The sequence below is a fragment of the Mycobacterium sp. 155 genome (genome assembly GCF_000373905.1).
GTDB lineage: Bacteria > Actinomycetota > Actinomycetes > Mycobacteriales > Mycobacteriaceae > Mycobacterium.
On sequence record NZ_KB892705.1, the window covers coordinates 1,034,955 to 1,265,640 of the forward strand.

Here is a 230,686-nt window from a genome sequence, read left to right on the forward strand (position 1 = left end):
CACCGCTTCCCGCTGGTTCTCAACGATGCCGTGGAGCAGTTCCTGGCCGCGGTGTCCGAAGAGACCGGATACGAATTCGACGTCAACTCCCCGGATCTCGACATGGCGATCGAGAAGCTCGGCGGGGTGGCGCGCATAGTCTCGGCGACCCTGCGTGACACCGCCAACCCGACGATGCTCAAGGCCGGATACAAGGCCAACGTCATACCGGCCACGGCCGAGGCGGTCGTGGACTGCCGTGTGCTGCCCGGTCGTAAGGCGGCGTTCGAGCGCGAGATCGACAAATTGATCGGCCCGGACGTCACCCGCAGCTGGGAGCGCGACCTGCCCTCCTACGAGACCACGTTCGACGGTGACCTGGTCGACGCGATGAACGCCGCGCTGCTGGCGGTGGATCCCGGGGCACGTATCGTGCCCTACATGCTCTCCGGTGGTACCGACGCAAAGTCGTTCCAGCGGTTGGGAATTCGCTGCTTTGGGTTCACCCCGCTACGGCTACCGCCGGAGTTGGACTTCGCCGCGCTGTTCCATGGGGTAGACGAGCGGGTGCCGATCGACGCACTACAGTTCGGCGCGAAGGTCCTCGAACATTTCTTGACGCACTGCTGAAAGGGCATCGTGAGTGATTCGCCGTACGACAAACTGCCGCAGCTGCCGACGTTCACGCTGACCTCCGAATCGGTCACCGACGGGCAGCCGCTGGCCAACGACCAGCTCAGTGGCATCTTCGGAGCCGGCGGCAACGATGTATCGCCACAGCTGAGATGGTCGGGATTCCCCGAAGAGACCAAGAGTTTCGCAGTGACGGTGTACGACCCGGATGCGCCCACACTGTCGGGCTTTTGGCACTGGGCGGTCGCGGACCTGCCGGTCAGCGTCACCTCTCTGCCCGCCGATGCCGGCAACGGCGACGCGTTGCCGGGCGGTGCGGTCACGCTCACCAACGACGGGGGCCTCAAGCGGTTCCTGGGTGCGGCCCCGCCGGCCGGACACGGCCCGCACCGCTACTACATCGCCGTGCACGCGTTGCCCGTCGAGTCGCTTGAGCTACCCGAGGGCGCTACGCCGGCGTACCTGGGCTTCAACCTGTTCGGCCAGGCTATCGCCCGCGCCGTCATCCACGGCACCTACGAGCAGAAGTAGCTTTCTCGCCGAGCAATAGCTCCTATGTCAAGCCGCTGCTGATTGTGGCGGCTGACTGGGGGTTTGGTGGTCGGGGTGGCCGGCGTCGCGGCGGAGGGCTTGGTAGACGCGGCGGGCGATGCGGCGTTTGACGCAGCGCCGGGCGGCGGCTTTGGTTTTCCCGGCATCGACCAGCTTGTGGTAGTAGATCTGCCCGGCGCTGCCGGTCATGCGGATCTGGGTGACGGCGATGCGGTGGAGGGCAGTGTTGAGTTGACGGTTACCGGCGCGGCTGAGCCGCATCTGCCCGGCGCTGGCCCCCGACCACGCCGGGATGGGCGCGACTCCGGCGTGACAGGCGAACGCCGCCTCACTGGTGAACCGGGTGACGCCGGCGGCTTCGCCGACGATCTTGGCCGCAGTCAGCTCCGCGCAGCCGGGGATCTCCAGCAGCGCCGGGGCGGACCGGTGCGCGCTGGCCGCCAAACGCTTGGCTAAGGCGTTGATCTCGCTGGTGAGTCGGATGATGTCGGTCAGCTCTGCGCGGGCAATTTCGGCGACCAGACCCGGCAGCTCCGTCAGCCAGGCCATGAGCGTCTGCTGCTGCTTGACGGCACTGAGTGAGCCCACCGCGGCGGCCCGCTCGGGATCGAGGTCATGGGCATGCCAGAGCAACCGGTTGATCGCCGAGGTACGTTGTGCTACAAGGACATCACGGCGATCGGTCAACAGTTTGAACTCCCGCGACGTCTCGTCATGAGACGCCACCGGCAGGTCGGGTTCCCGCAGCACCGCCCGGGCCACCGCGAGCGCATCGATCGGATCGGACTTGCCCCTCACCCGCGCGGACTTGCGGGTCTGGGCCATCAGCTTGGTGGGCACCCGGACCACTTTTTGCCCGGCGCCCAGCAGGTCACGTTCCAGGCGCGCGGACATGTTGCGGCAGTCCTCGATGCCCCAGATCAGCTCGGTGCCGAACTGCTCGCGCGCCCACGTGATGGCCGTGTGGTGCCCGGCGGTGGTGGCCTTGACGGTCTTCTCGCCGAGCTTGCGTCCAACCTCGTTGACCGCGACAAAGGTGTGGCTGCGCTTGTGTACATCGGCTCCAACAACAACCATGGTGGTTGCCTCCTTCAGTCATGAAGAGGGGGTGTATTGAGGTTGGGCCGGGCGGCGGACACTTCTCAGTCGGGGCGATGCCACGCTCCTATCAAGTCACGCCGTCCGGTCCTTCTCATCTGGTGCCGGCACTACTGCTCAACGCCAACCCCCCAAAAAAGGGGCGGCAGACGCGAAATGAGCCAGACACCAGATGATCCGGAACCAACCACCGCACGCGGGGTCTGTCACCTCGACACACCGCAACACAGCACCCTCACAATGACACTGAGACGTGAAAGTACCCGAAACGCCGGTCAGAGAGGGGCTTTCACGTCTGCTCGCGAGAGATGGTCGAGCCCACGGCGTCGGTGAGTGACGCGAACCCGCCGGCGTGCAGACGCGCGGCAATGCCGTCGTGAATCTGCTTGGCCCACAATCCGCCGCCATAGATGAACCCGGTGTAGCCCTGCAGCAGCGTGGCTCCTGAGACGATCCGGTCCCAGGCGTCGTCGGCGGTCTCGATACCGCCCACGCTGATCAACACCAGCTTGTCGCCCACGCGCCGGTACAGCCGGCGCAGCACCTCGGCCGAACGTCGGGCCACCGGCGGTCCGGAGACGCCGCCGGCTCCGAGTTCGGCCACACCCGGCGTCACCAACCCGTCCCGCGATATCGTGGTGTTGGTCGCGACGATTCCGGCGAGCTCCAATTCGACTGCCAAATCAGCGATTTCATCGATATCGGCGTCGGAGAGGTCGGGTGCTATCTTGACCAGCACCGGTTTTGTCGTCTCGGCCTTGACCGCGGCCAGGATCGGCCGCAGCGAGGCCACCGCCTGCAGGTCGCGCAGCCCGGGGGTATTGGGTGAGCTGACGTTGACCACAACGTAAGAGGCCAGGCTGCCCAGCAGTCGGGCGCTCTGCGCGTAGTCCTCGACAGCGTCCCCGGCCGGCGTGATCTTGGTCTTGCCGATGTTCACCCCGATCGGTACATCGGCGGTGTGCCGGGCCAGGCGTATCGCCAACGCGCCCGCACCGGCGTTGTTGAAGCCCATCCGGTTGAGCAGCCCGCGGTCCTCGGGCAGGCGGAACAACCGTGGCTGCGGGTTACCGGGCTGTGCCGCTGCGGTCACGGTGCCCACTTCGGCGTACCCGAAGCCCAGCGCACCCCAGGTCGTCAGTCCGCGGCCGTCCTTATCGAACCCGGCCGCCAGACCCATCGGGCCGGGGAAGCGCACTCCGAACACCGTGCTGGCCAGCACCGGGTCGCTCGGTGCCAGCCGGCCGCGCAGCGCTCGTCGCAACGCCGCCGGGCCGGTGGCGATGCGCAGCAGCGCGAACACCCAGACATGGACCCGTTCCGGCGGCACCAGGAACAGCGCCCGCCGCAGCGTGCTGTACATCACGGCGTCGGCTGATCCGGGGTGCCCGGCATGGTGGCGGCGGTTTTCTTGCGGCGCAACAGCACCCGTCGGCTCCCGTCTGTGTAGGCCCGTACCCGGGTCAGTTCCCAGCCGCGGTATTCCGCTTCGATGGACAGCCGGATGGAGGCGCTCACCCTGGTCACATCGGGTGGCAGCCGCAACGGCACCCAGTCGTATTCGTCGGAGAGTCCTTCGGCGTCCCACCCCGGTGGCATCCGGCCGCGTTGAATCGAAGTCACGATGCCCCCGCGTGGGGGATCACCTGCACGCCAGCTCCTGACCCGGACACCACATACAGTGTGCCGGATTTGTCGTCGTAGGCCAGGGAGTTGGGTTGCTGCACGGTTCGATAACGCACCTTTTCGACGGGAATGCCGGTGTCAAGATCGTAACCAATCACCGTGTTGTCCGCTGTCTGCGACACCCAGGCCAGGCGTGCGGAGGCCACCAGCCCGTACGGGGCGGCCCGCACCGGGTAACGCTGACGCATGATCAGCGGGTCGGTGCCGAACACCAGCAGTTCGTCGCCGCGGGTGTCGGCGACGAGGACCCGGCCGTGCGGATCGGCGACCATGGTGGTGGCGCCGTCGCCGGCGCGCAGCGCCTGCTCGGCCTTGGTTCCGGTGTCGTCGACCTCAGTGACCGAGGTCTGTCCACGATCCAGCACCACCGTGGTGTTGCCTTGCGTGACAAGGGCATCCACGCGTGCGAAGATCTTTAGCCGGGCTCTGACCGTATCCGGTGAGCTCAATGTGTAGACCGCGCCGTCAGCACTGCCGAGCACTGCATTACCGTCCACGCGCAACGCGATCGCGGTGAATTCGGTGTCCTGCTGACCGCCGACGGTGACCTTGGCGGCTTTGCCCGTCGCGATATCTACCCGGAAGTAACCGCCACGGGTGGTCAGCAGCAGCTCGCCGTGGCCGTCGCTCGTCATCGCTGACGCCGTCGTGGGTAGCAGGACGGTGCGCGGCGGCTGGGGCCCGGCCACCAACGTCACTATCGACTGCCCTTGCGGGCCCGGTCCGAGCAGGGCCAGAGTGGCCGTTGCTGAATCGAACGTCGCGGACTGGGCGTGACCGCCGACAGGAAGGACTTCGCCGTCGGGCGTGCCGGTGGCCGGGGGCGATACTGCGGCCTGAGCGGGTTCGATGGTTGGTGGCGGGGCGTCGGCCGGGTTCGACGAACAACCGGACGCAAGCAGCAATGCCAGTGCTGCCACGGCAGCGCAAATCGGCTGACCTGCAGGGATTAGGCGCAACGGACGGCTCTCGATCGGGGTGGATGGTCGACCGCCAAGTCTAGGCAAGGCCGTCGCCGGCAATTGGACGCGTCTGCGCACGTGGTTGCATAGGCAAGAGTATGGTGCCAACCATGACCCTCGCCGCAGACCGGGAATCGAGGCACCAGGAGTTTGCTATCGAGGACATTTCCACGGGTGTCCATGCCAGTGGATTTGGCCAGGTGGGTGACGGCCGGACCTTCTCCTTCCATATAGAACACGGGCAGTTGATCATCGAGGTGTACCGACCGCGACTGTCCGGTCCAGTGCCCTCCGAAGAAGATGTAGTGGCGCTCGCCAGCCGCAAGCTGACCGATATCGACCTGACCGACGAGCGCAGCTTGTCGGCGACCGTACGTGACGCGGTTGCCGACGCACAGCCGGTACCGCGACTTCTACGCTGACCGAACCCCCACGGTACGGTCTTCGTCGTGATTGACGTGCCGGCGATGTCGTGGCTGCAAGTGATCGTCTTGTCGATTGTCCAGGGACTCACCGAGTTTCTTCCGGTCTCTTCCTCCGGGCACCTCGCGATCACCTCACGGCTGTTCTTCCACAACGACGCGGGCGCCTCCTTCACCGCGGTCACCCAGCTCGGCACCGAACTGGCGGTGCTGATCTACTTTGCTCGCGACATCTGGCGGATCGTCAAAGCCTGGCTCAACGGGCTGTTCGTCGCGGCGCACCGCAATGCCGACTACCGGCTCGGTTGGTTCGTCATCATCGGCAGCATTCCCATCGGGTTCTTCGGGCTGCTGTTCAAGGACGAGATCCGCACCGGTGCACGCAATCTCTGGCTCGTGGCCTCGGCGCTCATCGTGTTCTCGGCGGTGATCGCCGCGGCAGAGTATTTCGGCAGACAGACCCGCCATGTGGAGCAGCTCACCTGGCGGGACAGCGTCGTGGTCGGCCTGGCGCAGTGCCTTGCGCTGGTGCCGGGGGTGTCGCGCTCCGGTGCCACGATCAGCGCCGGCTTGTTCCTGGGGTTGGACCGCGAACTGGCGGCCCGGTTCGGTTTCCTGCTGGCGATCCCAGCGGTGTTCGCCTCGGGGCTGTTCTCACTGCCCGACGCGTTCCATCCGGTCGGGGAGGGCATGAGTGCGAGCGGTCCGCAGCTCTTGGTGGCGACGGTGATCGCGTTCGTCGTCGGATTCGCCGCGATTGCCTGGTTCCTGCAATTCCTGGTGTCCCACAGCATGTACTGGTTCGTCGGCTACCGCGTGGTGGCCGGTGTGACAGTGCTGGCGCTGCTCGGCACCGGAGTACTGACCGCGTACTGACCGAGGGAGCCGATATGACTGTCATCCTGCTGCGGCACGCTCGCTCGATGTCGAACACCGCCCACACGCTGGCAGGCCGCTCGGAGGGAGTCGACCTCGACGAGCGTGGCATCGAGCAGGCCGCGGCTGTGATCGGCCGGATAGGCGACCTGCCGGTGCGTGCGATCGTGCGGTCGCCGCTGCTGCGCTGCGAACGGACCGTGGAGCCGCTGGCCGCTGCTCTCGGGGTACAACCGATCGTCGACGACCGGTTGACCGAGGTCGACTACGGTGCCTGGACCGGCCGCAAGATCGGTGAGCTGGTGAAGGAACCGCTGTGGGGTGTGGTGCAGCAGCAGCCCAGCGCGGCGGTGTTCCCCGACGGGGAAGCGTTGGCGCAGGTCCAGGCCCGCGCCGTGGCTGCGGTGCGGGAGCGGGATCGGGCACTGGCCGAGGAGCGCGGCGGCGACGCATTGTGGGTCGCGTGTTCCCACGGCGACGTAATCAAAGCGGTGCTCGCCGACGCGCTCGGTGTGCACCTGGACGGCTTTCAGCGGATCACTGTCGACCCGGCGTCGATGAGTGTGATCCAGTACACCGACGTGCGCCCGTTTGTCGTGCACGTCAACCACACCGGTCCACAGCTCAGCGCCGGCCTGGCCGCCAAACCCGCCACCGACGCCGTGGTCGGCGGGTCCACCGACTGACCGTTAGTGCTGATACCGGTATTTTGGAAGGTGCCATGGCCCGCGCAATACATGTCTTCCGTACTCCCGACCGCTTCGTGGCCGGGACCGTCGGCCAACCCGGAAACCGGACTTTTTACCTGCAGGCGGTCCACGACAACCGGGTGATCTCGGTGATGCTGGAGAAGCAGCAAGTGGCGGTGTTGGCCGAACGTATCGGGGCGCTGTTGCTGGAGATCAACCGCCGGTTCGGCACGCCCGTCCCGCCGGACACCGGTGAGGTGGTCGATCTGCAGCCGCTCATCACTCCGGTGGACGCGGAGTTCCGGGTCGGCACCATGGGCCTGGGCTGGGACTCGGAAGCGCAGACGGTGGTGGTGGAGTTACTGGCCGTCTCGGATGCCGAGTTCGATGCGTCGGTGGTGCTCGACGACGCGGAGGAAGGCCCCGATGCGGTGCGGGTGTTCCTGACGCCCGAGTCGGCCCGGGAGTTCGCGACACGCTCGAACCGGGTCATCTCGGCGGGGCGGCCGCCCTGCCCGCTGTGCGACGAGCCGCTGGATCCCGAGGGGCATATCTGTGTGCGCACCAACGGCTACCGGCGCGGTGCGATCGCCGGAGCCGAAGATGACGCGGACAGCTGACGGCGGGCCCGACGACAGTGAGGTGTTGGTCGACGGCGAGCTCACGGTAGTCGGTCGGATCCGTTCGGCGAGCAATGCCACCTTCCTGTGCGAGGCGCACCTGCGGGGCCACCAGGTGCACTGCGTGTACAAGCCGGTGCGCGGCGAGGCCCCGCTGTGGGATTTTCCTGACGGTACGCTGGCGGGCCGCGAGGTCAGTGCTTACCTGGTATCGACCGCCCTGGGCTGGAACATTGTGCCCTACACCATTATTCGGGAGGGGCCTGCTGGCCCGGGAATGGTGCAGCGCTGGGTCGGTCAGCCGGATGACGACGACGCCGGGCAAACGGCTTCCGGCCCTGATCTGGTGGATCTGCTGCCGGCGGGGCACATTCCGCCGGGTTTCCTGCCGATTCTGCAGGCCTACGACTACGCCGGGGACGAAGTGACGTTGGTGCACGCCGACGACCCGCGGCTGTACCGCATGGCGGTGTTCGACGTGCTGATCAACAACGCCGACCGCAAGGGTGGCCACATCCTGACCGGGGTCGACGGACAGGTCTACGGCGTCGACCACGGCGTCAGCCTGCACGTCGAGGACAAGCTGCGCACCGTGCTGTGGGGCTGGGCGGGTAAGCCCGTGGACGATGACACCCTGGTGGCCGTGGCGACGCTACGCGAGCGGTTGGCCGACGATCTGGCCGCGCAGTTGCACGACCACATCACCCACCGGGAGGTTGCCGCCTTGCGGGCCAGAGTCGTTGGGCTACTGGATGATCCGGTGCTTCCGACCGCGGATCGGCGACGGCCCATCCCGTGGCCGCCGTTCTGAGCGGATCGCCAGCGGTGCTCATCGCGAGCGAGGCCACGGCTATGCCGACCCCGATCCGGCACCGGTTTTCCCGCCACCCGATACTGACTGAATGCACTCGACCGATGCCGACCTGGCCGCCGCGGTGGCCCAGGAGGCGGGTGAGTTGTTGCTGGCCGTCCGTGAAGAGGTCGGTTTCTACGATCCTTACCACCTCGGCGATGAGGGCGATCGACGCTCCAATGAACTGATCCTGGCCCGGCTCGCCGAAGCCCGCCCGCACGATTCGGTGCTCAGCGAAGAGGCTGTCGATGACCTGTCCCGAGTTGACGCCGACCGCGTCTGGATCGTCGACCCTGTCGACGGCACGCATGAGTATTCCCTGCCGGGGCGCGAGGATTGGGCTGTGCACATCGCACTGTGGCAGCGCAACCGCGCCGGCGGGCCCGGACTGACCGACGCGGTAGTGGCGCTGCCGGCGCGGGGCGAGGTGTACCGCAGCGACACCGTGGAGCCGCCGCCGGCGCGCCGTGACGGCCCGATCCTCGTCACCGCCAGCTCCAACCGCCCGCCACCCGTGCTGTGGCGGATGCGCGACCGGCTCGACTTCGAACTGGTCCGGATCGGATCGGCCGGGGCCAAGGCGATGGCCGTGGTCCGCGGCGACGTCGACGCCTACATCCATGCCGGCGGGCAGTGGGAATGGGATTCGGCCGCCCCGGCCGGTGTGGTGCTGGCCGCGGGTCTGCACGCTTCCCGACTGGACGGGTCGCGGCTGGTGTACAACCGGGCCGACCCCTACCTGCCGGATTTTGTGATGTGCCGTCAGGACCTGGCCCCGATCCTGCTCGCCGCGGTCGGCGCCGCCTGATGGGCTCGACGGGAATGGATCGGCTTTCGTCGTTGTCGGTGTTCGGTGAACCGAGTCTGTCTTCGGTGATCCGACCGACCGGGAGAGGCCCGTGCTGACCGAGCACCCTAAAGTCGAAGCCATGCAGTCGTGGCCCGCGCCGAACATTCCCACCCTGCCGGGGCAGGGTCCCCAGCTGCGCCTGTATGACAGCGCCGACCGGCAGATCCGCCCGGTCGGCGCGGGGCCGACAGCCACCATGTACGTGTGCGGCATCACGCCTTACGACGCGACACACCTCGGCCACGCGGCGACCTACCTGGCGTTCGACCTGGTGTACCGGCTGTGGCTGGACGCCGGGCACACCGTGCATTATGTGCAGAACATCACCGACGTCGACGATCCGCTGTTCGAACGGGCCGAGCGCGACGGCCTGGACTGGCGCGACCTCGGGAACCGCGAGATCCAACTGTTCCGCGACGACATGACCGCGCTGCGAGTGCTGCCCCCACACGATTACGTGGCGGCCACCGATGCGATCGCCGAGGTGGTCGAGGTGGTCGAGAAGATGCTGGCCTCCGGCGCGGCATACGTTGTCGACGATCCGCAGTATCCCGACGTGTACTACCGGGCCGACGCCAACGTGCAGTTCGGGTACGAGTCCGGGTACGACCGCGAGACCATGCTCCGGCTGTTCGGCGAGCGTGGCGGCGATCCCGACCGCACGGGCAAGGCTGACAAGCTCGATGCGCTGTTGTGGCGCGCGCACCGGCCCGGGGAACCGAGCTGGCCGTCTCCGTTCGGGCCGGGTCGGCCCGGCTGGCACGTGGAATGTTCGGCAATCGCGTTGAGCCGCATCGGGACCGGGCTGGACATCCAGGGTGGCGGGAGCGACCTGATCTTCCCGCATCACGAGTTCTCTGCCGCGCATGCCGAATCCGTAACGGGGGAGCGCAGATTCGCGCGGCACTATGTGCATGCCGGAATGATCGGCTGGGATGGGCACAAGATGAGCAAGAGCCGGGGCAACCTGGTGCTGGTATCCCGGTTGCTCACCGACGGCGCCGATCCGGGCGCAATCCGGCTCGGCCTGCTAGCCGGGCACTACCGTTCCGACCGGTCCTGGAGCCGGCAGGTACTCGATGAGGCCAACGCCCGATTGGAACGTTGGCGCGTGGCGACCACAATGCCCGCAGGACCGGACGCCACTGACGTGATCGCACGAGTCCGGCAGTATCTCGCCGACGATCTGGATACTCCGAAAGCGCTTGCTGCGCTTGATGGTTGGGCCACCGATGCGATCTCCTACGGCGGGCACGACACCGCAGCACCGCGGGCGGTCGCCACCGCTGTCGACGCACTGCTCGGTGTGGACCTGTAATTCGCTCAGCGGCCGCGCCGCCGGAGGTAGCGCTCGAACTCCGCCGCCAACGCGTCACCGTCGATCTTGCCCAGCGCCTCGTTCATGTCGACCTCGGCATCACCGCGCTGTTCCAGTGACTGGACGTACTCGGCGATCTCCTCGTCCTCTGCGGTCATCTCGGTGACGGCCTGCTCCCACTCCTCGGCCGCCGCGGGCAGATCGGCCAGTGGTACTTCGATGTCCAGCACGTCCTCGACACGGCGCAACAAGGCCACGGTGGCCTTCGGGTTGGGCGGCTGGGACACATAGTGCGGCACGGCCGCCCAGAACGTCACGGCCGGGATGCCTGCTTGCACGCACGCGTCCTGGAACACCCCGGCGATACCGGTCGGCCCTTCGTAGCGGGTTTCCTCCAGCCCGAAGAACTTGGCCGACTCCGAGGAGTACGCGGCACCCGACACCGGGACCGGCCGGGTGTGGGGCGTATCGGCGAGCAATGCCCCGAGGATCACCACGGTTTGCACGTTGAGCTTGTCGGCGATGGCCAGCAACTCGGCGCAGAAGGTCCGCCACCGCATGTTGGGCTCGACGCCGTGCATCAGCACCACGTCGCGCTCACTGCCCGGCGGACGGCAGTGCGAGATCCGCATCGACGGCCACACCAGCTCTCGCGTCACGCCGTCGACCTGCCGGATCACCGGTCGGTTGACCTGGTAGTCGTAGTAGGCCTCGTCGTCGATCTCGACGATCGGTTCGGCTTCCCAGATGGCATCGAGGTGGTCCAGCGCATCGCTGGCCGCGTCACCGGCGTCGTTCCATCCTTCGAACGCCGCCACGACGATGGCGTTCTGCAATTCGGGCAGGTCGGACGGCCTGCCTCCGCTCGGATAGGACAGTGTCACACTGTCAGCGTAAGCCCTGCGTGGGGGCGATGAGCGCCCCGGCGTCGCGGGTCATTTCGCGTCGATGACCCGCCTGCGCGAACAAGCAGTTTTCATAGACCGACTACCCTGTCGATGTGAACGCTGCTGACCGGCCCGCCTACGACACCGATCGGCTCGACACCTTGTCGCGGCGCGCGGTGGGCGGTGGCGCGTATCGCGAAGTGGGTCAGGTCGATCGTGGCGACGAGTTGGGTGTCCACGCGTCTGTCGGATGACGACGTAGACTCTTCTGGTCGAGAGGCGTTGCAACGGTTCCGGGTTTCTGCCCGTTTCCGCCACGCTCGGCAGAGTCAAGGACGCCTTCCGTTGCGGAAGGAGAGTATGTGAACGCCTTGAACATCGCTGAGTCGACGATCTCTGAGTCGAGTGTCTTCGAGCCGAACATCCGCCCCGACTGCACCGACGAACTGACGGCTACTCTCGGCCAGCGGATCATGGTGATCGACGGCGCGATGGGCACTGCGATCCAACGGGACCGGCCGGACGAGGCCGGTTACCGCGGCGAGCGGTTCAAGGACTGGCCGAGCCCTGTTCAGGGCAACAACGATCTGCTCAACCTGACGCAGCCACAGATCATCGAGGGGATCCACCGCGAATACCTCGAGGCGGGTGCGGACATCCTGGAGACAAACACGTTCAACGCGAACGCGGTTTCGCTCTCCGACTACGGCATGGAAGAGCTGAGCTACGAGCTGAACTACGCCGGTGCGGCCCTGGCCCGCAAAGCCTGCGACGAGTTCAGCACGCAGGACTTGCCCCGCTACGTCGCGGGGGCGCTCGGACCGACGACGCGCACCGCGTCGATCTCGCCGGACGTCAACGACCCCGGGGCCCGCAACGTTTCCTACGACCAGCTGGTCGCTGCCTACCTTGAAGCCGCCAAGGGCCTGGTCGACGGTGGCGCCGACATCCTCATCGTCGAGACGATCTTCGACACGCTGAACGCCAAGGCCGCGGTGTTCGCCATCGAGACACTGTTCGAGGATCGCGGACGCCGGTGGCCGGTGATCATCTCGGGCACCATCACCGATGCTTCTGGGCGGACGTTGTCCGGTCAGGTCACCGAAGCATTCTGGAATTCGATCCGGCACGCGCACCCGATCGCGGTGGGCCTCAACTGCGCCCTGGGTGCGCCGGAGATGCGGCCCTATATCGCCGAGGTGGCACGCATCGCGGACACCTTCGTCTCCTGCTATCCGAACGCCGGCCTGCCCAACGCCTTCGGCGAGTACGACGAGTCCCCGACGCGTCAGGCGGGTTATGTCGCCGATTTCGCCGAGGCCGGTCTGGTCAACCTGGTCGGTGGTTGCTGCGGAACGACGCCGGCGCACATCGCCGAGATCGCCAAGGTCGTCGATGGGGTGCCGCCGCGCAAGGTTCCGGAGATCCCGGTCGCCACGCGGCTCTCGGGCCTGGAACCGCTCAACATCACCGAGGACTCCCTGTTCGTGAACATCGGTGAGCGCACCAACATCACCGGTTCGGCCCGGTTCCGCAACCTGATCAAGGCCGAGGACTACGACACCGCCCTGTCGGTGGCCCTGCAGCAGGTCGAGGTCGGTGCACAGGTCATCGACATCAACATGGACGAGGGCATGATCGACGGCGTCGCCGCGATGGACCGGTTCACCAAGCTGATCGCGGCCGAGCCGGACATCAGCCGCGTCCCGGTGATGATCGACTCCTCCAAATGGGAGGTCATCGAGGCGGGCCTGAAGAACGTGCAGGGCAAGCCGATCGTCAACTCGATCTCCATGAAGGAGGGCGAGGAGAAGTTCATCCGCGAGGCACAGCTGTGCCGCAAGTTCGGTGCCGCCGTCGTCGTGATGGCCTTCGACGAGCAGGGGCAGGCCGACAACCTGGAGCGTCGCAAGGAGATCTGCGGCCGCGCCTACCGGATCCTGACCGAGGAGGTCGGCTTCCCGGCCGAGGACATCATCTTCGACCCGAACTGCTTCGCGCTGGCCACCGGTATCGAGGAGCACGCGACGTACGGGATCGACTTCATCGAGGCCTGCGCCTGGATCAAGGAGAATCTGCCCGGGGTGCATATCTCCGGCGGCATCTCGAACGTGTCGTTCTCGTTCCGGGGCAACAACCCGGTCCGCGAGGCGATCCACGCGGTGTTCCTGTTCCACGCGATCAAGGCCGGCCTGGACATGGGCATCGTCAACGCCGGTGCGCTGGTGCCCTACGACTCGATCGACCCCGAGTTGCGGGACCGGATCGAGGACGTGGTCCTGAACCGCCGAGAGGATGCGGCCGAGCGGCTCCTCGAGATCGCGGAACGGTTCAACAAGTCTGAGAAGACCGACGACTCGGCTGTCCAAGAGTGGCGCAGCCTGCCTGTCCGCGAGCGGATCACGCACGCCCTGGTCAAGGGCATCGACGCCCACGTCGACAACGACACCGAGGAACTTCGAGCCGAGATCGCCGCGGCAGGAGGGCGGCCGATCGAGGTGATCGAGGGCCCGCTGATGGACGGTATGAACGTCGTGGGCGACCTGTTCGGCTCGGGCAAGATGTTTCTGCCCCAGGTCGTGAAGTCGGCTCGGGTGATGAAGAAGGCCGTGGCCTATCTGCTGCCGTACATCGAGGCCGAGAAGCAGCCAGGTGACACCGACAACACCAACGGAACGATCGTCATGGCGACCGTGAAGGGCGACGTCCACGACATCGGGAAGAACATCGTCGGGGTGGTTCTGCAGTGCAACAACTACACCGTGATCGACCTCGGTGTGATGGTGCCCGCTCAGAAGATTCTGGACGCGGCGAAGGAGCACAACGCCGACATCATCGGACTGTCCGGCTTGATCACTCCGTCTCTGGACGAGATGGCCAACTTCGCCGTCGAGATGGAACGCGAGGGGCTGCAGATCCCGCTGCTGATCGGTGGTGCGACCACATCACGCGCTCACACCGCCGTGAAGATATCGCCGCGTCGTAGCGGTCCGGTGGTCTGGGTCAAGGATGCTTCCCGCTCGGTGCCGGTGGCTGCCGCACTGCTCGACGACAAGCAGCGTCCAGCCCTGCTCGAGGCCACCGAGAAAGACTATGCAGCGCTGCGTGAACGGCACGCCCAGAAGCACGAGCGGCCGATGCTGACGCTCCAGCTGGCCCGCGCCAACCGCACGCCGATCGAATGGGACGGCTACACGCCGCCGGTTCCCGTACAGGGTCTCGGCGTGCGGGATTTTCATGACTACGACCTCGCCGAGCTGCGCGAGTACATCGACTGGCAGCCGTTCTTCAATGCCTGGGAGATGAAGGGCCGCTTCCCCGACATCCTCAACAACCCGGCGACGGGCGAGACAGCCCGCAAACTGTACGACGACGCCCAGGAGATGCTCGACACCCTGATCAAGGAGAAGTGGCTGCGTGCCAACGGCGTGATCGGGTTCTTCCCGGCGAACGCCGTCGGCGACGACGTCGAGGTGTATACCGACGAGACCCGTTCCGAGGTGCTTGCCACGCTGCACAACCTGCGTCAGCAGGGCGAGCACCGCGGCGGTATCCCGAACCGGTCGTTGGGTGACTACATCGCGCCCAAGGACTCCGGTCTGGCCGACTACGTCGGCGCTTTTGCCGTCACCGCCGGGCTCGGCAGCCAGGACAAGATCATGGAATTCAAAGCAGCGCTCGACGACTACAGCGCGATTCTTTTGGAGTCGCTCGCCGACCGGCTGGCAGAGGCTTTCGCCGAACGGATGCACGAGCGGGTCCGCAAGGAGTTCTGGGGATATCAGCCTGATGAGCAGCTGGATAACGACGCACTCATTGGCGAGAAGTACGTGGGAATCCGCCCTGCCCCCGGTTACCCGGCCTGCCCCGAGCACACTGAGAAGGCCACGCTCTGGAAGTTGATGGACGTCCACGAGCGGGCCGGCATCGAGCTGACCGAGTCGATGGCGATGTGGCCGGGCGCCGCCGTCAGCGGCTGGTATTTCTCGCACCCGCAGTCGCAGTACTTCGTGGTCGGCAGGTTGGCCCAGGACCAGGTCGCCGACTACGCGAAACGCAAGGGCTGGACGCTGGCCGAGGCTGAGCGCTGGCTTTCCTCCAATCTCGGCTACAACCCGGAGGACTGAGGCCTACCCTGGTCGAGCAGCCACGCATGGGTGACCGTGCGGCGTGCCTTCAGTCACACGATTTCGCCCTGCCCAAGGCGCGATGGGACAATGGCACCATGGATGCGGTGCTGTGGGACATGGACGGCACTCTCGTCGATTCCGAAAAACTCTGGGACATCTCGATGCACGCGCTCTATGCACGCATGGGTGGGGTGCTCAGCGCGGAGGTACGTGAGTCGACCGTCGGCGGCTCGTCAGAGTTGGTGATGCGGATCGTCTACGACGATCTGGGGCTGGACCCCGATCCCGCGGCGATGGCTGAATCGGCCGACTGGCTGCACGGCTACACCGGTGATCTGTTCGAGCAGGGGCTGCCGTGGCGGCCCGGAGCCCGGGATCTGTTGGAGCGGTTGACGGCTGCGGGCATTCCGCTGGCACTGGTCACCAACACCCACCGGCAGCTTGCCGAGCGGGCGTTGAAAAGCATTGGTCGGCACTATTTTTCGGTGACTGTCTGCGGTGACGAAGTGCCTAACGGCAAGCCGTTCCCGGATCCGTATCTACGTGCTGCCGCCTTGCTCGGGTTCGACACCGCGCAGTGCCTGGCGGTGGAGGATTCGGTGACCGGTACGGCTTCGGCGGAGGCAGCCGGCTGCCCGGTGCTGGTGGTGCCCAATGATGTCGAGGTGCCCCGGGGGCCGCGGCGCAGGCAGGTCGAGTCACTCAGCGCGCTCGGTGTCGAGGATTTGCGGGCGATTCACGCCGAACTGGACCGCGAGCCCGCTCAACGCAGCGCTTGAGTTAATTACCGGAACGGATATCACCCTATCCGCAGGTTAACTGTGCGATTGTGAGGTGGCACAGATCACGCAACGCTGCGAGAGGACGTGTCATGACGCACGGACCGGTAGGTGATTCCACGTCGGGCGTGGACTACGAGGAATCCGAACACAGCGGCAAGGTGGTGCGCATCGCCTCGGTGGCCGCACTGGGCGGCCTGCTGTTCGGCTACGACAGTGCCGTGATCAACGGTGCCGTCGCCGCACTGCGGGACGAGTTCGGCATCGGCGATTACACTCTGGGCGTTGCGGTCGCCTCAGCACTGCTGGGTGCCGCGGCGGGCGCGATGACGGCAGGACGCCTGGCCGACCGCATCGGCCGCCTCTCGGTCATGAAACTGGCCGCCGTACTGTTCTTCGTCAGCGCGATCGGAACCGCTCTGGCGCCCAACATTTGGCTGGTGGTCATCTTCCGCGTCATCGGCGGCGTCGGCGTCGGCGTGGCGTCGGTGATTGCACCGGCCTACATCGCCGAGACGTCACCGCCGCGCATCCGGGGCCGGCTGGGCTCGCTGCAACAGCTGGCGATCGTCAGCGGCATTTTCATATCGCTGGCCGTGGATGCGCTTCTGGCGCATCTGGCCGGAGGGTCGCGCGAGGAACTGTGGCTCGGGCTGGCCGCGTGGCGCTGGATGTTCCTGGCGATGACGTTGCCCGCCGTTCTGTACGGAGTGCTCGCGTTCACCATCCCAGAGTCGCCGCGCTATCTCGTTGCGAAATACCGCATTCCGGAAGCCCGCAAGGTGCTCGCCATGCTGCTCGGCGAGAAGAACCTCGAAATCACCATCAGACGGATCCAGGATTCGCTGAAGTCCGACAAGCCGCCGTCATGGCGGGATCTGCGCAAACCGACCGGCGGTATCTACGGCATCGTCTGGGTAGGGCTCGGGCTGTCGATCTTCCAGCAATTCGTCGGTATCAACGTCATCTTCTACTACTCCAACGTGCTGTGGGAGGCCGTCGGGTTCGGCGAGAGCGAGGCGTTCGTCATCACCGTGATCACGTCGATCACCAACATCGTCACCACGCTCATCGCGATTGCGCTCATCGATCGGATCGGCCGCAGACCGCTGCTGTTGATGGGATCGGCCGGTATGGCGGTGACGTTGGGCACCATGGCAGTTATCTTCGGCACCGCAAGTCAGGTCGACGGCAAGCCCGTGCTGGGTGATGTCGCCGGACCGGTGGCGTTGGTCGCCGCCAACCTGTTCGTGGTGGCATTCGGCATGTCGTGGGGTCCGGTCGTCTGGGTGCTGCTCGGCGAGATGTTCCCGAACCGTATCCGCGCTGCGGCGCTGGGGTTGGCCGCAGCCGGGCAGTGGGTGGCGAACTGGGTGATTACCGTGACGTTCCCGACGCTGAGCAGCATGCTCGGTGTTGCCTATGGCTTCTATGCCTTGTGTGCGGTGCTGTCGTTCCTGTTCGTGTCGCGATGGGTGCAGGAGACCAAGGGCAAACATCTCGAAGACATGCAGAGCGAGATCCCGCACCATGAGCAGAACCGCGCGGTGAATTCTTAAGCGAAGTGGCGTGGTTTCGGCACACCGGCGCATGATCGGTTCGGTGGCGTAGGCCCGCGACAGCGTGAATCGTGGCCTGGTGCGGTGCAATAGGCAGGCCATGAAACAATCCATGCCCGTGAAGACTTTCGACGGCCTGTTCGCTGAACTCAGCGAGAAAGCGCGGACCCGGCCGGCCGGCAGTGGCACCGTCGCGGCGTTGGACACCGGGGTGCACGGACTCGGCAAGAAGATCCTGGAGGAAGCCGGCGAAGTGTGGCTGGCCGCCGAGCACGAGAGCGACGAGGCGCTGGCCGAGGAGGTCAGCCAGTTGCTGTACTGGACACAGGTGATGATGCTCGCCCGCGGCCTGACCCTCGACGACGTCTACCGGAAGCTGTGAGCATGCTGCGGGTTGCTGTACCCAACAAGGGTGCCCTGAGCGAATCGGCCGCCGAGATCCTCGCCGAGGCGGGTTACCGTCGGCGGCGCGATCCCAAGGATCTGACGGTCGTCGATCCGAACAACAACGTGGAGTTCTTCTTCCTGCGGCCGAAGGACATCGCCGTCTATGTCGGGTCCGGTGAGCTCGATCTCGGTATTACCGGGCGTGACCTGGCCGCGGATTCGGACGCACCGGTGCGTGAGCGTTTGTCGCTGGGCTTCGGCAACTCGACCTTCCGCTACGCGGCCCCGGCCGGCCGGGAATGGACCACGGCAGACTTGGCGGGCAAGCGGATTGCCACGTCGTTCCCGAACCTGGTGCGCAAAGACTTGGAGACACGGGGGACCGAGGCCACCGTAATCCGGCTCGACGGAGCGGTGGAGATCTCCATCCAGCTCGGCGTCGCCGATGTCATCGCCGACGTTGTCGGATCGGGCCGCACCCTCGGCCTGCACGGCCTGGTCGCCTTCGGTGCGCCGCTGTGTGAATCGGAGGCGGTACTGATCGAACGCGTCGGCGCCGCGCAGGGGAACGCGGCCGCACGCGACCAGCTGACAGCCCGAGTGCAGGGCGTGGTGTTCGGCCAGCAGTACCTGATGCTCGACTATGACTGCCCCCGTGCGGCTTTGGACGATGCCATGGCGGTCACTCCGGGACTGGAATCGCCGACGATCGCGCCGCTGGCCGATCCGGACTGGGCGGCGGTGCGGGCCCTGGTTCCGCGTCGCGATGTCAACAGCATCATGGACGAGCTGGCGGCCATCGGGGCCAAAGCGATCCTGGCTTCGGACATCAGGTTCTGCCGCTTCTGATCGCCGGATGCCGCGGCGCTGTGCGTGTTAGCGTCCGGCATGAGCCATTTCCTCGTTCTGTTGCTGGCGCTGCTCATCGGGGTGGTGGCCGGGCTGCGAGCGTTGACCCCTCCCGCCGTGGTGGCGTGGGCGGCCGCGCTGCACTGGATCAATCTGGACGGCACCTGGGTGCAGTGGCTGGCACACCCGATCACCGTCACCGTTCTCACCATTCTTGCTGTGGTGGAACTGATTACCGACCAGCTGCCGAAGACCCCGAGCCGTAAGACCGCGGTTCAGTTCGTCGCCCGATTGGCCACCGGGGCGTTCGCGGGCGCCGTGATCGGTACCGCATGGGGTTACACGTTCGGCGGGCTCGGGTCCGGAATGATCGGCGCCGTGCTGGGCACCTTGGGCGGTTACGAGGCCCGCACCCGTCTGGTCGCCGTCACCGGAGGGCGCGACCTGCCGGTGGCCTTGGTGGAGGACGCCGTTGCCGTGCTGGGTGGGTTCGCCATCGCAGCGCTGACCGCGGTGGTGTAGCCCATGGGCGAGCCAGAGCAGTTCGATGCCATCATCGTTGGTGCCGGACAGGCCGGCCCCTCGCTGGCCGGGCGATTGACCGCGGCAGGCAATACCGTTGCCGTGGTCGAACGCAAACTGGTGGGCGGTACCTGCGTGAACACCGGCTGTATTCCCACCAAGACGTTGGTGGCCAGCGCCTACGCCGCTCATGTCGCCCGTCGCGGTGTTGAATACGGTGTCCACACAGGCGAAGTCACCGTGGACATGGCCAAGGTCAAGGCCCGCAAGGATGGCATCATGCTGGCCGACCGGCACGGCGTGGAGACCTGGCTTCAGGATATGGACGGGGCGTCGCTCATCCGGGGCCATGCCCGGTTCGTCGATCAGCACACCATGGACGTCGACGGCCGGTTGCTGACCGCGGACCGGATCTTCCTCAACGTGGGCGGTCGCGCGGTGGCGCCCGACTTTCCCGGCCTGGCCGATATCGACTATCTGACCAACGTCGGGATCCTCGAACTGGATTCGCTGCCCGAGCATCTCGTCATCATCGGTGGCAGCTACATTGCACTCGAGTTCGCCCAGATGTACCGGCGCTTCGGGGCCAGGGTCACGGTCATCGAGCGGGGCCCACGGCTGACCTCACGGGAGGACGAGGACATCTCGGCTGCGATCAAGGAGATCCTCGAAGCCGAGGGTATCGACATCGTGCTCAATGCCACCGACATCCGGTTTAGCAAGCAGGACAATGGCTTCGAGGTTGTCCCGGCCGGCGGTGCCGAACCGATCGCGGGAACCCACCTGCTGGTGGCGGTCGGCCGGGTACCCAATACCGACGATCTCGACCTGCAGAACGCGGGTGTGCAGACCGACAAGCGCGGTTACATCGTGGTGGACGACCAGCTGCGCACCAGTGCCGAGCACATCTGGGCGATGGGGGACTGCAACGGCAAGGGCGCCTTCACGCACACCTCGTACAACGACTACGAAATCGTGGCGGCCAACCTGCTCGACAACGATCCGCGCCGGGTCAGCGAACGCGTTCCCACCTATGCGTTGTTCATCGATCCACCGCTGGGCAGGGCCGGGCTGACTGTCGACCAGGTCCGGGCCTCAGGCCGAGGAGCCTTGGTGGCCAAGCGCCCGATGACCCGCGTGGGTCGCGCGGTGGAGAAGGGCGAGTCACAGGGATTCATGAAAGTGGTGGTCGACGCGGAGACCGAGGAGATCCTCGGTGCGGCCACCCTCGGCGTCGGCGGCGACGAGGTCATCCACTGCATCGTCGACGTGATGACCGCCAAACTGCCCTACACCGCCATATCCCGCACCATGCACATCCACCCCACGGTCAGCGAGCTGGTGCCGACGCTGCTGCAGGACCTGCGGCCGCTGGACTGAGACTGCGGCCGATGTTCAGCTGGCGGGTCACCAGCGCTACACGGGCGCCGAGGTGCCGGCAGGTGGCGATGTCGGCGGGGTGCACCTCGGCGGGTCCGGCATCCACATCGGTGGCGGCGCCGGCCCCGAGCCAGAAGCCCAGTCGGTTGAGATCGTGCTCGCTGCCCGCTGCGGAGTTCCAGCCCGGCGCCAAACCGAGGTTCACCCAATGCATGTGGTGTTGGGCGGCGAAGATCGCCAACGAGCTCAGCGCGGCGAGCTTGTCACCGCTCTTGGCGCCTGAGTTGGTGAATCCACCGGCCACCTTGTCGCGCCAGGTGCCGTTCATGCACCGCCGGCCCGTCTTCTCGGCGAACGCCTGGAAGCCGGCCGACACGTTGCCCATGTAGGTGGCGCTTCCGAAGATCATCGCGTCGATGCCGTCGAGGAGCTCCCACTGGGCCTCGGTGATGGTGTCGACCGGCACGATGCTGACGTCGGCACCGGCCGCGGCCGCGCCGGCCGCCACTGCGTCGGCCAGAGTCGCCGTGTGTCCGAACCCGGAGTGATACACGATCGCCACGGTGGGTGCTGAGATATTGGATCCGTTGTGAGACATGGCTATTCGCCTTCCCATTTCTGTCCTAGAAGGGCTGCGACTTCTTGGTACCGCTGTCCCCAGTCGGGGAGCGGGGAGCCTGCGAGATGGGCTTCGAGCCGGTCGAGGAACGCATGCGTGCCGGGATGGAATCCCTGCCCGTCGCGGATGGTGAGCCCGCGGTGGCTGAACCGCAGCAGGGTACCGTCGCCGTCGGGCGTGAGTTCGTAGCGCACCACGCCGGTGCCCTTGAGGATCGGCTGATTCCACTCGTGCTCGAAGACCCGTGGCGGATCCCACACCCGGATCCGCCCGGTCATCTTCATCTGATCGGGCTGCAGAGGCGGCCCGGTGGGCACCATCTCGATGGTCCCGCCCTCGCGGGCGTCGATCACGGTCTCGCCCATCCACTGGTTGCGCTGCTCGGGGTCGGTGATCGCCGACCACACCGTATCCACCGAATAGGGCAGGCGACGTTCGAAGGTGAGGGCCGCCCGATCGCCGTCGATCGTGAGTTTCCCTTCACGCGCGGTCATTTGGTCTCCTTGTGGGTCGATTCGAGGTGACGTTCCAGGGCGTCGAGATGGCTGGTCCAGTAGCGGCGGTAGCGGTTGATCCATGCGTCGATCTGCACCAGGCCGTCGGCCCGCAGTGCGTAGATGCGACGTTGGGCATCGGGCCGTACCTCGACGAGGCCGACCTCGCGAAGAACCTTCAGATGCCGCGACACGGTCGGCTGGGTCAGCCCGGGCAAAGTGGCGACGAGTTCACCGGCGGTGCGCTCACCGTCGGTAAGCGCGTCGAGCAGTGCCCGTCTACTCGGTTCGGCGACAGCCTCGAAGACATCCATACCTAGAGTATTGCATTGCATCTATATAGATACAAGAGAATATAAAGAACGGATCTGACGCAGCGCCGCAGCACCAGCAGGGCGTTTCAGCGGACCCAAACCGCTGCGGTACCGTCCCCCGCCACGACATACTCAGATGCGCGCACGCACAACCGTTTGGCCGGGTCAAGATCGGCCGTAGTCGCCGTGCCCGGGAGGAATTCGTGACGTGCTGACACAACTTGCCGACTCCGGTCGTGGCTTCGACGGACACGAGGACGTGCAGGAGACCACCTTCGCGCTGGATGCCTTCTCCCGGTTCGTGTGCAACACGATCGACGAGGTAGCCGATGCGCAACGGCAGGGCGATTTCGAGTTCGACGTGATCGTGATCGGGTCCGGGATGTATGGCGCGTTCACCGCAGCCAAGATCTACGAGCGTGCACGACGCCGTCCGCTGGAACGCAGGCCCAGAGTGCTGGTGCTCGAGGCAGGCCCGTTCCTGATCTCGGAGCACTTCCAGAATCTGACCCGGGTCGGACCGTTCTTCGAGCTCGTCAACAGGCCTGCCGTTGACGAGAACCAGTCGTTTCTGAGTCAGATCAACTACGCGGGAGGGCCGCTTCAAGGGATCGTCCCCCACCACCGATGCGTCGGAGGCAAGTCCCTCTTCTGGGGCGGCTGGGCGCCGCCGCTGATGAACGACGACCAGCAGGACGACCTGGCGCAATGGCCTCGGGAGGTCCGGGACTTCCTACTCTCGCCCGAGGGCTACGACGAAGTCGCGCGGCAGATCGGAACCGACATCACCACCGACTACATTCACGGGCCGCTGATGGACCATCTGCTGTCGGTGACGCAGCGTATCGTCGGCGACGGGGTGGTTCCGCACCTGACGGGGGTAGTCGAGGCGCCGATCGCGGTCCACGCCGAGGGATTCGAATCGGGGCTGCTGTCCATGGGCAAATTCAGTAGCCTCCCGCTGCTGCTCGACTCGATCCGCGAAGACGCGGAGAGCTCGGGCGGGTCCAACGCCAACCGCTTCCTATTCCTGGTCCCCAACACAGAAGTTGTGCGCATCGACACCGCGGAAGGCTGTGCGACGACGCTCGTGTTGGCCGTTCGCGAACCGTCGAGAGATGTGAATAACCCCGGTATGGTTCGGCGCATCGTACGGTTCGGCCTCTCCGGAGGCGCGATGGTGTGCCTTGCCGGCAACGCCATCAACTCGACACGTCTTGCGCTGAACTCCTTCCCGAAGCCCCGCGAGCTAGGGCCGGATCTGACGGGCAAGAACTTGATGGTTCACGTCCGCGGGAACTATTCGTGGCGGGTCCGCAAGAGCGCCCTGCAGTTGCCGTCGACCTCGGTCCTTGGCACAAGCGCGCTGCATGTCGGGGGTCGATTGCCAATCGGTCCACCTGTTAATCGATTGGGCCGCTTCCATTTTCAGTTATATGCCGTGCGCAGCAACAACGACAGCCGAAACTACGAGGAGTTTCTGTACCGCCTGATTCCCAACGTCGAGGACCTCAACGAGGTCGAGCAGGCGATCTCCAGCACGGATATGGATGACTGGATCGTCGTCGGCATCAGAACCTGCGGTGAGACGTTCGGCGACCAGAATGCCGATTTCAGTCAGCGGGATTCGAGTTTCATCTCGGTGAACCCGCACGGTGGCGCGGGTGACGATGTCTATTACGACGAATGCGGCGACGAGATTCGCGTCCCAAAGGTTTTCGTGACAATTATCGAACGAGAAACGGATGCGGCCGTGCGGGCGGCTCAGACGGAGGCCGCGTTCGCGTTTGCCGCCGCGTTGGTGAACAAGCCTGCTGCGGCGGCACGGTCCACAACCGACAACGACTTACAGTTCATCGGCGGCCACGAGGACGGAGTAGGGACGACCTACCACGAGAGCGGCACGCTGTGGCTTGGCGAACATCCCGACAGTTCGGTGACGGACGTGCACGGACACTTACACCATGTGAGCAACGTATTCTGCGTCGACCAGGCGATCTTTCCAACCGTCGGCTCTGCGAACCCCGTTCCTACCGGACTCGCATTCGGCAATTTGGTTGCAACGCATATCCTTTCGAGATTCACGTCGGCTCCGACCGCGCCGCTCGAAGACGGCTTTGTGTCGATCTTCGACGGAACCCTCGATCAATGGGATCACTTCGGCGAGGGCACCATTCAGGCTCTGCCGGGTCTGGGCATCGTTGAATGCGGCACTGTCGGAGCGGAAAGCAGGCTGGGGTTCGTCCGCACGCGCGAAACCTTCCGCAATTTCGTCCTTCGGCTGGACTGGAAGGCTTTCGACATCAGAGCCAATGGCGGAATATTCCTGCGGATGCCGGAAGTCGCCGACGGAAACCTGAGCCAGGTCTACGCCAACAGCATCGAGATTCAGATCGACGAGACGGGCAAAGACTTCGACGCCACCCGCGAGCCCCGGGTGGTCTACGGCAGCAGCCTGCACAAGACGGGCGCGGTATACGGAATCGCACCCGCGACGCGTTGGGCGTCGAAGGCCGTCAGCCCGAGGTTCTCGGAAGGATATTGGAACGCCTTCGAGATTGCGGTCAACGAAGACCGCATCAACGTGTGGTTGAACGGTGAGCAAGTGGTGCGGCAGGCGCATTTGCCTGCCCACCTCGTTGGTGCAGGCGCCATCGGCCTTCAGTGCCATACCGACGTTGTTCAGTTCCGCAACATCCGTATTCGCGAGATCTAACCGACGCGACGGTGCTTGTGTCGTGTCCACGGGGGAACCCTCGGGCACGAAGCCGACGATAGTGGCAGCCGATCACGCGGCCGGCTCCGTCGGAGTCGGCAAGGGCTGGGGCCAGCCCGGGTATGGGGGCGGCGTGCCACCGAATGCGGGGCACAGTGCCTGATGTGCACACCACGAGCAGAGCCGTGACGGGTTGGGCCGGAAATCTCCTGTGGCACCTGCGGTTTGGATGGCACGCCAGATCGCCATCAGGGTCCGCTCGAAGCGGAGCAGCTCGTCGGCGTCGGGAGAATAGTCGAGTACCTGGCCGTCGGCGAGGTACACCAGCCGTAGCCGAGCCGGCATCACGTTGCGTGACCGCAGCAACGCGACTGCATAGAACTTCATCTGGAACATCGCCTTGAACTCGGCCATGGTCCGTGTCTCCGGCGGCGCCTTACCGGTCTTGTAGTCCACCACGCGTAGCTCACCGGTCGGCGCGATGTCGACACGGTCGACGAATCCGCGCAGCAGCGTGCCGTCGGTCAGCTCGACCTCGACGCGCAGCTCGCAGCTGTCCGGGTCGAAGTGGGTCGGATCCTCCAGCCGGTAGTAACCCGACAGCAGCCTCCGGGCCTCCTCGAACAGGGCCGGGGATGCCATGTCGGCCAGTTCCGGCTCAGCGGCCACCACCTGTGTCCATGCCGGTTCGACGAGCGCGAGCGCGGTGTCCTGCACCCGCTCGGCCGCGGGTAGTCCGTAGAGCTGCTCCAAGGCCGCGTGGACGAGCGATCCGCGCAGTTGGGCGGGTGAATGGGGCTCCGGTAGCCGGTCGATGGCCCGGAAGCGGTACAGCAGCGGACAACGCTTGAAATCGCCCGCCCGTGATGGTGAGAGTGCCGGCCTGCGCGCCGGTGCGGCAAGCGTTGTTGCCACCGTCACCTCACTCATATCGGCAGCCTATGACCGGGCACCGACAATGTTGCGGCAACCCGCGCACTCGGCGCGGCGGCCGTGCTGGCAGGCTGAGTGACCGTGCCAAGGACCGGACCGTTCGCCGTGGGTGACCGTGTGCAGCTCACCGATGCCAAGGGAAGGCACTACACGATGGTGCTGACACCGGGCGGTGAATTCCACACCCACCGCGGGATCATCGCGCTCGACGCGGTGATCGGCCTGCCGGAGGGCAGTGTCGTCAAATCCACAAACGGCGACCAGTTTCTGGTGCTGCGCCCGCTCCTGGTCGACTATGTGATGTCGATGCCACGCGGTGCTCAGGTGATCTACCCGAAGGACGCCGCCCAGATCGTGCACGAGGGCGACATCTTCCCGGGTGCACGGGTGTTGGAGGCGGGTGCCGGTTCGGGCGCGCTGACGTGTTCTCTGCTGCGGGCCGTCGGGCCTGAAGGCACGGTGATCTCCTACGAGATCCGCGACGACCATGCCGTGCATGCCGAACGCAACGTCATCACGTTCTTCGGCGAGCGGCCAGGAAACTGGGACCTGGTCATCGCCGATCTCTCGGACTACAGCGGGCCGGAGGTGGACCGCGTGGTGCTGGACATGCTGGCTCCGTGGGAAGTGCTGCCCACCGTTTCGCAGGCGCTGGTGGCCGGGGGTGTCCTGATGATCTACGTCGCGACCGTCACCCAGCTCTCCCGCGTCGTAGAGGCGTTGCGCGAGCAGCAATGCTGGACCGAACCGCGCGCGTGGGAGAGCATGCAGCGGGGCTGGCATGTGGTGGGCCTGGCGGTGCGTCCGCAACACACCATGCGCGGGCATACGGCGTTTCTGGTCAGTGTGCGCAAATTGGCGCCGGGCGCGGTGGCGCCGATGCCGCTGCGGCGCAAGCGTCAGCTCGGCGGCAGCGTCTAACCGGAAGTCTGACGGTCAGTCGTCGCTGTTGCTCACACCGCGGCGGACGGACAGCAGCTCCACTTCCGGACGGGCCGCGACGAGCCGCTCTGCGGCGTCGAGCACCTCGACCACGTGTGCGCGGTCCCCGGCGACCACCGCGATGCCGATCCCGGCGCGGCGGTGCAGCTCGTGGGCACCGGTCTCGGCGGCCGACACCGCGAACCTGCGCCGCAACTCGGCGACGATGGGTCGGATCACCGACCGCTTCTGCTTGAGCGAATGGACGTCACCGAGCAGCAGATCGAATTCCAGCCAGCCGATCCACATACGGGATTCAAGGGGTCGGGGCCGGCACCGGACTGGCGCTGCGGCCCAGGTCCAGCAGCATGTCGGCGGTGCGCCTGGTCAGCAGCCAGTCGGTGCCGTGCGGGGTGAACTCCATCGGGAAACTGAATTGCTTGCCGGGGTCTTTGGACGACGGTGCGGTGACCGTGATGGTGGCGACCACGTTGCCCGGTTCGGATTGTGACCAGGCGAGATCCTTGGCCTCGAAGTTCAACGGGGTGAAGCCGTCATCGGCCAGGGCCTGGCCGAACTTGTCCAGTGCGGCTGCGTCGTCGGCCGTCGAATGCTCTACGAGGCCAACCTTGTTGGCGCCGGGGACGTTGACGTCCGCCAGCCGGTACAGCACCCCGGTGAGGGCGTCCGGCGCCGGCAGGGGCGCAGCGGGCGGGGGAGCCGGGGTGGTCAGTGAGGTGATCACCGGGATGGTCGGCGTGGCCGTCGGTCGTGCGTCGTGACCGCACCCAGACAGCCCAAGTGCCGCCACACACGTGGCGGCACTCAGGACCGCGATGCGGGTGCCCGCACGCGAGGAGGACCAACGGGTTCGGAACAACTAACCGCTAGTTGACCGACGTCAGTAGGTTCAGGGCCGATGCCCTGGAGATTTGCCAGCCGGTGGGGCTCGGCCCGGCGATGAACTGGATGTTCTGGGTGGCCGTTCCCCCAAGGTTCGACGTCGCGGTGACGTCGGCGGTGGCAACGCCGCCTTCGTTGTCAATGTTGGCAACGCTGAACGTCAGCGGGAACTTACCTTCGGCAGCGGCCCGGTTGTAAGCGCGGTCGGCGGCGATGCTCTCGACCCGGCCGATGCCGCCCTGGATGTAGGGGGCCTTGCCGCTGAAGGAACCACCGGTGGCCAGCGCCTGCAGGGTCTGGGTCAGTGCACTCTGTAGCTCAGGAGCCGGGGCCTGCGGCAGCGGTGCATCGAATACGACCGGCTGTACGGCCGGCGCGGACGAGAGAGTGCTGGATGCAATGGAAGTCACACCTGCCGCGGCGCCACCCACGACAGCGGCTGCTCCTGCAACTGCGACAAAGCCGGTAACGAGGGTTTTCAGGGTCACGACATTCCTTTCGATCGGACCAACTCCGAGATAGAGGCTAACAGTGGTGATGGTGTGTCGAGTTCCTAGACCACACACAAAGGCTGAATCGCCGGTAGCGTTGAAGTTGTTACTGCACCAACTTCCGGTGCGGGAGGGAGCGCAAGATGAGCGAGGCAGAGCGTTCGGACGGTTACACCGAGGGTTTCCCGGGTAGTTACTCGGGGCCCCGGTCCAGCGAAGAAACCGCCGAGCTGGAGTCGTTGCGCCGGGAGGCCGCAGTGCTGCGCGAGCAACTGGAAAACGCGGTAGGCCCCCAGAGCGGTTTGCGCAGTGCCCGTGACGTGCATCAGCTCGAGGCACGGATCGATTCGTTGGCCGCACGCAACGCCAAGTTGATGGACACCCTCAAAGAAGCTCGTCAGCAGCTACTTGCACTGCGCGAGGAGGTCGACCGACTCGGCCAACCGCCGAGCGGGTACGGCGTGCTGCTGTCCACTCATGACGACGACACCGCCGACGTGTTCACCTCCGGTCGCAAGATGCGGTTGACCTGCTCACCCAACATCGACACGGCCAAGCTCAAGCAAGGTCAGACGGTTCGGCTCAACGAGGCCCTGACGGTCGTCGAGGCCGGCAGCTTCGAAGCAGTCGGCGAGATCAGCATGCTGCGCGAGATCCTGGCCGACGGACACCGCGCCCTGGTGGTCGGTCACGCCGACGAGGAGCGCATCGTGTGGCTCGCCGAGCCGCTGGTGGCCGCCAGCGAGCTGCCTGAAGATTCGGGTGTATTGCTCGACGACGGCCGGCCGCGCAAGTTGCGTCCTGGCGACTCGCTGCTGGTCGACACGAAGGCCGGCTATGCGTTCGAACGCATCCCCAAGGCCGAGGTCGAGGATCTGGTGCTGGAAGAGGTGCCTGATGTCAGCTACCTCGACATCGGTGGTCTGAGTAGGCAGATCGAGCAGATCCGTGATGCCGTCGAGCTGCCGTTCCTGCACAAGGAGCTCTACAAGGAGTACGCGCTGCGTCCGCCGAAGGGCGTGCTGCTCTACGGTCCGCCCGGCTGCGGTAAGACGCTGATCGCCAAAGCCGTTGCCAACTCGCTGGCCAAGAAGATGGCGGAGGTGCGCGGCGACGACGCCCGCGAGGCGAAGAGCTATTTCCTCAACATCAAGGGCCCCGAGCTGCTGAACAAGTTCGTCGGTGAGACCGAACGGCATATCCGGTTGATCTTCCAGCGGGCCCGCGAGAAGGCTTCCGAAGGCACCCCGGTGATCGTGTTCTTCGACGAGATGGACTCGATCTTCCGCACCCGCGGTACCGGCGTCAGCTCGGATGTCGAGACAACCGTTGTGCCCCAGCTGCTTTCGGAGATCGACGGTGTCGAGGGTCTGGAGAATGTCATCGTGATCGGCGCCTCCAACCGTGAGGACATGATCGACCCGGCGATCCTGCGGCCAGGCCGCCTGGACGTGAAGATCAAGATCGAGCGCCCGGACGCCGAGTCGGCGCAGGACATCTTCAGCAAGTACCTCACCGAGGACCTGCCGGTTCACGCCGACGATCTGACCGAGTTCGGTGGCGATCGCGCCGCCTGCGTCAAGGCCATGATCGAGAAGGTCGTCGACCGGATGTACGCCGAGATCGACGACAACCGGTTCCTGGAGGTCACCTACGCCAACGGTGACAAAGAAGTCATGTACTTCAAGGACTTCAACTCCGGTGCGATGATCCAGAACGTGGTGGATCGGGCGAAGAAGAACGCGATCAAGGCGGTGCTGGAGACCGGTCAACCCGGTCTGCGTATCCAGCATCTGCTCGACTCGATCGTGGACGAATTCGCCGAGAACGAGGACCTGCCCAACACCACCAATCCCGATGACTGGGCCCGGATCTCGGGCAAGAAGGGCGAGCGGATCGTGTACATCCGCACGCTGGTCACCGGGAAGAGTTCGTCGGCCAGCAGGGCCATCGACACCGAATCCAACCTGGGTCAGTACCTGTAGTCCGGGTCATCGGGCACCCTGCCGGTCCAGCTAGGCGTCGCGGCCGGCCAGGCTCACCGCGCCGCCGTCGCGGTTCGGTAGCGGTCGCGGGCGGTCAGGGTCACCCGCAGATCCTCGATGAGCGGATCCAGAAACTGTGCCCGGTACTCTTTGTCGCCGACGGCGCGCGCGGACAGGTACATGAAGGTCAGCGCGGTCAGAAACAGGGTGATCTGGATGAGCGCCTGCGGAACCGGCAGCGTCATACCGAGGATCTGCCCGTCGCCGGGGCTGCCATTGGTCAAGGCGCCCAACAGTTCCGGGCTTATCAGGATCAGGCCGAACACGAAGAACAACAGCCCGGTTGCCACGGCCACCGTCAACACCTGAACCACCTGCGACAGCGCGAGCACGAACATCACGTTGAGCCGTTCGGCCCGCGAGAGTTCGACCCGGCGCGGCCGATCCGGCATGTTCTCGAAGGGCGTGCCGACGAGTTCTTCGGTGTCCTCGGCACGTTTGGCGTCCGGTTGCAGGATCGGCAGGACGCGGCTGCGCGTGCTCGACACCAGAAATGATGTGGCGATACCCAGCAGGAACAGCAGCGCCAGCCACAGCCGGGCCCGGCTCACGGTCGAGGCCATGGTCCAGACCGGGCCGTTGAAGAACACCAGGACGGTCAGCAGCATCACCGGCAGGGCACGCACCAGCAGTGCGCCGATCGACGCCAAATTCTCGAGCGTCATCCGGGTTGCCCAGCCCAGGATCGCGCCGATTCCCGTTGCCGTGCACAGGAATATGATTGCGACGATCATGATGTCGAGGATCGCGTCGACGTAGATCAGCGCGCTCGGCCCACCGAACACCGCGCTGAGGGCCGCCACTGTTAGTGCGCCCGCTGAGATCGCGCCGCGCGCCCGCCGATCGGTCAGCCGCGACACCAACCAGCCCACCGCCGCGGCGACCGGAATGACCAGCACCACCATCGCCAGGATGAACCATTCGGTGCGGGTGGGTGTTCCGTCGATGTCGATAGTGTGCTTGCCGGTCGCCGCGACGATCAGGATGGAGTTGGCCGCCAGCACCGCCAACGCCGCCAACGCGGGAGCCGATCGCGACCAGATCCGCTGCAGCAACACACCTGGGCGTAGCACGAAGGGCAGGCCGTGCCGCAGGAACCAGCGTTCGGCGGCCAGACGGTCCGAACTCATTGCGCCCTCGAGGCGACGTAGTGGCGGTACCTGTTGCGCGCCACCAGGGGTAGCCGCCGGTCGTCGTCCTCGACCGTGGTCGCCACGTCGGCCGCGACGCGGCTAGGCGACTGCGAATCCGCCACGATTGCCCACCGTTCGGCCGTCCTTGACCACCAGCAGGATATTTGCCGGATCGCCGACGATGTCGATGTCGTCAAGTGGGTTGCCGCGGACGACGACGAGGTCGGCGGTCTTGCCCGCCTCCACGGTGCCGAGAGTGTCGGCCACCCCGCACAGTTCGGCCGAGGTGCGGGTGCCGGCCACGATCGCCTGCATCGGGCTCAGGCCACCGAACTTGACCAGCAGACCCAGTTCCTTCAGGTTGGAGCCGTGCGCCGGCGTCAGGCCCGCATCCGTGCCCACCGCGATCTTGATTCCGGCCTCGGCGGATGCGGCGATCGAATCATGGGCCAGCGCATGCCATTTCGCGCTCTTGGCGGCCCCGGCGGGCGTCGCGGTGACCGGCTCCATGGTCTCCAGCAGTGTCGGCACCAGGAAGATGCCGCGCTCGACCATCTGCTGTCGCAGCTCGTCATCAAGGTCGTAGCCGTGTTCGATGCTGTGCACCCCGGCCTCGACCGCCGCGCGGATCCCGGTCGGGGCCTGGGCGTGCGCGGCCACCGGCCGGCCGCCGTAGTTCTGTCCCTCCTCGACGACCGCGGCGATCATCTCGCGTCGCATGCCCAGGTAGGACGGGTCGTCGTTGGGGGAGGTGATGCCGCCGCTGGAGGCGACCTTGAGCACGTCGGCACCCTGCCGGATCAGTTCCCGCGCGGTTTTGCGCGCCGCGTCCACCGAGTCAACCAAAACCCCGCCCACATACGGGGTGAGGTCCAGCCCCGAGGGCAGGTGGACGTCGGCATGGCCACAGGTTTGGCTGATCAGGTTGATCGCCACCAGCAGCCGCGGTCCCTCGATCAGCCCGTCGGCAACCGCGTCGCGCACTCCGGGGTCCACACCCATCAGGTCGCGCACCGTGGTCACTCCGTTCTGCAGGGTCACCTTCATCCGCTCGAGCAGCTGGAAGTGCCGGTAGGACGGCGGGTGCAGGGCGATGTCGAGCAGGTTGCCGGCGGGGCCGGGCAGGCTCAGATGCACATGGCAGTCGAAGAAGCCGGGACAGACCGTGTTGCCGCCGAGGTCGACGCGCACCGCGTCGGCGGGCACCGGGGCCGGCTGCGCATCGGCGGTGGGACCGGCCCAGGTGATCGTGGTGCCCTCGACGACAACGGTCGCGTCGGGAATCGGATCGGTGCCGGTGCCATCGATCAAGGTGGCGTTGTGCAGCAGGAAGTTGGTCATGGTGTGGCTAACTTCACCAAGTCCGCAGGCAGGGCGCAACTGTCCGCGCCGCGATCGTTAGGGTGGGTCTATGCAGAGGATTATCGGGACGGAGGTCGAGTACGGCATCTCGTCGCCGTCGGACCCGACCGCCAACCCGATCCTGACATCGACCCAGGCGGTGCTGGCGTACGCAGCGGCTGCCGGTATCCAGCGGGCCAAGCGCACGCGGTGGGACTACGAGGTCGAATCCCCGCTGCGCGACGCTCGTGGGTTCGATCTCTCTCGCCCGTCCGGCCCGCCGCCGATCGTGGACGCCGACGAGGTCGGTGCGGCCAACATGATCCTCACCAACGGCGCGCGGCTCTACGTCGACCACGCCCACCCGGAGTACTCCGCGCCCGAGGTCACCGACCCGATGGATGCGGTGATCTGGGACAAGGCCGGTGAGCGGGTCATGGAAGCCGCCGCGCGCCACGTCGCCAGCGTTCCCGGTGCCGCCAAGCTGCAGCTCTACAAGAACAACGTCGACGGCAAGGGTGCGTCGTACGGCTCGCACGAGAACTACTTGATGAGCCGCCATACCCCGTTCTCCGCGGTGATTGCGGGGTTCACCCCGTTCCTGGTGTCGCGCCAGGTGGTGACCGGTTCCGGTCGTGTCGGTATCGGGTCGTCGGGCGACGAGCCGGGCTTCCAGCTGTCCCAGCGGGCCGACTACATCGAGGTCGAGGTCGGCCTGGAGACCACGCTCAAGCGCGGCATCATCAACACTCGCGACGAGCCGCACGCCGACGCCGACAAGTACCGCAGGCTGCACGTCATCATCGGCGACGCCAACCTCGCGGAGACCTCGACCTACCTCAAGGTCGGCACCAGCTCGCTGGTGCTGGACCTCATCGAAGAGGGGATCGACCTCTCCGACCTGGCGTTGGCCCGCCCGGTGCACGCGGTCCATGTGATCAGCCGTGACCCGTCGCTGCGAGCCACCGTCGCGCTCGCCGACGGGCGCGAGGTCACGGCGCTCGCGCTGCAGCGCATGTACCTGGACCGGGTGGCCAAACTGGTGGACAGCCGCGACCCGGATCCGCGGGCCAGCCACGTCGTCGACACCTGGGCCCGGGTGCTCGACCTGCTTGAGCGTGACCCCATGGAATGCGCCGAAATCCTCGACTGGCCGGCCAAGCTACGGCTGCTGGAAGGCTTCCGTCGCCGGGAGAACCTGAGCTGGTCGGCACCGCGATTACACCTGGTGGACCTGCAGTACTCCGACGTCCGGCTAGAGAAGGGTCTCTACAACCGGCTGGTCGCGCGCGGCTCCATGAAGCGGCTCGTTACCGAGCAGCAGGTCATCGAAGCGGTCGACAACCCACCGACCGACACCCGCGCCTACTTCCGCGGGGAGTGCCTGCGTCGCTTCGGTGCCGACATCGCCGCGGCGAGTTGGGATTCGGTGATCTTCGATCTCGGCGGTGATTCGCTCGTACGGATTCCAACCCTGGAACCACTGCGCGGCAGCAAAGCGCACGTCGGGGCGTTGCTGGACTCGGTGGACAGCGCCGCGGAATTGGTCGAACAGCTCACAACCTGACGGGTCGCCATCCCGGGCAATCCGGGTATTGACCGGTAGTGTGGAAAGTACCGGCAGGCGGTATTGCGCCAGTCGATGACAATGCAGGAGGCAGCGATGGCTCAGGAGCAGACCAAGCGTGGCGGTGGCGGCGGTGACGACGATGATGTCCCCGGCACAACGGCCGCAGGCCAGGAGCGTCGCGAGAAGCTGACCGAGGAAACCGACGACCTGCTGGATGAGATCGACGATGTGCTGGAGGAGAACGCCGAGGACTTCGTGCGCGCGTACGTCCAAAAGGGCGGCCAGTGATCTGGCGCGAAAACCTGTCCTCATCCCTCCCTGGAACACCAGCTATAACAGCGGACCTCTCGTCCTTCTCGGATCTGTTGCGTCGTCAGACCCCAGATCTGCTACCGGTTCACCACATCGCCGGCGGCCCCGTCCCGACCAGCGCTCTGCCGCACGGCACGACCATCGTCGCGATCAAGTATCCCGGCGGTGTTGTCATCGCCGGTGACAGGCGGGCCACGCAGGGCAACATGATCGCCAGCCGTGACGTGGAGAAGGTGCACATCGCGGACGATTACACCGCCACGGGCATCGCGGGTACCGCCGCTATCGCCGTCGAGTTCGCCAGGCTCTACGCCGTCGAGCTCGAGCACTACGAGAAGGTCGAGGGTGTGCCGCTGACCTTCCGCGGCAAGGTGAACCGCCTGGCGACCATGGTGCGCGGCAATCTCGGTGCGGCACTTCAGGGTTTCGTGGCGTTGCCGTTGCTCGTCGGCTATGACGTCAACGACTCCGATCCGGTCAATGCCGGCCGCATCGTGTCGTTCGACGCCGCCGGCGGCTGGAACATCGAGGAAGAGGGCTACCAGTCGGTGGGCTCGGGTTCGTTGTTCGCCAAGTCATCGATCAAGAAGCTCTATCCCACGGTCACCGACGCCGATTCGGCGCTCAAGGTGGCTATTGAGGCGCTTTACGATGCCGCCGACGACGATTCGGCCACCGGCGGGCCGGATCTCGTGCGTGGTATCTACCCGACCGCGGTGACCATCGGAGCCGAGGGTGCTGAAGAGATCCCCGAGGCGCGCATCGCCGAATTGGCCCGCGAGGTGATCGAAAGTCGCACCGCAACGAGAGGTGACGGCTGATGAGCTTCCCGTACTTCATCTCGCCTGAGCAGGCGATGCGTGAGCGGTCCGAGCTGGCCCGCAAGGGTATTGCCCGCGGCCGCAGCGTGGTCGTGCTGGCCTACGACAGCGGGGTGCTGTTCGTCGCGGAGAACCCGTCACGCTCCCTGCAGAAGGTCAGCGAGCTGTACGACCGGGTCGGCTTCGCCGCTGTGGGCCGATTCAGCGAATTCGACAAGCTACGCGTAGGCGGCATCCAGTACGCCGACACCCGTGGCTACGCCTACGACCGGCGCGACGTCACCGGCCGCCAATTGGCCAACGTGTATGCCCAAACTCTCGGCACCATCTTCACCGAGCAGCCCAAGCCGTTCGAGGTCGAGCTATGTGTGGCCGAGGTTGCCCACTACGGTGAGACGAAAGCGCCTGAGCTCTACCGGATCACGTACGACGGGTCGATCGCCGACGAACCGCACTACGTGGTGATGGGTGGTACCACCGAGCCGATCGTGAACAAGCTCAGCGAGTCCTACACCGAGAACGCCGATCTGGCAGCCGCCGTGAAGATCGCCGTCGAGGCGCTCAGTGCCGGGGCCGAGGGATCCGAGCCACGCAAACTCGGCCCGTCCACACTCGAGGTGGCGGTCCTCGATGCCAAACGGCCCCGCCGTTGCTTCCGGCGGATCGTCGGACCCGCTCTGGAAAGCCTGCTGCCCGAACCGGATCCGGACACCGCACCGGCCAAGTAACCGTCTCGCTCAGCCGATGATGCCGCGGATCAGTTCGGCGAACTTCTCGGGGCACTCGAGCGGTGTGAAATGTCCTACGCCGTCGGCCGTGTGCAACTGCACGTCGAGGAAGTAGTCGTCGAGACGGTCGGCCCAGGCTGTCGGGAACAGTGGATCGTGCTCTGGCCACAGCACATCGGTGTGGGCGTGGATCTTGACGGCCCGATCCGGCGGCAGTTCGGTCAACGACTGGGCGACGGTGCCTGCTCCGGCGCGGTACCAGCCCAGCGAGGCGACGAATGCTCCAGGCAGTGCGTAGTCGGCGACGAGTCGGTCCAGATCGTCGTCGGTGACCGTGAATCCCGGCCCTGACCAATGGTTCCAGAAGTGGCGCAGGTACTCCCGGACAGTCTCGGGGTTCCCGTCGATCAGCCGCTCGGCGATCGGCAACTGGTGAAACGCCTGATACCAGAACTCGTGCTGGGCGTGCGGGCTGAGTACCCGGTCACCTGCGCCGGGCAGCGGAGGGGAGAGGACGAGTGCCTTCGCGAGGTGGGGGTGCATGCGGGCCACACTCTGTGCCACCCGGCTGCCGACGTCGTAGCCGGCCAGAATGACCTCGTGCACGCCTAATTCATGGATCAGGCCGACCACACTGGCGGCCTGGGCGGTGGCGCTGTAAAAGTGCTGCACGGCCACCGCGTGCTTGTCGGAGCCGCCGAATCCGCGCAGGTCGGGCACGATCACGTCGGCCACGTCGGTCAGCAGCGGCACCACCTTGCGGTAATCCCGCCGGTTGCCCGGCCAGCCGTGCAGCAGCACCACGGGCGGCCCGCCCGCGATGCCGCGCCGATCGAACGCCAATCGGAATCCGTCCACCGGAGCGCTGCGCGAGGACATCGGTTAATTCTGATCCGACGCCCCGGCCTTGTGGGCCAGGTTGGGAAAGGTTGGGGTATCTCACCGAGGCTAAGCATCTGTCGACGCGACCGTACGTTGCCAACCGATACTGGGAGCTACCCCGTAAGCTCGATAGTGTGCAGCGACGAATCATGGGCATCGAGACGGAATTCGGTGTGACCTGCACGTTCCATGGCCATCGCCGGCTCAGCCCCGACGAGGTTGCTCGCTATCTGTTCCGGCGAGTTGTGTCGTGGGGCCGCAGTTCCAACGTCTTCCTCCGCAACGGTGCTCGCCTATATCTGGATGTGGGCAGTCACCCCGAGTACGCGACCGCCGAATGCGACAACCTCGTTCAGCTGGTCACCCACGACCGTGCCGGTGAGCGCGTACTGGAGGACCTGCTGATCGACGCCGAGCAGCGGCTCACCGACGAGGGCATCGGCGGTGACATCTATCTGTTCAAGAACAACACCGACTCGGCGGGCAACTCCTACGGCTGCCACGAGAACTACCTCATCGTGCGCGCCGGCGAGTTCTCCCGGATCGCCGATGTGCTGTTGCCGTTCCTGGTGACGCGCCAGCTGATCTGCGGCGCCGGCAAGGTGCTGCAAACGCCGAAGGCCGCCACCTTCTGCTTGTCGCAGCGGGCCGAGCACATCTGGGAAGGTGTCTCGAGCGCTACCACCCGGTCGCGGCCGATCATCAACACCCGCGACGAGCCGCACGCCGACGCCGAGAAGTACCGGCGGCTGCACGTCATCGTCGGTGACTCCAACATGTGTGAGGCCACCACCATGCTCAAGGTGGGCACCGCATCGCTGGTGCTGGAGATGATCGAGGCTGGTGTGCCGTTCCGCGACTTTTCCCTGGACAACCCGATCCGGGCGATCCGCGAGGTCAGTCACGATCTGACCGGCAAGCGTCCGGTGCGGCTGGCCGGCGGTCGGCAGGCCAGTGCACTGGACATTCAGCGCGAGTACTTCAGCCGTGCGGTGGAGTATCTCCAGACGCGCGAAACCAACACCCAGATCGAACAGGTGGTGGACTTGTGGGGCCGCCAGCTCGACGCGGTCGAGAGCCAGGACTTCGCCAAGGTCGACACCGAGATCGACTGGGTGATCAAGCGCAAGCTGTTCCAGCGCTACCAGGATCGCTACAACATGGAGCTGTCCGACCCGAAGATCAGCCAGCTCGACCTGGCCTACCACGACATCAAGCGTGGGCGTGGCGTGTTCGACCTGCTGCAGCGCAAGGGGCTGGTCGCCCGGGTCACCACCGACGAGGAGATCGACGCCGCGGTCAACACGCCGCCGCAGACGACGCGGGCCAAGCTGCGCGGTGAGTTCATCAGCGCTGCGCAGGAAGCCGGACGAGACTTCACCGTCGATTGGGTGCACCTCAAGCTCAACGATCAGGCGCAGCGCACCGTGCTGTGCAAGGACCCGTTCCGGTCGGTCGACGAGCGGGTCAAGCGGCTCATCGCCAGCATGTGATCGGTTCGCGGATCCCTCCCAGTTGCCCCCTAAACTCCTTGCTGTGGCGACATCCAAGGTCGAGCGGTTGATGAATCTCGTCATCGCACTGCTGTCGACTCGAACGTTCCTGCCCGCGGAGAAGATTCGTGCAAGTGTGGCCGGGTACGCCGACAGCCCCAGTGACGAAGCGTTCTCCCGGATGTTCGAGCGCGACAAGAACGAGTTGCGTGATCTCGGCATCCCGCTGGAGACCGGCCGGGTGTCGAAATTCGACCCGACCGAGGGCTATCGGATCAACCGCGATGCCTACGCGTTGCCTCCCGTTCAACTGACGGGTGACGAGGCCACTGCCGTCGCCGTCGCTACGCAGCTGTGGCAGTCGCCGGAGCTGGTCACCGCGACCCAGGGGGCGCTGCTGAAACTGCGTGCTGCCGGGGTAGAGGTCGATGCCGACGGCGCGGGTGCCGCGATCACCTCGACCGCGGTATTGCCCGGCCTGCGCGGATCCGAGCACGTGCTGCGAATCCTGTTGTCCGCCATCGACTCCGGTCACGTCGTGCAATTCGAACACCGGCCGTCGCGCACCGCGGGCTACACCACCCGCACCGTCGAGCCGTGGGGTGTCGTCACCTACCGAGGCCGTTGGTATCTCGTCGGGCACGACCGCGACCGTGATGACACCCGTACGTTCCGCCTGTCGAGGATCGGTTCCGACGTCACCTTGATCGGAGACGCCGGCGCGGTGCACAAACCCGAAGGCGTCAACGTGCGGGAGATCGTGCGGCGCGTCGTCGCCGACGTGCCCACCGGGGAACGGGCCCGGGTGTGGGTCGCCGGGGGGCGGGCGACCGCGTTGCGCCGGCAGGCCATCACGACCACGCCGCGTGCTCTGGGCGGGCGTGCGGGGGAGGAGATCACCGTCGAACTCGGCATGCATGACCGGCTCGCCCGTGAGATCGCGAGCTACGGCGCCGACGCTGTGGCGCTGGAACCCTCGGCGTTGCGCGACGACGTGGTGGACAGGCTGCGGGCGCAGGCGGATCGCGCATGAGCTTCAGCGAGGAGCCGAAGGCGGATCGCGCATGAGTCAGGTGTCGGTCCGCCTGGTCCGCCTGCTCAACATGGTTCCGTATTTCCAGGCGAACCCCAAGGTCACGCGGGCGGAAGCGGCCGAAGCCCTTGGCGTCAGCCGCAAGCAGCTCGATGCCGACCTCGAGCAACTGTGGATGTGTGGGTTGCCCGGTTACAGCCCCGGTGATCTGATCGATTTCGACTTCACCGACGACACAATCGAGGTGACGTTCTCTGCCGGCGTGGATCAGCCGCTGCGGTTGACCTCCACAGAGGCCACGGTGATCCTGGTGGCGCTGCGGGCACTCGTCGATGTCCCGGGCATGGTCGACCCGGAGGCCGCGCGCAGTGCGATCGCCAAGATCGAGTCGGCTGCCGGTGCTCAACTAGCTGCCATCGAGGACCCTGCACCGACCGAGAGCGAGGCGGCCGCGACAGTGCGGGCCGCGGTCCGCGACGGCCGCGCGGTGACGCTGGAGTACTACTCGGCGTCACGCGATTCGCTGACCACCCGCACGGTGGACCCTATCCGGGTAGCCCTGGTCGGGGACAACAGCTATCTGGAGGCTTGGTGCCGCAGTGCCGAGGCGGTGCGGCTGTTCCGCTTGGATCGCATCGTCGACGCGAAGCTCCTCAAGGAGGCCTCGGAGCCGCCTCCGCCGGCCGTGCAGGCCGGCCCGGATACATCCCTGTTCGACGCCGATCCGGCGCTGCCGGCCGCCACGCTGCGTATCGCCCCGTCGGCCTCCTGGATGTTCGACTACTACCCGCTGCGGGTGGTGACCGAGCTGCCCGACGGCGCGGTCGAGGCGGCCATGACCTTCGCTTCCGAGGACTGGATGGCCAGGTTCGTGCTGGGCTTCGGTTCCGCGGTGCGGGTGTTGGCGCCCGGGTCATTGGCGCGGCAGGTCAGTGCTGCGGCAGCCGCAGCGCTGCACGTCTACGACGCGGTGGATGCCGGCGGGTAGACTCGGCGAAGACGTCTGGAGGTAACCAAATTGGGTGGACTACAACCCTGGCACTGGATCATCGTGATCGCGGTGTTCGTGCTGCTGTTCGGTGCGAAGAAGCTTCCCGACGCGGCGCGTTCGCTGGGTAAGTCGATGCGGATCTTCAAGTCGGAGATCAAGGAGATGCAGTCTGAGTCCAGGTCGGAGGATGCTCCGCCGGCCAGGCCGATTGCGTCCGAACGCGCCGACGTGGCTGCGCCCGCGCCCGAACAGTCCCCGGACCGACACACGGCCTGACGCGGCCCGATCCTGATCGCGGTTTCCGACCGCGTCGGTAGGTTGCGTCTCCGACCCCACTTCACATCTGTGCAGACCTCCGGCATGTTCAGAAAACTCGATCCCCGCCGTCGCCGTTCGCGGGTCAATCCCGATGGCACCATGTCGCTGGTCGACCATCTCACCGAGTTGCGGTCCCGGCTGCTGATTTCTGTCGCGGCGGTCATCGTCGCGATGATCTTCGGGTTCTTCTGGTACACCCACGGCATTTTCGGGCTGCACAGCCTGGGCGAATGGCTGCGCGGTCCGTACTGTGCGCTGCCAGCCTCGTCCCGGGCGGCCATTGCGCCCAACGACGAATGCCGACTGCTCGCCACCGCGCCTTTCGACCAGTTCATGTTGCGTCTGAAGGTCGCGCTCGCTGCCGGTGCGGTGATCTCCTGCCCGGTGTGGCTCTATCAGATGTGGGCGTTCATCACGCCCGGGCTGTACAAGAAGGAACGCCGGTTCGCGATGGCCTTCGTCGGCTTCGGTGCGGCGCTATTCGTCACCGGTGCGGTGCTGGCCTACGTCGTGCTGGCCAAGGCGTTGGGCTTCCTGCTGACCGTCGGCAGCGACGTTCAGGTGACCGCGCTGTCCGGCGACCAGTACTTCGGGTTCCTGATCAATCTGCTGCTCGTGTTCGGTATCAGCTTCGAGTTCCCGTTGCTGATCATCATGCTCAACCTCGTCGGAGTGCTCAGCTACGCAAAGCTCAAGGCATGGCGGCGCGGGCTCATCTTCGGCCTGTTCGTCTTCGCCGCCTTTGCCACACCCGGATCAGACCCGTTCACGATGTTGGCACTGGCCTGTGCGCTGACGCTGCTGCTGGAGCTGGCCATCCAGATCGCCCGGGTCCACGACCGGCGCAAGGCGCGGTTGGCCGAAGCCGAGGTGGACGACGACGAGGCCGCACCGATCGGCACTGCCGAACCGATCGAGCCGCCGGCTCCGGTATCTGCGCCGGCGCCGACAGCTGCGGCCCCGAAGATGCCACCGGCGTCGCGACCCACCAGGTTCAGCATCGATGACGACGCGACCTGAGCCGGGCGGCGCAACTCCTGACGAGCTGGCCGCATTCACCGCGCAACTCCCGTTTGTTCTCGATGACTTTCAGGTGCGCGCCTGCCGCGCATTGGAGAGCGGTCACGGAGTCCTCGTCTGCGCGCCCACCGGTGCCGGCAAGACGGTCGTCGGCGAGTTCGCCGTGCACCTGGCCCTCGCGGCTGGTGGAAAGTGCTTTTACACCACCCCGATCAAGGCGCTGAGCAATCAGAAGCACAACGATCTGGTCGCCCGGTACGGCGCGGAGAAGATCGGATTGCTCACCGGCGATCAGTCCATCAACGGTGATGCCGACGTGGTGGTGATGACCACCGAAGTGCTACGTAACATGCTGTACGCGAATTCGTCTGCGCTACATGGGCTTTCCTATGTGGTGATGGACGAGGTGCACTTCCTGGCCGACCGGATGCGCGGCGCGGTGTGGGAGGAGGTGATCCTGCACCTGCCGGAAGAGGTGTTGTTGGTCAGTCTCTCGGCGACGGTGAGCAACGCCGAAGAATTCGGCGGGTGGATCCAGACCGTTCGCGGCGACACCACCGTCGTCGTCGACGAGCACCGGCCGGTGCCGCTGTCGCAGCACATGATGGTGGGCAAGCGCCTGTTCGACCTGTTCGACGGCTCCGACCGCACGCTAGTGGATCCAGAACTGGTGCGGCACATCGCCCATCGCCGCGAGGCCGACCGGCTCGCGGACTGGCAGCCACGAGGGCGGGTGCGGGGCCGGCCACCGCAGCTGTACCGGCCGCCGAGCCGACCGGACGTGATCGACGTCCTCGACGCCGAGGGGCTGTTGCCCGCGATCACGTTCGTGTTCTCGCGCGCGGGTTGTGATGCGGCGGTCAAACAGTGTCTGCGGTCGCGGCTACGGCTGACCACCGACGAGCAACGCGCCCGTATCGCCGAGGTGGTGGACCGGCGCTGCGCGGACCTGGCGGAGTCCGACCTGGTCGTGCTCGACTATCACGAATGGCGCGAAGGCCTGTTGCGCGGGCTGGCCGCCCACCACGCAGGCATGCTGCCGACGTTCCGCCACACTGTGGAGGAGTTGTTCACCGCGGGCCTGGTCAAGGCGGTATTCGCCACCGAGACACTCGCTTTGGGGATCAACATGCCGGCCCGCACCGTAGTGCTGGAGCGGCTGGTCAAGTACAACGGCGAACAGCACCTACCGTTGACGCCGGGAGAGTACACCCAGCTCACGGGACGCGCGGGGCGGCGCGGCATCGACGTCGAGGGCCACGCTGTGGTGTTGTGGCGCCCCGACGACACCACCGCCGACCCCGCCGAGGTCGCAGGCCTGGCGTCCACTCGAACCTTCCCGTTGCGCAGTTCCTTCGCGCCGTCGTACAACATGACCATCAACCTGGTTCAGCACATGGGGCCCGAGCAGGCGCACAAGCTGCTGGAGCGGTCTTTCGCGCAGTATCAGGCCGACCGCTCTGTGGTGGGTCTGGTCCGCGGCGTCGCCCGCGGCCAGCGGATGCTCAGCGAGCTGGCCACCGAACTGGACGGGCATGAGTCGGAGGTCCTCGACTACGCGAGGCTGCGCGCGAAAATCGGTGAGCGGGAACGTGCCCAGTCACGCGCCTCGCGGCTGCAGCGCCGGCAGGCAGCCACCGAGGCGCTGGCAGGCCTGCGCCGTGGGGACATCATCACCATCACCCACGGGCGGCGCGGTGGTTTGGCGGTGGTGCTCGAACCCGACCGCGACAGCGATGACCCAAAGCCGCTGGTGCTCACCGAACATCACTGGGCGGGCCGGATTTCGTCGTCGGACTACTCGGGCGCCTCGGCGCCACTGGGCACGATGGCGCTCCCCAAACGCGTCGAGCATCGCCAGCCCCGGGTGCGTCGCGACCTGGCGTCGGCGCTGAGGTCGGCCGCAGCCGGGTTGGCGGTGCCGTCGGGCAAGCCGAAACGCTCCGGCAGCGCGCTCGACCGTGATGTGGATCCGGAGTTGGCCGGCCTCCGCGAGCAGCTGCGCCGGCATCCGGCGAATCAGCTTCCTGACCGCGAAGCCATGATGCGCATCGCTGAGCGGTATCTGCGCATCGAACGTGACAACGCCCAGATCCAGGAGAAGGTTGCGGCGGCGACGAACTCCCTGGCCCGCACCTTCGATCGGATCGTCGCGTTGCTCAGCGAGCGCGGGTTCATCGAGAACGATTCCGGTGAACCGAAGGTGACCGATACCGGCCGGTTGCTGGCACGCATCTACAGCGAAAGCGACCTGCTGGTGGCCGAATGCCTGCGGAGTGGTCTGTGGGAGGGTCTGCAGCCCGCCGAGTTGTCGGCCGTGCTGTCGGCCGTGCTCTACGAATCGCGCGGTGATACTCCCGGAGTGCCCGCCGGGTTCGAGATCCCGACCTCCGGTCTTCGGCGCGCGCTGGCCCAAACCCGGCGGCTCTCAGCCGATCTGCGCGCCGACGAGCGGCGGCATCGCATCGCGCCGAGCCGCGAACCCGACGAAGGGTTCGTCACCGCGGTGTACCGCTGGGCTACCACCGGCGACCTGGCGTCGGCGCTGGCCGCCTCCGACGTCACCGGTTCGGGTTCACCGCTTTCGGCAGGCGATTTCGTACGGTGGTGTCGGCAGGTGCTCGATCTGCTCGACCAGGTGCGAAACGCTGCACCCACACCGGCACTGCGCAATACCGCGAAACGCGCTATCAACGATGTTCGGCGCGGCGTCGTGGCTGTTGATGCGGGGTAGGGTGTGGACGTCAGCGAATAGGGATCAAGGAGAGTCATGAGCGGACCGCAGGGATCTGACCCGGCGCAGCAGTGGCCCGGTCAGCAGCCCGAGCCCGGTAATGATCAGCCGTCAGGCTCGGATGCGTGGCAGCCGCCGGCCAGCTCCGACGAGCCGACCACGCACGCTCAGACCTGGCAGCCGCCCGCCTATCCGCAACAGCCCGAGCAGCCGCAGCAACAGCAGCCGGACTACTCGGCCTATCAGCAGTCCCAGTCGGCGTACGCACAGCCGCAGTACCCGTCAACCAACCAGTACGGCCAGCAGCAGCCCTACGCGCTGCCGGGCCAATTCGGTCAGCCGGGCCAACCTGGCCAGCCGGGCCAACCCGGTCAGTTCGGTCAGCCTGGTCAGTACGGTCAGCCGGGCCAACCAGATCAGTACGGTCAGTTCGGCCAGCCCGGTCAGTACGGGCAGCCGCAATTCGGGCAACCGGGTCAGTTCGGCCAGTACACCCCGCCGGGTGCGGAAGAAGGGTCCAAGCGCTCGCTCGGCGTGGTCCTCGGTGTCGTCGGAGCCCTTGTCGTGCTGGTGCTCGCCGCTGTCGGCGTGCTGGGCTTCTGGAAGCCGGGATGGTTCGTCACCACCGAACTGGACGTCAACAAGGCCCAGGAAGGCGTGACCAAGATCCTCACCGACGAGGAAAACGGTTACGGCAACAAGAGTGTTTCCGACGTCAACTGCAACGACGGCAAGAACCCCAAGGTCAAGAAGGGTGACACCTTCACCTGCGAGGTCAGTGTCGACGGCACCAAGCGCAAGGTCACGGTGACCTTCCAGAACAATGACGGCACCTACGAGGTCGGCCGCCCCAAGTAGTTCGTCTGCGGCTCAGCCGGGTAGACGGTCCAGTGCCGTCTGCAACCGGCTGATCGACGAGGTCACCCCGTACGCCGCCGCCAGATCGGCAACTTTGGCCGGCTCCTTGGCGGCCAGTGGCAGCGCATCCGTCGGGGTGGACATCGTGACAGGGGCATCAGTCGCAACGCGCACCACGGGCTCGGCCGCGGCGATGTAGTCGGCCGCGGCCAGCAGTTTGGCGCGGTGGGACTTGGACATCGGCACCGTGTTGTCGTGTGCGGCCGCCTGGATCGCCGCCAGCGAGCCGTGCCGAGCCAGCAGGGCCGCGGCCGTCTTCTCGCCGATCCCGGCCACACCGGGCAGACCGTCGGACGGATCGCCACGCAGCAACGCCAGCTCGGCATACGCCGCACCGGCCCGGTCGGCCGGTACCCCGTACTGCCCGGCAACCTCGACGGGCCCGAACTTCGTGGCCTTGGCGAGCCCGCGCCCGATGTAGAGCACCCGCACCGGCGGAGTCGGCTCGTCGCGCACCAACTGCAGCAGATCGCGATCCCCGCTGACCACGACGACCGGATTGTGCTGCTCGCGGGTGGCCAGCGTGCCCAGCACGTCGTCGGCCTCGTAGCCCGCCGCTCCGGCGGTGGCGATCCCGAACGCGTCCAGCAACTCCATGATCATGGCGACCTGCGGGGTCAGCTCATCGGGCACTTCCTCGATGTCCGGCATCCCGTCCGGCTCGGCTTCGGCTACCCGGTGGGCCTTGTACGAGGGCACCAGATCGACGCGCCACTGCGGCCGCCAGTCGTCGTCGCGGCACACCACCAGGCGCGATGGTCGCTCGTTTGTCACCAGCGTGGCGATGGAGTCCAGGAAGCCGCGTACCGCGTTCACCGGTCGACCGTCGGGTGCTGTGATCGACGACGGGACACCGAAGAATGAGCGGAACCACATGCTGGCGCCATCGAGCAGCAGGACAGGTGCGGTCATGACATCCTCCGGAGCAACATTCCAGCGAGACTAGCCTGAGGTACGGTCCTCGCCAGTCGGCAAGCGCCCAGTAGCCTCGAGCACCATGACCCTCAGCCGATTCAGCACCGACGTCTACGCCCACCGGCTTTCCGCTGCGGCCGCCGCTGCGGCGGAGGCGGGTTTGGCCGGCCTGGTCATCACACCTGGTTACGACCTGCGCTACCTGGTCGGCTCGCGGGCACAGACCTTCGAACGGTTGACCGCGCTGGTGCTGCCGGCCGAGGGGGAGGAGCCGACCGTCGTGGTACCGCGCTTGGAGCTGGCCTCGCTCAAGGACTCGGCCATTCCCGAACTGGCTGTGGCGGTACGGGATTGGGTCGATGGCGAGAATCCTTACCGGATGGTCGTCGATGCGCTCGGCGGATCGGCCGCCGCGGTCACCGATGCCATGCCGGCGCTGCACCTGCTGCCGCTGACCGAATTGCTCGGAGTGGTGCCAGTGCTGGCCACCGACGTGCTGCGCCGATTGCGAATGATCAAGGACGCCGCCGAGATCGACGCGCTGCGCAAGGCCGGGGCGGCCATCGACCGAGTGCACGCCCGGGTACCTGAGTTCCTGGTGCCCGGCCGCACTGAGGCCGACGTGGCCGCTGACATCGCTGAAGCCATTGTCGCCGAGGGACATTCGGAGGTGGCCTTCATCATCGTCGGTTCCGGGCCCAATGGCGCCGATCCGCATCACGAATGCTCGGACCGTGAACTGCGGGCCGGTGACATCGTCGTCGTCGATATCGGCGGACCGTACCAGCCGGGCTACAACTCCGACTGCACCCGTACCTACAGCATCGGCGAACCGGATCCGGAGATCGCGCGCCGCTACGGTGTGCTGCAGCGCGCGCAGCGGGCTGCCGTCGACGCGGCGCGGCCCGGCGTCACCGCCGAGCAGGTCGACGCGGTCGCGCGCGGCGTGCTCGCCGCCGAAGGCCTAGCCGAGGCCTTCGTGCACCGCACCGGGCACGGCATCGGGTTGTCGGTGCACGAAGAGCCTTACATCGTGGCCGGCAACGACCTCCCGCTCGAACCCGGCATGGCGTTCAGCGTCGAACCGGGTGTGTACTTCCCGGGGCAGTGGGGCGCCCGAATCGAGGACATCGTGGTTGTCACGGCTGACGGGGTGGAATCGGTCAACAACCGACCGCACGAGTTGATCGTGGTGCCGGCCGGTTGAGCGCCGGTGCGGTTATTCGCCGCTGCGGTCCAGCAGATCCGAGGAGCCGAGCACGCGCTCGACACGGACCTCGATCACAACGCGGCGGGGGTTGACCCGGGGGGTCCGGTAGCGCTGCGCGTACCGCAGCTCGGCGTCACGCACGGCGTCGGTCTCGGTGCTGACGGTGGACTTGCCCTCCAAGGACAGCCAGCGGGCCCCGTCGACCTGGCTGAGCACTGCGACGCCGCGCTCGTGGGCGTTGATCGCCTTCTGTGAACCACCGGTAGTGATGACACGCGCGATGTGCGTCTTGGGATCGAAGGTGAAACCGACGGCCACCACGTGGGGTGAATTGTCCGACCGCAGCGTGGTCAGCATGGCCAGATGACGCTCGGTGAGAAACGCCAGCGCATCGTCGGTGAGCTTGGTGGTTGCCTTGCCACGTGATGTAGCCATCGGCGTCCACGCTAGCGCAGGAGATAATCGCTGCCGTGAACGACACGGCAGATCCCGACCCGCGTGTTGTGGTCATCTTCGGAGGCCGTAGCGAGATCGGTGTAGAACTGGCCGCTCGGCTCGCCCCGGCCGCGACGGTGGTGCTCGCGGCCCGTGGAGCCGACCGGCTTGGCGACGAGGTCGCGGCAGTGCGGGCCGCCGGCGCCGCGGCTGTGCACACGTGCGAGTTCGACGCCGACGACGTGGCCGGACACGCAGGGCTGATCGATGCCATCGAAGCCCGGCACGGATTGATCGACACCGCGGTGCTGGCCTTCGGCGTGCTCGGTGATCAGGCCCGCGCAGAGACCGATACCGCACACGCGGTGGCCGTCGTGTACACCGACTACGTCGCCCAGGTGAGCTTGCTGACCGAGCTTGCCCGGCGCATGCGAGCCGCGGGCCGGGGCCGGCTGGTGGTGTTCTCCTCGATCGCCGGGGCGCGGGTGCGCCGGGCCAACTACGTCTACGGCTCGGCCAAGGCCGGCCTGGACGGTTTCGCTTGCGGCCTCAGCGATGCTCTACACGGCACCGGGGTGCGGCTGCTCATCGTGCGCCCCGGCTTCGTGATCGGGCGGATGACCGAGGGCATGGATCCGGCACCGTTCTCCAGCACCCCGGCGCAGGTGGCCGAGGCAACCGCGGCGGCGCTGGCCGACGGCAAGCGGGCGGTGTGGGTGCCGTGGGTGATCCGGCCCATGATCTTTGTGACGCGGTTTGTGCCTGGCCCGATCTGGCGCAGGATGCCGAGGTGAGGATCATCGTGGTCGGCATCGGGGCCGACGGCATGGCCGGACTGGCGCCCACGGTCCGCGCCGAATTGGCCAGGGCCACAGTCATCCACGGATCGAAGCGGCAACTCGACCTGCTCGATGGCACCGTCTGCGCGGCCCGGCGCGTGTGGCCGTCGCCGATGCTGCCCGCGTTGCGCACCCTGCTCGACGGTGCGGACGGCGACGTGCACGTGGTCGCCAGCGGGGACCCGCTGCTGCACGGGGTGGGCAGCGTGCTGATTCGGATGTACGGCGCCGATACGGTCACCGTGCTGCCGCACGTATCGTCGGTGACCCTGGCGTGTTCGCGGGTCGGCTGGTCGGTGCAGGACACCGAGATCGTCAGTCTGGTCACCGCCGAGCCGCATACGGCCGTGCGCCGCGGTGGCCAGGCCGTGGTGTTGTCTCGCGACAGCTCGAGCCCGGCCGCGTTGGCGAAACTGCTGACCGACACCGGCCGCGGGGATTCGGAGCTGACGGTGCTGGAGCAACTCGGCGGCCCGAGGGAACTGCGTCGCTCGGCGACGGCGCGAGAGTGGGCATCGCGCCCGCCGGCCGATGTCGACGCGCTCAACGTCATGGCCGTGCGGTACCTGCCCGACGAGCGGCGTGCGCACGCGCTGCCCGATGACGATTTCGACCACGACGGGCAGTTGACCAAGCAGTCCATCCGGGCCGTTACGCTCGCCGCGCTTGGGCCACGGCCGGGGGAGCTGTTGTGGGATGTCGGTTCGGGATCGGGCAGTATCGCGATCGAATGGTGCCGCAGCGCGCCCGGCTGTACGGCAGTTGCGTTCGAACGTGATCCGCAGCGTCGCAACCGGATTGGTGGCAACGTCACGGCCTTCGGGGTGCGGGTCGAGGTGCGGGGTGCGGTACCCGAAGCGCTGGACGGTGTTCCCGAGCCGTCCGCGGTGTTCATCGGCGGTGGCGTCACCCAGCCGGGCCTGCTGCAGGTCTGTTTCGACCGATTGCCGGCCGGCGGGCGGCTGGTGGTCAACGCCATCACGGTGGAATCAGAATCGGTTGTGGCACAGTGGTATTCGAAAGAAGGTGGCGAGCTGCGGCGCTATCAGCACTACCAGGGCGGCGCGGTGGGCGGGTTCACCGGCTGGCGGCCGGCGCTGCCGGTCACGCAGTGGTCGGTGGTCAAGCCGTGACGGTCTATTTCATCGGGGCCGGTCCCGGTGCGGCCGACCTGATCACGGTGCGCGGCCAGCGATTGCTGAGTGATTGTCCGGTATGCCTGTACGCCGGATCGATCATGCCTGACGACCTGCTCGCCCTGTGTCCACCGGACGCCCGTGTCATCGACACCGGTCCGCTGAACCTGGACCAGATCGTCGACGAGTTGGTGGCCGCTGACCGTGCCGGTCTGAACGTGGCTCGGCTGCACTCCGGCGACCCGTCGCTCTACAGCGCGCTGGCCGAGCAGTGTCGCAGGCTCGACACGCTCGGCGTGAGCTATGAAATCGTGCCGGGGGTACCGGCATTCGCCGCTGCTGCCGCGGCGTTGGGTCGTGAGCTCACGGTCCCCGGGGTCGCGCAGACGGTCACGCTGAGCCGGGTGGCGACACTGTCGACGGCGATGCCCGCCGGCGAGGACTTGCGCACCCTGTCCACGCCGGGCGCGACGCTGGTGCTGCACTTGGCCGCTGCGCAGATCGACCACATCGTGCCGCAACTCCTCGAAGGCGGGTACGGTCTGCAAACCCCTTGCGCGGTGGTGGCATTCGCCAGCTGGCCGGAGGAGATCGTGTTGCGCGGCACGCTGGCCGACATCTCCGAGAAGATGCACGCCGCCGAGGTCACCCGCACCGCGGTGATCGTGGTCGGCGATGTGCTTGCCGCCGAAGGGTTCTCCGACAGCTACCTCTACTCGTCGGATCGCCGCCGGGGGAGCAGGCACTAGTGAGGCTTCTGCTCCTCGGCGGCACCGGCGAGGCCCGTGCGCTAGCCGCGGCCCTGCATCCCGATGTCGAGCTGATCAGTTCACTGGCCGGGCGGGTGCCAGACCCCGCGCTGCCGGTGGGCCCGGTCCGGATCGGAGGCTTCGGCGGCGTTGACGGGATGCGGAACTGGCTGCGCGACGAGCGGATCGACGCCGTCGTCGACGCCACGCATCCGTTCGCTGCAACCATCACTGCGCACGCCGCGCAGGTGTGCGCCGAACTCGGGTTGCCCCATCTGGTGCTGGCACGTCCCGCCTGGCAAGCCGGTGACGCGATCGTGGTGGCATCTGATGCAGATGCTGCGAAAACCGTTACAGACAACAGTTATTCACGCGTCTTTCTCACCACCGGGCGGTCGGGAACCGCAGCCTTCCATGGCGTGGACGCCTGGTTCCTGATCCGGGCCGTCACCGAACCGGAGCCTGCGAGCCTGCCGGAACGTCATCAGTTGTTGTTGTCGCGCGGCCCGTATCACTACGAGGGGGAGCTGGCCCTGCTCACCGAACATCGCATCGATGCGCTGGTCACGAAGAACAGTGGCGGTGCCATGACCGAGCCGAAGCTGCGGGCCGCGGACGAGGCGGGGGTGGCGGTGATCATGGTGGACCGACCGCCCTTGCCGGCCGGGGTCCACGCCGTGGCCACCGTCGACGAGGCCTCGGACTGGGTCAGAGCCTGGGTCGGGGCGCGCTGAACGCCGTCAATCGACAGATGCCACATTCTGGCCGATCAACCGCCGCAATTCGGCGGAGGCCGCCTTGCGGGCGGCGTCGGCGTCCTCGCGCAGTCTGCGAATCTGCGTGTCGAGCGCGCTGAGTCGATCCTGCAGTTGTTCGAGTTGGTCGACCTGGCGACGCCGCAGGTCCCCTTCGGGCCCCTCGGACCCGAGCACTTTGAGCTGTTCGGCAATCCGGCTCTGCGCGGCATAGTCCTCGGTACGGCCGGTTTCGAGGCGTTGGCACTCGGCGTCGAGCCGGTCGGCCTGTTCCCAGCGCCCCAGCACACCGGACAGTTCATCGATGGTTGAGGCGTCCAGCGACCGTCCGGCCAGCCATTGCTCCAACTGGCGCGGGGAGAGTTCCCGGTAGTCGATCTCGGTGTAGATCGGCCACGTCTCGAGGACGGTGGCTTCGACGGTCCGATGCCCGGGCACCACAACCCGGACCCGGTGCCATCGTCCATCGTCGTCGGTGTCAGTGACACTGTCCTGCGTCTCGATACGGTGCCCGCGGACCCGGGGCAGCTCGAATATGACATCCACGGCGTCGTCGTGGTCGTTCTCGGCGCGCAGCGTGTAGCTTTTCTCGACGCGCTGCTCCTCGACCACGGCGTCGGCGGCCAGTCGCACCCGGGCCGTCACGGTGTCGGTGCTGCTGGTGCTGCGGCAACGCACGGCCAGATCTTTGGCGAAGGCCAGTCGCATCTTCGCGTCGCGAGCGGTGAACGGCACCATGGCCTCTCCGGCGTAACTGTCCTGCTCGTAGACGACCGCCGGCCCTTCTTCCAACACCACGCCGGTGCTGTTGGTGAAGGCCAAAACGACGTCGGGCGCAGGTGCGCCGTCGCGCCACACCAGTTCGCGGCCGACCCCGTCGACAGGCGTCACCGCCAACGGGACCATGGCCGCTCCGCCGCGCTTCAGCGATACCGGCGTCGTCAACCGGTATTCGAAATATTCACCGCTGTCGGAGGTTTCGACCTCGGCGGCGGCATCCGCATAGGTGTCGAACGGTGCGGCCATCGGCATCGCGGCGAGCGCCGGCATATCGCTCGCGGCGCGGGTGGTCTTGGCCAGCGCCACGCGTTCGGCTTCTTCCACGACTGCCCGCCGCACCGTCCTGCCGTGGTACAGGTCGATGTCGAACGAAATCGGTTGTCCGGTAGTCAAAATCAGTGATATGTCGGTGAGGTCCTCGTCGATCGGATTGTGCACGATGCCCATGGCGGCGAGCACCAGCGTGTCACCGTCACGAACCAATCGATACGACACTCGCCACATGGGCGCCGGAACGATGTAGGACACGCGCGTCTGCTCGGCGCTGCCCCGGATCTGCACGGTTACCCGGCAATCCTGGCCCGCGGTCGCGGCGCGCGAACGGTCGATCAGATACGCCAGGTCGGCGCGGGATGGATCCTCGATCAGATCGACCCGGTCGGCTTCGGCAAGGTCGACCAGGTTCACCGCGCCGGATTCGGTACGCAGCAACAACAGTCGGCGGTTCTCGCCGGACTCGTCGACACCGATGACCTCGCCGCGGTGACGTCGGTCGCCGCAGCGGACCTCGATAACGCGGCCACGCACCGCCTCGATAAGCCCGAGCAGTGCACCGCCCGGCTCCAACAGCAAGTTACGGCTTGCCAGTTCGGTACGGGGATCCGACGGGCTGTCGAACGCGACCGTGCCCACCGACGCCTGTCCGCCGGTGATGTCGACCGTCAGAGACTTCAACACGTCTTTCATATCGTCGCGGCGAAACGTCAGCTCGAAATCGCCGTCGACCGGCCCGGTGCGGCTGACATAGGCCACGCCGTGCTTGTAGATGACGAGTCGGTCCACCGCCGGGCGTGTGCTCATAGGGCGACCCTAGCGCCAGCCCGCGATGGGTCGCCGAACGTGAACAAGATCGCGAGATCCCCGAAAACTCGTGATCTTGTTCACGTTCAGCTCGGGTAACGCCGCGGGGTGAAGACCCGGTCCCGGTTCTGGTCGCTGTACCACTGGGTCTGAGACGAGCCGATGATCAGCAGGCACCGCATGTCGACCTCGGCGGGGTCGAGGTCGACCAACCGCACCACCCGCACGCTCTCATCTGTACTCGGCCGTGCGCCGGATACCGCCCGGCCGATGATCACCGGTGTGCTCGGGTCACGGTGCCGCAGCAACAGCTCGCGCATCGCGCCGACCTGCCAGGTCCGCGTCTTGGATGCGGGGTTGTAGATCGCCAGCACCAGATCGGCTTTGGCCGCCGCGGTCAACCGCTGCGCGATCACGTCCCACGGCTTGAGGCGATCGGACAGCGAGATCACCGCATAGTCGTGGCCGAGCGGCGCGCCGGCCCGGCTGGCGACAGCTTGGGCTGCCGTCATCGCGGGGATGACCCGAACCTCGACACCCGGCCACTGCTTGGCCTCCTCCAGCACCGCGGTGGCCATCGCGAACACGCCGGGGTCCCCGGAGGAGACCACCGCCACGGTGCGGCCCTGCTGAGCCAGCTCGCACGCCAGCTGAGCACGGGCGGGTTCGTCGGTGTTGTCACTGGGGTGGTGACGCTGGCCGGCCCGGATGCCGACTCGGTCGAGATACGGCCCATACCCGATGAGGTCGGTGGCCGCGGCGAGCTCGCGCCGGCTCTGCGGGGTCATCCAGTCGGAGTCGCCTGGTCCGAGGCCGACCACCACGACGCTGCCCGCAGCCGGCGTGGCGTCGGCCCTTCCGCCGGTGATCATGGCCAGCGAGAAGTACGGCACGTTCGCGGAGTCGATCTCGGCGGCCGGTGCCACCCGCTGTCGGTCGGTGCTGGCCCGCTCCACGTAGTACGCCTCATCGAGTCGACCGGTCGACGAAAGCGCCTCGCGCACAGTGGTATACGAACGCCCGAGTTTAAGGACCACGGCCGCGTCGGTGTCGGACAGCCGGCGTTTGAGCTCCTCGGCGGGCAGGGTGCCGGGCAGGATGGTCAGCACCTCATCGCCCTGCACCAGGGGGGTGCCGGTGGCGGCCGACGCCGCGCTGACCGATGTCACACCCGGCACGATGACGGCTTCGAACCGCTCGGTGAGCCGAGTGTGCAGGTGCATGTACGAGCTGTAGAAGAGCGGATCGCCCTCGGCCAGCAGGGCAACGTTGCGACCGGCGTCCAGGTGCGTCGCAATGCGCTCGGCGGACTCGGCGTAGAAGTCCTCCATCGCGCCCGCGTATCCGCCGGGATGGTCGGTGGTCTCGGTGGTCACCGGGTACACGAGGTGCTCTTCGACCTGGCCGGGACGCAGATACCGTTCGGCGATGCCCCTGGCGATGCTGTGTCCGTGCCGGGCGCTGTGGTACGCGACGACGTCGGCCTCGCCGATCAATCGTGCGGCCTTGACCGTCACCAGTTCCGGGTCACCGGGGCCCAACCCGACGCCGTAGAGGGTTCCCGTCGTTGTCATTCGCGTTCACTCGCAATCGCATTGACGGCGGCGGCGGCCATCGCACTGCCACCGCGCCGACCGGTCACCACCAGGTAGGACATCCCCCGTGGGCGGTCGATCAGTTCCTGCTTGGACTGGGCGGATCCGACGAAGCCGACCGGACCGCCGAGCACCGCGGCGGGTGTCGGAGCGCCCTCGTCGAGCAGTTCGAGCAGCCGGAACAGCGCAGTCGGCGCATTGCCGATGGCCACCACCGCGCCACCCAGGCGGTCGGCCCACAGGTCGACGGCGGCCGCGGAGCGGGTACTGCCCAGCCGGGCCGCCAGTTCGGGCGCGCGTGGGTCGGCCACCAGCGACACCACCTCGTTGTCGGCGGGCAGTCGGGACCGGGTGATGCCCGCCGCCACCATCGACGAATCGCAGAGCACAGGCGCACCCGCAGCCAACGCGGTTTGGGTACGGGTGACCACATCTGCGGTGAACGCGACATGCTCGGCGACGTCGACCTGGCCACAGGTGTGGATCAGCCGGACCACGACACGCGAGACGTCGGCGGGAAAACGAGCCAGATCTGCCTCATCGCGGATCGTCGCGAACGACTGCCGGTAGATCTCGGCGGCGTCGCGGATGTAGTCGAGCACCCGGCCACCCTACGGGTGGCCGGAATCTGTGTGCTCCTCGCGTGCGCGCACCCGCGGGTGATACCCGTCTGCGCCCGCCACCAGCACTTCACCGACAGGCGGGCTGCCGCAGGCGCGCTCACAGCCCACGAAATGCCGGTGGGTGGTGCCGGGGGTGTTGGCGGCCTCAGCGGCGTCGGCCCGCACATCGGCACGGGATTTGGCGCACCCCGGGCTTCCGGTGCATGCGCTGACGTCCAGCCACGGGGAATTCTCATCGAAGATCAACCCCATGGGCGCCAGCACGCGCAGCGATACATCCGCTATACCTTCGTCGAGGTCACCCACGAGCACCGAGCGCCACGGTGTGATCACCAGCGGCGCCTCGATGGCGGCCAGGAACTGCGCCGTGCGCGCCTGCAACACCCCGAGCGGCACGCCCGCGCCGAGAGCGACGCGGCCGTCACGCTGATCGATCCAACCGACCGGCGGCCGAACCGTCGGTGACCACCGCGTCCCTGCCGGTGCGCTGATCTCAAGACCAGCCAGTAGCCTCGCGGTGTCATCCAATTCGGTTATCCGCCAAGATATTCCGCGAATCTCGGCGAATCGGGTCGCCACGTCGACGAGGGTGGGCACCACGTCGGCGATCGCCATTCGGACGCCGGTGTCGATGCCGGCCAACAGCAGGGCCGCGACCTCGGGGTCGAGCACGTGCGCTCCCACATCGGCGGCCAGTCCGGATACATCGCCGCGGCCGTCGTCGAGGCTGAACCAGAATCGGCTCGGCAGGTCGGCGAGCACCGGATCGGCCTGGATGGCGAGGTCTAACTCGCCGACGAGGTCGCGGACATCGGCCACGCCGCCGGACCGCCCGGACAACGGGGAGGCCACGATATTGCGCACACGCTCGTGGGTCGGTGAGGGCAGCAGGCCGGCGTCAGTCAGCGCGGCCGCCACCGCGTCGGTGTCGGTGAGGGCGCGCAGCTGAATATTGCCGCGCGAGGTGAGTTCCATTGCGGGGGAGCCGAACTGCTCGGCTACTTCGGCCAAGGCGGCGAGCTGGGCCGCGGTGATCATGCCGCCGGCCAGCCGGATCCGCACCAGGGCGCCGTCAGCGGCCTGGTGCACTGTAAGTGCGCCGGGGCAGGCGTCGTTGTCGCGGGTTCGGGCCATCTCCGGCTCCATTCTAGGAACTTCCCGGCCGCGACCCGAATTTGCGACGATCGTCCGGGCGATGCTCGGTATCGGCCCAATCGGCATGGAGTGCACGACGCCGGATGTGACTTGGGTCACCGCCCGGTAAAGCAGTTCTGTCCCTTACATGTTGACGATTTTTGCGGTAATCGGACGTACCGTCGAAACCAGTATCCGAGACCGCCGGTATCGGGTTCAAATGCCGAAACTACGAGAGGAACGACCATGTTTGCTTTTGGCGCATTCGCAGTGTTCGTCCTGGTGCTCGTTGCCGCGGCTGGCCGTCCGTACAGACAGTCCTGGCACGCTCGCTTTGGCGAAACCCGCCCCTGACCCTGACCGCCGTGTGCGGTACGAATGACGGGTGTCGTCCGCCCCTGACTCCACCCTGAACCCCACCGTCCTGCTGCTGTCGACATCGGACACCGACCTGATCGCAGCCCGTGCCAGCGGCGCGGGATACCGGTGGGCCAACCCGTCCCGGCTGGTTCCCGGTGAGCTCGACGAGTTGCTCGCCGGCGCCGACGTAGCTGTGGTGCGCATCCTCGGCGGTTACCGGGCCTGGCAGGACGGCATCGATGCGGTTGTCGCCAGCGGGGTGCCGACCGTCGTAGTCAGTGGCGAGCAATCCCCGGATGCCGAGCTGATGAGGCATTCGTCTGTGCCACAGGGCGCCGCTCTGCAGACCCACGTCTACCTGGCTCAAGGCGGCCTGGCCAATCTGGCGAACTTGCATTCGTTCCTGTGCGACACGCTGCTGATGACAGGGTTCGGGTTCGCGCCGCCGGTCACGACCCCGACTTGGGGCCGGCTGGACCGGGAAACGTCTGCCGTCGACGGGCCGACCATCGCGGTGCTCTACTACCGCGCCCAACAATTGGCCGGCAACACCGGCTACGTCGATGCGCTGTGCGCGGCCATCGAGCACGCCGGTGGCCGGCCACTGCCCGTGTTTTGCGCCTCGTTGCGCACCGCCGAACCCGAACTACTCGAGCTGCTAGGCACCGCCGACGCCCTGATCACCACGGTGCTGGCCGCCGGTGGTGCATTGCCCGCCGCGGCGGGGGCCGGCGGGAGCGACGACTCCTGGAACGTGGCACACCTTGCCGCGCTGGATATTCCGATTCTGCAAGGGCTGTGTCTGACGGGATCGCGGTCCGACTGGGCCGTCAGTGACGACGGGCTGTCCCCGTTGGATGTGGCCAGCCAGGTCGCGGTGCCTGAGTTCGACGGCCGCATCATCACGGTGCCGTTCTCGTTCAAAGAGATCGACAAGGAGGGCCTGATCTCCTATGTGGCCGACCCGGAGCGCTGTGCCCGGGTGGCCGGGCTGGCCGTGCGGCACGCCCGGCTGCGTTCCATTCCGGCTACGGAAAAGCGCGTGGCCCTGGTGTTCTCGGCCTACCCGACCAAACACGCCCGGATCGGCAACGCCGTTGGTCTGGACACCCCGGCCAGCGCGGTGGCGTTGCTGCAGGCCATGCGCACGGCCGGCTACGACCTCGGTGACATCGACGGGATCCCCGGTGTGGAATCCGGCGATGGTGACGCGCTGATCCATGCGCTGATCGAACGCGGCGGGCAGGACCCCGACTGGCTCACCGACGGACAGTTGGCCGGCAACCCGATCCGCGTGCCGGCCACGGACTACCGCGACTGGTTCGCCACCCTGCCGGCGGAGCTGGCCGATGCGGTGGTCGAGCATTGGGGCCCGCCTCCCGGAGAATTGTTCGTCGACCGCAGCCGCAACCCGGACGGTGAGATCGTCGTCGCCGCAATGCAATCCGGCAACGTGGTGCTGGTGGTTCAGCCCCCACGGGGCTTCGGTGAAAACCCGGTGGCGATCTATCACGATCCCGACCTGCCGCCGAGTCACCACTACCTGGCCGCCTACCGGTGGCTCGACTCGGCGTTCCCGGGGTCTTTCAAGGCCGATGCCGTGGTGCATCTGGGCAAGCACGGCAACCTGGAATGGCTGCCCGGCAAGACGCTCGGTATGAGCGCCGCCTGCGGCACCGACGCTGCCCTCGGCGATCTGCCGCTGATCTACCCGTTCCTGGTCAACGACCCGGGGGAGGGCACCCAAGCCAAACGCCGGGCCCACGCCACGCTCGTCGACCATCTGATCCCGCCGATGGCCCGCGCCGAAAGCTACGGCGACATCGCCCGGCTCGAACAACTCCTCGACGAGCACGCGACCATCTCCGCGCTCGACCCGGGCAAGCTCCCGGCGATCCGTCAGCAGATCTGGACACTGATGCGGGCGGCCAAGATGGATCACGACCTAGGCCTCGCCGACCGGCCCGACGAGGACAGCTTCGATGACATGCTGCTACACGTCGACGGATGGCTGTGTGAGATCAAGGATGTGCAGATCCGCGACGGTCTGCACATTCTGGGCGAAAAGCCCACGGGTGACGGCGAACTCGACCTGGTGCTGGCCATCCTGCGGGCCAGGCAGCTGTTCGGCGGCGAGCAGACCGTGCCCGGGCTGCGTCAGGCACTCGGTCTGGCCGAGGACGGTAGCGACGAGCGCGCCGCCGTCGACGCCGCCGAGACCAAGGCCCGTGAGCTCGTGGCGGCATTGCAGGAAAGCGGTTGGGATACAGAGGTTGTCGACCAGCTCACCGGCGACGCCGAGGTGGCGGCGATTCTGCGGTTCGCCGCCGCCGAAGTGGTGCCGCGACTGGCCGCCACGGTCCGCGAGATCGATCAGGTGCTGCGGGCGCTGGCCGGCGGTTTCATCGAATCCGGGCCGTCCGGCTCGCCGCTGCGGGGTCTGGTCAACGTGCTGCCCACCGGGCGCAACTTCTATTCGGTGGATCCCAAGGCGGTGCCGTCCCGGCTGGCCTGGGAAACCGGTGTGGCGATGGCGGATTCGTTGCTGGCTCGCTACCGCGAGGACCACGGCCGCTGGCCGGCCTCGGTGGGCCTCTCGGTGTGGGGCACCTCGGCCATGCGTACCGCAGGTGACGACATCGCCGAAGTCCTTGCGCTGCTGGGTGTTCGGCCGGTATGGGACGACGCGTCGCGTCGCGTGGTCGGCCTGGAACCGATAGACCTGACCGAACTGGGCCGGCCCCGCATCGACGTCACGGTCCGCATCTCCGGCTTCTTCCGCGACGCCTTTCCGCACGTCGTCACGATGCTCGACGACGCCGTCGCGCTGGTGGCCGGCCTCGACGAACCGGCACAGGACAACTACGTACGCGCTCACACCCAGGCCGACCTGGCCCAGCACGGTGACCAACGACGCGCCACCACACGGATTTTCGGCTCTAAGCCCGGGACGTACGGCGCCGGCCTGCTGCAGTTGATCGACAGCCGCAACTGGCGTGACGACGCGGACCTGGCCGAGGTGTACACGGCCTGGGGCGGATTCGCCTACGGACGCGATCTTGACGGCCGGCCCGCCGCCGACGACATGAACCGCGCGTACCGGCGGATCGCGGTCGCGGCCAAGAACACCGACACCCGCGAACACGACATCGCCGACTCCGACGACTACTTCCAGTACCACGGCGGCATGGTGGCCACCGTGCGCGCACTGACGGGTAAGGCTCCGGCGGCCTACATCGGTGACAACACCCGGCCCGACGCGGTCCGTACCCGCACCCTCAACGAGGAGACCACCAGGGTGTTCCGGGCCCGGGTGGTCAACCCGCGCTGGATCACCGCGATGCGCCGGCACGGCTACAAGGGCGCGTTCGAGATGGCCGCGACGGTCGACTATCTGTTCGGCTATGACGCCACCGCGCACGTCATGGCCGACTGGATGTACGAGCGGTTGTCTGCCGAATACGTCCTCGACGAGGAGAATCGCAAGTTCATGGCCGAATCCAACCCGTGGGCGCTGCACGGCATTGCCGAGCGACTGCTGGAGGCAGCGGGCCGCGGCATGTGGGAAAAACCCGAACCGGCCACGCTCGACGGGCTGCGCCAAGTGCTTCTGGAGACTGAGGGCGAGCTCGAGGGCTAGTAGTTTGATGCCATGCCTGTCACCTTCGCCGACGTCGCCGAGGCCAAGTACGTGCTGCTGACCACGTTCACCAAGGACGGCCGGCCCAAGCCGACACCCATCTGGGCCGCCCCCAGCGGGGACCGGCTGCTGGTCATCACCGAAGCGGATTCCTGGAAGGTCAAACGCATCCGCAACACGCCGCGCGTCACCCTCGCGGTCTGCGACATGCGGGGAAACCCCGAGAGTGAGCCGGTCGAGGCGCAGGCCGTCATCCTCGACCAGGCCCGCAATGGCGAGGTGTACGACGCCATCGGCAAGCGGTACGGTCTGATCGGCAAGGCGTTCAACCTGTTCAGCAAACTGCGCGCCGGCATGCGGCGCAATGTCGGACTGGAGTTGCGCGCGGCCGACTGACCGCGCGGAACCCTGTGGCGCGCCGAACCGTTGAATAGACATGGCAAAGCGGCTGTTCGGCATCTACGCATTGGTCGAGATGGTGGTGATCATCACCCTGGTTGCGACCATCGGCTTCGGCTGGACCGTGCTGTTGCTGCTGGCCTCGTTCGTCGTGGGGCTGGTGCTGGCGGGTTCGCAGCTGAACCGGCACCTTCGCCGGCTGCGCTCGGGGCTCTCGGCCACCAGCGCGCAGGGTGCCGTCACCGACAGTCTGCTGGTGGCGCTGGGCACCGTGTTGGTGGTGATCCCGGGTCTGGCCAGCTCGGTGCTCGGAGCACTATTGCTGTTGCCGCCGACGCGGGCCGTGGCACGCCCGGTGCTGACGGCGATGGCAGCAAAGCGGATACCGATCATCACGGCGAGCGCACCCGGTTTTGTCTGGGCCGCCGGTGCCAGCGCGCCTCACGGCGGACGTGGCGACTACATTGACGGGGAAATCATCGAGGGCGAAATCATCGACGTGCCCGCACGCGAGGGCAACCCTAAGGGCACCGAACCCGAACTGCATCGTCTGCCACCGACGGCCTAGCCACATATGGCTGACCAACCTTTGACCGAGCTCCTGATCAACGGGCGGATCCACAGTCCCGCCAACCCCGATGCCACGGCGTTCGCCGTGCGCGACGGCGTCATCGCCTGGTTGGGCAGCGATGCCGTCGGCCGTTCGGAGTTTCCCGAGGCTCGCGTCGTCGATCTCGACGGCGGCTTCGTCGCCCCGGCGTTCGTGGACAGCCATGTCCACCTCACCGCCACCGGGCTCAATCTGGGCGGTCTGGATCTGCGCGCGGCGACCTCACGAGCGGAGTGCCTGCGGCTGATTGTCGAGTACGCGCGATGCCACCCCGCGGGCCCGGTGTGGGGTCACGGTTGGGATGAATCCCGCTGGCCCGAGCGCACCCCGCCGAGCACCGCGGACCTCGACGCCGTGCTGGGGAACCGGCCGGCCTACCTGGCCCGGGTCGACGTGCATTCGGCGGCCGCCAGCAGCGCGCTGCGCACTTTGGTGCCCGGGCTGAGCAAGGCAGCCGGGTACGCGCCGCAACTGCCACTCAGCGCTGAAGCCCACCATCTGGTCCGCGCCGCGGCGCGGGACCGGCTCACGCCGGACCAGCGTCACGCCGCACAGCTCGCGGCTCTCGACCATGCGGCCGGCCACGGCATCGCCGCGGTCCACGAATGCGCGGGCCCGGACATCGGTGGCCTTGACGATTGGCACGAGCTGCGCGGGCTCCATCACGGCGTCGAGATCATCGGTTACTGGGGCGAAGCCGTCACCGACCCCGACCAGGCCAGAACACTGATCGCCGAGACCGGTGCGCGCGGGCTAGCCGGTGACCTGTTCGTCGACGGGGCACTCGGCTCGCGCACCGCACACCTGCACGAGCCCTACACCGACGCACCCGACACCTGCGGCAACTCCTACCTCGACCCCGAAGTCATCACGGCACACTTGCGGGCGTGCACCGAGGCGGGAATCGCCGCCGGGTTCCACGTCATCGGCGATGCTGCGGTCACCGCTGTCATCGCGGCCCTGACGACCGTCGTCGAGGCGTTAGGCGCGCCCGCGGTGGCGCGCTGCGGGCACCGGCTCGAGCATCTGGAGATGGTCAGCCCCGCCCATGCCGCCCAGCTCGGCTCGTGGGGTGTGATCGCCAGCATGCAACCGAACTTCGACGCGCTGTGGGGCGGCGACGATGGCATGTACGCCCAGCGCCTCGGACCGGACCGAGCCCGCCGGCTCAACCAGCTTGCGCTGTTAGCATCCGAAGGCGTGCCCCTCGCGTTCGGCTCAGACACCCCGGTCACCAGCATGAACCCGTGGCAGACCGTGCGCGCGGCGATCCAGCACCACACCCCCCGCAGTGCCCTGTCCGCCCGTGCCGCGTTCGCCGCGGCTACCCGTGGTGGCTGGCGCGCGGGCGGCGTGCGCGACGGTGTCACCGGCACCCTGGTGCCGGGCGCCGCGGCCAGCTATGCGATCTGGGACACCGATCATCTGGAGGTCAGCGCACCGACGAACGCTGTGCAGCGCTGGTCGACCGACCCACGGTCGCGGGTGCCCGCATTGCCGCGGCTCGCGGCCGGGTCCGAGCTGCCGCGGTGCCGGCAGACCGTTCACCGGGGCGTCGTCATCCATGGCTAGCGACGATTTCGAACGCCCGCATGACGCCACCGAGGTGCTGCCGGACGTCGACGACGCGGACGATGCCGGGTTCGAGGAAGACGTCGGGATCGACGATCCCGACGCGAGCACCGACTCGGCCAAACCACCGCCGGATCGCCTCGCCGCGCTGACCTCGTGGGGGCGCCGGTTAGGCCGCGCGACCCTCGACCGCTGGGCCCAGCTCGGTGCCGCTGTCGGAGGCGGACTGTTGCTGTGGGCGAGTTTCCCGCCCGTGGGCTGGTGGGCCACGGCGTTCGCGGCGCCGGCGCTGCTGGGCTGGGTGCTGACGCTGCCATCCACCACCCGAGCCGGCGGTTTCGGCTACGGATTCTTGTTCGGGTTGGCGTTCTACATCCCGCTGCTGCCGTGGATCAGTGGTTTGGTCGGTCCGGTGCCGTGGCTGGTGCTGGCGGCGCTGCAGGCGGTGTTCTGCGGGGTGTTCGGGCTGTTGGCCGTGTTGGTTCGGCAGTTACCGGGCTGGCCACTGTGGTTCGCCGCATTGTGGGTCTCTGCGGAATGGCTCAAGTCGACCGTGCCGTTCGGTGGATTCCCATGGGGTGTGGTCGGGTTCGGTCAGTCGAACGGCCCACTACTGTCGATTGCGCGGGTGGGCGGGGCGCCGCTGGTGTCGTTCGCGGTCGCGCTGGTCGCGTTCAGCCTGACACTGGTGACCTTAGAGATCGTCCAGTGGTGGCACCACGGCCACAAGCCCGGCGTGCCGGCCCCGGCTGTCGTGCTGCCCGGCGTTTGTGTCTCGGTGGTGCTGTTGGGCACCGCGTTGTTGTGGCCGCAGGTGCGGCACTCCGCTGTCGGCGTCGCCGACGAACCATCGGTAACCGTCGCTGCCGTGCAGGGCAACGTCCCCCGGCTCGGCCTGGAGTTCAACGCGCAACGACGCGCAGTGCTCGACAATCACGTCCGCGAGACCGGGCGGCTGGCCGACGACGTGCGGGCAGGCCGAGCCGCGCAGCCGATGTTCGTCATCTGGCCCGAGAACTCCTCCGACATCGACCCGCTGGCCAACGCCGACGCCGCCGCGCAGATCGACGCCGCGGCCGCTGCCATCAAGGCGCCGATCCTCGTCGGTGGCGTGGTCAAAGCCGACGGTTACACGCCCGACGATCCCGTCGCCAACAACACGGTGATCGTGTGGGATCCGGCTACGGGCCCCGGCGAACGGCACGACAAGCAGATCGTCCAACCGTTCGGCGAATACCTGCCGTGGCGCGGTTTCTTCCGCCACCTGTCGTCCTATGCCGATCGTGCAGGCTACTTCGTCCCCGGTACCGGCGACGGCGTCGTGCATGCCGCGGGCGTACCCATCGGGGTCACCACCTGCTGGGAGGTGATCTTCGACCGGGCTGCCCGTGAATCTGTGCTCAACGGGGCCCAGCTGCTGGCAGTGCCCACCAACAACGCGACGTTCGATGCAACGATGAGTTTCCAGCAGCTGGCATTCGCCAAGCTGCGGGCCGTCGAACACGACCGGTACGTGGTGGTCGCGGGGACCACCGGTATCAGTGCCGTGATCGCTCCGGATGGCCGTGAGCTGGCGCGCACCGAGTGGTTCCAGCCGGCGTATCTGGACAGTCAGGTCCGGCTCAAGTCCGACCTGACACCGGCCACCCGGTGGGGCCCGCTGGTACAGGCGGTGCTGGTGGTTATCGGCTTCGGGGCCGCTCTTGCGGCGCTGGTCGTTGCGATACGGCAAAATGGAGGGTTCGTGCCAAGAGTTTTCCGGCGCCGGAAGGCGAACGCCGGCGACGATGAAGGAGTCACATGACAGTCCCCGGTGACGGAGCGAACCCGGGGGAGACCCCTCGCCAGGACGATGGCAAACCCAGCAGGCGCACGTTGGTCATCATCCCGACTTACAACGAGCTGGAGAACCTGCCGCTGATCGTCGGCCGCGTGCACCGCGCACGCCCCGACGTCCACGTGCTGATCGTCGATGACGGCAGCCCGGACGGGACCGGTGACCTGGCCGATGAGCTGGCCCTGGCCGACCCGGACCGGGTGCACGTCATGCACCGCACGACCAAGGCTGGTTTGGGTGCGGCTTACCTGGCCGGATTCGCCTGGGGCCTGGGCCGGGGCTACTCGGTGCTGGTGGAGATGGACGCCGACGGCAGCCACGCTCCCGAGGAGCTGTATCGGCTGCTCGACGCCGTGGACGCGGGTGCCGATCTGGCCATCGGCTCGCGGTACGTCTCGGGTGGCACGGTGCGCAACTGGCCGTGGCGGCGCCTGGCGCTGTCCAAGACCGCCAACACCTACTCACGGTTACTGCTGGGTGTGGGCATCCACGACATCACCGCCGGATACCGCGCCTACCGGCGTGAGGTGCTGGAGAAGATCGACCTGTCCGCGGTGGATTCGAAGGGTTACTGCTTCCAGATCGACCTCACCTGGCGAGCCATCACCAACGGCTTCAGCGTCGTCGAGGTGCCGATCACGTTCACCGAACGTGAACTGGGTGTCTCGAAGATGAGCGGATCCAACATCCGTGAAGCGATGTTCAGAGTTGCCGAGTGGGGTATCCGGGGACGTCTGGACCGGGCCCGCGGAGTGCCGAGCTAACCCAGAAAAAGCCGCGAGGGTGCACTTCGGTGCACCCTCGCGGCTTTTGTCAGTGGTTCAGCTACCCCGACGCTTGCTCTTGATCAGGTCGAGACGTTCCTTGAGCAGTTCTTCGAGCTCCTCCACCGAGCGGCGCTCCAGCAGCATGTCCCAGTGGGTACGGGGCGGCTTAACCTTCTTGGGCTCGGGTACGTCACCCTCGATGAGGGTGCCCTCCATGCCGTTACGGCACAGCCAGGTGCCGGGAATCTCGGCGTCGTCGGCGAACGGCACATCGAACTCTTCGCCATTGTCCGTCCGGTAGCGGGCAACCTGACGCGGCGCCAGGTCATGGTTGCGGTCCGTCTCGTAGCTCACGGCTCCGAGGCGACTGCCTCTCAGGACGCGATCAGCCATCGTCAACACTCCTCAGTCACACGAAATTATCCGGATGTATCAACGCTTGATGGCGTTGCCAGGTTCCCGACTCAGCCGTCCATGATACGCCGATCACGATCTGCGGCCGTCTACAGTCGGGGACCATGGCCACCGGAATTGCCAGACGTCATCGTCCGCAACCGTGCCGGTGGTGCGGGCGCGAGGTAGCCGACGCGGGTATGGGGCGCCGGCGGCAGTACTGCAGACAGTCGTGTCGTCAGCGGGCATACGAGCAACGTTCCCTGGTGAAGGGCACCTCACTGGCCCCGGATTCGGTGGTGCTCACCGCCGAGGAAGCCGCCCAACTGTCTGACCGGGTCTATCAGGTTCGGTGCGCGGCCGAGGATCTCGCCACCGCCGTCGATGAGGGTGCCGCCTCCGCCGAGCTTCGGCAGTTGTGCGACGCGTTGATGCACGCCGCAAAGGCGGCCGACGGCTGGCGTTAGCTCTACGATTGCCACAGTGTCCGGCGGATCGCAGCACGAACAGACCGAAGCGACGCGCGCATGTCGCTTCGACGATTTTGTGCTCGACGTCGGTCGGTATGAGCTGCGGCGCGGCACCGAGGTGATCCGGGTCGAGCCGCAGGTGTTCGACGTCCTCAACCAGTTGGTCCGCCACCACGACCGGGTGGTCACCAAGGAAGAACTGTTCGATTCGGTGTGGGGTGGCCGGTTCGTCGGTGAGGCGGCGCTGACCAGCCGAATCAAGGCGGCGCGTCGGGCCCTTGGCGATGATGGGGAATCGCAGCGCTACATCCGGACCGTGCGGGGCCGTGGCTACCAGTTCGTCGGCGTCCTCGACGAACCCGAGGCTGCGCGGGCCGAGACTGTGCCGCCGAGGGAAGAGGAGCAACCCCCGCCGCGGCAGCGCATCGCGTTCTGTCGTGCCGGCGACGGTGTGCGGCTCGCGTACGCCGTGGCGGGCGAGGGTCCGCCGTTGGTACGCGCGGCGAACTGGATGACACACCTCGGACATGACATCGAAAGCCCCGTGTGGCGGCATTGGGTGCGTGACCTGTCGCGCCATCACACCTTCGTCCGCTACGACGAGCGGGGCTGCGGGCTCTCGGATTGGGAGGTCTCCGACTTCTCATTCGATGACTGGGTCGACGACCTGGAATCGGTGGTGGAAGCTCTCGGGCTGGAACGTTTTCCGCTGCTGGGTGTTTCGCAGGGCGGCGCCGTGGCCGTGGCCTACGCGGCGCGGCACCCGCAGCGTGTCAGCCGAATGGTGCTGTGCGGGGCATACGCCAGGGGTCGCGCCGTTCGGGCCGTCAGTGAGGATGAAAAGCGTGCTGCCGCACTCGATCTCGATCTGGCCAGGGTCGGCTGGGGTCGCGATGACCCGGCTTTCCGGCAGGTGTTCGCCGCCCAGTTCCTGCCCGACGGCACCCGCGCAGACTGGGCCGCGTTCGATCAACTGCAGCGGCGCACCACATCACCGGAGAACGCGGTCCGGTTCCTGGAGGAGTTCGCGCGCATCGACGTCCGCGACGCAGCCAGTGAAGTCCGGTGCCCAACCCTGATCATGCACTCACGTGACGATCACCGGGTGCCGATGCGGTTCGGCGAGGAACTGGCCACGCTGATCCCCGACGCTCAGCTGGTGGCGTTGTCGAGCAACAACCATCTGCTGACGTCGACGGAGCCGGCCTGGCAAGTATTCGGTGACGAGCTGGACCGGTTCCTGGCGGACTGAAACCGCCGCGCTTCTCCAGACAATCTCCACATAATCTTCATGCACCGCGGACGGCGGCCATCCATGCTGATGACATGAGAAAATCCCTCCGCAACCTGATCATGGGTGTCAGCGCGATGATCGCCTTGGGCACCCTGTCTGCCTGCTCCGGCGGTTCCGCCCCGGAGGCCGAATCGTCACCCGCGGCGGCTTCGACAACAACTCCTGCGGCCGCCACACCCGCGCCGCTGCCCGCGTCCGTGCGGTACATGGCGGACATGGAGACCGAAGGCAAGAAGATGACCCTCGGTATTTCGGTCGACGGCACCAACGTCACGGCCTACGCCTGCAACGGAGTCGATGACGAGGCGTGGTTCTTCGGTAACCAGACCGACGGCAATATCGACATCACCTCGAAGCTCCGGGACACGCTCAAGGCGTCGTTCACCGCTTCCGACGCCAAGGGTGATCTGACGATGAACGGCGTCAACTACACGTTCACTGCTGCCGCGGTGACCGACCCCGCGGGCATGTACACCGCAGATTTCGAGGGTGTGCGGGCGTCGTGGGTGGTGCGCCCCGATGGCTCGGCGGTCGGTGTGCAGTTCAACGGCGGCATCTCCGGTCGTGATTTCGAGCAGGCTGAGCTGCAACAGCTCAACGCCCAGCAGTTCCAGGCCCAGGTCCGCAACAAGCGCAAGCTGCAACAGGCGCAGCAGCTGATCCGGCTGCAGAACGGTTCGTTCACGTCGACGATCAACGGTCACCACGTCGTCGCGCAGCTCGTCACCGGGAACACGCGTTTCGGCTGAGCCACTCGACTCCCCAGGCGGCTCCGGAAACTCCTAAGCGGGCTCGCAGCTGAACTGTCTGCCGATGCCGACCGCCGGTGGTGTCGGCTTCAGGCAGCCGAGCGGTTCGACGCCGGTCTGGCTCACCCGCATCCCGGATTGGTGCGCGTAGTTGACGCAGATCAGTGCGGTGGCGTCGGCGCGGCAGCGGTAGTCGCCGAACGCGATCGATTCTCCGGTGGGCAGTTTGGTTCCGTCGCCGTAGGTGAACCGGCCCGGATCACCGTGCAGCGAGCCGATCTCCAGCGTCGGCCCACCGAAATCCACCCACCCCGAGATCCATTCACCCTCCACGTCGGACGGTTTCGGCGGCAGGCCGTCGGTCTTGACCAGGCAGGCCAGCTCTCCGTTGACCAGCTTGTCGGTTGCGCACCGCCCTGCGGTCGTGACGAACGCAACATCGTCACCCAGGTCGGTGGCCTGGCCGTCACGGGTGGCGGTGTGGAAACCGGCCGGATCGGCCTGCGTGCCGGCCTCGACCCAGCGAATGACCTGGGACATCGGCGTTCCGGCGGGAGGCGCCGACGTCGGCACGGGTGGCGTCGTCGGCGCCGGTTTGGCGCTTGACGGCTGCGCCGAGCTGGTAGGCGTCGACACTCGGGCCTGCGACGTCGATTGAGTCTCCCCGCCGCCCCCGGTCGAGCACCCTGCCAGTAGCGCAGACACCGCGATGATCACAGCAATCCGCATCCCGCCAGGCTAGCGGTACGTGTCGCCGACCGTGCGGGTCTGCTGCCCGGCACGCCGTGTTCGGGCAGCGTTCTGCGCACGCTCGTCGCGCGTCAGCTCACCCGAAAACGCTTGAGACGCGCAGTGGCACCCGAAACAAGCTCCACCCTGCTGGGCGGCAGGCCGAGATGTGCGGGCAAGCAATTTCGTGACGGCCTCACACACGCCTCGTCGTCGCGTGAGCGTGCCCGAAATACTGCTGTTCAGCGGTGCGTCGACCAGCAGACCCGCACGGTCGCGGAGAGACCGGCCCGAACTCGTCGGGGGCGGTGCATAGAGTTAGGTGCGTGACGGACGCCCAGCCCACCAGCAAGCCCACCCTCATGCTCCTTGACGGCAACTCGCTGGCGTTCCGCGCCTTTTACGCGCTGCCCGCGGAAAACTTCAAGACACAGGGCGGGCTCACCACCAACGCGGTGTACGGCTTCACCGCAATGCTGATCAATCTGCTGCGCGATGAGCAGCCCAGCCACGTTGCCGCTGCGTTCGACGTGTCCCGCAAGACATTCCGTAAAGACAAGTATCCGGAGTACAAGGAGGGGCGTTCGGCCACACCCGACGAATTCCGGGGCCAGATCGACATCACCAAAGAGGTACTGAACGCGCTCGGCATCACAGTGCTCTCCGAGGAGGGCTTCGAGGCCGACGACATCATCGCCACCCTTGCCACGCAGGCGCAGGATGCCGGATATCGGATACTGGTCGTCACCGGCGATCGGGACTCGCTGCAGTTGGTCAGCGATGACGTCACGGTGCTGTACCCGGTCAGGGGCGTCAGCGAGCTCACCCGGTTCACCCCCGACGCCGTCGTCGCCAAATACGGGCTCACGCCCACCCAATACCCTGACTTCGCCGCGCTGCGCGGTGACCCGAGTGACAACCTGCCCGGTATACCGGGCGTGGGGGAGAAGACGGCCACCAAGTGGATCCTTGAGCACGGCTCGCTGCAGAGCCTCGTCGACAACGTCGACACGATCAAGGGCAAGGTCGGGGATGCGTTGCGCGCCAATCTCTCCAGCGTCGTTCTCAACCGCGAGCTGACCGAGCTGGTCAAGAATGTGCCGCTGGCACAGACGCCCGACACGCTGCGGATGCTGCCGTGGGACCGCGACCACATTCACCGGCTGTTCGACGACCTGGAGTTCCGGGTCCTGCGCGACCGGCTGTTCGACACCCTCAGCTCCGCTGACCCCGAGGTCGAGGCCGGCTTCGAGGTACGCGGCGGTGTGCTCGCGCCCGGTGAGTTGGCGGCCTGGTTGGCCGAGCACAGCAACGGCCGTCGTTTCGGGTTGGCGGTGGTGGGCACCCACCGAGCTTTCGACTCCGACGCCACTGCGTTGGCTATCGCCGCGGCCGACGGTGAGGGCTGCTACCTCGATACCGCGACACTGACCCCTGATGACGAGGCGGCGCTTGCGTCGTGGCTGGCCGATCCAGGACCGCCGAAGGCACTGCACGAAGCCAAGCTCGCCATGCACGACCTGGCCGGGCGTAGCTGGAATCTGGCGGGGGTGACTTCCGACACCGCGCTTGCGGCCTACCTGGTACGGCCCGGGCAGCGTAGCTTCGCACTCGACGACCTGTCCCTGCGCTATCTCAAACGTGAATTGCGCGCCGAAGACACAGGGCAGCAACAGCTTTCGCTGCTCGATGACACCGAGGGAGTCGACGAGCACGCCGTCCAGACGTTGCTCTTGCGCGCCTCGGCGGTCGGTGACCTCGCCGACGCGCTCGACGAGGAGCTCGCGCGGATCGACTCGTCGTCACTGCTGGGGCGCATGGAGCTGCCCGTGCAACGGGTGCTCGCCGAGATGGAGCACACGGGGATCGCGGTCGACAGTGAGCGGCTCAAGGAACTGCAGAGTGACTTCGCCGATCAGATCCGCGACGCCGCCGAGGCCGCGTACGCGGTCATCGGCAAGCAAATCAACCTCGGCTCGCCCAAACAGCTGCAGGTCGTGCTGTTCGACGAGCTGGAGATGCCGAAGACCAAACGCACCAAGACCGGCTACACCACCGACGCCGACGCGTTGCAGTCGTTGTTCGACAAGACCGGGCACCCGTTCCTGCAGCACATGCTCACCCACCGCGACGCCACCCGGCTCAAGGTGACCGTCGACGGCCTGCTGAACTCGGTGGCCTCCGACGGGCGCATTCACACCACGTTCAACCAGACCATCGCCGCGACCGGCCGGCTCTCGTCGACCGAGCCCAACCTGCAGAACATCCCGATCCGCACCGAAGCGGGTCGGCGCATCCGAGACGCGTTCGTGGTAGGCGACGGTTACGCCGAGCTCATGACGGCCGACTACAGCCAGATCGAGATGCGCATCATGGCCCACCTCTCCGGCGACGAGGGCCTGATCGAAGCGTTCAACACCGGGGAAGACCTGCATTCGTTCGTGGCGTCCCGTGCGTTCGACGTACCGATCGACGAGGTGACGCCCGAGCTGCGGCGACGGGTCAAGGCGATGTCCTACGGGCTGGCCTACGGTCTGAGCGCCTACGGCCTGGCCAGCCAGCTCAAGATCTCCACCGAAGAGGCGAAGGTGCAGATGGAGCAGTACTTCGCCCGGTTCGGCGGCATCCGCGACTATCTCCGCGACGTCGTCGACCAGGCCCGCAAGGACGGCTACACCTCGACGGTGTTCGGGCGCCGACGCTATCTGCCCGAGCTCGACAGCAGCAACCGCAATGTCCGCGAGGCCGCCGAGCGGGCCGCGCTCAATGCGCCGATCCAGGGCAGTGCGGCCGACATCATCAAGGTCGCGATGATCAACGTCGACAAGGCCATCAAATCGGCCGGTCTGACATCACGCATACTGCTGCAGGTGCACGACGAACTACTGTTCGAGGTCGTCGAGGGGGAGCGGGACACACTCGAGGCGCTGGTGCGTGAGCACATGGGCGATGCCTACCCCTTGGACGTTCCGCTAGAGGTGTCGGTCGGATACGGCCGGACCTGGGATGCGGCAGCCCACTAGTTCCGCGCCATGACAGAGTCGCTCGCCAACGATCAGGTTAGTTTCGTCGCTCGGCTGGGCGCGGCGATGGGCGCCGCGAACTATCCGGTCACCCTGGTCCGACAGATGGTGCAGCGCTCGTCAGCCGCTTACGGCGTGCCCAACGATTTCGTCGCCTTTCCCAACTATGTGCAGGTGGTGGGGCCGGCAACCGAGTCCGGAACGGTGGTCAAATCGGCGTACCTAACCAGTGAGCTGCGATTCGACCAGATTTTCCCGCTGGCACGATTGGTGTCCGACGCGATGGCGGGCCGTGTCCAGCCCGCGGACGGCGAGAGCCGCCTGGACCGCATCCTCGCGATGCGTAGCCGGTATCCCGGCTGGGTCTCGGTGCTGGGGTACGGCGTGCAGAGCGCCGGGCTTGCCCTGGTGCTGGAACCGACGCTGGTGAACCTTGCCGCGGCCGCGGTGCTCGGCTTGATGGTCGGCCTGTTCTGCGCGGCGGGGCGACGTGTCGCGATGCTGCAGCACATGGTCCCCACCATCAGCGCGTTCGCGGTGTCGATAATCTGCATGACCGGTGCCCACCACCTGGGATACGACCACGTGAGCCTGCGGGCGCTGATCCCACCGCTGGCGATGTTCCTGCCGGGTGCCGCGATCACCATGGCAGTCGTCGAGTTGACGGCCCGCGACGTCATCTCCGGGTCGAGCCGACTGATAGCGGGCTTCATGCAGATCGCGCAATTGGCGTTCGGGATCCTGATCGCCACTCAAGTGCTCGGTGCGGACGGCAGCCAGCTCAGCCCCGAACCCATCAACAAGATCGGAGCGTGGGCGCCGTGGGCTGGCGTCGCGGTGTACGCCGTCGGCGTGATGCTGTTCTTGGCACCCCCATTGTGGTTTTTGCCGTGGCTGGCCGTGATCGTCTATACGGCGTTCACCGCCCAGTTCATCGGGGATCTGGTGTTGGGCAGTTACGCCAGCGGCTTCTGCGGTGGTCTCGTGCTGACCGTGTCAGCGCTCGTCATCTCCCGGCGCCGGAGCGCACCACCCGCGATCACCCTCATCCTGCCCGGGTTCTGGCTGCTGGTGCCGGGTTCGATGGGCCTGATCGGGGTGACCGAGTTGTTCGGAGCGGAAGGCGACTCGGCGTTCCCCGCTACCGTCATCTCAATGATCTCGGTGGCACTCGGTCTGCAGGCGGGGCTGGTGATCTGGGAACTGGCCAAGCGCAGCACGTTGCGGCGCTCACCCAGGCCCAGCCCGCCCGACGCGACGGACCCTGCTGCGGGGTAACACCCAGCGCGCGGTAGTTGATCCGCCAGCCCCAGGATCGGCGCCGCCGAGCATGCACGGCTGGCCCGGGCCGACGCGGACCGGGTTTGTCCAGCGTGTCCCCGGTCGAGTACGCTCAAGAAGTACCTGTGTGTTGACTCAGGTGCACCTGCATGATCTCGGCGCTCGCGCCGAAACCAAAACACGCACGTTTCATGTCCCTACGATTCAACCTGTCCGGAGCAACCCACCACATGCCAAGTCCCTCCGTCACCTCGCCGCAAGTAGCCGTCAACGACATCGGCTCGGCTGAGGATTTTCTCGCCGCCATCGACAAGACCATCAAATACTTCAACGATGGCGACATCGTCGAAGGGACCATCGTCAAGGTGGACCGCGACGAGGTCCTGCTCGACATCGGCTACAAGACCGAAGGTGTCATTCCTTCCCGCGAACTCTCCATCAAGCACGACGTCGACCCCAACGAGGTCGTTTCCGTGGGCGATGAGGTCGAGGCACTCGTTCTCACCAAGGAGGACAAGGAAGGTCGCCTGATCCTGTCCAAGAAGCGCGCTCAGTACGAGCGTGCCTGGGGCACCATCGAGGAGCTCAAGGACAAGGACGAGGCCGTCAAGGGCACCGTCATCGAGGTCGTCAAGGGTGGCCTGATCCTCGACATCGGCCTGCGCGGCTTCCTGCCCGCATCGCTGGTCGAGATGCGTCGGGTCCGCGATCTGCAGCCGTACATCGGCAAGGAGATCGAGGCCAAGATCATCGAGCTGGACAAGAACCGCAACAACGTGGTGCTGAGCCGCCGCGCCTGGCTGGAGCAGACCCAGTCCGAGGTGCGCAGCGAGTTCCTCAACCAGCTCACCAAGGGCGCCATCCGCAAGGGTGTGGTCTCTTCGATCGTCAACTTCGGCGCGTTCGTCGATCTGGGCGGCGTGGACGGCCTGGTGCACGTCTCCGAGCTGTCCTGGAAGCACATCGATCACCCGTCCGAGGTGGTTCAGGTGGGCGACGAGGTCACCGTCGAGGTGCTCGACGTCGACATGGACCGCGAGCGGGTTTCGTTGTCGCTCAAGGCGACTCAGGAAGACCCGTGGCGTCACTTCGCCCGTACCCACGCGATCGGGCAGATCGTGCCGGGCAAGGTCACCAAGCTGGTGCCGTTCGGTGCATTCGTCCGCGTCGAGGAGGGCATCGAGGGTCTGGTGCACATCTCGGAGCTGTCCGAGCGCCACGTCGAGGTCCCCGACCAGGTGGTTGCCGTCGGCGACGACGCGATGGTCAAGGTCATCGACATCGACCTGGAGCGGCGTCGCATTTCGTTGAGCCTCAAGCAGGCCAACGAGGACTACACCGAGGAGTTCGACCCGTCGAAGTACGGCATGGCCGACAGCTACGACGATCAGGGCAACTACATCTTCCCCGAGGGCTTCGACGCCGAGAGCAACGAATGGCTCGAGGGCTTCGAGAAGCAGCGTGACGAATGGGAGGCCCGGTACGCCGAGGCCGAACGTCGCCACAAGATGCACACCACCCAGATGGAGAAGTTTGCGGCTGCGGAGGCTGAGGCTGCCAGTGCCCCGCCGGCCAACAGTTCTTCGCGTTCGGAGGAGTCGACCGGCGGAACGCTGGCCAGCGATGCCCAGCTCGCCGCACTGCGCGAGAAGCTCGCGGGTAACGCCTGAGGCGAACCCATAGCATGAAGAACTCCCCGGCTCAGTACGAGCCGGGGAGTTCTTCGTTCGGGGCCACTGAGACACTGTTGCCGTGCTTCGCATCGGGTTGACCGGCGGGATCGGCGCTGGGAAGTCAACGGTCTCGGCGACATTCGCAGACCTCGGCGGCATCGTCGTCGACGGCGATGTCATCGCCCGAGAGGTGGTCGAGCCCGGGACCGAGGGGCTGACCAAGCTGGTCGACGCGTTCGGTGACGGCATCCTGCTGCCGGACGGCGCGCTGAACCGGCCCGCGTTGGCGGCGCTGGCCTTCAGTGACGACGAGAAGCGCGCAATGCTGAACGGGATCGTGCATCCACTGGTGGCGCACCGGCGTTCGGAGCTCGTCGCCGCGGCTGCCGAAGATGCCGTGATCGTCGAGGACATCCCGCTGCTGGTGGAGTCCCAGATGGCACCATTGTTCCCGCTGGTGGTGATTGTCAACGCCGACGTCGAAACGCGGGTCAAGCGACTCATCGCCTACCGCGGTTTCAGCGAGGAGGACGCGCGCGCCCGTGTCGCGGCGCAGGCCACCGAGGCGCAGCGCCGTGCGGTGGCCGACGTCTGGCTGGACAACTCCGGGTCCGCCGGCGCGCTGGTCGAGCAGGCCCGTGGCCTCTGGCACGAGCGCATCTTGCCGTTCGCCCACAATCTGCAGGCCCGTCAACCCATCCAGGTACCGCCCAAGGTCGTACCCTACGACGCGTCATGGCCCGATCAGGCCCTGCGCATCATCGCCCGGCTGAACACGGCCTGCGGGCACCGTGCGGTGCGAATCGATCACATCGGCTCGACGGCAGTGCCCGGTATGGACGCCAAAGACGTCATCGACATCCAGATCACAGTGGCGTCCCTAGATATCGCCGTCGAACTCGATGGGCCACTGTTGAGCGCCGGCTATCCGCTGGTCCCGGCGATCACGCACGACAACCCGCACGCGGGGCCGCATTCCGGTGGTCCGGCATTGTGGCACAAGCGTTTTCATGCGTCGGCCGATCCGGGTCGGCCGACGAATGTGCATGTTCGGGTGGACGGAAACCCGAATCAACGGTTCGCGTTGCTGTTTCGGGACTGGCTAGCTGCCAACCCCGGCGTACAGCCTGAGTACCGCGAGATCAAGCGGGCAGCCCTGGCCGCGCCGGACTACGCCGCCGCCAAGGAACCGTGGTTCCTGGATGCCTATCGGCGGGCCTGGCTCTGGGCTGATAGCACCGGCTGGCGGCCTTAGCCCGCAGGCGGTGGAGAGGGTACCGCTGCGTCGATGGGTCCGGTGCCGGGCGACAGGGGTGCTCCGCACGCCAGGCTGCCGTAGGTCGGATCGTCGTGCGGGCGCGTCAGCCGCGGCCCGACCCAGGTGTCGGCCTGGGCCACGATCTGGTCGTCTACGAGGATCTCACAGTGCAGGTTCGCTGAATACGGCCAGTCGATGGATACCGTCATGCCGGCGAGCTGTGGTTCGGACACCACTCCGGTGGCCTCGAAGATGCGGCCCGGCAACATGGTGGGGTTGGCGCTGTTGATGTTGTTGTCGTCGATCTTGTAGGAGATCATCGCGTTGCGCGAAACCCCGTCGATCCTGGCTCGGTAGGTGGCGTTGTGCAGTTGCTGGTCTGGCTGCGGTGCTGCACTGGGCTGCGGTGGTGCCTCGGGGTCGGCTGCAGCCGTACCGGGAATCAACTGCGCGCCGAAGAGCAGTCCCGCCAGTGCGGCAGCCGTCACCCCGGCGTACTTAGTCGAGCTCATGATTGCCGACCTTACAAGGTCCGCCACGTGAGGGCCATGCCGTTGCCGGCAAGCCACCGGTCGAGGTCGTAGTCGTGGCGGGCCAACCCGTCGATCGCAGCCGCGGCGGTCTGGATCGCCTGCTCGCCCTTCTCGGGGCTGAGTAGACCGTGGCGCACCGCTGTCACCAGTTCGTCCACGTCGCACAATTCGACGCCGATCTCGGTGCGCAGGACCAGGTCGAGGTAGTGGTCCTCCGAATACCATGCGGTCTCGCCCGGCGTGTACAGGCCGACGTCGAGGTAGAAATCCTGGTCGCGCTCGTAACCGGAGTTGAAATGGAAGATCGTCACACGCAGCCCCAGAGGCGGCAGCAGCCACGACTGAAGGTAATGGAATTGGGCTCGCCCCGGGGTCGGCCGCGCTAGGTACAGACCCCACGGTTCGACTGCGTATACGTCGACCGCCCGCACAATCCCTTTGGGGTCGGTGTTCGTGCGGGCGACCAGGTCGAATGTCTCGTGCTTGGGCGGGTGAATGGCATCAGCCTACGCGGGCAGAGAACACGGCCGGAACTTGTCGGCGGACGGTTCTACCCTGGTGAGCATGGCCTTCGCGACCGAACATCCCGTGCTTGCTTACTCGGAGTATCGCGCTGTCGACGAGATCGTTCGCACCGGCGGCCGGTTCGAGGTGGTCAGTGAGTACGCCCCGGCCGGCGACCAGCCTGCCGCCATCGACGAGCTGCAACGGAGGATCGAAGAGGGTGAGCGCGACGTGGTGCTGCTCGGTGCCACCGGTACGGGCAAGTCGGCCACCACGGCGTGGCTGATCGAGCGGTTGCAGCGGCCGACGCTGGTGATGGCGCCCAACAAGACGCTCGCCGCGCAGCTTGCCAATGAGCTTCGGGAGATGTTGCCGCACAACGCGGTTGAATACTTCGTCTCGTACTACGACTACTACCAGCCCGAGGCGTACATCGCCCAGACCGACACCTACATCGAGAAGGACAGCTCGATCAACGACGATGTCGAGCGGCTGCGGCATTCGGCGACGTCCAGCCTGCTGTCGCGGCGCGACGTCGTCGTGGTCGCCTCGGTGTCTTGCATCTACGGCCTCGGCACGCCGCAGTCCTACCTGGACCGTTCTGTCGAGCTGAACGTCGGCGACGAGGTACCTCGCGACGGTCTGCTGCGATTGCTGGTCGACGTCCAGTACAACCGCAACGACATGGCATTCACTCGGGGAACGTTCCGGGTGCGCGGCGACACCGTCGAGATCATCCCGTCGTACGAAGAGTTGGCGGTACGTATCGAATTTTTCGGCGACGAGATCGAGGCGCTGTACTACCTGCACCCGCTCACCGGCGACATCGTCCGCCAGGTCGATTCGCTGAGGATCTTCCCGGCCACCCACTACGTGGCCGGGCCCGAGCGCATGGCCCGTGCCATCTCCACCATCGAGGAGGAACTGGAAGAGCGGCTGTCCGATCTGGAGCGTCAGGGCAAACTGCTGGAGGCCCAGCGGCTGCGGATGCGTACTAACTATGACGTCGAGATGATGAAGCAGGTCGGCTTCTGCTCAGGTATCGAGAACTACTCGCGCCACATCGATGGACGCCCGGCAGGTTCCGCTCCCGCCTGCCTGCTCGACTACTTCCCCGAGGATTTCCTGCTGGTCATCGATGAGTCCCACGTCACGGTCCCGCAGATCGGCGGTATGTACGAGGGCGACATGTCCCGCAAGCGGAACCTGGTCGACTTCGGGTTCCGGCTCCCGTCCGCTGTCGACAACCGGCCGTTGACCTGGGAGGAGTTCGCGAGCCGGATCGGCCAGACCGTCTATCTGTCGGCCACGCCCGGTCCGTACGAGATCGGCCAGGCCGGCGGCGAGTTCGTCGAGCAGGTCATCCGCCCGACCGGGTTGGTGGATCCGCAGGTTGTGGTCAAGCCCACCAAGGGGCAGATCGATGACCTGATCGGGGAGATTCGCATCCGCACCGAACGTGACGAGCGCGTGTTGGTGACGACCCTGACCAAGAAGATGGCCGAAGACCTCACCGACTATCTGCTGGAACTCGGCATCCGGGTGCGCTACCTGCACTCCGAGGTTGACACGCTGCGTCGCGTGGAGCTGCTGCGGCAATTGCGGTTGGGTGAGTACGACGTGCTGGTCGGCATCAACCTGCTCCGTGAGGGCTTGGACCTCCCAGAGGTGTCGCTGGTGGCGATTCTCGACGCCGACAAGGAGGGGTTCCTGCGGTCGACCCGCAGCTTGATCCAGACCATCGGTCGCGCGGCCCGCAACGTGTCCGGCGAGGTGCACATGTACGCCGACAAGATCACGGACTCGATGCGCGAGGCCATCGACGAGACCGAGCGGCGCCGCGCCAAGCAGATCGCTTACAACGAGGCCAATGGCATCGACCCGAAGCCGTTGCGGAAGAAGATCGCCGACATCCTTGATCAGGTCTACCGCGAGGCCGACGACACTGAGGCGGTGGAGGTCGGTGGCTCCGGGCGCAACGCCTCGCGCGGGCGTCGCGCGCAGGGCGCACCGGGCCGGGCTGTCAGTGCGGGCATCGTCGAGGGTCGTGACACCTCCAACATGCCGCGCGCTGAATTGGCCGATCTCATCAAGGATTTGACCGAGCAGATGATGACTGCTGCGCGAGACCTGCAGTTCGAGTTGGCCGCCCGGATCCGCGACGAGGTCGCGGATCTGAAAAAGGAATTGCGTGGAATGGACGCCGCGGGTCTCAAATAAGCCTTTGTCGAGTCGAGCGACCGCCCCGCTTGACCTCAATGTCGGTTGAGCTCCTAGCGTCAACGTCGTGACCGAGACCGTAGCGGCTGAAGCCGAGGGGACCTGGCGGCGACTGCTGGGGCCCAAACATCTCGGTGCATCGACGGTGCTGGCCGGCGGTGTGCTGCTGTACGCGACCAACGAGTTCATCACCATCAGCCTGCTGCCCAGCGCCGTCGCCGAGATCGGTGGTCACCGGTTGTACGCGTGGGTCACCGCGGTGTATCTGGTCGCTTCGGTGGTCGCAGCGACGACGGTGCCCTCGGTGCTCATGCGGATGGGTTCGCGTCGGGCGTACCTACTGAGCCTCGCGGTGTTCGGAGCCGGCAGCCTCGCCTGCGCTCTGGCTCCCAGCATGCCTCTGCTGCTTGCGAGTCGCACCGTGCAGGGTTTCGCCGGCGGCCTGCTGGCCGGCCTCGGCTATGCCGTCATCAACACCGCTCTGCCGAACACCTTGTGGACCAAGGCTTCTGCGCTGGTCTCGGCAATGTGGGGTGTCGGCACGGTCGTCGGCCCGGCGGCCGGTGGATTGTTCGCGCAGTGGGGGCTCTGGCGGTGGGCGTTCGGCCTGCTCGCGGTGTTGACCGTCGCGATGTCGGTACTGGTGCCGGTCGCGTTGCCCGGCCGGGATCGTGCCGCTGAGCGAGCTCCGACGCCGGGCATCCCGGTGTGGTCGCTGGTGCTGCTCGGGGCGGCGGCGATGGCGGTGAGTGTGGCCGGTGTACCGAACGATGCACGGGCCACGGTTGCGATGCTGGTGGTCGGCCTCGGTCTGGTCGGCTGCTTCCTCGTGGTCGATCGGCGGGCCACGTCGGCGGTGTTGCCGCCCAGTGTTTTCGGACCTGGGCCACTCAAGTGGATCTACCTGACCCTGGGCGCGCTGATGGCCGCCACCATGGTCGATATGTACGTGCCGTTGTTCGGCCAGCGGCTGGCTCACCTGAGCCCGGTGGTGGCGGGATTCTTCGGGGCGGTGTTGTCGGTCGGCTGGACGATCGGTGAGCTCGTCAGCGCGTCTGTCCGCAACGAGCGGGTGGTGGTCCGGGCGGTGGGGTTGGCGCCGCTGGTAGTTGGGGTCGGCTTGGCGTCAGCGGCAGCGCTGGTCCGCGACGGGATGGCACCGGGGTTGGTGGCCGGATGGGCGGCGGCCTTGCTGATCGCGGGTATAGGCATCGGCGTGGCCTGGCCGCATCTCTCAGCTTGGGCGATGAACAGCGTGAACGATCCAGCCGAGGGACCTGCCGCGGCCGCTGCGATCAACACGGTTCAGCTGATCTGCGGGGCATTCGGTGCCGGGCTCGCCGGTATCGTGGTCAATCTGTCGAAGACCGGTGACGTGTCCGCTGCTCGGTATCTCTTCGGTGGTCTCGCCGTACTGGCCTCGGTCGCGACGATCTCGTCGGTCCGTGCCGGGCGTCGGCATGCCGGTACTGTTCCGGGCCCGATTCGAGCTGATGGACTGCGGTGACTCCGCTCCCGGACAGAGTGAGCATCAGGCCGCTGGGGGAGACGAGCGTTAACGATCATCAAGATCGCAACGGTGGGCGCGCGGGGCGCCGGCTGGCACTGTGGTGATCAGTGCGGGTGTGGCTGAATGGCTAGGCACCGGCCTGCAAAGCCGTTAACGCGGGTTCGAATCCCGTCACTCGCTCGCCCTGATCTTGACCCTGATGCGCAACCGGGTGTGCCTCGGTATGGGTTCGACTACCCGTCCGCGCCCCGACTAGTGTCGCGTGGTGATGACGAGATCGTTGGAGCGACCGTGGGATGAGCGGTCGATGGACATACCGGCCGATGTCCGGGTGCGCGGCGCCCGGGAACACAACCTCAAGAATGTCGATGTCGATGTTCCGCGGGACGCACTGGTGGTGTTCACCGGTGTGTCGGGGTCGGGTAAGTCGTCACTGGCCTTCGGCACGTTGTTCGCCGAGTCGCAACGCCGCTACCTGGAATCGGTGGCCCCGTACGCGCGGCGACTGATCGACCAGGTGGGTGTTCCCGACGTCGATTCCATCGAGGGGATGCCGCCCGCGGTGGCCCTGCAGCAGCAGCGTGGTGCCGGCAGCGCACGGTCGTCGGTGGGCAGTGTGACGACCCTGTCGAGCCTCGTGCGCATGCTCTACTCGCGTGCCGGGCACTACCCGGCTGACCAGCCCATGCTGTTCGCGGAGGATTTCTCCCCGAACACTGTGCCGGGCGCGTGCCCGGCGTGTCACGGTATCGGCCGGGTGTACGAGGTGCCCGAGGAACTCATGGTGCCCGATCCGTCGCTGACGATCCGCGACCGGGCTATCGCGTCGTGGCCCGCGGCGTGGCACGGGCAGAACCTGCGCGAGATCCTGGTGTCTCTGGGCTACGACGTCGACACGCCGTGGAAGGACCTGCCGAAGAAGGATCGGGACTGGATCCTCTACACCGACGAACGGCCGACCGCGCCGGTATATGCGGGGTTCACGCCGGCGCAGACGCGTCGGGCCCTGGCGATGGATATGGAGCCCAGTTATCAGGGCACCTTCACCGGCGCGCGGCGCTACGTTCTGGACACTTTCGCCAATACCAAGAGCGCGCAGATGAAGAAGCGCGTTTCCCAGTTCGTCCGCGGCGCGGTCTGTTCGATGTGTGACGGCAAACTGCTCAAGCCCGAGGCGTTGTCGGTCACTTTCGAGGGATTCGACATCGCCGAACTATCCGGCCTCTCCCTGATTCGACTTGCGGAGTTGTTGGAACCCGTGGCCGCCGGTGAGCCGGCGCACCACGCGGATTCCGATATTTCCATCGAAAAACGTGCCGCTGCTGGACGTTTGGCGGCCGAACTGCTTGAACGGCTGCACCCGATCATGGATCTGGGCCTGGGCTACCTGTCGCTGGACCGCAGCACCCCGACGCTGTCGTCGGGTGAGCTGCAGCGGCTGCGCCTGGCAACCCAGCTGTCGTCACAGCTGTTCGGCGTGGTGTACGTGCTCGACGAGCCGTCGGCCGGGCTGCACCCTCGCGATCGGGACGCGCTGCTGGGCATTTTGCAGGGGCTGAAGCGACGCGGTAACAGTGTCTTCCTCGTCGAGCACTCGCTCGACATCATCGGCGCCGCAGACTGGTTGGTCGACATCGGACCCGGCGCCGGCGAGCGTGGCGGCCAGATCCTCTACAGCGGCCAGCCGGAAGGTCTGCAGCAAGTGGAAGAATCCTCCACGCGCCGTTATCTTTTCGGTCTGACGAAGCCGGTGTTGCGCACCCCGCGGGACCCTGGCGGCTGGCTGCGGTTGGAACATGTGAGCCGCAACAACCTTCACGACGTGTCGGTGTCGTTCCCTCTGAAATGTTTGACCGCGGTCACCGGAATCTCGGGCGCGGGGAAATCGAGCTTGGTGAGTCAGGCGCTGCCGACGTTGGTCGCCGAGTACCTGGGCGCCCCCGTGACCGGTGCGACCGACGACACGTCCGATGACGACGACCTGCTGCTGGCAGGCGATTCCGCACCGGTTGACGGCAAGATCATTGGCGACATCGGCGGGTTGCGGCGCGTGGTGTGCATCGACCAGAAGCCCATCGGCCGCACGCCCCGCTCCAATGTCGCCACCTACACCGGCATGTTCGACCACATCCGTCGTCGTTTCGCCGAGACCCCGGAATCGCGGCGCCGCGGCTATAAGGCCGGGCGGTTCTCGTTCAATGTCGTGTCGGGGCGTTGCCCGACGTGTGAGGGTGAAGGGTGGGTGATGGTCGAGTTGCTGTTCCTGCCCAGCGTCTACACCCCCTGCTCGGACTGCGATGGAACTCGTTACAAGGCAAGCACATTGGAGATCACCTGGCGCGATCGCAACATCGCGGAGATCCTGCAGATGGGTGTTGAGCAAGCGCGCGAGTTCTTCGACGGCGAAACCGAGATACTGCGCTCGCTGACGGTGCTGTGTGACGTCGGGCTGGGCTACCTGCGGCTGGGGCAGCCCGCGACCGAGCTGTCCGGCGGCGAAGCTCAGCGCGTCAAGCTCGCCACCGAGTTGCAACGAGCGCACCGCGGGGACGCGCTTTACCTGCTCGACGAACCTTCGGCGGGATTGCATCCCGCAGACACCGACCGACTGATGGTGCACTTGCAGAAGCTGGTGGACGCGGGCAACACGGTGGTGGTCGTCGAACTCGACATGCGTGTCGTCGCGCAGGCCGATTACGTCATCGATCTCGGTCCAGGCGCCGGAGGGGACGGAGGTCGTGTCGTCGCGACCGGCACACCAGCGGAGGCGTCGACTCATTCCGACAGCGTCAGTGCCCCTTACCTCGCTGACGCCCTGAAGCTGGCGGCGAGCCCGTCCTGACCCGCGCGAGTCGTCTTTGAACGAACCGGAATATGTTGGTGCCGAATGGTATTCACGAGCGTGGGTTCGCCGACTGTCGCCAAATCGACTGGTGGATAACAGGTCTAGCGTCGGCGGTGAGCTGGGCCATGAAATGGGTCCGGCCGGGCGTCGGCAACGTGGGAACCACGCACGTCGGGCAGGTCACGGTTGCTGCCAATTCGACCGTCGGGGCGGTTACCATCGATCACGGTAGACGCCAGCGGTCGAAAAGCCCCGTTGTTTTGCCGGTTGTGCGTGCGGGTCGTGAATCGCGCTCGTGCTCAGCGGGCCACGGGTTACTGTCGCGGATGGTGTTGCAACGGACACTGGGAGGGTATGGATGAGCGCCTATCGCACCGTGGTGGTCGGTACGGACGGATCCGATTCGTCGCTGCGTGCCGTCGACCGCGCCGGTCAGATTGCCGCCGGGGCGAACGCCAAGCTGATTGTGGCGACCGCGTACTTCCCGCAGAGCGAGGACCAGCGGGCCGCCGACGTTCTCAAGGACGAGGGCTACCAAGCGGCCGGCAATGCGCCGATATACGCAATCCTGCGGGAGGCGACCGACCGTGCCAAGGCCGCTGGCGCCACCGACGTCGAGGAGCGCCCGGTCGTCGGCGCCCCGGTGGACGCGCTGGTCGAGCTGGCCGAAGACGTCAAGGCCGATCTGCTGGTGGTCGGGAATGTGGGCCTGAGCACGATCGCCGGTCGGCTACTCGGCTCGGTGCCGGCGAATGTGGCGCGTCGGTCCAAGACTGACGTGCTGATCGTCCACACGAGCTAGCTGCTCACCAGCCGCGCTCGCGCCACTCGGACAGGTGGGGCCGCTCGGCGCCCAGCGTGGTGTCGTCGCCGTGTCCGGGATAGACAACCGTGTTGTCGTCGTAGACGTCGAAGACCTTGCTCGTCACGTCACCCAGCAAGGTTTCGAAATCGCCGGGTCGCCGGGTTTTGCCGACCCCGCCCGGAAACACGGTAGGTTAGAAACTGTGAATACGTCAACAGGTGGTGGTGGTGCGCGTGTCGCCCTGTACGCGCGCATCTCGCAGGACACCACCGGCCAGGCAGTGGGTGTCGCCGACCAGCTCGACAACGCCCGCACGTTCGCAGCTGCGCGCGGCTACAGCGTCATCGCCGAAGAGTCCGACAATGACATCTCGGCATTCCGTGGCGCTGACCGGCCCGGGTACCAGAGGGTCCTGGGACTGGCCCGCGATCGCAAGATCGACCGGGTAATCGTCTACCACCTCACCCGCATGACCCGGAACCGGCGCGAGCGGGCCGAATTCATCGACGCATTCCACGCCTGCAAGGTTGACGTCTCCGAAGCCCAGGGAGGCGACTACGACCTGTCGACCGCGGCTGGTCGGACGTGGGTAGACATTCAGGGCGCGCTTGCGACGTGGGAGTCGGAGATCAAATCTGAACGCATCGTGGCAGCGGCGGCCCGGCGAGCCCGGTCCGGCCGGCCGGCCGGGGATCTCGGCTATGGGTGGCTCAAGGACGGCGTCGGGTCGTCGGCGACCTGGACCGAGCACCCGCGCGAGGCCGCGGTAGTCCGCGAGATCGTAGACCGGCTGCTCGCCGGTGAGTCACTGGTCGGGGTGACCGAATCCCTCAACCAGCGAGGGGAGCCGGCCCCGAAGTCGGCGCGCTGGGGTAAGACCTCGGTGAAGAAACTTGCGCTGCGTGACTCGAATATCGCGCAGCGGGTGCACCACCGCGGCCAGCCGGACGAGGAACGGTTCGGCGGCTGCTGGCCGCCCCTGGTGGACCGTGTCAAGCATGAGAAGGTCGTGGCGTTGTTGACGGCGCCGGAACGGCAGACCAACGGTGCCAAGCGGCCTGGATTGCGGAAGCACCTGCTGTCGTGGGGGATCGGCGAGTGCGGGGTGTGTGGTGGGAGGCTGCGCGCAGTCACGGTCCGGGGGAGCCGAGGCCGGCCGCTGGATCTGTACGTGTGCGATGCGAAGTCGGGCTGTGTCGGCCGGTCCGAACCAGCCGTCGACAATCTGGTGAAAGAGGTTGTCATACACCGGATGTCGAAGCCCGATGCGATGACGTGGCTGCTCGGCGATGACGACGAAGCCCGACATTGGTCTGAGCGTGCCGCCGAGCTCGGCCGGCGCCTGGCTGAGGCGGCCGACACGTTCGCCGATGGTGGCATCACCGGCGAACAGTTGCGCCGCATCACGGCGCGGCTACAGCCCGAACTCGAAGACGCCGAGCGACGTCGCGCGCAGTCGATCGTTTCGCTCGACATCGACGCGATACGCCCGCTGTCCGGGCCCGCCGCACGCGAGAGCTGGGACGCGATGACAGTGGCCCAACGCCGCGCGGTGCTCGAAGCGTTGGGGGTGCGGGTCGTCATCAACCCCACTCGGCGCGGCCCTGGATTCAACCCTGAAGACATCGAAATACGTTGGAGGGCAACGTGACCAGGAACCGGCCGAAGCGTCGACCCGCTGCACGTCGACAACGACAACACCGCGAGGGCGAGATTGCTGTTGTGTGCGACGACCTGACCCACCCCGTGCCGCCCATCGCTACTTGCACACCTGGGGGTGACGGCCATTGGGACATCAGCGGCACGGGCGTGACGCCCACCGGACTCCTGGACGATCGAGTACCCGATATGCAGCTCACCACCCCCAGAAGGGCCGTGGGTGGCGAGTTCCGGTGGGTGTACACCCTAGAGTGTCGGCTGTGCCGAAAGCCAGTTCCGGCGCGGCAAGAGAAGTTGTTCGCAGCCCTGGGCGATATTGCCAAGCTCGGCGGCTCATACGAGCTGCTGTCCGATCTGGCTGCTAGGCTTGACCGCATCTCGCCATAGTGAGCGTGTCGCCGTAGCGTCATCGGCCCCGCTGCTGGGACGTGGGTCAATCCGCAGCACGAAGTAGGCCCCACCGGGCGTCAACCCTGTTTGACATGCCCGAAAGAGGCTCAACATGGCCGGCACGTCCGGATCTATCGCCCATCACCGCGCCAGAGTCGCAGCACTGACCCGTGCCTGCCGCAACGGCGAACGTCCACAGGCCGACCTCGATGAGGCCCGCCGCGCGATGGCCGAGGCACAGATCGAGCAGTACGTGCGGCGGGTCGTCGCCGAGGCGCCGCCGCTCACCGACGCTCAGCGGGAACGGCTCGCAGACCTGTTCCGTGCCGGCCGCAGCGGTGGTGGCGGTGCCGCGTGAGCCACGAATGCGAAAGGCCGGCCCCGCAGCCACGAGACCGGCCCTCAACAGCTCACCGCGGCGCCCACAGTATCAGTCAACCGCCCGACTCGCCGCAGCTCATCGTGGCGCCCAACGCATCCCGGCCCGGCCTCGTCGTGTGCGCGATCGGGTCTGGCACCGATCCATACTCGATCACGCCCGAGCTTGCGGAAGAGCTGGCGGAGAGCCTGCTCGCCGCCGCGGTCGCAGCTCGGCGCGCGAGTGGTGCGCGATGAGTGTCGTACGACCGGAGTTTCTGCGGGTGATGCCCGCCGACATCGGCCGCGTCGGATTCGACGGCGCCGCCATCCTGGCGCTGGTCCGATACGTGACCGGGCTCCCAGGTGAGACCAACGGCCGCAAGACGGTCGATGGCGAAATATGGTGGCGCGCAACGCGCGACGACATCGGCGAAGCGCTCGGCGGTGTGCATCACAAGTCGGTCGGGCGAGTGCTGCGCAACCTGAAAGACGCAGGCGAGCTACTGGCGATGACACCGGCGGACACGTTCTACGGTGACCGGGCGCAGGCATATCGAGTCCCCGACCAACCGCTGGCCGAATCGGCCGACGAAAATGGCTCTGACCTGCCATCGGACGAAAGTGGCCCACCGAGCGGACGAAAATGTCCGCTGCCATCGGACGAAAGTGGCCCAGCAGCTGGGACGAATCCGTCCGATCTTCCTACTGTTGGAGAACTAAGAAGACACTCCGTGGGGGAGAACGGCGCGGGTCTGGCCGAGCGTGAACCGCTCGACGTGGAGGCCATGCCCGACCCGGGCAACGCCCCCACCGCCAAGGAATTTCGATCCGAAGAACCACCGCCCGCCGGGCAGCTGGCCCCGATGGGCGACGACGGCCAGGACGACGGGCCCGTGTTCGACGGGGAGGTTGTCGAGCCCTTGTCCGATCCCGAGCCGCCCCTCGAATGCCAAACCCACCGGCGCTGGGCCATCGACAGGAAACGTCCCAGTTGCCACACCTGCGGCAATGTCCGGCGCGCCAACCAGGCCGCCCATGACGAGTGGCGGATGCGCCAGCTCCGCAGCCAGTTCGGTGCCGACGTCGCCGCCGAGGCCGCTCGCGATCGCGAACACCGCGCGGCCGAGCTCCAACGCCGCCGCGACTGCCCCGACTGCGACGACGCGGGCTGGCTGCTCGGCGACGACGGGCTACCGACCGACGACGCAATCCGATGCACACACCCACACCTCGCGGGAAGGCAGGCAGGCTGATGTGGGACGAGCCCGACGAGCCAGTCCAACTGGAACTTCTCGAACTCTGCGATTGCTGCGGGCAGATTTTCGACGGCAGGGCACACAAGGCCTGCGACCAGGCTTGGAAGGTCTGGCTCCGCGCCGACAACTGGGACTTGTGGCGCGATGAACCGCGCAGACGGGACGCGCTGTGACCGGCCGGCCGGTGCCCGAGGCGTACCGCGACGCGATCGACCGACCGTGTCCGACATGTGCTGCTGAGCCCAGCGAGTACTGCCTCACCGAGGACGACCGGTACGGGCCCGCGCGGGTGCGCCGCGTGCCGTGTGTCCGTCGATGCCCGCCAGGCCGTCCGGAACCGGAACCTCCGACCAGCAGTCCGCCTGCGGCCAGATCGTTCTCCGAGCCGCTGCACCAACCCGACGCCACCGCAACGAGACAGGAGACCTTCCGATGACCAACCCCACATTCGATGACCTGGCCGCCAACGACTGTCGCGCACTCGCTTGGCGCCGAGTACTGGCCTGGATGGATGACACAAACCCGCAGGAAGGTCGCCCGGCGACTGCTGAGGAACGGCTGGCCGCGCGCACCACCGCACTGCAGACCGTTCGCTACGACCAACTCACCGCCGGGGTCACGGGCGCCGAGCTCGACGCCGAAGAGCTCGACATCTACCGCCGCCACAGTTCCACGGCCGGCCACCCGCACATGCGCGAAGTCGGCCGCGGCTACCTTGCCGGGCTCCAAAGCGACGGCGCGGCAGGGGGGCCACCGCCAGGCGCCGAGGATTACCAGGTCGGCACGGTCGAGGATTGCCCAGACGATGGACTCGATTGGCCGGGCGAATGATGTCCGCGGACCGGCACAGTCACGGGGAGCCACTGCGGTGATCACCGCGCCTGCCGGTGTGCTGCTAACCGTCGATGACGCCGTCTACGCGCTCGCGGCGTTCGAAGCGCTGCTGACGGATCGGCACGCGTCACCACGGCTGGAGCGGTTCATCAACGCGCTTCGGAAAAGTGTTGCGAGAACGGCGAAAACTGGCGATTTGACCAGTGTTTCTGGCGTCGACGCCAGAAACACTGGAGTTCCCGAGCACAACGAACCGAACCCGTGCAGGGTCACGGCTTATGACCTGCTCGACACCACCGAGGCCGCGGCCATCCTGGGCATCACGCCCAACGCCGTGCGTGACCTTGCGCGCCGGGGCCGGCTACCGGCTCGACGTGCCGGCTCACGGTGGCTATATCCGGCGGGTCCCGTTGTCGAGCGCGCTGAACGGCGGGCAGCCCGAAAGCGTGGCTGAGCATGCCTGAGCTGCGCACCATCCGCGGCGTCCAGATCGCCAAGGCCGGCACGTGGGAGATCTCCACCGGCGAATGGACCGTCACCGCAAGCGATCTCGCTGCCGCAGTCGACGCGCACAAGGCCGGTGTGTTGCGCCGCCCGGTGCTGAAGATCGGCCACAGCGACCCGCGGTTCGACGGCACCCCTGCGTTGGGCAGGCTCGACAACCTGCGCCTGGTCGACGGCGGCAACACGCTGGTGTGCGATTTGATCGACGTACCCCGCGCGGTGGCGGCACTGCTGCCGCACGCCTACCCAGATCGCAGCGTCGAAGCACTGACCGACTACACCGCTCCGGACGGCAAGGTATGGCCGCTGGTCGTCACCGGCCTGGCGCTACTCGGGGAGACCGCACCGGGCATCGACAACCTGGCCGCGATCACCGACCTGTACGGCGTCGCAGCATCCAAACGGGTGTTCGCGGCGGCCAGCCTGTTCGACACCGACAACAGCAGCACCCGCCATCGCGCTGTCCAGGTCGCCGCCGCACGCCGGCGACGGACTCACCGAACCCTCACCAGAACGGAAGGCTGAGCATGTCCACCACCATCGCGAACCCCAGTGTCTACGACCCGGGCGCCAACATCACCGCTCAAGCCACCGCGGTCGTGACCGCGCGGACGTTCCTGGCGATCTCCGGCAACCGGGTGAGCGGCGGCAACCTTGCCGTGGCCACCGCCACCGCTGCGGGCCGGGTCTGCGGTGTGGCCGGCAACGACGCCGCCAACGGGGGTCTCGTCACGGTGGTCCGCGGTAACTCGCGCGTCGTCCGCGTCACCACCGCCGGCATCATCGCCGCCGGTGCTGAGGTCGAAGTCGGTGCCGCCGGAAAGGCAGTGACCAAGACCGCCGGTGTCGCGGTCGGGTACGCCGTCACCGGCGCCGCATCCGGTGATGACGCCGAAATCTCCCTATACTGAACAGGATTGACGAATCATGCCCAACGCACTCATTCCCGAAGTCACTGGCCGGCGCATCACCGTCGACTACGCACTCAAGCAGCCCACCAGCATCCGCACCCAGATCGCGAAGCTCGCCGACGCCCAGATCCTGTTGCCGAAATTCTTCCGCACACACGGCGAGAAGATCGAGGGCGGCGGCCTGCTCTACAACGTCATCCAGGCGTCGGACTTCTTCACCAGCGACGTCGAAAAGCGCAGCCCCAGAAGCGAATACAAGGTAGTCGAGGGAGTAGACCCCGATCCGAAGCTCGCGTTGGTCGAGGATTGGGGCGGCAAATTCCAACTGGGTGTCGAAGAGATCACCCGCAACAACGTCTCGTATCTCGATCAGCAGACGACGCAGCTCGCGAACACCATCGCCCGCAAGCTCGATGTCCGCGCGATGGCCGACCTCGATGCTGCGGTCACCGGCGCCAACGTCGTGCCCGGTCACGACTGGTCGCAGCTGGTCACGGTCGGCGACCCGACCACCCTGACCGCAAGCTCGGCCCTGCCGACCGCGGACCTGTCGGCAGCACAGCTGGCCTCGGATTTGCAGGAGCTCGGCACCGTGCATGACTTGCTGGTCCTGCATCCCGCGCAGGCAGCGGATCTGCGAACGGCTTTCGCCGATCGGTTGGATGCCATGCTGACCAGCGCCGGCGTCAAAATGTTCGCCAACCCGCGCATCGCTGAGGGCACCGGCTGGGCCATTGAAGCCGGCAAGGTGGGGACAGTCGGGTTCGAGTTCCCGCTGACCGTCGACACCTGGGAAGACAAGTCGACCCGCTCCTGGTGGGTGCAGGCCTACGTCGTGCCTGCGTTCGCCGTCGATCGTCCTTTCGCGGCTAAGAAGCTCACCGGATTGGGCGGAGCGTAATGGTCACCCGGACAGTCGCTGTCGCGGTGTGGTCCTACCTCGGCAGCGACGGGCGCCGCCGCCGCGGCTACTACGGCCAAGACGTCACCCTGACCGACGACGAGGCCGAACGCGGCGACCAGGCCGGCGCACTCGCGCCACCGGCACCGCCAAAAACCGGCCAACCCGCCGCGGCCACCGAACCGGTTGCCGTCGAGCTCGAAGCGGACCACGACGAGGCCGACGACGAGACAGACCCGCACCCGGCCGACGATGACACCGGGTCTGCGCCCCCGCCACCACCCGCCGAGATCAGGCGGCCAGCCAAGGCCGCAGCACACGACACATGGGTCGAATACGCCGTGGCCGCAACCGCACACACCACCGACCCGATCACCCGCGAACAAGCCGACGCGATGACCAAGACCGAACTCATCGCCACGACCACCGAAAGGCACTGACAGACAATGGCACTCACGTTTGACGACGACCAGGCCGCGGCACTGCTGGAAGCCCTCGGTCTCCCGGCAGATACCGCTGACCCTCAGCTCGTCACCGACACCGCAGTCGACTTGGCCGCACAGGTCGAGACCCTCGATCCAGCCAAGCCGTCCACCGTCGCTGCAGCGGCGAAGAAGGCCGGCCTTGAAGTCATCGATACCGCGACCGCTGAAGCGCTGCGCCACGACGCTGCGGAGGGCCGCAGGATGGCCGCCGCGGCCACACAGCAGCGCATTGAGGCAGCCGTCGATGACGCCGTCCGCAAGGGCAAGATCACCCCGGCTCGCCGCAAGCACTGGGTAACCCTGATCACTGCGGATCCCGGCATGGCCGACGTACTCGCCAGCGTGCCCAACGAGACCGCTGCACCGATGACCGAAGCTGGCCACAGCATGAACCCGGACCCCGGCGACAACCTCGCTGACGCCGACGTCTGGGTCTACTGAAACAAGCTCGCGGCGTCCCCCGACTGGCCCTTGACGCCGCGCGGGCCGTGCAGGCGGACCGAGTACCCCGGTCCGCCTGCACCACCCTTGACAGACCTCGCGGAGGCTTCGGCAACCACCGCGACGCGACGACACCGGACCCCTGGTCGAGTCCAGTCGTCGCGGAAGGTGCAGCGATCTGCCTTGGCTCACTCGTCCTTAGTCGAGGCGGACGCTGCACCCCACCCACGGGGGACACCCAACAGCGTGACAGTTCGATCCGGAAGCATCGCCGCCATCACCGACGTGCTCTCAGCCCACACATTCACCCGAGCCGAACACGGCGGCAGCACATGCACCGCGTGCGGATGGCACGGCAACCACCAACACGAGCAGCACCATGTCGCTACAGCTATCGCCGACCGACTCCGCGGCATGCGGGTGCTGGTCCGATGACCCCCCACCCATAACCGCAGGTCAGAGCCTTAGGATTCTCAAGGGGGCGGGGGGTCGGCACTCCTCCGGGGTGAGTCGGGATTTTTTTTTGGGCGCCGCGCGATTTTTGGCCGGTGTCCACCGATGAACGACACTGATGGGCCGTGTGATCAGCGGAAACAGGCTGTTTGGCAGAATCGCGATATGGAGATCCTGCGCCGCAACTACGACCTGGCCGTCACCGCCGGCACCGGCGCCGTGCTCCTGGCGCTCGACACCACGATCGGCATCCCCTGGCCACTCTGGGCCGTCTACGGGGCCATCGTCGTCGCCCAGATCCGCAACCGCATGGCCCGCGGCTGGTCACGCTGATCAGGTTGACCGTCGGCGCCGGCCGCTCGGTGCAGTTGATGGGCAGCTCACCTACGAGCCCGCTGAGACCTGTTACTTCTTAGTCTTCAGATGGCGTTGGGCCGGTGTGCTGCGCCAGCGGGTCGCCTGGTTCTCGGGGCCGGTGCGGTACTGGATCAACCACAGAAGTGTGTTCTCGGTGACCTCGCGGCCACCATGCGGGACGTCGAGCACGATCGGCCATTCGTTGGTCTGCGCGAGTAGCTTCTTGACGTGGGCCTCGATCCGCGTCTTGGTTTCTTCTCTGTGGAGATCTGCCGGCAACTTGAGCTCAGTACTGCCCCATCGATAGCCGTCGTAGGTCATCCGACTGGTATACCGCACAGGGGTGACATCACCAGATCGTCTGTCGGCGCCACATGGCACAGTCTCGGATGGCCTGGTGCCCGAGCTCGCTCCCACCTTGCTCGGTCCCGGGCCCGCCGGGTGCCCGGGGATGCCTTTCACTTCCCCGGTCCCCGGCCTCTCACCGCACGAGTTTCAAGTCGAGTGCTTTTTCCATGCGTTCGACCTTGGCAAGCAACTCCGCAGCCTGCCGCCGGAGATCATCAATCGTCGCGTCGCTGCCCGCGCCAGCCTTCTCCATGTCCATGGTGGCCAGGCCGAACGGATCAAGCAGCTGGATTCCCTTCGCCCGCTGCTCATCGGCGATCTTGGTATAGATCGCGGTGGCAGACAGATCCTGGTGGCGCATCAGCACCTGCACCGTACGCAGATCCACGCCGGCGCGCACCAGGGCGGTGCCAAACCAATGCCGCAGGCAGTGCGCTGAGCCGGGCACGCCGGCACGGATCATGGCTTCCTTGATCGTGCCGCACACCGATTCCCGACGCTGATGCCCGTGGTCCACGCCAGGAAACCAGAAGCCCCGGCGAGGCATCTGGAAGGCGATCTCGACCACCATCGGATGCAACGGCAGTGTCGCGGTGAACCCACCCTTGCCCGACACGACCATCGTCCGGTCAATCAAGTCGAAGTGCTCACCCTTCACCTTGGCGATCTCATGGGCCCGTAGCCCTTGCATGGCCCCCAGGAGAAGCATTGCCCGGGTCCTTCGGTGCATCCGTGACCGCAGCAGACGCCGAATGTTGTCATCGGACACCGGCCGCGGCTCCCCCTTTGGCCGCTTCGGACGGCCCACTTTCTCCATCGGATTGTCAAGGCGGTACTCCATCTTCGCCAGCCAGCGGAACCACGCCGCCAGCGACGTGTAGTAAGTCCAGCGGGTGTTCAGCGACCAATCGCCACCGGCGGCCAGATACCCGGATATCTGATCCGGCCGCAGGGTCTGCGGGTCGCACTCGACCCACTCAGCGCACCGCAGCACCACCGCGGTGCGCTCGTTGATCGTGCGCGCCGACAACGACTGGCCCTGCTGCCAGATTCGCCACTCGACCACCAGCGCGGGAAGCAGATCGGGTACGGCCTTGCGGCCCTCGTACCAGCTGGCGGGCGTGAGGTCGGAATCGTCTACCACGCGAATTGAGCCGGTCATAGCGCCGTCACCGTGTAGGCGTCGGTGATCGTGGACCAGTGACCACCACAGCGGGCGCAGTATGGGCCCATCGTGGCGTGAGCCTTACGTTCCCACGCGTTTAGGTGCTGGCCACACAGCAGCACCACATCGCAGTTGTGAATGTTGAGCCGCCACATGGCTGGGCGGCGGCAGTTGCCACCACGTGCGTTGATCACTTGGCGTTGATCGGCGGGGCTTCCCACGCGGCGACGATGCGTTCAAGCACATGCGCGTGTGGGTCGCGCTGAGTGGTCGTGGTGTTGTCGTTCATCGCTGCACCGCCGCTGCGGCCTGGCGCTGGTCGGCCTCGATGGCATCGGCGGCCTTGTCGAGCAACACCACAGCGGCGCGCAGGTGATCGGCGGCCACCGCGATGTCGACCACCGCGAACATCGGCGTGCTGTCGGGCAGAGCGCCGATCAGGCGGCCGACCTCGGTCCGGGCCTGGTCGATGGTGGCGACGACGGCATCCAGTTCGACAGCGGGCCCGCCAACCGACAGCGGGTCACGCCGGGATGCCTCGATCGTGGCCGCCATCGCGTCCAAGCGGTCCTGTGCACGGTCGAGCGCTGAGCGGTAAGGCTGGTGTGGTGAGGGTGTGGTTGAAATGGTCACGGTGACTGCCCTTTTGGTTGGTTTCCAGGTCTGGGCCAGTCCCGGCCGGTGGTTACCTCACCATCCGCGTGCACGCCATTCGGCGATGTGCGGACGTTCGACGCCAATTGTGGTGTCATCACCGTGGCCGGGGTAGATGGCTGTCTCGTCCCCGTACTTGGTGAAGACCTTGGCCTCAAGGTCGTCCATCAGCGAGCTAAAATCGACCGGGTTTGTTGTCCGTCCCGGACCGCCCGGAAATAGGCAGTCGCCGGTGAACAGATGTGTCACGCCGTCGGATGATTTGAGAGCGAGGGCGACCGAGCCTGGTGTGTGTCCCCGCAGGTGAATCACATCGAGGGTCAGGTCACCGACCGTGAGGGTGTCGCCGTCGGTCAGGATCCGGTCAGGCTTCACCGGCAGTGCTTCCGCGTCGAGTTGATGCGCCGCGGTCGGGGCGCCGGTGGCCTTTGCGATTGCCGCCAGCGCCTGCACGTGGTCGAAATGTTGGTGGCTGGTGACGATCAGGTCCAGCTTGGGGGCATTGGTCTTGATGAGTTTCAGCAGGGCGTCAGCGTCGTTGGCGGCATCGATGAGCAGCGTGTCTCCGGTCTTCGTGCTGGTCACCAGGTAGGCGTTGTTGTCCATCGGGCCCACTGACGCCTTGATGATCGTCGCCCCGCCCACCGTGCGCCGTGCTGCCGTATGGGGCTCGACGTGGCCGGTGTAGGTATCGCTGACCGCGATGCTGGAAGGAGTCACACCCTCACGGTATCGGGCTTGTCGGTGGTCGCACATAGCATGGGCGTGAAGTATGTCGTCGGAAAGGAAGCGCGTGGCTGACCGCCTGATCGTGAAGGGTGCCCGCGAGCACAACCTGCGAGGAGTCGACCTCGATCTGCCGCGTGATGCGCTGATCGTGTTCACCGGATTGTCCGGGTCGGGCAAGTCCTCGCTGGCCTTCGACACCATCTTTGCCGAGGGGCAGCGTCGCTACGTCGAATCGCTGTCGGCGTACGCCCGCCAGTTCCTCGGGCAGATGGACAAGCCCGACGTCGACTTCATCGAGGGCCTTTCGCCTGCGGTGTCCATCGATCAGAAGTCCACCAACCGCAATCCGCGCTCCACGGTCGGCACCATCACCGAGGTGTACGACTACCTACGTCTGCTGTATGCCCGCGCCGGCACACCGCACTGCCCGGTGTGCGGTGAGCGCATCGCGCGGCAGACTTCGCAGCAGATCGTCGACCAGGTGCTCGCGATGGACGAGGGCTTGCGTTTCCAGGTGCTCGCCCCCGTCGTGCGCACTCGCAAGGGCGAGTTCGTCGACCTGTTCGACAAGCTCAACACGCAGGGCTACAGCCGGGTCCGGGTCGACGGCGTGGTACATCCGCTCACCGACCCGCCGAAGCTGAAAAAGCAGGAAAAGCACGATATCGAGGTGGTGGTCGACCGGCTCACGGTCAAGGCCACCGCCAAGCAGCGGCTCACCGATTCGGTGGAGACCGCGCTGAACCTGGCCGACGGCATCGTGGTGTTGGAGTTCGTCGACCGGGAGGAGGATCACCCACACCGCGAACAGCGCTTCTCCGAGAAACTGGCCTGCCCCAACGGCCACCCACTGGCCGTCGACGACCTGGAGCCGCGATCGTTCTCGTTCAACTCGCCCTACGGCGCGTGCCCGGAATGCACCGGCCTGGGCGTTCGCAAAGAGGTCGACCCCGATCTGGTGGTGCCGGATCCGGATCTGACGCTCGCCGAAGGTGCCGTAGCCCCATGGTCCATAGGTCAGAGCGCCGAGTACTTCACCCGCATGCTGTCCGGCCTGGGGGACCAGCTCGGCTTCGATGTCGACACCCCGTGGAAAAAGCTGCCGGCAAAAGCACGCAAGGCCATTCTGGAAGGCTCCGATCACCAGGTCCACGTTCGCTACAAGAACCGGTACGGGCGTACCAGATCGTACTACGCCGACTTCGAAGGCGTGATGGCGTTCCTGCAGCGCCGCATGGAGCACACCGACTCGGAGCAGATGAAAGAGCGCTACGAGGGTTTCATGCGCGACGTCCCGTGTCCGGAGTGCAACGGTACGCGGCTCAAGCCGGAGATTCTGGCGGTCACGCTGTCGGCGGGGGACTCCGGCGCGAAGTCCATCGCGCAGGTGGCCGAGCTGTCGATCGCCGACTGCGCGGATTTCCTCAACGCGTTGACGTTGGGGCAGCGCGAGCAGGCGATCGCGGGCCAGGTGCTCAAAGAGATCCAGTCGCGGCTGGGCTTCCTGCTCGACGTCGGTCTGGACTACCTGTCGCTGTCGCGCGCCGCGGCCACGCTGTCCGGCGGCGAGGCGCAACGCATCCGGCTGGCCACGCAGATCGGCTCGGGGCTGGTCGGGGTGCTCTATGTGCTCGACGAGCCGTCCATCGGGTTGCATCAGCGCGACAACCGCAGGCTCATCGACACCCTGGTGCGGCTGCGTGACCTCGGCAACACGCTCATCGTCGTCGAGCACGACCTCGACACCATCGCACACGCCGACTGGGTCGTCGACATCGGCCCGGCTGCCGGTGAGCACGGGGGCCGCATCGTGCACAGCGGTACCTACGACGAACTGCTGCGCAACCCCGAATCCCTTACCGGTGCTTACCTTTCCGGCAAGGAGAGCATCGAGGTGCCGACGATCCGGCGGCCCACCGACAAGCGCCGCCAGATCACCGTGGTGGGGGCCCGGGAGAACAACCTCAAAGAGATCGACGTGGCGTTCCCGCTCGGCGTGCTCACCTCGGTCACGGGGGTGTCCGGCTCCGGTAAATCGACGCTCGTCAACGACATCCTGGCCTCGGTGCTGGCCAACAAGCTCAACGGTGCGCGCCAGGTTCCGGGCCGGCACACCCGGGTCAACGGTCTCGATCAGCTCGACAAGCTGGTGCGTGTCGACCAATCACCGATCGGCCGGACGCCGCGGTCCAACCCAGCCACCTACACCGGCGTGTTCGACAAGATCCGGTCGCTGTTCGCGGCGACCACCGAGGCCAAAGTCCGTGGCTACCAGCCCGGCCGGTTCTCGTTCAATGTCAAGGGCGGCCGCTGCGAGGCGTGCTCGGGTGACGGCACCATCAAGATCGAGATGAACTTCCTGCCCGACGTGTATGTGCCGTGCGAGGTGTGCCACGGTGCCCGGTACAACCGGGAAACCCTCGAGGTGCACTACAAGGGCAAGACCATCTCCGAAGTGCTCGACATGTCCATCGAGGAGGCCACCGAGTTCTTCGAGCCGATCTCCTCGATCCACCGCTACCTCAAGACACTGGTCGATGTCGGCCTCGGTTATGTGCGGCTAGGCCAGCCGGCGCCGACGCTCTCGGGCGGTGAGGCGCAGCGCGTCAAGCTGGCCGCCGAACTGCAGAAGAGGTCCACCGGGCGGACGGTTTACATCCTCGACGAGCCCACCACGGGCCTGCATTTCGAAGACATCCGCAAGCTGCTCAAGGTGATCAACGGCCTTGTCGACAAAGGCAATACGGTGATCGTCATCGAGCACAACCTGGATGTCATCAAGACCTCCGACTGGATCGTCGACATGGGGCCCGAAGGTGGTGCCGGCGGCGGCACCGTCGTCGCGTCCGGGACACCCGAGGACGTGGCCGCCAGCCCAGACAGCTACACCGGCCGGTTCTTGGTCGAACTACTCGACGTGCCAGCGGCGAAACCCAAGCGTCGCAAGGTCAGCGCTTAGATATCGGCGACGGAAAGCGGGGTTTGATCCGCACCCCGGCCAGCCACTCGGTGAGTTCGTCGGCCCGCCGGCGCAGCTGCCGCGCGGCGTCACGCCCGACCTCCTCGAGCAGGTGCAGCTCCACCCGGCCGTCGGACCCCTGACCCCAACCGCCCACGACACGGCCGTTCCACCACGCGGTGGGCCCGGCATTGCCGGTGCTGTCGAACACCTCGGTGCGGTGCCCGCCGAGGTACCAGTCGCGGTCGAACCAGCCCATCGTCGTGACATCGAGGCCGGGCAGCAGCGCACCCCACGGCTCGGGCTCCGGCTCGACGTCGAGATCATCGGGCAGGACGAAACCGGGGACGCCGCTTACGTCGACCTCGACCGCACCGAGATCGCGCAATGCGTGCCGGGCCCAGGTCAAGGTGTTGCCGAACCACCACTTGATGTCGGTGACGGTGGCCGGTCCGAACGTGCGCAGCCAGGTCCGCACGAGCTCGGCCCTGGCGATCTCGGGATCAGCGCCGTCGCCAGCCGCTCCGAGCCAGTCCGCCATCATGGCCCAGCGGGGCCGCGACGTGGTCCAGGCACCGTCGTTGGGGCCTCGGATGATGTCGCCGCGGACCCCGAGCACTGTCAAAACCCTTGGTGCCAAGGGTGTTTCGCCACCCCAGGTCTTTCCCGGGGCTGGGTTGAAGCTGCCGTGCAGGGCGGGGAGCGCAGCGCGCAGTTCAGCCGCAGGGGTCGGCCCATGCTCGCGCAGGTGCATCACCACCGCATCGCACGCGGTGTCCAGCCATCGCGAGCCGTCGTCGGCCACGCCGGCTTTCTGCGCGGCGGCGATCAGCCGGCGCCGCTCGTTGTCAGCCACCCGGTCACTGGCGCCGGACTGCACCAGCGGCAGGTCGTCGGTGCGGACAACCCAGAGCGTGCGGCGCATCGCGAGATGCTTGACCACCGTGCGCTGCTCATACAGCTGTTCGCCGAGATCGGTGACAGTGAAACCGGGCAGCCGCGCCCACAACGACAGGTATGGGGTCGCGGGATCGGTGGCGTGCAGGCCGACGAAAGCGCCGGTGACGTCAGCGATCGAAACAGCCGGACGGGTCAAATAGTGGCGTCGAGCCAGCCGCGCCCGCCGCTCGGCCGACGTGAAGGTGCGCACCGGTCAGGAGTCGTCGTGTTCGTGCATGGCTTCACGGATCTGTTGCAGTCGCTCGGCGGCAGCCTTCTGCCGGGCGTCGTACTGTTCCTCGACCGTGCGCCCCTCGGGAGTTTCCGCGGCCAGTTCGGAGGCCCCGATCGCGGTGCCGTAGCGCGTCTCGATCTTTTCCCGCACCGAATCGAACGTCGGCACGCCCTCTGCGGTGTACCCGGGCTCTTCGGGCGGGGAAGGTAAGGCTGGCTCGTCAGTCACGCACCCCACGTTACCTGCGACAACCGACATTACTTGGGATCGGTAGCGATGCCGCCCACCAAGACTTGAGAACACGACGGAGCCATCGGGGCGACGCGGGGAACGAAGGGAAGACGGCAATGACCGCAACGACAATCAACCGGGTGATCGCAGGCGCGGTGGGGCTGGCCGCCGTTGGTGCGGTGGTGGTGGGTTGCTCGAACGACAAGCCCGCCGCCTCGAACAACACGACCAGCGCGAAGGTCAGCACCGGCGGCAACACCGCGGTCAAGGTGGACGGCGCCGACTTGGCGGGACTCGACCTGAACTCGGTGACCTGCGTGAAGCAGGGCGGCCAGATCACCGTGGCCAGCGGCGCGGTCGGCGGCCAACAGGGCCTCGGTCTGGTGATGTCCGACGAGGCCACGCCCAAGGTGCAGTCCCTGGGCCTGGTGTACGACGGCAGCGCCCTGTCGGTCAGCGACAGCATGGGTGTCAAGGTCGGCTCGGCCGAGGTCAAGGTGGACGGCAGCACCTACACCATCAGCGGTGAGGCGTCGGGTGCGGACCTGAAGAACCCGATGGCCGGGATGATCACCAAGCCGTTCACCATCACCGTGAGCTGCAGCTGACCTATCCCGACCGCGGCGGGCGTGTCCGCAGGTGCCGAGCAATCCACCCGGCACGCCCGCCGCGTTTCTATGATGCGGATGTGACGATCATCGGCGATCTGCGGCGCGCCCGTCACCTGGCGCTGGCAGCCGAGGAGGGTGCCGCCAAGGAATTGCTGCTGTCGTTGATGCCGCAGATCGAGCAGGCCGACCGGGACGATTTCGCGCTTGAGGTGTTCGCCCAACTCGGCGAGATCTATCTGGTGCGCACCGCGTACGACGGTGTGTTGGAAGGCATCCGGCGCCTCCGGGAGTGCCTGACCACCTACACGGAGATTCGGGCCGGTGCCAAGCCCGAGGAGGCCGCCAAGGTCACCATGACCGATGCGGAGGTCGACCACATGATCTGCCGCTACACCCGCCGCACCGAATTCCTCGCCGCCGGTCTGGCCGCCGCGCGCGGTCAGCACGACGACGCCGAGCAACATTTGGCGGCACTGATTGCTGCGAGCGGGGAATTCACCGATCTGGACGCCGAGCACGCGCAGCTCATCTGTTATGCCCGCATCCTGCTGGCGACGGGCCTGTGCGACGACGACCTGTACGCGCGATCGGAGCCTGTGTGGGCCGAGGTTCTCGGTGTCGTGGACGGTCACCTCGACGGGGACGCCGAGGAGTCCGACCACCTGTTCGTCGCGGCAGCACTCGGTTACGGGCGGTTCTGTGTGGAATCCGGGCGCCTGGCCGAGGCTGAACCGTGGCTGCGGCGCGGCGGAGCGAGGGCCGAGGCTCGAGGCTGGCGGCTGGCCACATCGCGTGCGCAACTCGAACGGGCCGCGGCGGCCTGGTCGGCCGGCGACATCGCCGAGACGCAGCGGTTGGTGCACGAGGCGTACCCGGTGATCGCCGAACACGCCCGCGCGCACGATGTGTCCCGAAGTTGGCTGTACTTCGGCCTGATCCGGCTGGCCATCGGCGCGTTGCAAGAGGCCGACGAGTGCTGGGCGCATGCCGAACGGCACTGGCGGGAGATCGAGAAGCCGTTGCACATTCACCGGATCCTGTTGCAGCGCAGCTGGATCGCCATCTTCCGGGGTGCATTTGACGAGGCCCGCGAACAGGTCGCCCAGGCGCGGCACATGCTGGACTCCGCGCCACGGCACAGTTGGCTGCAGTATGCCCGGCTCGATTCGCACCTCGGCAACGTCTGGCGTGCCGCCGCACTCGCCGAGATGGGGTTCGACGGTTTTGGGCATCCGGGCCAGAACTGGCACCAGGTCGAAGCCCGACACGCGGCCGGCCTGGGCGTGATCGATTGTGCGCCCAGCTCGCCCGAATATGCGCGCGCGATGGAAAAGCTGCGGCGCGCAGCCGATCTGAAGGTTCCCGCCGCGCTGGCCGTCGATTCTGTGCGCTACACCATCCCCGATGCCGGCGCTCGGATGCGCTGGGCCAGCTGTGTATCGGCTCCGCTGCTAGCTGGTGCGTTCGCAGTGGCATGGGAATCGGATGACGTCGAGCTGGTCTGCGAACTAGTCGAATACCACAGTGCACGAGGTGCTTTCACCGCTGAGCCGACCGGGCAGCAGGCGGGCGACTGGACCGGCACCGCGACCGCCGCGGTGCCGGTGGAGGCTGAACTCGCCCCGGAACTGGCGATCGCGGCCGCCGCACCTGCTGCCGGCGGTGGGGGGCTGACCCGGCTGGGCCCGCTACCGCCGCTGCGGATGGACCCGCAGACCGCTCCGATCATGAGCCGATATCGCGACCTGGCCCGGCAACGATACGGCCGCGACGTCACGGCCGCCGGCGACGTGTGGCGGACGTGGCCGTGACCGTGACACTGGTGCTGCGCTTCGCCGACGTCGGCATAGCCACCTACGCAAGCCTGCGGGTGGTGGGGGAGCCGCAACGGTCGGTCACCTGGGTGGTCGAGGAACCGCAGCTGCGCACCGCGTGCGACGCGTTGGACGCCGCGCTGCCCGATCCGCGTCCCGGTGAGGCCCCTGACGCGGCCATCGAACGGGCCTTGACCACGGGGGCTTTCGCATCCCCCGGCAGTGAACACGAGCTCGCCGAGGCGCTGGGCACGCAGTTGATCGGGGCCGCCGGCTGGCAGCTGTTCACTGAGTGCGTTGCCTCGCCACGGCCGGTCCTGTTCGTGACACCGAGCCCGCGGTTGGGCCGGGTGCCGTGGGCTCAGCTCGTCATGCCCGGCCCTGACGGATTTCGACTGATCGAGCTCGCCGATGTGCTCATGGCGGTGCCGCCGAACATCGTGCACGCGCCGCGCCGGCAGACCCGCTGGGAGGATCGTCGCGACGGACCGGCTGTCCTGCTGCTCGACCCCCGTATCCCCGGACAGCGGCCGGGTTCGGCGTTGGGATCGGTGCTCGGCAGGCCGTCCCCGCAGACACCGCTGGCACGCCATTTCGCCGATCCGGTCGCCGCGGGTCGAGTGCTCCCCACCGTCGCCGAGCCTGCTGAGTTGTTCCGTCGCACCGACACCGACCGGCGCTGGTTGGCGCAGGCGTGCGCCCAGGATCCGGCCCGGCTGCTCTACGTGGGGCACGCCAGTGCCGCCGAAGGCGATGCCGGTTACGCCGACCGTGCCGCGCTGCATCTGGCAGAGTCGCATCCGCTGACCGCCGCCGACGTCATGACGGCCGGCCTGGTCATTCCTCCCCGAGTGGCGCTGTTGGCCTGTGCGTCCGGCGGCGACTACCGCTTCGACGAGGCCACCGGTCTTGTGGCGGCGATGATCCTCGGCGGTGCCGAGCTGGTGACCGCGACGTTGTGGTCGCTGCCGACCACTGCCGGATACCGCCAGTTCTACAGGCGTGCAGTAGATTTCACATTTGACCCGATGGCAGAGACGGTTGCCGCGGTTGACCTGGCCCACCGGCAAGATGCGGCAGGCCGCGCGGTGAACCGATGGCAGCGAGCCCAGTTGCGGCGCTGGCGTGAGGGCGACCGGGCTGCCAGCCCGCTGCATTGGGCGGCTCTGGCCAGCTTCACCGTCGACGGTGCCCGTTGAGCGGCTCAGCCCGGCTATACGAATACCGCGTCGCCTGCGGCGCCGCAGAGCAGGCATCTATCGTGGTGCGGGTGAGCATCGGGTCGGACGCGACCGCGGAACGGACCGCGGTGGCCTCGGTGCAGCCACGTCGTGCGGTGATCGAGCGGGCCTGGCGGTCCATCGGTGCGGGCGTCGAGGTGCTCAGCAGCGACGACGGAGGTCCGCTGCGCCGGACGGTCAAGCGGATCATCGACCCTCTGGTGCTGAGGTTGCGTAGCAACACCCAGTTCTCGGCTGCTGTGCTCGACCCCGCTGTGGCCGCCGAGCTGCACAACGCCGTCACTGCGCAGGCGCCGCAATTACGTGCCGCGGCAGCCTGGTTCGTGTTGCTCAAGGGCGAGCGTCGACGGCAACGCATCATTACGGGCAACGCGCAGGAACTGTATTTCCCGGTGTGTTTCGAGCTTGCGGTCACGCGGGGCGCCCCGGGCGAGCACGATCAGCACACCGCCGCGGCAGTGCTACGCGACATCCATCAGGGCCGGGACCGCACCGGAATCGAGGTGCTCAACGCCCATCTGGGCGATCCGCAGGTGGTCGCCCGATTGACCCGCCAACTCGAGCGCAGTTGGCGCGACGTGTATCCGACCGACGCGATGACCGGGCCGTTTTTCGTGGGGCTGGCCACCGTGCTGGGTCCCGCGGACAGTCATCGCGCGACGGCGGCCCGGCAGCGGGTGTGGTCGGCCTTGATCGCTGACGCCACCCCCTACAACCTCGGTGCCGCGGCCCACACCCGGCCCGCCGCGCTGCCCTGGTCCGTCGTCGAGGTCGGTTTGAGTTCGGTGTCACCGCAACGCCTTCCGGTCATCGAGGGGACGGCCGACGGCGATCGTCCGTTGGACCGCAGTGTGGCCGACCGGGTTCGGGCGACCTTGCGCCGGGCCTTGGACCGCGATGAGTTGCCCGACGTGCCTCTGCTGTGTGCCGAGGAGGTCGACCGGTCCTGCGCCCCATGGGGTCTGCTCGCCGAGGACAAGCAGGCGGTGTTGTTGACCGGTATCGAGGTGGCCACCGAGTTGCAGCCGCTCGCGGCGTCCGCACCGAGGCGCTACGAATTGTCGGCGCGTATCCAGGCCCGGCTTGCCAAGGAGGCTTACGTTCTGCACGCGCGCCGCTACCTGGCCGGCGATGAGCCGATTCATCCTCGGCAGCAACAGGTTGTCGAGGATCTGGAGGCATTCGCCCGGCCCTACCTGAGCCGGCTGTGGGCCCGTCTGCACGGTCGCGATGTCTGGCAGGAATCCTGCGAAGACGTCGACGACGTGCGTGCCCTTCTGGAAGGCGTGGCGCGGTCGGTGAGTCTGGACCATCGCCAGCGCATCAAGGCGATGCTGGAAGTGCAGATGGCCGGATGAAGCTGCATCTCGAATCCGGTTTGTGGAGCACTGGTCGGCTGACCGAACCGGCCCCGCTGGTGGCGATGCTCGAGGTCAGTGGTGCGGTGCTCTCGTGGGTAGTCGACGACGACGGCGTCGTCGGTCGGGCGAGTGACGGAGTCGTCGGTCGGGCGGATGCCTCCGCCGACGTACCCATCATCACGTTCACCGATCATGTCAGGGCCGACTGGCTTTGGCAGGTTGTCGGTGAGCCGGGCCATGTCGCCGTCATCGAGGCCCTGCGTGCCGCCGGTGACGGGCCGGTCGAATTACCCGCGGTCTCGGTGCTGCCGGGCTCAGCGGATATGTTGCGGCGGTTGGCGTTCGGTCACTGGCTGCGGCGGTGGTGGCCGGCCAGCGAGCGCGACGGTATCGCGGCGCTGGACCGGGCGGTGCTCGACGCCGAGTTGGCGGTTTTGACTGCGGCTGCCGAGGGTTTCTTTACCGACGACACCTTGGATTCCGGCATTGAGGGTTTGCTGGATCCTCACGTGTCTGAACTGAAATTCCTTTCTGCACAAGGAGATCCCCGATTGGTCGCGCTGGCGGACAGGTGCCGGGAGCTGGCCGAGGACATCGGTGTGGCTTGGGCGGAGGCTGAGCCGACACGACGCCGGTCGGACTATGCGCTGGCTGCCGGCGCCGCAGGCGGGCGGCGAGCCGGTACGGCGATTGCCGGGGGAGTTGCGACGGTGAGCTGGTCCGCAGTCCCGCCCGGCATTTTCGACGCTGCCGAGCAGACCGTCGACTGGACCGTCGTCCCGGCCGGTTCATCGGTGAACTGCCTTGTGCAGGTAGCGGTTTCCGGTCCGGACCATCCCGCGGGCATCGCCGCGGCAATGCACTGCGGCGACTACAGCGGCGCCGGTGTGCTCGACGCCGACGGTCATGCCGTGCTTGCCATGCTCGGGGCGGACCATGGCGAGCTGCGGGAGTCGCAGGCCTGGAACCTGGACTGGTCACCGGCCGAGGTGGCGATCGGCGCAGCCGGCGCCGGTGAGCCGCGACATGTTCGGGATCGAGTGCGGGCATTCGCCCGGGCCCGGCTGGCCGCGGTATCGGATGCGCGTCCCACCGGGGTCCCGGCCGACGCGTACCTCGCCGAGTTGCTTGCCGCCGAATCCGACTACTGACCCGCCCTAGTCATTTGGCGGCGGTCTGGACATAGGTGGCCGAGCGCGGTGTCGACGGCAGGCCGATCATGGGCACATGCGGAGTGCCGATGACCCCGGCCAGCCACGGTAGTGACGCGGCGAACGCATTCGAGGCGAACGGCCAGTCGTGGGTGCCGGGCTGACTCACCACAGCGCAGGGTATGCCGTGCGCCGAACCCAACCCGCACAACGCGTTGGCGGCCTTGGCTTGGTCGCTGAGCCTGGTCGATTTGGTGGTCGAAGGTGCGTCGTTCACATCGAACCAGCCGGAGAGCCCCCGATACTCCCCGTGGCGGTTGATCACCGTCGTGGGATCGAACGCGTCCCATGCCGCCCTGTTGCCGCCGAACAGGCGGTCGACGGTCTGCGTCTTGTTCCCCGAATTGGGGCCGATGTCACCCGCGATGTCCACGAAGGCACCGAACAGCTCCGGATGCATCACCGACACATCGACAGCGCACGTGCCGCCCATCGACCAGCCCACCACACCCCAGTGCGCCGCCATCGGGCTGACGCCGTAATGGCTGTTCATGTACGGGATCACGTCTTTGGTGAGGTGATCGGCGGAGTGGCCGCGCGGTCCGTTCACGCATTCGGTGTCATTGTTGAAGGCGCCGCCCGGGTCGACGAACACCAGCACCGGCGCGTAGCCGTGGTGTGCGCGGGCGAATTCGTCCATCGTCTTGACCACGTTGCCGGCGCGCATCCAGTCCGCGGGGGTGTTGAACTCGCCGCCGATCATCATCACGGTCGGCAGCTTCGGCGCCACGTTGCCGATGAACCAGGCTGGTGGCAGGTAAACGTATTCGCCGCGATGTTGGAATCCCGAGGCGGTACTGCCGATGTCCACCGGCACAACCGTGCCGCGGATGGGAACCGTACCTTCGTGCTGCATCTCGGAGACCGTCACCTCATCGGTCTGGTCGGGCAGTGGGCCAGCCGTCAATTGGTTCCACGCGGTCTGTACCCACGGGAAGTAACCAACCCACAGGTTCAATGCCAGGGCCGCGCACAGCAAGCTCATCGGCACTGCCAACGCCGACACACCGCGGCGCCACCAGGGGCTGCCGCGCCACCCGGCCAGCAGGACCACGACAGCGGCTCCGGTGATGGCCACCCACACCCACAACGAGTTCGGTGCGTGATTGCCACGGTCGGACATCCCCTCGTTCTGGATGTACCAGTACGTGCCCAGTGCCAAAACACCGCCGATCCCTGCGGCCACCGGGAGCCAGATCAATCCCCAGCGCCGGGAGCGCCATCCGATCGTCGCACTTAGCACAACTACGGTCACAACCTGCACCGTTGTCGGGACCCAGCCGTGCATCAAGGACAGATGGTGCGTGAAGGTCACACGCTAATCCTGATCAACGATCCTTGCGATTTCCTGTGCGTAATCTGCTAACGGGGTTTGGCGAGGGGGAAGGGCAGTGTCTCGCGGATACTGCGCCCGGTGATCAGCATGACCACGCGGTCGACACCCATACCAAGGCCGCCGGTTGGGGGCATGGCGTACTCCATCGCCTGCAGGAAGTCCTCGTCGAGCTCCATTGCCTCGGGATCGCCACCGGCCGCCAGCAATGACTGTTCCTGCAACCGGCGGCGTTGTTCGACGGGATCGGTGAGCTCGCTGTAGGCCGTGCCGAGCTCGACGCCCCAGGCCACCAGGTCCCAGCGTTCTGCCACCCCGGGGATGGTCCGGTGCGGCCGGGTCAACGGCGACACCGACGTGGGGAAGTCCTTGTAGAACGTCGGCTCTGTGGTGCGGTCCTCGACCAGGTGCTCATACATCTCCAGCACGACTGCTCCGGCGTCCCAGTGTGTCAGATAGCCGATCCCGGCTTCCTTGCACAGCCGGCGCAGAGTATCCACGTCGGTCTCGGGCGTGATGTGTTCGCCGAGGGCCTCGGAGATCGCGTCATGCACGGTCTTGACCGGCCACTGCCCGGAGATGTCCACCGGCTCCAGTGCGCCGTCGGCGCGGGGGCGCAGGAACACCTGGCTGCCGTTGGCCGCCTGGGCGGCGTTCTGGATCAGCTCGCGGCAACCGTCGATCCACACGTTGTAGTCGGCGTGTGCCTGATAGGCCTCTAGCAGGGTGAACTCGGGGTTGTGGCTGAAGTCGACTCCCTCGTTGCGGAACGCCCGGCCTAGCTCGAAGACGCGTTCGACTCCGCCGACGCAGAGCCGTTTGAGGTACAGCTCGGGCGCGATCCGCAGGTACAGGTTCAGGTCGTAGGCGTTGATGTGGGTGAGGAACGGTCGGGCGTTCGCACCGCCGTGGATCTGCTGCAGAATCGGCGTCTCGACCTCGAGGAAGTCTTTGGCGTACAACGTCTGCCGGATGGCTTGCAAGGCGCCGCTGCGGGCGCGGATCAACTCGCGGGCCCCGGTGTTGACGGCGAGGTCCAGGTAGCGGGCCCGCACCCGGGCCTCCTGGTCGGTCAGCCCCTTCCACTTGTCGGGCAGTGGGCGCAGGCATTTCCCGATCAACCGCCAGTTCTCGACCAGCAGTGACCGGGTACCGGTACGGCTGTGCCCCATGGTGCCGGTCACCTCGATCAGGTCACCGAGGTCGATCGCGGCGGTGAACTTGTCGGTGCCGCCGTCGAGGCGTGAATCGTCCAGCAGCAGCTGGACTTCGCCGGACCAGTCCCGCAGCTGAGCGAACAGCACCCCGCCGTAGTTGCGGATTCGCAGCACCCGACCGGCCACGCTGAGATGTTCGGTGTCTTCGGCCTCCAGCGCTGCCGCCACGGTGTGGCTGGGTGCCTGGCCGACGGGATAAGCGTCCACTCCGCTGTCCTGCAGCGCCCGGAGTTTGGCCATGCGTACGCGGACCTGCTCGGGCAGGCGCGTCGGCTCCATACCGTCCGGAGCGTCCGCCGGCAGCCCGACGGTATCGGGTGCGCTGCCGTCGCGGTGCAGCCGTCCGGACTCGACCAATTCCGTCGGTGCCGCCACGTGTTCGCCGGTGTGCTGCTTGTTGCGCCGCGAGAACGGCAGCACAAGGAAACCTTCGGCGATCACCGACGCCACACCGACCCGCGGGATCAGCCGGGCGTCCTCGTAACAGGCGTAGCGCGGCACCCATTCGGGCTGGTACTTCATGTTCGACCGGTACAGGGTCTCCAGCTGCCACCACCGGGAGAAGAACACCAGCAGCCCGCGCCATAGCCTGGCCACCGGCCCGGCGCCCAGCTGCGCACCCTGCTCGAAAGCGGATCGGAACATCGCAAAATTCAGCGAGATCCGGTTGACCCCAATGGTTTCCGCCTGCATACACAGTTCGCTGACCATCAATTCGATGGTGCCGTTGGGGGACTGGGGGGAGCGGCGCATCACGTCGAGCGATACCCCGTTCGCGCCCCACGGCACCAACGACAGCATCGCCACCACGACATCTTTCTTGCCATCGTGCTGAACCGCCTCGACCAGCAGACAGTCGCCATCGGCGGGGGCGCCGAGCCGGCCCAGGGCCATGGAGAAGCCACGTTCGGTCTCGGTGTCCCGCCAGGCGTCGGCGTTGCGGATCACCTCGGCCATCTCGGTGGCGGTGAGGTCGCGGTGGCGCCGGATCCGTACCGAGGCACCGGCGCGGCGGGCCCGCGTGACGGCCTGGCGTACGCCGCGCATATCCGAGCCCGACAGCCGGAAGGTGTCCGGGTGCAGGATGGCCTCGTCGCCGAGTTGCAGGGCGTTGAGACCCGCGGCGCGGAACGCTTCGGCGGCAGTCAAGCTCGCGCCCATCACGCCGGGTGCCCAGCCGTAGGCCTGGCACAACCGCAACCAGGCATCGATGGCCTGCGGCCACGCCTTGGGATCGCCCAGCGGATCGCCGCTGGCCAGACACACGCCGACCTCGACGCGGTAGGTGATCGCGGCGCGTCCGCTCGGTGCGAACACCACCGACTTGTCGCGTCGGGTGGCGAAGTAGCTCAGCGAATCGTTCTTCCCGTAGAGCTCCAGCAGCCCGCGGATGGCGGACTCGTCCTCGCCGGTCAGCGCGTTCGTTGCGCGCTGCGACTGGAACAGCACGACGGCTGCGGCCATCAACGCGAGAGCTCCGAACAGGCCGAACACGGCGTTGAGGAACGGATGTGAATATCCCTCGAAGACCTCCGGTGGCGCGGTGGCGAACCCGCTGACGCGGTTGATGGCATACGGCAGCCGCGAACCGGTGTCCAGCGTCCCCGGGAACAGGGTCAAAAGCCCCCAGGCCGCCAGGGTGCCGATCGCCATGCCCGCCACCAGCACCACGGCGGACTTGAACAGGGCGCCGCGGCGGACTTTGGCCCAGAACTGCCTCCGGGCCAGCACCAGGAAGGCGATGGAGGCGATGTGAAAGGCCATGCCGATGATCTCGCCGACGTCGTCGCCCATGGTGTCGCCGCCCGCGACCAGATCACCCAGGTTCCAGCCGACGGCGCCGACCATGTAGAGCACCAGGATCCACCACGCGATGCGCTTGCGTGTGGCCAGCGCCGCGGCCAGCAGGGCCAGGACGAACGCCCAGGCAAAGCTGGTGTCGGGGAAGTTGAACAGATAGTTGTTGACGAACTCCCGCGGCACCTTGATGACCCAGCGCACCAGAGGAGAGACGCTGGCGATCAGCGACAGGGTGGCGATGATGCCGACCGTCCAGCCGGCTGCGGCCGGGACCCAGGAGAAGCGAGCGGTTGGCCGCACCTGGGTGCGACCGGCGCGGCTGAGAACGGTCATATGCCCGGAGGATAGGCGGTCAACTTGGCAAATCGGTGGAACACCGAACGCGCAGGGCCGGCGCCGTCATTCACCAGACCGGACCCGTGTACTTCTCGCCCGGGCCTTTACCTGGTTCATCCGGCGCGGCGCTGGCTTCGCGGAAAGCCAATTGCAGGCTCTTGAGCCCATCGCGCACGGGCCCGGCGTGCGGCCCGAGGTACTCTGCCGATGCCGTCACCAGACCGGCCAGTGCGGTGATGAGCCGGCGCGCCTCGTCGAGATCCCGATAGGGGCTGTCGTTCGGATCGGGAGCGGACAGCCCGATCTTCTCGGCCGCGGCGCTCATCAACATCACCGCCGCACGGGTGATCACCTCCACCGCGGGGATCTCTGCCAGGTCACGAACGGCGGAGCCGTTCAGATCGCCTGAGCCCTGCTCGCTGGGTGCGTCGGGCCTTACAGTCGGATCGGTCATACCTGGTAGAGTGTCATGCGCGACCGTCCCGGCGTATGCCAGGGACAGTAAGTGGAGTCCCACTCCCACCGTTGGCCCCACCGGTACAACGGTCCGGTCACCAGCATCTCAGGATGCCGGTTCTGTGCTCCAGTATTTTGGGGCATGGGCGGCGACGAGCCGTGACCGGTCGGTATGGGCCCTGCCGTGAGCAGGGCCCTCGCTCTTAGAGCGCTGATGGCGTGGGCTCCTGAAGTGGACAACATAGGAGGCCCCATCAGCACTGAGACCCGCGTCAACGAGCGCATCCGCGTACCCGAAGTCCGCCTGATTGGACCAGGTGGTGAGCAGGTAGGCATCGTACGCATCGAAGACGCCCTCCGCGTCGCCGCGGATGCCGATCTCGACCTTGTGGAAGTAGCCCCGAACGCCAGACCGCCGGTCTGCAAGATCATGGACTACGGCAAGTACAAGTACGAGACGGCTCTGAAGGAGCGCGAGTCTCGCAAGAACCAGCAGCAGACCGTCGTCAAGGAACAGAAGCTGCGTCCCAAGATCGACGATCACGACTACGAGACGAAGAAGGGCCACGTGGTCCGCTTCCTCGAAGCCGGGTCGAAGGTCAAGGTGACCATCATGTTCCGCGGCCGTGAGCAGTCACGGCCCGAACTCGGATACCGCCTTCTGCAGCGGCTGGGCGCCGATGTTGCCGAGTACGGCTTCGTCGAGACGTCCGCCAAACAGGACGGCCGCAACATGACGATGGTGCTGGCCCCGCACCGCGGCGCGAAGACTCGCGCCAAGGCAGCGGAGCAGGCCGAGCGCCCTGGCGGGCAGCAGGCCGCACCCGAAGAACCAGACGTTTCACCGAGCTAGATCCAACACAGAACTGAGGACTCATGCCCAAGGCGAAGACTCATAGCGGTGCCTCCAAGCGGTTCCGCAAGACCGGCACCGGCAAGATCGTGCGGCAGAAGGCCAACCGGCGCCACTTGCTCGAGCACAAGCCGAGCAAGCGCACCCGCCGGCTCGACGGTCGTACCGTCGTGGCCGGCAACGACGCCGGCCGGATCAACAAGCTGCTCAACGGCTAAGACTGCCCTCACCCGTACCGATCGAGAATAGGAACACCCCATGGCACGCGTGAAGCGCGCACTCAACGCCCAGAAGAAGCGGCGCACAGTCCTCAAGGCCTCCAAGGGCTACCGCGGCCAGCGGTCCCGCCTGTACCGCAAAGCCAAAGAGCAGCAGCTGCATTCGCTGACCTACGCCTACCGGGACCGTCGCGCCCGCAAGGGCGATTTCCGCAAGCTGTGGATCTCCCGGATCAACGCCGCGGCCCGCGCCAACGACATGACCTACAACCGCCTGATCCAGGGCCTCAAGGCCGCCGGCGTCGAGGTGGACCGCAAGAACCTCGCCGAGATCGCCGTGAGCGACCCGGCTGCGTTCACCGCGCTGGTCGAGGTGGCCAAGGCCGCTCTGCCCAGCGATGTGAATTCGCCGTCGACGACCGCTGACGAGGCCGCCTGACTCTCACCGAGCGTTCTGCCCGGGTGAGTGCAGCGGCAAAGCTGCACCGCCACACTGGGCGCCGCCGCGCCGCACGCTTCCTTGCCGAGGGACCCAATCTCGTCGAGGCGGCGTTGCGGCGTGGACTTGTTTCCGAGGTGTTCGTGACCGAGCCCGCTCTGGACCGCTTCGGTGCGATGCTGGCCGACGCGCCCGTTCAGCTCGTCACCGAGCGTGCGGCAAAGACGTTGTCGGACACCGTCACACCGGTCGGGTTGGTGGCGGTGTGCCAGCTGCCAGAAGTCTCGCTCGATGATGTGCTCGCGGCCTCACCCCGGCTGATCGCCGTGGCTGTGCAGCTTTCCGAGCCGGGCAACGCAGGCACCCTGATCCGGGTTGCCGACGCGATGGGTGCCGACGCGGTGGTGCTGGCAGGCAACGCCGTCGACCCCTACAACGGCAAGTGCCTGCGCGCGTCGGCAGGCAGCATCTTCTCCATTCCCGTGCTCAGCGAGTCCGATGAGACCGCAACTGTGGCGCGGTTGCGTGACGCGGGCCTACAGGTGCTGGCCACCACGGTCGACGGTGAAGTCAGTCTCGATACCGTCGAATTGGCCGCACCGACCGCCTGGCTGTTCGGACCCGAGGCGCATGGCCTGCCAACGGCGTTGGCTGCCATGGCCGATCATCGCGTACGCATCCCGATGCCCGGCAACGCCGAAAGCCTCAACATCGCCTCGGCCGCCTCGATCTGCCTCTATCAGAGTGCACGGGCAGGCCGCTCGTAGCGCTGAATGGCCACTTATCGCACGGTGTTTCGCGATTTGCGTATCGCAAGTGGCCGCTGGAGACGATGTGTCACGATGCTCTTGGGAGGTGCGCCGTGTGCCAGTACTGCGGATGTCGGGATATGCCGTTGCTGCGGGATTACATCGCTGAACATGAGCGGGCGCTCGACCACGGCGGCGAAGCGGTGCGGGCCCTGGACCACGGCGAACTCGATGTGGCGCGTGAGCGCCTGGCGGCGATGGCCGCCGAGTTGCGGACTCATTGGCGCGGGGAGGAGAACGGCCTGTTCGCCGTGATGCGCCGCGAGGAGTTGTATGCGCAGCACATCGAGCCGCTGGTGGCCGAACACCGGGAACTGGATGCCCTGCTCGATACCGTCGACGTGGCCGACCCCGAAGATCAGCACCGTGTCCGGGTCGCCGTGGAGGACCTTTTCGAGCACATCGCCAAGGAAGAGGATGGCCTGTTCCCGGCGTCGTTGACCACACTGGACGGCGAGGATTGGGACGCCGCCATCGCCGGGTGGCAGGATGCGCACCCCGGCCGACCCATGCTCGACGGCCGCTCCTAAGTCGCAGTGGTGCGACGCTGGGCCGGTCCGCAGCACCGACAACGAGAACTGTCGCACGGGTGTGACCAGGGCGGTTTTGGGGCCGGGAGGGCAGTGTGAGCAAACCCGCGCGCCGTGCGATTGCCGGTCTGTGCGAGTGCCACATACCCTTGCGCTGTGGATGGCGAATCGTTCGATGAACGATCCGGCCGCAACGGGGAAATCGATCAGGTGCCGGATCGGTCCGGACCGGTTCTGGATCTGTCCGGCCCGCTGAGCTGGTTGCAACGGACCAACCACAGCCCTGCGCTGGTCGCATTGGTTCGACGGGTCCGCCGGGCCCTGCCCGGCGACCCCGACTTCGGTGACCCGCTGTCGGCATCGGGTGAGGGCGGGCCGCGCGCCGCGGCCCGGGTCGCCGACCGCTTCCTGGATCGCGAGGCCGCCTCCCGTGAGATGAGCCTGGGCGCGTTGCAGGTGTGGCAGGCGCTGACCGAGCGGGTGTCGGGGACCCCGGCAAACCCCGAGGTGACCCTTGTCTTCACCGATCTCGTTGGGTTCTCATCGTGGTCGCTGCGCGCCGGTGACGACGCGACGCTGCGACTGTTGCGCAGAGTGGCCCAGGTGGTGGAACCGCCATTGCTGGAGGCCGGTGGTCACATCGTCAAGCGCATGGGTGACGGGATGATGGCGGTGTTCTCCGACCCGGTCGTCGCGCTGCGCGCGGTGATCACGGCCCTCGACGCGCTGAATTCGGTTGAGGTGGACGGCTATACACCGAGGATGCGGGTCGGCATACACACGGGCCGGCCGCAACGCATCGGTTCGGACTGGCTCGGCGTGGACGTCAACGTCACGGCGCGGGTCATGGAGCGTGCCACCAAGGGCGGCCTGATGCTGTCGAACACCACGCTCGACCTGATCCATGCTGACGAGTTCAGCGCACAGGGTGTGACCGTTAAACGGCAACGATGGCAGGTCTTTTCATCTCGGCCGGACGGGGTGCCCGACGATCTGGTGATTTATCGGGTGCGGCTACCTCGGCAGGCGCCCGTTGACGGACCCGACGATCAGGGCGTGCCGGGAGGATGACATACCAGTGATCATGCGGCGCCGGATCGAGGCGTGACGGGCAGCCCGTGGGAAACGCATTCGAGGTGCGGTGAGGCCATCGCCTATGATCGCCGGGTGTCTCGCACGCGAGGAGGAGAATCAGGCGCTGAGCAGGCCAGTGATCTCTCGGAAGAAGCCCTGACCAAAGCCGTGAGCGCGGCCCGGCATGCATTCGAGCTGTCCGGTGACCTCGAGGCGCTCGCGCGCGCCAAGACCGAGCACCTGGGGGATCGGGCGCCGATCGCGCTGGCCCGCCAGGCGCTGGCCACCCTGCCCAAGGAGGACCGGGCCGACGCCGGCAAACGCGTCAACGTTGCCCGGGGTGACGCCCAACGCGCCTACGACGAGCGGTTGGCCGTGTTGCGCGCCGAGCGTGACGCCGCCGTTCTGGTCGCCGAACGCGTCGACGTCACGCTGCCGTCGACGCGGCAGCCTGTGGGCGCCCGGCATCCGATCACGATCCTGGCCGAGAATGTCGCCGACACGTTCGTCGCCATGGGCTGGGAACTGGCCGAAGGCCCCGAGGTCGAGACCGAGCAGTTCAACTTCGACGCGCTGAACTTCCCGCCGGACCACCCTGCACGCAGTGAGCAGGACACCTTCCAGATCGCCCCGGCATCCTCTCCCGTCGCTTCGCTCGCCCAGGCATCCTCTCCCGTCGCTTCGCTCGCCCAGGTCGGCTCCCGGCAGGTGCTGCGAACCCACACCTCACCCGTGCAGATCCGGGCCCTGCTGGAACGCGAACTGCCGGTCTACATCGTCTCGATCGGGCGGACCTTCCGCACCGACGAACTCGACTCGACACACACGCCGGTGTTCCATCAGGTCGAGGGTCTGGCGGTGGACAAGGGCCTGACCATGGCCCATCTGCGCGGCACCCTGGACGCATTCGCCCGGGCCCAGTTCGGCCCGGAGGGCCGCACCCGGTTCCGCCCACACTTCTTCCCGTTCACCGAGCCGTCGGCCGAGGTGGACATCTGGTTCCCCGACAAGAAGGGCGGACCGGGCTGGGTGGAATGGGGCGGCTGCGGCATGGTCAATCCGAATGTGTTGCGCGCCTGCGGTATCGACCCGGAGGTCTACTCCGGATTCGCCTTCGGCATGGGATTGGAGCGAACCCTGCAGTTCCGCAATGGGATTCCGGACATGCGTGACATGGTCGAGGGCGACGTACGCTTCTCGCTGCCGTTCGGGGTGGGCGCCTGATGCGTATTCCGTATAGCTGGCTGCGTGACACGGTCCGCGCCGGCGCGCCGGGTTGGGACGTGTCAGTCGACGAGCTCGAGCAGGCGTTCATTCGCATCGGTCACGAGGTCGAGGAGATCATCCCGACCGGGCCCGTGAACGGTCCGCTGACCGTCGGCCGCGTCGCTTCCATCGAGGAGTTGACCGAGTTCAAGAAGCCGATCCGAGCCTGCACGGTCGACGTGGGCGAAGCCGAACCCCGCGACATTGTGTGTGGGGCAAGGAACTTCGCCGTCGGCGATCTGGTGGTCGTGGCACTGCCGGGGACTACGCTGCCCGGCGACTTCACGATCGCCAAGCGCAAGACCTACGGGCGCACGTCGGACGGCATGATCTGCTCGGCATCCGAGCTGAACCTCGGCACCGATCACAACGGCATCATCGTGCTGCCGCCCGGCACCGCCGAACCGGGCACTCCTGCGGCAGAGCTCCTCGGCCTGGATGACGTGGTGTTTCACCTGGCGATCACCCCGGACCGCGGTTACTGCCTGTCGGTGCGCGGCCTGGCCCGCGAGATCGCCTGCGCCTACGACTTGGACTATGTCGACCCGGCCGATGTGACGCCGCTGCCCGCCGAAGGTGAGGCGTGGCCCCTGACCGTGCAGCCGGGCACCGGCGTGCAGCGGTTCGGCCTGCGACCGGTGACGGGTATCGACCCGGCCGCGGTATCGCCGTGGTGGCTGCAGCGTCGTCTGCTGCTGAGCGGCATCCGCGCTATTTCGCCGGCGGTCGACGTGACCAACTACGTCATGCTCGAACTCGGCCATCCGATGCACGCCCACGATCGCAGCCTGATTACCGGCGGTTTCGACGTGCGCTTCGCCCGCGACGGCGAGAAGGTCGTGACACTCGACGACGTGGAGCGCACCCTGAACTCGGCCGACGTGCTCATCGTCGACGACGTCGCGACCGCTGCCATCGGCGGCGTCATGGGCGCGGGCACCACCGAGGTGCGCGACTCGACCACCGACGTGCTGCTCGAGGCCGCGGTGTGGGACCCGGCCGCGGTGTCCCGCACACAGCGGCGTCTGCACCTGGCCAGCGAGGCGGGCCGGCGCTACGAACGTTCCGTCGACCCCGCAATCTCCGTTGCGGCTCTTGATCGTTGCGCGGCGCTGCTGGCCGAGATCGCCGGCGGCACGGTGGAACCGACCCTGACCGATTGGCGCGAGGAAGGTCGCACCGACTGGTTGCAGCCCGCCATCGAGATCGCCGCAGATCTGCCCGACCGTACCGCCGGTGTCGAGTACGCCGCGGGCACGGCGGCTCGGCGGCTCACCCAGATCGGCGCTGCGGTGACCGGGTCCGGACCGCTCACTGTCACCCCGCCGAGCTGGCGCCCGGACCTGCGCCAGCGCGCTGACCTGGTGGAAGAGGTACTGCGGCTCGAAGGGCTGGAGCAGATCCCTTCGGTGCTGCCGACGGCGCCGGCCGGACGCGGGCTCACCGCCGTTCAGAAGCGGCGCCGCGCGATCGGAAAATCGTTGGCACTGGCCGGATTCGTCGAGATTTTGCCGACGCCGTTTCTGCCGGCGGGGATCTTCGACGCCTGGGGGCTGGCGGCCGACGATCCCCGGCGCAACACCACCAAGGTGCTCAACCCGCTGGAAGCCGACCGGCCGCAGCTGGCCACCACCCTGCTGCCCGGGTTGCTCGAGGCGTTGGGACGCAACGTATCCCGTGGTACACCCGACGTGGCACTGTTCGCCATCGCACAGGTGGTGGAACCTACCGAGCAGACCCGTGCCGTCGAGCGCATCCCGACCGACCGCAGGCCCACCGACGAGGAGATCGCGGGGCTCGACGCCTCGTTGCCGCACCAGCCTCAGCACGTCGCCATTGTGTTGGCCGGTCTGCGCGAGCCTGCAGGTCCGTGGGGTCCCGGCCGGCAGGCCGAGGCCGCCGACGCCTTCGAGGCGGTGCGGGTGATCGGCCGGGCCGCCGGCGTGGAGTTCACCCTGCGTGCCGCGCAGGATCTGCCATGGCATCCCGGTCGCTGCGCCGAGGTGCTGATCGGCGCCCCAGGACAAGAAACTGTCGTCGGCCACGCCGGTCAGTTGCATCCCGCGGTCATCGAGCGGACCGGGTTGCCCAAGGGCACCTGCGCGGTCGAGTTGAATCTCGATGCCGTGCCGATTGTCGAGACGCTGCCCGCGCCGCGGGTGTCACCGTTCCCCGCGGTGTTCCAGGACATCAGCGTGACCGTTGACGACGAGATCGGCGCGGCCGCGGTGGTGGCCGCTGTTCGCGACGGTGCCGGTGAGCTGCTCGAAGACGTCAAGCTGTTCGACGTGTACACGGGCCCGCAGATCGGCGAGGGGCGCAAGTCGCTGACCCTGGCGCTGCGGTTCCGCGCCGCCGATCGGACACTCACCGAGGACGAGGCCAGCACCGCGCGCGACGCCGCGGTGGCCGCCGCGGCCGAGCGGGTCGGCGCCGTTCTGCGCGGCTGATCCAGCACCGGCTGATCCAGCACCGCGAACGTGCGGGTCTGCCGTGGAAAGTGTCGACGGTGCGCGCGCTCGAACCGTCGCGAACGTGCGCATATGGTCGGCGGGTGCCGGTGTGTTGAGGTGCAGACCCGCACGCTCGCGGGGCCGGCGTTTAATGGGTTTGCGTCTGACTGCATAACAATGCAGAATCGCTGCATGACGTCTGTAGCGGTGGCAGGCGCCAGCGGTTATGCCGGTGGCGAGATCCTCCGATTACTCCTCGGCCATCCCGCGTACGCCGACGGGCGATTGACCATCGGTGCGCTGACTGCCGCGGCAAGCGCCGGCACCACGTTGGCCGAACACCACCCGCACCTGCTGCCGTTGGCGTCGCGGGTGCTCGAAACGACCGACGCCGATGTCCTGGCCGGTCACGACGTGGTGTTTCTCGGTCTGCCGCACGGGCATTCGGCTGCCCTGGCCGAACAGCTCGGTCCCGACACGCTGATCATCGACTGCGGAGCGGATTTCCGCCTCACCAACGCCGCCGACTGGGAGAAGTTCTACGGTTCGACCCACGCCGGCAGCTGGCCCTACGGTCTGCCCGAACTGCCCGGTGCGCGCGAGAAGCTGCGGGGCACCAAGCGTGTCGCGGTGCCCGGCTGCTATCCGACCGCAGCGCTGCTGGCGTTGCTGCCTGCGGTCGCAGCCGATCTGGTCGATCCGGCAGTGACGGTCGTCGCGGTCAGCGGCGCCTCGGGGGCAGGCAAGTCCGCCAAGGTCGACCTGCTCGGTTCCGAGATCATCGGATCGGCGCGGGCTTACAACATCGCCGGCAAGCACCGGCACACCCCGGAGATCGCGCAGGGGTTGCAGGCAGTCACCAACAGGGCCGTCACCGTCTCGTTCACCCCTGTGCTGATTCCGACTGCCCGGGGCATCTTGGCCACTTGCACCGCACGGACCACGGCATCGTCCTCGGAAATTCGGGCTGCATACGAAAAGGCTTACGATGCAGAGCCCTTCATCCATCTGCTGCCCGAGGGACAGCTGCCCAAAACCGGATCGGTGATCGGCAGCAACGCGGCCCAGCTCGCGGTGGCCGTGGACGCCGAGGCGCAGACCCTCGTGGCCATCGCCGCCATCGACAACCTGACCAAGGGCACCGGTGGCGCCGCGGTGCAGTCGATGAACCTGGCGCTGGGTTGGCCGGAGACCGAAGGACTATCGATCGTGGGAGTGGCACCGTGAGTTCTGCGCAGTCAGCCGACAGTAAGACGACCGAAACCAAACTGGTTCGTTCCCAGGGCGTCACCGCGGCGGCCGGTTTCCGCGCCGCCGGCATCGCTGCGGGGATCAAGGCTTCGGGTGCGCCGGACCTCGCGCTGGTATTCAACGAGGGCCCGGATTACGCAGCCGCGGGTGTGTTCACCAGCAACCAGATCAAGGCCGCCCCGGTGCAGTGGTCGCAGCAGGTGCTGACCACGGGCCGGCTGCGCGCCGTCATCCTCAACTCCGGTGGGGCCAACGCCTGCACAGGTGCACTTGGCTTCCAGGACACCCACGCCACCGCTGAGAGTGTGGCCGCGGCACTGAGCGACTGGGGCACCGAGACCGGTGCCATCGAGGTCGCGGTGTGTTCCACAGGCCTGATCGGGGACCGGTTGCCGATGGATAAGGTGCTGGCCGGCGTGACTGAGATCGTGCACGAACTGGCCGGGGGCCTGTCCGGCGGCGAGGAGGCCGCCCGGGCCATCATGACCACGGACACCGTGCCCAAACAGGTTGCGCTGCACCATTCGGTGGCGTCGGGGAAGAACTGGGTCCTCGGTGGGATGGCCAAGGGCGCCGGGATGATGGCGCCGTCGCTGGCCACGATGCTGGTGGTCCTCACTACCGATGCTATGGCCGAGCCAGAGGCGCTGGACGTGGCATTGCGCCGGGCTGCCGCGCTGACCTTCGACCGGCTCGATGTGGACGGCAGCTGCTCCACCAACGACACTGTGCTGCTGCTGGCCTCCGGTGCCAGTGAGATCCGGCCCAGCCAGGCCGATCTGGACGACGCGGTGCTGCGGGTGTGTGACGACCTGTGCACACAGCTGCAGGCCGATGCCGAAGGCGTCACCAAGCGCGTCGTCATCACCGTCACCGGTGCGGTCAGCGAGCAGGAGGCCGTCGTGGCGGCCAGGGCCGTCGCGCGCGACAGCTTGGTCAAGACTGCACTGTTCGGCTCGGATCCGAACTGGGGCCGGGTGCTGGCCGCCGTCGGCGTCGCCCCGGTGACCCTGGATCCGCAGCGGATCAGCGTGTCGTTCAACGGATCTCCGGTCTGTATCGACGGTACCGGTGCACCGGGTGCGCGCGACGTGGATCTGTCCGGGGAGGACATCGCCGTCGTCGTCGACCTCGCGGTGGGTGCGGCGTCGGCATTCATCAGGACCACCGACCTCTCCCATGCCTACGTCGAAGAGAATTCGGCCTACAGCTCATGACATCCGATGAGCGCTTGCGCGAAGAGCATTCGATAGGAACTCCCACCAAGGCCGCGATTCTTGCCGCGGCGTTGCCGTGGCTCAAGCAGCTGCACGGCAAGATCGTCGTCGTCAAGTACGGCGGCAACGCCATGACCGACGAGACCCTCAAGGCTGCGTTCGCCGCCGACATGGTGTTTCTGCGCAACTGTGGCATCCACCCTGTGGTGGTGCACGGCGGTGGCCCGCAGATCAGTGCCATGCTCAAGAAGCTCGGCATCGCAGGTGATTTCAAGGGTGGTTTCCGGGTGACCACGCCCGAGGTGCTCGATGTGGCACGCATGGTGCTGTTCGGGCAGGTGGGCCGGGAACTGGTCAACCTGATCAACGCGCACGGCCCGTACGCGGTCGGGGTCACCGGCGAGGACGCGCAACTGTTCACCGCCGTGCGACGCAGTGTCAATGTCGACGGCGTGGCGACCGACATCGGTCTGGTCGGCGATGTCGAACACGTCAACGCGGGTTCACTGCTGGATCTCATTGCGGCCGGCCGGATTCCGGTGGTTTCGACCATCGCCCCCGATGCCGACGGTGTGGTGCACAACATCAACGCCGACACCGCTGCGGCCGCTCTGGCCGAGGCGCTGGGCGCGGAGAAACTCTTGATGCTCACCGATGTCGAAGGGCTGTACACCGATTGGCCCGACCGCGATTCGCTGGTCAGTGAAATCGACACTGCCACACTCACCGCGCTGCTGCCGCGCCTGGAATCCGGCATGGTGCCCAAGATCGAGGCCTGCCTGCGGGCAGTGGCCGGCGGCGTGCCCAGCGCCCACGTGATCGACGGTCGCGTCGAACACTGCGTGCTGGTCGAACTGTTCACCGACGAAGGGACCGGGACCAAGGTGGTCAAGCAATGACATCCAAGGGGCAGGAGCGAAGCGACCGGGGGAAGATGATGCAGGACCGCTGGGAAGCGGTGATGATGAACAACTACGGCACCCCGCCGCTGGCCCTGGTCAGTGGTGATGGCGCCGTGGTCACCGATGCCGATGGCAAGCAGTACCTCGATCTGCTCGGTGGCATTGCGGTCAACCTGCTCGGACACCGCCATCCGGCGGTCATCGAGGCTGTCACCACTCAGCTCGAGACTCTCGGGCACACGTCGAATCTCTACGCCACCGAACCCGGTATCGCGTTGGCCGAGGCGCTCGTGGGACATCTCGGAACGACTGGGGCGAGCGAAGCGACGGGGGAGACTTCACCTGGGGCGAGTGAAGCGACGGGGGGAGTTTCGGCGCGGGTGTTCTTCTGCAACTCCGGCACCGAGGCCAACGAGGTAGCGTTCAAGATCACCCGGCTCACCGGGAAGACGAACATCGTTGCTGCGCAAGGCGCGTTCCACGGCCGCACGATGGGCTCGCTGGCGCTGACGGGTCAGCCCACCAAACAGGCGCCGTTCGAACCGTTGCCGGGCAACGTCACTCACGTGCCCTACGGCGATGTCGATGCGCTCGCCGCCGTGGTTGACGACACTACGGCTGCGGTGTTCCTCGAACCGATCATGGGAGAGGGTGGGGTCGTCGTCCCACCGGCCGGCTATCTGGCCGCCGCGCGCGAGATCACCGCGAAACACGGTGCGCTGCTGGTGCTCGACGAGGTGCAGACCGGCGTTGGCCGCACCGGCGCCTTCTTCGCCCATCAGCACGACGGCATCACCCCCGACGTGGTGACCTTGGCCAAGGGGCTGGGCGGCGGATTGCCGATCGGCGCGTGCCTGGCCGTCGGCGCCGCGGGAGATCTGCTGACACCTGGTCTGCACGGCAGCACGTTCGGCGGCAATCCGGTGTGCACCGCGGCAGCGCTGGGAGTGCTCCGTGCTCTGGCCGATGGGGATCTGATCGCCCACGCCGGTGTGCTCGGCAAGACCATCAGCCACGGCATCGAGGAGCTGGGTCATCCGCTCGTCGACCACGTCCGCGGCAAGGGCCTGCTGCAGGGCATCGTGCTGACCGCACCCAGTGCCAAGGCTGTCGAGTCCACCGCGCGCGACGCCGGCTTCCTGGTCAACGCGGCCGCCGCGGATGTCATCCGGCTGGCTCCGCCGCTGATCATCACCGAAGAGCAGATCAACCAGTTCCTCACCGCGCTCCCCGCGGTCCTCGACAAGGCAGCACAATGACCAGACATTTCCTGCGTGACGACGACCTGACGCCCGACGAACAGGCCGAGGTGCTTGCGCTGGCCGCCGAGCTCAAGAAGGCGCCGTTCTCCCATCGCCCGCTGGAGGGTCCGCGCGGCGTCGCCGTCATCTTCGAGAAGAACTCGACCCGCACCCGGTTCTCCTTCGAGATCGGCATTGCCCAGCTCGGTGGGCACGCTGTCGTCGTCGACGGTCGCAGCACGCAGCTGGGCCGCGAGGAGACGCTGGAGGACACCGGTGCGGTGCTGTCCCGTTACGTCGACGCCATCGTGTGGCGGACCTTCGCCCAGGAACGCCTGACCGCTATGGCGTCGGGGTCGACCGTGCCGATCGTTAATGCGCTCTCCGACGAGTTCCACCCCTGTCAGGTGCTGGCCGACCTGCAGACCCTGGCCGAACGCAAGGGGGGGCTGACCGGCCTTAACGGGCTGAAGCTGACGTATCTGGGCGACGGCGCCAACAACATGGCGCACTCGCTCATGCTCGGTGGAGTGACCGCGGGCATCCATGTCACCATCGCCGCGCCTACCGGTTTTGAGCCCGACCCCCACTTCGTCGATGCGGCCCGCAAGCGCGCCGCGGAGACCGGCGCGTCGGTGTCCCTGACCGATGACCCGCGGGCCGCGGTCGATGGCGTCGACGTGATTGTCACCGATACCTGGACGTCGATGGGCCAGGAGAACGACGGTCTCGACCGGGTCCGGCCGTTCCGCCCGTTCCAGGTCAACGCTGACCTGCTCAAGCTGGCTGACTCCGAAGCTGTTGTGCTGCACTGCCTTCCGGCGCACCGCGGCCACGAGATCACCGACGAGGTGATCGACGGCCCACAGAGCGCGGTGTTCGACGAGGCCGAGAACCGCTTGCACGCGCAGAAGGCGCTGCTGGCCTGGCTGCTGGCGCGCGCCTGAGGCCGCCATGAGTTCTCCGACCCGAGTCGGCCGCCAGGCCCGCATCATCGCTCTGCTGTCGTCGCGCGCGGTGAGCAGCCAGACGGAGTTGGCGACGCTGCTGGCTGACGAAGGCATCGAGGTCACCCAGGCCACGCTGTCGCGGGACCTGGAGGAACTCGGTGCGGTCAAACTGCGCGGCGCCGACGGTGGTGTCGGGGTCTACATCGTCCCGGAGGACGGCAGTCCGGTGCGTGGGGTGTCCGGCGGCACCGAGCGGCTGACCCGTTTGATGGGGGAGTTGCTGGTTTCCACCGATGCCAGCGCTAACCTTGCCGTGCTGCGCACTCCGCCCGGGGCCGCGCACTACCTGGCCAGCGCCATCGACCGTGCTGCCCTGCCCTATGTGGTCGGCACCATCGCCGGTGACGACACCATCGCGGTGGTGGCGCGCGAACCGATGACCGGCGCCGAGCTGGCCACCACCCTCGAAAACCTGAAATAGAGCCCAACACAAGGAGATTGCTCATGTCCGATCGTGTCATCCTGGCGTACTCCGGAGGTCTCGACACCTCGGTGGCGATCAGCTGGATCGGTAAGGAAACCGGCCGCGAGGTTGTCGCCGTCGCTATCGACCTCGGCCAGGGTGGCGAGGACATGGAGGTTGTGCGGCAGCGGGCGCTGGACTGCGGCGCCGTCGAGGCGATCGTGGTCGACGCGCGCGACGAGTTCGCGAACGAGTACTGCCTGCCCACCGTCCAGTCCAACGCGCTGTACATGGACCGCTACCCACTGGTCTCGGCGATCAGCCGGCCGCTGATCGTCAAGCACTTGGTGGCCGCAGCACGTGAGCACCAGGGCGGCATCGTCGCCCACGGCTGCACCGGCAAGGGCAACGATCAGGTCCGCTTCGAGGTCGGGTTCGCCTCGATGGCACCCGATCTTGAGGTGCTGGCGCCGGTGCGTGACTACGCCTGGACCCGGGAGAAGGCCATCGCCTTCGCCGAGGAGAACGCCATCCCGATCAACGTCACCAAGCGCTCGCCGTTCTCCATCGACCAGAACGTGTGGGGCCGTGCGGTCGAGACGGGCTTCCTTGAGCACCTGTGGAACGCCCCCACCAAGGACGTCTACGACTACACCGAGGACCCCACGGTCCACTGGAACACCCCCGACGAGGTCATCATCGGTTTCGACAAGGGTGTGCCGGTCTCGATAGATGGACGGCCGGTCACGGTGTTGGAGGCCATCGTCGAACTCAACCGCCGCGCCGGTGCCCAGGGTGTCGGTCGCCTCGACGTGGTGGAGGACCGGCTGGTCGGCATCAAGAGCCGCGAGGTCTACGAGGCCCCGGGCGCGATGGTGCTCATCACCGCGCACACCGAGCTCGAGCACGTCACCCTCGAACGTGAACTGGGCCGGTTCAAGCGCCACACCGACCAGAAGTGGGGCGAGCTGGTGTACGACGGCCTGTGGTTCTCACCGCTGAAGCGGGCCCTGGAGTCGTTCGTCGCGCACACTCAAGAGCACGTGACCGGTGAGATCCGGCTGGTGCTGCACGGCGGTCACATCGCCGTCAACGGGCGCCGCAGCCCGGAGTCGCTCTACGACTTCAGCCTCGCCACCTACGACGAGGGCGACAGCTTCGACCAGTCCAATGCCAAGGGTTTCGTGCACGTGCACGGCCTCAGCTCGAAGATCTCGGCCAAGCGCGACCTGGGTATCTAATGCCGAGCAGACGCAAAAGTCCCCCAGCCTCGGCGTGTCGGGGACTTTTGCGTCTGCTCGCGGGAGGGTGGTGACGTGAGCACCAACGAAGGTTCACTGTGGGGCGGCCGGTTTGCCGACGGGCCGTCGGAAGCCCTTGCCGCGCTGAGCAAGTCGACGCATTTCGACTGGGCGCTGGCGCCCTATGACGTGCGGGCCTCCAAGGCGCACGCGCGGGTGCTGCACCGGGCCGGCCTGCTCACCGACGAGCAGCGTGACGGGCTGCTGTCCGGCCTGGACAGCCTCGGCGCGGACCTCGCCGACGGCAGCTTCGGACCGCTGCCCAGCGACGAAGATGTGCACGGTGCCCTGGAGCGCGGCCTGATCGACCGGGTCGGTCCCGACTTGGGAGGCCGCCTGCGGGCCGGACGGTCGCGTAACGACCAGGTGGCCACGCTGTTCCGGATGTGGCTGCGCGACGCCATCACCACTGTCGGCAACGGTGTGCTGGATGCGGCCGCCGCGCTGGCCACCCAGGCCGCCGCCCACCCGACGGCGATCATGCCCGGCAAGACGCATCTGCAGTCGGCGCAGCCGGTGCTGCTAGCGCATCATCTGCTGGCCCACGCGCATCCGCTGCTGCGTGACGCGGACCGCCTCATCGACCTGGACAAGCGGGTGGCGGTGTCGCCGTACGGGTCCGGAGCCCTCGCCGGATCTTCACTCGGGTTGGACCCCGACGCCATCGCCGACGAGCTCGGGTTCACCGCGGCCGCCGACAACTCGATCGACGCCACGGCATCGAGGGACTTCGCCGCCGAGGCGGCCTTCGTGTTCGCGATGATCGGTGTCGATCTGTCCCGATTGGCCGAGGACATAATCCTTTGGAGTACAACGGAGTTCGGTTATGTCACGCTGCACGACGCGTGGTCGACCGGCAGCTCGATCATGCCGCAGAAGAAGAATCCCGATATCGCCGAGCTGACCCGCGGCAAGTCCGGCAGGCTGATCGGCAACCTGACCGGGCTGCTCGCGACGCTCAAGGCGCAGCCGCTGGCCTACAACCGGGACCTGCAGGAGGACAAGGAGCCGGTGTTCGACTCGGTGGCGCAGCTGGAGCTGCTGCTGCCGGCGGTCGCCGGATTGGTGAGCACGCTGACCTTCGACACCGGCAGGATGGCGGCGCTCGCCCCGCAGGGCTACACTCTGGCCACCGATGTCGCGGAATGGATGGTGCGCCAAGGCATTCCGTTCCGGATCGCGCATGAGGCCGCCGGCGAAGCGGTGCGCATCGCCGAGACGCGAGGCGTCGGCCTGGAGGAGCTGGCCGACGACGAGCTCGCGGGCATCCATCCCGGCCTGACGGCCCAGGTGCGCGACGTGCTCACCATCGCCGGATCGGTGAACTCCCGCGACGCGCGTGGCGGCACCGCTCCGATCCAGGTGGCCAGGCAACTTGGCGTGGTGCGTGACACCCTGGATCAGTTGCGGGTCCGGCTGCGCTGAGGCTCTTTTTGCTCCTCGCGTGCGCTGAGGCTCTTTTTGCTCCTCGCGTGCGCTGACCCTCACTCCAGCTGTTCGGACAACTCCAACCAGCGGGCTTCGAGTTCGGCCACTTGGTCTTCGAGCTCGCGCAGCTGCCCGGTGAGCCGGCCAACTCCGACATGGTCGGAGTGATCGTGGCCCGCGAGTTCATCGTGCTTGTCGGAGATGCGCCCGGCCAATTTGGCCAGGGACCGGTCGATCGAGGCGACCTCCTTCTCGATGTTGCGGAGCTCCGCGCCAGACAAGCCAGGTGCCGCCGGTGCCGGTGCGGCACCCGTGCGTGGGGTTGACACGGCCGATGGTTGCGTCGCCAGCCGCAGGTACTCGTCGACACCGCCGGGCAGATGCCGCAGCCGTCCGTCGAGAATCGCGTACTGCTGATCGGTGACCCGCTCGAGCAGATAGCGGTCGTGGGACACCACGATCAGCGTGCCCGGCCAGGAGTCCAGCAGATCCTCGGTGGCGGTGAGCATGTCGGTGTCGACATCGTTGGTCGGCTCGTCGAGCACCAGGACGTTCGGCTCGCTCAGCACCACGAGCATGAGCTGTAACCGGCGCCGCTGCCCACCCGAGAGCTCACCTACCCGCGTCGAGAGCTGCGCCCGGCTGAAGCCCAACCGCTCGAGCAGCTGTGCCGGGGTGAGCTCCTTGCCGTCGATCACGTAGCTGGTCTGCAGCCGGCCCAGCACTTCCCGGACCATATCGCCGGCCATCGCGTTCAGCTCGGTCGACTGCTGGTCGAGAATCGCCAGCCGCACCGTTTTCCCGTGTTTGACCCGGCCTGCGGTCGGGGTCACCGTGCCGGCGATCAGGCCGAGCAGCGTCGACTTGCCGGCTCCGTTGGCGCCGACGATGCCGGTGCGCTCGCCCGGGGCGATGCGCCACTCGATATCCCGCAGCACTTCCCGTCCATCGAACGCAACGGACACATCGAGCAGATCGATGACGTCCTTACCGAGACGCGCGGTCGCCAGTCGGGACAGCTCGACACTGTTGCGCAGCGGCGGCACATCGGAGATCAGCGCGTTGGCCGCGTCGATGCGGAACTTGGGCTTGGAGCTTCGAGCCGGCGGGCCGCGCCGCAGCCACGCCAGTTCCTTGCGCATCAGGTTTTGCCGTTTGGCCTCGGTCGCGGCGGCGATCCGGTCGCGCTCGACCCGCTGCAGCACGTACGCCGCGTAGCCACCTTCGAACGGTTCGACGATCCCATCGTGGACCTCCCAGGTGGCGGTGGCCACCTCGTCGAGGAACCAGCGGTCGTGGGTGATCAGGAGTAGCCCACCCGCGCTGCGCGCCCAGCGGCCCTTGATATGGCCGGCCAGCCAGGTGATGCCCTCGATGTCGAGGTGGTTGGTGGGCTCGTCGAGGGCGACGATATCCCAGTCGCCGATCAGCAAGGCGGCCAACTGCACGCGGCGCCGCTGTCCGCCGGAGAGCGTGCCGATCGTCGCGTCGAATCCGATGTCGGCCACGAGCCCGCCGATGACATCACGGACCCGGGCATCCCCGGCCCATTCGTGCTCCGGGCGGTCACCGACCAGCGACCACCCCACCGTGCGCTCGGAATCCAGTGTGTCGGTCTGGTCGAGTGCCCCCACTCGCAGGCCTCCGCGCTGGGTGACCCGGCCGCCATGCGGGGTGATCTGCCCGGTCAGCATACCCAGGAGGCTCGATTTGCCGTCGCCGTTGCGGCCGACGATGCCGATTCGGTCGCCTTCGCTGACGCCGACGGTGACTGCGTCGAACACCACCCCGGTGGGGTACTCCAGGTGTAGGGCTTCGCCGCCGATTAGGTGTGCCATCGCCGCCGACCTTAGCGCCACCGGCAGTCCGGCCGCGAAGGTGTCTGCGAGGGTTTGCCTCGGGCGTCGTCGGCCGTGCGGCGACGTGCCATGATGACCACGTCAGTCGGGGACAGCACGTCGAAGACGTAGGGGAGCGGGCGGTGATGGATTTCTCGGCGGTGACCAAACCGGTGGAGCGGTTGCTGGCGACTGCGCAGAACGGGCTCGAGGTGCTGCGCTACGGAGGCCTGGAGACCGGCGCCGTCCCGTCTCCGTTCCAGATCATCCAGAGCGTGCCGATGTTCAAGCTGCGCCGGTACTTCCCGCCCGATGCCCGGCCCGGTGCCGAAAACCCCGGCCCACCGGTCCTGATGGTGCACCCGATGATGATGGCCGCCGACATGTGGGACGTCACCCGAAATGACGGCGCGGTCGGCATCCTGCACCGTGCCGGCATCGACCCGTGGGTGATCGACTTCGGCTCACCGGACGAGGTCGAGGGCGGGATGCAGCGCAACCTCGCCGACCATGTGGTGGCGCTGAGCGAAGCCATCGACACCGTCAAGAAGGTGACCGGCCGCGACGTGCACCTCGCCGGGTACTCGCAGGGCGGCATGTTCGCCTACCAGACCGCCGCCTACCGGCGGTCGAAGGACCTGGCCAGCATCATCGCGTTCGGCGCGCCGGTCGACACCTTGGCCGCTCTGCCGATGAACCTGCCTGCCGGCGTCGCGGCCGGCGCCGCAGACTTCATGGCCGATCACGTGTTCAGCCGTATCGACATTCCCGGTTGGCTGGCCCGCGCCGGGTTCCAGATGCTCGATCCGATCAAGACCGCCCAATCCCGGCTGGACTTCCTGCGCCAGCTGCACGACCGTGAGGCGCTGCTGCCCCGTGAGCAGCAGCGCAGGTTCCTCGCTTCGGACGGTTGGATCGCCTGGTCCGGCCCGGCGATCTCGGAGCTGCTCAAGCAGTTCATCGCCCACAACCGGATGATGACCGGCGGCTTCTCCATCCACGGGGACCTGGTCACGCTCTCCGATATCGATTGCCCGGTACTCGTGGTGGTCGGTGAGGTCGATGACATCGGCCAGCCGGCGGCCGTGCGTGGCATCAAACGAGCCGCGCCTCAGGCCGACGTGTACGAGTACCTGATTCGTGCCGGCCATTTCGGCCTGGTCGTCGGCTCCAAGGCCTCGAACCAAACCTGGCCCACGGTGGCTCAATGGGTCAAGTGGCTCGACAACGGCGAGGAGATGCCCGAGGGCGTCGCCCCGATGGGCCTGCCATCGGTCGACCATCCCGAGAGCGGGGTGTCGTTCACGACGCGCGTGACCCATGGAGCTACCGCCGCCACCGAGATGGCCTTCGGCGTGGCCCGTTCGGCGGCTGACGCGGTGGTGGCGGCGAACAAGTCGGCTCGAACTCTGGTCATCGAGACCGTCCGCACACTGCCGAGGCTGGCCCGCCTCGGGCAGGTCAACGACCACACTCGGATCTCGCTGGGCCGCATCATGAGCGAGCAGGCACGCGACCATCCCAATGGGGAGGCGCTGCTGTTCGACGGCCGGGTGCACACCTACGAGGCGGTGGATCGCCGGATCAACAACGTGGTCCGCGGCCTGATCGACGTCGGGGTGCGCCAAGGCGCACATGTCGGGGTGCTGATGGAGACGCGGCCCAGTGCGTTGGTGGCGATCGCCGCGCTGTCGCGTCTGGGTGCCGTAGCCGTGCTGATGCCGCCCGACGTCGATCTCGCCGAGGCTGCCCGGCTGGGCGGGGTGTCGGAGATCATCGCTGATCCGAGTCATCTGGAAGCGGCCCGTCGGCTCGACACGCGGGTTCTGGTGCTCGGCGGCGGGCCGCCAAATGTAAGGGGCGGCGGGCCGCCAAATGTAAGGGGCGGCGGGCCGCCAGATGTAAGGGGTGGAGAAAACCGCGACCTGCACCTGCCCGAGCACGCCGATGTCGTGGACATGGAGCAGATCGACCCCGGTGTGGTCGAGCTTCCCGGCTGGTACCGCCCGAATCCAGGGCTCGCCCGCGATCTGGCGTTCGTCGCGTTCGCCACTGTCGCCGACGAACTCGTTGCCCGGCAGATCACCAATTTCCGCTGGGCGCTGTCGGCGTTCGGTACCGCGTCGGCGGCCAACCTCGGGCGCGGGGACACCGTGTACTGCCTCACGCCGTTGCATCACCAGTCCGGGCTGTTGGTCAGTCTCGGCGGGGCGGTCGTGGGTGGCTCCCGTATCGCGTTGTCGCGCGGTTTGCAGCCCGACCGGTTCCTGCAGGAGATCCGTCAGTACGGCGTCACGGTGGTGTCCTACACGTGGGCGATGCTGCGTGAGGTCATCGACGATCCGTCGTTCTCACTCGTCGGCTCTCACCCGGTGCGGCTTTTCATCGGCTCGGGCATGCCGGCAGGGCTGTGGAAACGGGTGGTCGAGATCTTCGAGCCCGCCCAGGTGGTGGAGTTCTTTGCGACGACTGACGGACAGGCGGTGCTGGCCAACGTGTCCGGCGCCAAGATCGGCAGCAAGGGTCGGCCGCTGCCCGGCGGCGGGCACGTCGAGCTGGCCGCCTACGACGCTGACGACGACCTGATTCTCGAGGATGAGCAGGGCTTCGTCCGCAGGGCCGAGCCCAATGAGGTCGGCGTGCTGCTCGCCCATCCACGCGGGCCTGTCGACCCGACCGCCTCGGTGAAGAGGGGCGTGTTCGCGCCGGCCGACACCTGGGTGTCCACCGAGTTCCTGTTCCGCCGCGATGAGGACGGTGACTACTGGCAGGTGGACAACCGCAGCGCCGTCATCCACACGGAGCGCGGGCCGGTATACGGCACTCCGATCAGCGATGTGGTCGGACGCCTCGACGGTGTCGATCTCGCCGTGACCTACGGCGTCGACGTAGGCGGGCAGCAGGTGGCGGTGACCGCACTGGCGCTGCGCCCGGGTGGCAGCATCGCCACCGCGGATCTCACGGACGCGTTGTCGGACCTGCCCGTGGGGAGCCCGCCGGACTTCGTCCACGTGGTCGCCGACATCGCGCTCGGCGCGTCATACCGACCGATGGTGGCTCCATTGCAGGCCGCGGGCGTTCCGAAACCGGCCCGGCGTAACTCTTGGTACCTCGATCCCGATACCCAGACGTACAAGCCGCTGACCCTGGCCATACGGACCGAACTGACCGAGCCCGATCCGGCTGCCGATCCGTCTTAGCAGCCGAATCCTCGGCACCCTGTTAAGCTCCGGCTTGCGGCGCACCGACTGGAGGATTGATGACATCGCAGACGAGCGGAAACCGTTGGCGTCGTGCTATCACGGGTGCGGTGGCCGGTAGCGCACTGACCGCAGGATTGCTGGTCGGCATCGGCGCACCCTCTGCCTTCGCTGATCCGGCCGCCGACGCCGACACCAACGCGACATCCGCGGCTGATGCACCACCGGCACCGGAGATGACGGCCGACGAGGCGATCGCCATAATCGACAAGGAGTACGACACCGGCGCCGGCGGTGGCCAGATCTCGACGTTGATCCATTCGATCTTGCAACTGCGTTCGCAGGGTTTCAGGCCGTCGAATGCCAACCGCGAGGCGATCGTCGCCGCGCTCGACAAGCGGCCGAACCAGACGCCGCTGATCGAGGCGCTCAAGAACACGCTCGCCTACCAGCGCAAGCTGCAGGCCAGGGCCAACGCGGCGGTGCCCCCGGGTGGCGCCTCGGGCGGGATAAACCAGACGGGTCCCGGCCAGGTCCCCATTCAGGGGGCCCCGGGGATTCCCGGTATCAGCGTGCCGGTCGGCTGATCCGTTGATCGACGAGAAGCTTCTGAAGATCCTGGTGTGTCCGCAGGATCGGGGACCGCTCCTGCTGGTCACCGATGAGCGCTTGCGCGAAGAGCACGGGTTGCGTGAGCGCTTGCGCGAAGAGCATGGGTTGCGTGAGCGCTTGCGCGAAGAGCACGGATCGCGTGACTGGCTGTACAACGCTCGGCTGCACCGGGCCTACCGCATCGATGACGGCATACCGGTGTTGCTCGTCGGCGAGGCGGTCGAAGTTGACGACGCCGACCATCAGCGGTTGCTGGAGTTGGCCGGGTCACCCGAGGCCGGGTAGTTCGCCCGTCAGGTAGCGCTGCAGGTTGGGGCCGATGGTTTCGGCGATCTGCTCGACCGGCAGTGATTTGAACGGCTCCAGTTCCAGGATGTAGCGCGCCATCGCCACACCCACCAGTTGCGACGCCACGAACTGCACCCTGATTCGGCCGCTGCCCGGCGGGTCGTCCACGCGCGAGCCGACCTCGGAGACGATGACGTCTTGCAGGAATGACCGGAACAGTGATACATCGTTGCCGGCCAAGATCGACCGCAGGGTGGCGATGAATCCCTTGCCGATCTCGGAATCCCACAGCGGCAACAGGATTGACGGCAGCGTGTGGCCGATCTGCTCGACCGCAACCTCACGCAGCGGGCCGATCACGGCCATCGGATCGATCGGGATGTGGATCGCGGCGGCGAACAGTTGCGTCTTGGTGCCGAAGTAGTGGTGCACCAGCGCGGGGTCGACCCCGGCATCGGCCGCGATCGCACGGATCGAGGTCTTGTCGATTCCGTTGCGTGCAAACAACTCTCGTGCACTGACGAGTATGCGTTCCCGAGTGTCGGAGGGTCCGGGCGGGCGTCCGGATCGCTTGCGGCCGGTCATGGTGTCCGTCGTCGCAGCGTCGCTGCCGCCAGGCCGAGGGTCAACAGCGCGAAACCGACCACCACGGCGATGTCCCGCACCGCGACCGCGGTCAGCTCAGGATGGGCGCCGACCTGTTGCAGCGCCTCGAGCGCGTAGCTGGCCGGCAGCATGTTGCTGATCCACTGCAACCACTCGGGCAGCGCTCCGCGGGGCACGATAATGCCGCATAACAGCAACTGCGGAACGATGACGACGGGCATGAACTGCACGGCCTGGAACTCGGTGCGGGCGAACGCACTGCACAGCAGGCCCAATCCGACCCCGAGTACGGCGTTGATGATGGCGATGAGGAACACCAGCAGCGGGCTGCCGGCCGTGGAGAATCCGAGGAACCAGAACGCGACGACGCAGGCGAGGCTCGCTTGCGCGGCGGCCGCGATCGAGAACGCCGTCCCATAGGCGGCCAGCAGGTCGAACCGGCGCAACGGCGTGGTCAGGATCCGCTCGAGCGTTCCCGACGCCCGCTCGCGTTGCATGGTGATCGAGGTGATCAGGAACATGACGACCAGCGGGAACACCCCGAGCATGATCAGGCAGGCATTGTTGAACGGAGTCGGCGCGCCCGGTAGGTGCGGTGCGCTGCGGAACATGAAGTACATCAGCGTGATGACCAGGCTTGGCACCACCAGGATCATCGCCACACTGCGATGATCGGCTGCCAGCTGGCGCAGAATCCGGGTCGTTGTCGCCAGGTATGCCTGGGGGCTGAGCCGACTGCGTGGGGTCAGGCTGCGGTGCGCCGGCGGATGACGGTCAGAAATGCTTCCTCCAGGGATGTGCATGACGTGTCCTTCCGGAGTTCGGCCGGGGTGGTGTGGGCGAGCAGGCGTCCCTCGCGCATGAGGAGCAGATCGCCGCAGTGGTCGGCTTCGTCCATGACGTGACTGGAGACCAGCAGGGTGGCCCCGCGGTGGGACAACTCACGGAACTGCTCCCAGAGCTCGACGCGCAGCACTGGGTCCAGACCAACGGTGGGTTCGTCCAGCACGAGCAGCTCGGGATCGGCGACCAGCGCGCATGCCAGCGAGGCCCGGGTGCGCTGTCCACCGGAAAGGTTCCCGCAGTACGCGGTTCGATACTCGTGCAAGCCGACTGTTCGGACAGCCTCGTCGGCGGCCTGGGCCGTGGTGCCGTACAGCGCGGCGAAATAGCGGACATTGTCGATGACCCGAAGGTCGTCGTAGATGGTCGGATCCTGCGTGACGTAGCCGACCTTGTGTCGTAGCACGGCGCTGCCGGCGGGGCGCCCGAGCACGGTCACCGATCCCGCGGCGATGATCTGAGTGCCGACGACACATCGCATCAAAGTGGTCTTTCCGCAGCCCGAGGGCCCGAGCAGGCCCGTGATCGTGCCGCGGGCGATCTGCACGGTGACGTCGCGCAACGCAGGCCGCTTGCCGCGAACCACCTGTAGTCCGTCGATGTCGATGACTGGAGACGATCGGAATTCATCGATCGATGAAGTCATCATGTAGTGAATATTCCTCTGGTCGCCGGGCGGTGTCAACGGCGCTCGACGTGGCAGTGCAGAATCGCTCGGATGAGCGCCGAACTGCTGATGGGAGACCCGGTTGCGGCAGCTCGGCGGCTGCTGGGTGCCCAACTCAGCGGGCGTGCCGTCGAGGCGACGATCGTCGAGGTCGAGGCCTACGGCGGACCGGTCGACGGCCCCTGGCCGGACGCCGCGGCCCATTCGTTTCGCGGCCCCAGCGGCCGAAACCTGGTGATGTTCGGGCCGCCCGGACGCTTGTACACCTATCGGAGCCACGGCATCCACGTCTGCGCGAACGTGGTGTGCGGGTACGACGGCGTCGCGGGTGCGGTGCTGTTGCGCGCGGCTGTCGTGACCGGGGGACTGGCTCAGGCGCAAGGCCGTCGCGGTGCGGCAGTGGCGCCGGCGGCACTGGCTCGAGGCCCAGGCAATCTCTGCTCGGCGCTCGGAATCGTCATGGAGGACAACGGAATCGACCTGTTCGACGGGAACAGCCCGGTCCAGCTGCGGTTCGGCGCTCCGGTTGCCGCGGTCGACGGCCCGCGGGTCGGTATCAGCGTGGCCGCCGACCGACCGTGGCGATTCTGGTCGGTGGGACACCGCGAGGTGTCCGCCTACCGGAGAAGTCCGCGGGCTCCGGTGCCCGGCAGCAGCGACTGATCATCGGCGCCACTGCCAAAAGGTGATGCGGCATGATCGTCGGTATGTCAACGGACATCCTGGAGGAGCTGGACTGGCGCGGGCTGATCGCGCAATCGACCGACCGCGACGCATTGGCCGGTGATCTGGCCAAAGGGCCGGTGACCGTGTACTCCGGTTTCGATCCGACCGCGCCGAGCCTGCATGCCGGGCATTTGGTTCCGCTGCTCACGCTGCGCCGGTTCCAACAGGCCGGCCACCGGCCTATCGTGCTGGCCGGCGGCGCTACCGGGATGATCGGCGATCCGCGCGATACCGGGGAACGCACCCTCAACACCGCCGACACGGTGGCCGACTGGGCCGACCGGATCCGTGGCCAGCTGGAACGGTTCGTCGAGTTCAACGACTCGCCCACCGGCGCCATCGTGGAGAACAACCTGAACTGGACCGGGGAGTTGTCGGCCATCGAGTTCCTGCGAGACATCGGCAAGTACTTCTCTGTCAATGTCATGCTCGACCGCGACACGGTTCGCCGTCGCCTCGAAGGTGACGGCATCTCCTACACCGAGTTCAGCTACATGTTGCTTCAGGCCAACGACTTCGTGGAACTGCACCAACGGCACGGCTGCGCCCTGCAGATCGGTGGCTCCGACCAGTGGGGAAATATCGTGGCCGGGGCGCGCCTGGTCCGCCAGAAGGTCGGTGCCACGGTCCACGCCATGACGACGCCGCTGGTCACCGACTCCGAGGGCAAGAAATTCGGCAAGTCGACCGGTGGCGGGAATCTGTGGCTCGATCCCGAGCTGACCAGCCCGTATGCCTGGTACCAGTACTTCGTCAATGCCGCCGACGCCGATGTGGTGCGGTATCTGCGCTGGTTCACCTTCCTATCTGCCGAGGAACTGGCCGAGCTCGACGACGCCACGGGAAACCGTGCGCATGAGCGTGCCGCGCAAAAGCGGTTGGCCCGTGAACTCACCACGCTGGTGCACGGCGAGGACGCGACGAAGGCCGTCGAACTTGCCAGTCAGGCGCTGTTCGGCCGTGGCGAGCTGACGGATCTCGACGAGTCCACGTTGTCCGCGGCTCTGCGGGAGGCGAGCAGTGGACAGGTTGCCGAATTGAAGCCGGGTGGCGCCGACGCGATCACCGATTTGTTGGTGGTGAGTGGATTGGCGACGAGTAAGGGAGCTGCGCGGCGCAATGTCGCCGAGGGTGGCGTGTACGTCAACAACATCCGTATTGAAAGTGACGAGTGGATACCACAGGCCGCCGACTTTTTGTATGACCGTTGGCTGGTGTTGCGACGTGGCAAGCGCAACATTGCCGGAGTCGAGCGGGTGGGGGTGTAGCCCCGCCAGCTGCTGGCCTCTGACCTGGGGAAACGTCGCAGTAACCAGGCGATTTGACTCCCCGTTAGCCCTCACGTAACTTATTCCAGGTCAGAGCGACACGGACAAGCGCCGGGGAGCGAAGACAGAATCTGAGAGAGACACCCATTACGGTGGGTCTTCTCACTGCCCGCACTAAGGTCAGCGGCTTTTAGCCGCAGATCTTCTGCGCGGACAAATCTCGGGTGTGTTGTTTGAGAACTCAATAGTGTGTTTGGTGGTTTTTGTTTGTTGTTTTTTGGTCATGCTCTTTTCCCGTTTGGGTGTGGCTGTTTTTTTGTTTTTTTGGATGCCGGTTTTGGTGTCTGTTGTTTGTGATCGGATTTTTCTGAATGTGAATTCGGCCTGTGCCTTTGGGTGTGGGTGGTTTTTGTTTGGAGAGTTTGATCCTGGCTCAGGACGAACGCTGGCGGCGTGCTTAACACATGCAAGTCGAACGGAAAGGCCCTTCGGGGTGCTCGAGTGGCGAACGGGTGAGTAACACGTGGGTGATCTGCCCTGCACTTTGGGATAAGCCTGGGAAACTGGGTCTAATACCGAATAGGACTCCGGACTGCATGGTCTGGGGTGGAAAGCTTTTGCGGTGTGGGATGGGCCCGCGGCCTATCAGCTTGTTGGTGGGGTGATGGCCTACCAAGGCGACGACGGGTAGCCGGCCTGAGAGGGTGACCGGCCACACTGGGACTGAGATACGGCCCAGACTCCTACGGGAGGCAGCAGTGGGGAATATTGCACAATGGGCGCAAGCCTGATGCAGCGACGCCGCGTGGGGGATGACGGCCTTCGGGTTGTAAACCTCTTTCAGCACAGACGAAGCGCAAGTGACGGTATGTGCAGAAGAAGCACCGGCCAACTACGTGCCAGCAGCCGCGGTAATACGTAGGGTGCGAGCGTTGTCCGGAATTACTGGGCGTAAAGAGCTCGTAGGTGGTTTGTCGCGTTGTTCGTGAAAACTCACAGCTTAACTGTGGGCGTGCGGGCGATACGGGCAGACTGGAGTACTGCAGGGGAGACTGGAATTCCTGGTGTAGCGGTGGAATGCGCAGATATCAGGAGGAACACCGGTGGCGAAGGCGGGTCTCTGGGCAGTAACTGACGCTGAGGAGCGAAAGCGTGGGGAGCGAACAGGATTAGATACCCTGGTAGTCCACGCCGTAAACGGTGGGTACTAGGTGTGGGTTTCCTTCCTTGGGATCCGTGCCGTAGCTAACGCATTAAGTACCCCGCCTGGGGAGTACGGCCGCAAGGCTAAAACTCAAAGGAATTGACGGGGGCCCGCACAAGCGGCGGAGCATGTGGATTAATTCGATGCAACGCGAAGAACCTTACCTGGGTTTGACATGCACAGGACGCCGGTAGAGATATCGGTTCCCTTGTGGCCTGTGTGCAGGTGGTGCATGGCTGTCGTCAGCTCGTGTCGTGAGATGTTGGGTTAAGTCCCGCAACGAGCGCAACCCTTGTCCTATGTTGCCAGCGGGTTATGCCGGGGACTCGTAGGAGACTGCCGGGGTCAACTCGGAGGAAGGTGGGGATGACGTCAAGTCATCATGCCCCTTATGTCCAGGGCTTCACACATGCTACAATGGCCGGTACAAAGGGCTGCGATGCCGTGAGGTGGAGCGAATCCTTTCAAAGCCGGTCTCAGTTCGGATCGGGGTCTGCAACTCGACCCCGTGAAGTCGGAGTCGCTAGTAATCGCAGATCAGCAACGCTGCGGTGAATACGTTCCCGGGCCTTGTACACACCGCCCGTCACGTCATGAAAGTCGGTAACACCCGAAGCCGGTGGCCTAACCCCTTGTGGGAGGGAGCCGTCGAAGGTGGGATCGGCGATTGGGACGAAGTCGTAACAAGGTAGCCGTACCGGAAGGTGCGGCTGGATCACCTCCTTTCTAAGGAGCACCATTTTTGGTTCCCCCGCCCCCACGTCTGTGGGAGGAGTGCGGTTGGGATATGTCAGCCAGGCCCTGTAGTGGGTGTCTGGTGGGTGCAACGACAAACGTGAGAAGTGGTGTGGGAACACTGCTTTGAGGAATCATCAGGCACACTATTGGGCTTTGAGACAACAGGCCCGTTTTTCCCTGGCCCCTGTGTGGGGTGGGAGGCGTGTTGTTGCCCTGCTTTGGTGGTGGGGTGTGGTGTTTGATTTGTGGATAGTGGTTGCGAGCATCTTGCACGCAAGAGTGTGGCTGGGGCCTTCGGGTTTCTGGTCGTGTTGCTTGTGTGTTGATGTGCAATTTCTTTTGAAACTCATTTTTGGTTTTTGTGTTGTAAGTGTTTAAGGGCGCATGGTGGATGCCTTGGCACTGGGAGCCGATGAAGGACGTGGGAGGCTGCGATATGCCTCGGGGAGCTGTCAACCGAGCGTGGATCCGAGGATGTCCGAATGGGGAAACCCGGCACGAGTGATGTCGTGTCACCCAACGCTGAATGTATAGGCGTTGGGGGGGAACGCGGGGAAGTGAAACATCTCAGTACCCGTAGGAAGAGAAAACAAAATGTGATTCCGTGAGTAGTGGCGAGCGAAAGCGGAGGATGGCTAAACCGTATGCATGTGATACCGGGTAGGGGTTGTGTGTGCGGGGTTGTGGGACCCATCTTCTCAGTTCTATCCGACTGGGGGGCAGTGAGAAAATGTTGTGGTTAGCGGAAGTGGCTTGGGATGGCCTGCCGTAGACGGTGAGAGCCCGGTACGTGAAAACCCGACGTCTGTCTTGATGGTGTTCCCGAGTAGCAGCGGGCTCGTGGAATCTGCTGTGAATCTGCCGGGACCACCCGGTAAGCCTGAATACTTCCCAGTGACCGATAGCGGATGAGTACCGTGAGGGAATGGTGAAAAGTACCCCGGGAGGGGAGTGAAATAGTACCTGAAACCGTGCGCTTACAATCCGTCAGAGCCCTCGGCTTGCCGTGGGGTGATGGCGTGCCTTTTGAAGAATGAGCCTGCGAGTCAGGGACATGTCGCGAGGTTAACCCGGGTGGGGTAGCCGCAGCGAAAGCGAGTCTGAATAGGGCGTATCCGCACAGTAGTGTGTGGTGTAGTGGTGTGTTCTGGACCCGAAGCGGAGTGATCTACCCATGGCCAGGGTGAAGCGCGGGTAAGACCGTGTGGAGGCCCGAACCCACTTAGGTTGAAGACTGAGGGGATGAGTTGTGGGTAGGGGTGAAAGGCCAATCAAACTCCGTGATAGCTGGTTCTCCCCGAAATGCATTTAGGTGCAGCGTCACATGTTTCTTGTTGGAGGTAGAGCTACTGGATGGCCGATGGGCCCTACTAGGTTACTGACGTCAGCCAAACTCCGAATGCCGACAAGTCTAAGAGTGTGGCAGTGAGACGGCGGGGGATAAGCTCCGTGCGTCGAGAGGGAAACAGCCCAGATCGCCGGCTAAGGCCCCTAAGCGTGTGCTAAGTGGAAAAGGATGTGCAGTCGCGAAGACAACCAGGAGGTTGGCTTAGAAGCAGCCACCCTTGAAAGAGTGCGTAATAGCTCACTGGTCAAGTGATTGTGCGCCGATAATGTAGCGGGGCTCAAGCACACCGCCGAAGCCGCGGCAACGTATTTATACGTTGGGTAGGGGAGCGTCCTGCATCCGGTGAAGCCGCCGAGTGATCGAGTGGTGGAGGGTGTGGGAGTGAGAATGCAGGCATGAGTAGCGAATAGGCAAGTGAGAACCTTGCCCGCCGAAAGACCAAGGGTTCCTGGGCCAGGCCAGTCCGCCCAGGGTGAGTCGGGACCTAAGGCGAGGCCGACAGGCGTAGTCGATGGACAACGGGTTGATATTCCCGTACCCGTGTGTGTGCGTCCCTGATGAATCAATCGTGCTAACCACCCAAATGGTGGTCCACCAATCCCTTCGGGGTGCGGGGATTACCGGCTGCGTGGGACCCTGGTTGGTAGTAGTCAAGCGATGGGGTGACGCAGGAAGGTAGCCGTACCGGTCAGTGGTAATACCGGGGTAAGCCTGTAGGGAGGAACGTAGGTAAATCCGCGTTTCATTGATCCTGAGAGGTGATGCATAGCCGAGTGAGGCGAATTCGGTGATCCTATGCTGCCAAGAAAAGCCTCTAGCGAGGACATACACGGCCCGTACCCCAAACCAACACAGGTGGTCAGGTAGAGAATACTAAGGCGTACGAGTGAACTATGGTTAAGGAACTCGGCAAAATGCCCCCGTAACTTCGGGAGAAGGGGGACCCCCATATCGTGAAGGCACTTGCTGCCGGTAGCGGGAGGGGGTGGCACAAACCAGTGAGAAGCGACTGTTTACTAAAAACACAGGTCCGTGCGAAGTCGCAAGACGATGTATACGGACTGACGCCTGCCCGGTGCTGGAAGGTTAAGAGGACCCGTTAACTCGTAAGGGTGAAGCGGAGAATTTAAGCCCCAGTAAACGGCGGTGGTAACTATAACCATCCTAAGGTAGCGAAATTCCTTGTCGGGTAAGTTCCGACCTGCACGAATGGCGTAACGACTTCTCAACTGTCTCAACCATAGACTCGGCGAAATTGCACTACGAGTAAAGATGCTCGTTACGCGCGGCAGGACGAAAAGACCCCGGGACCTTCACTACAACTTGGTATTGGTGCTCGATACGGTTTGTGTAGGATAGGTGGGAGACTGTGAAATTCACACGCTAGTGTGGGTGGAGTCGTTGTTGAAATACCACTCTGATCGTATTGGGCCTCTAACCTCGGACCGTATATCCGGTTCAGGGACAGTGCCTGGTGGGTAGTTTAACTGGGGCGGTTGCCTCCTAAAATGTAACGGAGGCGCCCAAAGGTTCCCTCAACCTGGACGGCAATCAGGTGTTGAGTGTAAGTGCACAAGGGAGCTTGACTGCGAGACGGACATGTCGAGCAGGGACGAAAGTCGGGACTAGTGATCCGGCACCTCTGAGTGGAAGGGGTGTCGCTCAACGGATAAAAGGTACCCCGGGGATAACAGGCTGATCTTCCCCAAGAGTCCATATCGACGGGATGGTTTGGCACCTCGATGTCGGCTCGTCGCATCCTGGGGCTGGAGCAGGTCCCAAGGGTTGGGCTGTTCGCCCATTAAAGCGGCACGCGAGCTGGGTTTAGAACGTCGTGAGACAGTTCGGTCTCTATCCGCCGCGCGCGTCAGAAGCTTGAGGAAATCTGTCCCTAGTACGAGAGGACCGGGACGGACGAACCTCTGGTCTACCAGTTGTCCCACCAGGGGCACTGCTGGATAGCTACGTTCGGACAGGATAACCGCTGAAAGCATCTAAGCGGGAAACCCCCTCCAAGACCAGGCTTCTCACCCATTTGAGTGGGATAAGGCCCCCCGCAGACCACGGGATCGATAGACCAGACCTAGACACCCAGCAATGGGCGCAGGGAACTGGCACTAACCGGCCGAAAACTTACAACAACCCACAAACACCAAACAGTGTTTGGGTTTCAGTAAGACACGCACAACCTTGTCTCGCAACCACAACCACACACCCCACACGACCCCCCGCGGGTCGATAACGGGTGCACACCACACCCCACCACCAAAACACACCCACAGATTCACACCCAGAAACGGGTGAATAAAGTTACGGCGGTCCATAGCGGCAGGGAAACGCCCGGTCCCATCCCGAACCCGGAAGCTAAGCCTGCCAGCGCCGATGATACTACCCACACGGGTGGAAAAGTAGGACACCGCCGAACACACATTAAAGAATCGCCCCCCACGAAAGTGGGGGGCGATTCTCATATCTACAACATATCCAAACAAAAGCATTTTCGAATTCGACGATTATGTCGGCTTGGCGCCTGCCAGTATCCTTTGCGAGAGGGCAGGGCAGAAAGGCACACGTGGTCGGAGACAAACAAGGCGGCGGCGAGCGGCGGCCGCGGCGTGTATCAGGTGGCCAAGGCCAGCGCCGGCAGAGCGCTCCCCGCTCGTCCGGTCCGAATCGGGCGCGCGCAGCACAGCCGCAGACCTCAGAAGAACGCGGATCAGACGCCCCGTCGCTGTCCTCAGATATCGAGGCCAAACAGCTGGCGCCGGAGATCCGTCGGGAACTGGTGACCCTCGACAAAGCCACCGCCGATTACGTGGCGCGCCACCTCGTGGCTGCCGGCAATCTCCTGGATGAAGACCCGGAGACTGCGCTGGCACACGCCCGCGCGGCCCGCAACCGCGCAGGACGCCTTGCCGCAGTACGGGAGGCTGTGGGGATCGCGGCTTATCACAACGGCGACTGGGCCCAGGCGCTGGCCGAGTTGCGCGCGGCCCGCCGGATGGGCAGCAAATCGGTGCTGTTACCGATGATCGCCGATTGCGAGCGCGGTATCGGGCGTCCGGAACGCGCCATTGAGCTGGCTCGCAGTGCCGAGGCCGCCGCGTTCACCGGAGACGACGCCGACGAACTGCGCATCGTGACCGCGGGAGCCCGCTCCGATCTGGGCCAGTTCGAACAGGCCCTCGCGATTCTCTCGACACCCCCACTGGATCCGACTAGGACCGGTCAGACCGCAGCGCGGCTGTGCTACGCGTATGCCGACACGCTGCTGGCGCTCGGGCGTACGGAGGAAGCGCTGCAGTGGTTCATCACTACGGCGGCGGCCGATGTGGAGGGCGTGACCGATGCCGAGGATCGGATCACAGAACTGGCCTGACGCGACCACGTTGCGCAGCAAGCCGACACAGCAAGGCAGGTACTGCAGCGCTGGTCGTTGCCGTCGGCATCCATCGACTAGCGTGACAAGCGCTATGACTACCGATCCAGAACAGCTCCGCGTGCAGGTCGCCGCCGTGCTGGCAGACCTGCCGGATATGGCCGAGGCGTACGGCGCCGATGTGGGTATCGAGGACATAGAGGCCGTTGCGGCCAGGCTGGAAGAAGCCCATGAGCTGCTGGTGGACGCGCTTGAATCGGTCGACAGAGGTGTGGCCGGCAGCGGTGCCGGATCCGGTAGGTGAGCGGTGGTGGCTCGTCGGGCTCGTGTTGATGCCGAGTTGGTGAGACGTGGGTTGGCCCGGTCCCGCCAGCAGGCCGCAGAGTTGATCGCCGCCGGTCGGGTGCGTATCGATGGCATGCCCGCAGTGAAGCCGGCCACCGCCATCATGCTGGACGCCAACATCGTCGTCGCCCAAAGCGAAGAACGCAGCTGGGTGTCTCGCGGGGCCCACAAGCTGATCGGTGCCCTCGACACGTTCGGGCTGGACGTTTCCGGGCGGCGGTGCCTGGATGCCGGCGCATCGACCGGGGGATTCACCGAGGTCTTGTTGGACCGAGGTGCCGTCGAGGTCGTCGCGGTAGATGTTGGGTACGGCCAGCTGGCCTGGTCTCTGCGCTCCGATGATCGGGTCCGGGTGATAGAGCGCACGAATGTCCGTGAGCTGACGGCCGACGCCATCGGCGGGCCGGTGGATCTCGTCGTTGCCGACTTGTCGTTCATATCCCTGGCGACGGTCCTGCCAGCGCTCACCGCATGCGCCGGGCCCGGTGCCGATATCGTTCCTATGGTCAAGCCCCAGTTCGAAGTCGGTAAGGACCGGGTCGGGGCCGGCGGGGTGGTGTCCGATCCGCAATTACGGGTCGAGGCGGTGTGTACGGTCGCCCGAAGGGCGGCGGAGCTGCACTGGCATGCTGTCGGCGTGACGGCGAGCCCGCTGCCCGGACCATCGGGCAATGTCGAATACTTTCTGCGGCTGCGTGCTGATACGGACGAGTCGCTGCACGGTGAATCGCTCGAGCAGGCGGTACGCCGGGCGGTCGAGGAGGGCCCGCAATGACCTGTGAGCGCACGATACTGCTGGTGGTGCACACCGGTCGGGACGAGGCCACCGAGGTGGCCCGCCGGGTCGAAAAAGTACTGGGAGACAACGGTATCGGTTTGCGCGTGCTGTCGGCCGAGGCGGTTGACCGCGGACCGCTGCACCTGGCGCCCGACTACATGCGTGCGCTCGGCGTCGACATCGAGGTGGTCGACGCCGACGAATGCGCCGCCGAGAGTTGCGAACTGGTGCTGGTCCTGGGCGGCGACGGTACCTTCCTGCGGGCCGCCGAATTGGCGCGCCTTGCGGAGATCCCGGTGCTGGGAGTGAACCTCGGCCGCATCGGATTCCTTGCCGAGGCCGAGGCCGAGGCCATCGACCACGTGCTCGACCGCGTCATCAGCCGGGACTACCGGATCGAGAACAGGATGGCCCTCGACGTGACAGTGCGCGTCGGTGACAACGTCATCAATCGCGGTTGGGCGCTCAACGAGGCAAGCTTGGAAAAAGGTCCACGGCTCGGTGTACTCGGAGTGGTTCTCGAGGTGGACGGTCGGCCGGTGTCGGCGTTCGGCTGCGACGGCGTGCTGGTGTCCACGCCCACCGGGTCCACGGCCTACGCATTCTCTGCGGGCGGTCCGGTGCTGTGGCCGGACCTGGAGGCCATCCTGGTGGTGCCCAACAATGCCCACGCGTTGTTCGACCGGCCGATGGTCACGAGCCCGGATGCTTCGATCGCCATCGAAGTCGAAGCGGGTGGTCATGACGCCCTCGTGTTCTGCGACGGCCGCCGGGAGATGGTGCTGCCTGCGGGCGGGCGGTTGGAAGTGACCCGCTGCCGGACGTCGCTCAAGTGGGTGCGGCTCGACAGCGCCCCGTTCACCGACCGGCTCGTGCGCAAGTTCCGGCTGCCGGTTACGGGTTGGCGGGGGAAGTAGGCACGTGCTCGCGGAGATCCGAATCGAGTCGCTCGGCGCGATCAGCGCGGCCACCGCGGAGTTCGATCGTGGACTGACTGTATTGACCGGTGAGACCGGCGCCGGCAAGACCATGGTGGTCACAGGCCTGCATCTGCTCGGTGGTGCCCGCGCGGACTCCACCAGGGTGCGGTCGGGTTCAGATCGGGCCGTCGTCGAAGGGCGGTTCAGCACCACCGAACTCGGCGCTGAAGTGGCGCTGCGGGTCGACGAGCTGCTGGAGACCTCCGGCGCCGTTCGCGACGACGACGGCACTGTGATCGCCGCGCGTTCGGTCAGCCGGGCGGGGCCATCGAAGGCGTACCTCGGCGGCCGCAGCGTGCCGGCGAAGTCACTGAGCAGTTTCACCGCCGAGGTCCTCACGCTGCATGGCCAGAACGACCAGTTGCGTTTGATGCGTCCGGACGAGCAGCGCGTCGCCCTGGACCGGTATGCCGACGTGGACAAGCTGTTGACGCGGTATCGCCGAATCCGCGACGAGTGGCAGCTGGCACGTAAGGATCTGGCCGATCGCCGAGGACGGGCACGGGAACTGGCCCAGGAGGCCGACCGGCTGACCTTCGGGATCAACGAGATCGACGCCGTGGCCCCACAGCCCGGTGAGGACGAAGCCATCGTCGCCGACATCCGCCGACTTTCGGAACTCGATGCGCTGCGGGAGGCCGCGCAGGCGGCGCGGGTGGCGCTGTCCGGCGCGCTTGACGATCCGTCACCGGATTCGGTTTCGGCGGCTGACGGTGTGGGGCAGGCGAAATCGGCTTTGGAGTCCACCGACGACGCATCGCTGCAGGCATTGGGTGTCCGGCTGGCTGAAGCGGTCGCGGTGATCAGCGACGTGACTGCGGAGCTTGGTCACTATTTATCTGAGTTGCCCAGCGATGCAAGCACTTTGGAACACAAGCTAGCGCGGCAGGCCGAGTTGCGCACGCTCACCCGCAAGTACGCGGCCGATGTCGACGGTGTGCTGGCCTGGGCCCGTGATGCTGCCGACCGGTTGGCGCAATTGGATGTCTCGGAGGAGACGCTGGCTTGTCTGGAGCGCCGCGTCGCGGAATTGGAAGACCGGCTGGCGGCGGCGGCCGGCGAGTTGACCAAGGTCAGGACCAAGGCGGCGAAAGGGTTGGCCAAGGCGGTCACCGCGGAGCTTGCCGGACTGGCCATGGCCAATGCGATTTTCAGTATCACCGTGGTACCCATGGCTGCGCGAGCCGACGACTCCGCGCCGGTGACACTGCCCGACGGGACGGTTGTGCACGCCGGTCACGAAGGGGTCGACACCGTCGAGTTCGGCTTCACCGCGCACCGCGGTGCCGATGCTCTCCCGCTGACCAAGAGCGCGTCCGGGGGGGAGCTGTCGCGCGTCATGCTCGCCCTCGAGGTAGTGCTGTCCGCCTCAGCCGAGGGTACGACGATGGTGTTCGACGAGGTCGATGCCGGGGTGGGCGGACGTGCTGCGGTGCAGATCGGTCGTCGGTTGGCCCGGCTGGCCCGGACCCATCAGGTCATCGTCGTCACCCACCTGCCGCAGGTTGCGGCGTATGCCGACGCTCACCTTGTGGTCGACGCCGGTGACGGCCGCGGCAAGCCCAGCGGTGTGCGGCGCATCGACGACGACGACCGTGTCGCCGAACTGGCCCGCATGCTGGCGGGCCTCGGCGAGTCCGACAGCGGTCGCGCCCACGCCAGGGAACTACTGGAGTCCGCGCAGCAGGAGCGTAGCGAGCCGTAGCCGAGTGCGCCCAGAGGTCAGGCCGAAGGTTGCGTTTCACTGTGCGAAGCGATGGAGAAGGTTTGACCTGTTACGTATGTGACTGGAGCTCACTTATGAGGCTGGTGTTACGGCGCGCCTCCTCGGATTGCCGGTGGATCCCCGACAGAATCGGCCCATGAGGATGTCAGCGCTGCTTGCCCGCAATGCCAGCTCGCGCCCGGGGATTACAGGAACTGCCCGGGTGGACCGCGACATCGACAGGTTGCTGCGGCGTGTCGGAGCCGGGGACATCGTCGTCCTCGACGTCCAGGATCTCGACCGGATCACTGCTGATGCGCTGGTCGAGGCCAACGTCGCCGGGGTCGTCAACGCGTCCCCCTCGATTTCGGGCCGCTACCCCAACCTCGGCCCGGAGGTGCTGGTAGCCAACGGCGTGATGCTCATCGACGAGGCCGGCCCCGAGATCTTCAAGAAGGTCAAGGACGGCTCGCGCGTGCGGTTGCACAACGGCGGCGTCTACGCCGGTGACCGGCGCATAGCGCTGGGTACCGAACGCACCGATCACGAGATCCACGACCTCATGCACGAGGCCAAGAGCGGGTTGGTGGCACATCTCGAGGCGTTCGCCGGGAACACGATCGAGTTCATCCGAAGTGAGAGCCCGTTGCTCATCGACGGCATCGGGATCCCCGATATCGACGTCGACTTGCACCGCAGGCACGTGGTCATCGTCGCAGAGGAAGCCGACGCGGCCGCCGACCTCAAGGCGCTCAAGCCGTTCATCAAGGAGTATCAGCCGGTCCTCGTCGGCGTCGGAGTCGGCGCCGATGTGCTGCGCAAGGCCGGCTACCGGCCTGCGCTCATCGTCGGCGACCCGGACAAATTGAGTGTCGAGGTGCTGCGCTGCGGCGCCCAGGTGGTGTTGCCAGCCGACGCAGATGGCCACGCCGCCGGACTTGAGCGCATCCAGGATCTCGGGATCGGTGCGATGACGTTCCCGGCTGCCGGGTCAGCTACCGACCTCGCGTTGCTGCTCTGCGACCACCACGGTGCATCGCTGATCGTCACCGCCGGCTACACCGCCAACATCGAGGAGTTCTTCGACCGCTCGCGCCAGGCCAGCAACCCGTCGACCTTCCTGACCCGGCTCAAGGTAGGGGAGAAGCTGGTCGACGCCAAGGCGGTGGCAACTCTCTATCGCAGCCGGGTGTCCGGCGGGGCCATTGCGCTGCTGGTGCTGGCCATGCTGGTCGCCGTCATCGTCGCGCTGTGGGTGTCGCGGACCGACACCGCAGTGCTCGACTGGGTGGTCAACTACTGGCACCAATTCACCGCGTGGGTGCAGAGCCTGATCAATTAGCGATGGTTGAGTTGTGATTTCGCTACGCGCACATGCGATCTCGTTGGCGGCGGTGTTCCTCGCGCTGGCCGTCGGGGTAGCGCTCGGGTCCGGGCTGCTGTCCAACACGGTGCTGTCCGGATTGCGTGATGACAAACAGGAACTCCAGCATCAGATCGACTCTCTCACCGAAGACAAGAACGCTCTCAACCAGAAGCTCAACGCTGCAGGGGAATTCGATGCGCTACTGGCCCCACGGATGGTGCGTGACGCGCTCAAGGACAAATCTGTGGTGGTGTTTCGTACACCGGACGCCGCCGATGGCGATGTCGACGCGATTGCGCGCATCATCGGACAAGCCGGCGGCACCGTCAGTGGCGAGGTATCGCTGACGAGCGAGTTCGTCGAGGCCAACTCCGCCGACAAACTGCTGTCGGTCGTCAACTCGCCGATCGTGCCTGCCGGCAAGCAGCTCAACACGGCTGCTCTCGACCAGGGCTCGCAGGCAGGCGACCTGCTCGGCATGACGCTGCTGATCGACAAGAACCCGACGGTTCCGCCGGTCGACGACACTCAGCGAAACACCGTGCTGACCGCGCTCCGCGACACCGGGTTCCTGAGCTACAGCGGGCACATCGGCACGGCCAACACCGCGGTGATCGTGACGGGCGGCGCGCTCGGTGACGACGGCGGCAACCGGGGCGCCACTGTGGCGCGGTTGGCGGCCGGCTTGGCTCCGCACGGGTCCGGGGTGGTTCTGGTCGGCCGGGACGGATCGGCATCCGGTACGGGTCCGGTTGCCGTGGTCAGGTCCGACGACGGTCTGGCCGGCGCGGTCAGCACCGTCGACGACGCCGACAGCAGTGCCGGTCAGATCACCAGCGTGTTGGCTCTCGGAGAACTCGCGGCCGGAGGCAAGCCGGGGCAATACGGCACCGGCCGTGGTGCGTCGTCGGTCACCCTGCCGCAGTAGCGCTGCCTGCTGCGCGGCGCGTCAGCGACCGCTTGTCGGTGACAGTGTTAAGGTGAGATTCCGTGGGTCGGCAGGCCCCAGGCCAGTTCGGCGATCCCCTGCCCGTCGTCACGGAGGTTGCTTTTGCCCGCCTTACGCAAGCACCCGTACACCACCACCAAGCATCTCTTCGTCACCGGTGGTGTGGTGTCGTCGCTCGGAAAGGGTCTGACCGCGTCCAGCCTCGGTCAGCTGCTGACCGCGCGGGGACTGCAGGTGACCATGCAGAAGCTCGACCCCTACCTCAACGTCGACCCGGGCACTATGAACCCGTTCCAGCACGGCGAGGTCTTCGTCACGGAGGACGGCGCCGAAACTGATCTCGACGTCGGCCACTACGAGCGGTTCCTGGACCGTGACCTGTCCGGCTCGGCCAATGTGACCACGGGCCAGGTTTATTCGACGGTCATCGCCAAGGAACGCCGTGGTGAGTATCTCGGTGACACGGTCCAGGTGATCCCGCACATCACCGACGAGATCAAGAACCGCATCCTGGCCATGGCAGAGCCCGACGCGCACGGGCATCGGCCCGACGTGGTCATCACTGAGATCGGCGGCACGGTCGGCGACATCGAATCGCAGCCCTTTCTGGAGGCGGCCCGCCAGGTCCGCCACGACGTGGGTCGCGAGAACGTCTTCTTCCTGCATGTGTCGCTGGTTCCCTACCTCGCGCCGTCAGGTGAACTGAAAACCAAGCCGACCCAGCATTCGGTCGCCGCCCTGCGCAGCATCGGTATCACTCCCGACGCACTGATCCTGCGCTGTGACCGCGACGTTCCCGAGCCGCTCAAGAACAAGATCGCGCTGATGTGCGATGTCGACGTCGACGGCGTGATCTCCACACCCGACGCCCCCTCGATCTACGACATTCCAAAGGTGCTGCACCGCGAGGAGCTGGATGCCTACGTGGTGCGCCGGCTGAACCTGCCCTTCCGCGACGTCGACTGGACCGAATGGGACGACCTGCTGCGCCGCGTTCACGACCCGCAGGAAACCGTGCGGATCGCCTTGGTGGGCAAGTACATCGACCTTTCCGACGCTTATCTGTCGGTCGCCGAGGCACTGCGCGCCGGCGGCTTCAAGCACCGCGCCAAGGTGGAGATGCGATGGGTTGCCTCCGACGACTGCGAGACCGAGAGCGGCGCCGCCGCGGCCTTGTCCGACGTCCACGGCGTGCTGATCCCTGGAGGATTCGGTATCCGCGGTATCGAAGGCAAGCTCGGCGCCATCAGCTACGCCCGCAAGCGGAGGCTGCCGGTGCTGGGACTGTGTCTCGGACTGCAATGCATCGTGATTGAGGCCGCGCGGACCGTCGGCATCACCGGTGCGAACTCCGCCGAGTTCGATCCGGCTACACCCGACCCGGTGATCTCCACGATGGCCGACCAGCAGGACGCAGTGTCCGGCGAGGCCGACCTCGGCGGCACCATGCGCCTCGGCGCGTACCCGGCGGTCTTACAGCCCGGATCGGTGGTGGCACAGGCCTATGGAGCCACCGAAGTGTCCGAGCGCCACCGCCACCGGTACGAGGTCAACAACGCCTACCGGGACCGGATCGCCCAGAGTGGCCTGCGGTTCTCCGGGACATCCCCCGACGGTCACCTGGTCGAGTTCGTCGAGTATGCCCCCGAGATTCATCCGTTCCTCGTCGGCACCCAGGCGCATCCGGAACTCAAGAGCAGGCCCACCCGGCCGCACCCGTTGTTCGCGGCGTTCATCGGCGCGGCGCTGACCTACAAGGCCGAGGAACGGCTGCCCGGCATGGACCTGCCCGAGTCGTACACCGACGAGGGTGACCCGGATTCCTTGAACCATTCTCTGGAGACATCGGAAATCCGTGGCTGAACACGACTTCGACACGCTCGCAAGCGAAACCGTTTACGTCGGAAAGATTTTCGCTCTGCGGGCCGATGAGGTCAGCATGCCCGGGGGGAAGTCGGCCCGGCGCGAGGTCGTCGAGCACTACGGAGCGGCTGCCGTGGTCGCCCTCGATGACGACGGCAATGTGGTGCTTGTGTACCAGTATCGGCACCCGCTTGGTCGGCGGTTATGGGAGCTGCCCGCCGGGCTGCTGGACGTCGGCAGGGAGCCGCCCGAGGTGACTGCGGCACGAGAGCTCAAAGAGGAAGTCGGACTGGCGGCCGCGAACTGGCGCACGCTCGTCGATCTGGACTCCACGCCCGGGTTCTCCGACGAGAGCGTGCGAATCTTCCTGGCTACCGGGCTGACCGAAGTCGGCAGGCCCGAAGCGCACGACGAGGAAGCCGACATGCGCATCGAACGGGTTCCGTTGGCTCAGGCGGTATCCCGGATCTTCTCCGGTGAGATCGTGAATTCGATTGCGATAGCCGGGATTCTGGCCGCGCACGCGATGCCCGATACGGACTCGCTGCGCCCGGTTGACGCACCCTGGACTGATCGACCAACGGCATTCCGGCGTCGCAAAGGCCTGCAGTGACTTTATCGTCGCCGCTTCGCGCAAGCGGCTCATCGGAGTCTTCTGCTCTTCGCGCAAGCGGCTCATCGGAGTCTTCTGCTCTTCGCGCAAGCGGCTCATCGGAGTCTTCTGCTCTTCGCGCAAGCGGCTCATCGGAGTCTCCTGCTCTTCGCGCAAGCGGCACATCGGCCGCCGGACCGTCCGCGTTGGAGACCCAGATACAGGGCTACCTCGACCATTTGACCATCGAACGAGGTGTTGCAGCCAACACGTTGAGCTCCTACCGGCGCGATCTGCGCCGGTACGCCGAGCACTTGACCCAGCACGGCATCGACGATCTGGCCAAGGTGGCCGAGACCGACGTCAGTGATTTTCTGGTCGCGCTGCGCCGCGGTGATCCCGATGCCGGCGTGGCCGCGCTCTCGGCGGTATCCGCGGCCAGGGCGGTCGTCGCGGTCCGCGGCCTGCACCGGTTCGCCGCCGCGGAAGGACTGACCGAACTCGACGTCGCTCGGGCGGTCCGGCCGCCCACCCCGAGCCGCCGATTGCCCAAGAGCCTGACGCTCGACGAGGTGCTGGCGCTGCTGGATGCCGCCGGGGGCGAGAGTGAGGCGGACGGCCCGTTGACGCTGCGCAACCGCGCGCTGCTGGAGCTGCTGTACTCGACCGGGGCCCGCATATCCGAAGCGGTCGGGCTCGACGTCGACGACATCGACACCCACGCCCGGTCGGTGCTGTTGCATGGAAAGGGCGGCAAGCAGCGGCTCGTTCCGATCGGCCGCCCGGCGGTCAGTGCGCTCGACGCCTATCTGGTACGCGGACGGCCCGATCTGGCACGCCGCGGCCGTGGCACCCCGGCTATCTTCCTCAACGCCCGCGGCGGCCGGCTTTCGCGGCAGAGTGCGTGGCAGGTACTGCAGGATGCGGCCGCGCGTGCCGGGATCACCTCGGCGGTGTCGCCCCACACGCTGCGGCACTCATTCGCGACGCACTTGATCGAGGGCGGTGCCGACGTGCGTGTCGTACAGGAACTGCTGGGGCACGCTTCGGTGACCACCACGCAGATCTACACCATGGTCACCGTGCATACCCTGCGCGAGGTGTGGGCCGGGGCGCATCCGCGCGCCCGCTAGCTGGTCAACCGCCCAGGTATTCCGACTCCAGCATCACATCGCGCAGCAGAGTCTGATACTCGCCGTGGGTCTTGTGTTCCACGGTGTTCCAGTGCGTGCCCTGTTCAGCGCGCATGTAGGCCAGATAGTCGGGCGCCCCGGGAAGTTTGACGTTGTCAGCGACGACGATCGTCCCTCGGTGCAGCCAGCCCCGGTCCAACACGCGATGAAGATCGGCCAGGTAGACGCTCTTGTTGTGGTCGAGGAACATGAAATCGACTGTGCCCATTGTGAATCCGTGCTGTTCAAGGGTGTCGAGGGTGCGCCCGCCGTCGCCGATGGTCCCCACCACACAGGTGATCCGGTCGGCCAGCCCGGCGTGAGCCCATATGCTGCGGGCGATCTCGGCGTTCGCGGCGGCTAGTTCGATCGAGAACACGCGCGCTGCCGGCGCCGCTCGGGCGATCCGCAGCGCGCCGTAGCCGCAATAGGTACCCAACTCCAGCGCAAGCCGTGGGTGTGCGCGGACCACCGCGGCGTCGAGCAGCGCGCCCTTCTCGTCGCCCACGTTGATCAGGAACGACTCCTGGTAGGCGAATCTGTCGATCGTTGCGATCACGTCATCCGGGTCATCGCGACGGGCATTGGCCATGACGTACTCGGCTGCGGCCGCCTCGCGTCCGTCGCCGATCTGCCCGGTGGTCATGATACTGCGCTGGCGTAACACCATGCGCCAGAAGGAAGTTCGGAGAAACGGAGCGTGGCGCTGCCAGCTCACAGGCGGCCCATCCAGCTGTTGAACAGCCCGTCGGGATCGTATTTGGCGCGCAGTACGTCGAGCCGGGCCATGTTTTCATCGGTGGCGAACCGGGCGGGCCGCCGGCCGAGGTTCTCATCAGCGAGGCCGACTCCGGTGGCCAGGTGTGCCATGGCCGCCATGTTGTCGCGGGGCCAGTCGCGGTACCGGTTATCGTCGGCCGGGTCGGGCCACACAGCGTAGAGCGCCATATTGATCTCGTCCTCCAACCCGTAGAACAGCTCCTCCCGCGCGGGTGACGGGCTCCAGTCGTACATCAGGAAATGTGACGGCGCCGGCGGCATGGTCTCGACGATACGGTGAATGCCCGGCAGCAGGTCCTCGGCCGATGCCGAGGTCCACATGTTGTCGGCGACGTAGCGGTGCCCCGGCGGGTAGTTGCTCATGACCGTGCCGTACCAGCTGGTCAGATCGGTGGTGGTGTACGGAATTTTGACGATCGCCCGATCGACGGCCGGACAGCTGGACAGGATCGACAGGGCGGCCTCGGCTTCCGCTTCGGTATCGGCGAAGACGGGGGAGGCCACCACGATGGAAGGGCTTTCGAGTCCGAGGGCGGGCAGATTGCGGGACGTGATGATCTGCAGTTCCACACGGTCGCCGATCTCGGGGCTGATCCGGCGCGCCCAGGTGAAGACGTCGTCGAGCACCTCGACAGGGTAGATATACAAGCAGCTGCCGCAGACCGCCGGTCGCGGGTGCAGCTGTAGATGAAAGGCCGTCACCACGGCGAAGAATCCGGGCCCGGAACCGCGTGCCGCCCAGAACAAGTCGGAATTCTCGTCGGCGTCGCAATACATCCGCTGGCCGTCGGCGGTGACGACCTCGACGCCGATGACGCTCTCACATGCGGGCCCGACCGCCTTGCTGTTCCAGCCGTAGCCGCCCTGCAGCAGATACCCGCCCAGACAGATGCCCTCGTAGTGCCCCGCGGGGAAGAACAGGCCCAGCGTGTCGAGTTCGGCAGCCAGCTCGCTGCCGACTTTTCCGGGCCCGACGACGGCAGCCATGCGTTCGGCGTCGATCGCACAGTGGTCGAGGCGGCTGACGTCGAGCAGTGTGCCGCCATCGCGCAGGTGGCTGGCAGTCCAGCTGTATCCACCCGACACGATGCTGATTGGGCCCTGCGCTCCGGACACCGCACATACGACGTCATCGACGTCGTGCGCCTGCACGATGAGGTCGGGATAGCGGTCAGGCACCAGGCTGTTCCAGACGGTGGCGCGGCGCGCCGCCTCGTAGCCATCAGCGCCTCGACGGAACTGCCGTGCATCTGTCGACATTTGGCCTCCAGGACCGACGGCGGACTCAATAGCGATCGATGACGTCGAGGGTCACCTCGCGTGCGGGAGCCACGGCAATTCCCCGCGCTGCGCTGCGTGGCGCGGAGCGAGCGCGATCCCGCGCCGGCATCCGCAGGTCCAATGTCTTCATGATCGTCGCGATGGCGATGGCAAGCTCCGAATTTGCGAATGCCGCCCCGATGCACCGACGGTAACCGCCGCCGAACGGTGCGAACTGGAACGGTGAGACTTTGGAGTCCATGAATCGCTCCGGGCGGAACTGCTCCGGTTCGGTCCAGATTGCCGGATTGAAATGCAGCGCGTACAAGGCGATTCCCACGACCTGACCACTCGTGCACTCGACACCGCCGATGGTCATGGGGCTCGTCAGTCGACGCAGCACGACGGGAACAGGCGGATGCATGCGCAGTGTCTCTTTGATGACCGCGCCGAGGTAGGGCAGCGCGATCATCTCCGCCGGAGTTTGAGCCTGGGCCACCTCATCGGCGACCCGTTGCCGGACGGCGTCGTCGCGGTAGATGTGATAAAGCGTCCACACCATCGAGGTGGCGGTCGTCTCGTGGCCAGCGGCGAGCAGCGTTCTGAGCTGATCGTGGATGGCCTGGCCGTTGCGACCCCGACCGCTTTCGTCGGTCGCCGACAGCAGAATGTCGAGCATGTCGGAGTCGGCGAGGCTGCTGCGGGTCCGGGTGTCCATGTCGTCCGAGAGCAGCCGGTCGAGATCGTCGCGCAGCCGTAGGAGCCGCGCCCACGGGCCGTAGCCGCCGAGTCCGCGCCGCAACGCGGGAAGCAGCATCAGTGGCGCAGTGTTGGCCCGCATCAGAGCGGTGATCGCCTGGGTGTACATGGCGCGCCGGTCGGGCTCGGCGACGCTGAACACCACCCGGATGGCGATGTGCAGCGTGACGTTGACGGCCAGCCGGCGCACGGCGATCGAGTCACCGGGCCGTACGGTTTGGATCTCCTCGTGGGTCGCCGAGCAGATGATGTCGCTGTACTTCTTGACCCGTTCCCCGTGGAAGGCCGGCATCAACAGACCGCGTTCACGATGGTGCTGTTCACCGGACAGCAAGATCAAAGATCCGGGCCCGACAACCGGTTCGATTGGATTCGGCGTGGGTGCCTCAGACAGCGCAGCAGTCATGGTGAGGATGTCGCGGGCAGCGTCGGCGGTTCCGAAGAACATGACCTCGCCGAGGCCGGGGAAGCTCAGTTCGATGGGGCTGCGCCTTGAGGCATGTCGGTGGAAGAACCTGACCGGGTCGACCCCGGCAGCAGCCGCGCGGAGGAGCCCAGCGGGTGACTTGATCAACTGAGCCGGCATTGTCCTTGCCTTCCGGAGAAGATTTCGCAATGATCGACACTATTGCGAAACCGTCTCATTCGGGTCACGCTCGAAAGCTCGGTGTTCTGGTGCTGGCCGAAACCCGAATCAGATAGCCGGAATGGGCGCAGAATTGCGCTTATGTAACAGCGTTTGTTTGCACGGCCTGACCCGCTACGCGGCGCGAGAGAGCGCGCGGTTTGGATCGGTACGGCATTGGTCTCGCCTTGGTTTTCGCTGGTAGCGACCGCCGGTCGGAGCGCTTCGGAGGCACGTCGGCGATCTCTCGCCTGAGGTCGGACGGTATCCGGTCGCCGTGTGGACGCGACTGTCGTCAGACCATGGATCGGCTCGATGGAATTCGCGGTATTTACCGCGTATTTCACGAGTTCAAGTGCGGGGGAAATGTTTATTGCGGCTAATTCGCATTGTTTTGTCAAGTTTATTAAAGTTGACATTTTGAATATCGCATTTACACGGTGAAAAGCTAGGCCAGATAAATGCAGCATTTGTTCTGGCATTTCCCCCCACCCTCCCTGTGGTATTGCCCCATCGGGCAACCGCGGTGATTTGCGAGATACAAGGATGGCACACGTATACCACGTCGAGCAATCGTCAAGTCAGCAAACGATGCCCCGGGGTACTGACCAGCTCGTCAGGGTGGTCAGCGGCGTCCCGGTGGCTGTGTATATTACTTCGCCCAGTTTGCGCGAGCGCGTCGTGTCGTGTGTGCGGGGCGACGGTTCTCGTGCTGTACGAGGAGTCGATGACGGGGAAAATAAATTTGACTTCGCACAGAAATCGCTGGAAACAACCTGTACACGGCGGTGCGGCTCGAATTGGATGAAGCGCCTTGCGGGTGGTATACGAGGCTTCCGTACTGGTCGGAGCGGTTTGGTGAGATTCGGCGCGACGTTGCGAGAGTGGACATCTTTCAACATTTGCAGATGCAACTAGACGGGCTCATGTGGCGCCACGGGCGTGGGGTAGCGCACGTCTGAAGTTGCCGCCGCCCTCGCCGTGCGTGTCGCTGCGTAATATTGCTACTATCGGGTAAACGACCTGCTCGCCTGAACCCCACGCCGGTCCCCTAAGCGGCTCGGTAAAGATCAGGTACTTGCACGCGAAAAGATCGGAATGCCCGCCCTGTGTTTTCTCTTATCTACGTCCGGATAGCGTTGTATGTTGTTGCTCTCAGCGCTGTTGTGAACGGGGATCACAACTTTCGTCGTTGTTTCACATCGCTGATACGAGGGTGAAATATGGCAGCTACAGCAAGGGACGTATCTGAACGCCCGACCACGTACCGTGTCGTCGATCATATCGTCGACTATCTGGCCGCCGGCGGGGTGACCCATATGTTCGGTGTGGACGGCGCCAACATCGAAGACTTGTACGACGCCGCATACTTCCGCGACGGTATCACCGCCGTACTCGCAAAACATGAGTTCTCCGCCGCGACCATGGCCGACGGCTACAGTCGCAGCGGCGCGGGCCTCGGCGTCGTCATGGCGACCTCTGGTGGAGGATGCCTGAATCTGATACCCGGGTTGGGCGAATCACTTGCGAGCAGGGTTCCGGTCTTGGCTCTGGTCGGCCAGACGCCCACGACGCTCGACGGCCGGGGCAGCTTCCAGGACACCAGCGGCCGCGCGGGTTCGCTGGATGCCGAGGCGCTGTTCGGAGCGGTGTCGGTGAGTTGTGAACGTGTGCTGCGACCCAGCGACATCGTCACCGCGCTGCCACGTGCGATCGCCGCGGCGCGCACCGGCGGTCCGGCAGTCCTGCTTTTGCCTAAAGACATCCAGCAGCAGACCGTGGCGCTCGGCGGACCGATCTTGCGTAACGGTCAGGGGTTTGGTCAGAAGCAGGTAGGCGATCCACACCCGCTCATCCGGGCGCTACGTAGGGCCAACGGGCCCATCACGATCATCGCCGGAGAGCAGGTCGCCCGAGACGACGCACGCGCCGAACTCGAGCAGTTGCGCGCGGTGCTGCGGGCACGCGTCGCCTGTGTTCCTGACGCCAAGGACGTCGCGGGGATCCCCGGGCTGGGATCGTCGTCGGCATTGGGTGTCACCGGGGTGATCGGGCATCCGGGCGCGGTCGACGCGGTGGCTGGCAGCGCCGTATGTCTGCTGGTCGGTACCCGCATGCCCGTGATGGCCCGGACCGGGCTCGATGCCGTCCTCGGCACAACGCACACACTGTCGATCGGTTCGGCGCCACCGTATCTACCCTGCACCCACGTTCACACCGAGGACCTGCAGGCCTCCCTGTCGCGGTTGACCCGCGCGTTGACCGGCCATGGCAGGCCGCTGGGCGTTCGGGTGCCAGACGTGGTGCCGCAGACCGAGCTTGCCCCACCGTCGTGCTCTGACGACGGCGTGCGCTACCGCGACGCGATGCTCGCCCTGGACCGCGCGCTGCCCGACGAGGTGAACATCGTCGTCGATGCCGGCAACACCGGGGCCTCGGCAGTCCACTATCTGCCGGTACGGCGGGGTGGACGGTTCGTCGTCGCCCTGGGGATGGGCGGGATGGGCTACAGCTTCGGTGCGGGAATCGGGATGGCGTTCGCCCAGCGCAGGCGCACGGTGATCATCGCCGGCGACGGATCCTTCTACATGCACGGGTTGGAGCTGCACACCGCCATCCAGTACCGGTTGCCGGTGACAGTGGTGTTGTTCAACAACAACGCCCACGCGATGTGCGTGACTCGTGAGCAGCTGTACTACGACGACGCATACAGCTACAACCGGTTCTCGCCCAGCCGGCTCGGCGCCGGGTTGGCGGCGATGTTCCCGGGTCTGGCCTCGATCGACGTCGCCACGATCGATCGACTGCCCGCTGCGCTCGACGAGGCACTCACGACCGATGGCCCATCGGTCGTCAGTATCGAATGTTCTGCGGACGAGATACCACCGTTCGCACCGTTTCTCTCGGCGATCGGCACGGCCGTTGCCGAGAACAGTCACACAACAGAACAGGAGGGTACGGTCAATGTCCCTGCCAGCGCTTGACGACATCGCCACCCATTCCGGCAGCTCTGACCCCATTGAGGGGGTCCACCGGGTCGAGACGTCGCCGCGGGAGAAGGCCACGCCGATCATCCTGGAGATGATGCATTCGGTGTATCCGCACGATGAGGTGTTTGGCGAGTATTGCACCGTCAACGACTACATCGATTGCCCCCCCGACGAACTGTACGAATACCTGGCCGACACTCGCAGTCTCGAGGAATGGACCTACAGCCTGCGCGGTTTCAAGGAAACCGATGAGCCCGGTTTGTGGCAGGCGTGGGACAAATTGGGTTCGGAGACCGAGATCTACACCCGGACCGTGGCCAATCCCCAGGCGCGCACGGTTGATTACCACTGCGCATGGGATCAAGGCAAGCATCTCTGGATGATCTACCTGATGCGGGTCGTCGACGCGCAGTTGGTGTTCAACAAGCCGGGATCGGTTGTGCTGTGGACGAATTGCCATCATCCGTTCTATGACCACAATGCCTATCCGGAGACAGCGCCGCCGAACCGCCCGGTGTGGGTCGGTGACTTCTGGGACATGTTCGGCGCCGGTCATCTGCTGGAAATGCGCAATCTCAAGGCCATCGCCGAGTACCGGCACCACAATGGGCTGCCCATCACCCCCGATTGGATGCGAGAAGCCAACCAACACGAAGCAAGCGTGGGTCGAGGATGAGGGACACTCGTAATCCGGCGGTCAGCCTGCTCGACGTCTCCACTTATCTACCGGAGAACCGAGTGCCGGCACAGTGGTACACCGACCACTCGGAAACCGATTCACTGCGCGACAACCCCATGTTCGCGCCGCCTGAATACCGGCATCATTCGACATTCGACGAATCCAATGTCGACATGATCGAGCGGGCGGTTGCGGGACTGACGGCCAGGCACGGGAGTGGACTGCTCGATGAGGTCGATATCCTGCTGACGCATTCGCAGATGCCCGATCTGCCGATCGTCGGTGCCGGTGGTGAAACGGCCGCGCGCCTCGGCATCAAACCCAAGTGGATCCTCGACGTGCACAACGGCGGCTGCGCGGCATTTGTGTACATGCTCAGCCTCGCGCGCCAACTGTTGTGGTCCGGTGCGGGCCGTACCGCGTTGATCGCCGCCTCGGTGAACGCCGCAGGCAAGATCTTCGAACAGGATCAGGTTCGTAAGTTGGCGCAGGCGTCGGTTCCCGGCGATGGTGCCGCAGTGGGATTGGTCACGCTGTCCGACAAGTCGCCAGTGCTGGACATCGAATGCCGGTTCTTCGGTGAGAACGCGGTCGATATGACCCTCGACACCGATCCGCCGCGGAAGTGGTGGGAGGCCGGACCCGGACAGGGCTACGTCGGTTTCAGCGAGGCCAAGATCATGAAGGTGCTCTCGCGCGGCAACCGTCAGGTGCCTCAGGTGGTCAAGGCGGTGTGCGAGCAGATCGGGGTGAAATCGAACGACCTCGACCTGTTGGTGACCAACCAGCCCAATCGGCTGTTGCTACGCAACTGGGACGAAGCGCTCGAGCTGCCCCGCGAACGGCACCACGACACCTTCGGTCAGTGCGGCAATCTCTTCGCGGTCGGCATACCCGCCAACCTGGAGGCTGCGATCGACAACGGTCAGGTCAAGACCGGCGATGTCGTGATGATGGCGGGATTCGCCCACGCGGGGGACTTCGCGGGTGCCGCCGCAATTCAATGGGGTGGGAGGCCGTAATGACATCTCCGACAGGACAGGTACCGAGTCTGGATGCTGTCACCGACGACATCATCGCCATGATCTCGGCCGAGATGCCGATCCCGGGTCTCTCCGCGGAATCCTCGCTGCTGGATGGCGGACTCGACTCATTGCGGGTGATGTCGCTCGTCCTCCGGATCGAGAACCGCTGGGAGATCGACTTGGACGCCGACGACGCCGATGAGTTGCGGACCGTCGGTGATCTCGGCCGACTCGTGCTGCGGCGCATCGTGGAGAAGCAGTCATGAAAGGCCCCGACGCCATCGTCCCGAAGTACGAAACGCTCCCCGCTGCTCTCGCGGCCGCGGCACGCACTGATCTGAGCTTGTTCTTCGTGAACACCCGCGAAGAAGACCAGGAGGTCCCCAAGGCGCGGATCTATGAGCGGGCGCTGTCAATCTCCGCGGATCTTATGAAACGTGGTGTGCGCAAAGGGGATCGGGTTGCGCTCGTGTTGCCGACCTGCCCGGAGTTCGTGGAGAGCTTCTTCGGGATACTGTGCGCGGGGGCCATTCCGGTGCCGCTGTACCCGCCGGTGCGGCTGGGCAAGATGGACGAATACCACCAGAAGACCGCGGCCATGTTGCAGTCCGCCGACGTGGCACTGGTGGTGACCGACGAGCGTATCCGTCGCTTTCTCGGCGTCCCGGTTGAGGCCGCAGCACCGCGGTTGGGCTGCGTGACCGCGTCGGATCTGGGTGGTGCGGACTCTGATCAGGTCGAGGTAGCTCCTGACGACATCGCCTTGATCCAGTTCTCTTCGGGCACAACGCACGACCCCAAACCCGTGGCGCTGACTCACCGCAACCTGTTGTCCAATCTCGCCTCGATCGACAGCCGCCTCCAGGAGGAGGGCACTGTCAATCCAGTGGGTGTGTCCTGGCTGCCGCTGTATCACGACATGGGGTTGATCGGGAATCTGTTGTCGGCGTTCTATGTCGAGGGGGCACTGGTATTGCTGCCGCCCGAGTTGTTCGTTGCGACGCCGGCCGCGTGGTTGCGGGCCATCTCCCGGTACCGCGGCACCTACTCGGCCGCACCCAACTTCGCGTTCAACCTGTGCGTGAACCGGATCAAAGACGAGGAGTTGGACGGGGTCGACCTGTCCTCGTGGAGCGTGTGCTTCAACGGTGCGGAATCCGTCGTCGCCGCGGTGCAGCGCCGATTCGGTGAGCGGTTCGCACCGTGGGGTTTCGATCCGTCAGCGCTGACGCCCTGCTACGGGATGGCCGAGGCATCACTCGCACTGACGTTCAAGCCGTCCAAGACCCAGTTCAGAACTTATGGCGTGGAAGGTGACGCCCTGGCCTACTCGGGTCGGGTGGTACCGGGACGCAAAGAACTGGTGAGCGTGGGCCAGCCCCTGGCCGGTGTCGAGATCGAGATCCGCGACGAGCTTTCACAGACATTGGATCCCGACAAGGTCGGAAGCATCTTTGTCCGCGGTCCCAGTGTGATGGTCGGGTACTTCGGCCGCCCCGATCTCACCGATCAGGCCTTGCACGAGGGCTGGCTTGAAACCGGTGACCTCGGCTTCGTCCACGATGGCGAGTTGTTCGTCTGTGGCCGTGCCAAGGACACCGTGATCATCCGGGGTGCAAACCATGCGCCGCAGGATTTCGAGGCGGCGCTCGACGGGCTGCCCGGGGTGCGCACCGGATGTGCGGTGGCGGTGGGCTTTGTTCCTGCCGGCGAGGAGGAGGAAGCGCTGGCGCTGCTCGTGGAAACCACTTCTGACGCGCCGGCCGGCCTGGCGAGCGACGTCTCGAAGCGAGTGTGGGAGCGCACCGGCATCCTGGCGGCTCATGTCGAGTTACTCGCCCCGGGCACGCTGCCGCGGACCTCCAGCGGAAAATTGCGCCGGCGGGAGTCTCGTAATCAATGGCTGGCCGGCACACTCGTGGCGCCCAAGAAGGTCTCCGCCATACGGTTGATGTGGTACGCGGCGAAGGGGCAGGTTTCGCTTGCCAAGGCCGCCTATACCCGTCTTGTCCCAAACAAACGACCGGATGACCGTGCTGTTCGCGCGGGCGGGAGGGAATCATGACTGTCATCGCCGAATCTCGGCCGCTGCCGCGCATCACGGAACTGCCGTTGAATGCTGACATCGGTGCGTTGCCCACGGCGGTGGACCCGATGGCGTTGTCGCTCAACGAGAATCCGTTCCCGCCCCTGCCGGCGGTACGGTCCGCACTGATCGAATCCATCGATGCCGCCAACCGGTATCCGGAGTTCCTGCCCGAGCGGTTGCGGCACCTCATAGCCGGCCATATCGGAATCTCCGACGAGCAGGTCATCCTCGGGCCCGGGGCCACCGGCGTCATGCTGCAGGTGCTGCATGCCATCACCGACCCGGGGGACCGGATTGTCTTCGCGGATCCGACGTTCGAGGGATACGCGATCGTCTCGGCCATGGTGCGGATCTCACCGATCAAGGTGCCGCTGAACAGCCTTGGTGGCCACGACCTCGACGCCATGGCCGACGCCGCATCCGAGGCGAAGGTGGTGGCCATCTGCCGGCCGCACAATCCCACGGGCACAGTGGAGTCGGCGGCAGATCTGGAAGCCTTCCTGGCCCGTATTCCCAGCGACACCGTGGTACTCATCGACGAGGCGTACGCGGAATTCGTCGGACCGGGCCACCGCATCGACTCGGTCGATCTCGTGCGTCGGTTCCCCAACGTCGTGGTGATCCGAACCTTCTCGAAAGCATATGGACTCGCCGGCCTGCGCATCGGTTACGCATTCGGATCTCGCGGACTTGCCGCCAAACTGTGGGCCATGCAGTTGCCATTCGGGATGAGCACCACGAGCCTGGTTGCGGTTGCAGCGTCTTACCGGGCGGAATCGCAACTGCTGCAACGGATCCGGTTTCTCACCTCGGAGCGCAGGAACCTGCGGGCGGGATTGCGGGCAATGGGAATCGCCAGCACCGAGGCTCATGCCAACTTCATCTACCTACCCGCAAGCGGAGTGCCCTGGCGCGACGTGTTCGATGATGCGGGCGTGCGGGTCAAGCACTACCCGGACGGTGGTGTGCGCGTCACCATTGGCGGAAGGTCATCGACTGGGGCAGTCCTGACCGCGCTGCGGAGCAAGCTGTAGGAGGCCGCGGTGCGCGAGCATCAGGTTGCCGTCGTCGGGGCGGGATCCTCGGGGGTCGCTGTGGCATTGAGCCTGAGCGACAGGGGAATCCGCCCGCTGCTGATCGACCGGGCCGATCATGTCGGGTCGTCCTGGAAAGGTCGACCCGACCGGCTGAAGCTCAACACCGGTCGGCGGACGTCCCACATGCCCAGCCGGCCGTACCCTAAGGGCACCGCGATCTTCCCGACCCGGGATCAGGTTGTCGCGCACCTGAACCATCACGCGCATGAAGATGGCCTTGACCTCATGCTCGGCACATGTGTGGCCAGGATCGACAAGATGGCCGGCAACTGGGTACTGGCCACGACTTCGGGAGATATCAGTGCCCAGCAGATCGTGGTGGCCACCGGCTACGAGCACACCCCGAGAATCCCGGATTGGCCCGGCCTCAGCTCGTACCGAGGAACTGTACTGCACTCGGCGAATTACCGAAATCCCAAGCCGTACCTAGGGAAACGCGTGCTGGTGGTCGGGGCGGGATCCTCGGCGATGGAAATCGTGTACGACGTCGCCAGCGGGGGAGCGGCGCAGGCTTGGCTGGCAGTGCGCACTGCACCGCACATCCTGCTGCGTGCACTGCCCGGTGGATTCCCGTCGGACTACATCGCCAACCGGCTCTACGACGCGCCGCTGTGGTTCGCCGACGCGGTCTCCCGGGTCGCGCTCCGTGTGCACGTCAAAGACCTGTCCGAATTTGGTTTGCCGACACCGAGCGAAGGGGTGTTCACCAGGGGCAAGCGCCTCAGCCGGGCGCCGGTGATCGTGGACCGCGAGGTGATCGGGGCCATCCGAGCCCGGCTATTTGAGGTAGTACCCACCGTCGAATCATTCAGTGAGGACTCGGTTCTGCTCATCGACGGTCAGCGGTTACAACCCGACGTCGTGATCTGTGCGACCGGATACCGGTGTGGTCTGGAACCAATGGTCGGCCATCTCGGGGTCTTGGACGAACGTGGCCTGCCGCGCTCGACCGGCCCGGTTCCTGCGGCGCCAGGCCTGAGGTTCGTCGGATTCCTGTCCCGCCCGGGGCTCATTTCGTTCGTCGCGAAACAGTCCGTTCAGGTCGCCGAGGGCGTCGCCGACGAGCTCGATCGGGCACTGTCTCTCGTACCATGACGCGAATCGCGCGGCTTGCCATGGCTATGCCTCGGCGAGTCATGGCGGTCGCGCTATTGATGATGCTCGGCTGCGCCGTGTTCGGGGTCCCAGTGGCAAAGCACCTGTCCGGCGGAGGATTTCGCGATCCTGGATCGGAATCATCGCGGGCCTCAACCATATTGGCCGACACTTTCCATCAGCCGGACATGCAGTTCCTTGTCACCGTCAGTGATCCACAGGGAATCTCGAGTGCCCGGGCGCGGACCATCGGAACCGACATCACCACCCGGCTCACAGAATCGCCCCATGTCGCCTACGTCGAATCGCCCTGGAACACCGCACCGCAGAACGCCGCCCAGTTCACGAGCACCGATGGCACGTCGGGGCTGATCGTCATCGCGCTGCTCCTGGCACTCGGTGCCCCATTCTTCGGGGGCCGGTGGGGCTTCCCCGACGACCGGGTGCTGCCGACGTCGACCACGGCCCGTCAGGTCGGTGACCAGCTCCGCAGCGACTTCGCCACGGATTCGGCCGACAACATCACGGTCGTCGTGCCGGACTTCACCGGTGTCAGCCCCGCCGAACTGGCCCGCTACGCCACAGCTCTGTCGGCCGTATCTGACGTCTCGTGGGTGTCCTCGGCCGTCGGCACGTTCAAGGACGGGCATCGGGCCGGGCCCGGACCCGAGGGAACCCTGGCAGACGGCACGACCTACTTGACGGTGGCGGGCACAGCCCCGTTGTTCTCCGACGCCTCGAACGTCCAGCTGGACCGGCTGCACGCGGTCCCGGGACCGGATGGCCGCAGTGTCCTGCTGACCGGTACCGCGCAGATCAACCGGGACGTCGTCGCCGCGGTGACCTCGGGCCTGCCGAAAGTGCTGGCACTGATCGCTGTCACGAGCTTCGTGTTGCTGTTCCTGCTTACCGGCAGTGTCGTGCTGCCGCTCAAGACGCTTGTCCTCAACGTACTGTCGCTGACCGCCGCGTTCGGCGCGCTGGTGTGGATTTTCCAGGACGGTCACCTCGGTGCGCTGGGCACCACGGTGACCGGCACCCTGGCCTCCAACATGCCGGTGCTGCTGTTCTGCATCACCTTCGGGTTGTCCATGGATTACGAGGTGTTCCTCATCTCGCGGATCCGCGAATACTGGCTGGCTTCCGGTCACGCCGACGATGGGCAGGTCTCGGAATCTGCTCGCGTCCGGACTTGATGAGGCGGTCGCACTGGGCCTGGCCCACACCGGCCGTGTGATCACCGCCGCGGCGGTCATCATGTCCATCTCTTTCGCTGTGCTGATAGCCGCGCAGGTGTCGCTCATGCGGATGTTCGGCGTCGGCCTGACGATCGCGGTGCTGATGGACGCGACACTGGTCCGGCTGGTCCTGGTACCGGCATTCATGCATGTGATGGGCGGGGTGAACTGGTGGGCTCCGGCACCGCTGGTCCGGCTGCACAACCGCATCGGAATCAGCGAGGAAAGCGGTGAGAGGGCTCCGACGGGTGGGCACCGAGCCACGGACCCCGACAGCCCGGCCCAAGCGGTGCAGGCTTGATCCGCACGTTGACCGCGGGTCGACCCGGTACGGGCGCGTCGCAACGTTAAACTTGCCCGGATGTTCGCCAAGTGTGGGTTGCCCGGCCGGTCGTGGTCGCGCATCGGGCGCTTGCGCGAGGAGCGGCCATGATCGACGGCGACGGACACGACCCGGTACCCGAGCTGGGCCTGACCGGTCGGCCGCTACGCACCATTCCCGAGCCCCAGCCCCGCACCACGCATGGTCCGGCCAAGGTCATCGCGATGTGCAACCAGAAGGGCGGGGTCGGTAAGACCACCTCGACCATCAACCTGGGTGCCAGCCTGGCTGAATACGGCCGCCGGGTGCTGCTGGTGGACCTGGACCCGCAGGGGGCGCTCTCGGCGGGCCTGGGGGTACCGCACTACGAGCTCGACCAGACGGTGCACAACCTGCTGGTCGAGCCGCGGGTCTCGATCGACGACGTGCTCATCAAGACCAGGGTCAGCGGCCTGGACCTGGTGCCCAGCAACATCGACCTTTCGGCGGCCGAGATCCAGCTGGTCAACGAGGTGGGTCGCGAGCAGTCCCTGGGGCGGGCGTTGTATCCGGTACTCGACCGCTACGACTATGTGCTGGTCGACTGCCAGCCGTCGCTGGGCCTGCTCACCGTCAACGGACTGGCCTGCGCCGACGGCGTCATCATCCCGACCGAATGCGAATACTTCTCCCTGCGTGGGCTGGCGCTGCTCACTGACACCGTCGACAAGGTGCACGACCGGCTCAATCCGCGACTGCAGATCAGCGGGATCCTGGTCACCCGGTACGACCCCAGGACGGTCAACGCCCGTGAGGTGATGGCACGCGTGGTCGAGCGCTTCGGTGACCTGGTGTTCGACACCGTCATCACCCGCACCGTCCGTTTCCCCGAGACCAGCGTCGCCGGTGAGCCGATCACCACTTGGGCGCCGAAGTCTGCGGGCGCGGCGGCCTACCGAGCACTGGCGGCTGAAGTCATTCATCGGTTCGGCGTGTGAACGATGCCGCGAGCACCGAGGTAACCGATGCCGCCGCGGGCGTAGCACCGGCCGCTGCTTCGGGCGACAGTCAATCCGGCCGGTTCCGGGTACGGCTCACCAACTTCGAGGGTCCGTTCGACCTGTTGCTGCAACTGATCTTCGCGCACCGGCTCGACGTCACCGAGGTCGCGTTGCACCAGGTGACCGACGATTTCATCGCCTACACGAAAGAGATCGGCGCGCAGCTGGAACTCGACGAGACGACGGCGTTCCTGGTGATCGCGGCCACGCTGCTGGACCTCAAGGCCGCGCGCCTGCTGCCCGCCGGAGAGGTACACGACGAGGAGGATCTGGCGCTGCTGGAGGTCCGCGATCTGCTGTTCGCGCGGCTGCTGCAGTACCGCGCGTTCAAACACGTCGCCGAGATGTTCGCCGAACTGGAGGCCGCGGCGCTGCGCAGCTATCCGCGCGCGGTGGCGCTGGAGGACCGGTATTCCGATCTGCTGCCCGAGGTGATGCTCGGGGTGGATGCCGAGAAGTTCGCCACCATCGCCGCGGCCGCTTTCACCCCGCGCCCGGTGCCGACGGTCGGGACCGACCATATCCACGCGCCAATGGTGTCGGTGCCCGAGCAGGCACATCGACTGCTGGACCTGCTCGAACAGCGCGGGATCGGCGAATGGGCCACGTTCACCGAGCTGGTGGCGGACTGTACGGTCGGGATCGAGATCGTCGGGCGGTTCCTGGCGCTGCTCGAATTGTTCCGGGCCCGGGCGGTAGCATTCGAGCAATCAGAACCGCTTGGTGTGCTCCAGGTTTCGTGGACCGGAGATCGGCCTACCAGCGAACACCTGGCAACCGCTGACGCGGAAGAATAGCGAGACGAAATGGCTAACGATGACGAGATCCCGTCTGTTGTCGACCTCGGGGCCGACCGGGACATCGACGTCGTCGCCGTCTCCGAGCTGGAGGACGGCGAGCTGGGGGCCGTGCTGGAGGCGCTACTGCTGGTGGTCGACACCCCGGTGACGGTCGACGCGCTGGCGAGCGCCACCGAACAACCGGCCAACCGGATCACCGCCAAGCTGCGGTTGATGGCCGAGGAACTGGCAGCCCGCGACAGCGGCATCGACCTGCGGGAGGCCGGCGGCGGGTGGCGGATGTACACCCGTGCGCGCTACGCCCCGTACGTGGAGCGCCTCCTGCTGGACGGAGCACGGTCCAAACTCACCCGCGCCGCACTGGAAACGCTGGCGGTGGTCGCCTACCGCCAACCCGTGACCAGGACGCGGGTCAGTGCGGTCCGCGGCGTCAACGTCGACGCTGTGATGCGGACGCTGCTGGCCCGCGGGTTGATCACGGAGGCCGGTACCGATCCGGACACCGGGGCCACGGCATTCGCCACCACCGAGTTGTTCCTGGAGCGGCTGGGGCTCAGCTCACTGACCGATCTACCCGACATCGCGCCGCTGTTGCCCGATGTCGACGTGATCGACGACCTGAGCGAATCCCTCGGTGACGAACCGCGATTCGCCAAACTCAACGGTGGTTCGCCGAAGGGCGACCAGCCGCAGACCTTCGACGTGGACAAGGACTTACATGGTTGACGAGGGAGTGCGGCTGCAAAAAGTGTTGTCGCAGGCGGGAATTGCATCCCGCCGCGTGGCCGAGCGGATGATCACCGACGGTCGTGTCGAGGTCGACGGCCGGGTGGTCACCGAACTGGGCACTCGAGTGGACCCCGCCGTGGCAGAGATCCGTGTCGACGGTTCCCGCATCGTGCTCGACGACACCCTGGTGTACTTGGCGATCAACAAACCCCGCGGCATGCACTCGACCATGTCGGACGATCGTGGCCGGCCATGCGTGGGCGATCTTGTGGAGCACCGGGTTCGCGGCAACAAGAAGCTGTTCCACGTGGGCCGGCTGGACGCCGACACCGAGGGTCTGCTGTTGCTGACCAACGACGGTGAGTTGGCCCACCGGCTCATGCATCCGTCCTTCGAGGTATCGAAGACCTACGTCGCGACCGTGCTCGGCACCGTGCCGCGCGGGCTGGGCAAGAAGTTGCGGGCTGGCGTCGAATTGGACGACGGGCCGGCACATGTCGACGATTTCGCGGTAGTTGACACGGTGCCGGGCAAGACCATGGTGAAGGTCACCCTGCATGAGGGACGTAACCGGATCGTGCGACGGCTGCTGGCCGCGGTAGATTTTCCGGTGCAGGAGCTCGTGCGCACCGACATCGGCACGGTGTCGCTGGGTGATCAGCGTCCGGGCAGTATCCGAGCGCTCAGCCGTAAGGAAATCGGCGAGCTTTATCAGGCGGTGGGTTTGTGAGCGGGTCCTTGTTGGTGGCGGTCGACGGTCCCGCCGGAACCGGAAAGTCTTCGGTGTCACGGGCTTTGGCACGTGCGCTGGGGGCGCGGTATCTGGACACCGGGGCGATGTACCGAATCGTCACGCTGGCCGTCCTACGGGCCGGCACCGATCTGGCCGACGAGTCTGCCATCGAGCAAGCAGCGGCCGACGCGGAAGTCGGCCTAGGTTCGGATCCTGACGAGGACCGCGCTTACCTTGCCGGCGAAGACGTCTCGGCTGAGATTCGGGGCGATGCAGTGACCCGCGCGGTGTCGGCAGTGTCGGCCGTGCCCCCGGTGCGGGCGCGGCTGGTCGACTTGCAGCGCGCCTTGGCGGCCAGCGGTGGACGACTTGTGGTGGAAGGCCGCGACATCGGCACGGTGGTATTACCGAATGCGGACGTGAAGATCTTCCTCACAGCCTCGGCTGAGGAGCGGGCACGCCGGCGTAATACGCAGAACATTGCCGGCGGGCTGCCTGACGATTACGCGAACGTGCTGGCAGACGTGCAGCGAAGGGATCACCTCGATTCCACCCGGGCGGTGTCGCCACTTCGGGCTGCCGACGACGCACTAGTGGTCGACACCAGCGATATGAACGAAAACCAAGTGGTCACACGCCTTTTGGAGCTCGTGATCCAACATGCGGGAGTGCGACGATGAGTTCGACCGAGTCCGACGGCACGTGGACCGACGAGGGTGACTGGGAGATCGGCGAAGCCGTCGCCGAGGCGATTGAGGAAGTAACGTCGCCACCGCCGGTGCTCGCTGTGGTCGGTCGGCCCAACGTCGGCAAATCCACTCTGGTGAACCGGATCCTGGGCCGTCGCGAGGCCGTCGTGCAAGACATTCCCGGCGTCACCCGGGACCGGGTGTCCTACGACGCGAACTGGCTGGGCCGGCGCTTTGTGGTGCAGGACACCGGGGGATGGGAACCCGACGCCAAGGGGCTGCAACAGCTCGTGGCCGATCAGGCTCAGGTGGCGATGCGTACCGCCGATGCGATCATCCTCGTGGTCGACGCGGTGGTGGGGGCAACGGCTTCCGACGAGGCCGCGGCGAAACTGCTGCGCAAGTCCGGCAAGCCGGTTTTCCTGGCAGCCAACAAGGTTGACACCGAACGCGGTGAGGCCGACGCCGCTGCGCTGTGGTCATTGGGCATCGGGGAGCCGCATCCGATCAGCGCCATGCACGGGCGTGGAGTCGCCGATCTGCTGGACGAGGTGATGGCGAAGCTGCCCGAGGTGTCGGAGCTGTCCGGCAGTGGCGGGGGCCCGCGCCGCGTCGCGCTGGTCGGTAAGCCGAATGTCGGCAAGAGTTCGCTGCTCAACCGGCTGGCCGGGGACGAGCGGTCCGTGGTGCACGACGTGGCGGGCACCACGGTCGATCCGGTCGACTCGTTGATCGAATTGGGCGGCAAGGTCTGGCGTTTCATCGACACCGCGGGGCTCCGCCGCAAAGTCGGGCAGGCCAGCGGGCACGAGTTCTACGCCTCGGTGCGCACACACGGTGCGATCGACGCCGCCGAAGTGGTGATGGTGCTGATCGACGGTTCCCAGCCGCTGACCGAGCAGGATCAGCGGGTGTTGTCGATGGTGATCGAAGCCGGCCGGGCACTGGTGCTGGTGTTCAACAAGTGGGACTTGGTCGATGAGGAGCGGCGCTACGACCTGGACCGCGAGATCGAACGGCAACTGGCGCAGGTGCAGTGGGCTCCGCGGGTGAATATCTCCGCCAAGACCGGTCGCGCCGTGCAGAAGCTGGTGCCCGCGCTGGAGACGGCGCTGGCGTCCTGGGACAAGCGGATCTCTACCGGGCAGCTCAACACCTTTCTCAAGGAAGTGGTTGCCGCGACCCCGCCACCGGTGCGCGGCGGCAAACAGCCCCGCATTCTGTTCGCCACCCAGGCAGCCAGCCGGCCGCCGACATTCGTGCTGTTCACCAGCGGGTTCCTGGAGGCCGGCTACCGCCGGTTCCTGGAACGCCGGCTGCGTGAGACGTTCGGTTTCGAAGGCAGTCCGATCCGGATCAATGTGCGAGTCCGTGAGAAGAGGGGCGCTCCCAAGCGCCGGTGATCGCGTGATTTGTGTGCGTTTACCGGCGGTGGCCGCCGGTAAACGCACACAAATCACGTGGGTAGGGTGGCCCGGGTGTCTGTCACCCACATGATCTTGATTGCCTTGGCCGGAGTCGGGGCGGGGGCGATCAACGCCATCGTCGGATCGGGCACGCTGATCACGTTTCCCACGCTGGTGACGCTGGGCTTTCCTCCGGTCACCGCGACGATGTCCAATGCCGTCGGCCTGGTTGCCGGTGGCGTCTCGGGCACCTGGGGGTACCGCCGCGAGCTGCGCGGGCAGTGGAACCGGCTGCGCTGGCAGATTCCCGGCTCGCTGATCGGCGCCGGATTGGGCTCCTGGCTTCTGCTGCACCTGCCGGAGAAAGTGTTCGTCCAGGTGGTTCCGGTGCTGTTGATCCTGGCGCTGGTGCTGGTGGTTATCGGTCCGCGGATCCAGGCGTGGGCGCGACGGCGGGCCGACGAGTCAGGGCAGTCCGCCGACCACATCAGCCCGCAACGGATGGCCGCGCTCGTGTTCGGTACCTTCGTGGTGGGCATCTACGGCGGATATTTCACTGCGGCACAGGGGATTTTGCTGATCGCCGTGATGGGCGCGCTGTTGCCGGAGTCGATCCAGCGGATGAACGCCGCCAAGAACTTGCTGGCGTTGCTGGTGAACATCGTCGCCGCGGCTGCCTACACGATTGTCGCGTTCGACCGGATCAGCTGGACGGCGGCTGGTCTGATCGCGGTGGGTTCTCTGGTCGGCGGATTTCTCGGCGCGCACTACGGGCGGAGGCTGTCGCCGAACGCGCTGCGGGGTGTGATCGTGGTGGTCGGTTTGATCGGGCTGTATCGGTTGGTGACGGTCTGACTCAGGTGGGCTGGTGCGATCCCTCACGCACTGAGCGTCGACCTGTGACGATGGGGCGGATTACGAAAAGGGCGGGCAGCTGCGGTAGGCTTTCGTCCGCTGCCGGACATCCGGAAAGCACCACGGGCTGTGGCGCAGCTTGGTAGCGCACTTGACTGGGGGTCAAGTGGTCGCAGGTTCAAATCCTGTCAGCCCGACAGAGTGTTTACGCAGGTCAGGGGTAGTTTGGGAGTTTGCTGGAACGTCTGCATTACGCAGAATCGGACAGGTTGACCCCCAAACTGACCCCCAACGCAATGGACCCCGCCTCGGTGACCGAGGCGGGGTCCATTGCGTACTGGGGCGGCGTCGATGCGGACCTGCCGTCCTCCTGGCAGGGTGTACGCGAAGGACTTCCCATCCTCCACGGCATCCGCCCAACGCTGCGGGCGGCCTGCCACCGGCGGCGCGCACTTGCCAGGCGGTCGTTGTCGACGCACTGTGTGCTGTGCGCCGATAAGGTCATCGGGTGGCCGCTCCCAGGTATCGGCGCTGTGCTGCTGCGCTCACCGGCATCATCGTCATGCTCGTCTTCATCGGCTGCTCGCGCGTCGCAGAACCCGCTCAGGCGACTCCGCCGCGCTATGTGGTTGGCCTCAAACAGGTTGAGTTCGTCGACGACGCTTCGCAAGACGGTCCGCGCCACCTATCGGTCAGTATGTTCTATCCCGCCGACCCGCCCGCGAAGTCGGCCCACGCCTTCACCACTCCGTTCTTCGTTGGACTCGACATGTTTCGGGATGTCGAGCCGGTGTCGGATGGGCAACGCCACCCGTTGGTGTTGTTCTCGCACGGCCGGGGTAGCAATGGGCTGCAATACGCCTGGTTCGCACAAGCCCTGGCCAGCCACGGCTTCATCGTGGCGGCGTTGGATCACTACCGAGCCAACACCAACGAGTCATCCATCGTCTATCTGGCCAACAAGCTCTGGCAACGGCCACGGGATCTGAGCCTGATCACCGATTTCCTTCGGGCAGACCCATATTGGGGACCACGACTGGATTCCAACCGCATCGGCGTCGCCGGCCATTCGCAGGGCGGGTTCGCCGCGCTGTGGATCGGGGGAGCCATGGTCAACGCGCAGAAGTATCTCGATTTTCAGCGGGGATGGAAGAACAATCTGACCATCCCGGCGTACCTGCGGGCTCAGTTGCCGCTGGATCCCGAACCGGCGCTCCACGTGGCTGATCCACGAATCAAGGCCGTGTTCGCGATGGCGCCAGGAATCGTTCAGGCCTTCGGGATGGACAAGGCAGGGCTGCAGCGGCTGAAGGTGCCCACGTACATCACGGTCGGTGCGGCCGACACCCAGACCCCCGTCGAGGAGAACGCCGAGTTCGCCGCCGAGCACATCCCGGGCGCCGAGTTGAACGTGATTCCCGGCCACGTCGATCACGAGATCTTCGTCAACGAGTGCAACCAGATCGGCCGCGACGAGTTTCCCGAGGCTTGTATCGATGCACCCGGGGTGGATCGAGCGGCTGTCCACCGCTCGGTAGCGGAAGCGGCGGTTGGGTTCTTCGACGCCCGCCTCACCGGGTAATCGTGTTGGCAAGTCACGGTTCACGCACGGTGAGCAGAACCTTTCCCACCGTCTGATCGGAGTCGAGCAGCTTGTGTGCCTCTGGTGCATCGGTGATCGGGACTTCGGCTGCGACGACGGGTTTGACCGCTCCCTCCGCGATCAATGGCCACAATTGTTGCCGCAGTTCGGCGATGATCTCGGCCTTGGAGCCAGGCCCCTGTTCGGGCCGGCGACGCAGGTTCGTCGCGTGCACTGATCCGCGTTTGAAGAGCAGCGCGCCGAGATCCAGTTCGGCTGTGGCCCCACCCTGTAACCCGATGATCGTCAGGTGCCCGTTCTCGGCGAGTGTTTGCACGTTCTTGGGCAGGTAGCTGCCGCCCATGATGTCGAGAATGACGTTGGCACCGGGGTATTCAGCATTGACGATCGCCGGAAAATCCTGTTCGTGATAGTTGATCAACGTCTGTGCGCCGAGGTCGCGGCAGCGGTCCAGCTTGAACTGACTGCCGGCGGTCACCGCCACGTTGGCGCCCAGGGCGCGGCCGACTTGGATTGCGTGCGTGCCGATTCCGCTGCCACCACCGTGAATCAGCAGGGTTTGCCCCCGGCGAAGACCGCCAACCATGATCACATTCGACCACACGGTGGCGGCGGCCTCTGGCAGTGCCGCCGCGGCGGTGACGCTGACACCCTGTGGCACCGGCAGCACCTGGGTGGCGGCCACGTTCGCCCGCTCGGCGTACCCTCCGCCGGCCAGCAGGGCGCACACCGCATCGCCAGGCGCCCAATCCTTCACTCCGGCGCCCACTTCGGCGATATACCCCGACACCTCAAGACCGGGGACCTCGCTGACACCCGGCGGCGGCGGGTAGAACCCCATCCGTTGCATCACATCGGCGCGATTCACCCCGGCGGCGACCACGTCGATGGCGACCTGCCCGGGACCCGGTGCGGGCAGGTCGTCGACCTGAGCCCACTCCATCACCTCTGGGTCGCCAAAACCGTTGAGCGTTATCGCATACATGCAGCTTTCTCCTCTACTTGTTCCTTGTGGTCATCGGGCTGGGTCGGCCACAAATCGCACCAGCCCAGCGCGGCCCGTTCGGGTTTCACGCTGCAACACACGTAGCGACACGCCGTCACGAGCGATGTGCCGCCGAGGCGTCCGTGGGCCGACCATGAGTTGGCGGGTGCTGAGCAGGACGTTTCTCGCTTTTGCTCTCATCATGCGCTATCGATACTAGGAAGGGCGCGCGCTCGCCAACAGGTGACGAATGGCCAGCGAGTGGTGAAGAAGTGTCCAGCTGGTGGCAACCGCGGGCCGACAGCGGAATCCTTGGTATATGACCAAGCGCATCCTGAACGTCGTCACCAACGTCTCTCACTACGAGGATCCGTCCGAGCGGACCGGACTATGGCTCTCGGAGTTGACGCACGCCTATCACGTCTTCGTCGAAGCGGGTTACGAACAGACGATCGTCAGCCCGAAAGGTGGGTTCTCGCCGCTGGAGCCGCGATCGCTGAAGTTTCCGAACTACGACAAGAGCGCAAGGGCCTGGAAGGCCGACGACGCGAAGATGGCGCTGCTGGCCAACACCTCATCACCCGATGAGATCGACTCGGCGGATTATGACGCAATCTATTTCACGGGCGGTCACGCCGTAATGTTCGACTTTCCCGATAGTCAAGGGCTGCAACGTATCACGCGTGAGATCTTCGAGCGTGGGGGAATCGTGTCGTCGGTGTGCCACGGTTACTGCGGCCTGCTCAACACCACGCTGTCGGATGGATCACTGCTGGTTGCCGGGCGCAAGCTCACCGGGTTCGCGTGGTCGGAGGAGGTGCTGGCCCGCGTCGACAAGTTAGTGCCGTACAACGCCGAAGAGGAAATGAAGAAGCGCGGGGCTCTTTACGAGAAGGGCCTGATTCCCTTCGCTTCGTATGTCGTCGTCGACGGTCGGTTGGTGACAGGCCAGAATCCGGCGTCGGCCAAGGCGACGGCCAAGAAGGTCGTCTCGGTATTGGCGGACTGACCCCCAGTCTCGATCACGAGTCCGCTCATCGCGCGATGTGAATGAGAAATGGCCACAATGTGACGCTTCGGGATCTCGTCCGGCGATTCGCCGAACACGCGTGGCCCGCGCAGGCTATGAATCAACGGTGAGTAACCACGTGAACCTGACCTCGCAGGAAACCTCGTTGATCGCCGAGTCTCATCCCGAAGCGCTGGCACGAATGGACGAGAAATCGTTGAAGGATCTACAGAGCCGGCTCAGGCAAGCGCGCGAGAAGAACTTCAGCCTGTTGCGGCGCCAGGGTGCGGCTCGGGTAGAGGCCGAAGGCGCCCGTGGCGCCGCTCAGCCGTCCAACGAAAAGCGGAACGAAAAGGTGGACGTTTTCGATGAGGCGCTGGCTCGGGTGAGCGAGCGCCTCGAAGCCGTCGGTGACGCCGAGTAGCAGCCTGCTCTTCCGGCGCTGTCCAGGTGATTGAGGTAGCGTACTTAGCAGGTCTCGATAACGGCATGGCCGCTCGTAACACTTCACGCGTGATGCGACGCTCGACAGGTGGCAAAGGAGCTTGCACGTGGATCTCGGTACATGGGGCGATCTCACGATCCTTGCCGGTGTGATGGCATTGACTTTCGCGTCGTGCGTGTTCCTGTACGTCACCCGGTTGGAGAACCGGACCCCGGCGCCGCTGGGTGAACAGGTGGGCGCACACAAAGCGGTGCTGGCAAAGCTGCGCAAGCGTCAACCGCTGACGCAGGACGAGTTCGAGTACGCGACCGAACTGGTGGGTGACGCGCGTAACCCGCTCGCATACGCGATACCGGCTGTGCTCTTCAGCATGGGTTTCTTCTATGTGGTCGGATGTCTATACGAGTTGCATGTCCACGGCGGCAACCCGTCCTTCAGGACGTTCATCGGCGGGATCCCGATGCTGACCTCCATGAACATCGTCGCGCAACTGCGCAGGGTGGCGCGGTTGAAAAAGAACTTGCAAGAAGCTCCGCTGTTGGCAACCGAGCCGGCGGTTTAGCTCTGTTGCGGCGGTTCGGCGATCGGGTCGCCGTCCTCCCACAGCAGTAGCTGACGAACCGAAGCGCGCGACCCGTACGGTTGCAGCATCTGACTCGCGGGGCGGGGTCGCACCCTCAACGGCCACCAGAACCAGCGCCCGATCAGGGCCGCGATGGACGGCGTCATGAACGACCGCACGATCAGGGTGTCGAACAGCAGACCGAACGCGATCGTGGTGCCGATCTGGCCGAGGATCCGCAGATCGGCGAACACGAACGACGCCATGGTCGCCGCGAACACCAGGCCGGCCGCCGTCACCACGGCGCCCGAGCCTGCCATCGCCCGGATGATTCCGGTATTCAGGCCGGCACCGATCTCTTCCTTGAATCGAGAGATCAGCAGCAGGTTGTAGTCCGATCCCACCGCCAACAGCAGGATCACGGCAAGGGCTAGCACGATCCAAAACAGTTCGATGCCAAGAAGATCCTGCCAAATCAGCACCGACAACCCGAAAGAGGCACCCAATGACAGCGCGACGGTGCCCACGATGACGAAGGCGGCGACAATGCTTCGGGTGATGAACATCATGACGAGCAGAATCAGGCTCAGCGCGGCGATCCCCGCAATCATGAGGTCATATTTGGCGCCGTCCTGGATGTCTTTATAAGTGGCCGCAGTGCCGGCCAGGTAGATCTTGGACCCGGCCAGGGGGGTGCCCTTGACGGCTTCCTGCGCGGCGCGCCTGATGCTGTCGATATGCGAAATGCCTTCCGGCGTAGCGGGATCGCCGTCATGGGTGATGATCATGCGGGCGGCTTTGCCGTCCGGTGACAGGAACAGTTTGAGCCCGCGCAAAAATTCGGGGTTGGTGAACGCCTCCGGCGGTAGGTAGAACGAGTCGTCGGTCTTCGACGCGTCGAACGCCTGGCCCAGGGCAGTCGAGTTCTGCAGTGCGGCTTGCGTCTGGTCGTTGATGCCCGAGGTGGTGGCGTAGTTGGTCAGGGTCAGATCGCGGTTGGTCTGCTGGCTGGCGATCTGCGGTGGAATCAGCGCGAGCAGTTTCGGTTGCAGCGCATCCAGTTTGGCGATACTCCCGGAGACATTGGACAACTGGTCGGTCAGTGCGTCGATGCTATCGAGCGCGTCGAAGACCGATCGCAGCGCCGCGCACATCGGGATGTCAAAACAGTGTGGCTCCCAATAGAAGTAGTTGCGCAGCGGACGGAACTGGTCATCGAAGTTGGCGATCTTGTCGCGCAGATCCTGGGCTGTGGCGACGGTCTGCTGGAATGCCTTGGCCTGCTCATCGGTGACAGCGCTGGATTGCTGCTGCAACGCATACTGCTGGCGCAGGATGTCGATCGAGTTGTTGATCACGTCGACCTGTTTGAGCAGGTCTGCGCCGCGGGCCTGCTGGAAAGGCAGATTGTTGATCTGCGCTGAGCTTCCTGCGCTGATCTGGAACGGTATCGACGTGTGGTCCAGGGGCGTGCCCAGCGGCCGCGTGATCGACTGCACCTGGGCGATGCCATCGGTGTGGAAGACCGCCTTGGCGACGCGTTCCAGCAGGATCATGCTGGTCGGATTCCGGAGGTCGTGGTCGGCCTCGATCATCAGCAGCTCGGGATTCAGCCGCGCCTGGGAAAAGTGGCGTTCCGCGGCCGCGTAGCCGACATTGGCCGGCGCATCCGCCGGCATGTAGGGCCGGGCGTCGTAACTCGTCTTGTATCCGGGCAGTGCGAGTAGTCCGATGAGTGCCACCCCGACCGTCACCACCAGGACAGGGCCGGGCCAGCGCACGATGGCTGTGCCGATGCGGCGCCAGCCTCGAGTCTGCAGCTGGCGCGCAGGTTCGAACAGACCGAAATGGCGGCCGATAACCAGCACCGCGGGTGCCAGCGTCAAAGCCGCCAACACAGCGACGAGGACACCGATTGCGGCGGGAATACCGAGGCTCTGAAAGTACGGGAGTCGCGTGAAGGTCAGACAGAACACCGCACCGGCGATCGTCAGGCCCGAACCCAGGATGATGTGCGAGGTTCCGTGGTACATCGTGTTGAACGCCGACACCCGGTCCTGCCCGGCGTACCGCGCTTCGTGAAAACGTCCCAGGATGAAGATCGCGTAGTCGGTGCCGGCCGCGATCACCAGGAGTGTCAGCAGATTGGTCGAATACGTCGACAGCTCGATGACGCCGGCATTCGCCAACACGGCGACGACGCCACGCGACGCGGTCAACTCGATCATCACCGTGAAGATCACGAGAATCGCCGTGGTGACACGACGGTAGAGCGACAACAGCATCACCAAGATCACCCCGATAGTGATCAGGGTGGTTTTCAGCGTGCCGTGGCGGCCGACTTCGAACTGGTCGGTGACCAGGGGAGCGGGGCCGGTCACATAGGCCTTGACACCCGGCGGCGGCGGGGTGTCGTCGACGATGCGACGGACTGAGTCGACAGACTCGTTGGCCAGCGACTCACCCTGATTGCCGGCGAGATACACCTGTACCAAGGCCGCCTTGCCGTCGGCGCTCTGCGAGCCCGCGGCCGTCAGCGGATCACCCCAGAAATCCTGGATGTGCTCGACGTGCTTGGTGTCCTGACGAAGCTTCTGAATCAAGCCGTCGTAGTAGTGGTGCGCGTCGGCGCCCAGTGGTTGATCGCCCTCCAGCACGATCATCGCCGAACTGTCGGAATCGAATTCGCCGAACACCTTGCCGATCCGTTTCGCGGCCTGCAACGACGGTGCATCTTGGGGGCTCAGCGACACGTTGTGCGACTCGGCGACGGTCTCCAACTGCGGGACGAAAACATTCGTCACCACCGCCAGGCCTAGCCAGAACATCGCGATGAATACTGAGAACCGCCGGATCAGGTCCGGAACCCTGTGCTGCGTGTCGTTCTCGGTGCTCATCCGGACTTGTCCAGGCAGTAGGTGTAGGCGTTCAGGGTGTTCACCGTTCTCTCGTCCTTGACCACGTCATCGATCTTGATCCGGCAGCCGATCGAATCGCTGTCGCCCTGGGCCTGGACGTTGACGAACACCGCGGGCTGGGTGGTGGTCGTGTCGTAGGCCCACGGCAGCGTGACGGCGTCGGCGCGCTGTGGTTGGGCGTTGACATCCAGGTAGGTGATGGTTGCCACCGTGCCCGGCGGGCCGAAGACCTCCATGACGACGTGCTTGGGATTGAACGGAACGATCTCGTTCACCGCGCCGCTGGGCGTCGATGTGACGTCATGGGAGGCGAAGACACCGTGCAGGCGATAGACAGCGAAGCCCGCCACGGCGAGCACCGTCACCGCGACCAGCAGCATCCAGCGTCGACTCAGTCGACGTCCGATCGAAACCCGCTGCATCCATGACCCTTTCAACGAGCGGCGACCAGGCGCGGACGGTGGAAATCTCTGCTAGGACGGCTAATCAACTAGGTTGACGGTACGACACTGGGCCGGGCATCACAACCACAAACCTCAGGCGTTTTGCTGTGTGAAAGCTGACGGCGTCGGCTATACGCCCGCTTACCAACTCGCTCATCGGCGCGTCGAGGCGCCAGTCGGTGGCCGCCCGACCTACGGCGCCAACAACATGCTCTCCGTCGAACGGAGCTTCCCGTCTACGACATCGTGACCTTTGTGTGAGATAACCCCGCACGCGAGGCGTTTGTAGGCGCTACCGTGCGATTCATCCGCATTGGATGACGTGTGGTATTGCTGGTCTGGCCCCAGCCTGCGACGAGGAGATGTCGAGTGCACAGCGGTGAGTTGGAGAGTTTGCGGGCACGCACACTCGACGAGTCTCTGCTGGTCGATCTCGAGGAGCCGGACCGTCCGATCATCGACTTCCTGCGAGCCACACCCGGCCGGATAGCGGCGGTGGCCGTCCTTCTCGTGGCGGTGGTGCTGGCCGTGGGCGTCGCGGCGTCGACCACGGTCTCCAGCAGGCAACGGGAGCTGGGGACCCTCGGCTCGCACACCGAACCGCTCTCCGATGCGGCGCAGCGGATCTACAGCGCTCTGTCGTCGGCCAACACGACGGCGGCCACCGCGTTTCTGGCCGGCGGTGTTGAGCCCCACGAGATCCGTGACCGCTACGACGCCGCGATCGGACAGGCGTCCGCCGGTCTGGTGACCGCGTCGAACGGCGTATCGCCCAACGACACCGACTCGCTGACGTTGCTCACGGACCTGTCCAACCAGCTAGCGCTGTATACCGGGATGATGGCGACCGCCCGCTCGAGCAACCGCGCCGGCCTCCCGATCGGCGTCGCGTATCTCAGTGAATCGTCCACGCTGTTGCAACAGTCGATCCTGCCCGAAGCCGAGCACTTGTACCGGACGCAAACCGACGCTGTCACGGCGTCGCAGCGTTCGGCTGCGCCCCCGTATGCAGCGATCGTGGGGGCCGCGTTCGCCCTGGGTTTGCTGGTGCTCGCGCAGGTTTTCCTGGCCAGCCACAGTCATCGTCGGCTTAACCCGGGACTGGTGTTGGCGTCGGTGTTGATGGCAGTGCTCACGGCGTGGCTGACGGTCGCCGGACTGGTGGCGGCACACGCCGCCAACGACGCCCGCACGAAGGGTGGGGAGCCGCTGGAAGTCGCGGTGACCGCTCGGATCCTTGTTCAGCAGGCGCGTGCGGACGAAATTCTCGGCCTGCTCAAGCGCGGTTCCGACACGGGATCCGACGCCGGGTTCGATGAGCGGACCGCACAGGTTGGGCGGCTGCTCGACAGTCACCCGGTCGATGGAGCACGGGACGCCCTGCACGGCTGGACAAGTGCCCATGACCAGATCCGGAGCGCACTGGGAAGGGGCGATTACCAGGGTGCGGCGGCGATCGCGCGAGACAGCGGGCTCCAGCATTCCGCGGCCCAGTTCACCCTCTTGGATCAAGCATTGGGCGACGACATCGCACGGCTGCGGGAACGGCAGCGTGACGGCATCACGCGTGCGTACATGGCGCTGAGTGCACTTCCGGCCGGTGCCGCGGGCATCAGTGTGCTGGCGGCGCTGGCGGTCGCTGCGGGTGTCGCACCAAGGCTCAGCGAGTACCACTGATGCGTGCCGTCACAGGGTTTCTCGTCCTGGCCGCGATCGTGCTGGCGGCCTGCTCCACGGTGCAACCGCTGGTCCAGGTGCCCGCTTCGCTCACGACGCTGCCACTGCCCAGCGGTGCCGTCGTGGCGCCGTCTGTCAGCGGCGCGTCGGTCGAGAGTTGCGATGCCACGGCAAGTTTGCGCCCATCGACGGCACCTGCGCCCACGGTGGATGCGATCCGGCGTCGCGGCCGGGTGATTGTCGGCATTGACCAGAACACCGTCCCGCTCAGTTTTCGCGATCCAGTGACGGGGGAATTGCGGGGTTTCTTGGTCGATCTCTCGCGCGAGGTTGCGCGGGACCTCGTCGGTGATCCGGACAAGGTGGACTTCCGGCTCCTGACCGAGCCGGAGCGGATGCCCGCGGTGCAAAACAAAACCGTCGACATCCTTACGAAGGCGACGACGATCACCTGTCCCCGCGCGGAACAGATCGCGTTCTCGACGGTGTACTTCGAAGGACATCAACGGCTGCTGGTGCCACGGGGTTCGCCGATACAGGGGCCGGCGGATCTGGCCGGCAAGCGGGTCTGCTCCGGGCTGGCGACGACATCCATTGCCACCGTCGCCCGGGTCGCCCCGGCGGCGACCATTGTCGGCGTGCAGAACTTCGACGACTGCCTGGTCGCGCTTCAGCAGGGTCAGGTGGACGCGGCCAGCACCGACGATTCGCTTCTGGTCGGCATGGCCGGACAGGATCCGAACCTGGAGATCGTCGGGCCGAGCTTGGAAAACGAGCCCTACGGCATCGGAGTCAACAAATCCGAAGAAGATCTGGTCCGCGCGGTCAACGCCAGCCTGGAACGGATCCGGCAGGACGGGACGTGGGTTCAGCTGTACCGCAAGTGGTTCAGTATCCTCGGCCCGGCGCCGAGCCCGCCGCAACCGAAGTATCGGGACTGACATGGCTGGTAACGAGGGCACTCGCGCCGTCCTGGTAGCCGAATCGGGGCCGACCAAAGTCGAGGCCACCCGGCCTCGGCTGCGCACCGGGCGGCGGCGGATCGGTGACGGCCTGGTCGAGATTCCGATTCGCGAGGACATCGAGCCTGCCAGTGCGATCCTCACCAATCCCGTTGTCGCCGAGTCGAAACGGGAATGCGGCGACTGCGGGCAGCCGGTTGGTCGGGGGAGTGCCGGCCGGCCCGGGCCGAGTGACGGTGTCTGTCCGCACTGCGGCGCGTTGTTCTCGTTCTCGCCGCAGCTGGATGCGGGGGAATTGGTGGCCGGCCAGTACGAGGTGCAGGGTTGTATCGCCCATGGCGGGGTCGGCTGGATCTATCTGGCGGTCGACCGCAATGTCAGCGACCGGTGGGTGGTGCTCAAAGGACTGCTTCAGCCCGGAGGACAGCAGGCACAGGCGATCGCCGTCGCCGAACGTCAGTTCCTCGCGATGGTGAATCACCCTGGCATCGTCAAGATCTACAACTTCGTCGAACACCCGGGGTTTGATGGACGCCCGGTCGGCTACATCGTGATGGAGTACATCGGCGGAACCACGCTGGAAGCCATCCTCGCGAAGCAGCAGGCGGCTCCGGCCGACGAACCCAGGCAGATGATGCCAGTGGAGCAGGCGCTCGGTTATCTGCTCGATGTCATGCCCGCGCTGTCCTATCTGCATTCGCTCGGCCTGATCTACAACGATCTCAAGCCCGACAACATCATGCTCACCGAGGACAACATCGAGCTGATCGACATGGGTGCGGTGTCGGGCGTCGGTGACTTCGGATACATATACGGCACCAAGGGATTCCAGGCCCCCGAGATCGTGCGGACCGGACCGACGATCGCCACGGATGTCTACACGGTGGGCCGTACGCTGGCCAAGCTGACCGTCGACCTGCCCAACGACCGGTATGCCGAGACATTACCGAGCCGCGACGAGGTGCCACTGTTCGAACGGTACGAATCCTTCTACCGGCTGTTGGTCCGCGCGACCAATCCTCGTCCCATGCAACGATTCTCATCCATCGACGAGATGGCCGACCAGTGCAAGGGGGTGCTGCACGAAATCCTCGCCGAGCAGACGGGCACGCCGTGTCCCCGGGTATCGACGCTGTTCAGCGTGCCCCGCTCCACGTGCGGTGCCGATCTGGCCCTGCAGCCCACCGATGTGTTCATCGACGGGCGCGCGCACAATGTCCGACTGAACGCGCAAGACGTCGCCCATGCCCTGCCGAGCCCGGTATCCGTTGAGGAGCCCAATGACGAATGGCGAGAGGACTGGGATGACGGGATCTCCGGACTCGAGACCGGCGATCTCGGTGCGGCCCTTACATGTTTCGAACGGGTTGTCGCCCTGTTGCCCGGCGAAGCTGCACCCAAGCTTGCTGCCGCGGCGACGGCTGAGCTTCTCCTGGACACACCCGACGCGTCCGAAGTCGAGCGGTTGCGGCAGTTGGCCGAGCAGGACTACCGAACGTTGTGGCGCACCGACTCGTCGATGGTCAACGCGGCGTTCGGACTGGCGCGCCTGCGTGCCGGACGCGGCGATCGGGCCGGTGCGATTGAGGTGCTCGACCAGGTTCCGTTGACGTCGCGCCACTACGGTGAAGCTCAACTCACATCGGTGGTGATGCTGTTAGATGGCCGCCCCAACGCTGAGATCACCGAAGCAGATCTGCGCGACGCGGCACGGCGGGTGAGCCGCCTGTCCGAGACCGAGCCGCGGGCCCTGCAGATCCGTGCACTCGTGCTGGGCATCGCGCTTGACTGGTTGCGGTCAGGGGCTGAGCCGGCCGCCGACGATCCGATCTTTGGTCATTCGTTTGATCAGCGGGGTCTACGCGTGGGTATCGAGGAGGTGCTGCGGGAACTGGCACGGCACACACCACGCCGACGCCACCGCTACACCCTGGTCGACTTCGCCAATGCCATCAGACCGCCGAGCTGGCTCTGATGAGGTCGTCTCCGCTTTCTGCCGGCGTAGACGCAGCCTGATCGCCGCGCAACCGGATTCGGTTGCTTAGGAATTCATGGACCCGAGGTAGTAGGTTTCGTGCCCGGTCGGATAGCCGCCGCCGTCGGTGGCGATGTGTACATGGTCGAAATGGTTGGCGGTTTCATTGCCGTAATCGGCTGTCCAGCTCGGCGCACCGATTCCCGGATAGAAGCCCTGGCGCCAGATCACATGCAGCACGCCCCATCGTTCGGCGTTCGCCAGAGCGAGGCCCGCGATCTGATTGCCGAGTTGGATGCCTTTGGCGGAGTGGGGATTCGGGATCATCACATCGATCGCCAAACCGTTCGGATGCCACTTCAACGGGTCCTGTCGGTATCCGCCGATGGTGGTGATGTCGGGAAACATCATGCTGATGGCGCGGGCCACCCAGATGGTGTGGACTTGCAGGCCTTGCTCGGGTGCCGTCCCGGCGGAGAGCGGGAACTGGAAATCGTGAGCGGCGACAGGCGCACCGGCGGCTACGAGCGCTGCCTTGGGTGCAGCCGCGACGGACGGCGGGTTGGGCGGTGCCGCCGGCACCTCGACCGAACCCGGATGTTCGGTGCCCTGGGCGTAGAACATGGCGGCAGCGACGGTGACCGAGGTCGCGAGCACCAGCGCTCGGCCCCGGTAGCCGGCTAACAGTTTGCCGCTCACGGGAAGTCACTTTACTGAGGTGTCGGGCATCGCATTGCGCACTCGACAATTCAGACGGGTTCCGACCCGGCTGGTGTGTGACAACCCTCAAGACCGGGGTGGACAAACCCGATCCAGGGCAGTTCGAAATGACGCTTGTGCACATAGGCTCGTCGCATGCTGCTGAGCACCATCATCCTTCCCGTCTATCCGTGGCGGGAGGCGCGTGTCATCTGGCAGCGAGCCGAGCGGCTCGGCTTCCAAGCCGCCTACACATACGATCATCTGTCGTGGCGCACATTTCGTGACCGTACATGGTTCGGAACCATACCTACGCTCGCCGCCGCGGCAACAGCGACCGAAGTCATCCGATTGGGAACCATGGTGACCAACCCAAACTTCCGGCACCCGGTCACCCTGGCGAAAGACCTCATTACGCTCGACGATCTGTCCGATGGTCGTATCACGCTCGGAATAGGCTCTGGTGGAACCGGGTTCGATGCCAGCGTACTGGGTGATGGGCCCTGGCCACCGCGGGAGCGAGCAGATCGCTTCGCTGAATTCCTCGCACTACTGAACACGCTGCTCCAGCAGGACGCGACAACCTCGCACGGTAACTACTACACAACCATCGAGGCGCGTAACATCCCGGGTTGCGTTCAGGCGCCGCGGATTCCGTTCTACGTCGCAGCGACGGGCAGGCGCGGTCTCGGTCTTGCCGCGCGGTACGGACAAGGCTGGGTCACCGACCTCGACACGACAGCCACCGGCGACGTTACGATCGAAGAAGGTTTGCGCGTCCTGCGGAGTCGACTGGACAAGCTCAGCACAGCATGCGATGCCGTGGGGCGGGACGTGACCGAACTCGACAAGGTGCTCGTCCATGGCTCGTCTCCGAAACTCAGTTCCGTTGCCGCCTTCGTGGACTGGGCGGGCCAGCACAGCGCAATGGGCTTTACCGAAATCGTGCTGCATTGGCCGGTGCCGGACTCGGTATTCGCCGGTGACATGACGCTGTTCGAGAAGATCGCGACCGACGGTCGAACGCAAGTAGGTCTCCTGTAGTCGGCCGAGCAAAACGCTTGAGGGGCCTGGTCGTAGAGAACGCGCACCGCACCCATTCACTTTCGTGAGCGCCTTTTGGAATCAATAGTGATTCTTAGCGGATAGTTCTGCAATCTTTCGCTGTTCCTAATTGCACAATCTCGGCGGCATTAGAGTCACGGGTACAGGAGAGTGCGGTTCGACATCGCTTGGCCACGGGAGCGTTGCCGTAACTGGGAGCCAGGAAGAAATTTGAGGTGCACCGCATGAAAACTGTTCCCCCACAGGCCTCCGTTGTCGTGATCGGTGGCGGTGTGATCGGTACCAGCATTGCCTGTCATCTGGCGGCTTCCGGCGTGGGTGATGTGGTTTTGGTCGAGCGGGGCGAGTTGGCCAGTGGGTCGACGTGCAGGGCAGCCGGGGGTGTGCGCGCAACGTTTAGCGATCCGGCAAATATCGCGATCGGGCTTCGGGGCCTGGAGGTCTACGCGCGGTTCGGTGAGTTGTACGGCCAGGACATCGACTTTCGTCGCGACGGGTACTTGTACCTATTGTCGGATCGGGAAAGCTTGGACAACTTCACCGAGCAGGTCGCAGTGCACAATCGACATGGGGTACCTAGTGTGATCGTCGATCCCGATGAGGCGAAACGGATTTCACCGCTGATCCGCTCCGACGACCTGGTGGGAGCGTGCTGGTCGCCGCGGGACGGCAAGGCAACTCCGGAGGCGGTGGTGATGGGGTATGCGACGGCCGCGCGCCAGCACGGTACGCGGATCGTGCGGCATTGCGAGGTTCTCGACATCACTCGGCGGGCGGACTCGATCACCGGGGTGGTCACCAGTGGGGGTGTCATCGCGACCAGAACCGTGGTGTGCGCCGCAGGGGCCTGGTCGGGTGTTATCGGCGACATGATCGGTGTTGAGATTCCGGTCACGCCAGTGCGTCGTCAGATCGCGTTCACCGAGCCGGTGGCCGAGCTGCCGGCCCGCTCACCGTCGTTGACCATCGATTTTCCCTCCAGTTTCTACTTTCATCCCGAGGGTGCCGGTTTGCTGTTGGGCTGGTCTGATCCGCGCCAGGAGCCCGGTTTCAATCTGAAGTTCGAGCTCGACGACTGGTTGATGGGAGTCGGTCAGATCGCGGCGCGGTGCGCGCCGGCGGTGCTCGATTACGGCATCCGTACCGGATGGGCGGGGCTCTACGAGGTGACCCCGGACTGCAATCAGATCATCGACCGTCCAGGTGAGGTCGAGGGATTGCTGATCGCCACAGGCTATTCCGGGCATGGCTTCCTGATGGGACCGGCCACCGGCGAGATCGTCCGCGACCTCTACCACGGCAGGACGCCCCGCTACGACATCAGCAGATTCACCCTCGACCGCTTCGCCAACGCCGACGCTGTTACCAGCCCTGCGGAAACCAACATCGTCTAGACACCGCCTACGCGAGCCGGTAGGACCAGCGTCGTCGCGGTGTACAGGAGACCGGCCGAAACACAGGTACAAGTACTCTTCGGCGGTCCATCACGCATCGGCAGACTGTAGACATGCCTGACTCTGAGGTCGTGCCATCGGCGGCCGCCGTCGCGCGCGCCACCAAACCGAACCGCGACCGCGCCGTCGACGTGGCCCGGCTGGGCGCCCTGCTCGTGGTCGTGTTCGGACACTGCGCCCTGCTCCTGGCCACCATCGATGCCGGTGGCGTGGAGATCGGCAACATTCTCGGAGCCCTGCCAGTGCTGGCACCCGCTACCTGGGTTCTGCAGGTCATGCCGCTGTTCTTCCTCGCGGGTGGGGCAGCCGGGGCCTACAGCTGGCATCCGAACGGCTCGTGGGGTGCGTGGCTGTTTACCCGCGCGCAGCGGCTGTGCCGGCCGGTGTTCTGGTACCTCGCGGTGTGGACGCTAGCCCTGATCGCGGTGCAGGTGACGATGGGAGCCGATTCCGCGCGAGCGCTCGGGCGGGAATGCGTTGCGCTGCTGTGGTTTTTGGGTGTCTACCTGATGGCGCTGGCGTTTGTGCCCGTGCTGACACGGCTGCCGAGCCGCGCAGCTGCCACCGCTGTGGTGATTGCGCTGATGGTTGCTGCGGCCGCGATGGACGGGGTGCGGTTCGCTGTCGGCGATCCGGCGGCCGGCACCGCCAATCTCCTCATCGTCTGGCTGATCCCGATGGTCATCGGTGTTGTCTACGCGCGTGGCCTGACCAGTGTGCGGGCGGCCGTGGTCGCCGCGGCAGCGGCGTTCATCGTGCAGGTCCTGCTGGCGGTGTACGGCCCATACGACGTATCTCTGGTCGTCACGGGAAACGAGCGGGTGTCGAACGTGTCGCCCCCGACGTTGCTGCTCGCGCTGCACTGCACGTGGATGTCGTGTCTGTTCTTGGCGACGGCCGGAGCCATCAGGCGATGGGCGGCCCGCCCGCGGGTGTGGCGGGTTGTCGCGGTCGGCAACGGGGGAGCGATGACGCTCTATCTGTGGCACATCCCGGCCATCGCCGTCGCCGCATTCACCCTGCATGCGTTCGGTCTTGACGCCTTCGACCCGCACTCACCGGGTTTCTGGGGCAGGCTCGCGTTGCGGGCCGCGGTGTTCGCCGTCGTCATGGCGGTGGTGTTCCGGCTGCTGTCGCCACTGGAGCACCGGCCCTTGCCGTGGTGGGATGCGCGGGTGCATCCCACTGGTATCCGCTCGATCGCCACGGGCGTGCTGGTCTGGCTGGCCGGCGCCGAAATGGTGGTGATGGCCAACAATGGGCTCAGCGGGGTTGTCGGTTGGACGGCATTGGGCGGTTTCCTGGTTGCGGTGTTGGCCGCCAGGGTATGCGCGGGCCCGGCCGCCGTTGCCAAAGACGTTAACGCTCACTGACGACCACAACAATGCGGATGCCTCTCTGGACCGGCTCAGGGCCATCCCGCACACTCTCCGGTGTGACTGCACATGCACCGCTGGACCGTTGGGAACAGCGCGGCGAATGGCCGCTCGCGGTGGTCGCCCTGGCGTTCCTGATCGGGTATTCGGTCGAGGTTCTCGAACAGCCGCACGGTGTCGCCGCGCAGGTGGTGCACCTGCTGACGGCACTGTGTTGGGGTGCGTTCGCCGTCGACTATGCCGTCCGATTGTGGCTGGCTCCGCACCGATGGACATGGTTCTACCGGCACCTGCTCGACCTCGCGATCGTGGTGCTCCCGCTCATTCGGCCGCTGCGCCTGGTGCGTCTGGTGCTCCTGATCGCCGTGTTGCAAAAGGCAGTCGGCAATGCCATCCGCGGACGAGTCGTGCTGTACACGGTCGCAGGCGCGGTGCTGCTGGTGTATGTCGCATCGCTGGCAGTCCTGCAGGCCGAGCGAAACAACCCAAGCGCAAGCATCAACAGCTTCGGCCGCGCATTGTGGTGGTCTATCACGACCATCACTACCGTCGGCTACGGCGACGAGTATCCCGTCACCATGACGGGGCGTGTCATCGCCGCGTTGCTGATGGTCGGCGGCATCAGCCTGGTCGGATCCATCACCGCCACGATCGCATCCTGGATCGTGCAGCGCGTCGCCGAGGAGGACACCACGGGCCAGGCGATCACCGCAGCGCACATCGAGGATCTCCGCGCGGAAATCCTGGCATTGCGTGCCGAACTGGGGCATCTGAACGGACGCACCGACAGCGGACTCGTCGGTTGTGACACCCGCGATGACTGATGCGGCGCTCAGTCCTCCTTGCGGATCAGCCGACCCAAGGCTTCGCGGTCGGGAGCGAGCAGTTCGGCTATGCGTGGCTTGTTCACATCGGCGACGATGATCTCGCCGACCTCCTGGTACACATCGCTGAAGATGCCGTGCGCTTTCATTTTCTCGGTCTGATAGATGTTGTCCTCGGTGGGCGTCACGTAGTAGACGATCTCGGGCTTGAACCGGTGGATCAGCCACAGGTGGATCAGATCCATCAGGCGCTTCTTCCGCAGCTTCTCGGCGTAGGTGTTCTGATCGCGCACCGTGAGGATGTTGCGCCCGTGCCGGTCCTTGATCGGGTCCACCACCACATCGGCGAGCTTCCGGTCGCTGTCGCCGTAGATGCCGAGCTCCAGGACGTCGGAGCCCGCCCGCCGTGGCCGTAGCTGCACGGTGAGTTTCTCGCCGAGTTGGTAGTGGTCGCTCCACAACTTCAGCCAGTCTTCGAGCAGCTTCTTGGGCACCTCGGTCTGTACCAGGTGCTGATGCTGCGTAGACCCCTTGCCCATGGCCTTGGTGGTGGCCGTACGCCCAGACGAGGCTGCCAGCGCAGCATCGCTGCGAGGGCCGCCGACGAGGGTCTGCGGTGTGCGATAAGGAGATTCGACGAGACGCATCTTGCGCTGCAACCGGGCCAGCGCCAGCATGCCGTCCTGCCGAAGTGCGGTGGCGAACTCCTCGGCGGCCACACCGTCGATCTGGTGCCCGCCGTAGGTCATAAAGTTGAAGACGAAGCCCATCTTGCCGAGTTCCTCAGGGAACCGGCGCATCTCGTCGTCGGTCATGCCTGTGGTGTCCCAGTTGAACGACGGGGACAGGTTGTAGGCCAGCATCTTGTCGGGGTACACCGCGTGGACGGCTGTGGCGAATTCGCGGGCGTCGTCGAGGTCGGCGGTTTTGGTCTCCATCCACAGGATGTCGGCGAACGGCGCGGCAGCCAGTGACTTGGCGATGGCATACGGGATGCCGCCGCGGATCTGGTAGTAACCCTCCGGCGTCTTGACCCGCTCGGGGTCCCAGCCCACGTCGACGCCCAACTCCTTGGCCTTCTCGCGAGCGGCGTACAGCGACGCATTCTTAGCGAACTTGCGCCAGTCCGCCGCGGTCATGGCGGACTGCTCGCCCTCCCGCGCACGGAACTCGAGCAACTCGGCGACCGCGTCCGCGTAGGTTTGCAGCCCGGCATCGTCCTGCCAGGCTTCGACAAACCGCGATTCCACGCCGTCGAACAGGGTGTCGACGGACTGATCGGGGCTTTGCTGCCACGATGCGGCTGCCCCGGCAACCAGGTCCATGATGCCGTGGTGCTCGAGCCATGCTTCGGCGGTGGCGTACTCGCCTTCGGGGAGGGCATAGAGCAGATGGCCTTTGAGCTCGGTGACACCGAGGGTGTAGAACCGTCGCATCATCGCCAGGAAACAGGACCTGTACGACGGGATCTTGAGGTTTGTGGCGCCCAACAGGAAGGGCTGATCACGTTCGTCGGCGCGGCTGTCAATCAGGTTCGCCGCCTCGGCGTCGGTGCGCGCGACGATGATGCCGGGCACCCGCATGATGTCGAGCTGGAACCGGGCGGTGTTGAGCCGCTTGATCTGCTCATCCGACGGGACCAGAACCTTGCCGCCTTGATGACCGCACTTCTTCGTGCCGGGCCGCTGATCCTCGATGTGGTACCCGGGCACGCCGGCCTCGACGAAACGGCGGATCAGGTTACGCACATGGGGATCACCACCGTGCCCGGTGTCAGCGTCGGCGATGATGAACGGTCGGTAGTCATAAGCGGGCGTTGTACTGCGCTGCTCGGGGGTCATCTTCAGCCGCAGATACTGTTGGTTGCGGTCGGCCGTGAGCAGCGCCCGGACCAGCCCCGCTGCCTCGTCAGGCACCTGACTCAGCGGGTAGCTGGCCAGATCAGGTCCTGGATCTTCGCTGATGGACCCTTTGGCCGACGTAGCCCACCCGCCCAGATAGATACCGCCGATACCCATCCGCTTCATCACCACCGCCTGGCCCGGTGAGTACGGCCCGAACGTGGTGATGCTCTTTTTCTGGGCGAACAACTCTCGCAGATGCGGATAGAACGCGGCCGCAGCCTCGCGTGCCACCGGATAGTCGGACGGTATCGTGCCGCGCTGCTCAGCCACTTGGCGGGCCGAGTACAGCCGGATGATGCCGTCGAAGCGCGGACTGTCGAAATACGCTTGCGTCGCGGCCACATCCTGGTCGAACGGGATGCAGGTGGACGCGTTGGTTTCGATCGTGGACATGAGTCTCTGCTCCTCGTCGAACTCGGGTCTGTCATCCATCATTGCGGGTGACGAGCGGCAGCGAAACCCGGTTTGCCGTCTCTGCCACATGCGAAATCGGCGAAATTCACCAGCATGATGTCCGCGAACCCGGCCCTGCGCAGCCCCGGCCGCATTCCACACGTCCTCGCCGCCGCCAAGGTTGTCCTGATGGATGAATTCTTTGTGATCACCGGCTTAACGATGCCCCGAAACGAGGTTTGCAAACATGATCAACGGTGCTGGTAACACCCGGTTCGGCGGCGCCGATAGAAGCAACAAATTAGGAATTTGGGCATTTTCGATGAGATGCCGTCGGGAGCGAAGCAAAATATGCTCTTGCGCGGCGCCGTACGACGATAGGAATTGGGGTCTGCGGGTGAAGACGGTACTCGGACTGGCGCTGACGTCCACGGACGTCAGCTGGGTCCTACTCGCCGGCTGTGAGGCAACCGACCACGCCGTCCTCGATGACGACGCGTTCCCGGTCGACGATGGTGACGAGCTGGTCGGACGTGCCGTCTCAGCGGCCCGCGGCGCCCAGGCGATCGCGGCATCCAGCGGTCACGAGGTGCGCTCGGTCGGTGTCACCGGCGAGGACGACATCGTCGCGAAGGCCGACAAGCTGATCGCATCGCTGAAGTCCATGGGATTCCACGATGTCCGCATCGTCCCGTCAGCGCTCGTCCGTGCCGAATCCTCCGCTGCACACGACGCCGCACACGCCGTCGTGACGGACACCGTGCCGCCAGGGATGCCAGCGGCGGTCAAGCTATGCGCGCGCGGCCGCATCGAGAAGTGGTGGGTCGGCGGCGCCAGCACCGCAGCCGTCTTCATCGGAGTTATCGTCGCAAGTGTCCTGTTCATGGTGGGCGACACCGAGCGCGTGACCGCACCGGCCCCCCTGACCGCGGCCGGTTCTCCGGAGATCGTGACGGCGGCGATTCCGCGCCTGACACCGCCGACGGTCGCCGTGCACGCCCGGGATGTCCAGCCCGCCAAGCAAGTGGCCACACTCGCCAGCCGCCGCGAGATCGAGAGACCGGTCACACCGTGGACTGCGTCCGCCGAGGTGCCCGAGAAACCGGTGTCCGCGGCTGCCAAACCGGTGGACGTGCTGCGCCGCGAAGTGATTCCGGAGGTTCCTGCCGCTGAGTCGCCGAGCCAGGCCATGCCACCTGCGGCAGAGCAGGTCATGCCGCCCGCGGCAGAGCAGGTCATGCCGCCCGCGGCAGAGCAGGTCATGCCGCCCGCGGCAGAGCAGGCCATGCCGCCCGCGGCAGAGACAGCCGCAGGGGCGACCACCCACGCGGCCCAGAATCTGTCTGAGCCGGCTCTGCCGGGTCCGGCCGATGCAGTGACGCCGGCCTCGAGCGCCCTCGAGACCTCGCCCACACCGACTGTCTCGCAGGCTTCACCGGCGGCAGCCACCGTCGCTTCCGCAACTCCGGCTCAGGCGCCCGCTGCACAAGAGCCGAGCGTGCCCGCAAACCCGTTCGATCTTTTCGCTGCCCTGCCGTAGCGGCCGTCAGCCCATCGTCGCGAGGTTGTTCCAGAAGTTCTTCAGGCTGTCGGTACCGCCGAACAATGTCGTGAAATTGGTGGAGTCGACGAGCACGATGTCACCCGCGCGATCACCGGCTGGCGGCATCCAGATCAGCGCGTTGAACTCGGTGTTGCCGGCTTCGGTGAACGGGTGGGGGCGGTGCGGGTCGACTTGCTGACGGCCCAGTATCCGCAGATCGTCGCTTTCGGGTGCGGTGAGTTCGTAGTGCGGTAAGTGTGGGTGGAAATTGAAGGTGGTGACGTTGGCCAGTAGGCCCGGGGCGTCAAGATCGCGCCGCGCCGACAACGGGGCGATCTCCGTGGTGCCGGCCACGACAGCCGGCCGCAGACCCCAGTTGTTGTGCACGGGAACGCCGAGCCCCGTCATCAGGGACCGGGTGTACTGACCGAACCGTTGTTGGCGGGGCACCAAAGGGTCGCCGTGGTGCTGGTACTCGATCTGACGGCGTCCGTAATCATCGGTGTTGCCGACGTCGTGGTGCGGGGCCAGCAGCAGACAGGTGCCTTCGCGGCGCAGCCACTGCTTGATCGCCTCGAGCTCTTCGGGGGCGGCTTCCTGTTCGGACAGGAGATGGTCGAGACCGAACACCATCAACGTGTCGCAGTCGTCGAGGACGCCTGCGTCGATGGGTAGCTTGTAGCCGGCCTGGTCGATGCGCTGGAAGACCGCCACGGGATGGCCGGTGACCGAGCCGGCCAGCTCTTGGAACGCCAGGGTGGACCGGTGGAAGAGTTCCAGCGTGCCCGCGATGCCCTGCAGGAAATGGGCTGCGTCGTACTCCGGGGTCTCGTAGCCCGGCCAGAGTGCGTTGCGGACCTCGGTCATGGTGGAGAACCGGTTGTACATTTCGGCCGGATCGCGTTGGGCTTCCCACGGATAGCTCCACGTCCAATAGATGCTGATCCGCCTGTGCCCGTTAGGTTTGCGCGGCAGGTGCAGCTGATTGTAGGTCCGTGCTGTGCTCATCACGCCTCCTCAAACGACGCGAGGTGGTGCAGGGCCCGCAGTCCCGGCAGGAAAAAGTAGGCGCCGCCCCGCAGTCTGGTGAACGCGGGAAGTCCCTTGTACACCTTGCGAATCGGCCTCTTCGGTACGGTGAAGTCGAGCGTTCCGTCCTGGGTGCCGCAAATCGGGTCGTGCTCGTTGCCGAGTTCGTGGAAAGCCTTGTCGTTGATCCACACGTTCTGCGCGAACTCGAACTGGCGCACCAAGTCTGCGCAGATGATAAACGCCGCGATGCCCCGATCGATGCCGTCGTCAGGTGCGCCGTCGGGTAGTGCGGGGCCGTAGGTCGCGCCGCGCCGGATCATTCGCCGCCGGTTCATGTTGTGCGCGGTATCGCGCGGATTGAGTCTGCGGGCATGCGAGCCCAGTGGGCAGGCATAGCCCAACGGATCCATCTCTTTGTAGTTGAAGTTGTTGTTGCGCATAGGATCTGCACCTAAGTCGGGATCGTCGCAGGTTGGGGTGAGCACAAGCGGGGCACCGCTGCGCCAGCGACCCATGAACTTCGCCGCCAGTAGGTCCTCACCCTCCGGGGTCTCGGAATGCTCGCGCAGGTAGTCGCGGAATACCGCCACGTATTCCTCGAGTCTTCGATAGGCCAGATAGCTACCGTTGCGCGAGAGTTCCGACGGTGGGAGCAGCGTGACGGGGCCGTTCTCGTCCGGATAGCCCAGGACGAATTCGCCGGGCTCTAAAGGGTCTCCGGAGCCCGGCGTCGGTTCCTCGCCGGAGCCTTTCATCACCGGTTGCGAGAGCCGGTCGCGGAACCCGAAATGGTCGTGGGCGTAGTTGAACGGCGGTGTCGCGTTGAGGTCGAGGTAGGACAGGCTGCGTACCCCGTCGGTGCGGGCCAGCAGCTTGTCATGCTCGGCAATGGATTTCTGGCACTGCTCGTCGGTACGGGAAAACAGGATCGCGATCGCGTGCAGATCCTCGCCGGCCAGGCCACCAACCCAGTGTTCAGGGGCGTTGGCGCCGGTATCGCCGAGAATGCTCGCGCGGGCAGCCATGCCCTCACGGAATGCATCGGGGAAACTGGCCAGCGCATCCTCGGGCACGCCGAGGGCACGCAGGCCGGTCCAGGTGAACGCGATGGTGACCCAGCGGTCCGAGGAATCCATGGTGGCCACGACGTCGGCCGCCGACTGCACCTTGTCCAGTAACTCCGACAGCCACGCCCGGCCGCCCGTCGGGGTGTCGAACGTGAGGAACTCGTAGCGGCCGGTGATCGCGGGGGTGCGGGTCAGCAGAATGTGCTGAATATCGTCGAGTTCGAGCGCCTCGGTCATTGCATCTGGTCGAGCATGTCGGAGAACGCTGCCTTGAGGCGCAACGCTTTCTTGATCTCGTCGGCCGTGACGTACGGGTACTCGCCGTACTCCAGGAAGCTCGGGACTTGATGCTCTCGAACGAACTTCACGAACGCCGCCGGGTTTTCTTTCCAATCCTCGGGGAATCCCTCCAGGTTGGTGAACACCGTGGTGATCCCGGTCGCGCTGAACAAAGCGACGGCATCCTCTGTGTATTTGTCGAAGTCGGTGTCGAAGATCCCCTGATACTGGAAATGCAACCCTGAGCCGACATCAAATAGTTGCCAGCGCAAATAGTGGAGTCTCAGCGGAGCCAATACCTCCGGGCTGCCGGCGACGGCGTCCTCGATCTGCTTACCGTACGCGCGGACCGCATCCTCACGACCTTCCTTGACCTTGGCGATGATCGAAAAGCCATAGCAAGCAGGCGTTTTCGGGTAGAGCGGCCCATATCGGCCGCGCTCCAATTCGAAGTACCCTTCTTTGGGAATGGCCATTGCAGCCGGCCTGCTCCAGTCTGGTTCTTTGCCGGTCATATTCGGCCTCCTGCTCCGGTCCGACGGTGGCGGAACATTATGTCCGCGCCATTGATTATCGCGACCGTCAAATTAGCGTGCGCTGACATTCAGCGAAACGTTAAGAAACTGTTGGACATCGCGTATTGTCACGTTGTGTCGGGGTCGTTCGAGGGGTTGACCGCGTCGCCCATCTGAGCCCGTGTGCGTGGCAGGATGGCGCTGATCACCGTCCTTGCGGCCTGACGGCGAAGGATCAGAGATTTCACGGTCCCGGCGGGATTGAATCACGCACACGGTGCCGAGCGCACGTGCCTAGTTCACTGCGGGAAGAAACCGTTTCCGGTCAGCTCGCCGGGCTGCCAGCCCCGCGCTCCCAGGCACAGCATCGGCCGGCCGTCGGGCGACTGCGCCGCGGTCTGCGGGCCCGGGCACGGCGAACCGATCTTCTGTACGCCCTGCAGCGGATAGGCGTAGGTCCAGAAGCCGGTATCGACCGGGGGCCACTGGTTCGGGATCCACCGGCACTGCATGGCCTCGCCGCCAGGACCACGCCCAAAGACGTTGGTCTCCCAGCTGAAGCACGGCGCACCGTTGGACGCGTCGTAGCTCATGCCGGGAACGTCGGTGGCGTAGTGCCCCGGCTGATCGAAGTACATGTTGCTGTTGTCGTCGGCCGCGGCCCAGGGGGCGGTTGCCATCGTGGCCCCGGCGACAGCCGCGGCGACGAGAAGTTCGCGAATCATGTCTCACCCCCAGGTTCGCCGACGCAGAGGCCGACCTCGTCGGCCCTGGGCAGCAGCCTAGTCGGCGCCACGGCGACCCGGTCACCTTTTGCCGCGGGTCACTCCTCGGTGTCCGCGTCGAGCACACCTACCGCGATGCCATAGGGCAGGAATCTGACTCGTCGGGCCGGATCGGTGTTGGTCTTGTTGGCGCGCAACGCGTCGAGTTCGGTGGGAAACACCTGCTCGATGTGGGCGCCACCGTCGTCGTCGACGGTGTAGATCGCCCACACACCGTCGCCCGCCTCGCCCGTGGTCTCCGGCTCGGTCCGGGGTTTCGAGAACCGGCCGAGTTCGTCGACCAGGTCGGCCCAACCCGGCCGGCCACCAGACAGGAACTTGCCGATCCCGTCCAGCGCCTCGCGGGCGGCGCGGTCGAAGTCGTCGGGATCGAATCCGAAGGGTCCGTTGCCGCTCATCGCATCCTCCTCAGCCAACCGCGGTCAAACACCAGTGTGCGCGCATCCGGAGAACGGCAGGATGCTAAACGAACCATATGGCTCCCACACCCGCTGATCTGCTCGCCGCTGCCCAACGATCTCTGCAGGCAGCAGGCTCTCGCGACCGCGCCGGCTGGGTTGGCCTGTTCGCTGACGGCGGACGGATCGAGGATCCCGTCGGCTCCCGGCCGCATTTCGGAGCACAGCAGATCGAGCGGTTCTACGACACTTTCATCGGGCCGCGACAGATCAGCTTCCGCGGCGACATGGACGTCGTCGCCGGCACCACGGTGATCCGCGATCTGGAGCTGCAGGTAACCATGGCTCCGAAGCGGAACCCAGAGAAAACCGGGACCGTGACCATGTGCATCCCGGCCTATCTGCGCTACGCGCTGACACCGGATCTCCGGATCGCGGAGCTGCAGGCGTACTGGGAATTACCCACGATGGTGGGCCAGTTCCTGCGCTCCGGTGTCGCGGCGCTGCCGGCAGGTATCCAGTTGGCCGGTACCCTGCTGCGCAATCAAGGATTCGCGGGGGTGGTCGGGTTTGCCGCGGGTTTCCGCGGTCCGGGCCGGGCGGGAAAGCGGCTGTTCACCCGGCTGCTCGACGAGTTGTGTGTCGGCAACGAAGTGGCCGTACGCCGCAGGCTGGCGGGCGACGTCGCCGTGCACGCCGGGGAGAACCGACCACTGGTGGTATCACAGCTGATCGAGCTGTGCGCGGGCGCGACGTGGTGCAAACCCGTCGCGTCGGGGTACAGCGTGGTCGCTCGACTGGAAACCGAGCGGAACCGGGCCGTCCTGATCGCGGACCTGACGCCGAACCCTCTTGCGGTCGGCCGATTGCGGTGCTTCGTTGAATGAGGCGAAATGGTTTACGGCCCGGTTGTCCCGCCACCGGAGGTGGACGTGAGACCGTATCAGAACCATGGTTGACCACGACTACATCACCTACGAGGAATTCGGGCGTCGGTTCTTCGAGATCGCCGTCTCCGAGGAACGCGTCGGTGACGCGATCGGATCGATCGCCGGCGACGAATTCGAGATCGGCCCTATCGGCCAGGGACCGGGCAAGATCGCCAAAGTCACAGCGCACGTGACGATCCAGAAGCCGCGGGTGACACGCAATGTCGGTGAAACGATCACGTTTTCCATCCGGATACCGCTCGAGATCGACATGGTGATCGACCTGAGGATCGACCGTCCAAAGTTCATGGTGTTCGGCGAGATCGCGCTGCGCGCCACGGCACTGGCGGCCGAACCGCTGCTGCTGATCCTCGACGTCAAGAAGCCGCGGCCGTCAGACATCTCGATCCACGTCACCTCGAAATCGCTGCGCGCCGAGGTGCTGCGCATCCTGGCCGGGGTGGATGCCGAGATCAGGCGATTCATCGCCGCGCATGTGGCCGGTGAGATCGACAGCCCGGGAGCGGAGAAGGCCAAGGTCATAGACATCGGCACCGAGATCCAATCCGCCTGGAAAGGGGTCTGATCACGTCGAACACGAAGGAGGGGCGCCCGAATCGGGCGCCCCTCCTTGACGTTTGGTTCTGTTTTTGCGTTACTTCACGTCCACGTAAACCGTCTTGCCGGTGACGGTGGTTTGCAGATCGCTGCCCGGGTTGCGGTGATCGGTCTGCGAGAACTTCTGGCCCGGCCGTACAGAGACGACGGTGGCCTGGTCCAGCGGCGTCGAGCCGGTCCGGTTGACGATGACGTTGTATCCCTGTGCCTCCAGCTCAGAGATCGTCTGCTGGGCGCTTCCGGGTCCGGTGGGAGCTGCTTGCGCCGGTCCGGCGACCCCGATGACGGCCGCGGTGGCCGTGCCAACAAGTGCTGTAGCTAATCCAAACTTCTTCATCTTCTGTGCCTTCTTTCGTTCTTTGGTTATCCGCCGAAGGGTGACGACCCCAGTGCCTGCGGCGCTCATGCGTAAACTTTCACTACCTGCTGAATTGGTTACTTCGGCTTAAACCAGCAGTTCGGCGATTTAATTCCAGACGCAAAAAATCTGCTCGGCGATCGAAAGAACTGTCGGGCTGGGTCACCGAACGGCCAGATTGAGACGGCCGTCTCAGTTTGTTGCGTGACGCTCGCTACAACGCTTCAGCAAAGTGGTCGGGGCAATATTCACCGCGGTAGCCGCGTGAGATCCAACGTCACACCCATCGCCGTGAGTTGGCCGAGAACGTCCTCGGGCCCATGTCCGTCAGCTGCAGACCATAGGGCAACGCGGTCGGGCGCCCCGGGCGCGTGCCCGTAGGGTGCAGGCAATGCCGAAACTGAGCGCCGGGCTGTTGCTGTACCGCATCACCGAGGGCGGTGTAGAAGTGCTCATCGTCCATCCCGGCGGGCCGTTCTGGGCGCGCAAGGACAATGGAGCCTGGTCGGTCCCCAAAGGGGAATACGCCGACGGTGAGGATGCGTGGACGACGGCCCGGCGTGAGTTCGCCGAAGAACTGGGCGCGCCGGCGCCCGACGGGCCCCGATTGGACCTTGCCCCGGTGCGGCAGGCCGGCGGCAAGGTGGTCACCGTGTTCGCGGTATGCGGCGACTTCGATGCGACCGTCGTCCACAGCAACACCTTCACGATCGAGTGGCCGAAGGGCTCCGGCAAGATCAGCGAGTTTCCCGAGATCGACCGCGCCGCATGGCTTCCGGTGGCTGCGGCCCGGGAGAAGCTGTTGGCCGGCCAGCGGCCTTTGCTGGACCAGCTGATGGCCGCCCCGCCGCTGGCGGGTTACCACGAAGGTGATGCAGCGGCCGCGCCTCGAGTGGGTTGACGATCAATGCCCGGCCGTGCCAGCGCCAACCGGTCCGCGACAACGAGGCTCATCGCAGACCGTTACTGCGGCGAATCGACTCACGGCATTCCCGCCGGGTCATGCCGGTCTGCTGCATACAGACCCGGACCGGTGACTCCTCGGCGACCGGCAACTGTTCCTCGGTGGGATCGACGGTAACTGTCGGGCTCGGGATATCACCTTGCGTGAGTGACCATATCGACGTACCGGTGGTCTGCAGCGTCGAGCAGTACGCCGTGGCGCCGCCGGCGGTAGTGCCCGTCGCACCCGGGGGAGCGCAGTTGGCACCGATCACCACCGCGGCAGGGGTGGCCGGAGCCGTCGTCATAACAGTCGTCGTCACGGTAGTCGCGCTGTCGGTGCGTGGCGGGGGCGGGGGCGGGGGCGGTACGGCCATAGTGCTCACCGGCGTGATGACCGGAGTGGTGGTTACCGTCGTTTTCGCGATCGGACGCTCGTCGGCGCGCCGGAACTCCACTGTCGCAACGACAATCGCCGCGATCAACAACGTCGCGAGCACCGCGGGAACGAGCACCGCCGGCCGCAGCAGGCTTCGGTGCGGCGCGGCAGCCACCGGCGCCAGCTGGGTTCCGTCGGCGTCTCCGGCATCGAGCTGATGACGTAGTGCCCGAGCGAAATCCACGCAGCGTTCGAACCGGTCCTTGGGATTCTTGGCCATGGCTTTGGCCAGCACCGGGTCGAGCGGGGCGAGATCGGGGTGGTTTGCGGCCAGTGCCGGCGGAGCGGATGACAGATGCTGACTGATCACCACGGCGGGGTTGGAATTCTCGAACGGCGGCTTGCCGGTCAGAAGGTGAAAAGCCGTGGCTGCCAGTGCATATTGGTCGGCCCGTCCATCCAGGTGATGTCCCAGCAGCTGTTCGGGGGCGGCATAGGCCACGGTGCCGACGGTCATGTTGGTCGCGGTCAGCCCGCTGGCCTCATTGGCATAGCGCGCAATACCGAAGTCGGCCAACAGGATCCGCTGTTCGTCGGGAGCTGGTTGGGCGAGCAGGATATTCGCGGGCTTGACGTCGCGGTGCAACAGATCGCGTTGATGGGCGTAGTCGAGCGCCTCGGCCACTGCGGAGATGATCTCGCACACCTGATCCTTGGGCATACCGCTGAGGTGCCGCTCTCGCAGTGCCTTGGCGGCATCGGTGCCGTCGACGTAATCCATCGAGATCCAGAGCTGCCCCTGGTGCTCGCCGCGGTCGTGGATCGCCACGATGTGCGGATGCCACAGCGACGCGGCGATGTCGGCTTCCCGGTTGAACCGTTCGCGATATTCGCCGTCGGCGGACACCGCCGTCGGCAACACCTTCAACGCATCCTGCCGAGGCAGCCGCGGATGCTGGGCCAGGTACACCTCGCCCATCCCGCCGGACCCCAACAATCGGACAATCGTGTATCCCGCAAACGTCGCACCAGGGGCCAGCGGCATGCGCGGAATAGTACCGTCGCGCCCTACGGATCGGGCGTGAGATGGCCACCCTCTCCGGCCCGTGACACGCAGGTCAGGGTGTCGCCGGCGTCGCGGATTAGCCCGCCGGGGTTCCCGCGCCCGGTGCGCCGGCGATCGGAACCACCGGTGTCGGCGTCACTGTGGTCACGCCGTTGGAGCCCACGTGCGGGGCACCCGGCGCCCCGCCTGAGCTCTGGGTCTCTTGCAGCTGTTCCAACGCGTGCTCGGTGCAGTCCAGCGTCAGCAGCATCCGGCCCTGAGAGGTGACCTTCTGGGCGTCCACGAGGCACTGGGACTGCGGCAATGCGCTGCCGAACGACCCGCCGAAGTACGCCTTGACACCCTGGCTCTTGAGAATCTGCAGCGCCTTCATGTACGGCTCGCCGACGACGTTGACCGCGGCGCCGGAATTGGGCTGCGAGGCCGCGGTGCCCGCGCCGAACAGGGTGATCGCGCCGGCAGCGGCGAGTCCACCACCGAGCACAAGAAGCTGCTTGTTCACGTCAAGTCTCCGAACGTTCGGGTTGAGCTGCGAACATATCGCAGCTGTGACGATTGTGAAACCGTTGCAGCGTCGTCTGGTGTTACACACGCGACTGCACCAGCGCCGCCATCAGGTCGCAGAGAGTCGCCGCCCGGGCATTGCCGAACACGTCTTCGACGAGTAGGCGACGGCCGTCGGGGCCACCGAGCGGTACGCGCCAGTTGGGGTATTCGTCAGTGGTGCCTGGCTGATTTTGCGTGCGGAATTCGCCTACCGCGTCGGCCAGCGACAACGTCAACAATTTGGACGGGGTCAGCCCCAGATAGCGGTACAGCGCCGTCACGATCTCTTCGGGACCGGCCTCGGCGTCAAGTAGGCCGACCCGGCGCAGCTCGGCGAACCATGCATCCTGCGCGGCCTGGTCCTCGGCCAGCTCGACTTCGATAGGCCGCGTGAGCAGGCCGAGTTCCTGACGTAGCCGCACGTGGTCGCCGGCCAGATATCCGGCGGTCGGCGGCAGGTCATGTGTCGTGACCGAGGACAGGCAGTACTCGCGCCAGCGTTCGGCGGGCAGCGGCGCGCCGCTGTCGTCGCCCTCGAACCAGAGGATGGAGGTGCCGAACAGGCCGCGGTCGCGCAGATAATCGCGCACCCACGGCTCGACGGTGCCGAGGTCCTCGCCGACGATGACAGCCCCGGCGCGGTGCGCCTCCAGCGCGATGATGCCGATCATCGCGTCGTGGTGATAGCGCACGTAGGTGCCTTCCGTGGGGGCCGCGCCCTTGGGAATCCACCACAGCCGGAACATGCCGATGATGTGGTCGATGCGCAGGCCACCCGCGTGCCGTAACGCCATGGAGACCAGCGCGCGGAACGGTTCGTAGGCCTGCTCGGCGAGCCGGTCCGGCCGCCACGGCGGCTGCGACCAGTCCTGACCGAGCTGGTTGAACTCATCGGGCGGTGCGCCCGCCGTGACGCCCAGCGCCATCACGTCCTGAAGGGCCCAGGCGTCGGCACCGTCGGGGTCGACGCCCACCGCCAGATCACCCATGATTCCCAGCGCCATCCCGGCCTGCACCGCGGTGGCCTGGGCGGCGGTCAGCTGGCAGTCGAGCTGCCACTGCAGCCAGCGGTAGAAATCGACGGCTGCGGGATTGGCGGCCGCGAACGCCGCGACCTCGGGGTTGTGCGGATGCTGCAACTCGATGGGCCAGTTGTGCCAGTCGTGCCCGTGTTTTTCGGTCAGCGCGCACCAGATCGCGAAATCGTCGAGCGCGCGTCCCTCCCTGGCCCGGTACGCGGTGTAGGCCAGCTCGCGGCCGGCCGACCGGGGTACGCGGTACACCTGCTTCAGCGCGGCCGATTTGGCCTCCCACGCGCTGTTGCGATCGATCAGCTCGCGGCGCCGGGCCCGCTCGGCGATGTCTACCTGCAGTTTGCGGATACGGCCGCGGTGGCGCGCGTCGGCGTACTCGGGGATGGCTTCGACCCGCAGATACAACGGGTTGACGAAGCGGCGCGATGTGGGCAGGTACGGAGACGGCTCCATCGGAGGAGTCGGTGCGGCTGCGTGCAGTGGGTTGACCAGGATGAAATCGGCGTCGTGGGCAGCGGCTGACCACACAGCGAGATCGGTTAGATCGGTGAGGTCGCCGGCACCCCAGGAGTTCTGCGACGAGACGCTGTACAGCTGCACCGAGACCCCCCAGCCGCGCCGGTCACCGAGCCGGGGCGGCAGGGTCAGCGTGGCAGGGGAGATCACCACGGGTGTCTCGGTATGGAAGTTCCCGGCCGCGAGGTGCAGTCGGTGATAACCAAGCGGAAGATCGGCCGGTAGTTCGAAGGTGGCCTCACCGACGAGGCGGTCACCGAGATCGAACGGGGGGCGATTGTTCTCCAGCTGGTGCAACCCGGTTCGCGTGCTGCCGTCCTCCAGGCGCAGCGTCACGTCGACGGGGTCGCCATGGGTCACATGGACCCAGAACGCCGTAGACCACCCGGCTCGGCCGATGACGATCGGCGGCAGCGAACGCTGCCAATAGCTGCGCTCGTGGTCGCTCACCGCGGCGGCGCGGTCCTGTTCGGTCCCGGCTGCCACCCCCAACGCCTCCAGCACCGCCACCAGCGTCGATTCGGACACCGTGGTCCGGCGTCCGGTCCAGTCGTGGTACTCGGTGGCGACGCCGTAGCGCCGGGCCAGCTCCACCAGGGTCTGCGGCAATCCAGTCATGGTGCCATCTTGGTGCATGGTGCCATCTTGGTTGTCCACAGCCCGATCGCGTCAGTCGACATCGCGGATCAGCAGGTCCACGGAGGCCCCGAACCGCTACCCGGTCAACGAGGCGGCGCATCCCGCCGACCTGCGGCGGGTCGGCGATCGGTTGGTGTCTACCGCCGTCTGACGGGCGGTATCGTCGCCGAAGTGGTTTCGGTACGGGTCGATTCGGCCCCACTGCTACGGGCCCGCGTCGCCGTCGGGTCGCTGTTCTTGACCAACGGGGCGATCTTCGCCAATCTGGTGCCCCACTATCCGCAGATCAAGGCTGACCTGCAGTTGAGCAACGCCGCCTACGGCGCTACCGTGGCGGCGTTCTCGGCCGGTGCGCTGGTCGCCGGCCTGGCCGCAGGCGTGCTGATCCGGCGCTACCGGTCGGCCCGGGTCGCCGTGGTCGCCACAGTTGCGCTGGCGGTTCTCGTGGTCGTTGCGGCGGTGACGCACAGCGCGGCCGTGCTGGCCGCTGCGCTGTTCCTGGGTGGCGCCTGCGACGCGATCACCGATGTGGCTCAGAACGCCCACGGCCTGCGGGTGCAGCGCGCCTATGGCCGGTCCATCATCAACTCGTTCCATGCGGTGTGGGCGGTCGGGGCAATACTCGGAGGACTGACCGGCGCCGCGGTGATCGCCCTCGGTGTGCCGCGCGGCACCCACCTCGCGGTGGTGGCGGTGATGGTCTGCGCAGTGGTCCTCGTCGCCGACCGCTTCCTGCTCGCAGGGAACGATCATGAGGATCACCCCGCTGTGCGGGCCCGTGCGGTAAACCGGCCGGGCACCGGCGTCTACCTGACCCTGCTGGCGCTGGTCGTGATCGCCATCGCAGGGGCGACCGTGGAGGATGCCGGAAGCTCCTGGGCCACGCTATACCTGCGGGACACCCTGCAGGCGCCCTCGGCTGTCGCCGCGTTCGGTTACATCGCGGTAGTCGGATTCATGTTCGTGGGCCGTCTGTTCGGGGACCGGTTGGTCGACCGGTTCGGCGAGCGGTCCGTGGTGCGCGCCGGTGGCCTCGTCACGGCCGCGGGAATGGGCGCTGCGCTCGCGTTCCCCAGCGTGCCCGCGACGATTGCAGGTTTCGCGGCTGCCGGGCTGGGGGTAGCCACCCTGATCCCGGCCGCCATGCACGGTGCCGACCAGTTGCCCGGATTGCGGCCGGGCACGGGGCTGACGGCGGTGACGTGGCTGATGCGGGTGGGGTTCTTCGGTGCGCCGTTGCTGGTCGGCGTCGTCGCCGATGCCGCCGGACTACGTGTCGGCCTGCTCATCGTGCCGGTGGCCGGCGTGCTGGTGATGGCGCTGGCCGGGGCGTTGGGCAGCACTCACGACGTGCTCAGTGTGCCGCAGTTGCCAGCTCGATCGTGAACACGCCCGACACGATGAGCGCGATGCCGATCATCATGACGGGCGTGAGGGCCTCGTGGAACAAGAACCTGGCAGCGACGGCGACCAGGGCCACGCCACATGCGGTCCAGATGCCGTAAGCGATGCCGACGGGGATGCCCAACGACAACGCGAACCACAACAAGGTGAAGGACACCACGTACCCGAGCGATACCGGCAGGATCCAGGCCTTGCGGCGAAATCCATCTGATGCCCGCAGCGCCAGGGTCGCCAACACCTCGCACAGAATCGCGCCGCTCAGCACCACCCACATCATCGCTGCGCGTCCTCTGCGGGTGATCCGAGCTCCACGAGCAGTACCCCGGCGATGATCAGGCCGATGCCCGCAGCGATCGGCCAGGTGAACGGATCGCCGAACAACGCCGCGGCAAGGACCGCGGTGGTGGCGGTGCCCAGCGCACCCCAGACGCCGTAGGCCACACCGACCGGCATGCCCGCCCGCAGCACCATGGTCAGTAGCGCGAACGCACCGAGGTAGCCGACAACCACCACGAATATCCAGGCCGCATGGTCCTGGGAGGCTCGTAGTGACAGGGTGGCCGCGACTTCGGTGGCGATCGCCGCGATCAGCAACGCCCACTTCCGCACCGCACCAACCTAGCGAAAGGTCGGTGTCCTAGAGAACGAGGCCCAGTCGGGGTTCATCGCCCAGTCGGTGGCAGTACGTTGGCAGTCGTCGCATCATCGAGGAGCCGGTCATGTCCGAACCCACCGTTGCCGCCGACGGCCCGGTGGTCGACACCACCTACGGACCGGTGCGCGGAACCGATGACCGAACGGTCAAGGTGTGGCAGGGAATTCGATACGCCGCCGCCCCGGTAGGAGAGTTGCGTTGGCGCGCACCCGAACCGCCTCGGCCATGGCAGGAAGTCGCCGATGCCACCGCGGTGGGCCCGGTCTGCCCGCAACTTGTCGATCCACGGATTCCGATCGATCTCGGTGGGCCCCAGGCCGAGGACAGCCTGGTGCTCAATGTCTGGGCGCCTGCGGATGCCGAGCCGGGGGACGGTAGACCGGTGATGGTGTGGGCTCATGGCGGGGCGTACGTCCTGGGCTCGGCCAGTCAACCGCTGTACCGGGGCCAGATGCTGGCCGCCGAGGGCGACGTGGTCGTTGTCACCGTCAACTACCGGCTGGGTGCTTTCGGATTCCTCGACCTGACCGAATTGAGCACAGCCGGTATACGTTTCGACACCAATCTGGGTCTGCGCGACGTGCTGTGCGCCCTACGCTGGGTGCGCGACAACATCGCCGCATTCGGTGGTGACCCGGACCGCGTCACCCTGTTCGGTGAATCGGCAGGCGGTGGCATCGTCACCACGCTGCTGGCCAGCCCGGCTGCCGGGGGTCTGTTCAACGCGGCGATTGCCCAGAGTTCCCCGGTCACCTCGATCTACGACGCCGAACGGTCCCGCCGGGTGGCACGTCAGGTTCTCGACGGGCTGGGCATCGCTCCCGACGACGTCGGACGGATGGCTCAGGTGCCGGTCTCGGCCGTGCTCTCGGTCTCCCGGCGGATGTTCAACTTGGTGCCGGAACAGATGCCGGGCACGTTGGCATTCGCTCCTATCGTCGACGGCGACGTGGTGCCGGACTATCCGGTGAAGCTGGCGCGCGAGGGCCGCACACTCCCGGTGCCATTGATCATCGGGACCAACAAGCACGAGGCCGCGTTGTTCCGCTGGATGAAGTCGCCGCTGATGCCAATCACCCCGGAAGCTATCCGGGCGATGTTCGACGGTATCGCCGCCGAGCAGCCCGGATTGTCGCTGCCGACGGAGGCCCAGATCGCCGCTGCGTATTCGGGCCTGCGTACCAAGGCCCGCGGTATGGGTGTGGCCCGCGACATCGGATTTCGGATGCCGTCGCTGTGGTTCGCCGACGGGCACAGTGCCGTGGCACCCGTCTATTTCTACCGATTCGACTTCGCCACCCCGATGTTGCGGCTACTGCGACTCGGTGCCGCACACGCCACCGAGCTGCCCTTCGTGTGGGGCAATCTGGTTGCCGGTCCCAAGGACCCGACGTTCAAGCTGGGTGGGCTCAAGCACGGTCGGGCGGTGTCGGAGCGCATCCGCCGCCGCTGGACCAACTTCGCCACCACCGGTGCACCCGCAGGTGCCGCCGGGGAGCCGGTGTGGCGCCCGTACCGGCGCGACGACCGTGCGGTCCTGTTGATCGACAAGCAGGACAAGACGGTCGCCGACCCGGACCGTGACCTTCGTACGGCCTGGGGCGACGAGGTGCTGAACTTCCGCTGAAGCGTGGCGTTCGGTGGAGCCGATTCGACGTGTGGAAACTGTTGGTGTGCTTAGATTTTGCACCCGGCGCTGCGGCAGTAACGGAGCAACGGCGGTGGGATCGTGACGTGGATGGCGGGCCGGCTCGGGTGCGTGTTTCGGCTCGCCCGGCTGAGATGTCACTGGGAGTTGGCCCGCTGTTTCGAATTGCGGTGAGCATAACGCCCCACAAGTAAATCCAAGATCAGTAAGCTCACCCGCAGCCGGGCTCGATCCGGCCGGCCGCGTAGCGATAGGGGATCTGAGTGGGAGACACACTGACCGAAGGGCAGAAGCTCGAGAAGGGCGGATCGCTCACTTCCAACAACGGCGCATACACCCTGACGCTGCAGGATGACGGCAACCTGGTGCTGTACGCGCGTGACCAGGCGGTTTGGTCGACGGAGACCAACGGACAAGACGTCGTGCGCGCCGAGGTGCAGACCGACGGCAACTTCGTGCTCTATACGTCGGAGAAGCCAGTGTGGCACACCGACACCAAGGGCAAGAAGAACGTGAAGCTCGTCCTTCAGGACGACCGCAACTTGGTGCTCTACGCCGCCGACGGACCGGCCTGGTCGTCGAAGACCGACACCACCGAGCCGCCACCCCCGGCCCCTGAAGCCGCCGCGCCCGAGCTGGCCGCGGTCGAAGAGCCGGCACCCGCACCGGAACCCGAACCCGCCGCCCCGCCGACGGCCCCCGAGCCGCGCACCTACACGGTGGAGTCGGGCGACACGCTGTGGGCGATCGCCGAGCGGTTCTACGGCGACGGCAACCGCTATCAGGAGATTGCCAACGCCAGCGGCATCGCGAACCCGGATCTGATCAATCCCGGCCAGGTTCTGACGATTCCCTGACCTGGCGGACGCCAACGTCCTGACGACGATGGCCCGGACCATTCGGTCCGGGCCATCGTCGTCCGCCGCTAAACTCGGCGGATACCAGACCAGATCGGAGGCACTGTCGTGCTCCAGCCGTGGCTGCTCCTCTCGCGGGCGTTGCTCGTGGCGGCAACGTCGATATCGGCCTTGGCCTTGTCGTCTGCGCCGGCTTCCGCCGACCCTGGAGTGTTGGTGTACCCGGGCATGGAGATTCGCCAGGACACCAACGTGTGCACCCTGGGCTTTGTCGATCCGGTGTCCCGGGTGGCCTACACCGCCGGACATTGTCGGGGTAGTGGTCCGGTGGGTGACCGTGACGGCAACTTCATCGGTCAGCAGATGTCGTTCCAAGACAACACGCCTGACGGCGCCACGGTTGATACGGATCATGCGATCGCCGATTGGGAGACGATCCAACTGGCGGGCGATGTCGCGGTGAACAACATCCTGCCTGGTGGCCGCATGCTCGTCGACGACCCGGGCGCGGTGGCGACCCCGGGCCTTCCGGTGTGTCATTTCGGCGTGATCACCGGTGAGAGTTGCGGAAACGTCGAGGCCGTCAACAACGGTTGGTTCACCATGGCCCACGGTGTGGTCAGCCAGAAGGGCGATTCGGGCGGCCCGGTGTACGTCGTTACGCCGGATGGGCGGGCCGCCATCGTCGGTGTGTTCAACAGCACCTGGGGGCAGTTCCCGGCCGCGGTGTCATGGCAGAGCGCCAGTGGTCAGGCCCGCGGCATGGTGCAGGCCTCCAGTCAGGTCGATGGCCACTGACGCTTGGCTACGGCGTTAGTCGAGCAGTTCGAAGATCGGGATGGACGGGGCTGTGGCCCGCAGTTCGACGTCCGACGATTGCGGTGTCAACCCGGCCATGTGGCCCTTGACTTCCCAGTACCACCGCGCGAGGTAGTTCCGCAGCAGTGCGGGCTTGGCTTCATCGGGAACCTCGGTCAGGCGGCGCGTCGAACTGCGCCGGCGTGTCCCGGTCTCCACCTCGCCCGCAGCCCTGGCATTGCGGACCCACTGGGTTTCACCGCGAGGTGACACCAGGAAGTCCCTGCCGCCCACCGACATCAGGTTCACCACTACCGTGCGGGTCTGCCCCGTGCGCCGGCCTCGCACACGCAGGGCGGTGGTGCCGGCGATGCTGACACCGGCCTCGGCGAGCCGGCGGATCAGGTTGTTGCCGGTACGAGCCAGCAGGCCCGGTGCGTCGTATCGCGAGGTCATCGTCAGCCTCCTGTAGGCAGAAACAAGAGCAGCGCTCTCGAATTACATCGTGACACGATCGGGGCAATAATTCAAGAGCACTGATCTCGGTTGTGGCAGACTGCCGCCGTGGGCAAACGGCAGGAGAGTCGGCAGCGCATCGAGGCGGCCATCGTCGAGATCGGCAGGAGGCATCTGGTCACCGAGGGTGCGGCCGGACTGTCGCTACGGGCCATTGCGCGCGAGCTCGGCATGGTGTCTTCGGCGATCTACCGCTACGTTGCCGACCGCGATGATTTGCTCACACTGCTGGTAGTCGATGCCTATTCCGAACTGGCCGACGTGGTCGATCAAGCCGCGGCGGGGCTTTCTGCCGAATCAGACTGGCGGACAAGGCTGTTGGAAATGGCATGCGCGGTCCGCCGGTGGGCGATCGACCAGCCTGCGCGCTGGGCGCTGCTGTACGGGAGCCCGGTACCCGGATATCACGCACCGGCAGAGCGCACTATTGGGCCGGGGACCCGGGTGGTGGCTGCACTGTTCTCGGCGGTGGCCGATGGAATTGCCGCCGGGGCCGTCGGAGAGTCGGGTGGTGCTGTGGCGCAACCACTTTCGGATGACTTCGATCGCTTGCGCGCGGAGTTCGATTTTCCCGGCGGTGATGGTGTGCTGGCGAAGTGCTTTCTGCTGTGGGCGGCGCTGGTCGGTGCGGTGAGCCTTGAGGTGTTCGGTCAGTATGGTGCCGACACCCTCACGGACCCGGGGCTGGTGTTCGAGGTTCAGATCGGTCTGCTGGTCGACGTGTTGGCCACGTGATGCGGCTGGATAAGCGGCACGCCCCGGCCCGCCCAAACTAGGCGGGAGTGCGCAGCTCGGTGAGCTGCCAACGGCCGGCGCCAAGCAGTTCGAGGCGCCGGTCGTGATGCTGTTCGACGGTGTTGCGGTGGCTGACACTCACGACGATCGTGTCCGGCAACCGGCTGCGCAACGTCGTGTACATCGCGAATTCCTGGCCGGCATCGAGCGCCGAGGTCGACTCGTCGAGGAACACCGCCCGCGGCTCGGCCAGCAGCACGCGGGCGAACGCGATGCGTTGTTGTTCGCCGGGGGAGAGCACCTTCGACCAGTCCGAATCCTCGTCCAGTCGAGATGTCAGATGCCCCAACGAGACCGTCGCCAAGGCATCCCGGATGGCGTCGTCGCCGTACGCGCCGCTCGCCGCCGGGTAGCTGACCACCGTGCGTAGGTCGCCGAGTGGGGCATAGGGCAATTGGGACACGAACATCACCCGGTGATCGTCGGGAAACCGGACCGTTCCCGAGCCGAACGGCCACAACTGCGCGAGGGTGCGCAGCAGCGTGGTCTTGCCGGTTCCGGACGGGCCGGTGATCACCAAAGCCTCGCCGGTCGCCAGCCGCAGATCGAGGTCGTCCAGCAGGAGCTGGCCGGTCGGTGAGCGCACCTCGACAGCGTCGATCTCAAGCGCGCCGTCGACACTGGGGGCACCCGCCAATCTCGGTAGCGTCCTCGCCTGTTCGTTCGCGGTGACCAGTCCGTCGAGCCGGATGATCGCGGCGCGGTAGCCGGCGAATGCGTCGTAGACGGCGCGAAAGAAGCTCAATGAGCTCTGCACCGAGCCGAAAGCCCCCGCCGATTGCATGACATCGCCCAGCCTGAGTTCTCCGGCGAACAACCGCGGGGCCTGCACCATCAGCGGTAGCGGGGAGATGATCTGGCTGATCGAGCGGTTCCAGCCGAGGAAAGCCACGCCCCGGCGCACCAGCCTGCGGTAGTTGGCGATGATCCGGGCGAAGCGCAGCGCGAGCGCGCCACGCTCGGTGTGCTCGCCGCGGTAGAAGCTCACCGCTTCGGCGGCGTCGCGGATGCGCACGAGTGCGTACCGGAACGCGGCATTAGTGAGTTCGTTGCGGAACGTCAACCGGATGATCGGGCGGCCGATCCAGAACGCCACCACGGTCGTGACCGCCACCCACACCAGGGCGATCCAGAACAACGCCTTGGGCACCGTCACTCCCAGAATCGTCAGCGGCCCGGCGAGATTCCACAGGATCGGAGTGAACGCCACCACTGAGACGACGGAGTTCACCGAACCGAACATCAGGGTCTGGGCGGTTCCGACCGTCGGGGTGTTGGTCTCCGGTCCGGTCCCGGTAGTGAACACGTCGATGTCCTGCTGGATGCGCTGATCCGGATTGTCGACGGGTTCGCCGCCGAACGACGGCAGAAAACGGGCGCGGTAGTAGGCGCGGTCACCGAACCAGTCGCCGGTGAGATGGTCGGTGAGCCACACCCGCCAGCGAATGATGAAGTACTGCATCAGGTACAGGTCGAGCAGCGTGCGGGTGATGTCGGCCGCGACCAACAGCGCGAAGATCATGATCGAGCGCCAGAACCCGCTGACACCGGAATTGCGGACCGCGTCGTCACCCGCCGCGGCGCCCTCGAAGGCGACCTGCAAAGCCGAGGACTGGTCGTTGGCGTAGTAGCTGAACAGCACGTCCATCCGTACTGAGATCAGTACCGACAGCAGCAGGACAGACAACAGCACCCAGGGCGTCATGCTCTGGCGCCCCGTGAAATACCCACCGGTGATCCGCCAGAACTGGCGGCCCCACGTGGTCACCCGCGCGACCACCGCCAGGACGGCCAACAGCACGAGTGCGCTGAGGGCCCATGCCTTGGCAACCCACAGCACCGACGCGAGGATCTCGTTGCCCCAGTCCAGCGTCGGGGTGAACATCTCCATGCCGGGAAGGTACCGGCGGACAGGCTGCTACTGGTCTACCAACGCGGGATTGCGAGCGGAGTTCTCATCGGTCTCGCCGAGCCGCCAGCGCCCTTCGCCGAGCAGCTCGAGGTGCTGCTCATGGTGCTGACCGACCGTGCTGCGGTGCGTGACACTGACCAGGATGGTGTCCGGCAAGTGTTTGCGAACCAATCCATAAAGCATGTATTCCAGGCCCTCGTCGAGTGCCGAGGTGGCCTCGTCCATGAAGACCGCCTTGGGTTTGGTCAGCAGCACGCGGGCGAACGCGATGCGCTGTTGTTCGCCCGGTGAGAGCACCTTGGCCCAGTCGGCGACCTCGGACAGGCGTTTGATGCATTGCGGCAGCGCGACCTGTTCGAAGGCCCAGTGCAACGTCTCGTCGGGAATCTCGCCCGGCTTCTTCGGATAGGAAACGACGGCGCGCAGATCGCCGAGCGGCACGTAGGGCAGCTGGCACAGGAACATCGTTTCCTCGACACCCTGCGGGCAGCGGAACGTGCCGGTGGCATACGGCCACAACTGGGCCAGCGAACGCAGCAGAGTGGTCTTGCCCGCACCGGACTGGCCGGTGACGATGAGGGTGTCGCCTGCGTGCAGGCGCAGATCGAGGTCCTCGATCAACGTCTCGCCGGTAGGCGTGTTGATGTAGACGTCCTCGAGTTCGACCAGGCAGTCGTCGCCCGCCTCGACCGTGAGCTCGGGCAATGCCCGGCTTTCCTCGTTGGCCACGACCAGGCCGTGCAGACGCATGATCGACGCACGCCAACCGGCAAAGCCGTCGTAGTTGTTCCGGAAGAACGACAGACCACCCTGGATGCTGCCGAACGCCGACGATGTCTGCGAGATGTCGCCGAGCTTGATCTGCCCGGCGAACATGCGTGGGGCCTGAATGATCCACGGGAGCGGAACGATGATCTGTGAAATCGACAGGTTCCAGCCGTAGAACTTGACCGACCGGTTGATGAAGCGCTTGTAGTTGGCGACCACCGGGGCGAACCGTTGCCGCAGCTGCAGCCGTTCGGCCACCTCTCCGCGATAGAACGCCACAGCCTCGGCCGCGTCGCGCAACCGGACCAACGCATACCGGAAGGCGGCGTTGAACCTCTCGTTGTTGAAGGTCAGGCGGATCAGCGGGCGGCCGATCCAGAACGCCACGATGCTGGCGACCAGAACGTAGACGATACCGATCCAGAACATCGCCCTGGGCAACGTAAACCCGAAGATCGTCAGCGGACCGGACAGGTTCCAGAGGATGAGAGTGAACGAGGCCACACTCACGATGGCGTCGATGGCGCCGAACAGCAACGTGCTCTTGGTGAAGGTGTTGGGATTGCTGGGCAACGGGCCGATCCCGTTGGTGAAGATGTCGATGTCGGACTGGATACGCTGGTCCGGGTTGTCGATGCTGTCATCGATGAACCGGCTGCGGTAGTAGGCCCTGCCGCTGAGCCAGTCGCCGGTGAGTCGGTCGGTCAGCCACGCGCGCCACCTCAGCGTGAAGCGTTGCATCAGGAAAAGGTCCAGCATCACGCGGACCACGTGGATGGTGGCGAGGATGCCGAAATGGACGAGGGCCCACCAGAAGCCGTGGATCCCGGAGTCCTTGACCGCCTGATTGCCCGCGCCGATCCCCTCGAAGGCCGTCTGCGCAGACGACATCAGATCGTTGCCGTAGTAGCTCATCAGCACATCGATGCGCACGCCGCCGACGACCGAGACCAGCAGGACCGCGAGCCATACCCAGACCGTGACGCTGTTCCTGCCCGTGAAGTAGGCGCCGGTGATGCGCCACCACTGCCGACCCCACGTCGTGAACCGCCCGACCAACATAAGCACGATCAGGGTTGGTATCGCCGTGTACAGCCACACCGTGGCGATCCACTTCAGCGACGCGCCCCACTCGTTGCCCCAGTCGAGTGACGGGGTGAACATGTCCATGCGGGCAAGGTACCCTCCGATGCCGCCACGGGCGTGGCGGACGCGGATCCGCTGCCGCGTAACGTGAACATGTGCCGAAGACGTCCAGCGCCAAACCGGGGCGCTTGAGCAGCAAGTTCTGGAAGCTACTGGGTGCCACCACCGAGCGGAACGAGGCCCGTTCGCTCTCGGAGGTCACAGGTGCGGCCAAGTTCGAGGAGAAGGCCGCCGGTCTCGACGACGAGCAGCTGACCAAGGCCGCCAAACTGCTGCAGCTGGAGGACCTGGCCGAGGCTGCCGACATTCCGCAGTTCCTGGCCATCGCCCGTGAGGCCGCCGAACGGACCACCGGGCTCCGTCCCTTCGACGTGCAGTTGCTGGCCGCGCTGCGGATGATGGCCGGCGACGTCGTCGAGATGGCGACAGGCGAGGGCAAGACCCTGTCCGGCGCGATCGCCGCGGCCGGTTACGCCATCGGTGGACGCAATGTGCACGTCATCACCATCAACGACTACCTGGCCAAACGCGACGCGGAATGGATGGGTCCGCTGCTGGAGGCGCTGGGACTGACCGTCGGCTGGATCACCGAGGATTCGACGGCCGAGGAGCGCCGCGTGGCCTACGAGTGTGACGTCACCTACGCGTCGGTCAACGAGATCGGCTTCGACGTCCTGCGTGATCAGCTGGTCACCGACGTCGCCGACCTGGTATCGCCCAACCCCGATGTCGCGCTCATCGACGAGGCCGACTCGGTGCTGGTCGACGAGGCGCTGGTGCCGCTCGTGCTGGCGGGGACGAGCCACCGCGAACAGCCCCGGGTCGAGGTCATCCGACTGGTCGGCGAACTCACCGCGGGCACTGACTATGACACCGACGACGACAACCGCAACGTGCACCTCACCGACGCCGGGGCCCGTAAGTTGGAGGCCCGACTGGGCAACATCGACCTGTACTCCGAGGAGCACGTCGGCACCACGCTCACCGAGGTCAACGTGGCGCTGCACGCACACGTGCTGCTGCAGCGCGATGTGCACTACATCGTGCGCGACAACGCGGTGCACCTCATCAACGCCTCGCGGGGCCGTATCGCTTCGCTACAGCGCTGGCCCGACGGATTGCAGGCCGCGGTTGAAGCCAAGGAGGGCATCGAGACCACCGAGACCGGTGAGGTGCTCGACACCATCACCGTCCAGGCGCTGGTCAACCGCTATCCGACCGTATGCGGCATGACCGGCACCGCACTCGCTGCTGGTGAGCAGCTGCGTCAGTTCTACAAGCTCGGCGTGTCGCCGATCCCGCCGAACATGCCCAACATCCGCGAGGACGAAACCGACCGGGTGTATATCACCGCCGCGGCCAAGGCCGACGCGATCGTCGAGCACATAGCCGAGGTGCACGCGACCGGACAACCCGTCCTGGTCGGCACCCACGATGTCGCCGAATCCGAAGAGCTGCACGAGAAGCTGGTCAAGGCCGGGGTTCCCGCCGTGGTCCTCAACGCGAAGAACGATGCCGAGGAGGCCGCGGTGATCGCCGAGGCCGGAAAGCTCGGATCGGTCACGGTGTCCACCCAGATGGCCGGGCGGGGTACCGACATCCGACTGGGTGGGTCCGATGAATCCGGTCACGATGAAGTGGCCGAACTCGGCGGTCTGCACGTGGTCGGCACCGGGCGGCACCACACCGAGCGGCTGGACAATCAGCTACGCGGCCGTGCCGGCCGACAGGGCGATCCGGGCTCGTCGGTGTTCTTCTCCAGCTGGGAGGACGACGTGGTGGCCGCCCACCTAGACGGCGGCAAACTCCCGACCGAGACGGACGAGAACGGCCGGATCGTCAACCCCAAGGCAGCCGGGCTGCTCGACCACGCCCAGCGCGTGGCGGAGGGCCGGCTGCTGGACGTGCACGCCAACACCTGGCGCTACAACCAGCTGATCGCCCAGCAGCGCGCCATCATCGTGGACCGCCGTGACACCCTGCTACGCACCGAGACCGCGCGTGACGAGCTCCGGGAACGTTCGCCGGAACGCTACGACAGTCTCGTCGAAATTCTTGGCGAGGGCAGCGAAGAGAAGCTGGTCAAGATCTGCCGGCTGATCATGCTGTATCACCTGGACCGCGGCTGGTGCGAGCATCTTGCGTACCTTGCCGATATCCGCGAGAGCATCCACCTGAGGGCTTTGGGGAGGCAGAACCCACTCGACGAGTTCCACCGGATGGCCGTGGACGCGTTCGCCTCGCTGGCCGCCGACGCCATCGAGGCGGCCCAGCAGACCTTCGACACAGCGGACTCGATCGAGGACGAACCCGGCGTCGATCTGTCCAAACTGGCGCGGCCCACCTCGACGTGGACCTACATGGTTCACGACAACCCGCTCAACGACGACACCATGTCTGCACTGAGCCTGCCCGGGGTGTTCCGCTAAGTTTTTAGCTATGGACAACGCGCCTGCTCCCAAGGGCAGGCGCGCGGCTCCGGACGCGACCGCGGTGCCGGACCGGATAGTGACTGTGCCCAACGCGCTCAGCGTGCTGCGGCTGGTGCTGGTGCCTGTGTTCCTGTGGTTGCTGTTCAGCGTTCACGCGAACGCGTGGGCGGTCGCGGTGTTGGTGTTCAGCGGGTTCTCGGACTGGGCCGACGGCAAGATCGCCCGCCTGATTGCCAACCAGTCCTCGCGGCTGGGTGAACTGCTGGATCCACTTGTGGACCGGATCTACATGGTGACCGTCCCGCTGGCGCTGGCGCTGTATGGCGTGGTGCCGTGGTGGTTCGTGGCCACGTTGATCGGACGCGATCTCGTGTTGGCGGCCACCCTGCCGGTGGTGCGCAGCCGCGGGCTGACCGCCCTGCCCGTGACTTACATCGGCAAGGCTGCCACGTTCGCGCTGATGGCGGGGTTTCCTCCGGTTCTGCTCGGACAGTGGGATGCGTTGTGGAGCAGGGTGGTTCTGTACTGCGGCTGGGCATTCCTGATCTGGGGCATGGCGCTGTATCTGTGGTCGGCGGTGCTGTATCTGATTCAGGTGGTGTTGGTGGTGCGCCACCTACCGAAGGTGCCGCGATGAGCCGAGAGTGCCCATGAGCACTTCTGGGGCCAGCGAACTCGGGGGCTATGCCTCAGGCGCCGGGCTGAACACCCACGACGCCGACGCGCCGGCGCGTATCCCGGTGCCGTCACTGCTGCAGTCGTTGCTGTCAGAGCATCTGGACCCCGGCTATGCCGCGGCGGCCGCCGCTCGGGAGACGGGTGCCAAACCGCGGCGCCGGCTCGGCGAATGGGCCTGGCAAGTGCTGGCCGCGCTGGCGATTGCCACCGTTTTCGCGGTCGCGGCCGCGCAGGCCCAGATCACGGCCCCGGCTGCCCGAGAGGCCCAGCACACCCTGGCCGGCCGAGTGCGGGCGGTGGAGGCCGCCACGCGACATGCCAGTGCTACGCGGGATGCGCTGACGGATCAAGTGGATGCCGAGCGACACGCCAAACTGGGTATGGACGAGAACGGCCAACGGTTGCTCAGCAATCTCGATACCGCCAATATCGTTGCCGCCGCAACACCGATGATCGGTCCGGGTCTGACCGTCACAGTGACCGATCCGGGCATGTCGAAGGACCTCAGCGACGTGTCCAAGCAGCGGGTGGCGGGCAGCCAGCAGGTGATCCTCGACCGTGACCTGCAACTCGTGGTCAATTCGCTGTGGGTCAGTGGCGCCGAGGCCATTGCGGTCGGCGGCGTGCGGATCGGTGCGGGAGTCACCATCCGGCAGGCCGGCGGTGGGATCTTGGTCGACAATCAGCCGATCACGAGTCCGTATGCCATCGTGGCCATTGGCCCACCGCATGGGATGGCCGACGCCTTCGACCGCAGCCCCGGGCTGCAACGGCTGCGGTTGCTGGAGACCTCGTACGGTGTCGAGGTCAGCGTGAGCGCCGGTGACAGCCTCAGTGTGCCGGCGGTGCCGGTGCGGGATGTCAACTTCGCCAAGCAGATTGGACGACCTTGAGATACACAGGATTGACCGGGTAGATGATCGGAATCGCCGCACTTGTCGTCGGGATCGTGTTGGGTTTGGTGTTTCATCCCAGCGTGCCTGAGGTCGTCGAGCCCTACCTGCCGATCGCCGTCGTCGCTGCGCTCGATGCGGTATTCGGCGGGCTGCGCGCCTACCTGGAACGCATCTTCGACTCCAAGGTGTTCGTCATCTCGTTCGTCTTCAACGTGCTGGTCGCGGCGTTGATCGTGTACGTCGGTGACCAGTTGGGAGTGGGCACCCAGTTGTCGACGGCGATCATCGTAGTGCTCGGCATCCGGATCTTCGGCAACGCTGCCGCGTTGCGCCGCAGGCTGTTCGGCGCCTGACATGAGTGAAGCCGAGCACCCGCAGGACGCTGATTTGCCCGCCCGCCCGCCCGAGGCGGCTCATGCTCCGGCCGGCGAGAATGCGTCCCCGGACGTCACGGAGACCGGTCTGCACAAGGCGGACCATCACGGCCGGCACGAGATGCCCGCCGACATGCCGCGCAACCGGTGGGCGAATCTTGCCGTCATGCAACGGGGCCGCTCCCAGTTGATGTTCGGCGCGCTCGGGCTGCTGCTGTGCGTGTTGCTCGGAGTGGCGATCGTCACCCAGGTCCGGCAGAACGATTCGGGTGATTCTCTGGAAACCGCGCGTCCGGCCGACCTGTTGATCCTGCTGGATTCTCTGCAGCAGCGCGAGGCATCGCTGAATACGGAGGTAGCCGATCTGCAGCGGACGCTGCAACAGCTCCAGGCGTCGGGCAGCAGCGATCAGGCAGCGATCGAGAACGCCCAGGCCCGCTTGGCCGCCCTGTCCATCCAGATCGGTACGGTCGGGGCGACGGGCCCCGGCGTGACCCTGACCATCGCCGATACCGCGCCCGGGGTGTCGGCCGAGACCATGCTCGATGTCATCAACGAACTGCGCGCGGCTGGCGCCGAGGCCATCGAGATCCGTGGCGGTGGGGCGGATCAGCAAAGCGCTGTACGCGTCGGCGTCGACACGTGGGTGGTCGGCACACCCGGCCGGCTCATGATCGACAACGTCGCCCTGCAGCCGCCCTATTCGGTTCTGGCGATTGGCGATCCCCCCACGCTCGCAGCGGCGATGAACATTCCTGGCGGCGCGATGGACAGTATCAAGCGGGTTGGCGGGACGATGGTGGTACAACAAGCCGAGCGGGTCGACGTGACCGCCTTGCGGCATCCGAAACCGCGCCAATACGCTCAGCCCGTCAAGTGAGCTTCCGAGCGACCTGACTCGACCCCTGACAACCTAGGAGCGCCGTGAGCGAGATCCCAGCCGAGCTGTACTACACATCTGAGCACGAGTGGGTGCAGCGCACCGGTGATGACGTGGTACGCGTGGGTATCACCGACTATGCCCAGTCGGCTTTGGGTGACGTGGTGTTCGTTCAACTGCCGGATGTCGGCACCGACCTGACCGCAGGTGACTCGTTCGGTGAGGTGGAATCGACCAAGTCGGTATCGGACCTGTATGCGCCGGTGACCGCGAAAGTCATTGCCGTCAACGGTGATCTGGAAGCCAATCCGCAGCTGGTCAACTCCGATCCGTACGGTGAGGGTTGGCTCGTGGACCTCCAGCTGGAGTCTGGTGTGCTCGGCGACGCGCTGACCGGCCTGCTCGACGCCGACGGCTACCGCGCGGTCGCGTCGGAGTAACGAGTTGTTAGGGTTTGCATCGACCTGTTCGGCCGTACGTAACGCGCAGATTTCCACCACATCGGATCCGGCGTTGGTGGACACAACAAGGCCCATTGCGCGGTACGGTCGACGTGACACCGACGACGGCTGGGGGCCCCGCCGGGCAACGCCACAGCAGCCAGTGAGGAGCAGCGGGTGACGGACAAGGACAGCAATCTGGGGGCTGACCAGACGTCTGACGAAGTTACGGTGGAGACGACATCCGTCTTCCGCGCGGACTTCCTCAACGAACTGGATGCCCCCGCTGCGAAGAGCGCCGAAGGCACCGTCTCCGGGGTTGAGGGCCTTCCCTCCGGTTCGGCTTTACTCGTCGTCAAACGCGGCCCAAATGCGGGCTCGCGTTTCCTCCTCGACCAGCCGACCACCTCGGCCGGGCGGCATCCGGACAGCGACATCTTCCTCGATGACGTGACCGTGAGCCGTCGCCATGCCGAGTTCCGGTTGGAGGGTGCCGAGTTCCAGGTCGTCGACGTCGGCAGCCTCAATGGCACCTACGTCAACCGCGAACCGGTCGACTCTGCCGTGCTCGCCAATGGCGACGAGGTGCAGATCGGCAAGTTCCGCCTGGTGTTCCTGACCGGCCCCAGGTCCGACGACGACAGTGGCTTGACCAGCTAGCTGATGAGTGCTCGCGGACACAGCCGAAGAGCCGATGACTCAGCCTGACCGCCCAGCACTTGCCGGGATGTCGATTGGTGCTGTCCTCGACCTGCTCCGCGGTGACTTTCCCGACGTGACGATCTCGAAGATCCGGTTCCTGGAAGCCGAGGGGTTGGTCACGCCGGAGCGCACAGCGTCGGGATATCGGCGGTTCACCGCGTATGACTGTGCGCGGCTGCGGTTCATCCTGACGGCGCAACGGGACCAGTACCTGCCGCTGAAGGTGATCAAGGCGCAACTGGACGCCCAGCCCGACGGCGAGCTGCCCCAGAGTGGATCCGGTTATGCCGTACCGCGTTTGGTGGCAGTGGAACCGGCTGACGGTGCAGCAGCAGTGTCGGCCGTGGCGCCGACTCAGGTGCGGTTGTCGCGCGAGGACGTGTTGGTTCGTTCAGGTGTCGAGGACGAGCTCTTGGGCGCATTGGTCAAGAACGGTGTGATCACCACCGGCCCGGGCGGGTTTTTCGACGAGCATTCTGTGGTGATCGCGCAGTGTGCCGGCGCGCTTGCCGATTACGGCGTGGAGCCCCGCCATCTGCGCGCGTTCCGGTCGGCTGCCGACCGGCAATCCGACCTGATCGCCCAGATTGCCGGACCAATGGTCAAGGCCGGCAAGGCCGGGGCCCGCGACCGGGCCGACGATCTGGCCAGGGAGGTGGCCGCGCTGGCGATCACCTTGCACACGTCGTTGATCAAGTCGGCGGTGCGAGACGTTCTCGACCGCTGAGGATTAGACTCGTATTTGACAGCTATTTCGTTGAGGTGTGCCTCCGACGAATCAGCAACAGACGGATATAAGCGACGGAGCAGCACAGCGGTGCGGAGGGCAGGCACAGATGGCTGAGGTTCGGGTAGTTGGCATTCGCGTGGAACAGCCGCAGAACCAGCCTGTGCTGCTGCTCCGCGAGTCCAACGGCGACCGCTACCTGCCGATCTGGATCGGGCAGTCGGAGGCCGCCGCCATCGTGCTGGAACAGCAGGGCGTCGAGCCGGCCCGACCGCTGACGCATGATCTGATCCGAGATCTCATTGCCGCACTTGGGCATTCGTTGAAAGAGGTGCGGATCGTCGACCTGCAGGAAGGCACGTTCTACGCTGATCTGATCTTCGATCGGGACATCACGGTGTCAGCCAGGCCCTCTGATTCGGTGGCCATCGCGCTGCGGGTCGGGGTGCCGATCTACGTGGAAGAGGCGGTGCTGGCCGAGGCCGGGCTGCTGATCCCGGACGAGAACGACGAGGACGCCGCCGGCACCGTCCGCGAGGACGAGGTGGAGAAGTTCAAAGAGTTCCTCGATAGCGTGTCGCCCGACGATTTCAAGGCAACATGACCGTCAGCCACGTCAGGGCACCGAGGTCACGGATGCGTCTCAACTGACCTGATGGGTGTCGACACGCGGTGTGGGTGTCATCCAAGTCCGTTTTGGGCGGCCATACTTTGAGGGCGACGAGCACTGAGGGCTCGGCGGGAAGCGTATGCTCGACACATTCGGGCTCGCGGTAAACCCGCAGCGGTGCAGGTCACGGCGGCGGTGAGGGTAGGCGGGTTCGATCGGCGAGAGGATTCACAGTGGGTGACACGCCACGGCAGGGAGAGTTGGATCTCACCACCGGAAGCGAGGTCGATGCGCCTGTTCGGCCGGTTGCCGAGCCTGTTCAGGGCGGGTTGTTCCCCGACGACTCTGTGCCGGACGAACTGGTCGGTTACCGCGGTCCGAGTGCCTGCCAGATCGCAGGTATCACCTACCGGCAGTTGGACTACTGGGCCCGCACATCGCTGGTGGTGCCTTCGATTCGCGGCGCGGCCGGTTCCGGGAGCCAGCGGCTGTACTCGTTCAAGGACATCCTTGTCCTCAAGATCGTCAAGCGATTGCTCGATACCGGCATCTCGTTACACAACATCCGCGTGGCCGTGGATCATCTGCGCCAGCGCGGCGTCCAGGATCTGGCCAACATCACGCTGTTCTCCGACGGCACCACGGTTTACGAGTGCACCTCGGCCGAGGAGGTGGTCGACCTGCTGCAGGGCGGCCAAGGGGTGTTCGGTATCGCCGTATCGGGTGCCATGCGCGAACTGACCGGCGCCATCGCGGACTTCCCGGGAGAGCGGGCCGACGGCGGTGAGTCGATCGCCGCCCCGGAGGACGAACTGGCTTCCCGGCGCAAGAGCCGCGACCGCAAGATCGGTTGAGTCGCTCGATTTCGCCGGCAACGGCGGTGCAGCGCCCGTTCGCGGTGGTCGCTGCCGGTCGGTAGAATCGACCGCGCATCGCCCTTGTGCGGGAGAGTTCCGTGGTTGCCAGCCACGGACGCCGAAGGAGCAACACCTCTCCGTCAACCTCTCAGGCACCCAGGACCGCACAGGCCCCGATGCCTCTGGAAAGTGGTGCTCCCCGCGAGTGCCCGCCCATGGGGAAAGATGCCGGCCGATAGCCGGTGTCGAATCTCTCAGGCGCCCGGGACCGGGTTGACGACAGAGGGAGAGGGAGTGCAGCTCGTCGTCTGCGGACGGGGCTGCCGTCTCGACCTGCCGCGGCGGCGCGGCGCAACCAGGGAGCCTTGAGTGTCCGACCAGCAAGCACGTTTCGTCGATCGTCACATCGGTCCGGACTCCGCCGCCGTCGCCAAGATGCTCGACGTCATTGGTGTGACATCGCTTGACGAACTCGCTGCCAAGGCTCTGCCGGTGGGCATTCTCGACAGGCTCGCCGCAGAAGGCCTCGCGCCGGGCCTTGACTGCCTGCCCGCCGCTGTGACCGAAGAGCGCGCGCTGGCGGAGCTGCGTGCGTTCGCCGACTCCAACACGGTCGCGACGTCGATGATCGGCCAGGGTTACTTCGACACGTTCACCCCACCGGTCTTACGCCGCAACATTCTTGAGAATCCCGCCTGGTACACTGCCTACACGCCGTATCAGCCCGAGATCAGCCAGGGCCGGCTCGAGGCACTGCTGAACTTCCAGACCATGATCTGCGATCTCACTGGGCTCGAAGTGGCCAACGCTTCCATGCTCGACGAGGGCACCGCCGCAGCCGAGGCGATGACGTTGATGCACCGCGCCGTCAAGGGATCGGCCAACCGAATCGCGGTCGACGCCGACATCTACGCCCAGACGGCCGCGATCCTGGCCACCCGGGCCGAGCCACTGGGTATCGAGATCGTCCGCGCCGACCTGACGCAGGGCCTGCCCGACGGCGAGTTCTTCGGTGCGATCGTGCAGGTGCCAGGTGCCAGTGGCCGGGTCATGGATTGGACAAGCCTGATCGCTGATTGCCACGAGCGCGGCGCGCTGGTTGCGGTCGGAGCCGACCTGCTCGCGTTGACCGTCATCACCCCACCTGGCGAGATCGGCGCCGACGTGGCCTTCGGCACCAGCCAACGTTTCGGTGTGCCAATGGGTTTCGGCGGTCCGCATGCCGGATACCTGGCGGTGCACGCGAAGCATGCCCGGCAGCTGCCGGGCCGGTTGGTCGGGGTGTCTGTCGACGCCGACGGCGCCGTGGCGTATCGCCTGGCACTGCAGACCCGCGAACAGCACATCCGCCGGGACAAGGCGACCAGTAACATCTGCACCGCTCAGGTGCTGCTGGCCGTGATGGCGGCGATGTACGCGAGCTATCACGGTGCCGACGGCTTGACCGCGATCGCGCACCGCGTGCACGGCCATGCCAAGGCCATCGCGGCCGCACTCGGCGACGCGCTGGTGTACGACAAGTTCTTCGATACCGTGCTGGCGCGGGTGCCCGGCCGTGCCGACGACGTCATCGCCGCGGCCAAGGCCAACGGCATCAACCTGTGGCGGGTCGATGCCGATCACGTGTCGGTGTCCTGTGACGAGGCGACGACCGATACGCATGTGGCTGCCGTGCGTGAGGCTTTCGGGGTTTCCGAACCAGATGTGCTCCTCGCGTCCGCTGAACCAGATGTGCTCCTCGCGTCCGCTGAACCCGATGTGCTCCTCGCGTCCGCTGGGTCGCGCTCCGCAGACATCGCCACGCGCACGTCCGAGTTCCTCACCCACCCCGCGTTCACCCGGTACCGCACCGAAACCGAGATGATGCGCTACCTCCGATCGCTGGCCGACAAAGACCTGGCGCTCGACCGCACGATGATCCCGCTGGGCTCATGCACCATGAAGCTCAACGCCGCGGCAGAAATGGAGCCGATCACCTGGCCGGAGTTCGCCCGTCAACACCCGTTCGCGCCGGAATCGGACAACCCAGGATTGCGCCGGCTCATCACCGATCTGCAGGACTGGCTGACTGCGATCACGGGCTACGACGAGGTGTCGCTGCAGCCCAACGCAGGTTCGCAGGGCGAGTACGCGGGCCTGCTGGCGATCAAGGCCTACCATGTGGCGCGCGGCGAGGCTGGCCGTGACATCTGCCTGATCCCGTCCAGTGCGCACGGCACGAATGCGGCGTCGGCAGCACTGGCGGGGATGCGCGTGGTCGTGGTGGCCTGCCGGCAGAACGGCGACGTCGACCTGGACGATCTGCGGGCCAAGGTCGCCGAACACGCGGATCGCATTGCGGCGCTGATGATCACCTATCCGTCGACGCACGGGGTATACGAACACGACATCGTCGAGATCTGCGCCGCCGTGCATGATGCCGGCGGCCAGGTCTACGTCGACGGGGCGAACCTCAACGCGCTCGTGGGCCTGGCTCGGCCCGGCCGTTTCGGCGGCGACGTCAGCCATCTGAACCTGCACAAGACGTTCTGCATCCCGCACGGCGGTGGGGGACCGGGCGTCGGGCCGGTCGCGGTGCGTTCGCACCTGGCGCCCTACCTGCCGGGGCATCCGCTGGCCGACGACCTGTCCGACGACCACACGGTTTCGGCGGCACCGTATGGCTCAGCCTCGATCCTGCCGATCACCTGGGCCTACATCCGCATGATGGGTGCCGACGGGTTGCGTGCAGCGTCACTGACAGCGATCGCCTCGGCGAACTACATCGCCCGGCGGCTCGACGAGTACTACCCCGTGCTGTACACGGGGGAGAACGGCATGGTCGCCCACGAGTGCATCCTGGATTTGCGCGCGATCACCAAGGACACCGGGGTTACGGTCGATGATGTGGCAAAGCGCTTGGC

The 230,686-nt window shown here is 66.0% G+C and carries 206 protein-coding genes, 2 tRNA genes, 3 rRNA genes, 5 pseudogenes and 1 riboswitch (2 of these 217 only partly in view); of the genes and pseudogenes, 154 read left to right on the forward strand and 62 right to left on the reverse strand.

Annotated features, from left to right (window positions below):
* Nucleotides 1-609, forward strand: the final stretch of a protein-coding gene (locus B133_RS0104760) for a M20/M25/M40 family metallo-hydrolase (RefSeq protein WP_026255970.1). Its footprint begins 726 nt before the window's first position; the window shows 609 of its 1,335 coding nt (coding positions 727-1,335); its start codon lies beyond the left edge, outside the window; the stop codon is at nucleotides 607-609.
* A 9-nt stretch (nucleotides 610-618) separates the two neighbouring features.
* Nucleotides 619-1,143 (forward strand): YbhB/YbcL family Raf kinase inhibitor-like protein, encoded by a 525-nt coding sequence (locus B133_RS0104765; protein WP_018599577.1) that lies wholly within the window; start codon nucleotides 619-621, stop codon nucleotides 1,141-1,143.
* Between the two features lie 30 nt (nucleotides 1,144-1,173).
* Here B133_RS0104765 and B133_RS0104770 read toward each other — a convergent pair.
* The 4 genes and pseudogenes from B133_RS0104770 to B133_RS0104785 form a co-directional block, all read right to left on the reverse strand.
* Nucleotides 1,174-2,241 (reverse strand): annotated as a pseudogene (locus B133_RS0104770) (IS110 family transposase); the annotation flags it as partial.
* A 310-nt stretch (nucleotides 2,242-2,551) separates the two neighbouring features.
* Complete coding sequence (locus B133_RS0104775; protein WP_018599579.1) at nucleotides 2,552-3,625, reverse strand: quinone-dependent dihydroorotate dehydrogenase; 1,074 nt, start codon at nucleotides 3,623-3,625, stop codon at nucleotides 2,552-2,554.
* A complete protein-coding gene (locus tag B133_RS0104780) occupies nucleotides 3,625-3,861 on the reverse strand; it encodes a DUF5703 family protein (protein ID WP_018599580.1) in 237 nt (78 codons plus the stop codon). Before B133_RS0104780 ends, B133_RS0104775 begins: the two co-directional genes overlap by 1 nt.
* A gap of 20 nt (nucleotides 3,862-3,881) precedes the next feature.
* Nucleotides 3,882-4,868: a hypothetical protein gene (locus tag B133_RS0104785; protein WP_018599581.1), complete on the reverse strand. Its 987-nt coding sequence runs from the start codon at nucleotides 4,866-4,868 to the stop codon at nucleotides 3,882-3,884.
* 152 nt (nucleotides 4,869-5,020) lie between these two features.
* On the opposite strand from B133_RS0104785, the gene B133_RS0104790 reads away from it, so the two are divergent.
* From B133_RS0104790 to mshC, 7 genes are all read left to right on the forward strand, one after another.
* A complete protein-coding gene (locus B133_RS0104790) occupies nucleotides 5,021-5,332 on the forward strand; it encodes a hypothetical protein (protein WP_085974242.1) in 312 nt (103 codons plus the stop codon).
* A 45-nt stretch (nucleotides 5,333-5,377) separates the two neighbouring features.
* Nucleotides 5,378-6,208, forward strand: a complete 831-nt coding sequence (locus B133_RS0104795) for an undecaprenyl-diphosphate phosphatase (RefSeq protein ID WP_026255972.1) — start codon at nucleotides 5,378-5,380, stop codon at nucleotides 6,206-6,208.
* Between the two features lie 14 nt (nucleotides 6,209-6,222).
* The gene (locus tag B133_RS0104800) at nucleotides 6,223-6,894 is read left to right on the forward strand and encodes a histidine phosphatase family protein (protein WP_018599584.1); all 672 of its coding nucleotides are present in this window, start codon (nucleotides 6,223-6,225) and stop codon (nucleotides 6,892-6,894) included.
* 35 nt (nucleotides 6,895-6,929) lie between these two features.
* Nucleotides 6,930-7,517 carry a DUF3090 domain-containing protein gene (locus B133_RS0104805; protein ID WP_018599585.1) on the forward strand — a complete coding sequence of 196 codons (588 nt, stop codon included), beginning with the start codon at nucleotides 6,930-6,932 and terminating at the stop codon, nucleotides 7,515-7,517.
* Nucleotides 7,501-8,328, forward strand: a complete 828-nt coding sequence (locus B133_RS0104810) for an SCO1664 family protein (protein ID WP_018599586.1) — start codon at nucleotides 7,501-7,503, stop codon at nucleotides 8,326-8,328. The genes B133_RS0104805 and B133_RS0104810 overlap by 17 nt, the downstream gene beginning before the upstream one ends.
* A gap of 91 nt (nucleotides 8,329-8,419) precedes the next feature.
* Complete coding sequence (locus tag B133_RS0104815) at nucleotides 8,420-9,178, forward strand: 3'(2'),5'-bisphosphate nucleotidase CysQ (protein ID WP_018599587.1); 759 nt, start codon at nucleotides 8,420-8,422, stop codon at nucleotides 9,176-9,178.
* Between the two features lie 121 nt (nucleotides 9,179-9,299).
* Nucleotides 9,300-10,538, forward strand: coding sequence for a cysteine--1-D-myo-inosityl 2-amino-2-deoxy-alpha-D-glucopyranoside ligase (gene mshC, locus B133_RS0104820; protein ID WP_026255973.1), 1,239 nt, complete (start codon nucleotides 9,300-9,302; stop codon nucleotides 10,536-10,538).
* Between the two features lie 5 nt (nucleotides 10,539-10,543).
* Here the strand turns inward: mshC and B133_RS0104825 are convergent, their stop codons facing one another.
* A complete protein-coding gene (locus tag B133_RS0104825; protein WP_018599589.1) occupies nucleotides 10,544-11,422 on the reverse strand; it encodes a PAC2 family protein in 879 nt (292 codons plus the stop codon).
* Nucleotides 11,423-11,538: 116 nt separating this feature from the next.
* On the opposite strand from B133_RS0104825, the gene B133_RS24275 reads away from it, so the two are divergent.
* The 8 genes from B133_RS24275 to B133_RS0104865 all read left to right on the forward strand — a co-directional run bounded on the left by B133_RS24275 (nucleotide 11,539) and on the right by B133_RS0104865 (nucleotide 21,031).
* Nucleotides 11,539-11,679, forward strand: a complete 141-nt coding sequence (locus tag B133_RS24275; protein WP_018599590.1) for a hypothetical protein — start codon at nucleotides 11,539-11,541, stop codon at nucleotides 11,677-11,679.
* A 117-nt stretch (nucleotides 11,680-11,796) separates the two neighbouring features.
* On the forward strand, nucleotides 11,797-15,552 hold the full coding sequence (gene metH / locus B133_RS0104835) for a methionine synthase (protein ID WP_026255974.1): 3,756 nt from the start codon (nucleotides 11,797-11,799) through the stop codon (nucleotides 15,550-15,552).
* Nucleotides 15,553-15,650: 98 nt separating this feature from the next.
* A complete protein-coding gene (locus B133_RS0104840) occupies nucleotides 15,651-16,334 on the forward strand; it encodes an HAD family phosphatase (protein ID WP_026255975.1) in 684 nt (227 codons plus the stop codon).
* Nucleotides 16,335-16,426: 92 nt separating this feature from the next.
* Entirely contained in the window at nucleotides 16,427-17,893 is a 1,467-nt protein-coding gene (locus tag B133_RS0104845) for a sugar porter family MFS transporter (RefSeq protein WP_018599593.1), read from the forward strand.
* A gap of 100 nt (nucleotides 17,894-17,993) precedes the next feature.
* Complete coding sequence (locus B133_RS0104850; protein ID WP_018599594.1) at nucleotides 17,994-18,275, forward strand: phosphoribosyl-ATP diphosphatase; 282 nt, start codon at nucleotides 17,994-17,996, stop codon at nucleotides 18,273-18,275.
* Between the two features lie 2 nt (nucleotides 18,276-18,277).
* Entirely contained in the window at nucleotides 18,278-19,129 is an 852-nt protein-coding gene (gene hisG, locus B133_RS0104855; protein WP_026255976.1) for an ATP phosphoribosyltransferase, read from the forward strand.
* A 39-nt stretch (nucleotides 19,130-19,168) separates the two neighbouring features.
* Nucleotides 19,169-19,651 carry a DUF4126 family protein gene (locus tag B133_RS0104860; protein WP_018599596.1) on the forward strand — a complete coding sequence of 161 codons (483 nt, stop codon included), beginning with the start codon at nucleotides 19,169-19,171 and terminating at the stop codon, nucleotides 19,649-19,651.
* A 3-nt stretch (nucleotides 19,652-19,654) separates the two neighbouring features.
* Nucleotides 19,655-21,031 carry an FAD-containing oxidoreductase gene (locus tag B133_RS0104865; protein WP_018599597.1) on the forward strand — a complete coding sequence of 459 codons (1,377 nt, stop codon included), beginning with the start codon at nucleotides 19,655-19,657 and terminating at the stop codon, nucleotides 21,029-21,031.
* On the opposite strand, the gene B133_RS0104870 is transcribed toward B133_RS0104865, so the two are convergent.
* The 3 genes from B133_RS0104870 to B133_RS0104880 are packed head-to-tail and all read right to left on the reverse strand — an operon-like array spanning nucleotide 20,982 to nucleotide 22,458.
* A complete protein-coding gene (locus tag B133_RS0104870) occupies nucleotides 20,982-21,629 on the reverse strand; it encodes a flavodoxin family protein (RefSeq protein ID WP_018599598.1) in 648 nt (215 codons plus the stop codon). The genes B133_RS0104865 and B133_RS0104870 overlap by 50 nt on opposite strands.
* Before the next feature lie 2 nt (nucleotides 21,630-21,631).
* Complete coding sequence (locus B133_RS0104875; protein ID WP_018599599.1) at nucleotides 21,632-22,144, reverse strand: SRPBCC family protein; 513 nt, start codon at nucleotides 22,142-22,144, stop codon at nucleotides 21,632-21,634.
* Nucleotides 22,141-22,458 (reverse strand): helix-turn-helix transcriptional regulator, encoded by a 318-nt coding sequence (locus tag B133_RS0104880; RefSeq protein ID WP_018599600.1) that lies wholly within the window; start codon nucleotides 22,456-22,458, stop codon nucleotides 22,141-22,143. Before B133_RS0104880 ends, B133_RS0104875 begins: the two co-directional genes overlap by 4 nt.
* Before the next feature lie 208 nt (nucleotides 22,459-22,666).
* Between B133_RS0104880 and B133_RS0104885 the strand changes: the two genes are divergently transcribed.
* Nucleotides 22,667-25,174, forward strand: a complete 2,508-nt coding sequence (locus tag B133_RS0104885) for a family 16 glycoside hydrolase (protein ID WP_018599601.1) — start codon at nucleotides 22,667-22,669, stop codon at nucleotides 25,172-25,174.
* Between the two features lie 72 nt (nucleotides 25,175-25,246).
* On the opposite strand, the gene B133_RS0104890 is transcribed toward B133_RS0104885, so the two are convergent.
* Entirely contained in the window at nucleotides 25,247-26,104 is an 858-nt protein-coding gene (locus B133_RS0104890) for a RecB family exonuclease (RefSeq protein WP_018599602.1), read from the reverse strand.
* A gap of 84 nt (nucleotides 26,105-26,188) precedes the next feature.
* Between B133_RS0104890 and B133_RS0104895 the strand changes: the two genes are divergently transcribed.
* Nucleotides 26,189-27,028 (forward strand): tRNA (adenine-N1)-methyltransferase, encoded by an 840-nt coding sequence (locus B133_RS0104895; protein WP_026255977.1) that lies wholly within the window; start codon nucleotides 26,189-26,191, stop codon nucleotides 27,026-27,028.
* 15 nt (nucleotides 27,029-27,043) lie between these two features.
* Here B133_RS0104895 and B133_RS0104900 read toward each other — a convergent pair whose 3' ends face one another.
* The 3 genes from B133_RS0104900 to B133_RS0104910 form a co-directional block, all read right to left on the reverse strand.
* Nucleotides 27,044-27,337, reverse strand: a complete 294-nt coding sequence (locus tag B133_RS0104900; RefSeq protein ID WP_018599604.1) for a DUF503 domain-containing protein — start codon at nucleotides 27,335-27,337, stop codon at nucleotides 27,044-27,046.
* 7 nt (nucleotides 27,338-27,344) lie between these two features.
* Nucleotides 27,345-27,839: a hypothetical protein gene (locus B133_RS0104905; RefSeq protein WP_232423259.1), complete on the reverse strand. Its 495-nt coding sequence runs from the start codon at nucleotides 27,837-27,839 to the stop codon at nucleotides 27,345-27,347.
* Between the two features lie 76 nt (nucleotides 27,840-27,915).
* Nucleotides 27,916-28,419: a hypothetical protein gene (locus B133_RS0104910; protein ID WP_026255979.1), complete on the reverse strand. Its 504-nt coding sequence runs from the start codon at nucleotides 28,417-28,419 to the stop codon at nucleotides 27,916-27,918.
* A gap of 146 nt (nucleotides 28,420-28,565) precedes the next feature.
* Between B133_RS0104910 and arc the strand changes: the two genes are divergently transcribed.
* On the forward strand, nucleotides 28,566-30,407 hold the full coding sequence (gene arc, locus B133_RS0104915) for a proteasome ATPase (RefSeq protein ID WP_018599607.1): 1,842 nt from the start codon (nucleotides 28,566-28,568) through the stop codon (nucleotides 30,405-30,407).
* 53 nt (nucleotides 30,408-30,460) lie between these two features.
* Here the strand turns inward: arc and B133_RS0104920 are convergent, their stop codons facing one another.
* Nucleotides 30,461-31,597, reverse strand: a complete 1,137-nt coding sequence (locus tag B133_RS0104920) for a hypothetical protein (RefSeq protein ID WP_018599608.1) — start codon at nucleotides 31,595-31,597, stop codon at nucleotides 30,461-30,463.
* 102 nt (nucleotides 31,598-31,699) lie between these two features.
* Nucleotides 31,700-32,941 (reverse strand): amidohydrolase family protein, encoded by a 1,242-nt coding sequence (locus B133_RS0104930; protein ID WP_018599610.1) that lies wholly within the window; start codon nucleotides 32,939-32,941, stop codon nucleotides 31,700-31,702.
* Between the two features lie 70 nt (nucleotides 32,942-33,011).
* On the opposite strand from B133_RS0104930, the gene dop reads away from it, so the two are divergent.
* The 4 genes from dop to prcA all read left to right on the forward strand — a co-directional run bounded on the left by dop (nucleotide 33,012) and on the right by prcA (nucleotide 36,372).
* Nucleotides 33,012-34,508 (forward strand): depupylase/deamidase Dop, encoded by a 1,497-nt coding sequence (dop, locus tag B133_RS0104935; RefSeq protein WP_018599611.1) that lies wholly within the window; start codon nucleotides 33,012-33,014, stop codon nucleotides 34,506-34,508.
* Nucleotides 34,509-34,604: 96 nt separating this feature from the next.
* Nucleotides 34,605-34,799, forward strand: coding sequence for a ubiquitin-like protein Pup (locus B133_RS0104940; RefSeq protein ID WP_019970159.1), 195 nt, complete (start codon nucleotides 34,605-34,607; stop codon nucleotides 34,797-34,799).
* Nucleotides 34,796-35,644 (forward strand): proteasome subunit beta, encoded by an 849-nt coding sequence (gene prcB, locus B133_RS0104945; RefSeq protein ID WP_026255980.1) that lies wholly within the window; start codon nucleotides 34,796-34,798, stop codon nucleotides 35,642-35,644. Before B133_RS0104940 ends, prcB begins: the two co-directional genes overlap by 4 nt.
* Nucleotides 35,644-36,372: a proteasome subunit alpha gene (prcA, locus tag B133_RS0104950; RefSeq protein ID WP_018599614.1), complete on the forward strand. Its 729-nt coding sequence runs from the start codon at nucleotides 35,644-35,646 to the stop codon at nucleotides 36,370-36,372. The genes prcB and prcA overlap by 1 nt, the downstream gene beginning before the upstream one ends.
* Before the next feature lie 9 nt (nucleotides 36,373-36,381).
* Here prcA and B133_RS0104955 read toward each other — a convergent pair whose 3' ends face one another.
* Nucleotides 36,382-37,251 (reverse strand): alpha/beta fold hydrolase, encoded by an 870-nt coding sequence (locus B133_RS0104955; RefSeq protein ID WP_026255981.1) that lies wholly within the window; start codon nucleotides 37,249-37,251, stop codon nucleotides 36,382-36,384.
* 137 nt (nucleotides 37,252-37,388) lie between these two features.
* Here B133_RS0104955 and pafA point away from each other — a divergent pair, with 137 nt between their 5' ends.
* The 7 genes from pafA to B133_RS0104990 all read left to right on the forward strand — a co-directional run bounded on the left by pafA (nucleotide 37,389) and on the right by B133_RS0104990 (nucleotide 45,701).
* A complete protein-coding gene (pafA, locus tag B133_RS0104960; RefSeq protein ID WP_018599616.1) occupies nucleotides 37,389-38,747 on the forward strand; it encodes a Pup--protein ligase in 1,359 nt (452 codons plus the stop codon).
* A gap of 43 nt (nucleotides 38,748-38,790) precedes the next feature.
* On the forward strand, nucleotides 38,791-39,780 hold the full coding sequence (locus B133_RS0104965) for a YafY family protein (protein ID WP_018599617.1): 990 nt from the start codon (nucleotides 38,791-38,793) through the stop codon (nucleotides 39,778-39,780).
* A gap of 31 nt (nucleotides 39,781-39,811) precedes the next feature.
* Nucleotides 39,812-40,768 carry a YafY family protein gene (locus B133_RS0104970; RefSeq protein ID WP_018599618.1) on the forward strand — a complete coding sequence of 319 codons (957 nt, stop codon included), beginning with the start codon at nucleotides 39,812-39,814 and terminating at the stop codon, nucleotides 40,766-40,768.
* 30 nt (nucleotides 40,769-40,798) lie between these two features.
* Nucleotides 40,799-41,047 (forward strand): Sec-independent protein translocase subunit TatA, encoded by a 249-nt coding sequence (gene tatA, locus B133_RS0104975; RefSeq protein ID WP_018599619.1) that lies wholly within the window; start codon nucleotides 40,799-40,801, stop codon nucleotides 41,045-41,047.
* A gap of 84 nt (nucleotides 41,048-41,131) precedes the next feature.
* Entirely contained in the window at nucleotides 41,132-42,109 is a 978-nt protein-coding gene (gene tatC / locus B133_RS0104980) for a twin-arginine translocase subunit TatC (protein ID WP_369751441.1), read from the forward strand.
* On the forward strand, nucleotides 42,093-44,843 hold the full coding sequence (locus B133_RS0104985; protein WP_018599621.1) for an RNA helicase: 2,751 nt from the start codon (nucleotides 42,093-42,095) through the stop codon (nucleotides 44,841-44,843). Before tatC ends, B133_RS0104985 begins: the two co-directional genes overlap by 17 nt.
* A gap of 36 nt (nucleotides 44,844-44,879) precedes the next feature.
* Nucleotides 44,880-45,701, forward strand: a complete 822-nt coding sequence (locus B133_RS0104990) for a DUF4333 domain-containing protein (protein ID WP_018599622.1) — start codon at nucleotides 44,880-44,882, stop codon at nucleotides 45,699-45,701.
* A 12-nt stretch (nucleotides 45,702-45,713) separates the two neighbouring features.
* Here the strand turns inward: B133_RS0104990 and B133_RS0104995 are convergent, their stop codons facing one another.
* A complete protein-coding gene (locus tag B133_RS0104995; RefSeq protein ID WP_018599623.1) occupies nucleotides 45,714-46,673 on the reverse strand; it encodes a 5'-3' exonuclease in 960 nt (319 codons plus the stop codon).
* Between the two features lie 85 nt (nucleotides 46,674-46,758).
* Between B133_RS0104995 and B133_RS0105000 the strand changes: the two genes are divergently transcribed.
* The gene (locus tag B133_RS0105000) at nucleotides 46,759-47,883 is read left to right on the forward strand and encodes a Xaa-Pro peptidase family protein (RefSeq protein ID WP_018599624.1); all 1,125 of its coding nucleotides are present in this window, start codon (nucleotides 46,759-46,761) and stop codon (nucleotides 47,881-47,883) included.
* A gap of 12 nt (nucleotides 47,884-47,895) precedes the next feature.
* Here the strand turns inward: B133_RS0105000 and B133_RS0105005 are convergent, their stop codons facing one another.
* Nucleotides 47,896-48,321, reverse strand: coding sequence for a F420-dependent biliverdin reductase (locus tag B133_RS0105005; protein ID WP_018599625.1), 426 nt, complete (start codon nucleotides 48,319-48,321; stop codon nucleotides 47,896-47,898).
* Between the two features lie 35 nt (nucleotides 48,322-48,356).
* On the opposite strand from B133_RS0105005, the gene B133_RS0105010 reads away from it, so the two are divergent.
* The 4 genes from B133_RS0105010 to B133_RS0105025 are packed head-to-tail and all read left to right on the forward strand — an operon-like array spanning nucleotide 48,357 to nucleotide 51,779.
* Nucleotides 48,357-49,115, forward strand: coding sequence for an SDR family NAD(P)-dependent oxidoreductase (locus B133_RS0105010; protein WP_018599626.1), 759 nt, complete (start codon nucleotides 48,357-48,359; stop codon nucleotides 49,113-49,115).
* A complete protein-coding gene (locus tag B133_RS0105015; protein WP_018599627.1) occupies nucleotides 49,112-50,293 on the forward strand; it encodes a bifunctional cobalt-precorrin-7 (C(5))-methyltransferase/cobalt-precorrin-6B (C(15))-methyltransferase in 1,182 nt (393 codons plus the stop codon). Before B133_RS0105010 ends, B133_RS0105015 begins: the two co-directional genes overlap by 4 nt.
* Nucleotides 50,290-51,045, forward strand: coding sequence for a precorrin-4 C(11)-methyltransferase (gene cobM, locus B133_RS0105020; protein WP_026255982.1), 756 nt, complete (start codon nucleotides 50,290-50,292; stop codon nucleotides 51,043-51,045). Before B133_RS0105015 ends, cobM begins: the two co-directional genes overlap by 4 nt.
* Nucleotides 51,045-51,779 (forward strand): cobalt-precorrin-6A reductase, encoded by a 735-nt coding sequence (locus B133_RS0105025; RefSeq protein WP_018599629.1) that lies wholly within the window; start codon nucleotides 51,045-51,047, stop codon nucleotides 51,777-51,779. The genes cobM and B133_RS0105025 overlap by 1 nt, the downstream gene beginning before the upstream one ends.
* A gap of 6 nt (nucleotides 51,780-51,785) precedes the next feature.
* On the opposite strand, the gene B133_RS0105030 is transcribed toward B133_RS0105025, so the two are convergent.
* From B133_RS0105030 to cobG, 4 genes are all read right to left on the reverse strand, one after another.
* Entirely contained in the window at nucleotides 51,786-53,660 is a 1,875-nt protein-coding gene (locus B133_RS0105030) for a hypothetical protein (RefSeq protein ID WP_018599630.1), read from the reverse strand.
* A gap of 86 nt (nucleotides 53,661-53,746) precedes the next feature.
* The gene (locus tag B133_RS0105035; RefSeq protein ID WP_018599631.1) at nucleotides 53,747-55,234 is read right to left on the reverse strand and encodes a precorrin-2 C(20)-methyltransferase; all 1,488 of its coding nucleotides are present in this window, start codon (nucleotides 55,232-55,234) and stop codon (nucleotides 53,747-53,749) included.
* The gene (locus B133_RS0105040; protein ID WP_018599632.1) at nucleotides 55,231-55,857 is read right to left on the reverse strand and encodes a precorrin-8X methylmutase; all 627 of its coding nucleotides are present in this window, start codon (nucleotides 55,855-55,857) and stop codon (nucleotides 55,231-55,233) included. The genes B133_RS0105035 and B133_RS0105040 overlap by 4 nt, the downstream gene beginning before the upstream one ends.
* Before the next feature lie 9 nt (nucleotides 55,858-55,866).
* The gene (gene cobG / locus B133_RS0105045; protein WP_026255983.1) at nucleotides 55,867-57,012 is read right to left on the reverse strand and encodes a precorrin-3B synthase; all 1,146 of its coding nucleotides are present in this window, start codon (nucleotides 57,010-57,012) and stop codon (nucleotides 55,867-55,869) included.
* A gap of 409 nt (nucleotides 57,013-57,421) precedes the next feature.
* Between cobG and cobN the strand changes: the two genes are divergently transcribed.
* From cobN to B133_RS0105075, 6 genes and pseudogenes are all read left to right on the forward strand, one after another.
* Entirely contained in the window at nucleotides 57,422-61,012 is a 3,591-nt protein-coding gene (gene cobN / locus B133_RS0105050; protein ID WP_198291036.1) for a cobaltochelatase subunit CobN, read from the forward strand.
* 12 nt (nucleotides 61,013-61,024) lie between these two features.
* A complete protein-coding gene (locus B133_RS0105055) occupies nucleotides 61,025-61,408 on the forward strand; it encodes a PPOX class F420-dependent oxidoreductase (protein ID WP_018599635.1) in 384 nt (127 codons plus the stop codon).
* 40 nt (nucleotides 61,409-61,448) lie between these two features.
* Nucleotides 61,449-61,979 (forward strand): FxsA family protein, encoded by a 531-nt coding sequence (locus B133_RS0105060; RefSeq protein ID WP_018599636.1) that lies wholly within the window; start codon nucleotides 61,449-61,451, stop codon nucleotides 61,977-61,979.
* A gap of 6 nt (nucleotides 61,980-61,985) precedes the next feature.
* Nucleotides 61,986-63,593, forward strand: a complete 1,608-nt coding sequence (locus B133_RS0105065; RefSeq protein ID WP_018599637.1) for an amidohydrolase — start codon at nucleotides 61,986-61,988, stop codon at nucleotides 63,591-63,593.
* Nucleotides 63,586-65,397, forward strand: a complete 1,812-nt coding sequence (lnt, locus tag B133_RS0105070) for an apolipoprotein N-acyltransferase (protein WP_018599638.1) — start codon at nucleotides 63,586-63,588, stop codon at nucleotides 65,395-65,397. The genes B133_RS0105065 and lnt overlap by 8 nt, the downstream gene beginning before the upstream one ends.
* 56 nt (nucleotides 65,398-65,453) lie before the next feature.
* Nucleotides 65,454-66,176: pseudogene (locus B133_RS0105075) on the forward strand (polyprenol monophosphomannose synthase); the annotation flags it as partial.
* Nucleotides 66,177-66,251: 75 nt separating this feature from the next.
* Here the strand turns inward: B133_RS0105075 and rbpA are convergent.
* Entirely contained in the window at nucleotides 66,252-66,590 is a 339-nt protein-coding gene (rbpA, locus tag B133_RS0105080; protein ID WP_026255985.1) for an RNA polymerase-binding protein RbpA, read from the reverse strand.
* Nucleotides 66,591-66,727: 137 nt separating this feature from the next.
* Between rbpA and B133_RS0105085 the strand changes: the two genes are divergently transcribed.
* The 3 genes from B133_RS0105085 (at nucleotide 66,728) to B133_RS0105095 (ending at nucleotide 69,103) form a co-directional block, all read left to right on the forward strand.
* Nucleotides 66,728-67,057: a hypothetical protein gene (locus tag B133_RS0105085; protein WP_198291037.1), complete on the forward strand. Its 330-nt coding sequence runs from the start codon at nucleotides 66,728-66,730 to the stop codon at nucleotides 67,055-67,057.
* Between the two features lie 16 nt (nucleotides 67,058-67,073).
* Nucleotides 67,074-68,312, forward strand: coding sequence for an alpha/beta fold hydrolase (locus tag B133_RS0105090; protein ID WP_018599642.1), 1,239 nt, complete (start codon nucleotides 67,074-67,076; stop codon nucleotides 68,310-68,312).
* Nucleotides 68,313-68,386: 74 nt separating this feature from the next.
* Nucleotides 68,387-69,103, forward strand: coding sequence for a hypothetical protein (locus B133_RS0105095; protein WP_018599643.1), 717 nt, complete (start codon nucleotides 68,387-68,389; stop codon nucleotides 69,101-69,103).
* A gap of 33 nt (nucleotides 69,104-69,136) precedes the next feature.
* Here B133_RS0105095 and B133_RS0105100 read toward each other — a convergent pair whose 3' ends face one another.
* Nucleotides 69,137-69,832, reverse strand: a complete 696-nt coding sequence (locus B133_RS0105100; protein ID WP_026255987.1) for a hypothetical protein — start codon at nucleotides 69,830-69,832, stop codon at nucleotides 69,137-69,139.
* A 92-nt stretch (nucleotides 69,833-69,924) separates the two neighbouring features.
* Nucleotides 69,925-70,027 (reverse strand): annotated as a pseudogene (locus tag B133_RS24835) (DUF167 domain-containing protein); the annotation flags it as partial.
* A 167-nt stretch (nucleotides 70,028-70,194) separates the two neighbouring features.
* On the opposite strand from B133_RS24835, the gene polA reads away from it, so the two are divergent.
* From polA to coaE, 4 genes are all read left to right on the forward strand, one after another.
* Nucleotides 70,195-72,855, forward strand: coding sequence for a DNA polymerase I (polA, locus tag B133_RS0105105; RefSeq protein WP_198291039.1), 2,661 nt, complete (start codon nucleotides 70,195-70,197; stop codon nucleotides 72,853-72,855).
* A gap of 9 nt (nucleotides 72,856-72,864) precedes the next feature.
* Complete coding sequence (locus B133_RS22380; RefSeq protein ID WP_018599646.1) at nucleotides 72,865-74,133, forward strand: threonine/serine exporter ThrE family protein; 1,269 nt, start codon at nucleotides 72,865-72,867, stop codon at nucleotides 74,131-74,133.
* 233 nt (nucleotides 74,134-74,366) lie between these two features.
* Complete coding sequence (rpsA, locus tag B133_RS0105115; protein WP_026255988.1) at nucleotides 74,367-75,806, forward strand: 30S ribosomal protein S1; 1,440 nt, start codon at nucleotides 74,367-74,369, stop codon at nucleotides 75,804-75,806.
* 82 nt (nucleotides 75,807-75,888) lie between these two features.
* Nucleotides 75,889-77,064, forward strand: coding sequence for a dephospho-CoA kinase (gene coaE / locus B133_RS0105120; RefSeq protein ID WP_018599648.1), 1,176 nt, complete (start codon nucleotides 75,889-75,891; stop codon nucleotides 77,062-77,064).
* On the opposite strand, the gene B133_RS0105125 is transcribed toward coaE, so the two are convergent.
* Nucleotides 77,061-77,579, reverse strand: coding sequence for a hypothetical protein (locus B133_RS0105125; RefSeq protein ID WP_018599649.1), 519 nt, complete (start codon nucleotides 77,577-77,579; stop codon nucleotides 77,061-77,063). The genes coaE and B133_RS0105125 overlap by 4 nt on opposite strands.
* An 11-nt stretch (nucleotides 77,580-77,590) precedes the next feature.
* Entirely contained in the window at nucleotides 77,591-78,097 is a 507-nt protein-coding gene (locus B133_RS0105130; protein ID WP_198291040.1) for a DUF402 domain-containing protein, read from the reverse strand.
* Between the two features lie 67 nt (nucleotides 78,098-78,164).
* On the opposite strand from B133_RS0105130, the gene uvrB reads away from it, so the two are divergent.
* The 5 genes from uvrB to B133_RS0105155 all read left to right on the forward strand — a co-directional run bounded on the left by uvrB (nucleotide 78,165) and on the right by B133_RS0105155 (nucleotide 85,481).
* On the forward strand, nucleotides 78,165-80,324 hold the full coding sequence (gene uvrB, locus B133_RS0105135; protein WP_026255989.1) for an excinuclease ABC subunit UvrB: 2,160 nt from the start codon (nucleotides 78,165-78,167) through the stop codon (nucleotides 80,322-80,324).
* 67 nt (nucleotides 80,325-80,391) lie between these two features.
* Nucleotides 80,392-81,831, forward strand: coding sequence for an MFS transporter (locus B133_RS22385; RefSeq protein WP_018599652.1), 1,440 nt, complete (start codon nucleotides 80,392-80,394; stop codon nucleotides 81,829-81,831).
* A gap of 112 nt (nucleotides 81,832-81,943) precedes the next feature.
* Nucleotides 81,944-82,014 (forward strand) — tRNA-Cys (locus B133_RS0105145).
* 127 nt (nucleotides 82,015-82,141) lie between these two features.
* Nucleotides 82,142-84,676 carry an excinuclease ABC subunit UvrA gene (locus B133_RS0105150; RefSeq protein ID WP_018599653.1) on the forward strand — a complete coding sequence of 845 codons (2,535 nt, stop codon included), beginning with the start codon at nucleotides 82,142-82,144 and terminating at the stop codon, nucleotides 84,674-84,676.
* A gap of 361 nt (nucleotides 84,677-85,037) precedes the next feature.
* Nucleotides 85,038-85,481, forward strand: coding sequence for a universal stress protein (locus B133_RS0105155; RefSeq protein WP_018599654.1), 444 nt, complete (start codon nucleotides 85,038-85,040; stop codon nucleotides 85,479-85,481).
* 4 nt (nucleotides 85,482-85,485) lie between these two features.
* On the opposite strand, the pseudogene B133_RS25145 reads toward B133_RS0105155, so the two are convergent.
* Nucleotides 85,486-85,671: pseudogene (locus B133_RS25145) on the reverse strand (MBL fold metallo-hydrolase); the annotation flags it as partial.
* A gap of 15 nt (nucleotides 85,672-85,686) precedes the next feature.
* Here B133_RS25145 and B133_RS0105165 point away from each other — a divergent pair.
* The 13 genes from B133_RS0105165 to B133_RS24290 all read left to right on the forward strand — a co-directional run bounded on the left by B133_RS0105165 (nucleotide 85,687) and on the right by B133_RS24290 (nucleotide 94,011).
* Nucleotides 85,687-87,135 carry a recombinase family protein gene (locus B133_RS0105165; protein ID WP_018599656.1) on the forward strand — a complete coding sequence of 483 codons (1,449 nt, stop codon included), beginning with the start codon at nucleotides 85,687-85,689 and terminating at the stop codon, nucleotides 87,133-87,135.
* A 510-nt stretch (nucleotides 87,136-87,645) separates the two neighbouring features.
* Entirely contained in the window at nucleotides 87,646-87,891 is a 246-nt protein-coding gene (locus B133_RS0105175; protein WP_018599658.1) for a hypothetical protein, read from the forward strand.
* Nucleotides 87,892-87,995: 104 nt separating this feature from the next.
* Nucleotides 87,996-88,148, forward strand: a complete 153-nt coding sequence (locus tag B133_RS24280) for a hypothetical protein (RefSeq protein ID WP_157625787.1) — start codon at nucleotides 87,996-87,998, stop codon at nucleotides 88,146-88,148.
* A complete protein-coding gene (locus B133_RS0105180; RefSeq protein ID WP_018599659.1) occupies nucleotides 88,145-89,146 on the forward strand; it encodes a hypothetical protein in 1,002 nt (333 codons plus the stop codon). Before B133_RS24280 ends, B133_RS0105180 begins: the two co-directional genes overlap by 4 nt.
* A gap of 435 nt (nucleotides 89,147-89,581) precedes the next feature.
* Entirely contained in the window at nucleotides 89,582-89,980 is a 399-nt protein-coding gene (locus tag B133_RS24045; protein ID WP_018599661.1) for a hypothetical protein, read from the forward strand.
* A 37-nt stretch (nucleotides 89,981-90,017) separates the two neighbouring features.
* The gene (locus tag B133_RS24050) at nucleotides 90,018-90,437 is read left to right on the forward strand and encodes a helix-turn-helix domain-containing protein (protein WP_018599662.1); all 420 of its coding nucleotides are present in this window, start codon (nucleotides 90,018-90,020) and stop codon (nucleotides 90,435-90,437) included.
* 2 nt (nucleotides 90,438-90,439) lie between these two features.
* A complete protein-coding gene (locus B133_RS0105200; protein ID WP_018599663.1) occupies nucleotides 90,440-91,012 on the forward strand; it encodes a hypothetical protein in 573 nt (190 codons plus the stop codon).
* 2 nt (nucleotides 91,013-91,014) lie between these two features.
* Nucleotides 91,015-91,398, forward strand: a complete 384-nt coding sequence (locus B133_RS0105205; protein ID WP_018599664.1) for a capsid cement protein — start codon at nucleotides 91,015-91,017, stop codon at nucleotides 91,396-91,398.
* A gap of 16 nt (nucleotides 91,399-91,414) precedes the next feature.
* A complete protein-coding gene (locus B133_RS0105210; RefSeq protein WP_018599665.1) occupies nucleotides 91,415-92,299 on the forward strand; it encodes a major capsid protein in 885 nt (294 codons plus the stop codon).
* Nucleotides 92,299-92,739, forward strand: coding sequence for a hypothetical protein (locus tag B133_RS23265; RefSeq protein ID WP_018599666.1), 441 nt, complete (start codon nucleotides 92,299-92,301; stop codon nucleotides 92,737-92,739). Before B133_RS0105210 ends, B133_RS23265 begins: the two co-directional genes overlap by 1 nt.
* 6 nt (nucleotides 92,740-92,745) lie before the next feature.
* Entirely contained in the window at nucleotides 92,746-93,225 is a 480-nt protein-coding gene (locus B133_RS0105220) for a phage protease (protein ID WP_018599667.1), read from the forward strand.
* 246 nt (nucleotides 93,226-93,471) lie between these two features.
* Nucleotides 93,472-93,660, forward strand: coding sequence for a hypothetical protein (locus B133_RS24285; protein WP_157625788.1), 189 nt, complete (start codon nucleotides 93,472-93,474; stop codon nucleotides 93,658-93,660).
* A gap of 123 nt (nucleotides 93,661-93,783) precedes the next feature.
* Nucleotides 93,784-94,011, forward strand: coding sequence for a hypothetical protein (locus B133_RS24290; protein ID WP_157625789.1), 228 nt, complete (start codon nucleotides 93,784-93,786; stop codon nucleotides 94,009-94,011).
* 72 nt (nucleotides 94,012-94,083) lie between these two features.
* Here the strand turns inward: B133_RS24290 and B133_RS0105235 are convergent, their stop codons facing one another.
* The 4 genes from B133_RS0105235 to B133_RS0105260 form a co-directional block, all read right to left on the reverse strand.
* Nucleotides 94,084-94,356, reverse strand: coding sequence for a hypothetical protein (locus tag B133_RS0105235; protein WP_018599670.1), 273 nt, complete (start codon nucleotides 94,354-94,356; stop codon nucleotides 94,084-94,086).
* A 160-nt stretch (nucleotides 94,357-94,516) separates the two neighbouring features.
* On the reverse strand, nucleotides 94,517-95,545 hold the full coding sequence (locus B133_RS22395; RefSeq protein ID WP_018599671.1) for a tyrosine-type recombinase/integrase: 1,029 nt from the start codon (nucleotides 95,543-95,545) through the stop codon (nucleotides 94,517-94,519).
* A gap of 288 nt (nucleotides 95,546-95,833) precedes the next feature.
* Nucleotides 95,834-96,181 carry a hypothetical protein gene (locus B133_RS22400; protein ID WP_157625790.1) on the reverse strand — a complete coding sequence of 116 codons (348 nt, stop codon included), beginning with the start codon at nucleotides 96,179-96,181 and terminating at the stop codon, nucleotides 95,834-95,836.
* Nucleotides 96,182-96,238: 57 nt separating this feature from the next.
* Nucleotides 96,239-96,922: an MBL fold metallo-hydrolase gene (locus B133_RS0105260; protein WP_018599675.1), complete on the reverse strand. Its 684-nt coding sequence runs from the start codon at nucleotides 96,920-96,922 to the stop codon at nucleotides 96,239-96,241.
* Nucleotides 96,923-96,995: 73 nt separating this feature from the next.
* Here B133_RS0105260 and uvrA point away from each other — a divergent pair, with 73 nt between their 5' ends.
* Nucleotides 96,996-99,890, forward strand: coding sequence for an excinuclease ABC subunit UvrA (gene uvrA, locus B133_RS0105265; protein ID WP_018599676.1), 2,895 nt, complete (start codon nucleotides 96,996-96,998; stop codon nucleotides 99,888-99,890).
* Here uvrA and B133_RS0105270 read toward each other — a convergent pair.
* On the reverse strand, nucleotides 99,880-101,040 hold the full coding sequence (locus B133_RS0105270) for a winged helix DNA-binding domain-containing protein (protein ID WP_018599677.1): 1,161 nt from the start codon (nucleotides 101,038-101,040) through the stop codon (nucleotides 99,880-99,882). The genes uvrA and B133_RS0105270 overlap by 11 nt on opposite strands.
* A gap of 3 nt (nucleotides 101,041-101,043) precedes the next feature.
* Nucleotides 101,044-101,322, reverse strand: coding sequence for a hypothetical protein (locus B133_RS0105275; RefSeq protein WP_018599678.1), 279 nt, complete (start codon nucleotides 101,320-101,322; stop codon nucleotides 101,044-101,046).
* A 104-nt stretch (nucleotides 101,323-101,426) separates the two neighbouring features.
* Here B133_RS0105275 and B133_RS0105280 point away from each other — a divergent pair, with 104 nt between their 5' ends.
* The 5 genes from B133_RS0105280 to B133_RS0105300 all read left to right on the forward strand — a co-directional run bounded on the left by B133_RS0105280 (nucleotide 101,427) and on the right by B133_RS0105300 (nucleotide 107,473).
* Entirely contained in the window at nucleotides 101,427-101,903 is a 477-nt protein-coding gene (locus tag B133_RS0105280) for a lipoprotein LpqH (protein WP_026255992.1), read from the forward strand.
* An 80-nt stretch (nucleotides 101,904-101,983) separates the two neighbouring features.
* Nucleotides 101,984-103,717 (forward strand): hypothetical protein, encoded by a 1,734-nt coding sequence (locus B133_RS0105285; protein ID WP_018599680.1) that lies wholly within the window; start codon nucleotides 101,984-101,986, stop codon nucleotides 103,715-103,717.
* A complete protein-coding gene (locus tag B133_RS0105290; RefSeq protein WP_026255993.1) occupies nucleotides 103,714-104,919 on the forward strand; it encodes a CHAT domain-containing protein in 1,206 nt (401 codons plus the stop codon). The genes B133_RS0105285 and B133_RS0105290 overlap by 4 nt, the downstream gene beginning before the upstream one ends.
* A gap of 71 nt (nucleotides 104,920-104,990) precedes the next feature.
* Complete coding sequence (locus B133_RS0105295; RefSeq protein ID WP_026255994.1) at nucleotides 104,991-106,319, forward strand: hypothetical protein; 1,329 nt, start codon at nucleotides 104,991-104,993, stop codon at nucleotides 106,317-106,319.
* The gene (locus B133_RS0105300; RefSeq protein WP_018599683.1) at nucleotides 106,316-107,473 is read left to right on the forward strand and encodes a hypothetical protein; all 1,158 of its coding nucleotides are present in this window, start codon (nucleotides 106,316-106,318) and stop codon (nucleotides 107,471-107,473) included. Before B133_RS0105295 ends, B133_RS0105300 begins: the two co-directional genes overlap by 4 nt.
* A gap of 10 nt (nucleotides 107,474-107,483) precedes the next feature.
* Here B133_RS0105300 and B133_RS0105305 read toward each other — a convergent pair whose 3' ends face one another.
* The 3 genes from B133_RS0105305 to B133_RS0105315 all read right to left on the reverse strand — a co-directional run bounded on the left by B133_RS0105305 (nucleotide 107,484) and on the right by B133_RS0105315 (nucleotide 112,673).
* Complete coding sequence (locus tag B133_RS0105305) at nucleotides 107,484-108,821, reverse strand: alpha/beta hydrolase family protein (RefSeq protein ID WP_232423348.1); 1,338 nt, start codon at nucleotides 108,819-108,821, stop codon at nucleotides 107,484-107,486.
* 74 nt (nucleotides 108,822-108,895) lie between these two features.
* Nucleotides 108,896-112,216 carry a bifunctional lysylphosphatidylglycerol synthetase/lysine--tRNA ligase LysX gene (lysX, locus tag B133_RS0105310; protein ID WP_018599685.1) on the reverse strand — a complete coding sequence of 1,107 codons (3,321 nt, stop codon included), beginning with the start codon at nucleotides 112,214-112,216 and terminating at the stop codon, nucleotides 108,896-108,898.
* A gap of 70 nt (nucleotides 112,217-112,286) precedes the next feature.
* Nucleotides 112,287-112,673: a DUF1844 domain-containing protein gene (locus B133_RS0105315; RefSeq protein ID WP_018599686.1), complete on the reverse strand. Its 387-nt coding sequence runs from the start codon at nucleotides 112,671-112,673 to the stop codon at nucleotides 112,287-112,289.
* Nucleotides 112,674-112,928: 255 nt separating this feature from the next.
* Here B133_RS0105315 and infC point away from each other — a divergent pair, with 255 nt between their 5' ends.
* The 16 genes from infC (at nucleotide 112,929) to argH (ending at nucleotide 129,067) form a co-directional block, all read left to right on the forward strand.
* Nucleotides 112,929-113,528 carry a translation initiation factor IF-3 gene (gene infC / locus B133_RS0105320; RefSeq protein WP_232423349.1) on the forward strand — a complete coding sequence of 200 codons (600 nt, stop codon included), beginning with the start codon at nucleotides 112,929-112,931 and terminating at the stop codon, nucleotides 113,526-113,528.
* A gap of 23 nt (nucleotides 113,529-113,551) precedes the next feature.
* Nucleotides 113,552-113,746, forward strand: coding sequence for a 50S ribosomal protein L35 (rpmI, locus tag B133_RS0105325; protein ID WP_018599688.1), 195 nt, complete (start codon nucleotides 113,552-113,554; stop codon nucleotides 113,744-113,746).
* Nucleotides 113,747-113,786: 40 nt separating this feature from the next.
* The gene (gene rplT / locus B133_RS0105330; protein WP_018599689.1) at nucleotides 113,787-114,185 is read left to right on the forward strand and encodes a 50S ribosomal protein L20; all 399 of its coding nucleotides are present in this window, start codon (nucleotides 113,787-113,789) and stop codon (nucleotides 114,183-114,185) included.
* 23 nt (nucleotides 114,186-114,208) lie between these two features.
* A complete protein-coding gene (locus tag B133_RS0105335) occupies nucleotides 114,209-114,952 on the forward strand; it encodes an RNA methyltransferase (protein WP_018599690.1) in 744 nt (247 codons plus the stop codon).
* Between the two features lie 122 nt (nucleotides 114,953-115,074).
* Nucleotides 115,075-115,524, forward strand: a complete 450-nt coding sequence (locus B133_RS0105340) for a hemerythrin domain-containing protein (RefSeq protein ID WP_018599691.1) — start codon at nucleotides 115,075-115,077, stop codon at nucleotides 115,522-115,524.
* Nucleotides 115,525-115,680: 156 nt separating this feature from the next.
* Entirely contained in the window at nucleotides 115,681-116,595 is a 915-nt protein-coding gene (locus tag B133_RS0105345; RefSeq protein WP_018599692.1) for an adenylate/guanylate cyclase domain-containing protein, read from the forward strand.
* 96 nt (nucleotides 116,596-116,691) lie between these two features.
* Nucleotides 116,692-117,822: a phenylalanine--tRNA ligase subunit alpha gene (pheS, locus tag B133_RS0105350; RefSeq protein WP_026255996.1), complete on the forward strand. Its 1,131-nt coding sequence runs from the start codon at nucleotides 116,692-116,694 to the stop codon at nucleotides 117,820-117,822.
* The gene (gene pheT / locus B133_RS0105355; protein WP_018599694.1) at nucleotides 117,822-120,314 is read left to right on the forward strand and encodes a phenylalanine--tRNA ligase subunit beta; all 2,493 of its coding nucleotides are present in this window, start codon (nucleotides 117,822-117,824) and stop codon (nucleotides 120,312-120,314) included. The genes pheS and pheT overlap by 1 nt, the downstream gene beginning before the upstream one ends.
* A 180-nt stretch (nucleotides 120,315-120,494) precedes the next feature.
* Nucleotides 120,495-121,544, forward strand: a complete 1,050-nt coding sequence (gene argC / locus B133_RS0105360; RefSeq protein WP_026255997.1) for an N-acetyl-gamma-glutamyl-phosphate reductase — start codon at nucleotides 120,495-120,497, stop codon at nucleotides 121,542-121,544.
* Nucleotides 121,541-122,785: a bifunctional glutamate N-acetyltransferase/amino-acid acetyltransferase ArgJ gene (argJ, locus tag B133_RS0105365; protein WP_018599696.1), complete on the forward strand. Its 1,245-nt coding sequence runs from the start codon at nucleotides 121,541-121,543 to the stop codon at nucleotides 122,783-122,785. Before argC ends, argJ begins: the two co-directional genes overlap by 4 nt.
* Complete coding sequence (gene argB / locus B133_RS0105370; RefSeq protein ID WP_018599697.1) at nucleotides 122,782-123,684, forward strand: acetylglutamate kinase; 903 nt, start codon at nucleotides 122,782-122,784, stop codon at nucleotides 123,682-123,684. Before argJ ends, argB begins: the two co-directional genes overlap by 4 nt.
* Nucleotides 123,685-123,719: 35 nt before the next feature.
* Complete coding sequence (locus B133_RS0105375; protein ID WP_026256000.1) at nucleotides 123,720-124,946, forward strand: acetylornithine transaminase; 1,227 nt, start codon at nucleotides 123,720-123,722, stop codon at nucleotides 124,944-124,946.
* Nucleotides 124,943-125,875, forward strand: coding sequence for an ornithine carbamoyltransferase (gene argF / locus B133_RS0105380; protein WP_018599699.1), 933 nt, complete (start codon nucleotides 124,943-124,945; stop codon nucleotides 125,873-125,875). The genes B133_RS0105375 and argF overlap by 4 nt, the downstream gene beginning before the upstream one ends.
* A gap of 7 nt (nucleotides 125,876-125,882) precedes the next feature.
* A complete protein-coding gene (locus tag B133_RS0105385) occupies nucleotides 125,883-126,359 on the forward strand; it encodes an arginine repressor (protein WP_018599700.1) in 477 nt (158 codons plus the stop codon).
* A 23-nt stretch (nucleotides 126,360-126,382) separates the two neighbouring features.
* Nucleotides 126,383-127,582: an argininosuccinate synthase gene (locus tag B133_RS0105390; RefSeq protein ID WP_018599701.1), complete on the forward strand. Its 1,200-nt coding sequence runs from the start codon at nucleotides 126,383-126,385 to the stop codon at nucleotides 127,580-127,582.
* A 75-nt stretch (nucleotides 127,583-127,657) separates the two neighbouring features.
* Nucleotides 127,658-129,067 (forward strand): argininosuccinate lyase, encoded by a 1,410-nt coding sequence (gene argH, locus B133_RS0105395; protein ID WP_018599702.1) that lies wholly within the window; start codon nucleotides 127,658-127,660, stop codon nucleotides 129,065-129,067.
* 59 nt (nucleotides 129,068-129,126) lie between these two features.
* Here the strand turns inward: argH and B133_RS0105400 are convergent, their stop codons facing one another.
* Nucleotides 129,127-130,908, reverse strand: a complete 1,782-nt coding sequence (locus tag B133_RS0105400; protein ID WP_018599703.1) for an ABC-F family ATP-binding cassette domain-containing protein — start codon at nucleotides 130,906-130,908, stop codon at nucleotides 129,127-129,129.
* 146 nt (nucleotides 130,909-131,054) lie between these two features.
* On the opposite strand from B133_RS0105400, the gene B133_RS0105405 reads away from it, so the two are divergent.
* Genes B133_RS0105405 through B133_RS25150 form a run of 3 tightly spaced genes read left to right on the forward strand, consistent with a single transcriptional unit; the run spans nucleotide 131,055 to nucleotide 135,005 of the window.
* Nucleotides 131,055-134,108, forward strand: coding sequence for an acyl-CoA synthetase (locus B133_RS0105405; RefSeq protein ID WP_018599704.1), 3,054 nt, complete (start codon nucleotides 131,055-131,057; stop codon nucleotides 134,106-134,108).
* A 59-nt stretch (nucleotides 134,109-134,167) separates the two neighbouring features.
* Nucleotides 134,168-134,695 (forward strand): hypothetical protein, encoded by a 528-nt coding sequence (locus tag B133_RS0105410; protein WP_026256001.1) that lies wholly within the window; start codon nucleotides 134,168-134,170, stop codon nucleotides 134,693-134,695.
* Nucleotides 134,696-134,699: 4 nt separating this feature from the next.
* Nucleotides 134,700-135,005: a Trm112 family protein gene (locus B133_RS25150; RefSeq protein ID WP_018599706.1), complete on the forward strand. Its 306-nt coding sequence runs from the start codon at nucleotides 134,700-134,702 to the stop codon at nucleotides 135,003-135,005.
* On the opposite strand, the gene B133_RS0105420 is transcribed toward B133_RS25150, so the two are convergent.
* From B133_RS0105420 to B133_RS0105430, 3 genes are read right to left on the reverse strand one after another with little or no spacing between them, the layout of a single operon-like run.
* Nucleotides 134,988-135,593: a TetR/AcrR family transcriptional regulator gene (locus B133_RS0105420; protein ID WP_018599707.1), complete on the reverse strand. Its 606-nt coding sequence runs from the start codon at nucleotides 135,591-135,593 to the stop codon at nucleotides 134,988-134,990. The two genes, B133_RS25150 and B133_RS0105420, sit on opposite strands and share 18 nt — an antisense overlap.
* The gene (locus B133_RS0105425; RefSeq protein WP_081618183.1) at nucleotides 135,590-136,417 is read right to left on the reverse strand and encodes an ABC transporter permease; all 828 of its coding nucleotides are present in this window, start codon (nucleotides 136,415-136,417) and stop codon (nucleotides 135,590-135,592) included. The genes B133_RS0105420 and B133_RS0105425 overlap by 4 nt, the downstream gene beginning before the upstream one ends.
* Nucleotides 136,360-137,106: an ABC transporter ATP-binding protein gene (locus B133_RS0105430; RefSeq protein ID WP_018599709.1), complete on the reverse strand. Its 747-nt coding sequence runs from the start codon at nucleotides 137,104-137,106 to the stop codon at nucleotides 136,360-136,362. Before B133_RS0105430 ends, B133_RS0105425 begins: the two co-directional genes overlap by 58 nt.
* A 69-nt stretch (nucleotides 137,107-137,175) precedes the next feature.
* Between B133_RS0105430 and B133_RS0105435 the strand changes: the two genes are divergently transcribed.
* The 15 genes from B133_RS0105435 (at nucleotide 137,176) to xerD (ending at nucleotide 155,498) form a co-directional block, all read left to right on the forward strand.
* Nucleotides 137,176-137,787, forward strand: a complete 612-nt coding sequence (locus B133_RS0105435; protein ID WP_018599710.1) for a DNA-3-methyladenine glycosylase — start codon at nucleotides 137,176-137,178, stop codon at nucleotides 137,785-137,787.
* A gap of 44 nt (nucleotides 137,788-137,831) precedes the next feature.
* Nucleotides 137,832-139,118: a tyrosine--tRNA ligase gene (gene tyrS, locus B133_RS0105440; RefSeq protein WP_026256002.1), complete on the forward strand. Its 1,287-nt coding sequence runs from the start codon at nucleotides 137,832-137,834 to the stop codon at nucleotides 139,116-139,118.
* 410 nt (nucleotides 139,119-139,528) lie between these two features.
* Nucleotides 139,529-141,048: ribosomal RNA gene (locus B133_RS0105445) — 16S ribosomal RNA — on the forward strand.
* Between the two features lie 376 nt (nucleotides 141,049-141,424).
* Nucleotides 141,425-144,549 (forward strand): 23S ribosomal RNA (locus B133_RS0105450).
* 170 nt (nucleotides 144,550-144,719) lie between these two features.
* Nucleotides 144,720-144,833 (forward strand): 5S ribosomal RNA (gene rrf / locus B133_RS0105455).
* Together the 16S, 23S and 5S rRNA genes form the textbook arrangement of a ribosomal RNA operon.
* Before the next feature lie 147 nt (nucleotides 144,834-144,980).
* Nucleotides 144,981-145,787, forward strand: coding sequence for a tetratricopeptide repeat protein (locus B133_RS0105460; protein ID WP_018599712.1), 807 nt, complete (start codon nucleotides 144,981-144,983; stop codon nucleotides 145,785-145,787).
* A 94-nt stretch (nucleotides 145,788-145,881) separates the two neighbouring features.
* The gene (locus B133_RS0105465; protein WP_018599713.1) at nucleotides 145,882-146,091 is read left to right on the forward strand and encodes a hypothetical protein; all 210 of its coding nucleotides are present in this window, start codon (nucleotides 145,882-145,884) and stop codon (nucleotides 146,089-146,091) included.
* Between the two features lie 6 nt (nucleotides 146,092-146,097).
* Nucleotides 146,098-146,907 carry a TlyA family RNA methyltransferase gene (locus B133_RS0105470; protein WP_026256004.1) on the forward strand — a complete coding sequence of 270 codons (810 nt, stop codon included), beginning with the start codon at nucleotides 146,098-146,100 and terminating at the stop codon, nucleotides 146,905-146,907.
* On the forward strand, nucleotides 146,904-147,827 hold the full coding sequence (locus B133_RS0105475; RefSeq protein WP_018599715.1) for an NAD kinase: 924 nt from the start codon (nucleotides 146,904-146,906) through the stop codon (nucleotides 147,825-147,827). Before B133_RS0105470 ends, B133_RS0105475 begins: the two co-directional genes overlap by 4 nt.
* Before the next feature lie 4 nt (nucleotides 147,828-147,831).
* Complete coding sequence (gene recN, locus B133_RS0105480) at nucleotides 147,832-149,595, forward strand: DNA repair protein RecN (RefSeq protein ID WP_018599716.1); 1,764 nt, start codon at nucleotides 147,832-147,834, stop codon at nucleotides 149,593-149,595.
* 157 nt (nucleotides 149,596-149,752) lie between these two features.
* The gene (gene steA / locus B133_RS0105485) at nucleotides 149,753-150,937 is read left to right on the forward strand and encodes a putative cytokinetic ring protein SteA (RefSeq protein WP_026256005.1); all 1,185 of its coding nucleotides are present in this window, start codon (nucleotides 149,753-149,755) and stop codon (nucleotides 150,935-150,937) included.
* Between the two features lie 13 nt (nucleotides 150,938-150,950).
* Nucleotides 150,951-151,889, forward strand: coding sequence for a copper transporter (locus B133_RS0105490; RefSeq protein ID WP_018599718.1), 939 nt, complete (start codon nucleotides 150,951-150,953; stop codon nucleotides 151,887-151,889).
* Between the two features lie 123 nt (nucleotides 151,890-152,012).
* Entirely contained in the window at nucleotides 152,013-153,773 is a 1,761-nt protein-coding gene (locus B133_RS0105495) for a CTP synthase (RefSeq protein ID WP_018599719.1), read from the forward strand.
* On the forward strand, nucleotides 153,766-154,386 hold the full coding sequence (locus B133_RS0105500) for an NUDIX hydrolase (protein WP_018599720.1): 621 nt from the start codon (nucleotides 153,766-153,768) through the stop codon (nucleotides 154,384-154,386). The genes B133_RS0105495 and B133_RS0105500 overlap by 8 nt, the downstream gene beginning before the upstream one ends.
* Before the next feature lie 185 nt (nucleotides 154,387-154,571).
* Entirely contained in the window at nucleotides 154,572-155,498 is a 927-nt protein-coding gene (xerD, locus tag B133_RS0105505; RefSeq protein WP_018599721.1) for a site-specific tyrosine recombinase XerD, read from the forward strand.
* Between the two features lie 4 nt (nucleotides 155,499-155,502).
* Here the strand turns inward: xerD and B133_RS0105510 are convergent, their stop codons facing one another.
* The 3 genes from B133_RS0105510 to B133_RS0105520 are packed head-to-tail and all read right to left on the reverse strand — an operon-like array spanning nucleotide 155,503 to nucleotide 158,922.
* Nucleotides 155,503-156,255 carry an O-methyltransferase gene (locus B133_RS0105510; protein ID WP_036418425.1) on the reverse strand — a complete coding sequence of 251 codons (753 nt, stop codon included), beginning with the start codon at nucleotides 156,253-156,255 and terminating at the stop codon, nucleotides 155,503-155,505.
* Entirely contained in the window at nucleotides 156,252-157,577 is a 1,326-nt protein-coding gene (locus B133_RS0105515; protein ID WP_018599723.1) for an FAD-binding oxidoreductase, read from the reverse strand. The genes B133_RS0105510 and B133_RS0105515 overlap by 4 nt, the downstream gene beginning before the upstream one ends.
* 25 nt (nucleotides 157,578-157,602) lie before the next feature.
* Nucleotides 157,603-158,922 carry a cytochrome P450 gene (locus B133_RS0105520; RefSeq protein WP_018599724.1) on the reverse strand — a complete coding sequence of 440 codons (1,320 nt, stop codon included), beginning with the start codon at nucleotides 158,920-158,922 and terminating at the stop codon, nucleotides 157,603-157,605.
* Nucleotides 158,923-160,184: 1,262 nt separating this feature from the next.
* On the opposite strand from B133_RS0105520, the gene B133_RS0105525 reads away from it, so the two are divergent.
* The 17 genes and pseudogenes from B133_RS0105525 (at nucleotide 160,185) to B133_RS0105610 (ending at nucleotide 177,330) form a co-directional block, all read left to right on the forward strand.
* The gene (locus B133_RS0105525; RefSeq protein ID WP_018599725.1) at nucleotides 160,185-161,945 is read left to right on the forward strand and encodes a thiamine pyrophosphate-binding protein; all 1,761 of its coding nucleotides are present in this window, start codon (nucleotides 160,185-160,187) and stop codon (nucleotides 161,943-161,945) included.
* Nucleotides 161,926-162,627: a hypothetical protein gene (locus B133_RS0105530; protein ID WP_018599726.1), complete on the forward strand. Its 702-nt coding sequence runs from the start codon at nucleotides 161,926-161,928 to the stop codon at nucleotides 162,625-162,627. The genes B133_RS0105525 and B133_RS0105530 overlap by 20 nt, the downstream gene beginning before the upstream one ends.
* A complete protein-coding gene (locus B133_RS0105535) occupies nucleotides 162,624-163,652 on the forward strand; it encodes a 3-oxoacyl-ACP synthase III family protein (protein WP_026256007.1) in 1,029 nt (342 codons plus the stop codon). The genes B133_RS0105530 and B133_RS0105535 overlap by 4 nt, the downstream gene beginning before the upstream one ends.
* Nucleotides 163,652-163,921, forward strand: a complete 270-nt coding sequence (locus B133_RS0105540) for a phosphopantetheine-binding protein (RefSeq protein WP_018599728.1) — start codon at nucleotides 163,652-163,654, stop codon at nucleotides 163,919-163,921. The genes B133_RS0105535 and B133_RS0105540 overlap by 1 nt, the downstream gene beginning before the upstream one ends.
* Nucleotides 163,918-165,720 (forward strand): fatty acyl-AMP ligase, encoded by a 1,803-nt coding sequence (locus B133_RS0105545; RefSeq protein ID WP_018599729.1) that lies wholly within the window; start codon nucleotides 163,918-163,920, stop codon nucleotides 165,718-165,720. Before B133_RS0105540 ends, B133_RS0105545 begins: the two co-directional genes overlap by 4 nt.
* Nucleotides 165,717-166,778 carry a histidinol-phosphate transaminase gene (locus B133_RS0105550; RefSeq protein ID WP_018599730.1) on the forward strand — a complete coding sequence of 354 codons (1,062 nt, stop codon included), beginning with the start codon at nucleotides 165,717-165,719 and terminating at the stop codon, nucleotides 166,776-166,778. Before B133_RS0105545 ends, B133_RS0105550 begins: the two co-directional genes overlap by 4 nt.
* Before the next feature lie 9 nt (nucleotides 166,779-166,787).
* Complete coding sequence (locus B133_RS0105555; RefSeq protein WP_018599731.1) at nucleotides 166,788-167,936, forward strand: NAD(P)/FAD-dependent oxidoreductase; 1,149 nt, start codon at nucleotides 166,788-166,790, stop codon at nucleotides 167,934-167,936.
* A pseudogene (locus tag B133_RS22405) lies at nucleotides 167,933-169,475 on the forward strand (MMPL family transporter). Before B133_RS0105555 ends, B133_RS22405 begins: the two are co-directional and overlap by 4 nt.
* A gap of 128 nt (nucleotides 169,476-169,603) precedes the next feature.
* Nucleotides 169,604-170,473: a ParA family protein gene (locus B133_RS0105565; protein WP_026256008.1), complete on the forward strand. Its 870-nt coding sequence runs from the start codon at nucleotides 169,604-169,606 to the stop codon at nucleotides 170,471-170,473.
* Nucleotides 170,470-171,333 (forward strand): segregation/condensation protein A, encoded by an 864-nt coding sequence (locus B133_RS0105570; protein ID WP_018599733.1) that lies wholly within the window; start codon nucleotides 170,470-170,472, stop codon nucleotides 171,331-171,333. Before B133_RS0105565 ends, B133_RS0105570 begins: the two co-directional genes overlap by 4 nt.
* A gap of 9 nt (nucleotides 171,334-171,342) precedes the next feature.
* The gene (gene scpB, locus B133_RS0105575; protein WP_018599734.1) at nucleotides 171,343-172,062 is read left to right on the forward strand and encodes an SMC-Scp complex subunit ScpB; all 720 of its coding nucleotides are present in this window, start codon (nucleotides 171,343-171,345) and stop codon (nucleotides 172,060-172,062) included.
* A complete protein-coding gene (locus B133_RS0105580) occupies nucleotides 172,055-172,795 on the forward strand; it encodes a pseudouridine synthase (protein WP_018599735.1) in 741 nt (246 codons plus the stop codon). Before scpB ends, B133_RS0105580 begins: the two co-directional genes overlap by 8 nt.
* Nucleotides 172,792-173,478, forward strand: a complete 687-nt coding sequence (gene cmk, locus B133_RS0105585; RefSeq protein ID WP_018599736.1) for a (d)CMP kinase — start codon at nucleotides 172,792-172,794, stop codon at nucleotides 173,476-173,478. The genes B133_RS0105580 and cmk overlap by 4 nt, the downstream gene beginning before the upstream one ends.
* The gene (der, locus tag B133_RS0105590; RefSeq protein ID WP_018599737.1) at nucleotides 173,475-174,890 is read left to right on the forward strand and encodes a ribosome biogenesis GTPase Der; all 1,416 of its coding nucleotides are present in this window, start codon (nucleotides 173,475-173,477) and stop codon (nucleotides 174,888-174,890) included. The genes cmk and der overlap by 4 nt, the downstream gene beginning before the upstream one ends.
* A gap of 90 nt (nucleotides 174,891-174,980) precedes the next feature.
* Entirely contained in the window at nucleotides 174,981-175,748 is a 768-nt protein-coding gene (locus B133_RS0105595) for a sulfite exporter TauE/SafE family protein (protein WP_081618185.1), read from the forward strand.
* 123 nt (nucleotides 175,749-175,871) lie between these two features.
* Nucleotides 175,872-175,945 (forward strand) — tRNA-Pro (locus B133_RS0105600).
* Nucleotides 175,946-176,256: 311 nt separating this feature from the next.
* A complete protein-coding gene (locus tag B133_RS0105610; protein ID WP_018599739.1) occupies nucleotides 176,257-177,330 on the forward strand; it encodes a hypothetical protein in 1,074 nt (357 codons plus the stop codon).
* A gap of 13 nt (nucleotides 177,331-177,343) precedes the next feature.
* On the opposite strand, the gene B133_RS0105615 is transcribed toward B133_RS0105610, so the two are convergent.
* Nucleotides 177,344-178,336 carry an NAD(P)H-quinone oxidoreductase gene (locus B133_RS0105615; RefSeq protein ID WP_026256010.1) on the reverse strand — a complete coding sequence of 331 codons (993 nt, stop codon included), beginning with the start codon at nucleotides 178,334-178,336 and terminating at the stop codon, nucleotides 177,344-177,346.
* A 319-nt stretch (nucleotides 178,337-178,655) separates the two neighbouring features.
* Between B133_RS0105615 and B133_RS0105620 the strand changes: the two genes are divergently transcribed.
* From B133_RS0105620 to B133_RS0105630, 3 genes are all read left to right on the forward strand, one after another.
* The gene (locus tag B133_RS0105620; protein WP_018599741.1) at nucleotides 178,656-179,345 is read left to right on the forward strand and encodes a type 1 glutamine amidotransferase domain-containing protein; all 690 of its coding nucleotides are present in this window, start codon (nucleotides 178,656-178,658) and stop codon (nucleotides 179,343-179,345) included.
* Nucleotides 179,346-179,472: 127 nt separating this feature from the next.
* On the forward strand, nucleotides 179,473-179,769 hold the full coding sequence (locus B133_RS0105625) for a hypothetical protein (protein WP_026256011.1): 297 nt from the start codon (nucleotides 179,473-179,475) through the stop codon (nucleotides 179,767-179,769).
* A 127-nt stretch (nucleotides 179,770-179,896) separates the two neighbouring features.
* A complete protein-coding gene (locus B133_RS0105630) occupies nucleotides 179,897-180,352 on the forward strand; it encodes a hypothetical protein (RefSeq protein ID WP_018599743.1) in 456 nt (151 codons plus the stop codon).
* Here the strand turns inward: B133_RS0105630 and B133_RS0105635 are convergent.
* A complete protein-coding gene (locus B133_RS0105635; protein ID WP_018599744.1) occupies nucleotides 180,349-183,249 on the reverse strand; it encodes an RND family transporter in 2,901 nt (966 codons plus the stop codon). The two genes, B133_RS0105630 and B133_RS0105635, sit on opposite strands and share 4 nt — an antisense overlap.
* On the reverse strand, nucleotides 183,246-183,692 hold the full coding sequence (locus B133_RS0105640; protein WP_026256012.1) for an MmpS family transport accessory protein: 447 nt from the start codon (nucleotides 183,690-183,692) through the stop codon (nucleotides 183,246-183,248). Before B133_RS0105640 ends, B133_RS0105635 begins: the two co-directional genes overlap by 4 nt.
* A gap of 390 nt (nucleotides 183,693-184,082) precedes the next feature.
* Here B133_RS0105640 and B133_RS0105645 point away from each other — a divergent pair, with 390 nt between their 5' ends.
* From B133_RS0105645 to B133_RS0105655, 3 genes are read left to right on the forward strand one after another with little or no spacing between them, the layout of a single operon-like run.
* Nucleotides 184,083-185,390 (forward strand): hypothetical protein, encoded by a 1,308-nt coding sequence (locus B133_RS0105645; RefSeq protein WP_018599746.1) that lies wholly within the window; start codon nucleotides 184,083-184,085, stop codon nucleotides 185,388-185,390.
* A complete protein-coding gene (locus B133_RS0105650; RefSeq protein ID WP_018599747.1) occupies nucleotides 185,390-186,331 on the forward strand; it encodes a glutamate ABC transporter substrate-binding protein in 942 nt (313 codons plus the stop codon). Before B133_RS0105645 ends, B133_RS0105650 begins: the two co-directional genes overlap by 1 nt.
* 1 nt (nucleotide 186,332) lies before the next feature.
* Nucleotides 186,333-188,327 carry a serine/threonine-protein kinase gene (locus tag B133_RS0105655; RefSeq protein WP_018599748.1) on the forward strand — a complete coding sequence of 665 codons (1,995 nt, stop codon included), beginning with the start codon at nucleotides 186,333-186,335 and terminating at the stop codon, nucleotides 188,325-188,327.
* Between the two features lie 66 nt (nucleotides 188,328-188,393).
* On the opposite strand, the gene B133_RS0105660 is transcribed toward B133_RS0105655, so the two are convergent.
* On the reverse strand, nucleotides 188,394-189,026 hold the full coding sequence (locus tag B133_RS0105660) for a hypothetical protein (RefSeq protein ID WP_018599749.1): 633 nt from the start codon (nucleotides 189,024-189,026) through the stop codon (nucleotides 188,394-188,396).
* Nucleotides 189,027-189,182: 156 nt separating this feature from the next.
* Here B133_RS0105660 and B133_RS0105665 point away from each other — a divergent pair, with 156 nt between their 5' ends.
* From B133_RS0105665 to B133_RS0105680, 4 genes are all read left to right on the forward strand, one after another.
* Entirely contained in the window at nucleotides 189,183-190,070 is an 888-nt protein-coding gene (locus tag B133_RS0105665) for an LLM class flavin-dependent oxidoreductase (protein WP_018599750.1), read from the forward strand.
* Between the two features lie 245 nt (nucleotides 190,071-190,315).
* On the forward strand, nucleotides 190,316-191,485 hold the full coding sequence (locus B133_RS0105670; RefSeq protein WP_026256013.1) for an FAD-binding oxidoreductase: 1,170 nt from the start codon (nucleotides 190,316-190,318) through the stop codon (nucleotides 191,483-191,485).
* A 113-nt stretch (nucleotides 191,486-191,598) separates the two neighbouring features.
* Complete coding sequence (locus tag B133_RS0105675; protein ID WP_018599752.1) at nucleotides 191,599-192,918, forward strand: acyltransferase; 1,320 nt, start codon at nucleotides 191,599-191,601, stop codon at nucleotides 192,916-192,918.
* Nucleotides 192,919-192,980: 62 nt separating this feature from the next.
* Nucleotides 192,981-193,745: a potassium channel family protein gene (locus B133_RS0105680; protein ID WP_018599753.1), complete on the forward strand. Its 765-nt coding sequence runs from the start codon at nucleotides 192,981-192,983 to the stop codon at nucleotides 193,743-193,745.
* A gap of 8 nt (nucleotides 193,746-193,753) precedes the next feature.
* Here the strand turns inward: B133_RS0105680 and aceA are convergent, their stop codons facing one another.
* Nucleotides 193,754-196,042 carry an isocitrate lyase ICL2 gene (gene aceA / locus B133_RS0105685; protein WP_026256014.1) on the reverse strand — a complete coding sequence of 763 codons (2,289 nt, stop codon included), beginning with the start codon at nucleotides 196,040-196,042 and terminating at the stop codon, nucleotides 193,754-193,756.
* 397 nt (nucleotides 196,043-196,439) lie between these two features.
* Here aceA and B133_RS0105695 point away from each other — a divergent pair, with 397 nt between their 5' ends.
* On the forward strand, nucleotides 196,440-197,582 hold the full coding sequence (locus tag B133_RS0105695) for a hypothetical protein (protein WP_018599756.1): 1,143 nt from the start codon (nucleotides 196,440-196,442) through the stop codon (nucleotides 197,580-197,582).
* A gap of 6 nt (nucleotides 197,583-197,588) precedes the next feature.
* Here B133_RS0105695 and B133_RS0105700 read toward each other — a convergent pair whose 3' ends face one another.
* The 5 genes from B133_RS0105700 to B133_RS0105725 form a co-directional block, all read right to left on the reverse strand.
* Nucleotides 197,589-198,593, reverse strand: coding sequence for a hypothetical protein (locus B133_RS0105700; protein WP_018599757.1), 1,005 nt, complete (start codon nucleotides 198,591-198,593; stop codon nucleotides 197,589-197,591).
* Complete coding sequence (locus tag B133_RS0105705) at nucleotides 198,593-199,921, reverse strand: peroxidase (protein ID WP_018599758.1); 1,329 nt, start codon at nucleotides 199,919-199,921, stop codon at nucleotides 198,593-198,595. The genes B133_RS0105700 and B133_RS0105705 overlap by 1 nt, the downstream gene beginning before the upstream one ends.
* Entirely contained in the window at nucleotides 199,918-200,478 is a 561-nt protein-coding gene (locus B133_RS0105710) for a hypothetical protein (protein WP_026256015.1), read from the reverse strand. The genes B133_RS0105705 and B133_RS0105710 overlap by 4 nt, the downstream gene beginning before the upstream one ends.
* Before the next feature lie 299 nt (nucleotides 200,479-200,777).
* Complete coding sequence (locus B133_RS0105720) at nucleotides 200,778-201,203, reverse strand: hypothetical protein (protein ID WP_018599761.1); 426 nt, start codon at nucleotides 201,201-201,203, stop codon at nucleotides 200,778-200,780.
* A 98-nt stretch (nucleotides 201,204-201,301) separates the two neighbouring features.
* Nucleotides 201,302-201,661, reverse strand: coding sequence for a hypothetical protein (locus B133_RS0105725; RefSeq protein ID WP_018599762.1), 360 nt, complete (start codon nucleotides 201,659-201,661; stop codon nucleotides 201,302-201,304).
* Nucleotides 201,662-201,738: 77 nt separating this feature from the next.
* On the opposite strand from B133_RS0105725, the gene B133_RS0105730 reads away from it, so the two are divergent.
* Nucleotides 201,739-202,548, forward strand: a complete 810-nt coding sequence (locus B133_RS0105730; RefSeq protein WP_018599763.1) for a ketosteroid isomerase family protein — start codon at nucleotides 201,739-201,741, stop codon at nucleotides 202,546-202,548.
* A 64-nt stretch (nucleotides 202,549-202,612) separates the two neighbouring features.
* Complete coding sequence (locus B133_RS0105735) at nucleotides 202,613-203,176, forward strand: hypothetical protein (RefSeq protein ID WP_018599764.1); 564 nt, start codon at nucleotides 202,613-202,615, stop codon at nucleotides 203,174-203,176.
* A 69-nt stretch (nucleotides 203,177-203,245) separates the two neighbouring features.
* On the opposite strand, the gene B133_RS0105740 is transcribed toward B133_RS0105735, so the two are convergent.
* Complete coding sequence (locus B133_RS0105740; RefSeq protein ID WP_018599765.1) at nucleotides 203,246-203,545, reverse strand: hypothetical protein; 300 nt, start codon at nucleotides 203,543-203,545, stop codon at nucleotides 203,246-203,248.
* 412 nt (nucleotides 203,546-203,957) lie between these two features.
* Here B133_RS0105740 and B133_RS0105745 point away from each other — a divergent pair, with 412 nt between their 5' ends.
* Entirely contained in the window at nucleotides 203,958-204,467 is a 510-nt protein-coding gene (locus B133_RS0105745; protein ID WP_018599766.1) for an NUDIX domain-containing protein, read from the forward strand.
* 49 nt (nucleotides 204,468-204,516) lie between these two features.
* Here the strand turns inward: B133_RS0105745 and B133_RS0105750 are convergent, their stop codons facing one another.
* The 3 genes from B133_RS0105750 to malQ form a co-directional block, all read right to left on the reverse strand.
* The gene (locus tag B133_RS0105750) at nucleotides 204,517-205,932 is read right to left on the reverse strand and encodes a serine/threonine-protein kinase (protein WP_026256016.1); all 1,416 of its coding nucleotides are present in this window, start codon (nucleotides 205,930-205,932) and stop codon (nucleotides 204,517-204,519) included.
* A gap of 97 nt (nucleotides 205,933-206,029) precedes the next feature.
* Nucleotides 206,030-206,455, reverse strand: a complete 426-nt coding sequence (locus B133_RS0105755) for a hypothetical protein (RefSeq protein WP_018599768.1) — start codon at nucleotides 206,453-206,455, stop codon at nucleotides 206,030-206,032.
* 82 nt (nucleotides 206,456-206,537) lie between these two features.
* Entirely contained in the window at nucleotides 206,538-208,667 is a 2,130-nt protein-coding gene (gene malQ / locus B133_RS0105760) for a 4-alpha-glucanotransferase (protein ID WP_026256017.1), read from the reverse strand.
* Between the two features lie 192 nt (nucleotides 208,668-208,859).
* On the opposite strand from malQ, the gene B133_RS0105765 reads away from it, so the two are divergent.
* The gene (locus B133_RS0105765; protein ID WP_036418971.1) at nucleotides 208,860-210,074 is read left to right on the forward strand and encodes an MFS transporter; all 1,215 of its coding nucleotides are present in this window, start codon (nucleotides 208,860-208,862) and stop codon (nucleotides 210,072-210,074) included.
* On the opposite strand, the gene B133_RS0105770 is transcribed toward B133_RS0105765, so the two are convergent.
* Nucleotides 210,043-210,366 (reverse strand): multidrug efflux SMR transporter, encoded by a 324-nt coding sequence (locus tag B133_RS0105770; protein WP_018599771.1) that lies wholly within the window; start codon nucleotides 210,364-210,366, stop codon nucleotides 210,043-210,045. The two genes, B133_RS0105765 and B133_RS0105770, sit on opposite strands and share 32 nt — an antisense overlap.
* Entirely contained in the window at nucleotides 210,366-210,701 is a 336-nt protein-coding gene (locus tag B133_RS0105775) for a multidrug efflux SMR transporter (protein WP_018599772.1), read from the reverse strand. The genes B133_RS0105770 and B133_RS0105775 overlap by 1 nt, the downstream gene beginning before the upstream one ends.
* A gap of 110 nt (nucleotides 210,702-210,811) precedes the next feature.
* Between B133_RS0105775 and B133_RS0105780 the strand changes: the two genes are divergently transcribed.
* The 3 genes from B133_RS0105780 to B133_RS0105790 all read left to right on the forward strand — a co-directional run bounded on the left by B133_RS0105780 (nucleotide 210,812) and on the right by B133_RS0105790 (nucleotide 214,050).
* A complete protein-coding gene (locus B133_RS0105780; RefSeq protein WP_018599773.1) occupies nucleotides 210,812-212,374 on the forward strand; it encodes a carboxylesterase/lipase family protein in 1,563 nt (520 codons plus the stop codon).
* A gap of 284 nt (nucleotides 212,375-212,658) precedes the next feature.
* Nucleotides 212,659-213,252, forward strand: a complete 594-nt coding sequence (locus B133_RS0105785; protein WP_018599774.1) for a LysM peptidoglycan-binding domain-containing protein — start codon at nucleotides 212,659-212,661, stop codon at nucleotides 213,250-213,252.
* Nucleotides 213,253-213,399: 147 nt separating this feature from the next.
* A complete protein-coding gene (locus B133_RS0105790; protein WP_085974249.1) occupies nucleotides 213,400-214,050 on the forward strand; it encodes a hypothetical protein in 651 nt (216 codons plus the stop codon).
* Between the two features lie 15 nt (nucleotides 214,051-214,065).
* Here B133_RS0105790 and B133_RS0105795 read toward each other — a convergent pair whose 3' ends face one another.
* Complete coding sequence (locus B133_RS0105795; protein WP_018599776.1) at nucleotides 214,066-214,506, reverse strand: nitroreductase/quinone reductase family protein; 441 nt, start codon at nucleotides 214,504-214,506, stop codon at nucleotides 214,066-214,068.
* Nucleotides 214,507-214,614: 108 nt separating this feature from the next.
* Here B133_RS0105795 and B133_RS0105800 point away from each other — a divergent pair, with 108 nt between their 5' ends.
* Entirely contained in the window at nucleotides 214,615-215,301 is a 687-nt protein-coding gene (locus tag B133_RS0105800; RefSeq protein WP_018599777.1) for a TetR/AcrR family transcriptional regulator, read from the forward strand.
* A gap of 37 nt (nucleotides 215,302-215,338) precedes the next feature.
* On the opposite strand, the gene B133_RS0105805 is transcribed toward B133_RS0105800, so the two are convergent.
* The gene (locus B133_RS0105805; RefSeq protein WP_018599778.1) at nucleotides 215,339-217,252 is read right to left on the reverse strand and encodes an ABC transporter ATP-binding protein/permease; all 1,914 of its coding nucleotides are present in this window, start codon (nucleotides 217,250-217,252) and stop codon (nucleotides 215,339-215,341) included.
* 27 nt (nucleotides 217,253-217,279) lie between these two features.
* Nucleotides 217,280-219,211 (reverse strand): ABC transporter ATP-binding protein/permease, encoded by a 1,932-nt coding sequence (locus B133_RS0105810; protein ID WP_018599779.1) that lies wholly within the window; start codon nucleotides 219,209-219,211, stop codon nucleotides 217,280-217,282.
* Between the two features lie 71 nt (nucleotides 219,212-219,282).
* Here B133_RS0105810 and secA2 point away from each other — a divergent pair, with 71 nt between their 5' ends.
* The 11 genes from secA2 to gcvP form a co-directional block, all read left to right on the forward strand.
* Nucleotides 219,283-221,616 (forward strand): accessory Sec system translocase SecA2, encoded by a 2,334-nt coding sequence (gene secA2, locus B133_RS0105815; protein WP_026256019.1) that lies wholly within the window; start codon nucleotides 219,283-219,285, stop codon nucleotides 221,614-221,616.
* A 10-nt stretch (nucleotides 221,617-221,626) separates the two neighbouring features.
* Entirely contained in the window at nucleotides 221,627-222,256 is a 630-nt protein-coding gene (locus tag B133_RS0105820) for a CDP-alcohol phosphatidyltransferase family protein (RefSeq protein ID WP_018599781.1), read from the forward strand.
* 13 nt (nucleotides 222,257-222,269) lie between these two features.
* Complete coding sequence (locus B133_RS0105825; protein ID WP_018599782.1) at nucleotides 222,270-223,190, forward strand: DUF881 domain-containing protein; 921 nt, start codon at nucleotides 222,270-222,272, stop codon at nucleotides 223,188-223,190.
* A gap of 23 nt (nucleotides 223,191-223,213) precedes the next feature.
* Nucleotides 223,214-223,546, forward strand: coding sequence for a small basic family protein (locus B133_RS0105830; protein WP_018599783.1), 333 nt, complete (start codon nucleotides 223,214-223,216; stop codon nucleotides 223,544-223,546).
* A 1-nt stretch (nucleotide 223,547) separates the two neighbouring features.
* Nucleotides 223,548-224,447, forward strand: coding sequence for a DUF881 domain-containing protein (locus B133_RS0105835; RefSeq protein WP_018599784.1), 900 nt, complete (start codon nucleotides 223,548-223,550; stop codon nucleotides 224,445-224,447).
* 44 nt (nucleotides 224,448-224,491) lie between these two features.
* On the forward strand, nucleotides 224,492-224,887 hold the full coding sequence (gene gcvH / locus B133_RS0105840; RefSeq protein ID WP_018599785.1) for a glycine cleavage system protein GcvH: 396 nt from the start codon (nucleotides 224,492-224,494) through the stop codon (nucleotides 224,885-224,887).
* A 177-nt stretch (nucleotides 224,888-225,064) separates the two neighbouring features.
* Nucleotides 225,065-225,547 carry a glycogen accumulation regulator GarA gene (gene garA / locus B133_RS0105845; RefSeq protein WP_018599786.1) on the forward strand — a complete coding sequence of 161 codons (483 nt, stop codon included), beginning with the start codon at nucleotides 225,065-225,067 and terminating at the stop codon, nucleotides 225,545-225,547.
* Nucleotides 225,548-225,581: 34 nt separating this feature from the next.
* Nucleotides 225,582-226,316 carry a MerR family transcriptional regulator gene (locus B133_RS0105850; protein ID WP_026256022.1) on the forward strand — a complete coding sequence of 245 codons (735 nt, stop codon included), beginning with the start codon at nucleotides 225,582-225,584 and terminating at the stop codon, nucleotides 226,314-226,316.
* A 109-nt stretch (nucleotides 226,317-226,425) separates the two neighbouring features.
* A complete protein-coding gene (locus tag B133_RS0105855; protein WP_026256023.1) occupies nucleotides 226,426-226,920 on the forward strand; it encodes a bifunctional nuclease family protein in 495 nt (164 codons plus the stop codon).
* A gap of 239 nt (nucleotides 226,921-227,159) precedes the next feature.
* On the forward strand, nucleotides 227,160-227,780 hold the full coding sequence (locus B133_RS0105860; protein WP_018599789.1) for a MerR family transcriptional regulator: 621 nt from the start codon (nucleotides 227,160-227,162) through the stop codon (nucleotides 227,778-227,780).
* Between the two features lie 79 nt (nucleotides 227,781-227,859).
* A riboswitch (glycine riboswitch) is annotated at nucleotides 227,860-227,958 on the forward strand.
* A 194-nt stretch (nucleotides 227,959-228,152) separates the two neighbouring features.
* Nucleotides 228,153-230,686, forward strand: partial view of an aminomethyl-transferring glycine dehydrogenase gene (gene gcvP / locus B133_RS0105865; protein ID WP_018599790.1) — the 5' portion only. Its footprint extends 370 nt past the window's final position; only the first 2,534 of its 2,904 coding nucleotides appear in the window; its start codon is at nucleotides 228,153-228,155; its stop codon lies off the right edge, out of view.

Excerpts from the sequence above, each read along its gene's own strand:
- B133_RS0104775 (WP_018599579.1), bottom strand. The coding sequence starts at position 3,625 with ATGTACAGCACGCTGCGGCGGGCGCTGTTCCTGGTGCCGCCGGAACGG.
- B133_RS0104780 (WP_018599580.1), bottom strand. The coding sequence starts at position 3,861 with ATGCCACCGGGGTGGGACGCCGAAGGACTCTCCGACGAATACGACTGG.
- B133_RS0104790 (WP_085974242.1), top strand. The coding sequence starts at position 5,021 with ATGACCCTCGCCGCAGACCGGGAATCGAGGCACCAGGAGTTTGCTATC.
- B133_RS0104795 (WP_026255972.1), top strand. The coding sequence starts at position 5,378 with ATGTCGTGGCTGCAAGTGATCGTCTTGTCGATTGTCCAGGGACTCACC.
- B133_RS0104800 (WP_018599584.1), top strand. The coding sequence starts at position 6,223 with ATGACTGTCATCCTGCTGCGGCACGCTCGCTCGATGTCGAACACCGCC.
- B133_RS0104805 (WP_018599585.1), top strand. The coding sequence starts at position 6,930 with ATGGCCCGCGCAATACATGTCTTCCGTACTCCCGACCGCTTCGTGGCC.
- B133_RS0104810 (WP_018599586.1), top strand. The coding sequence starts at position 7,501 with ATGACGCGGACAGCTGACGGCGGGCCCGACGACAGTGAGGTGTTGGTC.
- B133_RS0104815 (WP_018599587.1), top strand. The coding sequence starts at position 8,420 with ATGCACTCGACCGATGCCGACCTGGCCGCCGCGGTGGCCCAGGAGGCG.
- mshC (WP_026255973.1), top strand. The coding sequence starts at position 9,300 with ATGCAGTCGTGGCCCGCGCCGAACATTCCCACCCTGCCGGGGCAGGGT.
- B133_RS0104840 (WP_026255975.1), top strand. The coding sequence starts at position 15,651 with ATGGATGCGGTGCTGTGGGACATGGACGGCACTCTCGTCGATTCCGAA.
- B133_RS0104845 (WP_018599593.1), top strand. The coding sequence starts at position 16,427 with ATGACGCACGGACCGGTAGGTGATTCCACGTCGGGCGTGGACTACGAG.
- B133_RS0104850 (WP_018599594.1), top strand. The coding sequence starts at position 17,994 with ATGAAACAATCCATGCCCGTGAAGACTTTCGACGGCCTGTTCGCTGAA.
- hisG (WP_026255976.1), top strand. The coding sequence starts at position 18,278 with ATGCTGCGGGTTGCTGTACCCAACAAGGGTGCCCTGAGCGAATCGGCC.
- B133_RS0104860 (WP_018599596.1), top strand. The coding sequence starts at position 19,169 with ATGAGCCATTTCCTCGTTCTGTTGCTGGCGCTGCTCATCGGGGTGGTG.
- B133_RS0104865 (WP_018599597.1), top strand. The coding sequence starts at position 19,655 with ATGGGCGAGCCAGAGCAGTTCGATGCCATCATCGTTGGTGCCGGACAG.
- B133_RS0104870 (WP_018599598.1), bottom strand. The coding sequence starts at position 21,629 with ATGTCTCACAACGGATCCAATATCTCAGCACCCACCGTGGCGATCGTG.
- B133_RS0104875 (WP_018599599.1), bottom strand. The coding sequence starts at position 22,144 with ATGACCGCGCGTGAAGGGAAACTCACGATCGACGGCGATCGGGCGGCC.
- B133_RS0104880 (WP_018599600.1), bottom strand. The coding sequence starts at position 22,458 with ATGGATGTCTTCGAGGCTGTCGCCGAACCGAGTAGACGGGCACTGCTC.
- B133_RS0104890 (WP_018599602.1), bottom strand. The coding sequence starts at position 26,104 with ATGAGTGAGGTGACGGTGGCAACAACGCTTGCCGCACCGGCGCGCAGG.
- B133_RS0104900 (WP_018599604.1), bottom strand. The coding sequence starts at position 27,337 with ATGTGGATCGGCTGGCTGGAATTCGATCTGCTGCTCGGTGACGTCCAT.
- arc (WP_018599607.1), top strand. The coding sequence starts at position 28,566 with ATGAGCGAGGCAGAGCGTTCGGACGGTTACACCGAGGGTTTCCCGGGT.
- B133_RS0104920 (WP_018599608.1), bottom strand. The coding sequence starts at position 31,597 with ATGAGTTCGGACCGTCTGGCCGCCGAACGCTGGTTCCTGCGGCACGGC.
- B133_RS0104930 (WP_018599610.1), bottom strand. The coding sequence starts at position 32,941 with ATGACCAACTTCCTGCTGCACAACGCCACCTTGATCGATGGCACCGGC.
- dop (WP_018599611.1), top strand. The coding sequence starts at position 33,012 with ATGCAGAGGATTATCGGGACGGAGGTCGAGTACGGCATCTCGTCGCCG.
- B133_RS0104940 (WP_019970159.1), top strand. The coding sequence starts at position 34,605 with ATGGCTCAGGAGCAGACCAAGCGTGGCGGTGGCGGCGGTGACGACGAT.
- prcA (WP_018599614.1), top strand. The coding sequence starts at position 35,644 with ATGAGCTTCCCGTACTTCATCTCGCCTGAGCAGGCGATGCGTGAGCGG.
- B133_RS0104955 (WP_026255981.1), bottom strand. The coding sequence starts at position 37,251 with ATGTCCTCGCGCAGCGCTCCGGTGGACGGATTCCGATTGGCGTTCGAT.
- B133_RS0104970 (WP_018599618.1), top strand. The coding sequence starts at position 39,812 with ATGAGTCAGGTGTCGGTCCGCCTGGTCCGCCTGCTCAACATGGTTCCG.
- tatC (WP_369751441.1), top strand. The coding sequence starts at position 41,132 with ATGTTCAGAAAACTCGATCCCCGCCGTCGCCGTTCGCGGGTCAATCCC.
- B133_RS0104985 (WP_018599621.1), top strand. The coding sequence starts at position 42,093 with ATGACGACGCGACCTGAGCCGGGCGGCGCAACTCCTGACGAGCTGGCC.
- B133_RS0104990 (WP_018599622.1), top strand. The coding sequence starts at position 44,880 with ATGAGCGGACCGCAGGGATCTGACCCGGCGCAGCAGTGGCCCGGTCAG.
- B133_RS0104995 (WP_018599623.1), bottom strand. The coding sequence starts at position 46,673 with ATGACCGCACCTGTCCTGCTGCTCGATGGCGCCAGCATGTGGTTCCGC.
- B133_RS0105000 (WP_018599624.1), top strand. The coding sequence starts at position 46,759 with ATGACCCTCAGCCGATTCAGCACCGACGTCTACGCCCACCGGCTTTCC.
- B133_RS0105005 (WP_018599625.1), bottom strand. The coding sequence starts at position 48,321 with ATGGCTACATCACGTGGCAAGGCAACCACCAAGCTCACCGACGATGCG.
- B133_RS0105030 (WP_018599630.1), bottom strand. The coding sequence starts at position 53,660 with ATGAGCACACGCCCGGCGGTGGACCGACTCGTCATCTACAAGCACGGC.
- B133_RS0105035 (WP_018599631.1), bottom strand. The coding sequence starts at position 55,234 with ATGACAACGACGGGAACCCTCTACGGCGTCGGGTTGGGCCCCGGTGAC.
- cobG (WP_026255983.1), bottom strand. The coding sequence starts at position 57,012 with ATGGCCCGAACCCGCGACAACGACGCCTGCCCCGGCGCACTTACAGTG.
- B133_RS0105055 (WP_018599635.1), top strand. The coding sequence starts at position 61,025 with ATGCCTGTCACCTTCGCCGACGTCGCCGAGGCCAAGTACGTGCTGCTG.
- B133_RS0105060 (WP_018599636.1), top strand. The coding sequence starts at position 61,449 with ATGGCAAAGCGGCTGTTCGGCATCTACGCATTGGTCGAGATGGTGGTG.
- B133_RS0105065 (WP_018599637.1), top strand. The coding sequence starts at position 61,986 with ATGGCTGACCAACCTTTGACCGAGCTCCTGATCAACGGGCGGATCCAC.
- lnt (WP_018599638.1), top strand. The coding sequence starts at position 63,586 with ATGGCTAGCGACGATTTCGAACGCCCGCATGACGCCACCGAGGTGCTG.
- rbpA (WP_026255985.1), bottom strand. The coding sequence starts at position 66,590 with ATGGCTGATCGCGTCCTGAGAGGCAGTCGCCTCGGAGCCGTGAGCTAC.
- B133_RS0105095 (WP_018599643.1), top strand. The coding sequence starts at position 68,387 with ATGAGAAAATCCCTCCGCAACCTGATCATGGGTGTCAGCGCGATGATC.
- B133_RS0105100 (WP_026255987.1), bottom strand. The coding sequence starts at position 69,832 with ATGCGGATTGCTGTGATCATCGCGGTGTCTGCGCTACTGGCAGGGTGC.
- polA (WP_198291039.1), top strand. The coding sequence starts at position 70,195 with ATGCTCCTTGACGGCAACTCGCTGGCGTTCCGCGCCTTTTACGCGCTG.
- B133_RS22380 (WP_018599646.1), top strand. The coding sequence starts at position 72,865 with ATGACAGAGTCGCTCGCCAACGATCAGGTTAGTTTCGTCGCTCGGCTG.
- rpsA (WP_026255988.1), top strand. The coding sequence starts at position 74,367 with ATGCCAAGTCCCTCCGTCACCTCGCCGCAAGTAGCCGTCAACGACATC.
- B133_RS0105125 (WP_018599649.1), bottom strand. The coding sequence starts at position 77,579 with ATGAGCTCGACTAAGTACGCCGGGGTGACGGCTGCCGCACTGGCGGGA.
- uvrB (WP_026255989.1), top strand. The coding sequence starts at position 78,165 with ATGGCCTTCGCGACCGAACATCCCGTGCTTGCTTACTCGGAGTATCGC.
- B133_RS0105150 (WP_018599653.1), top strand. The coding sequence starts at position 82,142 with ATGGACATACCGGCCGATGTCCGGGTGCGCGGCGCCCGGGAACACAAC.
- B133_RS0105155 (WP_018599654.1), top strand. The coding sequence starts at position 85,038 with ATGAGCGCCTATCGCACCGTGGTGGTCGGTACGGACGGATCCGATTCG.
- B133_RS0105175 (WP_018599658.1), top strand. The coding sequence starts at position 87,646 with ATGGCCGGCACGTCCGGATCTATCGCCCATCACCGCGCCAGAGTCGCA.
- B133_RS0105180 (WP_018599659.1), top strand. The coding sequence starts at position 88,145 with ATGAGTGTCGTACGACCGGAGTTTCTGCGGGTGATGCCCGCCGACATC.
- B133_RS24045 (WP_018599661.1), top strand. The coding sequence starts at position 89,582 with ATGACCAACCCCACATTCGATGACCTGGCCGCCAACGACTGTCGCGCA.
- B133_RS0105200 (WP_018599663.1), top strand. The coding sequence starts at position 90,440 with ATGCCTGAGCTGCGCACCATCCGCGGCGTCCAGATCGCCAAGGCCGGC.
- B133_RS0105205 (WP_018599664.1), top strand. The coding sequence starts at position 91,015 with ATGTCCACCACCATCGCGAACCCCAGTGTCTACGACCCGGGCGCCAAC.
- B133_RS0105210 (WP_018599665.1), top strand. The coding sequence starts at position 91,415 with ATGCCCAACGCACTCATTCCCGAAGTCACTGGCCGGCGCATCACCGTC.
- B133_RS23265 (WP_018599666.1), top strand. The coding sequence starts at position 92,299 with ATGGTCACCCGGACAGTCGCTGTCGCGGTGTGGTCCTACCTCGGCAGC.
- B133_RS0105220 (WP_018599667.1), top strand. The coding sequence starts at position 92,746 with ATGGCACTCACGTTTGACGACGACCAGGCCGCGGCACTGCTGGAAGCC.
- B133_RS24290 (WP_157625789.1), top strand. The coding sequence starts at position 93,784 with ATGAACGACACTGATGGGCCGTGTGATCAGCGGAAACAGGCTGTTTGG.
- B133_RS0105235 (WP_018599670.1), bottom strand. The coding sequence starts at position 94,356 with ATGACCTACGACGGCTATCGATGGGGCAGTACTGAGCTCAAGTTGCCG.
- B133_RS22395 (WP_018599671.1), bottom strand. The coding sequence starts at position 95,545 with ATGACCGGCTCAATTCGCGTGGTAGACGATTCCGACCTCACGCCCGCC.
- B133_RS0105275 (WP_018599678.1), bottom strand. The coding sequence starts at position 101,322 with ATGTCGGTTGTCGCAGGTAACGTGGGGTGCGTGACTGACGAGCCAGCC.
- B133_RS0105300 (WP_018599683.1), top strand. The coding sequence starts at position 106,316 with ATGAAGCTGCATCTCGAATCCGGTTTGTGGAGCACTGGTCGGCTGACC.
- B133_RS0105305 (WP_232423348.1), bottom strand. The coding sequence starts at position 108,821 with ATGCACGGCTGGGTCCCGACAACGGTGCAGGTTGTGACCGTAGTTGTG.
- lysX (WP_018599685.1), bottom strand. The coding sequence starts at position 112,216 with ATGACCGTTCTCAGCCGCGCCGGTCGCACCCAGGTGCGGCCAACCGCT.
- B133_RS0105315 (WP_018599686.1), bottom strand. The coding sequence starts at position 112,673 with ATGACCGATCCGACTGTAAGGCCCGACGCACCCAGCGAGCAGGGCTCA.
- rpmI (WP_018599688.1), top strand. The coding sequence starts at position 113,552 with ATGCCCAAGGCGAAGACTCATAGCGGTGCCTCCAAGCGGTTCCGCAAG.
- rplT (WP_018599689.1), top strand. The coding sequence starts at position 113,787 with ATGGCACGCGTGAAGCGCGCACTCAACGCCCAGAAGAAGCGGCGCACA.
- B133_RS0105340 (WP_018599691.1), top strand. The coding sequence starts at position 115,075 with ATGCCGTTGCTGCGGGATTACATCGCTGAACATGAGCGGGCGCTCGAC.
- pheT (WP_018599694.1), top strand. The coding sequence starts at position 117,822 with ATGCGTATTCCGTATAGCTGGCTGCGTGACACGGTCCGCGCCGGCGCG.
- argC (WP_026255997.1), top strand. The coding sequence starts at position 120,495 with ATGCAGAATCGCTGCATGACGTCTGTAGCGGTGGCAGGCGCCAGCGGT.
- argB (WP_018599697.1), top strand. The coding sequence starts at position 122,782 with ATGACATCCGATGAGCGCTTGCGCGAAGAGCATTCGATAGGAACTCCC.
- B133_RS0105375 (WP_026256000.1), top strand. The coding sequence starts at position 123,720 with ATGATGCAGGACCGCTGGGAAGCGGTGATGATGAACAACTACGGCACC.
- argF (WP_018599699.1), top strand. The coding sequence starts at position 124,943 with ATGACCAGACATTTCCTGCGTGACGACGACCTGACGCCCGACGAACAG.
- B133_RS0105385 (WP_018599700.1), top strand. The coding sequence starts at position 125,883 with ATGAGTTCTCCGACCCGAGTCGGCCGCCAGGCCCGCATCATCGCTCTG.
- B133_RS0105390 (WP_018599701.1), top strand. The coding sequence starts at position 126,383 with ATGTCCGATCGTGTCATCCTGGCGTACTCCGGAGGTCTCGACACCTCG.
- B133_RS0105400 (WP_018599703.1), bottom strand. The coding sequence starts at position 130,908 with ATGGCACACCTAATCGGCGGCGAAGCCCTACACCTGGAGTACCCCACC.
- B133_RS0105405 (WP_018599704.1), top strand. The coding sequence starts at position 131,055 with ATGGATTTCTCGGCGGTGACCAAACCGGTGGAGCGGTTGCTGGCGACT.
- B133_RS0105410 (WP_026256001.1), top strand. The coding sequence starts at position 134,168 with ATGACATCGCAGACGAGCGGAAACCGTTGGCGTCGTGCTATCACGGGT.
- B133_RS0105420 (WP_018599707.1), bottom strand. The coding sequence starts at position 135,593 with ATGACCGGCCGCAAGCGATCCGGACGCCCGCCCGGACCCTCCGACACT.
- B133_RS0105425 (WP_081618183.1), bottom strand. The coding sequence starts at position 136,417 with ATGCACATCCCTGGAGGAAGCATTTCTGACCGTCATCCGCCGGCGCAC.
- B133_RS0105430 (WP_018599709.1), bottom strand. The coding sequence starts at position 137,106 with ATGATGACTTCATCGATCGATGAATTCCGATCGTCTCCAGTCATCGAC.
- B133_RS0105435 (WP_018599710.1), top strand. The coding sequence starts at position 137,176 with ATGAGCGCCGAACTGCTGATGGGAGACCCGGTTGCGGCAGCTCGGCGG.
- tyrS (WP_026256002.1), top strand. The coding sequence starts at position 137,832 with ATGTCAACGGACATCCTGGAGGAGCTGGACTGGCGCGGGCTGATCGCG.
- B133_RS0105465 (WP_018599713.1), top strand. The coding sequence starts at position 145,882 with ATGACTACCGATCCAGAACAGCTCCGCGTGCAGGTCGCCGCCGTGCTG.
- B133_RS0105475 (WP_018599715.1), top strand. The coding sequence starts at position 146,904 with ATGACCTGTGAGCGCACGATACTGCTGGTGGTGCACACCGGTCGGGAC.
- steA (WP_026256005.1), top strand. The coding sequence starts at position 149,753 with ATGAGGATGTCAGCGCTGCTTGCCCGCAATGCCAGCTCGCGCCCGGGG.
- B133_RS0105515 (WP_018599723.1), bottom strand. The coding sequence starts at position 157,577 with ATGTCGACAGATGCACGGCAGTTCCGTCGAGGCGCTGATGGCTACGAG.
- B133_RS0105520 (WP_018599724.1), bottom strand. The coding sequence starts at position 158,922 with ATGCCGGCTCAGTTGATCAAGTCACCCGCTGGGCTCCTCCGCGCGGCT.
- B133_RS0105525 (WP_018599725.1), top strand. The coding sequence starts at position 160,185 with ATGGCAGCTACAGCAAGGGACGTATCTGAACGCCCGACCACGTACCGT.
- B133_RS0105530 (WP_018599726.1), top strand. The coding sequence starts at position 161,926 with ATGTCCCTGCCAGCGCTTGACGACATCGCCACCCATTCCGGCAGCTCT.
- B133_RS0105535 (WP_026256007.1), top strand. The coding sequence starts at position 162,624 with ATGAGGGACACTCGTAATCCGGCGGTCAGCCTGCTCGACGTCTCCACT.
- B133_RS0105540 (WP_018599728.1), top strand. The coding sequence starts at position 163,652 with ATGACATCTCCGACAGGACAGGTACCGAGTCTGGATGCTGTCACCGAC.
- B133_RS0105545 (WP_018599729.1), top strand. The coding sequence starts at position 163,918 with ATGAAAGGCCCCGACGCCATCGTCCCGAAGTACGAAACGCTCCCCGCT.
- B133_RS0105550 (WP_018599730.1), top strand. The coding sequence starts at position 165,717 with ATGACTGTCATCGCCGAATCTCGGCCGCTGCCGCGCATCACGGAACTG.
- B133_RS0105565 (WP_026256008.1), top strand. The coding sequence starts at position 169,604 with ATGATCGACGGCGACGGACACGACCCGGTACCCGAGCTGGGCCTGACC.
- scpB (WP_018599734.1), top strand. The coding sequence starts at position 171,343 with ATGGCTAACGATGACGAGATCCCGTCTGTTGTCGACCTCGGGGCCGAC.
- B133_RS0105580 (WP_018599735.1), top strand. The coding sequence starts at position 172,055 with ATGGTTGACGAGGGAGTGCGGCTGCAAAAAGTGTTGTCGCAGGCGGGA.
- der (WP_018599737.1), top strand. The coding sequence starts at position 173,475 with ATGAGTTCGACCGAGTCCGACGGCACGTGGACCGACGAGGGTGACTGG.
- B133_RS0105595 (WP_081618185.1), top strand. The coding sequence starts at position 174,981 with ATGATCTTGATTGCCTTGGCCGGAGTCGGGGCGGGGGCGATCAACGCC.
- B133_RS0105615 (WP_026256010.1), bottom strand. The coding sequence starts at position 178,336 with ATGTATGCGATAACGCTCAACGGTTTTGGCGACCCAGAGGTGATGGAG.
- B133_RS0105620 (WP_018599741.1), top strand. The coding sequence starts at position 178,656 with ATGACCAAGCGCATCCTGAACGTCGTCACCAACGTCTCTCACTACGAG.
- B133_RS0105635 (WP_018599744.1), bottom strand. The coding sequence starts at position 183,249 with ATGAGCACCGAGAACGACACGCAGCACAGGGTTCCGGACCTGATCCGG.
- B133_RS0105640 (WP_026256012.1), bottom strand. The coding sequence starts at position 183,692 with ATGCAGCGGGTTTCGATCGGACGTCGACTGAGTCGACGCTGGATGCTG.
- B133_RS0105650 (WP_018599747.1), top strand. The coding sequence starts at position 185,390 with ATGCGTGCCGTCACAGGGTTTCTCGTCCTGGCCGCGATCGTGCTGGCG.
- B133_RS0105655 (WP_018599748.1), top strand. The coding sequence starts at position 186,333 with ATGGCTGGTAACGAGGGCACTCGCGCCGTCCTGGTAGCCGAATCGGGG.
- B133_RS0105665 (WP_018599750.1), top strand. The coding sequence starts at position 189,183 with ATGCTGCTGAGCACCATCATCCTTCCCGTCTATCCGTGGCGGGAGGCG.
- B133_RS0105670 (WP_026256013.1), top strand. The coding sequence starts at position 190,316 with ATGAAAACTGTTCCCCCACAGGCCTCCGTTGTCGTGATCGGTGGCGGT.
- B133_RS0105675 (WP_018599752.1), top strand. The coding sequence starts at position 191,599 with ATGCCTGACTCTGAGGTCGTGCCATCGGCGGCCGCCGTCGCGCGCGCC.
- aceA (WP_026256014.1), bottom strand. The coding sequence starts at position 196,042 with ATGTCCACGATCGAAACCAACGCGTCCACCTGCATCCCGTTCGACCAG.
- B133_RS0105700 (WP_018599757.1), bottom strand. The coding sequence starts at position 198,593 with ATGAGCACAGCACGGACCTACAATCAGCTGCACCTGCCGCGCAAACCT.
- B133_RS0105705 (WP_018599758.1), bottom strand. The coding sequence starts at position 199,921 with ATGACCGAGGCGCTCGAACTCGACGATATTCAGCACATTCTGCTGACC.
- B133_RS0105710 (WP_026256015.1), bottom strand. The coding sequence starts at position 200,478 with ATGACCGGCAAAGAACCAGACTGGAGCAGGCCGGCTGCAATGGCCATT.
- B133_RS0105720 (WP_018599761.1), bottom strand. The coding sequence starts at position 201,203 with ATGATTCGCGAACTTCTCGTCGCCGCGGCTGTCGCCGGGGCCACGATG.
- B133_RS0105725 (WP_018599762.1), bottom strand. The coding sequence starts at position 201,661 with ATGAGCGGCAACGGACCCTTCGGATTCGATCCCGACGACTTCGACCGC.
- B133_RS0105730 (WP_018599763.1), top strand. The coding sequence starts at position 201,739 with ATGGCTCCCACACCCGCTGATCTGCTCGCCGCTGCCCAACGATCTCTG.
- B133_RS0105735 (WP_018599764.1), top strand. The coding sequence starts at position 202,613 with ATGGTTGACCACGACTACATCACCTACGAGGAATTCGGGCGTCGGTTC.
- B133_RS0105740 (WP_018599765.1), bottom strand. The coding sequence starts at position 203,545 with ATGAAGAAGTTTGGATTAGCTACAGCACTTGTTGGCACGGCCACCGCG.
- B133_RS0105745 (WP_018599766.1), top strand. The coding sequence starts at position 203,958 with ATGCCGAAACTGAGCGCCGGGCTGTTGCTGTACCGCATCACCGAGGGC.
- B133_RS0105750 (WP_026256016.1), bottom strand. The coding sequence starts at position 205,932 with ATGCCGCTGGCCCCTGGTGCGACGTTTGCGGGATACACGATTGTCCGA.
- malQ (WP_026256017.1), bottom strand. The coding sequence starts at position 208,667 with ATGACTGGATTGCCGCAGACCCTGGTGGAGCTGGCCCGGCGCTACGGC.
- B133_RS0105770 (WP_018599771.1), bottom strand. The coding sequence starts at position 210,366 with ATGTGGGTGGTGCTGAGCGGCGCGATTCTGTGCGAGGTGTTGGCGACC.
- B133_RS0105780 (WP_018599773.1), top strand. The coding sequence starts at position 210,812 with ATGTCCGAACCCACCGTTGCCGCCGACGGCCCGGTGGTCGACACCACC.
- B133_RS0105795 (WP_018599776.1), bottom strand. The coding sequence starts at position 214,506 with ATGACCTCGCGATACGACGCACCGGGCCTGCTGGCTCGTACCGGCAAC.
- B133_RS0105805 (WP_018599778.1), bottom strand. The coding sequence starts at position 217,252 with ATGGAGATGTTCACCCCGACGCTGGACTGGGGCAACGAGATCCTCGCG.
- B133_RS0105810 (WP_018599779.1), bottom strand. The coding sequence starts at position 219,211 with ATGGACATGTTCACCCCGTCACTCGACTGGGGCAACGAGTGGGGCGCG.
- B133_RS0105820 (WP_018599781.1), top strand. The coding sequence starts at position 221,627 with ATGGACAACGCGCCTGCTCCCAAGGGCAGGCGCGCGGCTCCGGACGCG.
- B133_RS0105825 (WP_018599782.1), top strand. The coding sequence starts at position 222,270 with ATGAGCACTTCTGGGGCCAGCGAACTCGGGGGCTATGCCTCAGGCGCC.
- B133_RS0105830 (WP_018599783.1), top strand. The coding sequence starts at position 223,214 with ATGATCGGAATCGCCGCACTTGTCGTCGGGATCGTGTTGGGTTTGGTG.
- B133_RS0105835 (WP_018599784.1), top strand. The coding sequence starts at position 223,548 with ATGAGTGAAGCCGAGCACCCGCAGGACGCTGATTTGCCCGCCCGCCCG.
- B133_RS0105850 (WP_026256022.1), top strand. The coding sequence starts at position 225,582 with ATGACTCAGCCTGACCGCCCAGCACTTGCCGGGATGTCGATTGGTGCT.
- B133_RS0105855 (WP_026256023.1), top strand. The coding sequence starts at position 226,426 with ATGGCTGAGGTTCGGGTAGTTGGCATTCGCGTGGAACAGCCGCAGAAC.